Here is a 224,750-nt window from a genome sequence, read left to right as displayed (position 1 = left end):
TGGTGCCATAAGTATTCCTCTGATCAAAGCGCCGCAAACTGCGCCGCTTGTTTATCAGTCCAAAGAACAGTGACTTCGAACCCGTCTTCGGTCTGTTTTTCGGACCTCACCACATCTTGACGGAACAGCCATGCACGTTTGTCACCCTCGGCAAATCCCAACGCCAGCGTCATCTCGTGCCGGGCACCTTGCAGCTTTGTGGCGATCTCGGCGAGCAGAGGTTCGACACCTTCTCCCGTAACCGCCGAGATGGCAAATATTGCCGAATCCCGGTCAGCGCGCGCCAAAGCGGCCTCGCGTTCATCCGGGCCAAGCAGATCCATCTTGTTCCATACCTCAAGCCGAGGACGTTCGTCATCGACACCCAGCGAGGTTAGGATTGCCTCAACATCCCGCGCCTGCGCCTCGGAATCTTCGTGGCTGATGTCGCGCACGTGAACGACAATATCCGCGCCCAAAACCTCTTCGAGCGTGGCGCGGAACGCCGCGACCAGCTCAGTCGGCAGGTTCGAGATAAATCCCACCGTGTCCGACAGGATAACCTCAGGACCATCGGGCAGTTCGACCCGCCGCATGGTCGGGTCCAGGGTGGCGAACAGCATGTCCTTAGCCATCACTTCGGCCCCGGTCAGGCGGTTGAACAGCGTGGACTTGCCCGCGTTCGTATAGCCCACTAACGCGACAATCGGATATGGCACTTTTGCCCTTGCGGCGCGGTGAAGCGTACGGGTCTTTACCACCTTCTGCAATTGACGGCGCAAACGCACGAGTTGTTCGTCAATAGCGCGACGGTCAGCCTCAATCTGGGTTTCACCGGGACCGCCGACAAACCCCAATCCGCCCCGCTGGCGTTCCAGGTGGGTCCATGCCCGCACCAGGCGCGTACGCTGATAGCTGAGTGCTGCCATCTCGACCTGCAACACACCTTCGCGGGTGCGGGCACGGTCACTGAAAATTTCAAGGATCAGGCCGGTGCGGTCGAGGATCTTGACCTTCCACGCCTTTTCCAGATTGCGCTGCTGAACGGGTGTCACCGGTCCGTCGATCAGAACCAGCTCAATCTCGTTTTCGTGGAACCGTTCGCCCAGTTCATCGATCTTTCCGGTACCGAACAGCAATCCCGGCTGGGCGCGTTGCAGGCGCACGATCTCGGACCCGATCACATCCAGATCGGGCAAAGCGGCAGCCAATGCCACCGCCTCTTCCAGCGCCGGTTCGGGGACACGGCGCTGTTCATCTGATTTGATTTCCGGATGCAGCACCCAGGCCCGGGTGCGCATCCTGTCATGTTCCATCAAGAGGCGTCTTCGCCCTCATACAGGCTGATCGGCTGCGACGGCATAATCGTCGAAATCGCGTGTTTGTAGACCAACTGCGACTGTCCGTCGCGGCGCAACAATACACAGAAATTGTCGAACCAGGTGATCACCCCCTGCAATTTCACACCGTTGATCAGGAATATTGTGACCGGGACCTTTGCTTTCCGTACATTATTCAGGAACGCGTCCTGCAGATTCTGTCTGTCCGAAGCCATATTTTTATAATCTCGCCATTGTTCTTGCTACGCGCTGCGGACCAACGCGCTCCCTCTGGCTGAGTATGGAGCGTGATTAACCGAGTTTCCAGATGAAAAATCAGGCATTAACACCGGTGTTGATTCTCAGTCCCGCCAGAGGGTTGGTGTAATCAGCGCAATGATCGCCAGCGTTTCGAGTCGCCCGATCACCATTGCGGCGCACATGGTCAGCTTGGCACCCCAGGACAGATCGACCAATCGGATGGGTATATCTGTTGCCAGTTCGATCAGCGGACCAGTCGTGCTGAGCGCCGCAACGCTGAGTACCATGGCCTGCTCAAACCCCGCGCCCATCGCCGCCAGCAGGACATTGAACACCGCCGCCGTCAGCGCGAACATCATCAGAAAGATCCACGCAATAAAGGCACCGTCGCTTTGAATTCGCCTGTTGCCACCGCCGACGCCACTGACGGATGAAGGATAAATCAGGCGATCAATCTCTCGTGCGCCATTCAGATACAGGGCAAATACGCGCAACAGTTTGACCCCGCCCGCCGTGGTGGCGACGCCGCCGCCAATCAGCGCCATTCCCATCAGGATCAATCCCGGAGTACCAAGTCCAGAAAGCTGTTGTGCGTCGTTCCAGTTGGCGCTTTCAAATCCCGCCGTGGTCAAAAATGACAATGCTGTGAAGATCATGCCCCAGATCACGTTCAGAGCCTGAATCGGCTCCAACTGGCCGCCGATTTCGAGTACGCCCGCCCAGACACGGAAAAACAACAGTAGAGCGACCCCGGCGACGATCATCATACCAATCCTGAATTCAGGGTCCTGGTCCAGTCTCGAATATCCGGTTGTCGCCGTATCCGTGGAAAATGTCAGGCGCGACAGTGCAAAGAACAGAAAAAGGAACAGGATCGCTTCGCCTGTGATTCCTGCCTGCGCGCCCTCCAGCCCTCCCACCGGAGAAATTCCGGACGTAGCCATCGTAGACATCGCGTGACATGCAGCCGTCAGACCCTGCTCACCCGCGATCAACAGCAGGATCCAGATCACAACGGTCAGTCCCGCATACACTGGTGTCAGAGTGCGCGTAACACGGATCAACCGCCCCCTCGGGTCGACCTTTTCACTTTGCGCCACGCCCGAGACCGGGCGACCGGGTTGCCCACGCGCCGTAACCTCAAATCCGCCCAACGACAGCGGCGCCAGAATAGCGGCGGCTGATATCCACATCAGCAGGCCACCCATCCACCCAACCAGCGCGCGCCACAAATGCAGCGGCGCGGTCAATCGGTCAGGATCAGGGAAAATGTCAGCCCCCGTGGTCGTCATTGCACTGACCATGTCAAAATAGGCATTCAGAAAGGTCGTGTTTCCCAGCGCATCATGCAGCGGAATGGCCAGAAACAATGGCAGGACGGTAAAACACCCAAGCAACACTGCCAATTGCCCCAGCGTCCCCCGCCGTGGAATCCGGTTGGACGTTGCAAGCGCAATTGTTGCCACGACAAAAAGCCCCAGCAATCCCGAATAGAAAAATGACCGCGAAGTATCGTGATCGTCCAACGCCAACGCATAGATCGACGGCACCAACATGGACACCGCAACAATGCCCCAGATCAGCAGAAACAGTGGCAGTCGCCGTACAAGTCCGATCTGTTGTGTCCGCGCATGCCCCATCAGAAGAAATCGATTGAAACCTGCATCAACCGTTCGACCTCGGGTACGTCCTTGGCCATGGCAAAGATCGCCACCACGTCTTTTTCTTCAATCCTCAGGCTGCCAGTCGGGCGCAACACCTCATCCCCCTTACGAACGGCACCGACCAGGACACCTTCCGGGAAATCAATGTCCCGCAGTCTTTGCCCTGCCATCGGCGAGGTCGACAGAACCTCGGCCTCGATCACCTCGGCCTCTGCGTCCCCGATGGAATAAACCTGCCGTACCCGCCCGTGACGGATGTGGCGCAGGATCGAACTGACTGTGGTCGCGCGTGGGTTGATATAGGCATCGATCCCCAGAGGGCCCATCAGCGCCACCATGCTGGGGTCGTTGATCAGCGCAATCGCCAGCGCACAGCCCTCTGCCTTGGCGCGCACGGCAGCCAGTAGATTGGCCCGGTCGTCATCGGTGACCGCCAGCATCGCGTCAGCACGGTCGATCCCCGCCTCGTGCAGCAGGGCCGCGTCCAGACCGTCACCGTTCAGAACTATCGTCCGCTCAAGAGTCTCGGCGGCTATTTCCGCACTTTGGCGGTCTCGTTCGATGATCTTGGCACGCACCCGGCTTTCGCGTTCCTCCAGCGTGCGGGCCACTTCAAGCCCCACATTGCCACCGCCAACGATAACCACACGGTCCTGCTTTTTCTGTGTCTTACCGAAGACCTCCATGGTGCGATCCACGTCCTTGACATTGGTAAAGACGTAGCACTCATCCCCCACGAACAGTTGGTCCTCGGATTCAGGCGCGAACAGGTTGCCGTCCCGACGAACCCCGACGACAATCGAGCTGAGCGTGGAAAACAGGTCCGTCAACTGCCGCAGTGGGGTATTGACGACCGGACAGTCCTCTTCGATGCGAATACCAAGCAGCTGGGCATTGCCGTCCATGAACGTCTCGGTGTCGAAAGCGGATGGCGCGGACAGTCGGCGCATAGCAGCGGCAGCAACCTCGCGCTCGGGGCTGATCACCACGTCGATGGGCAGATGGTCACGTCGGTAGAGATCCGAGTGGATCGCTTCGAGATACGATTTGGACCGCAAACGGGCGATCTTACGCTGAATCGAAAATACCGAGTGCGCCATCTGACAGGTGACCATATTCACCTCGTCCGAATGGGTCGCGGCAATAATCATATCTGCATCGCGGGCCCCTGCCCGATCCAGCACATCCGGATAGCTGGCGAATCCGGCAATCCCCTGCACATCCAGAGTCTCGGTCGCGCGGCGCACCAGATCGGGATTGTTGTCCACCACCGTCACGTCATTCAGTTCACCTGACAGGTGCCGTGCAATCTGCCAGCCAACCTGACCGGCACCGCAAATGATGACCTTCATGTTTTTGGCCCTTCTGCCTGAAATCTTTGAATGACAGATGCCCCCATAGCGGTCAATTGAATTGTCATACACGCGCCACTAAGGCAAGATAAGCCCATGAAATCAGTGCTTCGTTTGCTTATTCCCATCATGGCCCTGTCCGCATGCGACGGCCCGCTTTCGCTTTATTACCGCGAAGGTGAGAGCGTATCGCGTGTGCAGAGTGAGACCACGCAATGTCAGGTACAAGCGGTCAATGAAGTGCCCGTAGCTAATCAGGTGCGGCAAAGCCCGCCCACCTATTGGCCCGGGCGCACCTATTGCGACAGCGGGGGGCGGTGCTATCGCTCGCCCGGTTGGTGGCAGCCCGGACGGGTCTATACCGTCGACGTCAATCAGGGACTTCGCAATCAGGTTGAGGCACAATGCATGGCCAGGAAAGGTTTTCGCCCGGTCAGCCTGCCCCCCTGCAGGCAAAGTGTGAAATCCCAAACCCAGGCCGTGCCCACGACAACGTTGCCGCCACTCACAACCCAGTCTTGCTTTGTGAAATTCGACAACGGGACGATACAAATAATCAGCCCTGGACAGGCCGGGTAAAGCCCGGCGGATTATTCCGCCGGTTCCGGTTCATCCAATTGGGCCACTCGCGCCCCGGATTTGTTCGACGTCACGACACCAAGCGATTTCAGCTTGCGATGCAGCGCGCTGCGCTCCATCCCGACAAAGCTGGCTGTTCGGCTGATATTGCCGCCAAAGCGATTGATCTGGGTCAGCAGGTATTCCCGCTCGAACGCTTCGCGCGCCTCTCGCAATGGCAAGGTTGCCAACGCACCCGAAAGGACAACGCGGCCCGTTTCATCTGCTTTTTCTTCTTCGGCCGGTAGTTCCCTGGCTTCGATCGGCCCGGACCCGTCACCCAGAATCAATACACGCTCGATCAGGTTCTTGAGCTGACGCACATTCCCCGGCCATGTCATCGTCTGAAGCAAAGCAACGGCCTCCTCTGAGATTTCGCGCGCCGTCAGACCTTGGGATTCGTTGCACATCTCAATGAAATGCTGTGCCAGAACCGGGATGTCTTCACGCCGCTCTTCCAGCGATGGCACTGCGATCGGGACCACGTTGAGCCGGTGATACAGCTCTTCACGGAAACGGTCGCCTGAAATCTCGGCCTCCAAGTCGCGGTTGGTCGATGAAATCACCCGAAGATCGACCCGAACCTTGTCCGAGCCGCCGACACGCTGAAACTGCTGGTCAACCAAAACGCGCAAGATCTTGGACTGCGTGCCCAGTGGCATATCAGCGACCTCGTCAAAATAGATCACACCGCCATGAGCCTCTTCCAGCAAACCGGCCTCAATTCCGCGTTCCGAAGATTCGCGCCCGAACAGTACCTCTTCGACCCTTTCGGGCTCGATCCCGGCGCAGTTCACCGTCACGAAAGGCGCATTGGAACGGTTGGAGTGAGCGTGGATATACCGCGCGGCGATTTCCTTGCCGGACCCGGCAGGGCCACTCAGCATCACACGACCGTTCGACTTGGTGACCTTGTCCAACTGGCTTTGCATCGTACGGAATGATGCCGACTTGCCGATCATGTCCGCACTCGTGACCTCCTTGCGTTTCAGCGATGCATTTTCGCGGCGCAGGCGCGAGGTCTCCATCGCGCGGCGGATCACGACCATCAGTTGGTCAATGTTAAATGGCTTTTCGATGAAGTCGTAAGCCCCCTGCTTGATTGCAGCTACCGCGATTTCAATGTTGCCGTGACCGGAAATGATAACCACAGGCACGTCCGGGTTATCGCGCTTGACCGTCTTCAGAATGTCGATCCCGTCCATGCGGCTGTCTTTCAGCCAGATATCCAAGATCAACAGCCCGGGCGGTTCCGTATTGATTGCAGCCATGCACTCGTCCGAGTTGCCGGCCAGCCGGGTTGAATAGCCTTCGTCCTCCAGAATGTCGGACACCAGTTCGCGAATATCGCGTTCGTCATCTACGATCAGAATGTCGCTCATCTTTGGCCTGCTTTCAGTTTGTTAGTATGAATTGCCTGCTTTTGTGGCGCTGCATTTTGGGAAATACTGCCTCCCGGCAAACGGATCACGGCCATCGCACCGAAATGGTCCTGTCCGTCGAAAACCGGCGCATCCTCAAGCGTGAGGGCTCCGCCATGTTCTTCGATAATCTTTTTGACGATGGGCAGACCCAATCCGGTGCCCTCGTCGCGCGTCGTTACGTACGGCTCGAACAGCCGTGCCCTGTCTTCAGGCAGGCCGATGCCGTTGTCCGCAATGCTGATAACCGTACCCGCATCGTCGCTGGTCACGTCCACTTTGATCTGTGGTTTTAGGTTTTCAGGTGGGCCTTTTCGTCTCAGCGTTTCAATAGCCTCGCCTGCATTCTTTATCAGGTTGGTCAGTGCCTGATTTAGCATCGTCGCATCAACGTCCGCCATGACTGGCTGGGCCGGCAGGGTGGCGTCGATCTGTACATCCGGTTGCCCGGCTTGTTGCAGTAACACCGCTTCGCGCACCAGCCCAACGATGTCTTCCTCGCGCCGGACTGGTTCCGGCATACGTGCGAATTTCGAGAACTCGTCAACGATCCGTCGCAGGTCGTTGGTCTGCCGAACGATTACATCGGTCATGGATTCCAGGCTGTCGCAGTCCCCTTCATCCAGCTTGCGCGAGAATTTCCGCTTGATCCGCTCGGCGCTCAACTGGATTGGGGTCAGCGGATTCTTGATCTCATGCGCAATCCGGCGTGCGACATCACCCCATGCGGCCATTCGTTGCGCGCTGACCAGATCCGTCACGTCGTCAAAGGCAACAACATAGCCTTCAAGCCCGCCATCCTCGCCGCGGCGGGTCGCCATGCGAACAAGCAGGTTTTCCAATCTGCCTTTTCGCGTCACCTTTATCTCACCCTGGACGGCCTCCTGACCGCTGTCTTTGAGGCTTTCAAAAAGCGGTAGAAACTCCGGCACGGCGATACCTATGGCCAGCTGCTGGTCACCTCGCGACCAGTCCAGCAAACGTTCTGCGGACCGGTTCACCAAGGTAACGCAGCCTTCCGAATCGACGCCGACAACACCGGATGTCACCGAGCTGAGCACCGAATCAAACAGTCGGCGGCGGCGCTCGATTTGACGGGTGTTTTCCAAAAGGGTGTCGCGCTGGCCTTTAAGTTGTCGGGTCATCTGGTTGAAATAACGGCCTAACATGGCGATCTCGTCGTCGCTGGCTTCTTCATAGACTTGCACGCTGAGATCCCCGCCACCAACACGCTGCGCCGCTGTAGTCAGACGTCCTACGGGGCGCGAGAGGCGTTCGGCGAACCACATACCCAAAGACATAGCTGCCAGAATGAGGATCACCGCAAAGCTGAGATACAACAGGCCGAACTCAAACAGGACCCGCCCCCGTTCGCTTTCGAGTTGCTGGTAAAACTGCACCGTCTCTTTGGTATCATCCAAAAGGTTCAGTAACTGCCCGTCGACTTCCCGGCTGACATAGAGAAAGCGATCCAGATAAGCCTGCAAAGGTACTAACGCCCGGAATTCACTGTTCTGCCAGTCGGCGATGATCAACAATCCGGCGTCGGTTGCCTCAATCATCTGCTCGGGCGTAGGTGCTTCGTAGTTAAACAGATAGGACCGATCCCCGCGCGATTTGATTTCGCCACTACCGTCAATGACATAGGCCTCGCGCAGACCGCGCTGAATCTGCGCCTGCCCCTGCGCCAGCACCTCGCGCAGTTCCGCATCCGAAATAAAGAAATCCCGCGACCGGGCATTGTCGAGGAACCGGGCCAGAACAGCGGCGTCCTGGGTCAACCCTTCGCGATGTTCCTGCTCATAGGCCTCGGCCGCGGTCAGGGAAGATCCAACCACCTGTCGTACGCGATCCGAAAACCAACCCTCAAGGCCGATATTCACCGTCAGTCCGGCAAAGATCGCAACTGTTACGGTCGGCACCAGCGCCAGTAGCGTAAATGCTCCGATCAGCCTCAGGTGCAATCGCGACCCAGCCGACTTTGCGCGGCGGGCGGCGATCAGACTGAACACCTGTCCCAACACAAGAGCGGCGACGACCAGCACATAAACGAGGTCAGCCAGAAGGATCAGGCGCAGCGTCGGCGCGGTTGCTCCCAGATCGAATGGACCGATAACGAGATAAGTGGCCAACGCCAGCGCAGGGCCCAGAAGAACCAGCCCCAGAGTGCCGAAATTGCGCAGTTTTCGGGATTTCCGCCACCGACTAATCGATAGGACCAGCCCGCTCTGTGCCCGGGTTGCCACCGTCTGCCCTCATCCTGATGTGTCGCTTGCGCGACGTACCGCCATATATCGTGGTCCTTGCCGGGTGCGAACCCGGATGCCACGGTTTGTGTGGCGATATTACATCAGTTTGCGGCGCCGTGTCACCTGAATATCGAGATCAGTGATTTTTTTCCGCAGCGTATTTCGATTGATCCCGAGCAAGTCCGCACATTTCGCCTGATTTCCGCCAGTTGCGTCCAGCGCCAGTTCGATCAGAGGTGCCTCAACCTCGCGCAGGATGCGCTGATACAGGCCTGGTGGCGGCAGCATATTGCCGTGCAGGTCGAAATAACGGCGTAAATGGCGGGCCACCGAGGCCGACAATTTCTCGCGTTCGCCATCTCCAAGAATCGGTTCTGCCTCGGGTTGGCTGCCAAGGACCATTTCAACCTCGGCCCTGGAAATCTCGTCGGCGCGGCTGGTCAGGCTCAGGCGGCGAATGGCGTTTTCCAGCTGCCGCACATTGCCGGGCCAGGAATAGCGCCGGACCAGTTCCACCGCGTCCGGGCTGAGCCAGCGTTTGGCGCCGTGCTCACGCTCTTCCCGCGCCAGAAAATGGTCGGCCAACAAGGTGATATCGTCCACTCGCTCACGCAGGGCTGGTACGTGTACAGTTGCGCCGCAAAGACGGTAATAGAGGTCCTGACGCACACGGTCGCTTTCCATCGCTTCGGTCAGGTCCGACTGGCTTGTGGCCATGAAACGCGGAACGTGGTCACCGGGGTTATCCATCATGCGCACGATCCGAGCCTGAACTTCGTCCTCGATATCGGCGATCTCGTCGATCAACAACGTCCCGCCGCGCACCCGCGCCATGATACGTGCGGGGCCTTCAAGGTCGCGCAGATCAGCGGCTGTCGCGGTGACAAACGGTAATGTGCGACGATCCGAAAAATCATGAATAGCTCGTGCTATCAAAGACTTGCCCGTCCCACTTTCACCTGAAATCATAACGGACAGATCGGTGTTCATCACCCGCGCCACAAGGCGATACAAAGCTTGCATCACCGGCGTGCGACCGACCAGGGGCAGCTCTTCGGGGCGATCTTCTGACGACGCGACCAATTCTACCTGCGCCCGCTGTTTCTGCTCCAGCGCCCGCGCGGTTCGCTTCATCAGATCAGGTAGGTCAAAGGGTTTGGGCAGATAGTCATAGGCATCCGCTTCGGCCGCTTGAATCGCCGTCATGATCGTGTTCTGGGCCGAAATCACGATGACCGGCAACCCCGGCCGGTCCTGCGCAATCTTGGGCAGCATCTCCAATCCGTTCCCGTCCGGCATGACCACGTCCGAGATCACCACGTCACCCTTACCTTCGCCAACCCATCGCATCAGTGTCGTTAGCGAAGATGTGGCGTGCACCTTGCACCCCGCCCGCGTCAGGGCCTGCGTCAGAACGGTGCGGATCGTGCGGTCGTCATCTGCGACCAGTACTGTGCCATCCATCGGGTGCTCTCCTTAGTTTGTTCGTCTCGGCCTTGCGCCTTATGCTTCGTCACGTGGTGCCCGCCGCAGCGAGATTCGGAACACCGTGCGCCCCGGCACCGAATCCGCCGAAATCCAGCCGTCGTGGTCCGAGATAATCTTGCTCACCAGCGCCAGCCCAAGCCCGGTGCCATTTTCCCTGCCCGACACAAACGCGTCGAAAATATCGCTGCGAATCTTATCCGGCAGGCCCGGTCCATCGTCGATGATTTCGATCTGCAGCGGCAGGGAATGGCCCGAACCGTCACTGCGCCGCAGGCGGAAGGAATGCTCGAAATAGGTCCGCAGACGGATCGTTCCGCCTTTGGGGTCAGCAGCTTCCGAGGCGTTCCTGAGCAAATTCAACACCACTTGAAGGAACTGGTCCGGGTCGCCAAAGGCCATCGGCAATGATGGGTCGTAATCCTCGATGATCGTCATATGTGCGCCAAAACCCAACAATGCCGACCGCCGCGCACGGTCCAACACATCGTGTATGTTGATCGGCTTGAAGTCAGGTTGGGATAGGTTCCCGAACTGCTCGACCTGTTCCAGAAGCTTAACGATACGGCGGCTTTCGGTCACGATAAGGTCTGTCAATTCAAGGTCTTGCTGCGAAATATTCATGCTAAGCAATTGGGCCGCGCCAGTGATCCCGGCCAGCGGGTTCTTGATTTCATGCGCCAGCATCTCGGCCATACCGATGGCCGATTGCGCTGCCGATTTCACCGTGTTGCCCCGCGTCATCCGCCCCGCAAGTTCACGGGGTGAGATGATCATGATCATCGACCCGGGATGTCCAACCAATGGCGCGATTTGCAATGCACATTGCAGCGGTGCACGATTGCCCGAACCGGCATCCACGTCGTTGACGAACAGCGGGGTACCTTGCTGACGTGCCCTCAGGAACGCCTCTTCCAGCGGAGCGTCAACGGCAATCTGGTCCCAGACCGGGTGCCCAACCACTGCTTTGCGGGAAGCGTTCAGGAAACCTTCTCCGGCGGAATTCAAATCCGCGATCTGGTCATCCTCGTCGATGATGAAGGCCGGAACCGGAAGCGAAGTCCAGATGCTCTGATCCGTTGTCATGCAGCCTCCTCAGCGTCGATGCTCAGAGCATCGCCCATAAGGTGCAGTACTTCATCAGTATCGCGTGACGTCAGAACGGCCCGGCGCAAGGCGGCGGGAGTTCCGGCCTCGTCCATGTACCAGCCCAGATGTTTGCGCGCGACACGCAGGCCCAGATCAGAGCCATAGAACTCCAGCATCGCCTGATAGTGGGCGCGAACCATCTCGATCAGATCCCTCGCGGTGGGAATCTCGGGCGCTTCAGCGCCGAAAAGATCGTGGCAAATCTGCGCCAGCAGCCACGGTTTACCCTGCGCCCCGCGCCCAACCATGACACCATCCGCGCCAGATTGGTTCATGGCCTCGCGTGCGGCCATCGAGTCCACGATATCTCCGTTGGCGATGACGGGAATCGAGACCGCCTCCTTCACAGCCCGGATCGCGCTCCAATCCGCGCGACCTTTGTAGAACTGACATCGGGTGCGCCCATGGATCGTGACCATACAGATACCCGCGTCCTGTGCACGACGCGCCACGTCGGGCGCGTTCAGCAGGTTGTCGTCCCACCCAAGCCGGGTTTTCAGCGTTACCGGAACGTCCACCGCATCCACCACGGCCTCGATCAGGGTAAGCGCGTGGTCAGGGGTTTTCAGCAAGGCAGACCCGGAATACCCGTTTGTTACTTTCTTCGCCGGGCAGCCCATGTTGATGTCAATCACCCGTGCCCCGTGGTCAGCAACCTGGCGTGCAGCCTCGGCCATCCAGTACGCCTCGCGGCCCGCCAGTTGTACGGCGGTGTTTTCGATATCCGCCGACAGCTCGGCCCGTTCGCGTACACCGGGCTTGGCCTGCACCATCTCCTGACTTGCAACCATTTCGCTGACCACCATGCCCGCGCCAAAACGCATTACCAAGTCGCGGAAGGGACGGTCCGTGATTCCGGCCATCGGAGCCAACATAACGGGCGGGTTCAGCTCTTTGTCAGCGAGTTGCAGGGTCAACGTGCTTAATCCTAGGGCAATTGCGGCATAGATACTGAATCCAGCGCATATGAACAACAAATCGACGGCTTTCAAGCCCGCAAAATCATCACATGCCTATTTTTTAGGCAACATTACACAGGTGATTGCCTCTGCTTTCACCGACCCCTAAACAATGAACTCAAACCACCGGAGAAATCGCCCCCTATGACTACCGCCGCCATCATCGTCGCCGCAGGACGCGGGCAGCGCGCCGGAGGGGGCACACCCAAACAATGGCGCCCGCTGGCCGGTCGTCGTGTCGCGGATTGGACAATCGACCGCTTTCGGGGACTGGTCGACCATATCGTGCTGGTATTGTCCGGCGAAGACACAGTCGCTTGGGAGGAATTTGGCAGCGACGGTCTGATACTTGCCAAGGGCGGCAGCGACCGGGCCGGGTCCGTGCGCAACGGTCTGGAGGCGCTCAAAGGTCATTCGGTTCAACACGTTCTCATTCATGACGTCGCCCGACCCTGCGTCGACCCGCACACCATTCAGCAGGTTCTGTCCGCGCTAAACTCCAGCCCCGCAGCCGCACCCGGCCTAGCCGTCACCGATGCGCTCTGGACCGGAGACGGCGCCGTTGTGACCGGAACGCAGGATCGCAACGGGCTGTTCGCGGCCCAGACACCGCAGGGTTTTCACTACGACGCGATCGTTGCGGCACATGCTACGCATCCCGGCGAGGCAGTGGACGACGTCGAAGTTGCACGCGCAGCTGGGCTGGACGTGTCCATCGTGCCGGGCGACGCAGATAACATCAAAATCACACGACCCGAGGATTTTGCCCGGGCGGAACGCATATTGGGAACGGATATGAATGTAAGGCTGGGCAACGGATATGACGTGCATCGCTTTGGCGACGGGGATAATGTGGTCCTGTGTGGCGTGAAGGTACCGCATGACCGCAGCCTGCAGGGCCACTCGGACGCGGATGTGGGCATGCATGCGGTCACCGATGCGATCTATGGCGCGTTGGCGCAGGGCGATATTGGTCAGCATTTCCCACCCTCAGATCCGCAATGGAAAGGCGCAGCCAGCGAGATATTCCTGCGCCACGCGGTCGAACTGGCCGGGCGGATGGGATTTCGCATCTCGAATATCGACTGCACTTTGGTCTGCGAATATCCCAAAATCGGCCCACACGCGCCCGCAATGCGGGATGAGATGGCACGGATCATGGGGCTAAGCGCCGATCAGGTCTCGGTCAAGGCAACGACTTCCGAACGTCTGGGCTTTACCGGGCGCAGCGAGGGCATCGCCTCGCTCGCAACAGCCTGTCTGGTGAAATCATGAACGCCGCCCGATTGATCGGAACTGTTGGCGGGGTCGGTTATATTCGCCCTGCCCCCGGCACATGGGGATCGCTGGCCGCCCTGCCGCTGGTCTGGGTCCTGCATTCGCTGGGTGGCTTTCCATTGCTAGTGATTGCAACTGTCGCGGTGTTCGTGGGGGGTCTCTGGGCAACACGAGTGATGACCGCAGGCAAAGACAATCACGACCCGTCCGAAATCGTCATCGACGAAGTCGCCGGACAGTTCATCGCATTGTGGGCCATCTCATACCCGTCATGGGCGCATGGGATCGAAATCACCGCACTCTGGCCCGGCTGGGTAGCAGGCTTCATCCTGTTCCGTCTGTTCGACATCACCAAACCCGGCCCTGTCGGCTGGGCGGACCGGCGCAATGATGCAATGGGCGTGATGCTGGACGATGTGATCGCTGGCGTGTTTGCCGGGATCGGCGTATTGATCCTTGCAGGCATTTCGCACGGAGTTCTGGGCCTGTGACCGTTGCCGACCTTCTCGACCGCGCCAAAACTCAAGGCGCCATGATCGCCACCGCCGAAAGCTGTACCGGCGGCATGGTCGCCGCAGCGCTGACAGACATTCCCGGTAGCTCCGCCGTGGTTGAGCGCGGGTTCGTCACCTACACCAACCTGGCCAAGCAGCAAATGCTTGGCGTTCGCGCAGAAACGCTAGCTGCACATGGCGCGGTTTCGGAACAGGTCGCCCGCGAAATGGCTGAAGGTGCGCTAAGGAATTCCCAAGCACAGCTTGCGGTGTCCGTCACCGGAATCGCGGGCCCTGGCGGGTCCGAGTTCAAACCAGAGGGCCGTGTCTGTTTTGGACTGGCCATCGACGGGCAGCCCACATCCTCCGAATCCGTCGATTTCGGCGCGTTCGGTCGGGACAACGTTCGTCGTGCGGCCCGGGATCACGCACTGGAACTGCTCTCACAGGGCCTTTCTTCTCTTGCCCAAAAATAAGGCGATCCGCGTTCTTGGACGCCCATTTAATCACCTGTTGGCAAAAGGCCCTTAAAACAGGCGCCAAAATTCGGGGTTGCCTCTTTTTTCCCCGCCCGTCCTCCGCTTCAACCCGCCAAGCAAGTTGAAGACGCTGAGAGGAGACCGGCTAATGAATGGAGCCGATACCGCCTGGATCATAGTTGCAACCGCACTGGTCCTGTTCATGACATTGCCGGGCCTGGCCCTGTTCTACGGCGGCCTCGTGCGCGCCCGCAACGTGCTGAGCGTATTCATGCACTGTTTCAGCATTGCCTGTTTGATGAGCATCCTGTGGCTGGTCGCAGGCTATTCAATCGCCTTCGGCGACGGCGGCTCGGGCCTGTGGGGCGGTCTGGGCAAGGCCTTCCTGAATGGCGTCGATGCTGACAGCCTGTCTGGCAACCTGCCGGAGGTTTTGTTCTTTGCCTTTCAGATGACGTTCGCCATCATCACCCCCGCCCTGATCATCGGCGCGTATGTCGAACGTGTTGGGTATGGCTTTGTCCTGATCTTCTCGGCCCTGTGGATGCTGCTGTGCTATGCACCCGTGGTCCATTGGATCTGGGGTGGAGGCATCCTGACCGATGGCGGCATTCTGGGTGAGATCGGTGTTCGTGACTTTGCTGGCGGTATCGTGGTGCATGAAACCGCGGGTTTGGCCGCGCTGATCATCGCCGTTGTGCTCGGCCCGCGCCGCAACCGTACAACCCCGCCGCACAATCCCGGCTATGTGATGGTCGGCGCTGCGATGCTGTGGGTGGGCTGGTTCGGCTTTAACGGAGGCTCGCAACTGGCCGCTGACGGTGGTGCCGCGATGGCGATGACCGTCACGCATATCTCGGCCGCAACCGCGTCGCTGACCTGGGCACTGTATGAGCGCATCAAATATGGCAAGGCCTCGATGGTGGGTCTGGTTACCGGTACGATTGCCGGTCTGGCCTCGATCACACCGGCATCGGGCTATGTCGATCCGGTTCAGGCACTGATCATCGGGGCTGTGGCAGGTGTGCTGTGCCAGGAAGCGGTAAACGTCGTGCGCAACATGCTGAACATCGACGACACGCTGGACGTTTTCGCCGTGCATGGTGTCGGCGGTATCTTCGGTACCATCATGATCGCCGTCTTTGGTCTTGGCGCCTGGACGGCGCAGCTGGGAGGTCTGGTCATTGTGGGTGCCTTTACGGCAGTTGTCACAATTGTGTTGATCAAGGTGGTTGCGCTGATCACTCCGCTTCGCGTAGACGCTGAAACTGAAACAAACGGGCTTGATTTGTCGGTACACGGCGAACGTGCCTATGACATGAGCAGCTGAGCCCACCTTAGCTGCCACTTTGCCCGCAAGGGCATCGGCGGGCCTCTTCGTGAGGTCCGCTTTTCTTTTGCGCGCAACCCTCTCGACTCTGGGCCAACGGACAGGCTATCTGCCCGCAACGTCATTTTGCCCGAGGTTCCGCCATGATCCCCAGTTCATTTCCCGATAGCACCGAAATCGCCCGCCTGACCGCGCGGATGCTGCTGGAGATCAAGGCCGTCCACTTCAACGCGCGCGAGCCGTTCACGCTGGCCTCTGGCCTGCCCAGCCCGACCTATATCGATTGCCGCAAGCTGATCTCATACCCGCGTATCCGCTCGACCCTGATGGATTTCCTGACCGTCACCGTGATGCGAAATGCGGGATTTGAGGCCTTCGATAACATTGCCGGCGGTGAAACTGCGGGTATTCCCTTTGCGGCGATGGTGGCCGAACGCATGGCCCTGCCAATGACCTACGTACGCAAGAAGCCAAAGGGCTATGGCCGCAACGCCCGTATTGAAGGCGCGATGAGCGAAGGCGAGCGCGTATTGCTGGTCGAGGACCTGACCACCGATGGTGGTTCGAAACTGTCATTTGTCGATGCAATCCGCGAAACCGGCGCGACCTGTGGGCATACAGCCGTGATTTTTTACTACGGTATCTTCCCCGAAACCGAGAAAACCCTGGGTGACCATGGAGTGCAACTGCATAGCCTCTGCACCTGGTGGGATGTTCTTGCCGAGGCCAAGGCACAGAAAGCCTTTGACCAAGAGACACTTGACGGCGTCGAGGCCTTCCTGAACGACCCGCGCGGTTGGCAGGAAACCCATAAAAGCTGACGTTACGACAACTGTCGCGCGCTGGGTAACGGCGCTCAACGGGCAGACGAAAACTACACAATATGTTGACGGACCGCCCCCTCATGCTTCAACATGATGGGGCCCGGAGATATGCACAGTCTATCCCCAGAAACATACAATTTGCCTCGACTCATGGGGCTCGGCTATGGACTGTGCCCCAAGGGATGGTGAGAGCGGTAATGAACGAGATAAGCAGTATCGAGCAGGCAGCGGCACAGATTCAGAATGCCGAAACAATGCCGCACTCAATCGAAGCCGAGCAGCAGCTTCTGGGCGCGATCCTGACCAATAACGATCTGTACGACCGGGTCGCTTCGATCATCGGATCCGAACATTTCTATGATCCGGTCCACGCCCGGATTTACGAGGTGGCGGCCAATCGCATCGCCAAGAATGCGCTGGCCTCCCCCGTGACACTGAAATCCTTCATGGCCGAAGACGAAGGCCTGAAGGAGCTGGGCGGCCCCGCCTATCTGGTGAAGCTGGCCGGGGCCTCGATCAGTGCCTTCGCCGTGCATGACTATGCCCAGATGATCTATGACCTTGCCATCCGGCGCGAGTTGATCCGGCTGGGCCGGGACATCTCGGACAAGGCGGCGCGGGTCGATGTATCGAGCGAGCCCAAAGAACAAATCGTCGAGGCCGAGCAACAACTTTACCAGCTTTCCGAGCAGGGCCAGACCGAGCAGGGTTTCCAATCCTTCCTCAAGGCGGTCACAGAAGCCGTCAACGTCACCAACGAAGCGTACCAGCGCGGTGGTGGCATGGCAGGGATTTCCACCGGTCTGGCCGACCTGGACAAACAATTGGGTGGTCTGCACCCGTCCGACCTGATCATTCTTGCGGGGCGCCCGTCGATGGGGAAAACCTCATTGGCGACCAACGTGGCCTTCAACGTGGCCAAAGCCTACAAGCGCGGCACAAAGCCCGATGGCAGCGAAGGCGCAATTGACGGCGGCGTGGTTGGCTTCTTCTCGTTGGAGATGAGCGCCGAGCAGTTGGCGGGCCGGGTTCTGGCCGAAGCATCCGAGATTTCCTCGCACAAGATCCGTCAGGGTGACATGACCGAGGCCGAGTTCCGCCGCTTTGTGGACGCCGCCAAAGAGCTGGAAGCCTGTCCCCTGTTCATCGACGACACCCCAGCCCTTCCGATTTCACAGCTTGCCGCCCGCGCGCGGCGGTTGAAACGGACGCACGGTCTGGATCTGCTGGTGATCGACTACCTGCAGCTTTGTCGCGGCATGGCGGACAACCGCGTCAACGAGATTGCCGAGATCTCGATGGGCATGAAGGCCATCGCCAAGGAACTCAACATCCCGGTGATTGCCCTGTCCCAGCTCAGCCGTCAAGTCGAAAGCCGCGACGACAAACGCCCGCAGCTATCTGACCTGCGGGAATCGGGCTCGATTGAACAGGACGCCGATGTGGTGATGTTCGTGTTCCGCGAGGAATACTACAAGGAACGCGAAAAGCCCGGTGACCACGAGCTGGAAAAGATGGAAGAGTGGAAACAAGCCATGGAGCGCCTCCATGCCAAGGCCGAGGTGATCGTCGGCAAGCAGCGCCACGGCCCCATCGGCACGGTCGAACTGTCCTTTGAGGCGCAATTCACCCGTTTCGGCAATCTGGTCAAACCCTGGCAACAGGACGGACAGATCGAAGGTTATTGATGCCTACCAGAGTTCGGGCCTGTTGAACGCGCTGACGCAGCGGGACGGGCCTGCGATGGGCGTTACTTCAGATCCGCTCAGTGATTGTCCCAACCATCCGTGTGGCTGGCTCAAAGGCAGCGGAGGCTGTGCAATCTCTTCGGAAATTGGTTGGAACCCGACCTTGCAGTAATAGGCCGGATCGCCGTAGGTCACCGCGAAATCAATGCGGCGTTGACGCAGATCCTTTAATCCAAAGGTAATCAGCTTTTGCCCAATCCCTGCCTTTTGCCGATCTGACCGGACCGCGACAGGTGACAGCAAAAATACCCGGCGCGGGTCCTCATCGTAATTGAGGCGGGAAAAGAAAATGCAGCCCTGGACCGTGTCACTTTCGAATGCGACGTAGGCAAACAGATCATCCTCTGGGGTCGTCGCCATCAGGTCCTTAACCAAAGCGCGAATGACCAGCCCTTCGTCCGCCCCTTCAGACGCGGTAAAGGCATCTCTGAACACATCCAGGATTGCGGTTTCCCACCCTTTGTGTCCGAAGGATAATTGCAGCATGAATTCAATTCCCACGTTTTTCCAAACCGAACAGAGTAAACGATCTGACTTGGTTAACATCTGTTGATTACATGACAGACACAATGCGATGACACCCGCAACATTCTCCGGCATCAGGAAATCCGCCGATACCCCTGTTACAGCAGCCGGAAGCCGCACAACATTCGCGCGATCTGCGCAAGAATTGCTGCATTCCCCCTTGACCTGCTGCAATCCAATGTCATGAACATCTTCATGAGTACCGCACGCTTAACTATCAATCTTCAGGCCCTTGCCAGTAATTGGCAGGCATTGGACGCAAAAACGAATGTGGAAACCGGGGCAGTCGTCAAAGCAGACGCCTACGGGTTGGGCGCCGGGCCGGTGGCTGCAACACTGGCCGAAGAAGGTGTCCGCAAGTTTTTTGTCGCCGCAGCCGAAGAAGGCGCCGCCGTTCGCCAGGCCGTGGGTCCCGGGCCAAAGATCTTTGTGTTCTCGGGGTTTATGGAAGCGGATAACGGGCTACTCTTTGCTGACGATCTGATTCCTCTGATCAATTCGCCTGAGCAGTTCAGGCGGCACCAGCAGGCAATGCCGGACCATCCGTTCGGGATTCAATTGGACAGCGGCATGAATCGGCTGGGGCTTGAGCCTGCCGACTGGGCCGAATTGCGCCCAAAGGTCGAAGCACTGAACCCCCAATTGATCATGTCGCACATGGCCTGTGCAGACGAGCCCGACCACCCGATGAATGCGCGACAGCTGAAAACCTTTCGCGAGATAACCGATGGCGTCTCGGCACCCCGCTCTCTGGCGGCCACAGGCGGGTTGTTACTGAGCCCCGAGTACCACTTTGACCTCTGCCGTCCCGGCGTCGGGCTCTATGGCGGTATGCCGTTTGCCGAGGCAAAAACCGTGGTGACTGTGGATCTGCCTGTCATACAGGTGCGCGAAGTCGCAGTCGGAGAGACCGTCGGCTACGGCAACATCTGGACCGCGCGCCGGCCGTCGCGAATTGCGACCGTTGCCGCCGGTTACGCAGACGGCCTGCACCGCGCCATTGGCGGCGGTATCGACGTTTTTGCGGGTGACCAGCCATGCCCGGTGGTTGGACGCATTTCGATGGACCTGATCACCGTTGACGTCACCGATCTGCCCAACGACCCTGAACGCCTGCGCATTCTAAATGGCCATCAGACGGTCGATGACCTGGCCGAGGCTGCGGGCACAATCGGTTATGAAATCCTGACATCGCTTGGCGCGCGTTATTCCCGGGGCTACGTGGAATGAATCCTCTATCTCCGCTAGGCGGGCTGGGCCGGGCTGTAATGACCCTGCTGGCCACCTTTGGCAAAGTCGCTATCTTCTCACTGGACGCGAGTTCGCACATCTTCCGACCGCCCTATTACCCGCGTGAATTTGCCGTGGCACTGATGAATATCGGCTGGTTGTCCCTGCCGGTCGTTGGCCTGACGGCAATATTCACCGGCGGCGCGCTGGCCCTGCAAATCTATGCAGGCGGCGCGCGATTCAATGCCGAGGCCGTGGTGCCGCAGATCGTTGCCATTGGCATGGTGCGAGAGCTTGGCCCGGTTCTGGTCGGCCTGATGATCGCCGCCCGCGTGACCTCGTCCATCGCGGCAGAGATTGCCACCATGAAAGTGACCGAGCAGATTGACGCGTTGGTCACGTTGTCGACCCATCCGATGAAATATCTGACCGCTCCGCGCGTGCTGGCAGCATTGATCACCGTGCCCGCTCTGGTCGGCATCGGAGACGTCATCGGCATCGCAGGCGGCTACGTTGTGGCAACCGAGAACCTTGGCTTCAACGCCTCGACATATCTGCAAAACACCGTGAACTTTCTTGAAACACGCGACATCGTCTCGTCGCTTGTCAAAGGCGCTGCATTCGGCCTGATCGCGGCCCTGATGGGCTGCTACTACGGCATGAGTTCAGGCCGCGGCGCGCAGGGCGTGGGCCGGGCCACCAAGTCCTCGGTCGAATCCGCCGCCATCATGATTCTGGCCGCCAACTTCATTCTGACAGGGGTTTTCTTCTCGATATGATCAGGTTGGAGAACGTACATAAAGCCTTTGACGATAATCAGGTTTTGCAGGGCATGAATCTTGAGATCCCCAAGGGCACCTCGATGGTGATCATTGGCGGCTCGGGCACCGGTAAGTCGGTGGCGCTCAAGTGCATCCTTGGCCTGATCAAACCCGACAGCGGCATGATCTATGTCGACGGTAAAGACGCGACCAAAGGTGACCGAGATGCGTTTCTGGCCCGGTTCGGAATGCTGTTTCAGGGGGCGGCGCTGTTTGACTCGCTGCCCGTCTGGCAGAACGTTTCTTTCCGCCTGTTACGCGGCCCGCTGAAACGCCCGCCGGAATACGCGCGAGAGATCGCTATCGAGAAACTGCGCCGCGTGGGTCTGAAATCCGACGTGGCGGACCGGTTCCCCTCCGAACTGTCCGGCGGGATGCAAAAACGCGTGGGCCTTGCCCGCGCCATCGCTGCCGAGCCCGAGATCATATTCTTCGACGAACCCACCACCGGCCTCGACCCCATCATGTCCGGCGTCATCAACGACCTGATCCGCGAAATCGTGACAGAGATGGGCGCCACGGCGATGACCATCACCCACGACATGAGTTCCGTCCGCGCAATCGCCGACAACGTGGCCATGCTGCACGGAGGCGTCATCCAGTGGACCGGCCCGGTGAGCCAGATGGACGCTTCGGGCGATCCTTATGTCGAGCAGTTTATCAGCGGGAGTGCGGAGGGGCCGATTGAGGCGGTGCGGTGATGAACGGCTCGAGCCTTCTTGAGGTTTCGAACTTCGTCAGGCTTATGGGCCTCGCCTATTTATCTGGCTTGGTGCTCTCCACATCAGGCATCTTTCCCGCCTTTGGAATATCTCTCGCCTCAAAAGGGAAATTCGCCCAAGCCCAAACTCGTATTCGCCGACAACAATTCGGTTGGGGTGCCGGTGTTGTTTCGGATTCCGAGATCAAAACCAAACATGTCATTCTGGCGTTTCCACTTTCACTGTTGCTTATCGCGATGGCTTACTTTGGTTTGAGTTGGGCAAAGAATGCGCAGCTCCCAGCGCTCAATTTTGCACTAGGTTTTTCCTTTTTCGTTTTGGGGCTGTATTTGCGCAAACAATTTTTGCGCAACTGGACGGGCCGACCATGGAAACTCGATTTTGCGTGTTTTCTGATTGGATTGTTCTTCGTGATTGCCCAAGTATGAAGCCATGCTACGCCTCGCCACCCTCTCGCTCCTGATCCTCTACCCCATCGCGTGGTTCGCCCCGTTGATGCGCGCGGGTCTGCTGCCGATCTTCGGCCTCAGTGAGATCAGCGTCATCACCGGCCTGCAATCGCTGTGGAAATCGGACGTGTTTCTGGCACTGATCGTCACCATCTTCGCCCTGTTCGCGCCCTACATCAAAACCATCGGCACGGCGCTGATTCAATGGGACCTGCTGGACGCACGCGTTCAACCCGCACTGAACATCCTCGGCAAACTGGCCATGGCCGACATTTTCCTCATCGCGCTATACATCACTCTGGCCAAAGGAATTTCCTACGCGACCATCGAAACCGCATGGGGTCTTTACCTGTTCACAGCCTGCATTCTGGCCTCGATCGCACTGGGTCACATTACCGAAATGACACGCAGTTCACGAAATCCTCAGATGTAATTGATTGAAAACACTCATCTGAGTATCATCTTTATATTTCGAGCAGCAAAAATTTGTAGTTTTCGGGTCCGTAGCGGATCGATCTGTGTGTTTTGGATGTTCCCGCTTGGGCCCGGTGTGTACCGGTTCCAGAAGGAGTTCGTCGATCATGACCGCCCTCCACAACATTACATTGCAATTTCAGAATGTTTTTTTAAGACTGACTTTTTTCCTGATATGCGCGGCGGCACTATTCTCCGTCACAGCGACAATCTTATCCGCACTGGGTGTCTTGCCCTGGCTGTCCATTCAGGCCGGAATTGGCGAGGGCGCGATCATAGATGCCGGGATGTACGTCCAGATCGGCCTGACCGCCCTGATTCTGATGCTGGCCTTCTACCTGCCGGCCAATGCCCGGATGATGGCGCTTGAAAATGCGCATCGAAAGTTCGCTCTGAACATGCACGATATTTCGGCGGCCTATCAGATGGCGCACGCCGCTGACCGCGGTGGCCTATTCATGATGTCGTCCGAGTTTGACGCCGTCAAAGAACGGATGGCTTTTTTGCGTCAGCACCCCGACCTTCAGTCTCTGGAACCCGAAATTCTGGAACTGGCCGCACAGATGAGCCAGATCAGCCACGAATTGGCCGAGACTTATGGTGACACCAAGGTCTCTCGTGCCCGTATGTTCCTGCAACAGCGTCAGGAAGAGATTGAACAGTTCCAGAAACGGATAGAAGAGGCACAGACCATCCAGCACGAACTGCGCCAATGGACCCACGATATCGAGATGGAAGAGTCCATTGCCAGATCGCAACTGGCTCGCCTGCGTGATGAACTGTTTGAGCTGTTGCCCGAGCTGTCAGCGCAATTGCAGTCGCCCTCCGAAGACCGCAAACCCGGCAGGTCAAGCGTCATTGCAATGTCGCCACCTCGCGCCGCGGAATAGGCGCATCCGCGCCCGCCGAAGACGATGGCCCATTGGGCCTGAGGATACGGCGCCCCACCGGCGGAGATGAAAGCCCCGCAGGGGCTTGAAGAACCGCCCGTCCTCGGGCACCAAGGGCCGCATGGCAAAGACTACTTTCTCCTGCTCGGCCTGTGGCGCCTCGCATTCGCGCTGGTCCGGGCGTTGCGACAGTTGCGGTGAATGGAACACGATCTCGCAGGACGTTCCTCTTTCCGCAGGGCCGGCCAAGAAATCCCTGGGCGGCATGCGCGGCCAGTCCATCGCGCTCACCGACCTGTCGACCGAGGAAACGCCCCCACCCCGCACCCTGTGCGGCGTCGAAGAACTTGACCGGGTCCTGGGCGGCGGCCTCGTCCCCGCATCGGCGCTGCTGGTGGGCGGAGACCCTGGTATCGGCAAATCCACCCTCCTGCTGCAAGCGGCTGCAAGGTTTTCCCGCGCGGGTGTCAAAACCATCTATGTCTCGGGCGAGGAAGCCAGCGCGCAAGTTCGCATGCGCGCGCGCCGCCTTGGACTGGAAGACGCCCCCGTCCAATTGGCGGCCGAGACCAATCTGCGCAATATCCTGACCACGCTCGAGGCGGAAAAACCGGGCCTCGCCATCATTGATTCGATCCAAACCATGTGGGCCGACAATGTGGACAGCGCGCCGGGTTCGGTCAGTCAGGTGCGCGCTGCTGCGCATGAGCTGACCACATTTGCAAAACGCCACGGTGTATCAATCATCATGGTCGGTCATGTCACCAAGGAAGGCCAAATCGCTGGCCCCCGCGTGGTCGAACACATGGTCGATACCGTGCTCTACTTCGAAGGAGAGCGTGGCCACCAGTTCCGCATCCTGCGCGCGGTCAAGAACCGTTTCGGCCCCGCGGATGAGATCGGCGTGTTCGAGATGACGGGCAAAGGGCTGGCGCAAGTTACCAACCCCTCGGCCCTGTTCCTGTCCGAGCGCGGTGCGCCCAGCCCCGGATCAGCGGTGTTTGCCGGGATTGAAGGCACCCGGCCCGTGCTTGTGGAACTACAGGCGCTGGTGGCCCCGTCGCCTCATTCACAGCCTCGCCGCACCGTCGTGGGATGGGACAGCGGACGGCTGGCAATGATCCTCGCCGTTCTTGAAGCGCGGTGTGGCATCCCTTTTGCGGGCCTTGATGTCTACCTGAATGTCGCCGGAGGGCTGAAAATCGGCGAACCCGCGGCCGACCTCGCGGTTGCCGCTGCGTTGCTCAGCGCCCGCGAAGACGCCGCGCTGCCCGCCGACACCGTCGTTTTCGGAGAAATCTCGTTATCCGGGGCACTTAGACCCGCTCCTCAGACAGAAAACAGGTTGAAAGAAGCGCAAAAACTTGGTTTCACATCGGCAATCGCTCCGGCGGGCGGCAAAACCGGTACTGTGGCAGGTCTGACACTCACCCGTCCCTCTGATTTGGTGGGGTTTGTTGGCGAAACCTTCGGAGCAGGTTAAGGTAACGCCTTGAGGGGCAGAAAAATATACGGGCGAGGGCCATGGAAGGTTTTACAATTGTTGACGGGGTTGTCGCCCTGATCATCGTCGTGTCGGGCATGCTGGCTTATTCACGCGGCTTCTTGCGCGAAGTTCTGGCGATCGCGGGCTGGGTCGCAGCCGCCGTTCTGGCCTTTATCTTTGCGCCCCAAGCCGTACCGCTGGTAAAGGAAATTCCGGTCGTCGGCGATTTCCTGCGCGACAGCTGCGAATTGTCGGTCATTACCGGATTTGCCGCCGTCTTCGCCATCGCACTGATCGTTGTCAGCATCTTTACCCCGCTGTTTTCGTCAATCGTGCAGCGATCTGCTCTGGGTGGTCTGGATCAGGCTTTGGGGTTCTTCTTTGGCATCGCACGCGGCATTCTGTTGGTCGCCATCGCCTTCTTTGTCTATGACACGGTGATGACCGGACAGTCCTACACAATCGTTGACGAAAGCCGCTCAGCCAAGGTGTTTGAACAATTCAGTGACCGCATCGAAGAGCAGAACCCTGAACAGGCTCTGGGATGGGTCACCCAGCAATACGAAGATCTGGTAGCCAGTTGCACCGAAGGCTCCGCTCCGTCGGAAGAGCTGACGGAGCCAGCCACCACCACCGAATGATAAAAATGCCCGGCTCTGACCGGGCTTTTTTTTCGCCTTTCAGAGTTGCTCAGACAAAAAGCCCTCACCTGCACAGACAGTGCATCTCATATTCTTCAGGCCAAAACACCCCTCGCAGCGACTAAAGACGGGCTTGCCATGAATATCCCGGCTTTTGATCACCTCACCTGTACCATTGCATATCTGGCAGGGTGAACGCCCCATGCCGCGACACCGATGGCACCGGCGCTTCACGGTTTCTGCCTTCTTTTGTCCTTGCTTGTGTTCCCACATGACTTTCTTCCAATCGAAACTCGACCACTAGTTAAAACCGTTGCCTTCACCATGACAGCACAAGCTTGCGTTTATGTCACCTTTTCACACAGCCTTTCCCAAAATCCACCTGCGACGAAAGGCAAATGTGATCCTTTGATGACACAGGCTGTGTTAGGCATTATGTGAGAGCCGAACGACATGGAATCGGAGCTGCCGATCTTGCTGTATCTGTTTTCTTTCGCGCTTGCACTGGCGACGGTCGCGCGTATGAGCCATCCGTCGGATGAGCAACAATTCATAAAGATACATTCGTGCAGATGGTCCGACCCTCAACGCAAATCAACGTCTTAACGTCATAGAAATTGGAGCCCGTACATGTGTGGGATTTTGGGGATCGCAAGCAGGACACATGATGTCTTTGCGGAAATCTATGACGGGCTGCTGATGCTGCAGCACCGGGGCCAAGACGCCTCGGGTATCGTCACCTATAACGGCGAATTTTTCCGTGAAAAGAAGGCGAACGGGCTGGTCAAGGATGTCTTTAACGCCAAAGACGCCGAGACACTTCTGGGCAAGATCGGCATGGGTCATGTCCGGTACCCGACCGCAGGCTCGCTTAGCGCGGCCGAAGCGCAGCCGTTTTTCGTGAACGCTCCCTACGGCATCTATCTGGTTCATAACGGCAATATCACCAACACCGCCGAACAGCGCGAGAAAGTCACTGCCAAGTACAGCCGCCACCTGCGCACGACTTCAGATTCCGAAATCCTGTTGAACGTTTTGGCGGATAAAGTGGCCGATGCGATCAAGGTCAACGGCAATGCCGAACCCATTCGCAACATCTTTGCCGGTGTAAAGATGACCATGGAGCGTGTTCAGGGCGCCTACTCGGTTATCTGTCTGGTCGCGGGCGTCGGGATGCTTGCCTTCCGTGACCCCTATGGCATACGCCCGCTTTCGGTGGCCAAGCGAGATGTGGATGGCGAAGGTGATGACTACGCCTTTGCCTCGGAAGACGTAGCCTTTGGCATCAACGGCTTCGACAAGCTGCGTGATGTCAAACCCGGTGAAGCGATCCTGATCGATCTGGACGGAAACATGCACACGTTCCAGGCGGTCGAAGGTCAGCTGACACCCTGTATCTTCGAATATGTCTACCTCGCCCGTCCGGATTCTCTGCTGGACGGCGTTTCGGTCTATAAGACCCAAATGCGCATGGGGCAGACGCTGGCACGCCAGATCGAGGCCGCGGGTCTTGAAATCGACCGCATCATCCCCGTGCCCGACAGTGCCCGTCCGGTGGCACTTGAGGTCGCCAAGGCGACCGGCATTCCTTACCGGGAAGGCCTTGTCAAGAACCGCTATGTGGGCCGGACCTTTATCATGCCCGGTCAGGAAGAGCGGCAGAAATCCGTGCGTCGCAAGCTGAACGCGGTACCGCTGGAGTTCAAAGGCCACAACGTTTTGCTGATCGACGACTCCATCGTGCGCGGCAACACGATCAAAAAGATCGTCCAGATGTGCCGCGAGGCCGGTGCCAAGAAGGTCTTCATCGCCAGCGCCTCGCCGCCAGTGAAATTTCCCAATGTCTATGGCATCGACATGCCTACCAAGCATGAACTGATTGCCAATGGAAAAGAGATCGAGGAGATCCGGCAGGAGCTGGGCGCGGATGCCCTGTTCTATCAGAATCTCGACGATCTGATCTGGTCCGCCAAGGAAGGTAACCCCGATATCGAGGCGTTCGACTGTTCGTGCTTTAACGGCAATTACATTACCGGCAGCGTCAGCGATGACTATCTGGACAGTCTGGAAAACAGCAGCCGGGTCAGCAAAAAGAAACAGGACATGCAGGTGCCCGGCGGGTCCTGGAACGCCGCAAAATTGGCATCCGGATAATCGCGTCTGGAAACACCCGGCACCGAATCAATTCTGTATCAGGCCCGCTTCGCCAGCGCGATGCGGGCCTTTTTTTGCCGGTGCGAGACCTGGTCGGTGGGTTTTCGCGCACAACCCACCGATGAAGGAAATGTAATCACAAGGGTTTCGCAGAGCCCCGAATCTCTGTCAAATTCGAAACCCTTGGTCTGCCTTTTACTCCTTCAATTGGTTTGGTAGCCCGCAGACAACCAACCACTCAGTACAAGGGGTCGGGCCACTTCGGTCGGACCGAAGATTCATGTCAAATGCCACTGTCAAAAGCGCGGCCACGCAAAAGGGTGCGCTAAAGAAGAACTCAGTCTCCCTTCTTGGGGTTTTTGGGTCAAAGGCTGACATGCGCGCGTTGATGCGCCTGTCTTCGGGCCGTGTGAAAGAGGTCAAACTGGGCAGCCGCGTTTCCTCGGGCACCGTGGTCGCCATTGATGCCGAGGGCGTAATTCTGCGACAAAGCGGCCAGACTAAGCGGATCGTCATCCCCGGCAGCTAATCTGCCTTGACGCCCTGCGCGCAGGGGTTCAAACCGCTTTCATGACCGATCAGACTAAAATCGCCCTTATCACCGGGGCCTCGCGCGGGCTGGGCGCTGCCCTGGCTGAGGCGCTGGCGCCCGAATACCACATTGTTGCCGTTGCCCGCACCACTGGCGGGCTGGAAGAGCTGGACGACCGCATCAAGGACAAAGGCGGCGCGGCCACCCTCGCGCCGATGGACATCGCGGACCCGAACGCCATGGCGACCCTGTGCCGGGGCATTCATGACCGCTGGGGCAAAGTGGATTTGTGGATGCACACTGCGGTCCATACCTCTGCCCTGACGCCTGCACATTTCATTGACCCCAAGGAATGGACAAAAGCCGTCAACATCAATGCAACGGCAACGTCGATCCTGATCCCCTACATCTCGCCCCTATTGGGTGAGACCGGCCACGCGGTATTTTTTGACGACCCCAAGGCGGGCGAGAAGTTCTATGGCATCTACGGAGCGACCAAGGCGGCGCAGGTGGCACTGGCCCGCAGTTGGGCCGCCGAGACAGCGCGGACCGGTCCTCGCGTGTCGATTGTTGAACCCGCACCTATGCCGACGGCCGTACGCGCAAGGTTCCATCCCGGTGAGGATCGGGACGTTTTGACGAGCACTACGAACGAGGCCGCCCGGATACTGGCTGAACTGTGACTAGTTCAAGAACTCAGGAATACTCAACGGCGCCCTAGCGGGCGCCGTTTTTTTATCCTATATGGACGCCGCTGCGCCCCGCCAGATCAACAACGAACTGCCACGCCACACGGCCCGAGCGCGCACCGCGTGTGGCCTGCCATTCGATGGCTTCAGCTCGCAAGGTATCTGCATCCACCTTCACCCCGTAAGCTTTGCAATAGCGGTCGATCATCGCCAGATATTCGTCCTGATCGCAGGGGTGGAATCCCAGCCACAATCCGAACCGGTCCGACAGCGAGACCTTTTCTTCCACCGCCTCGGACGGGTTGATGGCGCTTGAGCGTTCGTTCTCGATCATATCACGCGGCATCAGGTGGCGACGGTTCGAGGTGGCATAGAACACCACATTCTCGGGCCGCCCTTCGATGCCACCGTCCAGAACCGCCTTGAGCGATTTGTAATGTTGGTCATCGTGACTGAACGACAGGTCGTCGCAGAACAGGATGAACCGGTGTGGTGCCACGCGCAGGTGGTTCAACAATCGCGCGACCGACCCCATATCTTCGCGTTGCAGCTCGACCAGTTTCAAATCCTGATGGTCCACCTGCAGCGTACCGTGAACCGCCTTGACGAGGCTGGACTTGCCCATCCCGCGCGCGCCCCAGAGCAGCGCATTATTGGCCTTAAAGCCGGTCGCAAACCGGCGTGTGTTGTCCAACAGCGTGTCGCGTGAGCGGTTGATACCGACCAGAAGGTCCAGATCGACACGGTTGACCTGGGTAACCGGCTCCAACCGATCTGGCTCCACATGCCAGACATAGGCTGGGGCGGCTCCGAAATCGGGCGCTGCCAGAGGGGCTGGTGCCATCCGCTCCAGCGCATCGGCGATACGGTTCAGGGCTTGGTTGTCCATGGGCTCCTCCGGTCGTGTCTTGGGGGTTTCAAACCATGTTCCGCCCCGTGCAACAAGGGTTGGGCACGAAAAAGGCGCGCCGCATACGGGCGCGCCTGGCTTTTACTGTGCAGTAGAATTACTTGCCGTCTTCTTCCTGCACGATCTCTTCGTCTGCTTCTTCTTCGTCGTCATAATAGCCGTCAGCACGCAGTTGCTCTTCGCGCTTTCTCTCGACGCGGGCGACAAGGAAAATCGAAATCTCATACAGCCCGTACACTACGACAAACAGAATCACCTGAGTGATCACGTCCGGCGGTGTCACCAGCGCGGCCAACACCAGAATGCCGACCACCGCGTATTTACGCACTGCACCCAGCCCCTCGGCACTGACCAGTCCTGCCTTACCCATCAAGGTCAGCAGAACCGGCAGTTGGAAGCACAGGCCAAAGGCCACAATGAACTTGATCGTCAGATTCAGGTATTCCTGCGCCGATCCCTGGAACACCACGCTCAGCGGCGCGGCGGTCGCACCGTCAACAACTGCCTCTCCTTCGGCACCGAATTGCTGGAAGCCCAAGAAAAAGTCATAAGCCAGAGGCGTCACAACATAGAAGGCAAAACTTGCGCCCAACAGAAACATGAAAGGCGACGCCAACATGAACGGCAAGAACGCGTTCTTTTCTGACCGGTACAACCCCGGTGCCACGAACCGCCACATCTGCATTCCGATATATGGGAAGGCCAGAATGAAGCCGCCCAACAGCGAGACCTTGATGGCTACGAAGAACCCTTCCTGTGGCGAAATGAAAATCAGTCCACAATCCTGCCGGCGTTCAGCCAGAACCTGGCACAGGGGATTTGTCAGGAAGTTAAAGAGCGGCGTGGCGACGGTGAAACAGATGATCATCCCGACCAGAAACGCCACGACGCAGTGAATCAGCCGCGTGCGCAGTTCGGCCAGATGTTCGATCAATGGGGCCGAGGTATCCTCGATCTCGTCGGTCTTGGTCATGTCTTGCTTTCAGTGTTCAGCGCAGCTTCGGCCTCTTCGGCCTTGGCCAGCGCTTCCGCAGCTTCCTTGGCCTTGCGATCAGCGGCGGCACGGGCGGTAGAGGCCTGAATCTTCTTGGCCTGCTCTGCCCGTTCTGCGGCCAGCTTGCCGGTTTCGCTGTCGGGGTCGAACTTGGTCGGGTCCATGCTTTTGGCCATTTCCTGCGCGGCTTCTTTCACGCCATCCATGGCGGTGCCGACAGGGTTGGTGGCCGCGTTCAGACCCTTTTTGATCTCGTTCACACCGGCCTGATCTGCCGCCTCGTTCATGGCGCTGGTGAATTCACGCGCCATGCCACGGGCCTTACCGACAAAACGGCCGATATTGCGGAACAGCACCGGCAAGTCCTTTGGCCCCACAACGATCAGAGCAACGATGCCGATGACCAGAAGCTCAGTCCAGCCCAGATCAAACATGACCGCTTAGACCTTGTCTTTGTCGGTCTCGGGCGTGACGTCTTTGGCCAGCTCGGACGCGTCCTGTTCGATCTCTTCTGTACCGTCCTTCACGCCTTTCTTGAAAGCGGTGATGCCTTTGCCCACTTCGCCCATCAACGAGCTGATTTTACCGCGGCCAAACAGCACCAGCACCACTACGGCGATCAGCAGAAGACCGGGAAGGCCGATATTGTTGAGCATGTCTTTTCTCCTTGTACGTCGGCGCAGTGCGCCGGGAATGCGATCTGGGGCCGTGTCTACGCCTACTGGGTCGCCGACAAAAGTGAGACAGATCAATTCTGCGCTGAAATGTGAACGGATCCTGCGTTTTTTGCGGGCTGGCAATTTCCAACTGACAGGTTTATGTCAGTTGAGAGTGGCTAGGGAGAGGGTATCGAAACCTGGTCAACGGAGATTCATATGACCCATGTTGCAGAAATCGTCACCTTCACCCTCGCGAATAGCACCACAGCTGAAGAGTTCGTGAAGCTCAGCCAGGCGTCCGAGGCCTTTGTTCGCGCGGCCCCCGGATTCGCCCATCGTCAGCTTAGCCAGGGTGAGGACGGCCGTTGGACGGATTACGTTGTCTGGACGGATATGAAGTCCGCGCAGGATGCCGCTGCGCAGTTCCCTCAGCAGGATTTCGCACCCGCTCTGATGGCGGCCATCCATCCCGACAGCGTCCAGATGCGCCACGAGAACGTGTTATGGAACATGACTGCATAAATCCGGTCAGGGCGGCGTGTGATGCGTCGCACTGATCGTCTGTTCGACATCATCCGGATCCTGCGCGACGGCAAACTGCACCGCGCGCAGGACATCGCGGACCGGCTTGAGGTATCGGTCCGCACGATTTATCGCGACATGGACACTCTGGTGGCTTCGGGTGTTCCGGTCGAGGGCGAACGCGGCGTGGGCTACATGGTGCGCGAGCAGATCACCCTGCCCCCTTTGAACCTGACCCCGGCCGAACTGGAGGCGCTGAACCTTGGCATGGCCATCGTGGCCGAAGCCGCCGATCCGGATCTCAAATCGGCGGCGGAGTCCCTGGCCGACAAGATCGACGCCGTCTTGCCGACGCAGGTTGTCGCCGAGGCTGATACCTGGAAATTCGCAGTCTACCCCTTTGCCGATGCTGCGCGCGGGCTGGCGCACATGGCTCCGATCCGGGCGGCCATAAAGTCACGGCAAAAACTGCGCCTTTCTTACCGCCGAATTGACGGCGTACTGACCGACCGGGTCATCCGCCCGTTGCACATGGAATATTGGGGCCGTGTTTGGACGCTGACGTCCTGGTGCGAATTGCGGGAAGGGTTCCGTGTGTTCCGCATCGACCTGATCGAGACAGTCTCGCCCCTGCCCGAGATTTTCGCTGACGAACCCGGAAAACGTCTGAGCGACTATGATCCCTACGCCTGACGGGGTCGTGCCCGTCAGGCCCAGGTGTGTGACGGGGTCAATTCAGGTATGGTTCCGGGTCAACGGATTCAAAGCCTTTGCGCACCTCGAAATGGACATAGGAATTGTCCCCGCCCCGCAAAGACGCGATCTTTTGCCCCCGTTTAACGCGGTCGCCTTTCTTGACCGTGATGTCATTGACATTGGCGTAGACGGTCAGCAGATCGCTGTTGTGCTTGACCACAATGATCGGCACCTGATCTGCATCCGCAGTGATGGCCGCAACCGTCCCCGCCTCGGCCGCTTTGACAGCTGTTCCCGCAGCGCCTGCGATATCGATTCCCTCATTCTTGCCTTTGTCATAGGTCCGAATGATTGTTCCGGTGACCGGCAGGCCAAGCGCCGCGTTACTCTGAGTGGTCGGTGCTTCGGCGGTTACATCAGGTGCAGGTGTGGCCGGGGCGATCACTTCGTCCGGCAGGGGCTGTGTCGCACTGGGTGGTGTCGGCGTCGGCGACCCCTCACCCGGTTGCGTCACGTTGGTTGCGGGCGCGGCAATCTGTTGGGGTGCGGGCTGGTTCTTGATCGGGATCAGCAGAAACTGACCTTCACGCACCGTGAAGTCCGGCCCCAGCCCGTTCCAGTCCGCCAGCGAATCGACAGACACGCCGTAGAGCCGCGAGATCGTATAGGCCGTCTCGCCGCGTTTGACCTTATGCCGTATCGGCTCGGGGCCAGGGGGCGCCGGGGTCGGTGCCGGCGCCGCCGCGGGTTGCGCAGGCGCCAGCGTTGATGTCCGAACCGACCCGTCCGCAGGGGCTTCGTCAATCGCGGTTCCGGCAATCGAGGCGATATCGACAGAGCTTGCCGCGCTTACGGTTCGGGGCAAGGCGATCACCTCGCCATCGCGCAGAACATCCGTCGGCTTCAGCCCGTTGAAACTGGCAAGCTCACCCTCAGGCAATCCAACGCGGGCGGCGACGTCGCTGACTTTATCACCCTGACGGGCGACAACCACCTGATAAGTCGGATAGGTGATGACACCCCGCGCATCCGGTGCGGGCCGGTTGGTGGTCGTGGATTGCACGGCATCGGCAGTTGTAAATCCGCCGACATTTCCACGCAGATCGTAGTCCAGCGGGCCTTCACACCCAGCCAGAATCGCCAAAGCTGCAACCCCTGTCGCGCAGCGGCGCATCGCTGATTTAGAAACTGCTCTCATTGTGCTGTCCTCAACGCCTGCCCCTGTTCTCCGGGGTTCCGGCGCATTTGCAGAATATTCCTTTACGCCCCGTCTTTTCCCAGCCCTTCTAACAGAGGTACGAAACGAACGGGTAACAATTCGTCATAGTCCAGACCGGTTTCGGTGCGCCTGACACGGATCAGGGTCTGAACCGCGTCCGACTGCCCCACCGGCAAAACCATAATACCGCCGATTTTAAGCTGCGCCAAGAGCGGCCCGGGCGGGTCTTCCGCCGCAGCGGTCACAATAATCCGATCAAACGGAGCTTGTTCCGGCAAGCCGAAGGACCCATCCGACAGCATCGCCGTAATATTGGTCAGCCCCAATTCGCGAAACAGTTGCCCTGTTTCCCGCACCAAGCGCGTGTGGCGCTCGACCGTATAGACCCGGCGCGCCAGTTTCGACAGGATCGCCGCCTGATAACCCGAGCCGGTTCCGACCTCCAGCACTGTATCGCGCGGACGCACGTCAAGCGCCTGCGTCATCAGGCCCACGACTGAGGGCTGGCTGATTGTCTGCCCACAGGCAATCGGCAGCGGTGTGTCCTCATAGGCGCGGTCCGCGAACAGGCCCTTGACGAACTGCCCACGGTCGACCTGTTCCATTGCTGCCAGCACACGCGCATCCGTCACCCCGCGCGATCGCAGAGCAAACAGAAACTGCATGGTTGTTTGGGGATCCGGTCCACTCATTCGATTATCTTCAGTGCTTCGAGCGTGTCATGCGCGGTCAGGTCCGCGCGCATCGGCGTGACCGAGATATATCCCGCCAGATTAACCGCCGCATCGGTGCCCGGTGCCGTTGGATTGTGCTGATACCCGCCCTTGATCCACAGGAACCGCCGACCCGAAGGCGAACTGTGCGGCTCGACCGAGAAATGCGTATCCCGACGATAGCCTTGCGGTGCGACGCGCGTACCCAGCACCTCATCTGCAGGCACGGGGGGAAAATTAACGTTGTAAAACAAGCGGTAATCGCCCTGCTCCGCAGGTGTTGCGTCCAGAATGCGTCGCACCAGATCGGCACCAAAGCGAGTTGCTGTCTCAAAAGGATCGTCCAGTCCCAGATTTCGGGGACCAAAATACTGAGACAGCGCAATCGCAGATACGCCTTGCAATGCAGCTTCCATCGCGCCGCCGATCGTGCCGGAATAAAGGGTGTTTTCGGCCGAATTGTTGCCGCGGTTTACCCCCGACAAAACCAAATCAGGCGGTGCGTCCTTCATCACGTCATGCAGCCCGGCCAGCACGCAATCGGCGGGCGAACCCTCGGCGGCATAGCGACGCTCGTCCAGTTTGGCGACCATCATGGGATGTGTATAGCTGATACAATGACCGACACCCGATTGCTCGAATGCGGGCGCGACGATCCAGACCTCTCCGTCTGGCCCTGCCAGATCAGCGGCAATCGCCTCCAGGGCGATTAACCCCGGTGCGTTGATGCCGTCGTCATTGGTCAAAAGAATACGCATTCACCCATCCATCACAGCGTTTTGACCTTGATAGACCCGCCCCTGCGCGGCGGCAAGCGAAGTGCGCGCGCAATCTGCGGCTTTCAGGCACCACTTTGAGCTAAACCGTGTCGTCAGAGCCTAAACCGGGAAAACGAAACACCGATCCCGACGAATGGTCAGCCACATGACCCGCCCCGGACCGGGGACAAACACATTCGGCACCGTGGCCTTCAGGATCGAGCCGTCATGGTCCATGCGAAACTCGACAAGGCTTTCGTTACCCAGAAACCGCGCCCTTTGGACCACGCCGCGCGCGGCGACACCGTCAGTCGCAGTCGGCAGGGGGCCCTTGCCATTGCGGTCGAAATCCAGCCGTACATGCTGAGGCCGGAAAACGATCTCGACATCGGTGCCATCGGGAACGCCCGGAGCCAGGAACTGGCCGAAAGGCGTTTCGGCCAAAGCTCCATTCACTTGCGCCTGCAACACGTTGACATCGCTGAAAAATGCCACCGCAGCCTTGTCCGCCGGACGCGTATAAACGTTGTATGGCGCGCCCTGTTGAACGATCTTTCCCCGGCGCATCAGAGCGATCTCATCCGCCATTCGCATGGCCTCTTCCGGCTCATGCGTCACCAGCACCACGGCGGCGTCTTCTTCCTTGAGGATCGCCAGTGTCTCATCCCGAATGCCGTCGCGCAGACGGTTGTCGAGGCCCGAGAACGGCTCGTCCATCAGCATGATGCGGGGACGTGGGGCCAAGGCGCGAGCAAGTGCAACGCGCTGTTGTTCCCCGCCTGACAGATGATGCGGAAAGCTGTCTACGAACCGCATCAGATCCACCTTGACCAGCAGTTCCTCGACCCGGGCGCGCTTTTCCTCTTTGTGGCCCTTTAGGCCAAAGGCCACATTATCCGCGACGCTCAGATGCGGGAACAGGGCAAAGTCCTGAAACATCAGGCCAATCTCGCGCCGTTCCGGGGGCACGCGAAACACCGTGTCGCAGATCAGTTTGCCGTCGACGTAGATCTCACCGGACTCCTGCATCTCGACCCCGGCGATCATGCGCAGCGTGGTGGACTTGCCGCAGCCTGATGGCCCCAACAGGCACGTCACCTGCCCTGCGTGCACCGTCAGCGAGACGTCATCTACGACAACCCGCCCCTCATACCGGGCGATCAGATTGCGTATTTCCAGACGAGGAGGAGTTGCGTCTAATGTCACCGATGGACCCCGTTGTCTTTCCCGATCAAGACCATCGGGCGTGGGCGGGGATAACAACCCCGCCCGTCAGGCGCAAGAGATCAGCAGCACCCGGCAGAAGGCGCCTCTCCGGTCGCTTCGAACGGGCTCTCGCCGCCACAGCCTTCAAAGATGCCATAATGGGTTGAGAAATCGCCGATGAATTCGAAATGCGGTGCGAAGCGAGTGTCTTTCAGCATCATCCAGGTATTGCCGCAAACCGGAAAGACCTTGCCGGTTTCAATCGCGTGGTGATCGTCCAGTTCGAACAGATGCGGCGCATTGGGGATGGTTCCCTTGTAGATCACCGCCTGACCGTAATCTTCGCAGGCGGGCTCCAGATCAGGCAGTTTGAACAGCCGATACGTGGCCGACAGGAACTTGAGCGGCGCGACGCGCTCCTCCAGCACCGGATTTTCGATGGTCAGCGGGCGATGCGTGACACGGCGCGGGTCGCCGAATCCGGCCTTGCGCGACATAGACAGGAAGTCGTTCCAATACAGCGCACCTGACAGGCATTCGCCGTACAACACCTCATCCTCGGCCATCGCCTTGGGCACGCGGCGATCTGCATAGACGTCCGAGAAATACATCTCTCCCCCGTCTTTCAACAAACGGTGCGCACCGCGCAGAACGGCCTCTTTGTCGGTTGCCAGGTTGATAACGCAGTTTGACACGATGATATCGAAGGAGCCGGGCTCAAGGTCCAGTTCGTCCAGCTTTTCGATATAACCGTGATGAAATTCCACATTGCTGGCCTCATGCCCAAAGGCCTGCGCGTGGAAATCCTGATGTGCGCGGGCGACATCCAGTTGTTCGGCCGTCATGTCCACGCCAACCACGCGACCTTTTTCGCCCACCATAGCGGATAACGCATAGACGTCACGACCCGCGCCGCAACCCAGATCAAGGATCGACATCCCCTCAAGTTCCAGCGGCGCAATCAACCCGCAACCATAGTAACGGGTCAACACTTCGTCATGAATTTGCGACAGAATCTTTTTGACATGGTCCGGCACGTCATCCGGCGTGCAGCACGCGTTGGTTTGCAAATCCGCGCTGCCCTGCAGGACTTCGCCATAGTAATTCTGCACTGCCTCATGCTTCATCGCAGCTATCCCTTTTCCCAGTGGCTGCACAGCAACTAATCCAGCGGCGCGTCCTCTTCAATCCGAGGGTCTGTATTCTGACGATAGCGTGAGAGCACAGCGCTAGCCCAGCAACTCGAATTCAATGCCTGCACGAATGCAACCGTTTACTTGAATTTCCAACCGGTGCGTGCCGGGAACCAGTTTGAACGTAGTGGCATCGCCTTTGAGTTTGTGTTTTTTTCTCAGACTTAGTTTTCCATCGCGCAAAGAAGCTTGTTTGAGTTTGTGAACCTTGGCTGAGGTTTTTCCTCCAGGCCTTTGAAAATGAATGATATAGTCAACCAGAACAGGTTGCGCTCCGACACCGTTTAGTTCGACATTAAATTCCAGCGCCTCGCCAATCCGCGCATCACCTTTCAGTCGAACCGATACCGCAACCGGCACGTCCGGGTCATAGCCAAGTATCTTCATCGCCCGCGGATGGCCTGATTTCACGAGCCCGCGCAGTGTATGCGCGGTCATCCATCGCAGTTCTTCCTGGTCCTGCCGCGCGGAACGCTCCCAGTCCTGCAAAAGATCCAGCACCAGTTCAGGGTTTTTCTGGGTAATGTCGTTCAGATGGTTCGCTACGGACCGCGTGACATAACGGGTTCGGTCAGAGTGAAGCCGATCCAACAATGGCAGCGGGTCGGTCAAATCCAATCCAACCGCCTGCCCCCAGGGCAACCGTGGCCGCGTACTTTCGCTGACCAGACGGCGCACATGATAGCTTGCGTGCCCGCACCAGCCCTCCATACGGGCCAGAACATGATCGGGATAACGGTTGAGAAACGGTCGAATGGCCCATTCCATCGAAAATCTCTGGGTCAATTCCTCGATAACGTCCAAAGCCAGATCGGGATGTTCCAGCCCGACGGCCACCACCCAATCTCCTAAAGAGGCAAAGATGAAATCGCCGAAATCGTCATCTGTCCTGTTAGGGTCCAGCGGTGGCGGCAAAGCCCGCAACAGGACGGGCGCGACAGTTGGTAAGTCACCGGGCACCGCCTTTTGCAGGCACTCAGCGATCCAGGCCATCCGTTCTTTCAACTCAAGATCTAACAGGCGTGACATGACCTGTTCCTGAAACGCCTGTGCGTCAAAGGATGGCTCAGCCTCAGCAAAAAGCCCCGCCAGATAATGGGTCTTTTCTGCGTTAAACAATTGATCTTTCAACGAGAAATTTTGCGCCATCGTCACACCGTCAGATTGGTTCCGCCACCGTCAAGCAGGATATTCTGCCCGACGATGTAGCCCGCATGCTGCGAGCATAAGAACGCACAGACGGCTCCGAATTCTTGCCGCGTACCGTAACGGCGTGCCGGGATCGTTGCAGCACGTTCGGCCCGGGCTTCGTCCAGGGAAATTCCTTTTTTTGCTGCTACGCCGCCATCCAGAGAATTCGCCCGATCCGTCGCATGAATGCCAGGGAGCAGATTGTTGATTGTCACACCTTGAGGCGCGACCTGCCGCGCCGTACCCGCAACATAACCGGTCAGCCCGGTCCGCGCGGCATTCGACAATCCCAGACCTGGTATTGGTGCGCGCACCGACTGCGAGGTGATGTTGACCACCCGGCCCCAGCCCTTGTCCATCATGCCCGGCAGCAGTGCCTTCATGAAGGCGATCGGTGTCAGCATATTGCTGTCCAGAGCCTTGATGAAGTCGTCCCGATCCCAATCCGACCATAGACCTGGCGGCGGGCCACCGGCATTTGTCACAAGGATATCAACGCCCTGCGTTACGTCGATCACCTGCGCCTGACCTTCGGGTGAAGTCACATCACAGGCCACAGTCTGCACGTCCACACCGTGTTCGGACCGCAGCCGCGCAGCCTCGGCTTCCAGTGCCTCTGCCCCGCGCGCATTCATCACCAGATCAACACCGGCAGCCGCCAGAGCCTCGGCACAACCCAGTCCCAGCCCTTTGCTGCTGGCACAGACCAGCGCGCGTTTTCCCTGAATTCCCAGATTCATCTGATCCTCCCCATCTGTTGTTGCCTGAATGTCTAGCACCGGCCAGACAGAGAAGACCAGATTGGCAATGACGGGTTAATAGAAGAACTCTTCCCGCACGATCTTGCCATCAGCGACGTGATAGATACCCACTTCGCGCATGTCGAACGTCTCACCGCTTTCCTTCACCTTACCCTGCACTTCGAAGATCACGGCAAAGCGGTCGTCACCATGAATGAACGGGTCGCTGACCGATGCGCCAGAGACTTCATGCGCACCTTCCCACCATTCGTGTTTACCGCGGATGGCATCGACGCCATGAGTCTCGCGCCCCATGCCCTCCATCTCCATCGCTTCGACGGAAACGGCATCCGGCGCGTAGAGTTTGCTCAGGTTTTCCTTGGCCCGATCCTCGCGGCATCCGGCAACCAGTTCGTCAGCAATTTCCTTCAAATTCATTGATCCACTCCATTATTTGTTCACTATATGTTCTTATTGCCACAACGCCGTGATTCTGAACACCCCCTTTGTCTTGCTTCGGCAGGATTCCCCGCCTATACGCGCGTGCATGCTTGATACCGCCTCGAACCAACCCGTACTACCGCCTGAGATTGCCCGTCGCCGGACATTCGCCATCATCTCGCACCCGGATGCGGGCAAGACGACGCTGACTGAAAAGTTCCTTCTGTACGGAGGTGCTATTCAGATGGCCGGTCAGGTGCGCGCCAAAGGTGAGGCGCGGCGGACTCGGTCGGACTTCATGCAGATGGAGAAGGATCGGGGCATTTCGGTATCAGCCTCTGCCATGTCTTTCGACTATAGGGATTTCCGGTTCAATCTGGTCGACACGCCCGGTCACTCGGATTTCTCCGAGGATACCTATCGCACCCTGACGGCGGTGGATGCGGCGGTGATGGTGATCGATGGCGCGAAGGGCGTTGAAAGCCAGACCCAGAAATTGTTCGAGGTCTGCCGTCTGCGCGATCTGCCGATCCTGACCTTCTGTAACAAGATGGACCGCGAAAGCCGCGACACGTTCGAGATAATCGACGAAATTCAGGAAATGTTGGCCATCGACGTCACCCCGGCCTCGTGGCCAATTGGCGTGGGCCGGGATTTCATCGGTTGCTATGACATGCTGCGTGACCGGCTGGAACTGATGGACCGCGCCGACCGCAACAAGGTGGCCGAAAGCATCGAGATCAACGGGCTGGACGACCCCAGGCTGGCCGAACACGTGCCTGAGCACCTGCTGGACAAGCTTCTCGAAGAGGTCGAGATGGCGCGCGAGCTTCTGCCCGCGCTGGATCCGCAGGCTGTTCTTGAAGGGCATATGACCCCAATCTGGTTCGGCTCGGCGATCAACTCGTTCGGAGTGAAAGAACTGATGGAGGGAATCGGCGCTTATGGCCCGCAGCCGCAGGTGCAATCGGCACAGCCACGCCAGATCGCGCCCGAGGAAAAGAAAGTCGCCGGTTTTGTTTTCAAGGTGCAGGCCAATATGGACCCTAAGCACCGCGACCGCGTGGCGTTTGTTCGTATGGCAAGCGGTCACTTTAAGCGTGGCATGAAACTGACCCACGTGCGGTCGAAAAAGCCGATGGCAATCTCGAACCCGGTGCTGTTTCTGGCCTCTGACCGTGAACTGGCCGAAGAGGCCTGGGCCGGCGATATCATCGGCATCCCCAATCACGGCCAACTTCGCATCGGCGACACTCTGACCGAAGGCGAGGCCCTGCGCGTGACCGGCATTCCGTCATTCGCGCCGGAACTGCTGCAAGGCGTACGTGCGGGCGATCCGATGAAAGCCAAGCACCTGGAAAAAGCCCTGATGCAATTCGCTGAGGAAGGCGCTGCCAAGGTCTTCAAGCCGTCAATCGGTTCGGGCTTTATCGTGGGCGTCGTCGGCGCGCTGCAATTCGAAGTGCTCGCCAGCCGGATTGAGATGGAATACGGCCTGCCTGTACGGTTCGAAGCCTCACAATTCACCTCGGCCCGATGGGTCAGCGGTGACAAGGCTGAGGTCGACAAATTCGTCAACGCCAACAAGCAGCACATCGCCCATGACCACGACGGCGACATCGTCTATCTGACCCGTCTGCAATGGGACATCGACCGGGTCGTGCGGGATTACCCGGCGCTGAACCTGACGGCGACCAAGGAAATGATGACGTGATCGGCCCGAGGGCCGCATATGGGGGATAGCATACCGAGCTGGGGCATTGTCTCGACCGTACGGGGCTCGGCCCTCGATATTCTGCGGTTTGCAGCCTATCACCTGGACCTTGGGGTCGACCGGATGCACCTGTATCTGGACGAACCCAACCCCAAGGCCTTCAACACGCTCAACCGGCATCCCAAAATCGAAGTCCGCAACTGCGACGACGGTTTCTGGGCCAACAGAAAGCGCGAAAGGCCTGAAAAACACCAAACCCGTCAGACAGCCAACGCAACTTTTACCTATCGCAAAACGGATTTGGACTGGCTGGTTCATATCGACGTGGATGAGTTCCTGTGGTCAGAGCGGCCCATAGTTCAACATCTTGCGGAGGTTCCGGACCACATCCCCGTCGTACGCGTCCGCCCAATCGAAGCGATGGCTGGCGGAGCCGACTTGTACAAGGCATACATCCCGGCCAGCCAGAATCGCGAGGCAATCGTACAGGCGGTGTATCAAAATTACGGTGCCTTTGTTAAATGTGGTTTCCTCAGCCATGTGCAGGGCAAAGTCTTTGCGCGCACCGGCCTGCCCCGGATCAGTTACCGCATCCATAGCCTTTTTCAGAACGGCGAGAGGCTGCCCCGCAAAGCTGAGTTGTCTGGAGTCGATCTGTGCCACCGGCATGCCCCTGACTGGGAGCACTGGCGGGCGCATTTTCAATTTCGGCTCGAACGGGGCTCATACCAAGCCGGCATGAGCCCCAATGTCCCGCGCGAGTTGGGCGGGATGAACATGAACGAACTGCTCAGTTGGATCGAAGCCGAAGAAGGCACAGCCGGGCTGCGCGCATTTTTCAATGAGATGAGCGGCTCAACCCCGGACGTGCGCGCGCGCCTTGAACAGCATGGCATGATCCGCCACCGGCCCCTTGATCTGGACCAAAAACTCAGGAAACACTTTCCCGGAAGTATCTGAATTGTTGCGTAAAATCTGCATCGCTGAAGCACCGAACACCATTAAGAGGTCTTCATTTGACCCTGACCAGCGTTTTTGTTATGTCCCCGTCCAAGCCGAAATAACGCAATACAGCGTATGGCCATCCGGGCCCGGCAAACCTTAGACGCGCGGGCCAGGTCTAGTGTCCGCATGAACCGGACATACATGACAAAGTTTAACGAACTGAACCTGAACCCGAAGGTCCTCAAAGCCATTGAGGAAGCCGGATACGAAACGCCTACCCCGATCCAGGAAGGCGCCATTCCACCCGCGCTTGAGGGTCGCGACGTGCTGGGTATCGCCCAGACGGGAACCGGCAAGACTGCCAGCTTCACCCTGCCGATGATCACATTGCTGGCCCGGGGCCGCGCACGTGCGCGCATGCCGCGCTCACTAGTGCTGTGCCCGACGCGGGAACTGGCGGCGCAGGTAGCCGAGAACTTCGACACCTACTCCAAGCACCTGAAACTGACCAAAGCACTGCTGATCGGCGGCGTCAGCTTCAAGGAACAAGAGGCGTTGATCGACCGGGGTGTTGACGTTCTGATCGCCACGCCGGGCCGACTGCTGGACCATTTCGAACGCGGCAAGCTGCTGCTGACCGGCGTTCAGATCATGGTGGTGGATGAAGCCGACCGGATGCTGGACATGGGCTTTATTCCCGATATCGAACGCATCTTCTCGCTGACGCCATTCACTCGTCAGACGCTGTTTTTCTCTGCCACCATGGCCTCCGAGATCGAGCGGATCACTGACACGTTCCTGTCAGCCCCTGCGCGGATCGAGGTCGCTCGTCAGGCCACCGCATCCGAGACCATCGAACAGGGCGTGGTCATGTTCAAAGGCGGCCGCCGCGACCGTGAGGCCAGCGCCAAGCGCAAGGTTCTGCGCGCGTTGATCGACGCAGAAGGCGAGAAATGCACCAACGCAATCATCTTCTGCAACCGCAAGACCGATGTGGATATCTGCGCAAAATCGCTGAAGAAATATGGCTATGATGCCGCCGCTATCCATGGCGATCTGGATCAGTCGCAGCGGACGAAAACGCTGGAAGGATTCCGTGACGGGTCATTGCGATTGCTGATCGCGTCGGATGTGGCCGCACGCGGGCTGGACGTGCCGTCGGTCAGCCACGTGATCAATTTCGACGTCCCCGGGCACCCCGAGGATTATGTGCACCGCATCGGCCGTACGGGCCGCGCAGGCCGTGAAGGTAAGGCCATCACGATCTGTTCAGGCCGCGATGAAAAGGCTCTGGATGCGATTGAAAAACTGATCCAGAAGGAAATCCCGCGGATCGAAAACCCGGTCAAGGAAGAGCCCAAGGCTGATACCCAAAAGCCGGAGAAGAAGACCAGGTCTTCTGAGGGCAAAAAGAGCGAAAGCAAGAAAAGCGACCGCAAAAAGGACAAAGAGCCCAAGGGCCGAGGCCGCCGAGACGACGGCGGACGCACCGTAGTGGGTATGGGCGATCACCTGCCCAGTTTCATTGCCCTCAGTTTTGATGAACGCCGCGCCGGCTAAATAGCCAGCACCAGCGCCAGTATCGAAGCGCCAAGCAGTGTCATCCCGGCGATTTCGCGCCGGGTGATGGTTTCCCGGAAAAACAGGATCGAGGCGAAAAGGCTGAGGATCAGTTCCACCTGACCCAGCGCCTTGACGTAGGCCGCGTTCTGCAGCGTAAACGCAAAGAACCAACAGAACGATCCACACAAGCTGGTCAGACCAACGAACACGCCGGTCTGGCGCGTGTCCCAAACCGCCCGCAACTCGGCCCGGTCGCGCCACAGCAGCCATATTCCCATGCTGAGGAATTGGAACGACACCACCACAGCCAAAGTGATCAATGCGCGAAACCACGCGTCGATATCCCCCAACTCCAACGACGCACCGCGATAGCTGACCGAGGAAAAGGCAAACAACACGCCGGACCCCAGCCCAAGACGCGAAGCGCGATTGGACAGGTGCTGCCACCAAACGCCGTCCCCTCCGGGATTTTTCGATAACAACAGCACCGCCGCAAGCCCAAGAATGATTGCTGCCAGCGCACCTGATGAGACCTGATCACCCAGTACGAGAAAACCGACGATTGCGGTCTGGATGACCTCAGTTTTCTTGAAGGTGATCCCGACCGCAAAGTTACGCTGTTTGAATAGGGCAACGACACAGATTGTCGCCAGAATTTGCGCGGTCCCGCCTATGGCCGCGAACAGCCAAAACAACCCGGTAAACGGCGGCAGGCTGAACCCGGTCAACAGCAACGCAATGACTAACCCGAGAACCGCCAAAGGCATCGAATAGGCAAAGCGGGCAAAGGTCGCCCCAGCGGCGGTCAGTTTTACGCTGCTGAGTGACTTTTGCAGCATAAACCGCACCGTTTGAAACGATGCGGCGGCGATGGTGACGGGAATCCACAAACTCATGGAGTCCCTTGTGTAGCTAAATCAACCCTTTGGCCAGAGAGGATGCGCAACCGGATCCTTGGCTCGCCAGAAATAGGCCCGGAAAATCTCGGCGTATGAGCGATAGACATAAGCCTCGTTACAGGCCTGATAGCGATCCTTCTCCGCGCGGTAAAGCGCGGGCAACCGATACCACGGCGCGCCGGGGTTCATGTGATGAACGACATGCAGATTGTTGTTCAGAAACAGAAATGCCAGCAATCCGCGATCTTCGACAATGACGGTACGGGCACGCGATTCCTCATGCGCGCGATGTTCGAGGAAGGTGCGGATCTTGACCAGCCCCAACCCGATGTAAGCCGACAGCACAAAAGCCCAGACCGGCATCGGAGACTGGGAAACGACCCACAGAACCACAGCGACACCCGGCAGGTGCAGCGCCCAAGCCAGAAGGATTTTTCGATCCCCACGCAACGCTCCACGCATCTCATCCCGTGTAAACGCGAACTGGCCAATTAATGGACCCAGAGCCATCCGACCCAGAAGTGTATTGTTTACGGTCAGCAACCGCCTTTGCCAGTTGGACAAGGCATTCCAAACCTTGGGATCAAGGTAATTCGACTCGGGGTCATCATAAGGATCGGTAAGGGTTGCATCCCGGTGGTGCGCCAGATGCAAGTCGCGAAACCGGTTGTATGGGATAAAAAGCGTCAACGGCAGCGCCATCAATGCTTCGTTCAGCCATTTGGTTCGAAACGGGTGCCCGTGCAGCGCCTCATGGGTTAGCGATGAGTGCAAGGCCGCGACCAGCCCCATCGCTGGTATCGCCAACCAAACCGGCAGAGTGAATATCACCACCAGCCATCCGGTGTAGCAAGCAAGGATCAGGGCAAAGGTGCCCCACTCGGGTCCTGGACGCTCAGACATTTCGGCCCCACGAGATTCCTGCCCAAACGCGCTCGTAAATCACGTACAGAGTCAGGCCGATGGCGGTGTTCACAATTGCCAATGTCCCGCCAACAGCCGCTGATCCTGTGGCGACCAGCCCAACCATCGTCATCACGATTAGGCCCATCGCATTCCACACCACAGCTTTCACGACCGATCTTCGTCGTGTTTCCATTCCGTCACCCATATTGTTGTTATGCATTAAAAATTACGGGTTCTGGCACTCGTTGAAAATTCTGAATATGATTAACAAAATTCATCAACTGAGATATAGTCCAACACATGCAGGATAAAATCGACAAACGAGACCGTGCAGCGCAGTTTCGCCTTCGCTTGGCCCGCGCCATGGAGGATCGCAACGTCAGCCAAAGCGCGCTGGCGCGCCAAATCGGGGTTGATCGCTCGACCGTTTCTCAGCTTTTGACCGATGAAGGCGCACGGTTGCCGAACGCCCATGTGGTGGGCAGCTGCGCCTCGGCGCTCGGCGTGTCAGCCGATTGGCTTCTTTGCCTCTCCGACCGACCCGAAAGCGCAGCAGAGCTGCTGGCCAGCTCTCTGACAATGGCGGAAGCCCCCCGCGCGTTGGTCGATGAGCGTATTTTCGAGTGGCATAAGGAGGCAGCAGGCTACAAAATCCGTTATGTTCCAGCCACATTGCCCGATATGTTAAAGACCCGCATGGTGTTGGAATGGGAATACGCTCCGCATCTTGGCCGAACTGCGGACCAGGCTATTGGGGCGTCAGCGGACCGTCTGACATGGATGCGTAGTGCACAGTCTGACTATGAAATTGCCATGCCTCTGTATGAAATCGACAGTTTCGCCAACGCCACCGGGTATTACGAGGGGCTCTGCCCCAAAATCCGGCTGGAGCAGATTGACCACCTTCTGGCGCTTTGTCAGCAGCTCTACCCCCGGATGCGCATTTATCTTTTTGATGCCAAACGGCTCTATTCGGCACCGGTAACGATCTTCGGCCCGCTGCTCTGCGTGTTTTACGCAGGCAGCCACTATATGGCATTTCGCGACCGCGATCGGATCGAGACTTTTACCCGCCATTTCGACACTTTGGTGCGCGAGGCTGATCTGACCGCGCGGGATTTCCCGGACCACCTCAGACAATTGCGCGCGGCGATTTCCGGCTCATTACCGACCGAATGATGCGCACACGCGCAACTTGTGCTATCGTCTACCGGCGCGAACCTTCGGGCATTCCGACAACAGACGGAGGACGACAGGAATGGACGCAATGAAAGCCGCTCAATACGCACGAGCCCTCTATGCAGCGCATGGTGACCGGGCCGAGGCTGAAGCCGCGCAAAAGATGCGCGAATGCGAAGCTGCCGGGAACACGCAGGAAGCTCAGGACTGGCAGGCGGTTCGCCAGTCCATCCGCCAGATTCGCGGGCCAAATCAGGGCTGACGACATCTAGATTTTCGGGTCGGGGTTCACTGTATGACCGTCCACGGCAATCACCTGGCCAGACACCAGCCGCGCCGCATCCGAGGCGAGGAACACGGCCATATTGGCAATATCCCGACCTTCGACAAAGCGACCCATTGAGGTGCCCGAGGCGTAGCCCTCATAGACTTGGTCCCGGGTCATACCCTTGGCATCCGCCTCGCGGGCCAGAACTCCCTCCATCCGGGGACCTTCGACGGCACCGGGACAGATGACGTTGCACCGAACGCCATGCGGACCAAGTTCCATCGCCAGGGTCTTGGCAAGCCCGATCACGCCCCATTTCGCCGCGGCATAGGGTGCCCGATTGGGATAGCCATACTGGCCGGCGGTCGAGGATGTGATCACCACCGCTCCGCTACCCTGCTGTTTCAGGATCGGAGCGGCGAATTTCGAGCACAAAAACGCGCCTTCCAGATTCACAGCAAGACAGGCCTGCCAGTCCTCAAGGGCCACGTCTTCGACCAAAGCCGTTGGGCCTGCGATACCTGCATTTGCGCACAGCGTATCCAGCCCACCCCATTCTGCCTGCACATCTTCGAACAGAGAGGCAACGGCGGACTCGTCCGCCACATTTACCTCGGACCGTTGCCAATGCGCAGGGCAGTTGGACATAGCGGTCGAGTCAACATCGGCCACCCAAACCTGCGCCCCTGCAGCGTCAAACGCCTCGGCCATTGCCCTGCCGACGCCTGACGCGCCGGCCGTGATTAGAACACGTCCGCTCATGCTGGTTTGCGGATGGCAGCACCCGCACCTTCCGGATAAGGCAAATCGGCCTGTGCTTTGGCAATGCGGGCCATTGCCGCTTCGATCTGGGCCGACGGGGCACTTGGGCGACGGGTTTCCAGGCTGACATGCAACAGGAAACTCTCGCCCGTCGCCAGCAGCTTGTCGCCCTCATACATGCTGTGGAACACGTGTAGCTTCTTGCCCTGCCCCAACAGCATTTGCGTGCGCACCTCAATCTTGGCGCCTGCATGGGCCTCGTCAACATACCGTATGTGATTCTCCGCCGTGAAATAGCTGCCGCCCGATGCGATGTAATCCGCATCACAGCCGATGATCTCCATGAACCGGTCAGTCGCGGCGGCAAAGGCCTCAAGATAGCGCGCCTCGTTCATGTGGCCGTTATAGTCGGTCCAGTCCAGCGGCACGGCGCGGGACAGGGTTAGGATCGGCTGGCTAAGATCCGCCTGATTCAACGTCGGCAACGCGCCGGGCTTCAGCCGCATATCGTGCTGGTTCAACACCGCGCCTGCGCCGTAGTTCTGTGCCTTGAGCGCCCGCATCATACCAACAAGGTTATTGTCGCGAATGCGCTCCAACTCGCGGATCGAATACATCCCAGACTGCGCATCGGATTGCTCCGCGATCATATCGACCAGTTCGTCGGTGAAGTCGGGCACATCCATCAGTTTGGTCCATGGCCATTTCAACGCCGGACCGAATTGCGCCATGAAATGCCGCATCCCGGCCTCACCCCCGGCCACGCGGTAGGTCTCGAACAGGCCCATCTGCGCCCAGCGGATACCAAAGCCCATGCGGATCGCTTCGTCGATCTCTTCTGTCGTGGCTATGCCGTCCTTGACCAGCCACAGGGCCTCGCGCCACACGGCCTCAAGGAACCGGTCGGCGATATGCGCGTCGATCTCTTTCTTGACGTGAAGCGGGAAGAACCCGACCGAGGTCAGCAGATCCTTGGCCCGTTCAATCATCTCCGGCGCGTTTTTGTCGGTCGGCACCAGTTCGATCAAAGGCAACAGGTAAACCGGGTTGAACGGGTGCGTTACCACGATCTGCTCGGGGCGCAACGCGCCCTCCTGCAATTCTGACGGTTTGAACCCGCTGGTCGAGGAGCCGATGATCGCGTCCGCATCACATGCCTCTTGCAAGCCTTTGTAAACCTTCAGCTTCAGGTCCAACCGTTCCGGCACGCTCTCTTGAATCCAGGTCGCTCCCTGTACGGCCTCGGCCAAATTGTCGTGAAAGCTCAGCACGCCTTCGGGCGGCAAATGTACGTCGCTCAGTCCCGGCAGTGATCGGCGCGCATTGTCCAGAACCTCACCAATCTTGCGCTCGGCTTCCGGGTCCGGGTCGAACACCCGCACATCCCAACCATTGAGTAGAAATCTGGCGGCCCATCCGCCGCCGATTACACCACCACCGATGATAGCTGCTGTTTTCATTGCTCTCCTCCCCAAATCAATTCCGGCTCTTCATCTTTTCAAAATTCTCCGGGGGTTTGGGGGCTGGCCCCCAATCCAACCCAAATTCACTTCGCAACCGGCGCGCGTTTCACCAGCCCCAGCTTCTCACGCACTTCCTGCGGGCCGATCACCCGGGCCCCCATGTTCTCGATAATGGTTACGGCCCGCTCTACCAGTTGCCAGTTCTCGGCCAGAACACCTTTATCCAACCACAGGTTATCCTCGAGCCCCACGCGTACGTTGCCGCCGGCCAGCACCGACGCCGCGACATAGGGCATTTCATTGCGCCCCAGCGAAAACGCACTGAAGGTCCAGTCATCCGGCACGTTGTTCACCATCGCCATGAAGGTGTTCAGATCGTCCGGAGCCCCCCATGGCACGCCCATGCACAGCTGGACCAGAGCGTTAGGCTCCAGAATGCCTTCCTTCACCAACTGCTTGGCGAACCAAAGATGTCCGGTGTCAAAGGCCTCAATCTCGGGCTTCACGCCCAAATCGGTCATCATCTGCCCCATCGCCCGCAGGGCTCCGGGCGTGTTGGTCATGACATAGTCGGCCTCGGCAAAGTTCATGGTGCCGCAGTCCAGCGTGCAGATTTCTGGCAGGCATTCCGCGATATGCGCCACACGCTCAGTCGCACCGACCATGTCCGTGCCTTCGACGACCGGGAACGGGCTTTCGACACCGCCGAACACGATGTCACCGCCCATACCAGCGGTCAGGTTCAAAACAACGTCCACATCGGCGTCGCGGATGCGGTCCGTCACCTCGCGATACAGGTCCAGACGGCGGCTGGGCACGCCGGTCTCGGTGTCGCGCACATGGCAATGCACCACCGCTGCGCCCGCCTTGGCTGCAGCGATCGCACTGTCGGCAATTTGCTGCGGCGATCGCGGCACGTGCGGGCTGCGATCCTGCGTGCCGCCCGAGCCGGTGACAGCGCAGGTGATAAAGACTTCGCGGTTCATTTCCAGTGGCATGGCGTTTTCCCCAAGTTATACCCGGTTTTGCCTTGGGTTTTCCCCAGGCTTCTCCCCGGATTCCGATTTGCGTTCATGCCCGACTCTGACGCAGCCTTGTGGAAACACTTGCCAGAATGCGAATCAGACTTGATGAAATCCGCAAAAAACATACTTCAACCCGAACATCGCGCCCTGAAAACGGCCGTGCTGGTTCTTGATGAATGCAACACGCTAAGTTTCGCCTCGGCGGTCGATCCGATGCGGGCGGCAAACCGATTGGCAGATCGGCCTGCCTTTGATTGGGATTACGTGACCGCGACGGCTGAACCTGCGATGCTGACCAGTGCCCTGAACGTGCCCGGCATCCCTTTGGCAAGGCTGCAAAGCTGCGACCTGATGATCGTCGTGGCCGGGTTCCAGCTGGCCCGTCACGCGACCCCCAGCCTACTGGCCGGTCTGCGCCGCATCGCTGGTACCGGCGCAACCATGGCCGGGATCGACGGCGGCCCCTGGCTGCTGGCCGAAGCCGGGCTGCTGGACGGTCACGCCGCTACCACCCATTGGGAAGATCTGGACAATTTCGCTGCACGTTTCCCCGAGATCGACGTACGCCCTGACCGGTTCACCGTATCGGGCAATCGACTGACCTCCGGCGGCGCGATCCCGGCCGTTGAAATGATGCTGCACATTATCGCTGCGCGGCACGGCGCAGGCTTTGCTGCGCGTGTCTCTGGACTGTTCCTCTATGATGGCGCGCCTGAGCCCTCAAAACCGCAAAGCCGGACTGGCGCCCCGCATCGCCACACCGCTTTGACCGCCAAGGCCAACACGCTGATGGAATCGTCCCTCGACGATCCCCTTCCTCTGGCTGATATCGCCGAGACATTGGGCACCAGCAGCCGCACACTACAGCAACAATTCCGGCTGCGCCTGAACACCACGCCGCAGGACCACTATCTGCAACTGCGCCTGGCCGAGGCGCGCCGTCTGGTCACCGACACCGATATGTCCCTGATGGACGTTGCGCTGGCCACCGGCTTTGCCTCACAGTCCAGTTTCGCCCGCGCCTTCCGAACGGCCCACGGTTTGTCCGCGCGCGACTTGCGTCAGGATCGGGCACAGCCGACCCATCACTAAGCGTGTCTGTCCAATGCCCCTCCGGGGGCCAGTGCCCCTAGAACGGCATTGGGTTCGCGCGGTGCGCCTGACTGATTTCAGCCAGAATCTCATCCGGCAGCTGCAGATCCTTCCCTGCCAGAATATGCTGTAACTGTTCCACCGAGGTCGCCCCGAAAATGGCTGACATCACGAAGCGCCGCGTCCGGCACCAGGCCAATGCCATATGTATCGGATCCAACCCATGCCTCTCGGCAATCTCCAGATAGGCCGCAACCGCAAGGAACACCCGGTTCGAAACGCGCCCGCCCATTTGCGGCACGAGCGACATGCGTGATCCTTCCGGCACCGCACCTCCCTGGTACTTCCCCGTCAGGAATCCAGCCCCCAACGGAGAGAAGGCCATCAGTCCAACATCCTCATGCACGCTGAGTTCGGCCATATCAGTATCGAAATGACGGCACAGCAGTGAGTACTCGTTTTGCACAGAGGCTACGCGGGGGGCGCCCATCTGCTCGGCCAGCCGCAGCCATTGCCCTGTGCCCCAGGCGCTTTCATTCGACAGGCCAAATGCGCGGATATTGCCCTTGTCGACCTGAAACTGCAGGGCCTCCAGGCACTCCTGCATATTGTCCAGAACCTCTTCGGTGTTGTGCCCGGACGGTGAATAGTTCCAGTTCTGCCGGAACATATAGCTGCCCCGGTTCGGCCAGTGAAACTGATAAAGGTCGATGCAATCGGTCCGCAATCTTCGCAGTGAGCCTTCGATGGCTTCATGGATCGTCTGCGCCGAAATCGGCGCGCCATCACGGACATGGGCGAAACCGGCACCGGAATGTTTGGTTGCCAGTACATAGTCGCCACGTCGCGCTGGATTGGCCGCGTTCCAGTTGCCCAGTATCTCTTCGGTACGCCCGATGGTTTCCTTTGAGACCGGGTTTACCGGATACATCTCGGCGGCATCGATGAAGTTGATTCCAGCGTCCAGCGCGATACTCATTTGTGTATGAGCGTCCGCCTCAGATGTTTGCGTGCCGAACGTCATTGTACCCAGACACAAATCCGACACCTGAATCCCGGTGCGCCCCAATGGCTTCATTTCCATCTGTCACTCTCCTGAGATTTACTTAGAAGCCAATACCTTAGGCTTCGGCCTTCTTCTCCCACCGCCCTGATTCCTCGGACCAGTATTGTGCGGCACACCCCGCACCGGTCAGCGCTTTCCACTGCCCCCGCGCGTGCTGGACGGCCTGCGGGTCCAGCCCGTCGAACAGGACGCATACCCGTTCCAGTCTAGCCACCTCGTCCGGACTGACCGTTGCACCGTCCACCGCCATCACACAGGCCGGGTCGTTCGCTGCCTCGGTTCCGGTCGTCAGCAGGATGGGCTGCGCCGCGTCATGCGGGCCACCCGCGCGACCATGCGGCTGGAACCCGTCATCGGGGCCCAGCCACAGCTTTTCATCCAGCCAGTCCATCCGCGCAGGATCGGTGCCCCGCACGGCAATTTTCCACCCGGCCTGCCGCGCCTTGTCCAGCAGCACCGGCAAGGTGTGCTCAAGCGGCTGGCGGGTCAGGTGGTAGAAATAGACTGCGCCCATGTGCTTACTCAAAGTTGTCCTGCACAAAGCGGCTCAGCGCACGTACGCCCCAGCCGGTGGCACCTTTTGGCGCATAGGACGTCTCGGACGTCACCGATGCGACCCCCGCGATATCCAGGTGAATCCACGGCGTCTCGTCTTTTACAAATCGCTGCAGGAACTGAGCAGCGGTGACCGAGCCCGCAGGTCGCCCGCCAACGTTTTTCATGTCAGCGATGCGCGACTTCAACTGCTTGTCATAGGCCTCGCCCAGCGGCATCCGCCACGCGCCTTCATCCTCGGCCCTGGCCGATTTCAGAAAGGCGTCGCAGAACGTGTCGTTGTTCGAGAACACGCCCGCATTCTCATGCCCCAGACCGATGATGATCGCGCCGGTCAGTGTAGCCAGATCAATCATGCCCACTGGCTTGAACCGATCTTGCGCGTACCACATCACGTCACACAGAACCAAACGGCCCTCGGCATCGGTGTTGATGATCTCGACCGTGTCGCCTTTCATCGATTTGACCACGTCGCCCGGGCGGATCGCGTTGCCCGAGGGCATGTTCTCGACCAGGCCGACCAGACCCACGACGTTGGCCTCGGCCTTGCGCTTGGCCAGCGCCCGCATGGTGCCTGCAACGACACCTGCACCGCCCATGTCCATGGTCATATCTTCCATACCGCCTGCCGGTTTCAACGAGATACCACCGGTGTCGAATACGACGCCCTTACCAACCAGAGCGAGCGGCGCGTCATCCTTGTCGCCCCCCTTCCACTGCATCACCACGACCTTCGAAGGGCTGACCGAGCCCTGCCCGACGCTCAGTAGCGTACGCATACCCAACTCGGTCAGTTTTTCCTCATCCAGAACCTCGACCTCCAGCCCCAGTTCTTTCATCTCAGCCAGACGGTCGGCGAACTCGGTAGTGGTCAGAACGTTGGCAGGTTCGTTGGTCAGGTCGCGTGTCATCCGCACGCCGTCGGCCACCGCGTATTGCGGGGCGAAGGCGGCCTCGACCTCGTCGGCTTTCTGATGGCTGATGGTTACAGCACCGGCTTCGTCCGACTCTTTGGTTTTGTGCGCGTCGAACTCATAGCTGCGCAGCGCGATACCCATGGCCAGATCCTCGGTCCGGACCTGATTGCCCGCCATCACCAGCAGAGCTTTTCTGCCAGCCAGTTTGGCCAGCGCGGCACCTGCCTTGCGGGCCTCAGCCGGGTCGGGTCGGCGCGGCAGGATTACGATATCCAGCGCCTCGGCCGCCATGCCACCGGGCCAGGCCAGCGAGATCACTTCGCCCGTCTTCACCTTTTCGAACCGCTTGCTTTCCACCAGCCGCGCCACCGCACCGCGGGTCAGGCGATTGGCGCGGCGTACGGCGGGGCTCATTTTTCCATCAGCAGGAATTATGATGGCCACACGCCCCTCGGCCTGCGCCATCACATCCGCGTCAAAGGCCTGAAAACGGATCGGTACCAGACTGCTCATTGCAAACTCCTCAAAATCAGTTCCCCAAGACCTAGCCCGCGCCGCGCGGCTTGACCAGATAGCAGTTTTCCCCGCCCATCAATTGCATTACAGTCCCCGAAAAATTCCGACCGGATCGGGGGAGAACGAATTGGCAAGACAGGGCAGGCATAAGCCGTCGCGCGTTCGCGCTGACAGCGGCGATTCTGGTCTGGCATCCACCGGTTCAGCACGTTGCGACGCCAGCGCGGAGGCTCATTCGTGATCCTGGACCGCTATTTCGCCCGCCGGTTCCTGCAGAGCTTTCTGGTCATCGGCGGCATCTTCCTGACATTGCTGATTCTGATCGATCTGGTTGAGCAGGCGCGCCGGTTCGACTCGGAAAACCTGTCCTTTGGCACCTTGCTGCACCTGACCTTGCTCAACACACCGGCGGCCATCAGCGAAATGCTGCCCCTGCTGGTGATCCTGTCCACCATTGCGCTGTTTGTGGGTCTGGCGCGCAGTTCCGAACTTGTTGTGACGCGCGCCATCGGGCGTTCAGGCATCCGGGCGCTGCTGGCCCCTGTGATTCTGGCTCTCATGATCGGCGCGCTGGCGGTGGCGTTGCTAAACCCAATTGCAGCGGCCACATCCGAGGAGTTTCGCCGCCTGGCCGACACCTACAAGAACAACGGAAGTTCCACCCTGTCGATCAGCGGCGAAGGCCTGTGGTTGAGGCAAGGGTCGGAAAACGGACAATCGGTCATCCATGCCGGCACCACCCAAAACGGCGACTCGCTGCAGCTGAGGCGCGTAACGATCATCACCTTCTCACCGGACGGCAAACCCACGCGTCAAATTTTCGCCAGCCGGGCCGACCTGAAAGACGGAAACTGGGTTTTACACCATGCAAAAACCTGGCCATTGGAAGACAACGTGAATCCTGAAACCAACGCCGTTACGCATGTGCGGCTTGAAATCCCAACGACGCTGACCCGCCAACGCATTCTGGATACGTTGGGCCAACAAAACTCGGTCTCTGTATACGATCTGCCACAATTGATCCGCGACCTGCGCGAGGCCGGTTTTTCCACAAAACAATATGAAGTGTGGCTACAGGTTCAGCTCGCGCGGCCGTTTTTCCTGATCGCGATGGTGATGATCGGCGCGGCTTTTACTATGCGTCACGTGCGCTTTGGAGGCACCGGCATCGCAGTTCTGACAGCCGTCTTGCTGGGCTTCGCCATCTACTTCGTACGTAACTTTGCCCAAATTTTGGGGGAAAACGGCCAATTGCCCATCTTAGTCGCGGCCTGGGCCCCGCCTTTCGGAGCCATTCTGTTGTCTCTCGGCCTGTTGCTGCATGCGGAGGACGGCTGATGCGGGTCATAGCCAGCTTGATGTTGTCAGGCGCGATTGCACTGGCATTGCCATCCGACGCCATGGCCCAGAACCGGCCGGTCCCCGAACAGGCTGGGAACACCGCGCAAGAGGACCAACCCGCTCTTTTGGTGGCCGACAAAGTTTTTATCACACCTGAGCGCGTGCTGGTGGCAGAGGGCAATGTCGAGGCATTCCAGGGCGACATCAAAATCACCGCTGAACGCGTGACCTATGACCGGGACTCGGGTGAACTGACGCTGGAAGGCCCCGTGCGCATAGATCAGGGCGGCGAGACGACTATTCTGGCGGATTCGGCGGAACTGGACGACGCTATTCAAAATGGTCTGCTGATTGGTGCCCGGATGGTTTTTGACCAGCAGGTTCAGATCGCATCGGTTCAGGCGACCCGAGCGGCAGGCAGGTACACGCAGTTCAGCAAGGTCTCGGCAACATCGTGTCACGTGTGCGCGAACGGCAATCCTCCGATCTGGCAAATCCGCGCCCGTAAAGTCACGCATGATCAGCTCGAGCGGCAACTATATTTCGAAGGTGCGCAATTCCGTGTGCTGGATGTGCCCTTATTCTATCTTCCTTATCTGAGACTACCGGACCCGACGCTGGACAGGGCTACCGGATTTCTGGTGCCCTCTTTGCGAACCACCTCGCAACTTGGGACCGGGCTTCAGGTACCGTATTTCTTCAAGCTTGGGGATCACAAGGACCTGACGCTGACACCCTACGTCTCATCCAAGACAAAAACTCTGGGGCTGCGGTATCGACAGGCGTTTAAAAGGGGCCGCATTCGATTGCTGGGCGCATTTACCCGTGACGATCTGGTACCGGACGACGATCGCGGATATTTGTTTGCCGATGGCCGGTTCAACCTCAGAAATGGCTATCTGCTCAAGTTTGACATCAAGACCACCTCGGACGACTCCTATCTGGCGGACTATGGTCTACCGGACTTTGACCGCCTGCGCAGTGAGATCGCGCTGGAACGGATCAAGCGCGACACCGCCTTCCGCACCAGTTTTATTCACTACAAAACCCTGCGCGATAGTGAAGATCAGGATGAAATACCGTCCCGGGTCTTTGACCTGTATTATCAAAAACGGCTTTTTCCAAACGCACTGGGTGGCGAGGTGCGGCTGGGATTCATCGGCCATGCTCATGAGCGCACCAGCGACGCAAACGTCGTCGGGCGCGACATCGCACGGGCCACCTTCGATGCAGAATGGATGCGCAACTGGACCTTCACTTCGGGCCTGCGCGCCGATGCCCGGGTGGGGGCGTCGGTGGACACATTCAACATTCGGCACGACAGCGCGTTTCCCAGCCAGGTCACCCGAGCCACACCGCGCGCTGCGTTGACTCTGCGCTATCCAACGAGGCGGCGGGAACAGTCTGGGGCAACCCAGATTCTGGAACCGATCGCCCAGGTCGGCTGGACTCATGTGACCGACACGGATGTTCCGGATGACGAAAGCACCTTTCAGGAGTTCGATCAGGGCAACCTTTTGTCCCTGTCCCGCTTTCCGGCCCCGGACGTGCGTGAAGACAGCGCAACCGCTGTCATCGGAGTCAACTGGTCCCGCTACGCGTCTAAAGGTTGGCGGGCACTTGCCACGATCGGCCAGGTGTTCCGCGCGGATGCCGACCCCAATTTCAACCTGACGTCCGGCCTGCAGGGGACATCTTCGGACCTGTTGCTGGCTGGTCAGCTTGAAACGGCCAACGGATGGTCGCTGGCAGGTCGCGGCCTGCTGAATGGGGATTTTAGCTTTGCCAAGGCCGAGCTACGCGCAGGCTGGCGACAACGGACAGTGGGCGTCAACGGCAGCTACGTCTGGCAGGAACCCGATCCGGCGGAAAACGTGGATGACGAGATTTCCGAAATCCGGTTGACCGGACGTTATACAGTTGATCAGAACTGGCGTACCGTGGCCACGGCACGCTATGACCTGAGTGAGTCCGAGCCGATCAGGTATGGATTGGGTATCACGTACCAGAATGAGTGTGTACAGGTTAACATGACCGTCAACAGGCGCTTTACTTCATCATCAAGTATTGAGCCTTCGACAGAATTCGGCTTTACCGTAGCCCTGACAGGTTACTCCGTTGAAAGTGGCGGCACACAGTTCAAGAGAAGATGCAGTTGATTTCAGGTTTCTCCAGTTTCATTCGTTCCGGTTGGCTTAAACCGGTCACGCCAGTGCTCGTGTCAGCAATGCTGACATTGGCAACTTCTCATGCCAGTGCCCAAAGCCTGTTTTCGCCAGCTATAAAAATCAATCAGGATATCGTCACCTGGTATGAACTGAATCAACGGCAACAGTTCCTGAGCATTCTGGGCGCCCCCGGAGCAACCGAGGCTGAAGTGCGCCAGGCTCTGATCGACGAACGTCTGCGCAATCAAGCCATGCGTGAAGCGGGCATCGAAGCCGCACCCGAAGATGTTCAGGTTGGCATCGATGAATTCGCCGCACGGGGTCAACTGTCAACCGACCAATTCCTGCAATTGCTGGCAGACGCCGGGGTTGATCGGGAAACCGTTCGTGACTTCGTGGCCAATCAGTTGTCTTGGCGCGATTACATCAGCGCACGTTATCTGTCGCAGGCCCGCCCTTCTGCGGACGAGATCAACCGGGCCCTCGGTCAAACCGGAGGCGGCGGCCTTCAGGTTCTTTTGTCCGAAATCATCATTCCGGTTAACCAACAAACGGTAGCTCAGGCAGAACTTCTGGCGCAAGAAATCTCGCAGCTTCAGGGATATGACGCGTTCTCCGCCGCCGCGACCCAGTATTCGGCAGCGGGTACACGCAACAATGGCGGCCGGTTGGACTGGCTGAACATCACGAACCTGCCCCCGGCATTGCAGCCGGTGATTCTGGGCCTCAAGAATGGTGACATCACGCAGCCGCTGTCGTTGCCAAACGCGATTGCGCTTTTTCAGATGCGCGGTCTGCGCGAGGTGGCGAGTGGCGCCCCAAGCTACTCCAAGTTCGATTATGCGATCTACTATTTGCCCGGTGGTCGTAGCGCCGAAACGCTGGCCAAGGCCGCAAAGCTGAAGGAAGAAGTCGACACCTGTGACGATCTGTATGGCATCGCCAAGGATCAGCCCCCTGAAGTTCTGGAGCGAATCGAGGCCAGCCCCTCAGAGATTCCGCGCGACGTGGCGCTGGAGCTTGCAAAACTTGACCTGAACGAAGTGTCTACCGCACTGACTCGCAACAATGGCCAGTCGCTGATGTTCCTGATGATGTGCACACGCACTGTCGATCGTGGCGCAGACACATCACGAGAAGATGTGGCCAATGCGCTCACCCAACAACGTCTGGAGGCCTTTTCCGCAAGTCTTCTGGAACAACTGCGCGCCGACGCAACCATTGTTGAGCAATGATAGCCCCTATCGCGCTGAGCTGTGGCGACCCTGCCGGCATAGGTCCGGAAATCGCAGCCAAAGCGTGGTCAGAGCTGCGTGAAACCTGCCCGTTCTTCTATATCGGAGACGTCACTCACCTGCCTCAGGACACCCCCGTCAAACGCATCACCCGGCTATCTGAGGCCAAGGGTGTCTGCGCCGGGGCATTGCCCGTTTTGCACTTGGAATTCCCCTCTCCCAATGTCCCGGGGCAACCTGACCCGACCAATGCACCGTCGGTCATCGCGGCAATAGAACAGGGTGTTTCGCTAGTTCAGTCAGGTGCAGCCTCGGCGCTCTGCACCGCTCCTATCCACAAAAAAGCTCTGATCGACGGAGCAGGTTTCGCCTATCCCGGGCATACTGAGTTTCTGGCCGCGCTGGCTGGGCGCGACCGCGTGGTGATGATGCTGGCCAGCGATCAGCTGCGCGTGGTGCCAGCGACCATCCATATCGCACTGTCCGAAGTTACTACGGCCCTGACCCCGGACCTGCTGCGCGAAACCATTGCTATCACAGCCGAGGGGTTGCGCTCTCAGTTCGGCATTGCCCATCCTCGCATCGCCATAGCGGGTCTGAACCCACATGCAGGCGAAGGCGGCAAGATGGGGCATGAAGAACTGGATTGGATCGCCCCGCTGATCGCGGGAATCTCTGAAGAGTCATACACCGTCACCGGTCCGCACCCGGCTGATACCATGTTCCATGCCGCCGCCCGCACCCGTTATGATGCCGCCATCGCGATGTATCACGATCAGGCGCTGATCCCGATCAAAACGCTGGATTTCGACCACGGCGTGAACGTGACGCTGGGCCTGCCCTTCATCCGCACCTCGCCCGATCATGGCACCGCCCTGGACATCGCCGGAAAGGACGTCGCCACCCCTACCAGCCTGATCGAGGCCCTGAAGCTGGCGCAACGCATGGCACAAACCACTTGATGCTTCACCTGGCTGAGAATATCCCCGCCGGAGGCAAAAAATCTCTGGCACCCGGCCCCGGTCTCGCGCCACGGTAAACGGATCATGAGCGCAATCGACAATCTTCCCCCTCTGCGCGAGGTCATCGCGGCACACCAGCTCTCGGCCCGCAAGTCGCTGGGTCAGAACTTCCTGCTGGATCTGAACCTGACAGCCAAGATTGCCCGCCAGGCCGGAGACCTGACGGAATGTGATGTGCTAGAAATCGGCCCCGGCCCTGGTGGCCTGACACGAGGCTTGCTGTCGGAAGGTGCGCGTAAGGTTGTGGCAGTCGAAAAGGACACCCGCTGCATCGCCGCGTTGAATGACATCGCCGCCACCTATCCCGGTCGCCTCGAGGTGATCAACGGCGATGCGCTGGAAATCGACCCGCTGGCGCATCTGAAGCCGCCGATACGCATCGCAGCGAACTTACCTTACAACGTCGGCACCGAACTGCTGGTTCGCTGGCTGACACCGCCCGAATGGCCGCCCTTCTGGCAAAGTCTGACCCTGATGTTCCAGCGTGAAGTGGCCGAGCGGATCGTCGCCCAGCCCGGCAGCAAGACTTATGGTCGTCTGGCTATCCTCGCTCAATGGCGAGCCGAGGCATGTATTGCCATGTCCCTTCCCCCCGGCGCCTTCACCCCGCCACCCAAAGTCTCCAGCGCTGTGGTCCATCTGACTGCCCTGCCCGAGCCCCGCTTTCCTGCCGACGCAGCGACCCTGTCGCGCGTAGTGGCCGCCGCCTTCAACCAGCGTCGTAAGATGCTACGCGCTTCGCTGAAAGGCGTCGCCCCGGATATCGAGGATCGCTTGCTCGCCGCCGGTATCCAGCCCACCGAACGCGCTGAGCAGGTCCCCTTGGAGGCGTTCTGTGCATTGGCGCGCGAGATTCGAAAAAGCTGAGCCCAAATAAGAAAAGCCCCGAGGCGAACCTCGGGGCTTCCGTAATGTTGGTGCAAATGCTTACTCAGCCGCTTCCGGTGCATCACCATCAGTTTTAGGTGCGTCCTCGGCAGCCGCAGGCGCAGGTTTGGGCTTGCGCGTACGCGGACGGCGCGCTGGCTTTTCCTTTTTCTCAGGTGCTTCAGCAGCCGGAGCTTCGTCCTTACTTTCCGGGGTCTCGACCAGACCGGTTTCAGGCGTAGCAGCCTCGGCCCCGAAATCCATGACATCAGGCTGCGGTGCCTCTGCCGGATCGGCCTGGCGGGCAGCTTCGCGTTCCTGCCGTTCGGCGCGTTCGCGATCCCGCTCGGCCTGGCGTTCGCGGTTCTGGCGCTCCTGCTCTTCGCGGCGCGCTTCGATCTCGCGCTGCGCTTCGCTCAACATGCGCAGGTAATGTTCCGCGTGCTGTTGAAAGTTCTCAGCTGCCACGCGGTCATTCGACAACTGGGCGTCACGCGCCAGCTGGTTGTACTTGTCAATGATCTGCTGGGGCGTGCCACGCACTTTGCCTTCTGGTCCCGAGCTGTCAAAAACCCGGTTTACAACGTTGCCCCCAGAAGGACGATTGCGGTTGTTCTTGGCCCGCGAGCGGGATTTGGAAGATCTCATCTTACTTTACGTCAGCCTTGTCATTCGATGTCGATCACCCCGCGTCTCGCACTGCTCAAAAGCTTTTGCTGTGACGCGATGTCGACTTTTTGGGCTTGGCGTCAGGGGCCCGCTGAAACAGCGTCAACCTCTCCGACTAACTCTGAGTAAACATGTCCTGCGCGTACAGACAAGAGGTTTGTCCAAAAAATCGCAGCTTTTTTACATCAATCGGCATAATTCAGCCTCAGTACACCCCGTTACTGCGGCAATCTGGCGACAACGACACGGTCCCGACCGTCCAGATCGGGGATGATCCGGGTTTCGGCCAAACCCGCGGCCTGGAACAGCGCAGCGACGCTTTTCCCTTGTGTCGGGCCTATCTCTACCAGAATGCGCCCACCCGGCATCAGGAAATCAGGTACCGAGGCCGCAATGTGGCGATAGGCCCCAAGACCATCGCCTTCATCCGTCAGGGCCATGCGCGGTTCATGCTCGCGCACTTCGGGGGACAGTTCGTCCATTTCCGCCAGCGAAATATAGGGTGGATTCGAAACAATGAGATCAAAGTGCCCCTCAATGTTTTCAAACCAATTCGACTGTTGAATCTCAACACGCTCCTGCACCTGATGCTGCACCGCATTTGCACTGGCTTGCAGACAGGCAGCTTCGCTCAGGTCAACACCCACGCCCGAGGCGCTGGACCGCTCGGCGAGCAACGTGATCAGGATGCAGCCTGACCCCACTCCCAGATCCAGCACATGGTCAAACGGCTCGCTCAGGGCAGCCTCGATCAACGCTTCGGTCTCGGGGCGCGGGTCCAGAACGTCGCGGCTGACGCGGAATCGGCGTCCGTAAAACTCGCGCTCGCCCAACAGGTGCGATACCGGCACACGGATGGCCCGCAGAGAAACCAGCTGGTCGTACCGTTCGGCGATCTCGGGCGACAGTTCCTCAGGTGCGATCAGAGTGACTCGGCTGGCCTCGATCCGTGCGGCATGGGCCAGAAGAACCCGCGCATCCCGCGCCGGGTCGGGCACGCCGGCCGCCCTCAGACGTGCTGTTGCGGCGACCATTGCCTGTGCTGCTGTCAGGGCCGCGATCATTGTGCCATCTCGGCCAACAGGCGCGCCTGATCATCAGCGGTCAGCGCGTCGATCACCTCGTCCAGATCGCCCTGCATCACCTGGTCCAGCTTGTAGAGTGTCAGATTGATGCGATGATCCGTCATTCGCCCCTGCGGGAAGTTGTAAGTCCTGATCCGCTCGGACCGGTCCCCCGACCCCACCTGGCTGGCCCGGTCGGCCGAGCGTTCGCTGTCGATTCGCTGGCGTTCCAGATCGTAGAGTCGCGTTTTCAGCACCTGCATCGCGATTTCACGGTTGCGGTGCTGCGATTTTTCCGAGCTGGTCACGACGATGCCGCTTGGCAGGTGCGTGATCCGCACCGCCGAATCGGTGGTATTCACATGCTGCCCGCCCGCACCTGAACTGCGCATGGTGTCGATGCGGATGTCATTTGGCTCGATATGAATGTCCACGTCCTCAGCCTCGGGCAGAACCGCCACTGTGGCCGCCGAGGTGTGAATTCGCCCACCGCTCTCAGTTTCAGGCACACGCTGCACTCGGTGGACGCCGGATTCGTACTTCATTCGCGCAAAAACATTGTCGCCCTTGATATGGGCCACAACCTCTTTGATCCCTCCCAGATCCGAGGCCTGCTCTTCAATAATCTCGAACTGCCAGCCACGCGCCTCGGCATAGCGTTGATACATCCGCAGCAGGTCGCCCGCGAACAGCGCTGCCTCATCTCCTCCGGTACCGGGTCGGATTTCCAGCATTGCCGGGCGCGCATCAGCTTTGTCGCGGGGCAGCAGCGCAAGTTGCAGCGCATGTTCGGCTTCAGGAATGCGAGCTTGTAAGCCGGGGATTTCTTCCTCGGCCAATTCCTTCATGTCCGGATCGGCCAGCATCGCTTCGGCCTCGGCCAGATCGGCCACCAACTGCCGCCACGCCATGATCTGATCGACTACGGGCTTGAGATCGGAATACTCCTTGGCCAAGGCCGCAATATCCCCACCCGAGGCGCCATCGGCCATGGCGGCTTCGAGGTACTGGAATCGCTGAGTAATCTGTTCAAGGCGTTCTTCGGGGATCATCTGGGCGGTGTCTATCAATCCGGGGCTTTGGTCAAGGGCTGTCCCTGTGCTAAGCTGCCGCGCATGAAACGGATGGTTCTTGTTTTATTGCTGTGTGCAACGCCCGCAATGGCCGATGTGGTCGGCCCCGGAGGCAAGGTACAGGACTGCTATTGCACCGACAAATCCGGCACCCGCGTGGAACTGGGCGAGATGATCTGCCTGCAGGTCGATGGCCGAATGTTCATGGCCCAATGCCAGATGTCCCTGAATGTGCCAATGTGGCGTGAGGTACAGGAAGGCTGCCTGTCGTCAAGGTTGCAACAAAGCCAACCACCCATCAACTCGGTTTCGATTCACCCCAAAATCTGAACGGCCGAACCGCAGACGGCCATATATGCGCAGCGTGTCCCCATCCTGCTGCACCGTCGTGTAGTCGGGGAAACCGAAAACTTTGGTGCGCGTGATGTAAGTCACCATCCCGTCATCCACCGATCCGGCCAGCACTTTGGTCCTTGGCGTTTCACGCGCGACGGCTGCCAGACGCGCCAGACCGTCCGGGCCGGTTTCAACCACGCGGATGACCCCGCCTTTCAATTCCTGTTCCACCTCACCTATCGGAACCACATGCCACCGCGCAGGATCAGAGGGTGCCAGTCGAATATAGGTCCCCAGTAGCACGACCACACCAACTATCAGCCAGAGCACAGTTTTCTTCATCCCGATCCCGTCCTTTCGGGAAACCATATTCCGATCATCTGGTCCGACAAGGTTGCAACCCGCCCGTTACCGTGAAGTCACGCCGGGAAGGATACACAGCATCTCGAACAACAGGTTTGCCGCAGTCAGCGCCGTGTTACCCGAGGTGTCATAGGGCGGAGAGACTTCGACCAGATCGCAGCCCACCACGTTCATCCCCCCAAGCGAGTGGATCAATTGCAGCGCCTGCGGAGTCGTCAAACCGCCAATTTCAGGCGTACCGGTGCCCGGGGCAAAGGACGGGTCGAGACTGTCGATATCGTATGAGATGTACACAGGATGATCCCCGACCGTTTTTCGAATCTGCGATCCGATCTCGGTCAGGTTCTGCTGCCACAACTCCCACGCCGGGAACTGGCGGAAACCCCAGTCTTTGGCCTCGGTGAAATCGCTGGCGGCGTAGCCGGACCCGCGAATGCCGATCTGGAAGGTCTTATCCGGGACGATCAGCCCTTCTTCGTAGGCACGACGGAAGACAGTGCCGTGGGTTTCACGCTCGCCAAACATCTCGTCATTCACGTCCGCATGGGCATCCACATGCACCAAAGCAACCGGCCCGTGCTTGGCGGCAATTGCCCGCAGGATTGGGAGGGTAATCGAGTGATCGCCCCCCATCGCCATCGGCGTCACACCCTGCGCCAGAATGGCATCGTAGCTTTCTTTGATGATCTTCAGACTGTCTGCCAGAGAGAACGTATTGATCGCCAGGTCACCGATATCCGCAATCTGCAGGCTGTCAAACGGGGCCGCCGAGTTCGCCATGTTATAAGGCCGGATCATCGCGCTTTCGCTGCGGATCTGCTTGGGTCCGAACCGCGTGCCTGACCGCCACGAGGTGCCGATATCCATCGGAATGCCCAGCACGGCCACGTCCAGCCCGGCCAACGTATCCGCCTGCGGCAGCCGCATGAACGTGTTCGGTCCCGAAAACCGCGCCAGATCGTTGCCGCTGATCGGTTGGTTGAAGTCTGTCATGCCTGTGTTTCTCCCGTCCGGCCACTTAGACAAGCAAATACCGGAAGTATGACTAACCAAAGGTTAAGCCGGGGTCAGCTTGTTCCAGCCCAGCAGACAAATGATCTGCGTCGCCACATGCGCACCCGCAATCGCCGTTGCCCCGGACGTATCAAAGGGCGGAGACACCTCGACCACATCGCCACCCTTGATGTTGATCCCGGCAATATCTCGCAGGATGATCTGGGTCTGGATTGAGGTCAGACCACCCCACACGGGAGTCCCGGTGCCGGGCGCGAAGGCCGGGTCCAGACCGTCGATGTCAAAACTCAGATAGACCGGGCTATCACCCAGAATGCCCTTGATCTTCTGCGCCACGGCGGCGGGGCCGGATTCGTATACTTCACGTGCGTCGATGATATTGACGCCCAATGTGTCTTCGTTCGTCGTGCGAATGCCCACCTGAACGGATCGTTTCGGATCCACGATCCCCGACTTCACCGCCTTGTAGAACATCGTCCCGTGATCGACCCGAGACATGTCGTCATCGGCCCATGTGTCGGTGTGCGCATCGAATTGCAGTAGCGACATCGGCCCGTACTTCTCGGCATAGGCCTTGAGGATCGGGAAACTGATGTAGTGGTCCCCGCCCAAGGCCACAGACGCCGCATCCCCCGCCAGAATTGTGCGGATATGGTCGGTCAGCGTGTCAGGAAAAGCCGGGATATTGGCATAGTCATAGGCCATATCTCCGTAGTCCACGATCGCCAGTTCGCTGAGCGCGTCAAATGGCCAGCCATAGGGCGCATCGGGTGATTGCAATGCGCTGGCCTCACGGATCGCGCGAGGACCAAGGCGGGTGCCGGGGCGGTTAGTCACCGCCTGATCGAAGGGTACACCGGTCACAGCGATGTCCACTCCGGTCAGGTCCTTGGTGTAGAGCCGCCGCAGGAACGAGGTCGCCCCGCCGAATGTGTTCTCATAGGACAGACCTTTGAGGTCCGGATTGGTGAACGCCTCGTCCACCTGATTTTTTGCGTCTTCCAGTGCCATGTCTTCCCCCCATCAGCTCAGCGGCTGCGCCTTTTCGACAATCCGTGCGAAAAACGACGCCCCGATGGGCGCGATCTCGTCGTTGAAATTGTATTTCGGATGGTGCAGCCCGGCGCCCTCACCCTGCCCCAGAAACAGGTAGGCGCCGGGGCGTGATTGCAGCATGTAGGAAAAATCCTCGGCCCCCATTTCGCGCCCGGTATTGTCGACCACCCGTTCAACACCCGAAATGTCGCGCGCGACGTCTGCGGCGAAACCGGCCTTTTCAGCGTCATTGATCGTAGCGGGATAGTTCTTTTCATAATCCAACCGCGCCTCAACCCCATACGAGGTCGCCTGCCCCTGCACGATCTGCTCCATCCGCTCGATCACCATCTTCTGCACATTCGGGTCAAATGCCCGAACGGTGCCGTTGATGTAGGCTGTGTCCGGGATCACGTTGTTTACCGTCCCGGTGTGGATTTGCGTGACCGAGACCACAAGATCATCCAGCGCGTAGTGATTTCGGCTGACTATGGTCTGGATCGCCTGCGCGATACCGCACGCAGCCATCACAGGATCGCGGGTTTCATGGGGCATGGCACCATGCCCGCCAACGCCTTGAATATGCACCTCGAACGTGTCCACGGCGGCCATGATTGGCCCCGGCGTCGTGTAGAACGATCCCTCGGCAAAACCCGGCGCGTTGTGCAGCGCATAGACCTGAGAGATATCGAACCGGTCCATAATCCCTTCTTCGACCATCACGCCCGCGCCGCCACCTTCTTCTTCGGCGGGCTGAAAGATCAGCGCTACGCGTCCCCGGAAGTTCCGTGTCTCGGCCAGATATCGCGCTGCGCCCAGCAGCATGGTCGTATGCCCGTCATGACCACAGGCATGCATTTTTCCGGGGTTCTTTGAGGTATACTCCACCTCCGTCTCCTCGGGGATAGGTAGCGCGTCCATGTCGGCGCGCAGACCAATGGTTGGCCCTTCCCCCTGCCCGTTGATGATTGCCACTATGCCGGTCTTGGCAATGCCTTCATGCAGTTCGTCCACTCCGAACTCTCGCAGCCGGTCCGCCACAAAGGCCGCGGTTTCATGGCATTCGAACTGCAACTCGGGGATCGTGTGCAAGTGCTGACGCCATGCGGTCATGTCGGCGGCGAAATCGGCAATTCGGTTGACGACGGGCATCTGGGGTGGACTCCTGATCCTGACTGCGGGATGGATGCATCTGACACCGGAACGAAAGGGTTCGCAATGGCCGAAAATCCTCTGATCCATGACAGCGATGCGGGTATCGAGCGCCTGCTGGAAATCATGCGCCGCCTGCGTGACCCGGAATCGGGCTGCCCGTGGGACATCGAACAGGATTTCGCCACCATCGCCCCTTACACGATCGAAGAGGCCTATGAGGTCGCCGACGCCATCGAGCGCGAGGCTTATGATGAGCTGCAAGGAGAGTTGGGTGACCTGCTGTTCCAATCCGTCTTCCATGCGCAAATGGCGCAGGAGGCCGGGCATTTCACCTTTCAGGACGTGGTACGCACCATGTCGGACAAGATGGTCGACCGTCACCCGCATGTGTTCGGCGACGAATCCCGCGATAAATCCGCCGAACAACAGACGGTGGATTGGGAAACCATCAAGGCGGCTGAACGTGTTGGCAAGGAACAAAAAGGCGCGTTGGACGGTGTCGCCGCCAACCTGCCCGCCCTGTTGCGCGCCCACAAGCTGCAGAAACGCGCCGCCCGCGTGGGATTCGATTGGCCCGATGCCAGCCACGTGCTGGCCAAGATCACCGAAGAGGCCGCCGAGCTGGAAGAGGCCCGCGACAGCAAGGACGCGAACGCGCTCGAGGACGAATTTGGCGATCTGCTGTTTGTGATGGTCAACCTTGGTCGCCATCTGGGTATCGAGCCCGAGGCGGCGCTACGTCGCACCAACGCCAAGTTCACCCGCCGCTTTGAACAGGTCGAGGAACGTCTGGCCGCGCGCGGCAAAACCCCGTCTGAAAGCGATTTGCAGGAAATGGACGCGCTTTGGGACGAGGTCAAAACCGATGAGCATCGCGCCAACGGCAAACTCCCGCCTGTGGATGCTACGACCTCAGCCTGAAACCGCTGGACAAGCGGGGGTACACTTGCGAGTGTCCGCGCTTCAAGACCCCGGAGGCAAAGCATGGCACCGCGCAAGATCATCATTGACACCGACCCAGGACAGGACGACGCCGTCGCCATCCTGCTGGCCCTGGCCAGCCCCGAAGAGATCGATGTTCTGGGCATTACCGCCGTTGCCGGAAACGTACCGCTGGAACTGACATCCAAGAACGCGCGCATTGTTTGCGAACTGGCCGGGCACACACATATCCCTGTCTATGCCGGGTGCGACCGCCCTTTGAACCGCCCTCTGGTCACTGCGGAACACGTGCATGGAAAGACGGGGTTGGACGGCCCCGTGCTGCCCGATCCCGAAATGCCTCTGGCTGAAGGGCATGCGGTGGATTTCATCATCGACACACTGCGCGGGTATGAGCCGGGCACCATAACGTTTTGCGCACTGGGGCCGCTGACCAACATCGCCACCGCATTCCAGAAAGCCCCTGACATCGTCGACCGCGTACAGGAGATCATTCTGATGGGGGGCGCGTATTTTGAGGTCGGAAACATCACCCCGACCGCCGAATTCAACATTTACGTCGATCCCGAAGCAGCTGATATCGTTTTTAAATCCGGCGTTCATATTGTAGTCATGCCGCTGGACGTGACCCATGATGCACTGGTCACGAAACAACGCAATGACGCCTTCCGCGCACTCGATTCCAAAGTTGGTCACGCCGTCGCCGAGATGACGGATTTCTTCGAACGGTTCGACAAAGAGAAATACGGCTCCGAGGGCGCGCCTCTGCACGATCCCTGCGTAACCGCCTATCTGATCCGTCCCGAACTGTTCTCGGGTCGGCACATCAACGTTCAGGTTGAAACCCAATCTGAACTGACCATGGGGATGACCGTCGCCGACTGGTGGTGCGTCACAGACCACCCTCCCAATGCGATGTTCATCGGCGAGGTGGACGCCGACGGGTTCTTTGCCCTGCTCACCGAACGGCTGGCCCGGCTATGAGTGCCGCGCTGAGACTCGCCCGCCCCGAAGATCTGGACCGTCTGATGGGTCTGGTTACGGCCTTTCATGCCGAAGGAGGCATAGTGCAGGACGCCGACCAACGCCGCGATGCATTACTGCCGTTACTGGAAGGTATCCCCCATGGATGCGTCTACCTGATAGGCCCTGGTCGCGCTCCGTTGGGCTATGTCATCCTGACATTCGGATGGTCTGTTGAATTCGGCGGCATGGACGGTTTTATCGACGAAATCTACATCCGTCCCGCCGTGCGCGGCCGCGGCATCGCCACCGAGGTCTTGCTGGACCTGCCGAAAGCTCTTGCCGAAGCAGGATTGACCGCCCTGCATCTTGAGGTCGACCGCAGTCACGAAGCCACGCAAAGGTTATACCTGCGCACCGGCTTCAAGCAGCGCGACCGGTACATGTTGATGAGCAAAAAGCTCTGATTGCGAACTTGTTCACGGGCGCTATCGCCCGCACCCCCCTAAAGGAAAACCTTACCGCGCTTCACCGCGGTACATGTAAGTGGGCGAGTCCATATTCCGAACCGGGTCATTGGCGGTTACCGGCTCTCCGGTAATCGGGTAAGTGCCTGGCCCCGCGCAGGCCGCCAGAAATACAGTGCTGATTACTGACGCAACGAGAAGGAATTTTGAACCATTCATGGTATTCTCCTTTTCTGTCCTGTTGTCAGAATACGAGACACCCGCGCGCTACAAATAGGTAAAAGTTCACACATAAGTGAATTTATGTAGGTGAAAATTGTCTCACTGGCATTTTCCCCAACGATTTCAGATGAAAACGCCCGGACCTTACTTCAATTTTTTTTCGGCCAATTGGCGCCTTCAAGGCGCAATGGCATCTCGAAAAACAGCAGATGGCCGTGGGCGATCTCTGGTATTTCAGCATACGCGTCCCGCAAGTTGAACCCCATCGAAAGGTACAACCGGGCCGCCGCCTCCAAAGGTTTGCCTGTGTCCATGCGGATAAACTCAAACCCTTGCGTGCGACATGCCTCAATCAGCGATTGCATGATCGCATAACCCGCACCCGTTCCGCGCGCGGTCTCGTTCACAAACACCCGCTTGATTTCGGCTATGCCCGGTTCAAGCGTATGAAACATGCCGCACCCGACAGGCAGATCGTTCTTCAATGCCAGCCGAACACCACCATTCGGTGGACGATGCTCAACTTCGATCGCATCCATCAAACGCTTGTATTTGTCGCGTGAATACAGCAATCGGACAATACTCTGCGACTTTGGATCAAGCGCCAGTAAAAAATCGCGATACTCCCAACACAAACGCCGAACCGCATCAAAGTGGTCCTGCGTTTTGGGTTCAATAATACTCAACAAGGCGAAATCCTCGGATGAAAACCAAGGATCATCTTAGCACCGCGCGAGTCAGTTTCGAAAGATCGGGCATCCACGGCCTTCCGTGGCCGCGCAACACGGTCTGGTCAGCCGGGCCGTGACATTACAGATGTTTGCTACCGCGAACCGTGCCTCAATTCTCGCAAAACGCGGAATCCTGAAACTGTTGAGCCAACATCTTCTTTGCCGCTCCCCCGCACGGCCACGCGCGCGTAGTCCATCGCAGTGAAATATCCGCCGCCGCGTGTGACTCTGAATTCGCACCCAGGCAGAAGTGCTTTTTCGAGATACAGGCTGGAACTTTGCCAGCTTTCGTAAGTCTCGGTCCAGCAGGACAGCGTCCGCTCAATGACATTACCTGACATGTGTCGCAACCCCCAGCCATTGGCTGCATCCAACTCGTCCACCGGAACCGGCTTGCCGCGCGTAACGAGGTTTGGGCGTTTTTCGTCCAGCATGATCTCTGTCGCGCTGCCCAGAAAGTTAACCTGATCGGTCGTGACTTCCTCGCCTTGCGCAAAGGGAGTCTGGGTTCCGGCGCGGGCGGCATATTCCCACTCGGCTTCGGTCGGCAAACGATAGACATCGGAACCGATTTTGCTGTTGAGCCAGCCCGTGTAGGAAACGGCATCCAGAAATGACACGTCCGTTACAGGATGGTTACCCACAATTTTTTCACGCGGCCCACGTGGCATCAGAATGTAATCCTGAGGCACGTGACCGCCGCAACCACCATCATTGACGCAGGCCATCCACTGATCATAGGTCACTTCATTCCGGCCCATCGCGACTGGTATGTCGATTTTGACTGGGTGCAAAGGACCTTCATGAATGGCGATGTAAGGATCATCAGGGGTAACCGGGCGGATATTGCCCAGTTCATAATGGACATTAAGCCGCGATTCTCCCGGTGGCCCGCCCATGATGAACTCACCAAGCGGCAGGACAATCATCTCGGGGCAGACATTACATTCCTGAAAAACGTCCAACGGAGCTACGACAGTGCCGTCCCCCAACCTGTACTCCGCCCTCGCGGACGTCATCAGGACTTGGAGCAAGCCGAAGAGGATAAAGTGTTTAGTGAACAACTGGAAATGTCCTTGGCGCCTAAATCTATTCGCAACTTAAGCGGGTATTCCACCTAAGGGAATCAGGGAACGGTCACGGACCCAAAAAAAGACCGGCCCTTTTGACAGGGGCCGGTCCAAAACAATCGACGCGACAATGATTAACGCTTCAGGATCGACGCGCCTGCATATTCTGCAACTTCGCCCAGCGATTCCTCGATGCGGATCAGTTGGTTATACTTGGCCAACCGGTCCGACCGTGCCAGCGAGCCGGTTTTAATTTGACCGCAATTGGTCGCCACGGCCAGATCGGCAATGGTGGCGTCCTCGGTCTCGCCCGAGCGGTGCGACATGACGTTGGTATAGCGCGCGCGATGCGCCATATCGACGGCGCGCAGGGTCTCGGTCAGCGAGCCAATCTGGTTCACCTTGACCAGCATCGAGTTGGCGCAGCCGCGTTCGATGCCTTCGGCCAGACGCTCGGGGTTGGTCACGAACAGGTCATCGCCCACCAGTTGCACTTCTTTGCCGATGGCGTCGGTCAGGGCTTTCCAACCGTCCCAGTCATCTTCGGACATCCCGTCTTCGATCGAGATGATCGGGTAATCGTTGACCAGCGCCGCCAGATAGGCAGCATTCTCCTCGGACGTCAGGGTCTTGCCCTCGCCCGCCAGAACGTATTTGCCATCTTTGAAGTATTCGGTCGCCGCACAATCGAGCGCCAGATGGATTTCCTCACCCGGCTTGTAGCCTGCCTTTTCAATGGATTTCAGGATGAAATCCAGCGCTTGGCGGGTCGAGGCAATGTTCGGGGCAAAACCGCCCTCATCGCCGACACCGGTGGCCAGACCTGCCGCCGACAGTTCTTTTTTCAGCGTGTGGAACACTTCCGAACCCATGCGCACGGCTTCGCGGATATTCGCGGCCGAGGTCGGCATGATCATGAATTCCTGAATGTCGATCGGGTTGTCAGCGTGCTCGCCGCCGTTGATGATGTTCATCATCGGCACCGGAAGAACACGAGCCGAAGTGCCGCCCACGTAGCGGAACAGCGGCTGCGTGGTGAAATCCGCCGCCGCTTTCGCAGTTGCCAGCGACACACCCAGAATGGCGTTCGCGCCCAGACGGCCCTTGTTCTCGGTTCCGTCAAGTTCGATCATGGCCTCGTCGATGGCCACCTGCTCGGTCGCGTCAAAGCCAACCAGTTCTTCGGCGATTTCACCGTTCACGGCTGCTACCGCTTCAAGCACGCCCTTGCCCATATAGCGCGACTTGTCACCGTCGCGCTTTTCCACCGCCTCATATGCACCGGTCGACGCACCCGAAGGAACAGCGGCACGGCCCATTGTGCCGTCTTCCAGAATCACGTCGACTTCGACCGTCGGGTTGCCCCGGCTGTCCAGAATTTCACGTGCGTGGATGTCTATGATGGTGCTCATGAGGCCCGTCCCTGTGGCTGCAATCAGTTGCATGCGTCATAACACCACCGGGCAAAAAGTAAACCGGTACCGTTATCGCTAACACGTCTATTATCTGGCCTTTAGGGCTAACAGGTTCCTGTTTGCGCCAACGTGCGACGATCCGTCAGGCCGGGGCTGCCATGGCCCGGGCCAGCCTGTGCTCACGGACGAACGTGTACATGCCCGACCCGATAATCAACGTGGCCCCGGCCAACGTCATCGCATCCGGCCGTTCGCCGAACATCAGCATTCCCGCCATGATCGAGAAAACCAGTCGGGTGTAACGGAATGGGGTCAGCGCCGACGCCTCTCCGATCCGCATGGCCGTAACGATGCCGTAATATCCCAGAACGCCAAAACCGATGGCCCCCAGATAAGGGCCAACCTGCACCGATTGCAACGAAACGACGGGTTGCGCCGTGAATACCATCAGCACTGCACCAGCAATTGCCACAGCAATATAAGCCTGCATTGCAATAACGGATGAGGCCACCCGGACGTCCAGCCGGCGGGTGATCAGATCGCGCGCGGCAATGGCGATCACGGTCGCAACGACAAACAGAGACTCGGGTTGGAACCCTTCCAGTCCGGGGCGAATGATCATCAGAACTCCGATAAAGCCGATGCCAATCGCGCTCCAGCGCCGCCAGCCAACATGTTCCCCCAGAAACAGCGCCGCCCCCATGGTCACAGCCAATGGCATCGCCTGAAAGACAGCGGCCACTGTGGACAGCTCAACCAGTGACAAAGCGGTAACAAAGGTCAGCGCCCCGACCGCCTCGGCCGCAGCGCGGGCTAGTGGCAACGGCTGCCACGCCACAGGATCAAGGATACGTTTTCGCGTGGCCACGGACATCAGCGCAAAGACCAGCCCGCAGACCAGACCCAACACGATCATGATCTGTCCGGTCGATACGCTGATCGACAAATGCTTGATGAACATATCCTCAAGCGAGAAGGCCGCCATCGACCCGATGATCAGCAAAATGCCGTTTACGTTGTTCATGCGCGTTTCCGTTGGGATGGGCTGACAAATCTGCGCCCTTGAGTCACCAAAACCGTAACTTTCGCGACGTAGCAAGCGTATTTGCGACAGGTTTGATGAATTGCCGTTAGGCGACCAATCGCATTTCGTGATGGATCAGTCCTGTTTCAGCGGAACGCCGTAGAGTTCCAAGCGGTGGCCTTTCAGCCGATATCCCAGCTTGGCCGCGATCTTTTCCTGCAACGCCTCGATTTCAGGGTCGACAAATTCGATCACTTCACCCGACTGCATATCGATCAGGTGGTCGTGATGATCCCGCTCGGCATCTTCGTAGCGCGCACGCCCGTCCCCGAATTCCAGACGTTCGAGAATCCCTGCTTCTTCGAACAGCTTTACGGTGCGATAGACGGTGGCGATGGAAATACCCGAATCCACCTCTGATGCGCGGGCGTACAGCTCCTCGACATCCGGATGATCTTCGCTTTGCTGCAACACCTGCGCAATTGTGCGGCGCTGACCCGTCATGCGCAGGCCTTTGGCTTCGCAACGGGCGATGATCGTATCGGACATGAGTGACCCTCAGAGTAGTTCGGGTTTCTGTCTTAATACGTCTGCGCGGCTGGCGCCACTGCGGAATTGCGTCTCAGGCCACGCGCCGCAGGTCCGCCCAGATCGGCAGATGGTCCGACGCAATATGCGCAGGGCGCGTGTCATGCACTCCGTGAAGGATCGCCTCCAGCCCGTCGCCCAGCGCGATCCGGTCCAGCGCGCCCAGCGGCTGCGCGGCGGGAAAACTGGGAACAGGAGGCAGAAACCGCATGTCAGGGGCCAAATGGTCCAGCACTGGTTGGCGCGACCATTCGTTGAAATCTCCGGCCCAGACGGTTGGCATCTGGTCCAGACCCTCGTCACAGCGGCGTAGTTGGGTGATTTGCTGACGTCGGGAGGCGGACAGCAAGCCCAGATGCATCCCCATGACCCGCAGCGGCCCGATTTGGGTATCAAACTCCACCCGAACTGCTCCCCGAGGCTCCAGCCCCGGCAAGTCGTGATGCCCGGTCTTTCGCACGTTTATCGCGTCACCCCGCCAGATCACCGCATTGCCATGCCAGCCAAGACTGCCCGCACCTCCAAGATCGACAATTTGCCACCCGGCCTCATCCAGCATGAAATGCGGCAGGGCGGCAGGTCGCGGAGGCAGGCGCTTGTCGGCCTCTTGCAGCACCACGATATCGGCCTGCATGCTCTCGATGACCTGCAGGATACGCTGCGGTTGACGCCGGAAATCCAGGCCAACGCATTTCTGGATGTTGTAGCTGGCGATGCGCAGCGAAGAATTAGGTTGCATTGTCCCCCAACGAAATGGTTGCGGACCAGAGTGCCATTCTCTCAGCCGGGTGCAACCCCCCTGCTCTTCGAGACGGGCACAGATTCTGCGCTTTTTGCTTTACAGGACGATCGCGCCCTAAAAATGCTCGAAAAACGGGCGGACCGTGCCTGTGGTTTGGTTCCCCTTGATCTGGGACACTGGAACGCTCTATCCCGGCAGAGTGGCACGTTCCGGCTGTGCCACGACGGCGATTGCCAAGCGCGCCGGTTTATTTTCGGAGTGGAAATGGTTTCAAGCGAAGCGCAGTCAAGCAACGGGACATGGGCAAGCATTACTCTTGTTGCCGGGGGCATGATGTGGGGCCTGTACTGGATCCCCGTGCGGTTCTTCTTTGATCTGGGACTGACAGGTCCCTGGCCCGGCATCGCGATGTATACCTCAGCCTTGCTTGTGCTTGTTCCGCTGATCTGGCGAGACCGACAGACGCTGGCGCTGCAATGGCGGGATCTGGTGTTCAGCGGAATGTTCACCGGCGCAGCATTCAGCCTGTACTCGATCAGCCTGGTGTACACGGACGTCGTTCGCTCGATCCTTTTGTTCTACCTGACGCCGATCTGGGGAACGCTTCTAGGAGTTCTGTTTCTGGGTGAACGTCTCAGCCTTGGGCGTATGGCGGCGCTAGTCTGCGGCCTCGGGGGCTTGTTCGTTGTTCTAGGGGACGCAAATTTCGTGCCTCTGCCGCAGAACATCGGCGACTGGTTGGCCCTGGCTTCAGGCATATGCTGGGCACTTGGGACGCTTGGTCTATACCGGGCAGCGGATATCTCGGTGTCAGGGCAGGTATTCGCCTTTGTCATGGGCGCGATGTTCCTTTCGCTGGTGGGCCTGGCATTTCTTCCGGGCCCCGTACTGCCGTCTGTCGCCCAAAGCGATTATCTTTGGGTTCTGCAATTCGTGCTGCTGTCCGCCCTGTATGTCCTGCCAATGATTTACATGACCATCTGGCCCGCAACCAAACTGTCCCCCGCCCGCGTCGGGCTGTTGTTGATGAGCGAGGTTGTTGTCGGGATAGCTTCGGCCGCCGCCCTGGCAGGCGAGCCGTTCGGCCTGCGAGAGTTGCTGGGCGCCCTTCTGATCGTCAGTGCCGCCGTCCTGGAAATTGTTCGATCATAGCGATTTCAAACCAAGCCTCCGCCCTTGATCCGCCTGACGGCGGCCTCCCTTGTGCTTGACGCAGGTGTTGGCCATTCCCCTGCGAATGGCTAATTGTGGAGGTGTTTGTTGCCATATCAGGACATTACGAAATGACGACGCCGAAGCCGGATCGTAAAAAGCAACTGGAGAGCCGGTCCCTTATCGTGGCCATGGTGGGCAACCTCTTCATGGGGGCGGCGGGTATCCTTGCCGGGATTTTGTCGAACTCAAACGCGATCATGATGGACGGTCTGTACTCCATGATCGGATTTGGCTCGGCCTATCTTGGTCGCCGGATCAGTTTTCGCATCGATGCCGGTCCTGATAAGCGGCGCCCCTTTGGATATGCGGCGGATGAGGCAATCTTTTCCACCTTCCGGTCGCTTTCACTGCTGGGGCTGGTTCTGTTCGCGATTACAAATGCGACCAAGAATATCTACAGCTATTTCAATGGCATGGTGCCCGAACCATTGGTTTTTGCGCCCATGTTCGTATACTTCGCCGCGATCGGCCTGACCTGTATATTCCTCTGGGCGTTCCACTACTTCACCTGGCGGCAAACGGGCAAAAGCAGTTCGATTCTGCGTCTTGAATCCAAAGCGGCATTGTTCGACGGTTTGTTCACCGCCGCGGCGGGTGTGGGGCTTGGCGCGATCTATCTGTTCCGGGACGGCCCGCTTGCAGCCATCGCACCGGTGGGCGACTCGATCATCGTTCTATTCCTGTGCCTGCTGGCCATCGGAACCTATGTACGTGAATTCCAGGGAGGACTGGGAGAACTGGCAAATGTCAGCGCCCGCCCCGAGCTGCTTGCAACGGCCCGTCGTGCCCTTCGTGCCGCGATTGCCGATGACGGAGGCGCATTGCGGGACATGTCGGTGACCAAACAAGGCCGGACCGTGCTGGTGACCATCTACTACGACCCCCAGCGGCCAATCCTTGCCAAAGAGGTGGACTCGCTGAACCTGCGCATGATCCGCGACGCCCGTAAAGCTATCGACGGTGCGGATGTCTACCTGATGATCACCGAATATCCGCGGCGCTGGCCGGATGCGATCAATCCCTATAAGGAAAGCGCCTGACGACCGAGTTTGGGCTGATGTTTTACTTCAAGTCCCACAGAACGTCGCGTGGACCACTTCGCTCTCGGACGGCGGGCGCATCAAATCAGCCGCCTCTGACTGATCCTCGTACGGCTGTGACAGAACCGAATTCAACCGGTGAAACGGCCCGTAATCTCCCTGAACCGCCGCCTGAATCATCTGCTCGACCCGGTGATTGCGCGGGATGAAGGCCGGGTTCGCCGCTGCCATCACAGCTTCCGGGTTTTTTTCACGCTCCAGACGCACGCGCCAACCATCGGACCAATGATCAAAGGTCTTCGGGTCGGTGAACTGATCCCGCGCCGCATCACCGCCCAGCGCGCGGAAGGTATTGGTGAAATCGGCCTGGTTATGCGCCATCCGGGTCAGCAGGTCCGAGATCATCTCAAGATCACCCTCATCACCGGTCGCAAGTCCAATCTTGGCCCGGAAGCGTGTCAGCCAGTTCTGCTGCAACATCTCCGGCATGGCGTGAACGATTTCAGTGGCCTCTTCAACTGCGGCTTCCTTGTCCTCCACATGCTGGATCAGTGCTGTCGCCAGTTGGGCCACATTCCACACCGCTATGTCCGGCTGGTTGGAATAGGCATAGCGCCCCATCCGGTCGATGGAACTGTAGACCGTGTTTGGATGATAAGTGTCCATAAACGCGCAAGGACCGTAATCAATGGTCTCGCCCGCTATCGAGCAGTTGTCTGTGTTCATCACCCCATGGATGAAACCAACGCTCATCCATGCGGCGATGAGCTGCGATTGCGTTTCGACCACAGCACGCAGCAGCCCCATTGGGCCATCCACCCCGGGGTAATGACGGTTGATGGCGTAATCTGTCAGGCGGCGCAAACTGTCGAGCTGCCCACGAGCGGCAAAAACCTGAAAGGTACCGACACGCAGATGGCTTTCGGCCACACGGGTCAGGATCGCGCCGGGCATTGGCCTTTCGCGCAGCACAATCTCTCCGGTCTCGACCGCTGCCAGTGCGCGCGTGGTACGTATGCCCAGCGCGTGCATCGCCTCGGACACAACATATTCGCGCAACACAGGCCCCAACCAGGCGCGCCCGTCCCCTTGTCGCGAAAACGGTGTCGGCCCGGACCCCTTCAACTGGATGTCCCGCCGAACTCCATCGGTTCCGACCGTCTCCCCCAGCAATACGGCACGTCCATCCCCAAGCTGAGGGTTGTAACTGCCGAACTGATGCCCGGAATAGAGCTGCGCGATGGGCTCGGCCCCGTCAGGCAGAGCGTTCCCGGCGAAAGCCTCGGCCATCTCTTGCACATCGCCCGAAGTGACCCGCAGGATCTGCGCCAGATCGGCATTGAACGCGATCAGCTGCGGTGCACGGACGGGCACAGGTGCCTGCCGCGCGAAAAAGCTGTTCGGAAGGCGGGCGTAACTGTTGTCAAACGGGATCGTCAGGGTCATGCGGCAAACATATTTCTAAAACGCACGAATACCATAGCGGATCGCGCATTCCCGTGCATATATCGACGCAACGACACGAGGACCCAATGACCGCGCAAGAGATCATCGACCACCTAAAGCTGCAACAACACCCTGAGGGCGGCTGGTTCAAGGAAACTTGGCGCGCCGACAACCCCGGTCGGGCCACCGGCACCTGCATCTATTTTCTGCTTCAAGCAGGTGAAACCAGCCATTGGCATCGCGTCGACGCAACCGAAATCTGGCTGTATCACGCCGGAGCGCCGCTTGTTCTGTCACTCAGCGAAACAGATCATGGCCCTGCCTCGGATCACCTGCTGACCCCGGATCTTTCACAGGGTGCCCCGCAAGTGATCGTACCCAAAGATTATTGGCAAGCGGCCCGGTCGACCGGCGATTTCACTCTGGTCAGTTGCACAGTCTCTCCCGGATTCGAATTCGAGGGGTTCGAACTGGCCGCGCCGGGTTTCGAGATTCCGCGTGGGTGAAGCAGCTACAACTGAACTGAGATCGACAGCCCCTGCTTGGCAAGTTATGGTATCGAGCGAGGAAATCGAATGGATCACCGCAACCTCATAGCGTCGATCCCGCCTGAGGAAAAAGACAGCCTCCAGCAGCGGTCTGACACTGCCGGGCTGCGACATCTCGCGCTGTACCTTTCGGCGCTTGGAGTGATCAGCACCTGTATTTCAATGCAAGTGACGCTGTGGCCCTTACTTATACTGCCACAGGGCGTTCTTTTGGCTTTCCTCTTCACGCTCAGCCATGAATGTACCCACAAAACGCCGTTTCGCACCGCATGGCTGAATGACGCTGTAGGGCATCTGGTCGCGATCCCGATCGCTCTGCCCTTTGTCTGGTTTCGGTATTTTCACCTGGCTCACCACAAATGGACCAACCACCCGGAAAAAGACCCGGAGCTGGGCGGCAAACCCAGACCAGACAATTGGCGCAGCTTGCTGATTTACCTGAGCGGTTTCCCATACTGGAAAAGCATGGCAATCGTTTTGATCCAGAACACCTTTGGCAGGATCGATGCGCCCTACCTGCCTGCCCGCCAACACCGCGCTATGCGGATCGAGGCGCGCGCCTTGCTGTTCCTCTACGCACTAGCCGCGCTCAGCCTGCTCTACTCGCCGAACCTGTTTTGGCTGTGGCTGCTACCGGTGCTGGTCGGCCAACCGTTCCTGCGCCTGTATCTTCTGGCAGAGCACGGCCTCTGTCCGCCCGTTGCTAACATGCTTGAGAATTCCCGAACCACTTTCACCAACCAAATCGTCCGGTTTCTGGCATGGAACATGCCCTATCACGCCGAGCACCACGCCTTTCCAAACGTGCCTTTCCACCAACTGCCAGGTCTGCACCGCTGGACTCGGGCGCACCTGAAATCAACCTCGGATAGTTATTCAGAGTTTACAGGGGACTATGTACACTCTTTAAAGCAATGAGCGCGCCTTGAGCGAGCTTACGACCCCGCATTTTATACGAGGTGTTTCCAAATGGCAGGTGGCGCGGTCAGCCGGCACATACACGCTGGTCGGTTTCGCCACTGCACCAAAGCTTGGATTTGCAGCAAATGCAGCAAATAGAGGGTTTGCTGCGACCAGACCTATTGGGGGATGTCCGGTTGGAGCCCAAACTTCCGCATACTGCGGCATGGGTAAATGGCAGCTTTGTTTCGTTGGAAGAGCTGCGCCACGATAGGTCCAATGCAAATGCATTCGATGCCAACGTATACCTGCTTTGAACGGGAAGGGTTGTATCCCGTCGCTGTCAGTCAGACTATACGAAAGCGTTCGCTTACTCCGATGCAATTGTCCAATTAAACGATTTGACGTGTTTAACCAGCGCCTGAACAGGGGGCTGGTCTTCGCGACCAGCGGGGATCGTCAAATAAACCGATCTGAGTAGTTTCTTGTCCTGCAAAATTACTGATTTCAGGCCAGCTGAATTGGCAGAACTTTGTGGCATGATCGAGACACCGTGATCCTGCGCAAGCAATGACTTTATCCAATCTTCCCGCTCACTGCTGGCCACGACATTCAGGCTCACATCGTTCTTGTCTATCATCGAAAGGATCATATCGCGAAATTCGCATCGCAACCTGTCAATATAGGGATATTCGGCGATCATCTTCAGAGGAATCGACTCGCGTTGAGCCAACCGGTTTTGTGACCCGCAGGACATCACCATAAGCTCCTGAAACAATTCATGGGTGCGCACTCGTGGAACGGCTTCGACGGGGCTGCCAAGGATCGCGACATCGACCTTGCCATTCAATAGCGCCTCTTGAATCGTTGCCGCGGTAAAATCCAGCAACTCAATCGACAGGGTCGGGTTGTCTTGCTGAAACTGCGCCAGACAACGACCGACTTTACCAGGATCTATGGTGCACATGATCGCGATACGGATACACGCGGATTCGGTCTTCGCAATCCGTGATGCAAGCTGTGCAGCGCGATTTGCCGCGTCCTCCACCTCCTGAAGAGAAGTGCGCATGCGTTCACCCAGGCGAGTCAAGTGCGTCAAACGCCCTTCTCTCCGGATCAAAGATCCGCCAAATTCCGTTTCAAGCTGCTGGATTGCTTTGCTCAGTGCAGGCTGCGAGATCTTCAATTCTCTCGCAGCCTGAGAAAAATTGAGTGTACGTGCGACGGTGAGAAAATATCGAATGCGACGAAGTTCCATAGGGTCTTGTACCTCAAGGGGGTGGCGGGTCGGTTATACAAATCATAACCAAAATATATAACTTGGGGCGCTAGATTTGAGGTCAGCCATAAGGAGACCTCTCGATGAAGCTAACACATTACGCCGCTGCCACAGGAATTGTCGCATTTGTTTTGGCGGGTGCAGTTCTAGCTCAATCCTCAGCAGAAACTATTGCCGAAGCAGTCTTTAATGACGACGGGTCAGTCAATGTTCCCACCGATTATCGTCGCTGGGTTTTCATCGGCTCGCCACTGACCCCCAATGCCCTGAATGACGGCGAGGCGCCTTTTCCAGAGTTTCACAATGTCTATGTCGAACCTTCGGCCTTTGACCACTTTGCCAAAACCGGTGAATGGGCGAATGGTACGCAGATTGCCAAGGAATTGGTGATGATCCGCGAAGGCGACAATTGCACCGAAGAAGATGGCGCTTGTTTCGAAGTGTCTGGCAACGGGTATTTTCAGGGTGAATTCGTCGGTCTTGAACTGACGGTCAAAGACACGGAACGGTTCAGCAGCGAACCGGGCGGTTGGGTTTACTACAGTTTTGGGCACGAAGGCGAACCCTATGCTGAAACAGCTCAGGCCTTCCCGGCAGAATCCTGCAACGCCTGCCATGAAACCAATGCAGATACCGATTTCGTATTTACCCAGTTCTACCCGGTGCTTCGTGCCGTTCAGGGAAATTGAGACGTGAAACGTCTATTGGGTTGCCTCGCTCTGATTGGCCCAATTGGAGCGCTTCCCGGGTCGGCACAGGAGTTTTCTGTGCCGACCCAAGGGGTTGTTGGATCAAATGGCAACATACACATGCCCAGGGGCGAGTTTCGTACCAGTTGGCCAATGCTGGGTAGCTGGACCATTCTGGATGAAGGCGAAGCCACCGGACAGCACGTTGTTTATACGCAGCCGGGTGTGATTGAACATTATCTGGAACACGGGTCGTTCCCCGACGGTGCGGTTCTGATCAAGGAACTGTTAGAGAGCAAAACTGACGAGTACACCACTGGTACCGCAGCCTATGCGACCGAAGTTACTGGCTGGTTTGTCATGGTGAAAGACGAGCACGACCGGTTTGATGGAAATGACCTCTGGGGCGATGGCTGGGGTTGGGGTTACTTCGATGTGGAAGATCGTGAAACAACCACGACCGAAGACTACAAAATCGAATGCAAGACTTGCCATGTGCCCGCCCGGGAAACGGACTGGATTTATACCGAAGCTTACCCAGTGCTGAGCGCGGAGAAGTCGCGCCAATCTGATTGAGCAACCTGCGCCCCACTCACCTTGAGGTAACAAAGCGGGGATTGGTTTGACCCGATCCAATTCCCGCTGCCGACGGGATGAGCAAGCTGTGCCCGTATCAACTTCGCGGATTTCAAATGTATCTGAGCGGCCAATCGGAGTATCCGAATGAAGTGTTTTTCAAACCCGCAACGCCCGCCGAAATTGGCGGCACAGGCATCGTTGGACTATACTGCTCAGCTCGATTCAGCGATTGCCAGTCTGCATGACGAAGGACGTTACCGGACCTTCATTGATATCGAACGCCGCAACGGGCACTTTCCGCATGCGGTTCGGACCCGTCCAGATGGATCGCAACAGAATATCACCGTCTGGTGCGGCAACGATTATCTGGGCATGGGGCAGCACCCCGTCGTGCTGGAAGCCATGCACGACGCCGTCGACGCGGCTGGCGCAGGGTCGGGCGGCACCCGCAATATCTCGGGCACCACGGTCTATCACAAGCGCCTCGAGGCGGAACTGGCCGATCTGCATGGCAAGGAGGCGGCGCTGCTGTTCACTAGCGCCTATATCGCCAATGATGCGACGCTGAGCACTTTGCCTAGACTGTTCCCCGGCCTGATCAATTATTCCGACGCGCTGAACCACGCCTCGATGATCGAAGGTGTGCGCCGCAATGGTGGTGCCAAGCGTATCTTCCGCCACAACGATGTGGCCCATCTGCGTGAGCTGCTTGAGGCGGACGATCCCGCCGCGCCCAAGCTGATCGCCTTTGAATCGGTCTATTCGATGGACGGTGATTTCGGCCCCATTGAAGAGATTTGCGATCTGGCCGATGAATTCGGCGCGCTGACCTATATCGACGAGGTTCACGCGGTCGGTATGTACGGCCCACGCGGCGGTGGTGTCACCGAACGCGACCGGCTGGCCCAACGCATCGACATCATCAACGGCACACTGGCCAAGGCGTACGGTGTCATGGGCGGTTATATCGCCGCCAGCGCGAAAATGTGTGATGCCGTGCGTTCCTATGCGCCGGGCTTCATCTTCACCACGTCGTTGCCGCCTGCGGTTGCAGCTGGTGCGGCGGCTTCGGTCGCCTATCTCAAGCGCACGCCGGAACTGCGCGAGCAACATCAGACACAGGCTAAAGTCCTCAAGCTGCGGCTGAAGGGGATGGGCTTGCCGCTGATCGACCATGGCAGCCATATCGTTCCGGTCATCGTCGGCAACCCAGTGCACACCCAAAAGCTCAGCGATATGCTGCTGGACGATCATGGTATCTATGTCCAGCCGATCAATTTCCCGACCGTCCCGCGCGGCACCGAGCGGCTGCGGTTCACACCGTCGCCCGTACATGGTTCATCAGAATTTGATCGCCTTGTGACTGGATTAGACGCTCTTTGGGCCCAATGTGAATTGAACCGTGAACAGCGGGCCGGATGACACGTCGCTGTCCAGTCCGCATGCCACGCCACTTGCAGGAGCAATAGACAATGTCTGACGTAACCAGTGTGGTCCTGAACATCCTGGAATTCTTATCCTATGCCTTTATCTTTGCCATTGGCATCGCGGTATTGTGGGTCGTGGTGATCTATTTTCGCGACAAGACCCAAACCGAAAGCACGTTGCGGCGCAATTATCCTGTCGTCGCTAGATTTCGATATTTTTTTGAGCATATGGGAGAGTTCTTTCGGCAGTACTTCTTTGCCCAAGACCGTGAAGAAATGCCGTTCAACCGTGCCGAACGATCTTGGGTCTACCGGGCTGCCAAAAACGTGGATTCCACCGTGGCCTTTGGGTCGTCGCGTGATCTGCGGCCAACCGGCACTGTTTATTTCGTCAATTGCCCGTTCCCCACATTGGAGCAGGACGCCGAAGACCCTTCGACTGTAACGGTCGGGCCTTCTGCGCGAAGCCCCTATACGACCGCCTCTGTCTTCAATATTTCAGGCATGAGCTATGGTGCAATCTCGGTTCCGGCTGTGCGTGCCCTGTCCGCAGGAGCAAAAAAGGCCGGTATCTGGATCAACACAGGCGAAGGGGGCTTGTCGCCTTATCACCTGGAAAGCGGAGCAGATATAGTATTTCAGATAGGGACCGGCAAATTCGGTGTTCGCAAACCAGACGGCGGGTTTGACGAGGACAAGCTACGCACAGTAGCGAGGCATGATGCCGTGAAGATGTTTGAAATCAAGTTAAGCCAGGGAGCAAAGCCCGGCAAGGGTGGCATACTTCCCGGTGCGAAGGTCACCGAAGACATTGCTGCCATTCGCGGGCTAGAGGTCGGTCAGGACGCAATTAGCCCCAACCGACACCCTGAGATCAACAATGTGGGCGATCTGTTGGACATGATCGACTACGTGCGCAACGTCACAGGCAAGCCGACCGGCTTCAAGGCCGTGATCGGGGCATACGGATTTTTCGAAAGCCTGTGTGAGGAAATTCTGAAGCGTGGACCAGAAAGCGCTCCGGATTTCATAACCATCGACAGTGCCGATGGCGGGACTGGCGCTGCCCCCATGAGTTTGATTGACAACATGGGCATGCCGTTGCGCGAAAGCCTTCCGCTGACAGTTGATATATTGAAGAAATACGGCTTGCGCGACCGGGTTAAAATCTGCGCCAGCGGTAAGATGATCAATCCGTCCGAAGTGGCCTGGGCATTTTGCGCAGGGGCGGATTTTGTGAACTCGGCGCGGGGTTTCATGTTTGCACTGGGCTGTATTCAGGCGTTGCAGTGCAACAAAAACACCTGTCCGACAGGGATCACAACCCATGATCCCAAGCTGCAATTCGGCCTTGATCCGGCCAGCAAGTCCGAGCGCGTCGCAAGCTATGCCATGAACATGAAAAAAGAGGTTGGCATCATTGCCCATAGTTGCGGCGTCGCCGAACCCCGGTTGCTGAAACGATATCATGCACGCATCGTTCTGGATAACGGGCGTTCGGTTTCTATGGACGATCTGTATCAGGAACCGACACCGGTATCGGCGGCAGAATAATCCTTTCAAAATCAATGGAACAAGGTAGCCGGTGCTGCCTGCGGGCTGGTCGTGTAAGATTGACCCGCACAAATGCAGGAGAACGCATGTCAGATTCACAAATCGGCACATCATCCCACACCAAAGCCTCAGACTTGTTGGTCGCTGCGCTGGAAGCTGAAGGCGTCGAGTATATCTTTGCCGTTCCCGGTGAAGAAAATCTGGATGTTCTCGAGTCTCTCAGAACATCCTCGATCGAACTGGTTTTGACCCGACACGAACAGGGGGCTGCCTTCATGGCAGCCACGTATGGTCGTCTGACCGGAAAAGCAGGTGTCTGTATGGCAACACTTGGACCGGGTGCAACGAATTTTGCCACACCTGCTGCCTATGCGCATCTCGGTGGAATGCCCCTGATCATGATTACGGGGCAAAAGCCAATCAAGAAATCAAAACAGGGTCAGTTCCAGATAATTGATGTGGTGGGACTGTTTGCTCCGATCTGCAAGATGTCCAAGCAGATCGTCCATGGCAATACCATCCCATCGCTGATCCGCGAGGCATTTCGCGTGGCACAGGAAGAACGCCCCGGCGCAGTGCTACTGGAACTGCCCGAGGATATCGCGGCCGAGGACACGGACGAACGCGTTCTGCAACCCCATCTACGCCACTATGCCGTGGCTGGCGACACGGTCCTGAACGAAGCAGCCGAATTGATCCGGTCTGCAAAAATGCCGCTGTTGTTGCTGGGTGCAGGCGCCAACCGTAAACACGCGCGGAGCGCCCTGAGCCAGTTTGTGAAAGAAACGCAGATCCCCTTTTTCAATACACAGATGGGCAAGGGCGTGGTGGATGAGCGTTCCGATCTTTTCCTCGGAACCGCGGCCTTGTCGGACGGGGATTACCTGCATTGCGCCATCGACCGGGCCGATCTGATCATCAACGTTGGACATGACGTGGTCGAAAAGCCACCCTTTTTCATGGAGGAAGGCGGTACCAGAGTTATTCACGTGAACTACAAAGCCGCGCAGGTCGATCAGGTCTATTTCCCGCAAGTCGAAGTTGTGGGAGATCTGACGCAATCCATCGCCAGGCTCGGGCACATACTGGGTGGGCCGTTGGAATTTGACCGCAGCTATTTCCACCGCATCAAAGAGGAAACGGACCTGCACACATCGACAGGTTCTGAGGATGCCAGCTTTCCCGTCATCCCGCAGCGCTTTGTGGCAGATACCCGCAAAGTCATGGGGGATTGCGATATCATCGCGCTGGACAATGGAATCTATAAAATATGGTACGCGCGAAACTACAAAGCCTATCAGCCAAACACGGTGCTTTTAGACAACGCACTTGCAACCATGGGAGCCGGATTACCGTCAGCCATGATGGCGGCAAAGCTTAATCCAGACCGTCGCGTTATGGCGATCTGCGGTGATGGCGGTTTCATGATGAACAGCCAGGAAATTGAGACGGCGGTGCGGCTCGGGCTCAATCTGGTGGTGACTGTGTTGAACGACAGCTCGTATGGCATGATCCGATGGAAACAGTCGCACGCGGGATTTGATGATTGGGGACTGGAGTTCAATAACCCCGATTTTGTTCAGTATGCCAACAGTTACGGTGCAACCGGTCATCGCATCGAGCGTACTGAAGATCTGGTGCCGGTCTTTGAGCGGGCATTCGCAGCGGGTGGAGTTCATCTTGTCGATCTGCCCGTTGACTACCGCGAAAATCAGCGTGTGCTGATTGATGAACTAGCGGCGAAGGCGTGCCTGATATGAGCGAAATCACCCTGGACGTTGTTAACCCCTTCACCCTGAAACGCATTGGCGCGGTCGAACTCTGTTCAGACAGTGAGATCGACGCCATGCTTGGGGCGGCACATGACCTTTACCGCAATCGTGAGAGCTGGTTGCCGGCGTTCAAGAGGATTGAAATCCTCAAGACTACCGCTCAGCTTATGGCCGCGCGGCATGAAGAGCTTGCCCTGCTTATTGCAAGCGAAGGGGGTAAACCACTGGTTGATGCGCGCGTGGAAGTGACACGCGCCATCGACGGAGTTGAATTGTGTGTCCATGAGATCGGTCAGATGGCAGGCAAAGAGATTCCTATGGAACTGACCGTAGCCGGGTCAGGTCGGATAGCATTCACACAACGCGAACCGATTGGGGTTGTGGTAGCAGCAAGCGCTTTCAACCACCCCCTAAACCTGATCGTCCATCAGGTTGCCCCTGCCGTGGCCGCCGGGTGCCCCGTACTTGTAAAACCTGCCCCGGACACCCCCTTGTCCTGCCGGGCGTTCGTCGACATTCTTCGCCAGGCCGGGCTACCCAAAGACTGGTGCCGTTTCGCGGCATCTCACAACGATGTGGCCGAGAAAATGATCACTGACCCGAGGGTCGGGTTTTTCTCATTTATCGGGTCGGCGAAGGTGGGCTGGATGCTGCGGTCCAAGCTTGCCCCTGGAACACGATGCGCCTTGGAGCATGGCGGCGCAGCACCTGTTATTGTTGATGACAGTGCTGATATCGACGCAATGATCCCGTTGCTGACCAAAGGTGGTTTTTATCACTCCGGTCAGGTTTGTGTTTCCGTTCAACGGGTCTTTGCCCCCGCAATTATTGCCGCTGAAGTTGCACAGAAGCTGGCTGATGCTGCCGGTACGCTGATAGTAGGCGATGCTACGGACGCTAATGTGGATTGCGGTCCTCTGATCCGGCCCGCCGAAGTCGATCGGGTCGAACAATGGGTGGATGAAGCTGTTCAGTCGGGTGCGTCAGTGCTTACCGGTGGGAAACGTTTGGGGCAGACAACCTATGCTCCGACTGTTTTGCTTAACCCGCCTCAAGATGCCCGCGTGTCAAAAGCGGAGATTTTTGGCCCGGTCGTCTGCGTCTACGGTTATGACGAAATTGGAGCCGCATATCAGGTTGCAAACAGCCTACCTTATGCGTTTCAAGCATCCGTCTTTACCAAGACGCTCGACGTTGCGATGCAAGCAATTCAACATTTGGACGCAACGGCGGTTATGGTCAATGATCACACCGCATTCAGGGTAGACTGGATGCCCTTCGCCGGGCGTCGCCAGTCGGGCTACAATACCGGTGGTATCGGTTACACCATACATGACATGACTCAGGACAAAATGGCCGTATTCAAGATCTGAGGTAATGGGGTCGGTGTTGTGCCCGGCAAATGTAGCATCTTCCCCTGACAGTTCTTGAGGTTATTCTATGACCAGTCATTGGAGCAACTGCAGCGAAATGTCACTTTGTCCGCAAAGCTGCGATTGACCACAAAACCTTTCAGCCCACGGCGCCCTCCGATACCGTGCTTACAACCCCGCCACCAACCAATGCCTTCACACCCGTCGTTCCCGGGCACGAGGTCGGCAGTCCGCGTGCCACACGCACGGCGAGATAGGCAAAGGCCTGCGCTTCAAGCATGTCCCCGTCCAGCCCCACGGCCTCGACCGGTTCGACCGGGCAGTCCAGTGCGACGCGCAGCATTTCCATCAGCACCGGGTTGTGCCTCCCGCCGCCCGTGACCAGCACGCGAGAAGGCGGTCTGGGGCAATGCTCCATTCCCTGCACCACGCCTGCCGCGCACATGCCCGTCAGAGTGGCCACAGCGTCGGCATCGCTGAGTTCCTGCACCAGCCCGATCATCTCGGCAAAGTCGTTCCGGTCCAATGATTTCGGCGGCATGCGGGTAAAGAACGGTTCGGCCAGAAACAGCTCCAATGCACCGGTTTCAACCGTACCGCCACGCGCGACCGCGCCGTCCCGGTCCATTGGCAGGCCCAGGCGCGCCTGCATCAGGTCATCCACCGGCGCGTTGGCGGGGCCAGTATCGAAAGCGAGTAGAGCACCCGGCGCTTCGGGGCCGTCAAAGCCCGGATCCACATATGTCAGGTTCCCGACCCCGCCGAGGTTCAGGAAACATAACGGTTCTTCGGCGCCGATCCACTTTGCGCAGGCGAAGTGAAAGAACGGCGCCAAAGGCGCGCCCTCGCCCCCCATAGCCACGTCATCGCTGCGAAAGTCCCAGACGACGGGCACGCCCAGCGCCTGTGCAAGACCTTTGCCGTCGCCCACCTGCAATGTACCGCGACCACTTGGTTCGTGCGCAAGAGTCTGACCGTGGAAGCCGATCAGATCGATCTCTTCAAACTCGGATAAAACCTCGGCATGCGCGAATGTGACCAACTCGGCGGCTTTATCCACCGCAGGCCCATGCCATTGCCCCAACGCATTTCGCAACTCGCTGCGCTCGACCGACGTATAGGCACGATACCCGCTTGGGCCGAACCCGAGTATCTTGCGACCGTCGGTTTCAATAACTGCGGCGTCCACACCATCCAGCGACGTGCCGGACATCGCCCCCAAAGCCCTGATCGCCGCATCTTTTCTGTTGGCCCGGCTCACGCTCACCTCATGCGTTTTTGTTATCCCGCACCGGTTGATCGGTGCAGCGTTCTCAAACTGCCCGCTTCCCTGCCGACAAGGCAAGCTGCATCGCGCGACAGGCGTGTTTTTTGGCGCTGCGTGAGCGCATGACACAACAGGCACTCTGTGTGAAACCCCCGAACGGTTGCACCAAATCCCTTTGTGAGTAACCTTTACGGTATTTCTCATCCTGCGCGCAGGACTTAAGCGAACAGCTATGACGGACACACAGACATCCAAGCAGCCATCCGAAGGCCGCAATTACCAACTGATCTTCTGGTCTGGTTCGCTGGCGACCATCGGATCGCAGCTTGTGAACCCGAATCTGGTGCTGCCATTCCTGTATCTGGCACTGGGTGCCCCGACATTCTTCGCGGGCATGTTGCTGCCTTTCGTGACCGGTTCGCGCCTGATTGCCGAGATATTTGTATCCCCGTTCATCAACCGGGTGACCCGCGCGAAACTGGCGGTTTACGCACCCAATATCATGACCGCAGCAATTCTGGCGGTCCTCGCCCTGTTCGCAACCGGCCTGCCCAATGTGTTGATTGTCCTTTTGTTCCTGACGACCGCCACAGTCATGGGACTGTGTCAGGGGATCACCAGCCTTGGCACCAGCCAGATTTACGGCATTTCCGTCCCTGAGGCGAAACGCAACCGCATGGTGTTTGCGCAGGCCACCATCTCGGGCATTCTGGCCATCATCGTTGTCTGGGTGACACGCGACCTGCTGGCCTCGGAACAGCCGATGCAACGCCATATTGTTGTTCTGTGGTGCGGCGTTGTTGCGATGTTTGCGGCCGGAGTCGCCTTTATCGGTGTGCGCCTGATAGAAGAGGAGCAGGCCAACGCACCCGCCCCGAAACATAAGCCCAAACCGCTGGCTGAACTGGTGACCGGCTTTAAGACCGGCATGGCCTATTCGTGGTACCGCAAATTCCTGACCGCCCGGCTGATCTTTGTCTCAGTGGAACTGGCGATGCCGTTCTATACGATCCACGCAGCAACCTTCCACGTGGGCACCAAACATTCCCTCAGCTATTTCGTCATGGCAGCCAGTCTTGGGATGGTGATCGGATCCATCCTTTGGGGCTGGCTTTGCGGGCGCATCTCGGTCAAGCCGGTGATGTGGCTGGGATGTTTGATTTCGACGTTTTCCGCTGTCCTGGCGCTTATCTTCACCTTCCTGGGATATGCGCAGGACGTGTGGCTCTATGCGCTGGTCATCCTGTTGCTGTCACTGGGCGGCAACGGCGTGATCTACGGGCGCTACCTGTACATCATCGAGATGTCCTCGAAGAAAGAGCGCCCCTATCTGGTCGCGCTTGGCGACGTCTGTGCCGGTCTGATCGGTATGGTTTTTGCCGCGATCCTCGGTGCGGTGGCTCATCTGCACGACCCAATCACACCGATCATTGGGCTGGCCGCATTGAATCTGATTGCTATGCTATACGCCTTTCGCCTGCCGCCAACTAAAAGCTGAAACACTTGCGGTTTTATTGGAAAAGGTGCCTTTTCCTTACCCAACGCGCCGCCTATACAGTGCCTCGCACTATTAACCCCGAGGCACGTTATGAACTACCACCCCAAATCGGAATTCATCGCCACGATGATCGAGCGCGGCTTTCTGGCCGACTGCACCGATTATCAGGGCCTTGACGAAGCGCTGATCAGCGGGGTGCAAACAGCCTATATCGGTTATGACGCCACCGCGCAGTCTCTGCACGTGGGTCACCTGATGAACATCATGGTCCTGCGCTGGCTGCAAAAGACCGGCCACAAACCGATCACCCTGATGGGCGGTGGCACGACCAAGGTGGGCGACCCGTCCTTCCGGTCGGATGAACGCCCCCTGCTGGGCCCCGAACAGATTGACGCCAACATTGCGGGCATGAAGCAGGTCTTCGCCAAATACCTGTCCTATGACGACAGCGAAACCGGCGCGCTGATGCTGAACAATGCCGAGTGGCTGGACAACCTGAACTACCTCGAATTCCTGCGCGATATCGGGCGGCATTTCTCGGTCAACCGGATGCTGAGCTTTGAATCGGTAAAATCGCGTCTGGATCGCGAGCAGTCGCTCTCGTTCCTCGAGTTTAACTACATGATCCTGCAGGCCTATGACTTCCTGGAACTGAACCGCCGATATGACTGCGTTCTGCAAATGGGCGGCTCGGACCAGTGGGGCAACATCGTCAACGGCGTCGACCTGACCCGCCGGGTGCTTGACCATGAAATCTATGGTCTGACCACACCCCTGCTGACCACCAGCGATGGCCGCAAGATGGGTAAGTCGCAGGGCGGCGCGGTCTGGCTGAATGGTGACATGCTGTCGTCCTATGAGTTCTGGCAGTTCTGGCGCAACACTACCGACGCCGACGTGGGCCGGTTCCTGAAGATCTTCACCGAGCTGCCCGTGGACGAATGCGACCGGCTGGCCGCGTTGCAGGGGTCCGAGATCAACGAAGCCAAGATTCGCCTCGCCAACGAAGTCACCACCCTGCTGCACGGGGCCGAGGCCGCCGAAAAGGCCGAGGCGACAGCGCGCGAGGTGTTCGAAAAAGGCGGAGTTGGCGGAGACCTCCCGACTTTAACTCTGTCTGCGGATGAACTGGGCGACGGCATGTCCATTGTTCAGATCATCGTGAAATCGGGACTTGCGAAATCGGGTAAAGAGGCCAAGCGTCTGATCGCCGAAAACGGCGCAAAACTGGACGACGCACCGCTGACAGACGCAGGTCTAATGATCGACGCGGGCGCGCTGTCCTCACCGATCAAGCTGAGCGCAGGCAAAAAACGGCACGCGTTGGTTCAGTTGGGCTAATCGGCTGCTCTGCGAAGACAAGGATTGGTTGGCCACCTTTTTGAGGTGGCCATTTTCATATTAGCTCGGACATTTGAATTTGACGGTTGCCCGCTTTGCGGACTTTGCCGTTATTTGATTTCGGCCTCAAAAACACGCATGCGCAGCCTCAACGGGGCACACGGTCCCCTGCCTTGTACCATGCGGGCAGTGAAATTTCGGGCGGAACACAGAACTCGACAAGCGACATGCCGTTTGCTCCAACCCAAATATTGGCACCGTCATCGACGCGTACATACCCGGTATCAGTACAATACTTTTTGGCAGCGTCGATGATACTGGAAACATCGCTCTCAGCGTCGGACTCAAGGCCGTAGAAATCATCAATGTCTATTTGTGGGGTTATCGAAATTACATATGTATTTCTATCTACTATCGTCTGGATCGGTAAGAAATGATGAGTACTTCTCGTTCCATCCTCTTCAAAGTGTAGAACGTTACCCCTCACCAGTAAGATGTCGTGGCGAAAGGTGAATTGTTCACGTGGTCGCTCCGGGAAGGGAGAGACTAGGTTTGGTTGACCATCAACATTTTGAGCGCCAGTGCATCCACCCAAAACTAGAAGAACCGCTATTCGAAAGAGTGTCAAATAAGTCTACTCGATTGCTGCTGTTTAATTTTGAATAATGAATCTTAGGTGGAATAGAAATACCAGTCACTATGGGCTCAAAGCAGAAGTCCACTTGTTTGCTGCCTCGCGGCTGGACAGAAGTTTCGTTTTTTATTAAATGAACAATTGTTCAAATCGCAACGGAGCGCACGCCATGCAATTGTCCACAACAGCAGCAATCGTCACTGGCGGGGCTTCAGGACTGGGAGAAGCCACCGCCCGGTATTTCGCTGAACACGGAGCACAGGTCACGATTCTCGACCGTGACGCCGACCGGGGCGCGCGGGTCGCGGAAGAAATCGGCGGGCATTTCGCGCAAACCGATGTAACCGATGAGGGTTCGGTCTCGGCCGCTGTGGCGCAGGCAAAAGACAGCATGGGCAAGATCACCGCCGCCGTGAACTGCGCCGGGATCGCCTATGGTATCAAGACGGTGGGCAAAGATGGCCCCCACCCCTTGGACGCGTTTCAGCGAACCATCGACATCAATCTGGTCGGCACATTCAACGTCTCGCGATTGGCTGCTGCTGAAATGGCGCTGAACGACCCTGAATCGGACGGCGCCCGCGGGGTGATCATCAACACCGCTTCAATCGCTGCATTTGACGGGCAAAAGGGACAGACCGCCTACGCGGCCTCTAAGGGCGGTGTTGTGGGCATGACCCTGCCCATGGCCCGCGATCTGGCCTCGACCGGTATCCGCGTGATGACCATCGCGCCCGGCATTTTCATGACGCCGATGCTGGCCGGCCTGCCAGAAGAGGTACAGCAGCAACTGGCCGCCGATGTTCCCAACCCCGCCCGCCTTGGCGATCCGCGTGAATACGGGCGGTTGGCCGGATTCATTGTCGAAATGGGCTATCTGAACGGCGAGGTCATCCGCATCGACGGCGCGCTTCGTATGCGCTAGGTCTTCCTCATGACCGAGAGGGAAAAAATGCAAGCCGGGCAGTGGTATTGCTGTCTGGACCCGGAGTTGGACGTCTTACGCGCTCAGGCGCGTCGCGCGGTTCATGCGCATAACACCTGCCACCCGGATACCCGTGGCGCGATGGTGCCTGAATTGCAAGCGCTTCTCGCCAATTGCGGAGAGGAGTGTTTTCTCGAAGCCCCCTTTCATTGCGCCTACGGTCTGAATATACACCTCGGTCAACGCGTCTATTTCAATACCGGCTGCGTGGTTCTGGACACCGCACCAGTTCGGGTCGGGGACGACACGATGTTCGGCCCTCATGTGCAGATCTATTGCGCCCAGCACGCCAAAGACCCGGCTGAGCGTACGCAAGGATTGGAAATCGGGTTGCCGGTGACAATTGGCCGAAACGTCTGGGTCGGTGGAGGGGCCATCCTGATGCCCGGCGTCACCATCGGCGACAACGCCACCATCGGCGCGGGCAGCGTGGTCACCAAGGACGTGGCCGATGGCGAGACGGTGGCCGGGAACCCTGCCCGGCCTTTAAAAGTGAACCAGACCTAAGCGCCCTCGGCCTTTTCCTCGAGCACCAGCCACTCTTCCTCTGCCACCGCCAGTTTTTCCTGCCGTTCGACTAGTGCCTCGGTCGCCTTCTGGAATTTCACCGGCTCACGCGTGAACAACTCGGGGTCGGCCATGAGTTCCTCCAGCTTGCCAATCTCGGCTTCAAGGCGGGCAATTTCAGCGGGTAGTTTTTCCAAACGGTGTTTCTCGGAAAAAGACAGACCTGATTTCGGTTGGCTCTCTTGCTTCACCTTCGGCTTTGAAGTTTTTGTTTTTTCTTCCTTCTTTTGGAAGGTATCGCCTCGTTGCGCAATATAGTCCGACCACCCGCCGGCATAGACGGTCGCGCGGCCATTGCCCTCCATCGCGATGGTCGTTGTCGCCACGCGATCCAGAAAATCCCGGTCGTGACTGACCAGCAAAACGGTGCCGTCATAGTCGTCCAACAGTTCCTGCAACAGATCCAGCGTCTCGACATCCAGATCGTTGGTCGGTTCGTCGAGCACCAGCAGGTTCGAGGGTTTGGCCATCAGTTTGGCCAGCAACAGCCGCGCTTTTTCACCCCCTGACAGGGACTTAACAGCCGCTCTTGCCTGCCGTTCGTCGAACAGGAATTCCTTGAGGTAGCCGACCACATGTTTGGGCTGACCGCCCACCATCACCTGATCAGCTTTGCCCGATACCCGCATCTCAGGGTCGCCGGTCAGGCTGTCCCACAGGGTCATCTCCGGGTCCAACTGCGCACGGGCCTGATCGAATACAGCGATCACAAGGTTGGTGCCCAAGGTCACTGTGCCTTCATCCGGCTCTTCTTGCCCCAGTAGCATTTTCAACAGTGTCGTCTTGCCCACACCATTGGGACCGACAAAAGCCACGCGGTCGCCGCGCTGCGCCAACAGATCAAAGTTCCGCACGATCTGTTGCGCGTCAAAAGACTTGGACAAGCCTTTGGCCTCAATCACCTTTCGCCCGGATTTCGGACCGGTATCCAGCGACATGGCCGCCGAGCCCTGACGCTTGATCTGCGCTGCCTTCTCGGCTCGCAAAGCCTGCAAAGCGCGCACCCGCCCCTGATTGCGTTTACGGCGCGCGCTGATGCCTTCGACAGCCCATTTGGCCTCGGATTTGATCAGCCTGTTCAGCTTGTGTCGCTGTTGGTCTTCTTCCTCCCAGACCTTGTCGCGCCAGGATTCGAACGCTTCGAACCCCTGCTCCTGCCGCCGCACCATGCCGCGGTCGATCCACAGTGTCGCGCGGGTCAAGGCGCGTAGGAAGGCGCGGTCGTGCGAGATCAGCACGTAGGCCGCCCGTGTTGAGCCCAACTCGCGTTCAAGCCACGCGATGGCTTCGATGTCCAGATGGTTGGTCGGTTCGTCCAGCAACATCAGATCCGGCGCCTCGGCCATCAGCTTGGCCAATGCGGCACGCCGCCGTTCTCCGCCCGAGGCCGTTTCCACCGGGCGGGACGGGTCAAATTTCAGCCCCTCTCCGGCGCGTTCGACCTTGTACAGCTCACCCGGCTCCAACCCGCTGGAAGCATAATCGCCCAGCGTGGCAAAACCCTCCATTCCGGGGTCCTGCTCCATGTAACCAACGGATTTGCCCGGCGGGATCACGATATCGCCCTGATCGGTCTCGACCAGACCGGCCATCACTTTCATCAGGGTTGACTTGCCCGAGCCATTGCGCCCTACCAAAGCCACGCGGTCACCCGGCTGGACTACAAGGTCCAGCCCCGAAAACACCGGATTACCCCCGAAAGTCAGGGAAATGCCGGACATCTGCAACAAAGGAATTCTCGCCATGCCCGCCAGCTAAACTGGCAGGTCCAAGGCGTCAACGGCGATTACCTGACCACAGTCCGTAACAAACGTTTCCGCGCGGGGGGGATCGCTCCGATTTCAAGTCCGGTGAATACATGAAGTGTGTTCATGTGGCGATCGACCACTGCATGATCGCTGACCCATCCGCCCATCGTCAGATAAGTGCGCAGCAAAGGCGGCATCCGGAGCATCGCTTTCTTTGAATCTGGCCGACGACGCAGACGGGCAGCAAAGCGGAACACATCCGGCGCCTTGACCCGCGGCAACCACCGCTTGGGCGCCAGATGCCGGTGCTTCAGCATTGCAAATGCGTCCAGATACTCAGAGGTTTCCGTCCCCGCAAAGGAAGAACAGCCGAACAGCATCTCAACGTTGTTTTGGTCCACATAAGCGGTCATCGCGCCCCACGCGACACGCAATATGTCCGGATCGGTCCAGTCGGGATGAATGCAAAACCGCCCCATCTCGACCATCCGCCCGTCAAAACCTTCGAGGGCGGACAGGTCATAGAATTGTGCGGAATAACTGTCACCGATCTCAGCCCCACACTCCATGGTCAGCATACGGAAGCAACAGACCAATTGCCTCCCTTCGCGCATATCTTCGACCAGTATATGGGCACAGACAGGGTCGAAATCGTCCCGATCGGTCAGGTTCGTGTCAAAGGCCAGGGTACGAAGCCGCTGTGCAGCGGTCACATCCTGTGGTGTCTGCGCAAGACGCGCACGATACCGACCTTTACCAAGCAATAGTGCCATGGTCGCATCCTCCGCGGTTGCTGACCTGTTTCATCTTGCCGCGTCATTATCACAAGACGTGTGACTGTCCTGTGACCATAACAAGACTTGGCTGTAAATTAGTTGGCGCCTGGAATATTGGCAGGGTTGAAGTTGCCGATGTTACCCAACAGCTGGCGGAGGAAGCCCTTACCCTCAATTGAGGATTCGGTCACGCGGCGATCCAGTTGAACGACCACGCCGTCTTCCAGCCCGAAACGTTCGATGTTGCGGACGACTCCACGATCATCAAAGCTGATCGCGACCAGCTCGCGCGAAACCACCTCGGGCCGCTTCGGGCCATAGTGACGAACGCGGGACCGAACGTAGTAAAATCCGGAATCCCGTACTACTCCGGACGAACTGGGCGCGCCGACCGCTTCCATAACGCTGTCGCGGGTGTCCACACCGACCTTGATCTCGGCAAGGTCCTCGGCTGGCGGGATATATCCGTGATTCTTGAAGACTGGACTACACGCCCCGACGGCTGCCAGACAGGCCGCAAAAACAAGCGTTTTCGACGCTGGGTTCAACCTGTTCACAACCTTCAACATTTACACCCTCTTGCGTTGCCCCCTCGCGGACCCTATCCGATTACAGAAACCGCAGCCCCGGTTCAACACAGGAAAGGGTCACGAATGAGCAACCAGACATCTCTGCGGGTGGCAGATCTGCCCCAAAACGCACCAACTCCGTTTGAACTGCGCCCTGATGCAAAGGCTTTGGACGCCATCAAGGGTGATCTGGGCCTGCTTGGCCTGCGAAAGCTCAGCTTTGTAGGTGACGTTGGGGCAACGGGCAAACGTGACTGGGTATTGAAGGGCAAACTGGGCGCTACGGTCATTCAGCCCTGCGTCGTGACGCTGGAGCCGGTAACGACCCGCATCGACATTCCCGTAACCCGGGTCTTTGTCGCTAACTGGGCCGATCCCGAAGAGCCCGAGTTCGAAATCCCCGAAGATGACGAGACCGAACAGCTGGGCGCCGAGATCGACCCGGCGCTTGTCATGGTCGAGGCCCTGTCGCTGGCCCTGCCCCAATACCCGCGTAAAGATGGCGCAGAACTGGGTCAGGCCGGTTTTACCGAGCCGGGTAAGCAGGCTTTGACCGATGAAGACGTCAAGCCATTTTCGGGGCTGGCCGATTTGCGCGATGCCTTGAAAAAAGACGAGTGACATAGGTCTGTTTTCCTGTCATAGCAGGCGCTCAGAAAAATCGCTTGAACATGCCGAGAATCGCAGTATTTTCGCGCGCTCATCGGAATTTGGGTTGGACATTGCGGGGCTCGTCCCCTAAACGCGCGTCAAACCACGAGAAAAACGAAGAATGAAACCCGGTCGGCGGCGAATCTGCTGACCCTCAGTAGACAAAGGTTGAGACCATGGCTGTCCAACAGAACAAAGTTTCCAAGTCGCGTCGCAACAACCGCCGCGCACACGACGCTCTGGTTGCTGCAAACCCGAACGAATGCGCAAACTGCGGCGAACTGAAACGCCCGCACCATGTCTGCGCGTCCTGCGGCCACTATGATGACCGTGAAGTCGTCGCGCAGGCCGACGAAATCGACCTGGACGAAGACGCGGCCTAAGCCTTTTAGAGCGCAGGCCAAGGCATGACAGAACAGCCCACGCAAGCCGGACGGATTACCATCTCGGTTGACGCTATGGGCGGAGATTCGGGGCCCGCTACCGTGGTGGCGGGCGTTGCCAATTCGGCAAACAAGAACCCCGACATCGCGTTCATCCTGCATGGGCCTGAAGCCACGTTGCGCAAACTTGTCGCCAAACGGCGTGTCCTTGAAGGGCGCGTCGTTTTTCGTGACTGCACCGATGTGGTCACGATGGAGGATAAGCCCAGCCAGGTTGTCCGCAGCGGTAAACAGACCTCGATGTGGTCGGCACTGGAATCGGTGCGTCAGGGCGAAGCGCATGGCGCCGTGTCCTGCGGCAATACCGGTGCGCTGATGGCGTTATCGATGATGCGGCTGCGTAAACTGCCGGGCGTGAACCGCCCGGCCATCGCGATTCTGTGGCCCTCGCGCAACCCGCAGGGATTCAACGTGATGCTGGATGTGGGCGCGGATGTGCGAGCCGACGCCAAGGATCTGTTGCAATACGCGCTGATGGGCGCATCCTACGCCCGCAATGGAATGGCGCTGGAACGTCCGCGCATCGGCCTGCTGAATGTCGGCACCGAAGAGCACAAAGGCCGTGCGGAACTTAAAGAAGCCCACGCAATGATCTCAGATTTTGCGGATCAGGCAAAATTCAATTTTGTCGGCTTCGTTGAAGGCAGCGATATCCCCGGCGACAAGGCGGATGTCATTGTAACCGATGGGTTTACCGGCAACGTCGCCATCAAGACCGGTGAAGGCACGGCAAGCCTGATAGGCGATCTGCTACGCGAGGCGTTCAAATACTCTCCGCTGTCGCGCCTTGCCTCGATTCTGGCGATCACTTCGCTGCAGCGATTGAAAAAACGCATCGATCCGCGACGTGTTAACGGCGGGGTGTTCCTCGGCCTCAACGGGACAGTGGTAAAATCGCATGGTGGCGCGGATGCCACCGGAGTATCAGCAGCAGTCAAACTGGCCTTTACACTGGCCCAGTCTGGTTTCGCTGAAAAATTGGCGGCACGGGTTGCATCGACAGCCGAGCTTGCACAAGATGTCGCGCACGTACCGCCAAAGGCGGGCGAATAACAATAAAGGCAGTAACCCAAAATGGCAGGCCGTTCAGTTGTTGTAGGTGTCGGACATTATTTGCCAGAGCGCATCGTTCCGAACTCCGAATTTGAAAAGACGCTTGATACGTCGGATGAGTGGATCAGAACCCGCTCAGGTATCGAACGCCGCCACTTTGCCGCCGATGGTGAGACCACTTCTGATCTTGCCACCAAGGCGGCCGAGGCTGCGCTGGCCGATGCTGGCCTGACCGCGGACGACATCGACGCGATCATTCTGGCCACTTCGACCGCTGATCTGACCTTCCCGTCGGCAGCGACGATGGTTCAGGCCCGGTTGGGCATGACCAAGGGCTTTGCCTTTGACGTTCAGGCCGTTTGCGCTGGTTTCGTTTTCGCGCTCAGCAACGCGAACGCCCTGATCCTGTCAGGTCAGGCCAAGCGCGTGCTGGTCATCGGAGCCGAAACATTTTCGCGAATCATGGATTGGTCGGACCGGTCCACATGCGTGCTGTTCGGCGATGGCGCCGGCGCTTTGATCCTTGAACTGCAGGAAGGCGAAGGGACCGCTCAGGATCGCGGCATTCTGGCGACCGACCTCAACTCGGACGGCCGCTACAAGGATCTGCTCTATGTCGATGGCGGGGTATCGACCCAATCGACCGGCCATCTTCGCATGCAGGGCAATCAAGTGTTTCGTCATGCGGTCGAAAAACTGGCCAAAACAGCAGAAACCGCGCTGTCGGCCGTGGGCCTCAGCAATTCCGACGTCGACTGGATCGTGCCACATCAGGCAAATATCCGCATTATTCAGGGCACGGCCAAGAAAATGGGTCTGCCGATGGAGAATGTGGTTGTCACCGTTCAGGATCACGGCAACACGTCTGCCGCATCGATTCCCCTTGCCCTGTCCGTGGGCAAAGAGCGCGGGCAGATCAAACAGCGCGACCTGATCGTGACCGAGGCCATCGGTGGTGGCCTGGCCTGGGGGTCGGTTGTCCTGCGCTGGTAACCGGCGCAATTCGGCTTACACACCGCCTTGCAATTCATTGATATTGACAGCGAATTTCCCTCCACCATATTCTTTGGTAGCAACAGGGGAAAAAGTATGGGCGATAAAACACTGACCCGAATGGATCTGAGCGAGGCCGTCTTTCGTGAAGTCGGCCTGTCACGCAATGAAAGTGCGCAACTGGTGGAAAGCGTTCTGAACCATATGTCCGACGCGCTGGTGCGTGGCGAACAGGTAAAGATTTCATCTTTTGGCACCTTCAGCGTTCGGGACAAAACCGCCCGTATCGGCCGCAACCCCAAAACCGGTGAAGAGGTTCCGATTCAGCCCCGCCGGGTTCTGACATTCCGCCCGTCGCATCTTATGAAAGATCGCGTCGCCGCAGGGAACCGCAAGTAAGATCAGGACGGCACGGTTATGAGCAAGTCCCCAGACGCCTTTCGCACTATCAGTGAAGTTGCGGATTGGCTGGGCGTTCAGGCACATGTGCTGCGATTCTGGGAAAGCCGTTTTAGCCAGGTCAAACCGGTCAAACGTGCGGGCGGTCGCCGGTACTACCGGCCTAATGATATGCGCTTGCTGGGCGGCATCAAGAAGCTGCTTCACGAGGATGGTATTACGATCAAGGGCGTCCAACGCATCCTGCGCGAACAAGGTGTGAACCATGTCGCATCACTGTCGCAGAGTTTGGATGAAATGGCCGAGCCGGAAGCTACAGCAAATGACAATGTAGTCGTCCCTTTCGAAGCCAAAACTGCGTCAGAAAGCGATCAGGCAAAACTGGACTTGGGCGACACCACTCCGGCCGCAGAACCGGTGACCGCAACCGCAGTGGAACCGAAACCGGCCCCACAACAGTCGAAACCTGTGCAGCAGGAGGCAGAGCCCGAATATCTGGACGAAGCCCCCCTGCTCGGCGGAATCGCGACGCAAGCATGGGAGCGAACCGATTTTGACGACAAGCTGTTGCGGGAAATTGCACCGGTGGCAAAAGACCTTCGCGCTGTTCTCGACCGAATTGAAAACCGATCGGCGGGATAAGAAAAAAGGCGATGATTTCCTCTTGCCCCTGCTGGGAAAGTCTTTATGAACACCTCAACGTCGGGCTATGGCGCAGCCTGGTAGCGCGTCCGTCTGGGGGACGGAAGGTCGCAGGTTCGAGTCCTGCTAGCCCGACCAAATCACACCGACGTTTATGGCACACAGGCCGGATCCCGCTCTGGCATCAGGGGGGATCGGAATGACAGGCGTATGCCCAAACCAGCAGATCGAGGCGATGATTACACGCGGTGAGATCACCGCCAGCCCCGAGGTCATCCCCGAGCAGGTCCAACCGGCCAGTCTTGATTTACGCCTTGGAACAGTAGCTTACAGGGTTCGCGCATCTTTTCTTGCCGGCGAAGACCGCACGGTCGCCGACCGTCTGGCTGAGTTTGAAATGCATCGTATCGATATCTCGGACGGCGCAGTTCTGGAAAAAGGCTGTGTCTATCTGGTGCCTCTGATGGAATCGCTGGCCCTGCCCGCTGATGTCAGCGCGGTGGCCAACGCGAAAAGCTCAACCGGGCGTCTCGACCTGTTGACCCGTGCGATCACCGATGGCGGCACTGAATTCGACCGGGTTCCTGCGGGCTATACAGGGCCGCTTTATGCCGAGATTTGCCCACGGTCTTTCTCGGTGCTGGTGCGCCCCGGCATGCGGCTAAACCAGATCCGGTTCCGTCAGGGTCAGGCCGTTCTCAGCGACACAGAACTGACTGCGCTGCACGCCGAGGCCCCGCTGGTCGATGGCCCCGCAGTGATTCAGGACGGGCTGGGTTTCTCGGTCGATCTTCAATTGCCCGACACCGATCTGGTTGGCTATCGCGCCAAGCCGCATACCGGCGTGATCGATCTGGACCGGATTGGGGAATACGACCCGCAAGAATACTGGGAAGAGGTGCGCACCACTGATGGCCGCATCATCCTGGACCCCGGCGCGTTCTATATTCTTGTCAGCCGTGAGGCGGTGCATATCCCACCGTTGTATGCCGCCGAAATGGCCCCTTATCTGGCGATGGTGGGCGAATTTCGGGTGCATTATGCAGGCTTCTTCGATCCCGGATTCGGCCATGCCGCCGCCGGGGGCGCGGGATCACGCGGTGTGCTGGAGGTCCGCTGCCACGAGGCGCCTTTCGCGCTGGAACACGGTCAGGTCGTCGGGCGGCTGGTCTACGAGAAGATGGCCGAGATGCCCACGCAGCTATATGGCGCTGGCATCGCGTCAAACTATCAGGGACAGGGCCTGAAACTGTCCAAGCATTTCAAGGCGGTTAGCTGATCAGAACTTCATAAACCGGCGCATCTGACGGGTCATGCGCTGCGCCTGCTTCATCCCCTGCGCTGAGCGGCCTGCGTTGCCCTGAACCGGACGACCTGTTCCCGGTTTCCCGGTTTGCTGCTCGGATTTGCCGCCCATCCGGCTTGCCACGTCAAAACCCTTGTCCACACCCTTATTGACAAGGCGCCGCATGACCTGGCGCACGATTATATCGATGATCCGATTGGCATTCATTGCTCAACTCCGTTTTCCCGCCCCAACATAGGTGATCTGCGCGGCAACAAAAGGGCCGCGCGATCACTCTTCTTCGAACAGTTCGGTCTGATCCTCGTCCTGGTCTTCTTCGCGCCCTTCCCCCAGAGGGATCGTGCCCGGAGGTGGCCTGTTTTCCAGCAACCCGGCGGCCCGCAGCTCCTTGAGGCCCGGCAGGTCGCGGGCGTTTTCCAGCCCGAAGTGATCCAGAAACTGTGGCGTCACCACAAATGTCACCGGCCGGCCCGGTGTCATCCGACGACGGCCCAGTCTGATCCATTCCATTTCCAGCAACTGGTCAATCGTCCCACGCGACACCGAGACACCGCGGATTTCTTCGATCTCCGCCCGCGTGCAGGGCTGATGATAGGCCACGATGGCCAGTGTTTCGATCGCGGCACGGCTGAGTTTGCGGGTCTCAACCGTTTCCTTCTGCATCAGGAACCCCAGATCGGGGGCTGTTCGAATAGCCCAGGCTTCACCGACCTTGACAACGCGGACACCACGCCCCTCATACCGTTTTTGAAGCATTTCAACCGCTTGTACTGCATCGCTGCCATGCGGCATCCGCGCCTCCAGGTCGGCAATGGTCACCGGTTCGGCACTGGCAAACAGAACGGCCTCGACCATACGTTCCTGTTCGGCCAGAGGGGGGGCTTCGAACAGGGTGCCGGTGCCTTCTTCTTCGGTGGCGTCAGTCACGTGTTTCAGTCCTCTTACGCAGATGGATCGGGGCAAAGGTTTCGCTTTGCTTGATTTCCATATGTCCTTCTTTCACCAGCTCTAGCGAGGCCGCAAAGGTCGCCGCCGTGGCCGAGCGCCGACGCACCGGATCAGCGTCCCAACCATCGGGCAGATAGGTCTCCATATCCGTCCATGCGCCCGCAAACCCGATCAGCGGGCGCATCCGCTCCAGCGCCTGCTCCATGGTGAAAACAGCATCTCGGTCCATCACAAAGGGGCGGAATTCGTCGCGGGTGCGGATGCGAGCATAACCCTGCATCAGGTCCAACAGGGTCGCAGAATAAGTCACGGTGCGGATTCGGGTGATGTCCTCGCCCTGACCGCGTTTGAAGAAATCGCGTCCCAGCTGGTCCCGCGCCATCAGGCGCGCGGCGGCGTCGCGCATGGCCTGCAGGCGCTCCAGCTGAAACGCCAGATGCGCGGCCAGTTCCTCCCCCGAAGGGCCTTCGTCATCCGGGTCGGGCGGCAGCAGCAGGCGGGACTTCAGAAAGGCCAGCCAGGCGGCCATCACCAGGTAGTCGGCTGCCAATTCGATGCGCAGCGCACGCGCCTTTTCAACAAAGGCCAGATACTGCTGCGCCAGAGCCAGAACCGAGATTTTCCGCAGGTCGACCTTTTGCGTGCGCGACAGCATCAGCAACACGTCCAACGGGCCCTCGAACCCGTCAACGTCAACGATCAAGGCTTCGGCCGCAAGACGATCCGCGACCGAGACCGGGTCTTCGCTGAATAGACTATCGTTCATACACCTGCCCGCCCATTAGGCGAGATAGTTCCGCCTCAGCCGCGGGGATGTCAAGTTCCGCGGGCTTCCGCCGCATCGCCAGCGCCCGTTCTGCGCGTTTCTGTGCCTGCTCTGTCATCTCTCCGGCGGCATCCAGCACTTTTGCGCGGGCCTCGAAAGAACCGTTGCAATGCAGAACCACATCACACCCGGCATTCAGTGCCTGGAGCGCTATCTCTTCGGGCGCGCCGCTGAGGGCTTTCATCGAGATATCGTCAGTCATAATCAGGCCATCAAAGCCGAATTCTTCGCGGATCAGGTTGATCATCGTATGCGATATCGTGGCTGGGCGCGGGTCGATCCGATCATAGACCAGATGCGCGGTCATCCCCATTGGCAAGTCATTCAGAGCCTTGAACGGGGCGAAATCAACCTGTTCCAGTTCGTCCTGCACCAAGTCCACATGCGGCAGCTCAAGATGGCTATCCTGGGTCGCCCGCCCATGGCCCGGTATGTGTTTGATCACTGGAAGGACGCCCCCATCCAAATGCCCTTTGGCTACAGCCCTACCTGTCGCGGAAACCGCTTTGGGATCAGACCCATAGCAGCGGTTCCTCAGGAACGGGTGCGTTTCATCCCGAGCCAGATCCACCATCGGGGCACAATTGCTGTCGATGCCCAGCCCGAACAGTTCGTTCGCTATCAGGCGGTAACGCAGATACATGGCGCGTTCGGCCTGATCGCCCGCGCGTTCCGCGTGGTTCAAGGGCGGCATCCATTCCCGTGCCAATGGCGCGCGCAGGCGCTGCACACGGCCGCCTTCCTGATCGATGGTGATCGGGCAATTGCGCCCCACCGCCTCGCGGAAATCGTCGCACAGGGCACGGACCTGATCGGCCGTATCGATGTTGCGGGCAAACAGAATGAACCCGAAAGGGTTCTTCTGGCGGAACAGCTTCTTTTCCTCGGGCGTCAGGCGCAGGCCTTCGGCATCGGTGATCGCCGCGCCGAATGTCACCGCGCGGCAACCGGAATACAGTCTGCACCCTGAGCCTGCAGCGCTGCGCAGAACTGGCGCGAGTCACTCAGATCTTCAAAACCCAGGACACGCAGGCGGTAAAAGGTGCGCCCACCACTTGAGGTTTTCTGGATAACGCGCTGTTTTCCATCCATATATTCACCAAACCGACCATTCAGACGATTCCATTCCGAACGGGCCACATCCGAGCTTTCATACGCCCCCAACTGCGCCATACGCGTCCCCTTGGACAGCGAATTCGGGTCCACATCCAACCCAACGGCCGCTTTGACTGCGGCATTTATCGCAGCCTCTGTATTGCTGTTCGGGGTTATGCGGCTGGCTGTTGCCCGGGCCGGGCGGGTGATTGGGCGCAAAGACCGGCGGACGCCCGGCAGAGCCACCAGTTCCGGGTCAGGCAGTTGCGCAGCCAGATCAGCCGGGTCAATCGCGGGTTCTTCCTCGGGTATGGACAGAGCGGCCAATTGCACGCCCTGGTCTTCCGACTCCTCGGCTTTTTCGGCCTCACCCGCCAACTCCGCGACCAATGCGTCTACCGAGCTCTGACGCAGTTGAGCCGCTTCCTGATTGGAAATCTCTTCTTCGACCACATGCACTGCTTTGGTCGGTTTCAGCGGTTCGACCGGTGTATCCTCGTCCGTCAACGAAACCGGGCGCGGCGCGAGAATCAGACGATCTGCCGGTGGCGCGGCCGTTCCGACAGCTGCGACTGCGTTAACGGCCAGGCCCTGATGGTCCGCTGGGGTTCCGCCGGGGTTTTCGGGCTGAATACGCATCGGTCCTTCGATGGCACGCACAACCGGCACACCGCTGACATCCCGCATTACCAGCTTGTAACCCCAGACGCCAATCCCGGCGACCAATGCCAGAGAGGCAACCGCACCCAGCGCATTGACAATTCGACCCAGCCCCACTGCACGCGGAGCCACTTCATAGTCCTGCATGTCGTCGGAGTACTCATACCCATCCTGAAGATGGGGCTGATTCGTGTAATGCATCTGCTCGGGGCGCGCTTGCCCCGAGTAATCGTAACTTGCCATATGCGCCTCACCGCCCGTTTCGCGCCTAATACAAGGGCGCGCGGGTCATTTCTTGCCTACCTCGTACCGGCGGTTCGGGCGGTGTTTGTTACCGCATCTCCTGCGCCGGAGTGACGCCAAGAATACCTAAGCCTGCTGAAATCACAACAGAAACGGCCCGGGCCAACGCGATTTTTGACTGGCTTGTGGCAACATCGCCATCCTGGATAAAGCGCAGTTGGGTTTCATCGTTGCCCTTATTCCAAAGCGCATGGAAGTCGCCTGCAAGCTCGTACAGGTAAAACGCAACGCGGTGCGGTTCATTCGTACGCGCAGCGATTTCGACCAGACGCGGCCATTCCGCCAGCTTCTTGGCGACCGTCAGTTCCGAAGCGTGGTCAATCTTGCCCAGATCGGCGCCCTTGAGGGTCGCATCGTCTGCTGCGATATCCGCATCGGCGGCACGGCGCAGCACGCTCATGACCCGAGCATGGGCGTATTGCACGTAGAAAACCGGGTTTTCGCGGCTTTGCTCCAGCACCTTGTCGAAATCGAAGTCCAGCGGCGCGTCGTTCTTGCGGGTCAGCATGACGAAGCGGGTCACGTCCGGACCAACCTGATCGACCACATCGCGCAGGGTGACAAAGTTCCCGGCCCGCTTGGACATCTTGAACGGCTCGCCATTCTTCCACAGCTTCACCAGCTGGGTCAGCTTGATATCCAGCGGCACCTTGCCATCGGACAGGGCCGACACAGCCGCCTTCATACGTTTGACATAGCCACCGTGGTCGGCACCGAACACGTCGATCAGCGCGTCAAACCCACGGGTCACCTTGTCATAGTGATAGGCGATATCCGGGGCGAAATAGGTCCAGCTGCCATCTGATTTCTTGACCGGGCGGTCGACGTCATCGCCATGCTCGGTCGACTTGAACAAGGTCTGTTCACGCGGCTCCCAATCCTCGGGCTTTTTGCCCTTTGGCGGCTCCAGCACACCTTCGTAGATCAGGCCTTTGTCGGTGAGAGACTTCAGCGCGGCCTCGATCTTTCCAGTGCCATAAAGAGACTTTTCCGAGAAGAACACGTCCATCTCGACGCCCAGCGCCTTCATGTCGGCACGGATCAGATCCATCATCGCATCGGTTGCAAAGTTGCGCAGATCCTCAAGCCAGTCGCTTTCGGGCTTGTCGATCAGGCTATCGCCATATTTCTCTTTCAGCGCCTCACCGATCGGGATCAGGTAATCGCCGGGATACAGACCCTCGGCAATCTCGGGGCTCAGTCCATTGGCCTCGCGATATCGCTCATAGGCCGAGCGTGCCAGCACATCGACCTGCGCGCCACCGTCGTTGATGTAGTATTCGCGGGTCACATCATGGCCCGAATAGGCCAGCAAACTGGCCAGAGCGTCTCCGAACACAGCACCGCGCGTATGGCCTACATGCAAAGGCCCGGTCGGGTTGGCAGAAACGTATTCCACGTTGACTTTCTGACCATGCCCCATGGTCGAGCGCCCATAATCGGTACCCTTCTCCAGCACGGTTGCCAGAACACCCTGCCAAACTGCCGGCGCCAGCCGCAAGTTCAGAAAGCCCGGGCCAGCCACTTCGGCGCTGGTGATCCGCTCATCCTCTGCCAGCTTTCCGGCAAGCACATCGGCAATGTCGCGTGGTTTCATCTTGGCCGGTTTCGCCAGCACCATCGCCGCGTTGGTCGCCATGTCGCCATGCGCGGCATCGCGCGGAGGCTCGACCGCCACGTTGTCAAAGCTCAACCCCTCAGGCAGTGCATCTTCGGACTGCATCTGTGCCAGCGCGTCCAGTACGAGGCCGCGGATCTCGGAAAACAGGTTCATTTCGGATGTCCTTTTGCTTGCCCGGCGGTTTACCACGCAAAGCGGCAAGGTCAATGGAAGCGAACAGTTTAGGCTTGGATTAGCCGTAAGCCGGGCTAATGTCGGTGGAAATTCCTAACCGGAGACCCATCCATGCGCCTTGCCCTGCCCCTTGCTTTTGTCCTGACCACCTCGCTGCCGGTCTGGGCAGAGATATCCGCGCCACAGGGACATGTGCTGTTGACATTGGGTGGAGCCGTTACCGAAACCAATCTGCCTGCACGAGGGGAGAATGACGGTGGTTTGCTTGGGTTTCTCGAAGTTCAGCACAATGGTGCCACGGGTTTCGACGCCCCCATGCTGGACGGGCTGAAACAAGTGGAAATCACCATTACTTACGGTCCGGAAGGCAATCAACGCGACATCACTTTTTCCGGCCCGCACTTGTCTGAAGTCATGATCATGGCAGGTGCCGAAGGTAAAACCGCGAAGCCCATGGCCATGGATGGCTATCAATCCGAAATCCCCTGGGACAGCATCACTGCGCATCAACCCATCGTTGCGACCCATGCAGACGGAATCCCGATGGGCATTGGTGGCTATGGCCCAACGATGATCGTATTCCCACCGACAGACGATACTGATCTGGCACAGGAGCAGGCTGGGCAACAGGTTTGGGCACTGGCCTATATCGGAGTGGAGTGACTACCTGCCCGTCAACCTTTTGTGGTCTTGCAGCGCGAACCGGTCGGTCATCCCGGCAATATAGTCCGACACGATCCGGGCCAGCGCCGTTTCATCTCGGGCAGCCTCGATATCACCATGCCACCGTGTGGGCATCTGCTTGGGGTCATTGAGGTAGATTGGAAACAGATCCTGAACAACCGCGCTGACTTCGGCCCGAACCTTCATGACGCTGGGCGCGCGATACATCCGGGTGAACAGGAAAGCCCGGATTTCCTTGAGCTGCGCCCAGAGGCCAGTCGAAAACTGGATCACCGGATGCCCCAAATGCCGGATCTCTTCGACGGATTGCGCGCCTGAATCGGCGATCAGTCCGCGCGAGGTGTCGATCACGTCCGACACCATGACGCCAAAGACGCGCCGCAACGCTTCGTGCCGGCGGCGGTACGGGTCCAGTCCGGGGTATCTGCGGTCCACCTCGGCATAGCACTCACCCACGATCGGCAATTGCTGGATTTCGTCATCCGTGAACAGGTTAGCGCGCAGACCATCCAACAGATCGTGGTTGTTATAGGCGATGTCATCCGAGAGCGCCGCCACCTGCGCCTCGGCACTGGCGTGGGTGTGCAGTTCCAGATCAAAGCCCTCGTTGCACTCGGCCAGCGCCCAGGGCAACTCCCCTGTGACTGGCCCATTATGCTTGGCAATCCCCTCAAGGCATTCCCATGTCAGATTGCAGCCGTCGAATTCGGCGTAATGACGCTCCAGCCTGGTCACAATCCGGATGGCCTGCGCGTTGTGATCAAACCCGCCATAGGGGTTCATAAGCGCATGCAGCGCGTCCTCGCCTGTATGGCCAAACGGGGTGTGGCCAAGGTCATGTGCCAGAGCGACCGCTTCGGTCAGTTCGGGGTTCAGCCCCAAAGCGCCCGATATCGTGCGCGCCACCTGCGCCACTTCGATGGAATGGGTCAGACGCGTGCGATAACTGTCGCCCTCATGCTCAACAAACACCTGTGTCTTATGCTTGAGCCGCCGAAACGCGCTGGCGTGAATGATCCGATCCCTGTCACGCTGAAAGCATGACCGGAAACTGCTTTCCTCCTCTGGCACAAGCCGCCCCCTTGCGCGGCCTGGATCCGAGGCAAAACCCGCTCTGTCCAAAGGTCATGTCCTTGTCGCCTGTCCTTGCACTTTCTATATTGTAAGGCGTAAAGGAAATAAACCTTTGGAGACCGGCATGAATCTGCCCCCCACAGTCACAGAACGCGCCTTTGACCGTCTCGCCGAGATCGGCGCAGCGGATCAGGGTCAGGCCCTGCGCGTCGCAGTGGAAGGCGGCGGATGTTCCGGTTTTCAATACGAAATCGCTCTGGACGAACCCAAAGAAGACGACCTTGTGCTGGAAGGCAAAGGCCAAAAGGTGATTGTCGACTCGATTTCCCTGCCGTTTCTGGAAAACGCGGTGATTGATTTCACGCAGGAGTTGATCGGGGCGCGGTTTGTGATCGAGAACCCCAACGCCACCTCGTCCTGCGGCTGCGGCACTTCATTTTCAATGTGACCTTGCCCTGACCGCGCGGTTGAGGGATAGATCAACCGGCAGCCAGCCGGAGGATCGCGCATGAAAATCGCCACGTTCAACATCAACGGCATCAAGGCGCGGGCCGAGGCCCTGCCCCGTTGGTTGGATGACGCCCAGCCCGACGTCGTGCTGCTGCAAGAGATCAAGTCGATCGACGAGAACTTTCCCCGCGAACTGTTCGAAGAACGCGGCTATAACGTCGAAACCCACGGGCAAAAGAGCTTCAACGGCGTGGCGATCCTGTCCAAGCTGCCGGTTGAGGACGTGTCTCGTGGTCTGCCCGGCGATGACGAGGACGAACAAGCACGCTGGATCGAGGCCACTGTGATCGGCAAGCAGGCGCTGCGCATTTGTGGGTTGTACCTGCCCAACGGCAACCCGGTGCCTGGCCCGAAATATGAGTATAAATTGGCCTGGATGGAGCGGTTGTATCACCGTGCGCGCGATCTGATGGTCAGTGAAGAACCTGCGCTAATGGCAGGTGATTATAACATTATTCCGCAAGCAGAGGACGCAGCACGCCCCGATGCCTGGCGCGAGGACGCCTTATTCCGGCCGGAAAGCCGGGCAGCTTTTCGCAAGATCCTGAACCTTGGGTTTACCGAAGCCTTCCGTGCCCGCACTCAAGGGGCCGGACATTATTCGTTCTGGGATTATCAGGCTGGTGCATGGAACAAGAATGACGGGATTCGGATCGACCATTTCCTGCTAACACCGCAGGCCGCTGATCTGATGCGCGACTGCCGGATCGATGCCGAAGTGCGCGGGCACGAAAAACCCTCCGACCACGTGCCGGTCTGGGTCGACCTTGATCTGTGACGGCTCAGGTCGTTGCGTCGTAGCTGTAAATCCACTCGTAGCGTTGTGCCAGCCGCGAGCCCACGGCCATCAATGCCGCTTGCGCGGCCAATCGCATGGGGCCGCTCAGATGGAAGTTGCGCGCGTTTGCGCCTGCCGCGGCGACCACTTGTTGCGCCCTCGGGCGACGGCGCGCTTCGTAGGCGGCAAGGGCCAGTTTTACGCCTGACTGCTCTTCGAACGACCGGATCAGAATCCATACATCCTCCAGCGCCAGACACGCCCCCTGTGCCATGAACGGCAAAGTCGGATGTGCTGCATCGCCCAACAGAGCCAGGCGTCCGTTTTGCCAGCATTGTGCCACAGGACGCAGGAACAGAGCCCATAGATGGCTCTCATTCACCTCAGCCAAAATATCATGTACCGGCCCGCCAAAATCTGCAAATCGCGCGCGCAGGTCGTCCGGATCGCCTTGCAGGCGCCAGCCCTCTTCCTGCCAGTCCGAACGTTCTTCGATCGCTACAACATTCATCAAGGACTGGTCACGTAGCGGATAAGTGACCACGTGCCGCTTTGGTCCCATCGTCAGCGAGGCGCGTGGTGTGTCCTGACACTGCGACCAGGGGATGGTTGCCCGCCAGGCGATCTGATGCGTGAATTGCGGATTTTCGACACCGTTCAGGATCGGGCGGATCGCGCTGCGCCCCCCGTCCGCGGCAATGGCACATTCAGAGCGCAGCCGCTCTCCGCTGTCCAATATCACTTCGGCCTCGGTCGGGTGCTTGAGAACCCGCGTCACCCTTGCGTCCAACCGAATCTCAACACCCGCTTTCAGGGCGGCCCGGTGCAACAGTTCCAAAAGATCGGCGCGGTGGTAATAGTAAGTCGGACCAGCGGCAGGGCCGGGAAGATGGCTGATGATGCGCCCCTTGCGGTAATCCCGCAAGATCGTGCCGTGCGAAATCTGCCCGGCTTCAGGCACCTTGCCAACCACATTCAGCGCGCGCAGAACAGCCATCCCGTTGGCGCTGATCTGCAATCCGGCGCCGACTTCTGTTAACGCAGAAGCCTGCTCCAAAACGGTGACCTGAGCACCACGTTGCTGCAACGCCAGAGCAGCGGCCAGACCACCGATCCCGCCTCCGATGACACTGAATTTCAGACCGTCCAATTTCATGGCACCGGCTTAACGCAAAAACGCCGGAGCAAAAGGCCCCGGCGTCAAAGTTTTCCAGTTTTTCCAGCGATCAATCGTCGCGGTGGACTTTCTCGCGACGCTCGTGACGTTCCTGCGCTTCAAGCGTCATGGTCGCGATCGGGCGCGCATCCAAACGTTTCAGCGAAATCGGATCGCCCGTCATCTCGCAATAGCCGTATTCGCCTTCCTCGATGCGGCGCAGAGCCGAGTCGATCTTGGCAACCAGCTTGCGCTGACGGTCGCGGGTGCGCAACTCCAACGCGCGGTCGGTTTCCTCGCTTGCGCGGTCTGCGACGTCCGGAATGTTTCGGGTGTTGTCCTGCAACCCTTCAATCGTGTCGCGGCTGCCCGCCAAAAGCTCGTTTTTCCAGTCCAGCAGCTTACGGCGAAAATACTCTAACTGCCTGTCATTCATAAATGGTTCGTCTTCGGCTGGACGATAATCCTCAGGCAGAAAAACTTCCTGCTTCATATTTGCTCCCTCGGTATGGCCAGAAACGTCGGTCGCGATGGTATCACCTGACATTTGGCACTCCCTTCTGCGGAGCGTGTATCCGAGACGCGTGAGAATGTCACTACACAAACGTAGCGCTGGCGCCCCGTTACTCCGACTTGTCTAAATATGAGACATATAACAACAAAACCTTGTTTTTCTATGGAAAATGTCAGGCCATTTCAGGGCAACCCACAACCAAGGCGGCATCCGATTACGGGCGAATCAAGCAGAATGGACTGGACTCGTTGCGAAATTCGCACCGCGCGACGTGACGGCCCCGCTTGTCAAAATGATCGCGCCTCTGTAACCCGGACACCACAGTTTGCGCGAAACCAGACGAGGGGCCGATGACCGCACGTTTCAAAGGGACAGCAGAATATGTTGCCACGGACGATCTGACCATTGCAGTGAATGCCGCCGTGACGCTGGAACGTCCCCTGCTGGTCAAGGGCGAACCCGGAACCGGCAAGACCGAGCTGGCCAAGCAGGTAGCGGGTGCACTGGGTCTGAAGATGATCGAGTGGAACGTCAAATCGACCACTCGTGCGCAACAGGGCTTGTACGAATACGATGCCGTCAGCCGCCTGCGCGACAGTCAGTTGGGCGAAGAGCGTGTGCACGACGTGTCGAACTATATCCGCAAAGGCAAGCTGTGGCAGGCCTTTGAGGCAAACGAAAAGGTCGTTCTGCTTATTGATGAAATCGACAAGGCCGATATCGAGTTCCCCAACGATCTGCTGCAGGAACTCGATAAGATGGAGTTCTACGTCTACGAAACAGGCGAGACGATCCAGGCCAAGAACCGACCCATCGTGATCATCACCTCGAACAACGAAAAGGAACTGCCGGACGCGTTTCTGCGACGGTGTTTCTTTCACTACATCCGCTTCCCTGACGAGGCCACCATGCGTCGCATCGTCGAAGTACACCACCCTGGCATCAAGGATGCGTTGCTGACCACGGCTCTGACCCAGTTCTACGAAATCCGCGAGACACAGGGGTTGAAGAAAAAGCCATCCACATCCGAAGTGCTGGATTGGTTAAAGCTGTTGCTGGCCGAAGATCTGACTGCTGAGGACCTCAGGCGGGACGGCGCCAATGCTCTGCCCAGGCTGCACGGCGCTCTGTTGAAGAACGAGCAGGACGTCCATCTGTTTGAGCGTTTGGCCTTTATGGCGCGCGGCAAACGCTGAGATAATTGAACATCCGCTGATCGCTGCTTGCCATGTGGGGGACCGGATGTCAGCATTGCCTGGTGACTGCCCGGTTTCGCCGGGCGTTTTTTGGCGTGGTAAGACGGGGCACTCTGTTGGCTGATACTCTGAAGATCCGGGCGTTGCGGCCCGAAGACCGGGCTGAATGGTCGGACATGTGGCGGGATTATCTGGCCTTTTACGAAACAACCGTTCCGGATGATGTCTACGACAGCACCTTTGCACGCTTGCTGGGGGACGATCCGAACGACTTTTTCTGCTTTGTGGCGGAAACTGGCGGTCAATTGGTTGGCCTGACCCACTATCTGTTTCACCGCCATGCGTGGAAGGTGGAGTCCGTGTGCTATCTGCAAGACCTCTACGCCCGGCCCGAGGCTCGTGGAACCGGTGTCGGGCGCGCGCTTATTCAAGCCGTATACGACGAGGCTGACAGGAAAGGCGCACCGTCGGTCTACTGGCTGACGCAGGATTTCAACCATACCGCCCGCAAGCTCTATGACCGCATCGGCAAGCAAACGCCATTCATCCGATATCAGCGCCCATGATGCGATGGGTGGTGATCCTTTCAGGCCTGGCATTGGCCGGATGCGCGTCGGTGGAGCCGACGGAAATTTCGACCAGAGTTCAGGCGATCGAGGAAACACTACCCCCACCCAAGGCTTTCACCCGCTCGTCCCCGCGCGCCCCGGCCAGATCGAATGCGAATATCGGGGCTGACTTTGTTTCGCTCCATTTTGCGCTGGAAGGTGGCGCGAAACTGCCGATTTTCACGCGATTTGAAACTCCGATCACGGTACGGCTGACAGGTTTGCCAACGGCTTCGATGCAACGAGATCTGACCCGGTTGCTGACCCGTCTGCAACGCGAGGCCGGGATCGACATCAGCCAAATCCAGGAAGGTCAGGCAAACATTACCATCGAAGCCGTCAGCCAGGAGCAGATCCATGAAATCCTGCCGCAAGCGGCCTGTTTCGTCGTGCCCAATTCCTCAAGCTTCGAAGAGTATCGTCGCGACCGGCGCAAACAAAAGAGCAGCTGGACCCGGCTGCGAAACCGCGAGCACTTGGGCATCTTCATTCCTTACGACGTCAGCCCGCAGGAGAAACGCGACTGTCTGCACGAAGAGATCGCGCAGGCACTGGGGCCGCTGAACGATCTGTATCACCTGCCGGATTCGGTGTTCAACGACGATAACATCCACACGGTTCTGACCGGATTTGATATGCTGATCCTGCGCGCAGCCTATGCGCCCGAATTACGCAGCGGTATGACCCGCGAACAGGTCGAGGCCGTTATACCAGGCGTACTTAGCCGCCTGAACCCGCGCGGAGACACCCTGCCAGTTCAACCGAACTCAGAAACACCGCGCAAATGGATAAATGCGGTTCAAAATTCATTGCGGGCCAATCGAAGCACGCAAAGCCGCCTGAGTTCCGCTGAAAGGGCTGCCCGGATCGGGAAAGAACAGGGCTGGACTGACCACCGCCGCGCCTATCCGCATTATGTGCTGGGTCGTATGAACCAGTTCGAAGACCCTCAGAAAGCGCTGCAAAACTATGAGATAGCCATGCAATTTCTGCGCGCGACGCCCGGAACCGAAGTGCATCAGGCCTATGTGACAACCCAAACGGCTTCCTATGCCCTGGCACAGGGCAGAGGCCCTGCGATTCTGCCCGATCTGGACAACGCCATCGAAGTAATGACAAAGGCTGAAAACGCCTCGCAGCTTGCCACGCTGTTGTTGCTGAAATCCGAGGCGCTGTCGCAGGCCGGTCGCCTCAACCAGGCACGTTCCGTCAGGCTGGACAGTCTGGGGTGGGCGCGGTACGGCTTTGGCTCGGATACAGTGGTCCGGTCGCTGATGCATGAAACTGCGGAAAACACTCCGGAAAACGAGAGGCAAATAGCGAAAAGATGATAGTGGTTCTGGGAATGGCGTTACTGGGGGCGATCCTTGGTGCGCTGACAGCGCGCAAACGCAATGGCAGCGGGGCGGATATGGCCCAATACGCCGCCGGTTACGGTATCGCCTTTGCGCTGGTCGGGTTGATCCTGTCCCTGATCCTTGTGCGTCTGGTGGTATGATTGATGTTCCTCCCCTTTTTCGAAAACCTCCGCAAAGCAGGCATTCCCGTATCGTTGCGTGAATATCTGACCTTTCTGGAAGGCATGAAGAAGGGGCTGGCAACTTATGATGTCGAGGCGTTCTACTACCTCGCCCGCGTTTCGATGGTGAAGGATGAACGCAACATCGACAAGTTCGACCGCGCCTTTGCCGCCAGTTTCGAAGGGCTGGACGAGATCGGTTTCGAACAGGTGCTTGAGGCTGTCGATATCCCGGCCGACTGGCTTGCCAAGATGGCCGAAAAGCACCTGTCCGAGGAAGAAAAGGCCGAAATCGAGGCCCTTGGCGGCTTTGACAAGCTGATGGAGGCTTTGCGCGAACGGCTTAAGGAACAGCAAGGCCGCCACCAGGGCGGCAACAAGTGGATCGGCACCGCCGGGACATCTCCGTTCGGGGCCTATGGGTACAACCCCGAAGGCGTGCGCATCGGCCAGAAAGAAAGCCGCCATCAACGCGCGGTCAAAGTCTGGGATAAGCGTGAATTCAAAAACTTAGACGACACAGTTGAACTGGGTACGCGCAACATCAAGGTGGCCTTGAAACGCCTGCGCCGCTGGGCGCGCGAGGGCGCAGCAGAGGAATTGGATCTGGACGGCACCATCCGTGCCACCGCCGAACACGGCTATCTTGACGTCAAAACCCGGCCCGAGCGTCACAACGCGGTCAAGGTGTTGTTGTTTCTCGACGTGGGTGGCTCGATGGACCCGCATATCAAGGTGGTCGAGGAACTGTTCTCGGCGGCCCGGTCCGAATTCAAGCATCTGGAATATTACTACTTCCACAACTGCCTTTATGAAGGCGTCTGGCGCGACAACCGCCGCCGCTGGGACCAGCAGACGCCAACCCACGAAGTTCTGCGAACCTACGGCCCAGACTACAAATGCATTTTCGTCGGGGATGCCTCGATGAGCCCCTACGAGATCGCCTATCCCGGCGGCGCGAACGAGCACTGGAATCAGGAGGCCGGACAAGTCTGGCTGCAACGCGCACGGGATCAATGGTCGTCAAACCTGTGGATCAACCCGGTGCCCGAGAAGTATTGGGAATACACCCACTCCATCGGCATGATCCAGGAGATATTCGAGGATCGCATGGTACCGATGACACTGGCCGGACTGGAACAGGGGATGCGCGAACTGACGCGGTGATCCCGGTTCACCCGCTCATACGTGATTGGCGATTGCCTATACCCTTGAGATGCAGCGGATATCCTTCTGGCGCACTCATCGGGTAATGACGCGGTAGAGTCTGGGAATTCCGGGCGCAGCGCGGACCGTGGTAGGATGTACCATTCAAATTTGTCGGAAAGGTACTGATTATGATCATTCGAATTTTTCAGGTTGTGACGCGCCCCGGTAAAGAAGAAGAGTTTGGCAGGTTTTTCCGTGAAACGGCTATTCCGCTTATGAAAGGCACCAAGGGCATCGTGAACGTTCTGCCTGGTGCGCCGCGAAAAGAAACCCCCAGAGAATTCAGCTTTGTGATGGTGTGGGAGAGTCTTGACGCACTGAAAGCCTTCGTCGGTGAGGATTATGCAAGCCCGCATATCGACCCTGCCGAAGCTGAACTGGTCGAAAGCAGATCGATAAAACACTACGATTTGGTCGAAGCCTGATTTCTATCACCTTCAGTTCAACCTGCCGTCAATCAGAGGTTTTGTGTTGCCCTGACCGGGTCGTACGCCCATATCTAAAGCATGCTTCGCTTAACCCCTATTTTGCTGGCCATTGCTTACGCCGTTGTCATGTACCGGATATCCGTCTGGCGCACACATCGCGAGTTGGATGCCAAGTCCACCGAACTGGCCGACCCAGCGCTGAAACGCATGACCGACCGGCTGGCGGCAGCGCTCGAGATCGACCGGGTGCCTGTCTACATTTACGAGATCGACCCGGTGAACGGGCTGGCCGCGCCGGACGGGCGGATTTTTATTACCCGCGGGTTCTATCGCAAGTTCAATAACGGAGAGGTTTCGGCCGAGGAAATGGCCAGCGTTATCGCACATGAACTGGGACATGTGGCGCTGGGGCATGCGCGAAAGCGGATGATCGACTTTTCCGGTCAGAATGCGCTGCGGGCAGCGTTGATGATGCTGCTGAACCGCTTCATTCCTTTCATCGGTGCTTGGATAGCCAATATGCTGACTCACCTTCTCGCCTCGCGCCTGTCGCGGGGGGATGAGTATGAGGCGGATGAATATGCAGCCGCATTGCTGACTAAAGCCGGGATTGGAATCGGGCCTCAGAAATCACTGTTTCACAAGCTCGAAGATCTGACGCAGCAGCGCGCGGGCGTTGTTCCCGCTTGGTTGATGAGCCATCCGAAAACCGACGAACGCATTGCTGCGCTGGAGGCACTGGAACAGCGTTGGGGTGCGGCGGACAGGTAGCGCAGCGAGGGGCTGGACTCTCGCACTCCCCAAGGAGTTCTTGGCCAAGTGAAATCGAGACAGTTTAGATGGTGAGGGCCTTACCCAGTCGCGGTAAGCGGGCTTTTTTCATCAGCGCGCGCAGGGTCCATTGATCGCCGGATAGCCGGTTGGCCTCGGCCAGAACACGGGTGGCGATATCAGTCATACCTTCGGACTCTGCTAGCCAGAAACCGTGCAGCAGGCCGTCAGGATCGCGACGATCCAGCCCCTCTTCGGACAGGATATTTCTGGGAAAATCCTTGGCGTTGACGGTAACGATCACGTCCGCCGAGGTGGCCACAGCCGTTGCCAGCACATGGGTATCGGCACTGTCAGGCAACCAAAGTCGTTGTTCGATACCCGGTGCCGGCGGGTGTTCAGCGCCGGGCCAATGCGCTTGTGTCAGCGCAATTTCAGCGCGGGCCTGCGCTTCTCCCTCCGGGCCAAGCTTACGCGCGGCCCGGGCCCATTCTTCGAGAATACGGGCGGACCAAACAGGCGTGAAATGACCCAGTCTGGCGGCGCCCAGCAGCATCTCTCGCATCACCGTGGGGTAAATGACGCAGGTATCCAGAACTGCCTTCACAACCGGTAGAACACGGCTTTTAGGTAGCCGCTCTCGGCCAGTTGCGGCAATTGCGGGTGATCGGGACCAGCAAAGCCCGTGTGAATCAGCTGCGCCTGCCGCCCTGCCCGGCCAATCCCGCGCGAGGACGCATCGCGGAACCGTCCCAGATCGGCGGCATGTGAACAGGAGCAAAGGCCAAGATAGCCGCCCGGCTTTACCAGCGGCGCAGCCAATCGGGCAATGCGTTCATAGGCGCGAAGGCCCGCGTCCAGCGCCTGTTTCGAGGGTGCAAAGGCGGGCGGATCACAGATCACCACATCGAAACGCGCACCTTCCTCGCCTAATTGGGTCAGCACGTCAAAGGCGTCTCCCTGACGGGTCTGGAACTTGTCCGAAAAGCCCGACGCCTGCGCCCCTTGTGCAGCCAGTTCCAGAGCTGCGGCCGATCCGTCAACCGACAATGCCTGCCCAGCGCCGCCCGCGAGCATCGCCAGTCCGAATCCACCCACATGGCTGAACACGTCCAGCACTTGAGCGCCGGGCTGAACCAGCCGCGCGGCGAAGGCATGGTTGGGGCGCTGATCATAGAACAGGCCGGTTTTCTGGCCACCAGTCAGATCAGCCATATAGGTCGCTCCGTTCATTGGCACTGGCAGCGGCGCATCGGGTACAATACCGCGCAAGATTTGATTGACGTCGTCCAGGCCTTCAAGACCTCGCGTACGGCCCGACGCGTTTTTCAGCACAGTCGTCACGCCCGTGACGGTAACCAGCGCTTCGGTCAGGGTCTGCAGATGCGTCTCGGCCCAGGCGGCGTTGGGCTGGATCACGCAGGCATCACCAAATCGGTCGATGATAACACCGGGAAAGCCATCAGCCTCGGCGTGGATCAGGCGGTAATACGGCGCATCAAACAGGCGTTCGCGCATCTCCAGCGCACGGCGCAGGCGGGTTTCGAACCACTCGGCGGTCAGCTGCGCATCCAGGTCACAGTCGAGCACCCGGCACATGATCTTGGACTCGGGATTGACCGCAACCAGCGCGATGGGCGCGCGTTTCTCATCCTCTAGTATCGCGAGTTCTCCCGCCGCGATCTTGCGGGTGCGGCGGTCGGTGACGATGTCGTTGGCATAGACCCAAGGAAATCCATGGCGCAGTCCGCGCGCATTGGCTTTGGGCTTCAGACGGATACGGGGGCGATTGGTGACTTGGGTCATGACGCCCTCATAGTGATGAACACGTCGGGGGGAAAGCCCTAGCGCGGCCGGGATCGCCAGCCGCCGCGCCGTTTCGGAGCCTGAGCGGATTGCAGGCTCTCGGCCAGCACCTGAGTCATCGGGTGGTCCGCGTCTAGCGCCGAGTAAGACGCATGCAGTTCTGTCAGCGCCTGCGCCTGATTCCTGTCCGCAGGCAGGCTGAGCGCCCAGTCCAGAAAGATACTGCGGCATTCCGGCAGCGTGATGCCCTCGATGCGATACGCCTCGCGGATCAGGCCCTTGTGATCGTTTGGATCGTCACTGCGCGCCATCTTCACCCTCCTTGATCACGCGGCCGATAATCCCAGCGGCGGTGCTGTAACTCTCTTGCAGCGCGGCTTGCAAATGTTCGACCTGCTCGAACCCCGTGGCCCGGCACAGAAAGGCCGAACCGCCCTCGCCGATCTTGTCGGCTTCGATGACCTTCCCGGACAGCAACCGTGCTGCGCATTGCACGGACCAACATAGGTCGTAACAGTCCTTCAGCGTCTGCGCCTGAGCGACGTCCAGCAATTCGGCTGCGACAGCACCATCCAGCCCGGCATGAACATTGCGCTGAGTTACACCGGACAACAACGCGCCAGTTTCGGCGGCCAGTTCGATATCCATCATCCGACCGGGACCGTTCTTGGCATCCCAAATGCCTGCGGGCGACTTTGCCGCAGCAAGGCGGGCACGCATTTCGGCCACTTCGCGCAGTACCTTCCGGCGGTCCTGAGATTGCAAAAGGAACTCGTCGCGGAAGGATTCGATATCCTGCGCCAATTCGGTGTCTCCGGTGACCACGCGGGCGCGGGTCAGGGCGAGGTGCTCCCACACCCAGGCTTCGTTGCGCTGATAGTTGGTAAAGCTGGCCCAGCTTGTCGCCACCGGCCCCTGGTTGCCCGAGGGGCGCAAGCGCATATCGACCTCATAAAGCCGACCTTGTGACATCGGTGCCGACAGTGCGGTGATCAGCGCCTGTGTAAACCGCGCGTAATAAGTACGAGTGGCCAGCGGGCGTGGACCGTCTGACATGTCCTGATCAAGCGGGTCGTAGATGACAATCATATCCAGATCGGATTGCGAATTGATTCGCCCTGCCCCAAGCGAGCCCATGCCCAACACGGCTGCGCCCCGTCCCGGCGCGGGCCCGTGTTTCCGCGCAAATTGATCGGTCACACAAGGCAAAATCGCGGCGATGACCGCACCCGCAAGTTCCGCGTATTGCCGCCCGGCCTGCACCCCGTCAATCAGCCCGCGCAGGTGGTGAACGCCGATGCGGAAATGCCATTCCTTGCACCAGCGGCGAGCGAAATCGAGTTGGGTCTCGTAGTCAGTCTCCTGTTCCAACGCCTGTGACAGCTCGGCCTGCAACGCCGCCTGACCCGGCCACTCGTCAAAGAAACTACCGCCGATCACTGCGTCGAACACCTCGGCGTTGTGCGACAGATGTGCCGCCAATGCGTGCGACGTACCCACGATATCGACCAGCAGGTCGATCAGGTGCGGGTTTGCTTCGAATAGGGAAAACAATTGCACGCCTGCGGGCAAGCCCGACAGAAATCCATCCAACGCCCGCAGCGCCTCATCCGGTTGCGCGGTTTTGGAAAGGCGCGACAGAAGTTCGGGTTTGAGCCTCTCGAAAATCCGCGCACCACGCTGCGAACGCAGAGCCGGATAAGTGGGCCAGCGGGCCAGCACGTTCTGATCGAAATCCGCCTCACGCGACGGTGCGGGCGTCGAGGAGCCGGGTGCAAAGAAGCCTTCCGTCAGTTCATGCACTTCGGTCAGACGGCGGGTCAGGTCGGCGGTCAGCTTGGCACTGTCGATCCCCATCAGACAGGCGACGCGCTCGATCCCGTCCTGTGATTTCGGTACCTTATGGGTCTGAGCGTCATGCACCATCTGAATGCGATGTTCGACCTCGCGGTGAGCACGGTAGTGATCGGTCAACTTGTCGGCGACATCCTGTGGAACCCAACCTTTCCTGGCAAGCGCAGCCAGACCGGGCACCGTACCCCGCACGCGCAGATCCGGATCACGCCCTCCGGCTATCAGCTGGCGGGTCTGGGTAAAGAATTCAATCTCGCGAATACCACCCTGCCCCAGCTTCATGTCGTGGCCCGGAATGGTCAGAGCACCCCCGGTGCCTTTGTTCTCGCGAATGCGCAATCGCATGTCATGAGCGTCCTGAATGGCCGCGAAATCCAGATGACGACGCCAGACAAAGGGGCGCAGCGTGTCCAGAAAGCGCTGTCCGGCGGCGAAGTCCCCGGCACAGGGGCGCGCCTTGATATAGGCGGCACGCTCCCATGTGCGACCAAGGCTTTCATAATAGCGCTCGGCGGCTTCAGCTGCCATGCAGACCGGTGTCACCGCGGGATCGGGTCGTAGCCGCAGATCAGTACGGAATACATAACCATCGGCGGTCTTGTCGCTGAGCGTGGCACAGAAATTGCGTGTGGCCCGCACCATGCCATGGCGCGCGTCATAGAAATCATCAGGATCAAACCGGGTCTCGTCGAACAACACGATCATGTCGATATCCGAACTGTAGTTCAGCTCGTGCGCGCCCATCTTGCCCATGGCCAGAATGATCATCCCACCGGCGGTTTCGACGTCATCCGGCCCCATGCCCGGCAGCTTGCCGCGCCGGATCAGCGCCACGATCTCGGCCTTGGCGGCCACATCCGCCGCCAATGCCCCGAAGTCCGTCAGAGCCGCCGTCACCTTTTCCAAAGGCCACGCCCCCGACAGATCAGCCAGAGCGGTCAGCAGCGCCACGCGTCGCTTGGCCTGCCGCAGTCCGGGCTTCAACTGATCCGGCTGCAACACGCGCGCGTCCGTCATCACATCTGCCAGCGCCTGATCCGGTTGCGCCAGTGCCTGCGGCAACCAGACTTTCTCTTGATCAATCAGACTTTTGAGGTAGGGGCTGGAACCTGCAGCACCGGCAATCAGTTCCCCCTGTTCCGGCGCGATATCCGGCACGGCAGCACGCGCGTCCTCGCCCAGTGACGGATCAAAAGCGCGCGGCGCGCGGAGAACAGCGAGAGGTCCGGTCATTTGCCCTCCAGCGGCGTGTCCTGACTAAAACTGTTGACCCAAACGTCGTGCCGGCGTTCCCAAAGGGACGAAATCAACATCGCCTCCCACTTCTCCGCGCCCGGACGCTGATAGTCCGCGCGGTAAGACAGCAGCACAACCTCAGAGGTCAGCACCCGCAGCCGCGTTTCGCTCAACTCATAGCGGGCCATCGTCGGGGCGTCGGCAAACTGCCCGACATGCTCGTCCCGATTAGCGAAACCCGTCGGGTACACCCCAAGGAAATCCGTGCTCAACAGCGCCCGATCCGCGGCGCTATTGCCATCGACCAGAGCCTGCCAGACCTGCTTTTCAAGACTCAGGATATCATCAAGTGCCGGCGGAGAGGTGTTTTCTACATGTTGCATAGGCGGAAAGTGCGCCCGTTCCGGGGTAAGGTCAACCGCTGCGTTTCCAGAAATGTAAATCATTTTCACATTACCCCCTTGTATCCCGCCCGGGCCACCCCATCTAGACAATGTAAACGCAATTTACATCAACCCGGAGAACCCAAATGACCGCATTGTCCGACCACGCCGTCCCCGAAAATCCGGGATGGTTTTCCCGTGCCGAATCCTGGCTTGACGACAAGGGCAAAGGGGCCTGGATCGCCGTTATGGTCCTTGGTTTCATCTTTTTCTGGCCGGTAGGCCTGGCCCTTTTGGCCTATCTGATCTGGAGCAAACGCATGTTCAGCAAGTCCTGTAGCCGTCGCAAATCCTGGCAAAGCCACATGAGCGCAATGAAGCCGTCGGGCAACAGCGCCTTTGACGCCTACAAAGCCGACACCCTGGCTCGACTGGAGCGCGAACAACAGGATTTCGAGGCTTTTCTGCGCCGCTTGCGCGATGCCAAGGACAAAGCAGAGTTTGACCAGTTCATGGACGAACGCGCCCGCGAAAACCGCGATGAGGCCGATAACGGCGACCGCGCCTGATCCAGCCTTGCCCTGTCCCGTCTTTCGGGACAGGGTTACCTCAGACAATTACTCGGATTTCACTTTATGACCCACCTGCCCGACCCCGACAGCCAGCCTGAATTCTATCAGTCAGTGGCTACCAAACGCTTTGTCGCATGGCTGTTCGACATCGCTTTCATCTCGCTGCTGTGTACCGTGGCGATCCTGCTGACTTTCGGCATGGGATTCTTCGTACTGGCGCTGATCTACGGGGTGATCAGCTTTGTCTACCGGGTAGTCACCATTGCGAACGGCTCGGCCACACTCGGCATGCGCTTTATGGGCATCGAACTGCGCGACTCATTCGGAGCCCGCATGGATCTGGGCAAGGCAGTGGCCCACACAGCCGGTTACTTTGTCAGCATGACCTTCTTTGTGGTCCAAATCATCTCGGTCATCATGATGCTGGCCAGCGCACGTGGACAGGGTTTGACGGACTCGTTCCTTGGAACGGTGATGATCAACCAGCGGGCCTAAAAATCCGCGCCTTGAATCACTTGGCGACTAAAGGAACCGTTGTTATCATCCGGTCTCAGGAAACACGGGACCTTCATGCGACACACGCTGCCAATAGCGCCACAATTCTATGTGACGGCACCTCAGCCCTGCCCTTATCTCGAGGGCAGGATGGAGCGTAAGCTGTTCACAGCCCTTCAGGGCGAAGGTGCGGACCAGCTGAACAACTCTCTGTCGCAACAGGGGTTTCGCCGGTCCCAGAATGTGCTTTACCGCCCGTCCTGCACCGATTGCGCCGCGTGCCTGTCCGCGCGCATCAATGTCTCCGCTTTTCTCCCCAGCAAAAGTCAAAAGCGGACCGTCAAACGTAACGCGCATCTGAAGCGGCGGGCGAATTCGCCCTGGGCGACAGATGAACAGTACGACCTGTTCCGCCGCTATCTGGACACCCGCCACGCGGATGGCGGTATGGCCGATATGGACGTATTCGAATTCGCAGCGATGATCGAAGAGACTCCGATCCGCAGCCGCGTGGTGGAATATGCCGACCCCGAGACGGGCAACCTGATCGCCGTCAGCCTCACCGACGTTCTGGATGACGGGCTGAGCATGGTCTATTCCTTCTATGACCCCGACCAGCGACAGAATTCGCTGGGGACGTACATGATCCTCGATCATATCGACATCGCGCGAGAGGCCGGATTGCCTTATGTCTATCTGGGCTATTGGGTACCAGGCAGCCCCAAGATGGGGTACAAAGCCCGCTTTTCCGGATTGGAAGCCTATATGCAGGGCGGCTGGAAACGCATTCACAACCCGGCCAAGCTGACAGATGCCAGCCATCACCCCCTGTCCACGGCGCCGATCGCCGAGCAGGTCGCCAATATCCAATTGCCAGACCGCCACCCGACCAAAGGTTAAATCCCAATGCAACAGAGCCTTTTCGCCGCCACCCTGGTGGTGCCGGACTATGATGACGCGATTTCGTTCTATACCCAAACCCTGCGTTTCACCCTGTTGCAGGACGTAGATCTGGGCGACGGCAAACGCTGGGTACGCGTGGCGCCTCAGGGTTCGGGCGGAGGGTCCCTGTTGTTAGCCAAAGCAGTCGGAGCAGAGCAAATCGCGGCAATCGGTAACCAGACCGGAGGCCGCGTGGGGTTCTTTCTGGAAACCGATGACTTCGCCCGGGATCATGCCCGGATGCTGGCCAAGGGTGTGTCGTTCGAGGAAGACCCGCGGCATGAGCCTTACGGCACGGTGGCCGTCTGGCGCGATCCGTTCGGTAACCGTTGGGATCTTATCGAGTTCAGTTGATCCGGTTCTTCAACCGGCCCCAAATTCCTCAGGGGTGAATTTCTCAAAGGCAGTGAAGGGGCTGGCCCCTTCACGCAAATTCCAAAGCAAAGGGGGCCAAAAGGCCCCCTTTTCCATTTGCGAATTTACTTCGGTCAGTTCGGGATCAAATCCGGAACGATAGTCACAATCGACGGGAAGAACCAAAGGATCGCGATCCCCACTACCTGGATCAATACGAACGGAATGATCCCGCGATAGATGTGACCCGTCGTGACCTCTTTCGGAGCAACCCCCCTCAGGTAGAACAGCGCAAACCCGAACGGCGGCGTCAGGAACGAAGTCTGCAGGTTCACCGCTACCATGATCGTGACCCATTTCGGATCGAACGACCCACCGTAGATCACCGGACCCACGATGGGGATCACGATGTAAATGATCTCGAGGAAGTCCAGCACGAACCCCAGAAAGAACAGCACCAGCATCACGATCAGGAAAACCGTGAACTCGTTGTCGAAACTTTTCAGGAACTGCTGAATATAGTGCTCGCCCCCGAATGAGATAACCACGAGGTTCAACAGCTGCGACCCGATCAGGATGGTGAAGACCATCGAGGTCACCTTGGCCGTCTCGCGCACCACCGGCGTCAGGACGCCACCGGCGTACAAAACCCAGCACCCGAACAGCAGTCCGAACAGCGCGTACAAATAGGACGCATAGGCGACGATGAAAGCGATCCAGGTTTCGACCGTGACATTGCCCTGATTGATGCGCAGGTCAAAGTTGACTCCCATCAGCAGCGCAATGATCACGGCAAAGGTCGACCAGATGATCACTTTGCCCGAGCGGCCTTCGTCCTGAAGTTTACGATAGGCCGCCAACATGATCGCCCCGCCAGCGCCAAGCGCCGCAGCCGGTGTCGGGTTGGTGATGCCACCGAGGATCGAGCCCAAAACCGCAATGATCAGAACCAGCGGCGGAAAAACCACACGGATCAGGTCATTGGTCGCGCAGCGCGCGGCGGCCTCTTTACAGCCGTAGATAGCCAGAGCGAAAGGCAGCGCCAACAGCAGGAACGTGGCCCCCGACGACGTGGTCGGCGCGATCAGCAGTACATCCGCCAGCAACATCAACAACAAACCAATGGCTCCGAGGATCAGCGGTTGCGCCGGTTTCGACGGCGCAATGCCGCGCCCCAAAACCAGTGTCAGACCCAGCAGCACAACGATAACCGCTACGCCGTTGCCGATCGGTGCAGCGGCGGCAATCTTGGCGTCACGCGCCGCAACCAATTCCTCTTCGCTCAGACGCTGCGAAGCCGTGGAACCGCCGGCTCCATCGATGGCTTCCTGCTCGTCCACCGCCTGATCCCAGGCAGACTGGCCGTGCAACTCGATCATCGAAGCCTTACACTCGGCCGAAACGTTGGTGCGCAAAGATGCTCCTGCCCCGACATCCGAGAACGCCGAGATCGAGATGTTCTGACTGCCGATCACCCCCGCGCTGCCCAGCAGAACTGCACCGACGATCAAAGCAACCGGAGCACCCAGCAACCAGGTCAGACCTTCGGCGCGGGTGATGGGTTCTCCACTGCCGCCTGTTATGGCAACTGCCGGAGCCTTTTCCGGGTTCAGCAGCGCATAACCAAAGGCATAAAGCGCATAGAGCAGCGCCAGCATGATCCCCGGCAGCAGGGCCGCCTGGAACAGCGTGCCAACCGAGACAACCGCAGGTTCACCCAGATAGGTCAGTGCGTCGGTACATCCTGCGTCCACCGCGCGTGTCTCCTGTGCGGTCGAATACAGATCACCGGCCAGCGTGCCCAGCAGAACGATCACGATCGACGGCGGGATGATCTGCCCCAGCGTCCCCGATGCCGCAATCACACCGGTCGCCAGTTCGGGCGAGTAGTTGTTGCGCAGCATGGTCGGCAGGGCCAGCAAACCCATAGTCACAACGGTCGCGCCCACAATCCCGGTCGAGGCCGCAAGGAACGCCCCCACAACCACGATCGACACGGCCAGACCGCCCGGCAGCGGACCAAAGACGCGCGCCATCGTTGTCAGCAGGTCGTTTGCGATTTTCGAACGTTCCAGCGTGATCCCCATCAGGACGAACATCAGCACGGCCAGCAGGGTCTCGATGGATTGTCCGGCCAGCACACGCTCGTTCATGCGATTCACGATGAAAGAGACGTTGCGGTCCAGCGCGGTTTCCCACCCGGCGGAAAATACCGGCTCGGCTATTCTCGGCAAATCCGGGTATCGGAATACGGATACGGTATCGGGCTTTACCCCGGAATTGACCAGATCGCGATACATGGCCGACCCGGTGTCAATCGCCTGATGCACCAGCAACCCGGCACTGTCCAAAGCCGCAATGATCCCGAAGGAAATAATCCCGGCCCCACCGATGGCAAAGGCCACCGGGAACCCGGACAGGATGCCTCCGAAAAGGCAGAAGAATACGATAATGAGGCCTATCTCGACGCCATCAAGTCCGAATAGCATTGTCTTGGTCTCCGTCCTTAATGTGCGCCTTCGTAGGCTTCTTCACCCTCGCCAAGGCTGTCCTTGTCGAGGTATTTTCCAACGCTGTCCGGGCCTTCCACGTATTCCAGATACGAGCGGTACAGGAACGCGATTGCGTGCAGGAACACCATACCGGCAAAGGCGACCAGCAGGATCTTGAACAGGAAATAGGCGTTGAATCCGTTGGGGCTGAACCCGATGGTTTCGACATTCCAGCGCAGCGCGCGTGACTTCATCACCAACCGGTCCAGGGTATCACTGGCCGAGGGTTTCGGCACGATCAGGTGCCGCCACATGAAATACCAGCCATACATCCAAGTCAGTACGGCCATGGGCATCATGAACAGCAAAGCGCCCAGCATATCGACGACCCGCTTGGCGCGGTGGCTGATACCGGCATAGATCAGGTCAACGCGAACATGCCCCCCCTGCACAAACGTGTAGGTACAGCAGAGACAAACGACCATGGCGTTATAAAGTTTCAGTTCTTCGGCAAACCAGCTGATGTCCATCTGGAACGGAATGCCAAACCCAAAAGCCATATCCGGTCGAGTAAATACGCGCTGCATGAAAACGATGATGATTTGCTGAACTACCATCAACAGACCGGCCCATGCAAAGAAACGTCCGGTGGTGTTGGCGAACCCCTCAAGGCCCCGCACCATGCCCCACATGAAGTTCCGATAGTACAGCCCAATGGCAGTCAGAACCAGAAAGATGGTGAAAACCACAAAGAAGAATTCGACCGAGCCGCCGTAATAGACAAAGCGCATGATGGCTTCTTTGTCCGACCAGTTCAGCCACAGCTGCGGATGCGTGATGGCGTATCCGAAATTATAGAAGGCTTCGGCAATGTTCTGAACGAACCAAACCAGTCCGTTCCACAGGGCGCCGAAGAACGAGATACCGTTTTCGTCCTGCATGTTGTCCCCAGGTCGCGTCAGTTGCATTGCTGATTATAGCGGGTTTGATGGGTCCGCGCATTTGCAACAGGAAAGGTTTCCCCGCTCAGGCGGGGAAACCAATTGATCGAGAAACGAATTGTTAGCCGCGTACGCGGTTACGCTGAGTGGTGTAGACACCCGACGACAAGTCCAGCCAGCCTGCCGAAGACGTCGACGATGCCACAGCGCTGTCGTGGATCTTCTTGAACAGCTCGTCGCCCATGTTCTCGTCCAGCACTTCCTGGCTGGCCGCACCAAACGCATCCCAGACGCTGTCCGGGAATTCCATGACCTTGACGCCGCCCGACTGAAGACGCTGCAGCGCCGCACCGTTGTTGGCCAGGAACTGCGACAGGTTCCACTGGTGGCATTCGCCGGCGGCGATTTCGATGATCTTTTGCTGAGCGGGTGTCAGGCTTTCGAACACGTCGCGGTTGGTCGCCAGCGACAGGCCTGCATTCGGCTCATGGAAGCCAGCGGTGTAGTAGACCTTGGTGATTTCCTGGAAACCAGCCTTTTCGTCTGCCCAGGGACCGATCCACTCGGTTCCGTCAATCGCACCCGACGACAGCGCCTGGTACACTTCCGAGCCCGGAATGTTCTGAACCGAGGCACCCAGTTTACCCAGAGCTTTACCACCCAGACCCGGCATACGGAACTTCAGTCCGTTGAAGTCTTCGGGGCTGTTGATCTCTTTCGAGTACCAGCCGCCTGCCTGCGCACCGGTGTTACCGGCCAGGAACGATTTCAGGCCAAAGATCTGTCCCAGCTCGTCGTGCAGTTCCATGCCGCCGTCCTGATAATACCAGTTGACCATTTCTTGCGCGGTCATGCCGAACGGAACAGCGGTGAAGAAGGCATAACCCGGATGCTGACCCACAAAGTAGTAATCAGCCGCGTGATACATGTCGGCCTGACCCGATGATACGGCGTCGAAGACTTCAAATGCGCCAACCAGTTCACCCGCTGCCTTGATGTCAACAGTCAGGCTGCCATCCGACATTGCGTTGATGCTGTCTGCACAACGCTGGGCACTGTCGAACACGCCAGCCAGACCACGGCCCCACGAAGTTACCATGGTCAGTGTGCGGTTGCCCTGCGCATAGGCCGGAGCCGCCAGAGCGGTCGCTGCCGCTGCCGAACCGCCCAGTGCGGATTTTTTCAGAAATGAACGACGATCCATATGAGTATTCCTCCCCTACATGTCCAAAACCCAGGCAAATGCCGGGTGCAGTCGTTATCAGTGCGCGCCAGATTAAGGGGCAGGTTTTGAATGTGAATACCTACTACTGCGTAGACGGCAGGGTTTTTGTCGGACACAGCGGCAGAAACTGTTTCAATTTCCGCCATTTCTTCGTTTCACAGGCCGCGTTGCGGCACTCAGGCCCAAAAATTTTGCATTTTCCCCCGCGCTTGCGTATCGATTCGAGCATGAGGGGATTCCGAAACCTGATTTCGCTAACTTATGGCCAGAAACTGTCATTGGTGGCAGCGATTCCACTGGTCGTGGCAGTTGCGGCAATTGCGCTGCTGGTCGCCTATGAGTCCCGCGCCACAGCCGAACGCGAGATCCAGGCGCTGGAACGTCGGCTGATCGAGGCCAAGAAAGAAGAACTGAAGAATTACGTTACACAAGCCCGGAATGGTTTCGCCTATATCTATGGGCGTGCCTCGCCTGACGACCGCGTTGCCAAGAATCTGGTAACACAGATTCTGTCGGCGATGATTTACGGGAAAGACGGCTTCTTTTTCGTCTATGACTATGACGGCACCAATCTCGTCAGCCCGCGCCAGACCGAATTCATCAATCGCAACTGGGAAGGTCTGACAGACAGCGATGGCACCCCGGTCGTGGACGAGTTCATCAGCCTCGCCCGACAAGGTGCAGGGTGGCACAGCTTCATGTGGCAAAAGCCCTCGACCGGGGAAGAGGCACAGATGATCGCCTACGTCGTCGGCCTGCAGGATTGGCAATGGGCCGTCGGCACCGGGGTTTTCATCGACGACATCGTGGCAACCGTTGCCAATGCCCGCGCCGAGGTTGAAGCCCGCGTGCAGCGGACCTTCATGTACATTGGCGGTATCGTTCTGGCCGCCGTGCTGATCGTCTTTGCCTCGGGCATGTTGCTGAACGTGCGCGAACGCAGGCTGGCGGATGCCAAGCTCAAAGAACTGACCCAGCGCGTGTTTGACGCCCAGGAGGAAGAGCGCGGTCGCGTGGCGCGCGAGTTGCACGACGGGATCAGCCAGATACTCGTAGGCGTGCGCTATGCCTTGGACAACGCCCGTAGGCGACTTTCGCGAGGCGATGACGAAGGTGCCCGTGATCCGCTGGACAAGGGAATTGATCACCTTGGCACCGCGATTACCGAGGTCCGCCGCATCAGCCGTGACCTGCGCCCCGGCGTGCTGGATGATCTGGGCCTCGGCCCTGCCCTCAAGGCGCTGACGGATGATTTCCGCGAACGCACGGGGATCGAGACCGAATTCTCGACTGTTGTGTTCCGCAACCGGCTGGATCAGGACAGCAAGATCGCCCTCTACCGGATAGCGCAGGAGGCCCTGACCAATATCGAACGGCATTCCGGCGCAACCCGGGTTACGATCGACCTGCGCGGCCACAAGAAGGGGGCGACGATGCGTATCACCGACAACGGCCACGGCTTGACCGTCGGGCCGGATCAGGTCAGCACCGGTATCGGGCTGCGCAATATGGAGGAACGCATCGCACAGCTTGACGGATCGCTGCGCATTCTGTCATCACGCGGACCACGCAGCGGCACGGTGATCGAAGCCCGCCTGCCGCTGAGCCACTTGCTGCCGCCGCAGGAAGACTCGCCACTGAACCGAAAGGCCGGCACATGAGCGAAAAGACGATCCGGGTCCTCATCGTAGACGACCACCCGATGGTGGCCGAGGGGATTCAGTCGATCCTTGAAAGCTACTCGGAAATCGACGTGGTGGGGACCCTCAGCAATGGTCAGGATGCGGTCGATCAGGCGGCGGTCCTGTCACCCGACGTTATCCTGATGGACCTGAACATGCCCGGCATGGGTGGGCTCAGCGCGACCGAGATCATTCTGGAGCGGCTGCCGGACACCCGCATCCTGATCCTGTCCATGCATGACAGCCCGGAGTACATCTCGACGGCGCTCAGTCACGGTGCCAGGGGATATGTGCTCAAGGATGTGCAGACTGAAGAAATCAAACAGGCCATCGATGCGGTAATGCGCGGCGAACAATATCTCTGCACCGGGGCCAGCGGGTCCTTGAAGCCCAAGGAAGACGGTGGGCGCGAAGCACTGACCGGGCGCGAGCAGACGATCCTACTGGAACTGGCCCAGGGTAAGTCGAACAAGGAAGTTGCCATCGCCCTGGAAATCTCGGTTCGTACCGTGGAAACGCACCGCAAGAATATCAAACGCAAGCTGGGCATCTCATCAACGGCCGGCCTGACCCGCTATGCGCTGGAACACGGTGTGCTGCAAGGAACAAGCCCCGGGTTTTAAACTCTGCCCGCAGCGCGCAGCGCTGCCGGGCCCAACCGGCGGAGGTGCGCCAAAGGCGCATCGACAACGGGCGGGAGGCCCTTGCCTCAAGCCCTCGGTCGGATGTCCTGACCAAAGAACACCAGCGTTCCGTCCTCGTCGATAACGTGAAACTCGCGTTGCTGGTAAGGTTGATCGAAAGGCGGGCGCACGCGGCTTTCGGGCAGGTCCGCCAATCCGGGACGCAGTTCCTCATAAAGGTCGTCGATGCCATCGACATCTATGTAAAAGGATTGATCGTCCCCCAACGCCCGACCGTCCTCGCGCGGTGGGCATTCGATCAGCCTTATGGCTACTTTTTCCAGCGACAAAAACGCGTAATTGTCTTGCCGGAAACCGCAGGAAAACCCCAGACGGTCACAATAGAAATCAATCTGCTTCTGCAAGGAAGAGCACAATACAAATGGCGTGAGTTGCAAAATACGAGGCACCAGACCCTCCGACTGCTGAAATGTCATCCGGTCTTAGCCTAACATGAATCAGTCCAGCAATTTGTCCTTTCTCACCCGCTCCCGTTCGTGGTGATGTGGCAATACGCGGCCATAAAGCTGCCGTGTCCGTTCGACACCGCCACACATTCCTTTGGCTTCGACAAAGGAATATATCCCGACGTATCGTTTGCGCGCACCTTCTACCGGCGCGACCCGATGCAACGAATACCGCCCCTTGAATATCTGCAGATCGCCGGGCTGCAGGGCCAGTTGCCGAACCCGTGCCATGTTGCCATCCAGAACCGAGGCAACGGCATCAAAATTCTCGTCCTCTGCACTGCGAAGATTGGGGACATATTCGAACGCACCGCCCTGCTCTCCGTTCTGGATGGCCAGCGTCACGGTGTAATTGTTGGTGTCGAAATGCCAGGGAAAGCCCTGCCCCTTCTCGACCACATTTATGATTACGTCCGCCAGCGGATCATCATAGCGAAAGAACCGGTCTTCGGGCTCGTTCAGCGCGTCTCGGATGAAGGGCATGAACCCCTCGAACTCGTAAATCCTTCGCAACGGGCCCGCTTTGGGAAAACTGTCGGCAGGCACAAAAGCGTTCGAGCGGTCATAAAAACGGCGTATCGGATGACCTATCCCAAAGCGCGGATCATCTTTGGTGAAATACGCATTCGTACGATTAAAAGATCGGTGTGCTTTCGGAGCAACCGCGTTAGCTTCCGCCAGTAACTGCTCCAGCCCCTCGGCGTGAACGAAGCCGGGTAAAACGGCACAGCCATCCTGATCCAGCTCGCGCCTCACATCGGCGATCATCCGGTCATAGGCGCGGGAGTCCGGGCGATCGATCGGATACCGCCCCAGATCCACCAGGTCCTGCAGCATATTCCACCTCCGTAACCTGCCCTGTCAGGTTCAGCGTGCCTTAGTCCAAATGGCCTATCATGCCCGTTTCGGACATTGCCCTGACGCTTTCTGACAAGTTGCAAAACGGTCCAAACACCCCGCTCGCAAAGAGAAGTTCACGGAAATTCCCAACATGCGTCAATCTGCGCAATAAAATGTCGCAAAATTCACCCCTCAGGTTACAAAATTGGTACGATTGCCTGTTGACGCCCCTTCCCCCCGCTCATAATGTCCCCTCCAAGCAAAAAGGAGCCTCTGGCGATGAGAACGCTAGTCGTAATCGTAGGAACCACGCGCATGGGCCGGTGACGGTAAACCATAATCGAACCCATGCGCCTCCGAAAATCTCGGGGGCTTTTTTTTGTCAAACGCAAGACACATGTCGCGAACGGAGCAAAGCAGATGACACGTGAGATGACCGGCGCAAAGATGGTGGTACAGGCCCTCAAGGATCAGGGCGTGGACACGGTATTCGGATACCCCGGCGGCGCCGTGCTACCGATCTATGATGAGATCTTTCTGCAAAACGACATCCGTCACATTCTGGTGCGTCACGAACAGGGCGCGGTTCACGCCGCCGAAGGCTATGCCCGCTCGACCGGCAAACCCGGTGTCGCGCTGGTGACCTCCGGCCCCGGCGCGACCAACGCGGTGACCGGCCTGACGGATGCGTTGCTGGACTCAATCCCGATTGTGGTTCTGACCGGTCAGGTTCCGACCTTTATGATCGGCTCGGACGCCTTTCAGGAGGCCGACACCGTTGGCATCACCCGCCCCTGCACCAAGCACAACTGGCTGGTGAAAGACACGGACTCGCTGGCCGCGACGATGCACGAGGCGTTCCACGTTGCCACTTCGGGCCGTCCTGGTCCGGTGCTGGTCGACGTTCCCAAGGATGTGCAGTTCGCCTCGGGCGAGTACAGCCCGCCGAAACCGTCAACCTCGCATTACCAGCCAGTTCTGAAAGGCGATCTGGAAGAGATCACTGAGCTTGTTGCAGCCATGGAGACGGCGAAGAAGCCGGTGTTCTACACCGGCGGCGGCGTGATCAACTCGGGCCCAGCGGCCAGCCAGTTGTTGCGTGAGCTGGTGGATGCGACCGGATTCCCGATCACTTCGACCCTGATGGGCCTGGGCGCGTATCCGGCTTCGGGGAAAAACTGGCTGGGCATGCTGGGCATGCACGGGCTCTACGAGGCCAATCTGGCGATGCACGACTGCGACCTCATGATCAATGTCGGTGCGCGCTTCGATGACCGGATCACGGGACGGATTGATGCGTTCTCGCCGAACTCGAAAAAGGCGCATATCGATATCGACCCGTCGTCGATCAACAAGGTGATCCGCGTGGACATCCCGATTGTCGGCGACGTGGCGCATGTGCTTGAGGACATTCTGAAGGTGTGGAAGGCACGCGGTCGCAAGACCAACGCCGCAGCCGTCAAGCAATGGCAGAGCCAGATCAGCGACTGGCGCAAGGTCAACTGTCTGGCTTTCACCAACAGCGAAAAGACCATCAAACCGCAACACGCTCTGCAACGGCTTGAGGCGCTGACCAAGGATCACGACCGCTATATCACCACCGAGGTCGGCCAGCACCAGATGTGGGCCGCGCAGTATCTTGGTTTTGAAGACCCCAATCGGTGGATGACATCGGGTGGCCTGGGAACGATGGGCTATGGCACTCCGGCATCGATCGGTGTGCAGATGGCGCATCCCGACGCGCTGGTGATCAACGTCGCGGGTGAGGCCTCGTGGCTGATGAACATGCAGGAAATGGGCACCGCCGTTCAGTATCGCCTGCCGGTGAAACAGTTCATCCTGAATAACGAGCGTCTGGGCATGGTCCGCCAGTGGCAGGAGCTGCTGCATGGCGAGCGTTATTCACACAGCTGGTCTGAGGCCCTGCCCGATTTCGTCAAACTCGCCGAAGCCTTCGGCGCCAAGGGCATCATGGTCAGCGATCCGGCAGACCTGGATGATGCGATCATGGAAATGATCAATTACGACGGTCCGGTAATCTTCGACTGCCTGGTTGAAAAGCACGAGAACTGCTTCCCCATGATCCCATCGGGCAAGGCGCATAACGAGATGCTGCTGGGCGAGGCCGAAACGCAGGGTGTCATTCAGGCCGGCGGCGCTGTTTTGGTCTGACAAATATCGAATTTTGTCGCGCGCCACGGGCGCCTGATACTCAAGAATGACGAAAGGGACATAAATGTCTGCCCTACATATCAAAAAAGGCTCCACCCGCCATTCGGCCTATAACCTGCGCCCCACTTTCTCGGACGTGCAGGAACAACACACAATTGCGGTTCTGGTGGAAAACGAACCCGGTGTTCTTGCCCGTGTAATCGGGCTGTTCTCGGGCCGGGGTTACAACATCGAAAGCCTGACCGTGGCCGAGGTCGATCACACCGGCCACCTCAGCCGGATTACCATCGTCACCACCGGGACGCCGCAGGTGATCGAACAGATCAAGGCGCAGTTGGGCCGAATCGTCACAGTGCATGACGTGCATGACCTGACTGTCGAAGGCCCCTCGGTCGAGCGTGAGCTGGCCATCATCAAGGTTGTGGGCGCAGGTGACAAGCGGGTCGAGGCCCTTCGCCTGGCCGATATCTTCCGCGCCAATGTTGTGGACAGCACGCTGAACTCCTTCATCTTCGAGATCACCGGTGCGCCGGACAAGATTGACGCCTTTGCCGATCTGATGCGCCCGTTGGGCCTCGTCGAAATTGCCCGTACCGGCGTCGCGGCCCTGCTACGCGGCGAGTAATCTCTGCCCTCACCCTGTCGGAGAATTCCTTCAGGGTGAGGGAACCAAAGTTTCTATGTTTGTATCAAACTCTGAATTTGGCCATGGATGTCCTGTCCAATGCGGCATAAATCCGCAAAAGCTTATACAAAATAAAATAAAGCCTATTGCGTTTGTTGCTTTGAGCGTTAGCCTCTGGGTGTGACGTGGCGTTGGGATGCGTCCGTCAAAGTCATCTGTACGATTTTGACGCATAATTGGCCTTTCGGCCGACGGTATTGCGTAAACAAAATTGAGTCGCGAGAACCTGGGACGACAATGACAAATGATCACCGCAACCCTGCCGAATTGCGCAGGATGTTCGGCGCCAATCTCCGGCGTCTTGCCCGGCAATACTCGTCAATTTCGGAACTTTGTCGGCAGCTTGGGATCAATCGGACCCAATTCAACAGATATCTGGGCGGAGAGAGTTTTCCGCGGCCTGACGTTCTGGACCGGATTTGCCGGTTCTTTGAAGTCGATGCCCGAATTCTGCTACGACCACTGGACGAGATCGAACGCGCGCCGACACACCCCGCGGCCTCGGCCCTGACCGATTTTCTGGGCTCAGGCCCGACGACATTGACTGAAAACCTGTTTCCGGCAGGGTTTTATTATGCCACCGAAACCGAGCTGGACGAACAGCAGCCATCCAGGCACCGGCTGTTTCACGCGCGCAGATTGCCACAATGTACGCTCGTGCGCGGCTACGAACCGCGCCCGGGAATGCCCGGAGCTCTCCCGACTGAACGTGAAGTACAGGGGATCGCAGCCTGCGCCGGACGGCAGATTTACATCCTGATGTCCAGCCGGGCCTCTCAAAACAGCCGAATATACCTTGTGACACGTGGGACGGAAGAGCACTCGGATCGCTGGCGCGGCGTTGCGATCTGCCTGTCGAAGACCACGGCCAGTGCGACCACAACGCGACGTATCCTTCTGCGCCACCTGGGAGAAGACCCAACAGCGGTTTTGGCGGCGGCGCGCACGGCTCGCCGCTCGGAGCGGCCTGCGCCACAGGCAGTCAGGTAGCGCAGCTGTAGTGGTCGACCGTACTAAGCTGCCTCTTCCTGCCGCGCCTGTGCGATTAGCCGATACAAATGCCAACTTGCATGACCCAGCAATGGCAGCACAATCAATAGGCCCAAAAACCACGGTATCATGGCTGCAAAGGTCAGAACCGCGATAAACACGCCCCACCCTAACATGATCCTTGGATTGTCGCGGACATAGGCAAAGCTGGCAATCATGGCCGTCACGAAATCCAGCTCCCGGTCCAGCAGCATCGGGATCGAGAGAACCGTGATCATGTACAGAACCGTCGCAAACACCGCCCCGACGGCAGTTCCAACGAGCAACATCATCAACCCGTTGGATGTCTGAAGAACTTCAAGCGACGTCGTCACATTGGTCATGGTTGAAAGCCCCATGAACAGGGCAAAAATCATGTGGCCCAGAAAGAACCAGAACAGAAACATGACAACAATGATCGCACAGATCGAAGGCAGCTGACGACGGCTTTGCTGCACGACAACGCCGAAAATGGCGCCGAAGTCCAAGGATTCTCCCTGTTCCAGCCGGTGCGACACTTCATATAGTCCGACAGCAGCAAATGGTCCGAGCAGAGGGAAACCGATGGCGGCAAGCACCAGCCAATATGATGTTTCTGATTGCACCGTGATCCACGCAATAGCCCACCCTGCCAGTACGTAGAAGCCGGCGAAAAGTAACCCGAATACCGGCGCCCGACGAAAGTCGGCCCAGCCCCGGCGCAAGGCGTCGCGCAACATATCCGCGTTCACAGGCCCCATGTTCGGAACACCAAATGGTTTGTCCATATTCCGTTTCTCCTCCCTTAACGGCTTTATTGTCGTGCCGGATAATTTTGTGGCCAACCGGTGGCGGCGTGATATGCGGCACCGATTGACAAGATGCGGGCATCTGACCCGCGTGGTCCAAAAATCTGCATTCCCATCGGCAACCCTTTGGCCCCAAACCCGACCGGGACGGACAAACAGGGCAAACCAATCAGGCTGACCGGCACCATGACCTGCATCCACCGATGATAGGTATCCATGCTATTTCCTGCAATTTCGGTCGGGTACGGCGTTTCGATCTCAAAGGGCCAAACCTGCGTCGAGGGCAGGATCAGGGCGTCATAGTCGTTGAACACCTCCGCAGCACGCCGGAACCATTCCGTGCGCGCGACACTTGCATGATGAACCTCCATTGCCGTCAGGGCTAGCCCCCGATCCAGTTCCCATTGTGCCGTGTCCTTCAGCGCCGCCCGCTGCTCTGCCAGGGGAGCGAGGTTGGCGGCCACGCTCCAGGATCGCAATGTGGCCCAGCTGTCCCAGATCCGCTCTGCCTCGATTGGCGGCGCGACGGCCTCGACCCTGGCCCCAAGTTGCGTGAAGACTGAGAGTGCGTTCTGGCAAAGGTCACGAATGCCGTCTTCAAATGGGTAAGCGCCGCCCCAATCATCCAGCCATCCGATCCGCATACCTTTTAAATCAGCTGTACTGACGGGCGAAACCGCCGGACTTGGCACCGCATGAGGTTGTCGCGGGTCAGGCCCCGAGATCACGTCCAGGAAAACTCCCAGGTCCTCGGGCCTCCGCGCCATCGGGCCGAGTGTGGACAGTTGATGCAGATAACCATCCCCAACAGGCTCGGGCGGAACCCGCCCCCAGCTCGGCCGGAACCCGTAGACATTGTTCCAGGCGGCCGGGTTGCGCAGGCTGCCCATCATGTCGGACCCATCCGCCAGTGCCACCATTCCCGCCGCCAGCGCCACTGCGGCCCCACCCGACGATCCACCACAGGTACGCGTCGGGTCATACGCGTTGCACGTCGCCCCATGAACCGGGTTAAACGTATGCGAGCCAAGTCCGAATTCCGGGGTATTGGTCTTACCGATCAGGATCGCCCCCGCCGCCCGCATCCGCGTCGCGATCAGATCGTCCTTCTTTGCGATATTGTCCTGAAAGATCGGCGACCCTTGCGAGGTCACCATTCCGGCGACATTGACCAGGTCTTTGACCGCGATTGGCAATCCATGCAGCGGGCCTGTAACCGGCCCGTCATCCAACACGCGCGCCTCGGCCATCAATTCATCCGGGTCGCGCAACGCCACGATGGCGTTCAGGGGGCCGTTCACCGACGCGATACGGTCCAGAGTTGCCCGCATCAGTTCGACCGCTGATGCCTGCCCTGTGGACATCGCGTTCAACAAGTCTGTTGCGGTTGTTTGGCTTAGGTCCATCCCTGGCGCATCCCTCTTACAGGATCAGCCTAGCCGGGGCTCATCTCCATTTAAACCCACTGTTTAAATGTATCTTTTTCACCGGCACCTCTCGGGGTTACCTGATTTTCAGGTCAAATCGCAAATTGCTGTTGCCCCCAAGAAAATGCTTCAGGCACAGGAAGATCAAAAGGAAGCTAATGACCAGCCACACACCGCCCCACAGCATGGAAGTGCCACCGAATTCCTCGGCCAACATATACGCGTCCGAGCGTATGCCCGAGCGGCGGATCGTGTCGTCAAAAATATCATAGGGCACGTAGATCATACTGCTCAGTCCGATGATCCGCAGCACCAGATCGCACGGCGCCCGGCTAAAAAACCACGTCGTAGCGAGCATGGCGGCGCCAACCCCGGCACAGAATGCCATTGCAAAGGGTTTGCGGACGTAAAGCAGCGTCACCAACAGCATGACGCCGCCGAAACCGCCAAGCACCGCCCGGTCCCAATGCGTGCGCAGGGCGATAATCAACAGACCCATTCCAAGCGCCAGTGACCCAAGATAACCAGAAGACAGGCTCAGAAACCGGTTGCCGCCTCGGCCAACGACAAGACCGCCCTGTTGCGGCGAGATGGTGAAGCTTTCGACCGATCCGCCAGTCAGAACTATCGCGATCGTATGCGAAAGCTCGTGCAGGAAAACAACCATTATTTTCAGCGGCAGCACAAACGGCGTTGCCCAGAACAGAAACACCAGCGCGACAATCGCAATAAGCTGCCAGTGGCCTCTGATCAGGTTCATCACGGGCATTGTGCAGGGCCGCTATCAGCCTTCGCCCTGTGCCTCTGACCGGCTCTTGCCCGCAACGTTCAATGCCAGTGTCGCGGCCATGAAACCGTCCAGATCGCCATCCAGAACGCCCTTGGTGTCCGAGGTTTCAAAGTTCGTCCGCAAATCCTTGACCATTTGATAGGGCTGCAACACGTAGGAACGGATCTGGTTGCCCCAACCCGCATCGCCTTTGGCCTCGTGGGCCGCGTTGATGTCGGCGTTGCGGCGGTCCAGTTCCTGCTGGTACAGGCGTGATTTCAGCGCTTTCATCGCGATGTCCCGGTTCTGGTGCTGCGACTTCACGGATGAGGTCACAACGATCCCGGTCGGGATGTGCGTGATCCGCACCGCCGAGTCTGTGGTGTTCACGTGCTGACCACCCGCGCCCGAAGACCGGTAAGTGTCGATGCGGATTTCTGACGGATTAACCTCGATCTCGATATTGTCGTCCACAACCGGGTAAACCCAGACCGAACTGAACGAGGTGTGCCGTTTGGCCGCCGAGTCAAAGGGCGAAATTCGCACCAGACGGTGCACGCCGCTTTCCGATTTCAGCCAGCCATAGGCATTGTGGCCGGAAATCTTGTAAGCCGCGGATTTGATCCCCGCCTCTTCGCCCGCAGTCTCGGACTGAAGTTCAACCGTATAACCTTTTTTCTCGGCCCAGCGCACATACATCCGAGCCAGCATAGAGGCCCAGTCGCAGCTTTCCGTCCCGCCCGCGCCCGAGTTGATTTCAAGGAAAGTGTCGTTGCCGTCGGCCTCACCATCCAGCAGCGCCTCAAGCTCTTTCTTGGCGGCTTTGGCCTGCAACTTCCTGATCGCCTCTTCGGCGTCAGTGACGACCTCTTCGTCCTCTTCCATCTCGCCCAGTTCGATCAGTTCGATATTGTCGTTCAAATCGGTCTTGATGGATTCATAGGTCTCGATGGCATCGACAAGCAACTGACGTTCACGCATCAGTTTCTGCGCGTTGTCGGGGCTGTCCCACAGGTTGGGATCCTCAACGCGCGCATTAAATTCCTCAAGGCGATGGGGGGCGGTTTCATAGTCCATACGCTGCGCCAACAGCTCCAGCGACTTTTCGATTTCCGCCACGGTATTCTGGGTTTCGGCGCGCATGGTCTTGTCCCAACTTGCTCAATCAGGCCTGCGTGATAGCAAGAGGTTCGGGACACCACAAGGCAGTCGAGACGTGAATGGCAGAAGTACCGCTCGAGTTTCCTGAGAGATGGGGGCTGACAATCCTCGCACCGGTCGCGGAAACCGGTTTGGCAAGGCTGTGGAAAGTCCAGATTGCAGATGGAACCCTGGCAGCCCTGAAGTTGTATCGCAAACCGGATCGTGGAAACGAAGCACCGGCCGCGCAGCTATTGACGCGCTGGCAAGATCGAGGAGCAGTTGAGATTTTCGCCGAGGAGGGTAAGGCCGTTCTGATGGAATGGCTCGATGGTCCATCCCTGGGCGACATTGCGCGCAATGGCGATGCGGACAAAGCGTGCAGATCGTTGGCCGATACAGCCCGTCTGTTGCATACCGAACCACGGGTCAATCCGACTGGGTTAAGAGATCTGAACACGGTCTTTGCGCCGCTGTTCACATGCTCTTTTTCACCGGGCTGCACAGCGTCTCTCCGGCAAGACATGACGCGGGCAACGGACTTGGCTCGCTCCCTTCTGGATAGCCAGGACGTACTAAGCGCTTTGCATGGTGACCTGCATCATGACAACGTCATTCAAACCCAAAACGGGCTAAAGGTCATCGACGCCAAGGGATATGTCGGCGATCCGGCGTTTGAACTGGCCAATGCCTTACGCCACCCCAAGGGAATGCCGGACTTTGTGCGCCGACCTGAACAGTTGGATCGGTGTATTGCCCTCTATTCCGAAGCTATGGATGTGCAGCCCAAACGTCTGGCGCAATGGGCTGCCGCAAAATGTGCGTTGTCGATCCTGTGGCGTTCTAACGGAATCATCACAGACGACGGCGAAGCAGATTTGCTCAACCTGTTCCTAAAATCGGCCGATCAGTAAAGGCCGCCGCCCTGCAGATCACCCTGGCTGGCATTTGGCCCAACTGTGATCGTATTGCCGGTCGATGTGGTGACCTGACGGCCCGAGCTGGCCTCCTCAAACAGCGGCAGATCCGAACCCATCGCAAAGCCACCGTCATAGACGCGGTCGATAAAGCCATCGACACCATCACGGAAATACTCGGCCACGACAAAGTCACCGGTTGCATCCGCAGGCAGGCGCGCGCCGCTGAACCGGTCGATCTTGATGAAGTGACCTCCCGGAGGCACTTCGAATGGACCGCCACCATATTTCTCGACGGCCTTTTCCATGAAGCTCTGGAAAACCGGACCGCACAAGGTGCCGCCGTAAGCCCCCCGCCCCATCGGGCGCGGGCGGTCGTAACCGATATAGCATCCGGCAACGATGTTCGAGGTGAAGCCGATGAACCAAGCGTCCTTGGATTCATTGGTCGTCCCGGTTTTGCCGGCTGTCGGCACGGGCAGGTTGACGACGCGGGAAGCGGTTCCCCGATCCACAACCCCTTTCATCATCGAGGTCAGCTGGTAAGCGGTAATCGCATCCATGACCTGACTGCGGTTGGTTTCGATGGTCGGCGACTCGTCCGGCTCCAGCCAGGTCGAGTTACAGTCCAGACACTGACGGTCATCATGGCGATAGATCGTCTTGCCAAAGCGGTCCTGAATGCGGTCGACCAGAGTGGGTTCGACCCTTTCGCCACCATTGGCGAACATCGCGTAGGCCGCGACCATCTTGTAAAGCGTCGTCTCTTCGGACCCCAGCGAGTTCGCCAGGAAGGCGCCCATCCGGTCATAAACGCCGAACCGTTCCGCGTAACCGGCAACAACAGGCATAGTGACTTCCTGCGCCAGGCGGATGGTCATCAGGTTCCGCGATTGTTCGATCCCTGTGCGCAGCGGCGTCGGGCCATAGAATTTGTTGGTCGAGTTCTTGGGACGCCACAGGCCCTGAGGGGTATTCACTTCGATCGGAGCGTCCACAACGATGGTGGCCGGGCTATAGCCACTGTCCAGCGCGGCGGCATAGACGAAGGGCTTGAAGCTGGATCCAGGCTGGCGCTGCGCCTGGGTGGCGCGGTTGAACACCGAATCCTGATACGAGAACCCGCCCTGCATCGCCAGAACGCGGCCCGAGTTCACGTCCATTGCGACAAAGCCGCCCTGAACCTCGGGCACCTGACGCGCGGACCACTGACCCTCGGCCCCGGCCATCACCAGAATGACATCGCCGCGATTGAAATTGGCCGCGAAATCACCCTGCATCCATTTGATATCTGACCGAGGGATTGTGCCTTCGGCGGGACCGTCCTCAATACCGACAGTCAGTTGCTGGTCACCCACGTTCATCACCACCGCCGGGTACCATTGCGTCGGCAACACCACATCACGCGGGATTTCCATGATAGCCAGCGCTTCACGCCACTGGGTCTCATCCGCAAGTTTCTCTTCCGGGATCACCTCGCCGGTCCCACGCCATTTCCCGCGCGATCGGTCGTATTTCTGCAACGCTTCGCGCAGGGCGCGAGCGGCTTCGACCTGCATCTCTTCGTCCACCGAGGCGCGAACGGTGAAACCGCCGGTAAAGAACTCACCCTCGCCAAAATCTTCGCTCAGCTGGCGGCGAATTTCGTCGGTGAAAAAATCACGCGGCGGCAGCGCGGTGCGGAAGCTCTCGAAATCGCCGTTCTGGACCGAGCGCAGAGGCATTTCGACCTCGGTCTCATAGGTCGCCTGGTCGATATAGCCATTCTGCCGCATTTCGCGCAGCACATAGTCGCGGCGGGCAAGCAGTCGATCCTTCTGCCGGACTGGGTGGTAATCCGAAGGCGCCTTGGGCATAGCGGCCAGCATTGCAGCCTCATGCGGGGCCAATTCCTGCAAGGTCTTGTTGAAATAGGTCTGCGCCGCGGCGGTTACACCGTACGAGTTCTGACCCAGAAAGATCTCGTTCATGTAGAGTTCGAGAATCTGTTCCTTGTCGAGCGTATCCTCAAGCCGCGTGGCGAGGATGATTTCCTTGATCTTTCTTTCGGCCCGGCGGTCACCCGACAGCAGGAAGTTTTTCATCACCTGCTGCGTGATTGTCGACGCACCACGCACGGTTTCACCTTTGGAGCGGACGGCTTCGACACCAGCCGCGATGATACCGCGCGGGTCATAACCCTGATGGGTGTAGAAGTTCTTGTCTTCCGCCGAGATGAACGCCTGTTTCACCAGATCGGGAATTTCTTCGGACGGTGTGAACAGGCGGCGTTCCTGCGCGAATTCATCGATCAGTTGGCCTTCGCCCGAGTAAATCCGGCTGATCGTTGGCGGCTTGTACTGCGCCAGCGATTCATGGCTGGGCAGGTCGCGCCCATACATCCAGAACACTGCACCGACGACCAGCGCAGCCATAAAAATACCCAAAGTGACGAGGCTGAAGATCGCCCCGAAAAACGAAAGAATGAAACGGATCACGTTACTGCCTTTTACTCGCGCTGCCGCCTATATAGTGATGCCCCGGCGCAGGGTCAAAACACGATGGCCAATATTAGCCGGTTTGCGCCGCAGGGTCACTGCCCAATCAGGGACCGTTTAACCAGATCGTCCTGCCGCCATTGCTCCAGACCACTCAGAATTCCACGTGCCATTCCTTTGCGCCATTCTGGATTTTGTATGTTTTTCAGATCTCTGGGGCTGGAAAGAAATCCAAGTTCGACCAATACCGAAGGAATATCCGCCGCCTTGAGAACCGAGAAGGATGCGGTACGGATGGGGCGGCTGTTCATCGGCCCGCCCTGCTGGGTCATCCCGCCCGCCAGTGCCCGTGCCAGCGCATCGGTACGTGGCTTGGTTTCCTGCCGGGCGATATCCAGCAGAACATCGACCACCTGATCGTCCGCGCCGCTAAGATCCACGCCCGAAATCAGGTCGCCACGGTCGTGGCGCTCGGCCAGTTTATGACTGGCCACGTCCGAGGCGTCCGCAGACAACGTATAGACCGCCGCCCCGTGCGCGCGGCCTTCTGACAATGAATCCGCATGCAGCGAGATAAAAATATCCGCCCCAGCCCGGTGCGCCAGCGCGATGCGACGCTCAAGCGAGACGAACTGATCGTCGACCCGTGTCAATACCACCTGATACCCACCCGCGCGCAAAAGGGTCTCGCGCAGTTCCCGGGCAAAGGTCAGCATCAGCGTTTTTTCATCTGTGCCCGCGACCTCGGCCCCTGGATCAATGCCGCCGTGACCGGGGTCCAGCATCACCCGCAGGGCGCGCGCGCCATCATCACCGGGTATGGCGGTCGTCACCGCCGGCGCGGGCAGGTCCCACCCCGGCTGGCGCGGAGCACCGGCGCTGGCGGCAAAGGTTTCAAAATCCGTTCCACGCAGCCTGAGCGACAGCCGTGCCGCGCCTGTGACCTGATCCAGCCTCAGATCAGATGTATCCACTGCCAGCGGTGCGCCAAGCTCCAGAACCATGCGCGACCACCCCGGTACATAAGCGCCGAATTGGACGCCACTGATACGATCGGTTTGCAGAAAGGCGTCATTGTCCAAACCGGTCCAGTCGACCTCCTGAAAGTCAAGAACCATACGGTAGGGATCTCGCAACGTGAACACCCGGTACGGCACCCCCTGGCTAAGGCCTAAGTCCAGCCGAACACCTGAGCGCCCATCGTCGACGATACGGCTCTGATCCGGCAGAACACGCGCAAGGGCGTTGAAGTCCTGCGCGACGGCAGCACTTGTTAGCGCCCAGAACAGCGCAATAGCGTAGTATATTCTGCTCATAGCCTCAAGTTTTCCCGAGATCGTTTGGGTTGCAGCCTATCCGATAAAAGCGTCTTTGTGAACGCGCTACACCTGCTCCGTGATCGCGCCACGCTCAGTCATGAAACGGCGCAGTCTCAGCAATCCTTCCTCGATATCTTCTGTCGAGCGGGCATAGGAGATCCGCAATGTCTGGTGCCCGCGCTGCGGATCAAAATCCAGACCCGGCGTGACGGCAACCCCGGCCTTTTCGAGAATCTCGGCCGCAAAGGCGCGGCTGTCATCGGTCTGCTCTGATACATCTGCGTAGACATAGAAGGCGCCATCCGGTGGCGCGATGTTGGTGAATCCGGCTTGCGGCAGACCTTCCAGCATAAGCTTTCGATTGCGACGGTATATATCCAGATTGGCCTGCAACTCGTCATCACAATCCATCGCCGCCAGCGCCGCCACTTGGCTGGCATGCGGCGCGCAGATGAACATGTTCTGGGCGATCCGTTCGACCACACGCACCTGATCTTCGGGCACGACCATCCAGCCGACACGCCAACCTGTCATCGAGAAGTACTTTGAGAACGAGTTGATCACATAGCACTCATCCGTCAGTTCCAGCGCGGTGACGGCTTTGGCCTCGTATTCCAGCCCGTGATAGATTTCGTCGCTGATGAACGACGCCCCCTGCCCGTGCGTGGCCTCGATCAGAGAGGCCATGGCCGAATGATCCAGCATGGTGCCGGTGGGGTTGGCCGGAGATGCCACCATAAGCCCTTGCAAGCCCAGCCCCGCGAAATCAGCCGGTACCGGCTGCAGGCGGTTTTCGGGTGCAGTCGGCAGATCTACCGGCACCAGACCCAGTGCTTTCAAAATCTGGCGGTAGGACGGATAGCCCGGTGCACCGATTCCCACGCGGTCGCCGCTGTCGAACAGGGATGTAAAAGCCAGCAGGAATCCGCCTGACGAACCGGGCGTGATCACAACCCTCTCAGGGTTCAGATCGACATCGTACCACTCACCATAAAGCCGCGCGATCCGCTGTCGCAGCGCAGGCAGGCCCAGAGCCACAGTATAACCCAGAGGCCCTTGTTCCATTGCCCTTGCCAATGCCTGAACCGCGCCCTTCGGCGCTCCGGTTCCGGGCTGGCCGACCTCCATATGGATGACGTGCCGCCCTGCTTCTTCGGCCTTGCGCGCGGCTTCCATCACGTCCATCACGATAAAGGGATCGACCCCGGATCGGGTTGAGTTTCTCATGCCCATCTCCCATGTTGCAGCCATGGCTTTTGAACGCTTATACAGGCTGGCGTCAATCCCGGCCCTGTTGCTGGTGGCAGTGACATGGATGACAAGCGCCGTTCAATCCGGTGCACAGGGCCTGATCCGTGACCCAGATATCGAATACGGGCTGCGCGAACTAGCTTTTCCGGTCCTGCGCGCCGCCGGGCTGAACACCAACCGGGTGCGGATATTGGTGGTCAACGACAGCACGTTCAACGCCTTTGTCATCGACTATAACGCGATCTACGTGAATTACGGCCTGATCCTGACTGTCGAAAGCCCAGAGATGCTTCAGGCCGTGATTGCACACGAAGCCGCGCACATCGCCAACGGCCATCTGGCCCGCCGGGTCGAAAACCTGCGGGCGGCCCAGCGTAATGCCGGATTTGGTACCGCCCTGGCCCTGATCGCTGCTGCTGCGGGCGGAGGCGAGGCCGCAGCGGGCATCGCCGCCGGCACGCAGGCCTCGGCCCTGCGCAGCTTTCTCGGCCATACACGTGCTGAGGAATCTTCGGCAGACAGAAGCGCCGCCAGTTATCTGAGATGGGCTGGCATTTCGCCCAGCGGAATGGTCACGCTGCACCGCAAGTTCGCAGGCCAGGAGTTGCTGAGCACTGCCAATCAGGATCCATACATGCGGTCTCATCCGACCAGCCGCGAGCGTCTGCGTGCGGCCGAGGCTTTTCTGGACGAATTTGGCGACAAGGCGAAACCGAACGAAAACGCCGACTACTGGTTCGCGCGGGTCAAGGGCAAGCTTTCAGCCTTCCTTCGGTCCCCGACATGGACCATGCGACGTGCGAAGGAAGAAAGCGCGCAAGACATCAGACTCATGCGCGAGGCGGCAGCCCACCACCAGAACCGCGACCTGGCCAAAGCTCGCGCTGCCATAGAAGGTGCACTGGAAATCCGCCCTGACGATCCCTTCTACTATGATCTCAAGGGGCAAATCCTGTTGGAAAACAGGCGGGTGCAAGAGGCTGTTGCCGCTTATGGTCAGGCAGTTGAGATGGCGCCCAATGATGCGCTGATCCTGGCGGGCTATGGCCGTGCCTTATTGGCACAGGGTCAGACGCAGAACGCACTGCAAGAGCTTGAAAAAGCGCGCGCACGGGATTATCGCAATGCCCGTTTGATGCAGGATCTTGGCGTCGCATACGCCAAGGTTGGAAATAACGGCATGGCCTCGACTGTGACCGCAGAAAGATATGCCTTGCAGGGCCGACTGGCCGATGCGGGGATTCATGCAAGACGTGCCATGGGGCAATTGCCCGTTGGCTCACCTGGTTGGCAAAGGGCGCAGGATGTGCTGATTGCCTCGGAACATGCGAAGAAAAAGAAAAGGAAACGGAAATGATCCTCAGACATGCTGCACCGGCCCTTCTGGGGCTTTCCCTGCTGACCGGCCCTGCGCAGGCGCTGGACCTGAACGCCATGAGCGATTCTGAGAAAGCAGAATTCGGCGCTCAGGTTCGGGAGTATCTTCTGGAAAACCCCGAAGTGATCATCGAAGCGATCAACATCCTCGAACAACGCAACGCCGTCGCCGAGGCCGCCGCGGACAAAGAACTGGTGGTCGCCAATGCGGACGAGCTGTTCAACGACGGATACAGCTGGGTCGGTGGCAACCCCGATGGCGACATTACATTGGTCGAATTCATGGACTATCGCTGTGGCTATTGCCGCCGCGCCGTCCCCGAAGTGGCCAGCCTGCTTGCCGAAGACGGCAATATCCGTCTGGTAATCAAGGAGTTCCCGATCCTGGGCGACGCCTCTGTCCTGTCGTCTCGCTTCGCGGTCGCAACCAAACATGTCGCGGGCGATGACGCCTATAAACAGGTGCACGACGCCCTGCTGGAGTTCAGCGGGGAACCCTCGGAGGTGTCCCTGCGTCGAATTTCAGACGGGCTTGGACTGGACAGTGACGCCATTCTGGCGGCCATGGACAGCGATCAGGTGACCGAAGAAATCAACCAGACACGTGAGCTGGCGCGTCGAATGAAGATTTCGGGTACACCTTCTTTCGTTCTGGGTACCGAAATGCTGCGGGGTTTCCTGCCTGCCGATCAGATGTTGCAGATTGCGGATGGCGTGCGGGCCGAACAAGGCTGAAGGTTCGGGGCGGGTTATCCGCCCCTTCCCATTATAACCCTGACATTTTTTCGGCTCTGAGAACGTATTTGTCGTCAAACCGGGCAAAACCATCATCCAACCACATTCGAAAACTGGCTGTTGGCGACATTTGATCAAAGCTGCGCGTGGTTCGCAGATCAGTTCCGTAAGGTGTTTCTGTGAACTTCCGCTCCATAGTTCCGCTGGAACCGATCGTGCCTTCCTTGGCGGACAGCGCCTTAAATCGCACTCCAAATTGCGCGTCAGGTTCGAACTGTTCTATGGTCTGCAACTCTTCTACGCGAGTCAGGTCATCAATCTGCGATATCTCGACAAAGCTTTCGCCCGGCTTGACCCACTCAATCGACACCGTGTTTTCGTCTCCGTAGGCGTCGACCGTATCGGGTGTCACGACTAGGAATGGCCAAAGCTCGTCGGGCGTCAGACGTGTTCTGACGTTACTGTGAAACGTCTTTTTGCGAACCGGAAGAAACCGATCCAGCCAACCGCCCCCATAGACAGAGAACGTCAACTGACAGAACATCATAGCGACGACGACAAAGAAAAATTCGGAAAAGTTACTGCCAGATTTTCCTACTGCCAAGTAAATGCAGATAATCGGTAACGAAAATGCCACGGATTCTGTTGCTGTGCGGATGGTTGGGAATAATAGTGCGATGGTCATTAAAACAGCGTCAAGAGCAAAAGGAAAGCTGCTCCGTACGCCAACTGAAAGGGTATACCGTACACAACTCGGTCGTCGTTCATACCCGCGATAAGCCCAGCAACAAGCATCATCAACGCGACGACCACAAATCTGCGCCTTTCACGGTACAGGCGCCGTCTAAGCGAAATCATAACACTCTTCAGACAACTTTAGCGTGTTGTGGAGAGGGATTGAGGCACAAGTTTGACAAATACGGGGCTATCGCATTGAAACAGGGTATGTTTTCGGGAGCGTGCTGTCCCTATTCGGCGGCTTCCTGAGCCGCATCCAGCTCAGCCGCCTTTTTCTCGACCTCTTCAACGATGTGGTCGATCATCTGATCGTTGGACATTTTGTGACTGGCCTTACCCGCCAGATAGACCATGCCCGATCCGGCACCGCCACCGGTAAAGCCGACATCGGTCATCAGCGCCTCGCCCGGCCCGTTCACGACGCAGCCAATGATCGACAGGCTCATCGGGGTCTTGATGTGCTCCAGCCGCATTTCCAAAGCCTCGACCGTTTTGATCACGTCGAACCCCTGCCGTGCGCAGGACGGGCATGAGATGATGTTCACGCCGCGATGGCGCAGGCCCAGAGATTTCAGGATCTCATAGCCAACCTTGACCTCTTCGACCGGGTCGGCGGACAGGCTGACGCGGATCGTGTCGCCGATGCCCATCCACAACAGATTGCCCAGCCCGATGGCCGACTTGATGGTGCCGGAGACCAGCCCTCCGGCCTCGGTGATGCCCAGATGGATGGGGGCGTCCGTGGCCTCGGCGATGCCCTGATAGGCGGCGGCGGACAGGAAAACGTCGCTGGCCTTTACGCTGATCTTGAATTCGTGGAAATCGTTGTCCTGCAGGATACGGATATGCTCCAATCCGCTTTCGACCATCGCCTCGGGACATGGCTCGCCATATTTCTCTAGCAGGTGCTTTTCCAGACTGCCCGCGTTCACGCCGATCCGGATCGAGCAGTTGTGGTCGCGGGCAGCCTTGATGACCTCTTTCACCCGATTCTCATCGCCAATATTGCCGGGATTGATCCGCAGACAGGCTGCACCAGCCTCGGCGGCTTCGATACCGCGGCGATAGTGGAAATGGATATCGGCGATGATGGGCACAGGGCTTTCCCGCACGATCTCTTTCAAAGCTTTCGACGACGCCTCGTCCGGGACGGAAACCCGCACGATATCCGCGCCGGCCTCGGCGGCGGCCTGGACCTGTGCGACAGTTGCCGCAACATCCGTTGTCAGAGTGTTGGTCATTGTCTGAACGGCGATCGGCGCGTCACCCCCGACAGCAACATCCCCGACCATGATCTGACGGGATTTGCGGCGGTAGATATTGCGCCACGGGCGTACGTGATTGAGCGACATGAGGGCGGGTCCAAGACAACCTGAGTTGGGTCTTTAAATAGTCCGCCTGTCAGGGCACCGCAATGGCTAGATCACTCAGCCGGTGCTTCGTCGACCTCGGCCTGAAGTTCGACCACCAATTGTTTGAGGGCGCTGTTTTGTTCCGCCTCAAGATCAGCAACCGCATAGGTCTCGGATACGGCGTCCTTGGACAAGACAACCCCTTTGGCCACAGTCCCCGGCGCGCCAGCGGGACCATAATGCTCACCGTTCATCGAGAAATAAACCGAACCCGACGCGCCTGCGCGCAACTGCGGCGGTTCTTCGGTCAGTGGCACTTCGAAAACGCTGCCCTGCTCTACCGTGCCCAGAGTGCCTTCAAAGATCACACTGCCATCGGCAGCGGTGACGCGCATCCACGCGGGATCAACGGCGACGATCTTCAATGTCGTATCAATCTGTTCGACCACCTGCGGCAAGGTCGGGCGCTCGACGGTGTGGACTTCGGCGATCTCGACCTCGGGCAATTCCTGTGGAAGGAAAGTGCCGACAGTGCGCGGATCCAGTGTCGATATTGGCGCGTCGCGTGCCACCAGAACCGGAACGTCCAGCGCCTGCGGGCGATAAAGCCGGTCCAATGCCTCGGCGCTGGGTGCTTCGACGACTGCGACGTCGTTGCTCTCGGGCGCGCGCGCAGCATCCAGTGGATCGAGATCGGACAGAACAACGGGAGCTTGCTCGACCGGGCTGACCTGCACCTGCTGAATCTTGTTCAGAACCGCCCAGCCGCCGTAGCCAATGCCGCAAATGACGGCCACCAGAACCAGTGAAGATCCGATTGCACGAGGCTCAATCTGGCTGACCAGAGATTCCCTGCCCGGAACGTATGGCGTGTTGGGGGACATAAAGGGGTCCCGCCCCATCGGGCCACGCGCAGGCAAGCCTCCTGAGGGTTTACGAACGACCGATGCCTCGGCCGACATGCCGTGCGCAACCTCGAACCCGCTTTCCTTGCAGAAGGCCGCAAAGGTTTCATCCGGGTTCATCCCCAGATACCGGGCATAAGAACGCACATACCCGGCGATGAAGCCGGGCGTGTCGAATGCTTCAGGATCGGCGTCTTCTATGGCAGCGATGTAGTTGGCTTTGATCCGTAGTTCTCGTTGAACATCCAGAAGAGACTTGCCCATCGTTGCGCGTTCGCCGCGCATCATATCGCCAAGCCGCACCTCATAATCGTCATAGCCTTTTGGCCTGACGTCGGTGTCGTCTTCGGAATCGCGCTGAGATCTGCGCCCAATCATCCCTGCTGCCCCATTCTGCCTGTGCGTGTTTCACGCTAACGGCGAATCATCCCTTTGACGATTCGTCCGTAAATTTTATTAGCGTAAGCTTAACATGCGACAAACGCGTTGCACACTTTAGCGTGAGGTTAACCTGCAAGTTCGGCGCGATTTAGCGCACAATGTGACCAAAGTTCGTCCATTGCTTGCACCAGACGGTTCATTTCGTCAGGGCCGTGGACCGGTGACGGCGTGAACCGCAAACGCTCGGTTCCGCGGGGGACAGTCGGGAAATTGATCGGCTGCACATAGATGCCGTGGTCATCCAGCAGCCTGTCGCTGAGGATTTTGGTGTGTACCGGGTTGCCCACGATCACCGGCACGATATGGCTGCCGTGGTCGATCAGCGGCAAGCCCAGACCTTTGAGCCGCAGCTTGAGGATTTTGGCCTGAGTCTGGTGCTGTTCGCGCAGTTCCGGCGCAGTCTTGAGATAGGCAACCGACGCAGCCGCACCTGCCGCAACCGCAGGCGGCAACGAGGTCGTGAAGATGAAGCCTGGCGCATAAGACCTTACGGCGTCACACATTTTGGCGCTGGCCGCGATATAGCCACCCATCACGCCAAAAGCCTTGGCAAGCGTGCCGTTGATGATGTCGATACGGTGCGCCAGTCGATCCCGCTCAGTCACTCCGCCGCCCCGCGGGCCGTACATGCCAACCGCGTGGACCTCATCGATATAGGTCAGGGCACCGAATTCGTCGGCCAGATCGCAAATCTCTTCGATGGGGCCGAAATCCCCGTCCATCGAATACACCGACTCAAAGGCGATCAGCTTGGGCGCTTTCGGATCATCAGCCTCAAGCAGTTCGCGCAGGTGGGCGACATCGTTATGGCGGAAGATGCGCTTGGCACCGCCATTGCGGCGCACGCCCTCGATCATCGAGGCATGGTTCAACGCATCGGAGTAAATGATCAGACCGGGGAAAAGTTTCGGCAGAGTGCTCAGGGTGGCATCGTTGGCGATATAGGCGCTGGTGAACAGCAGCGCCGCCTCTTTGCCGTGCAAATCGGCCAGTTCTGCCTCAAGACGTTTGTGGTAAACAGTGGTGCCCGAGATGTTGCGGGTGCCTCCCGAACCGGCCCCTGCCGCATCAACAGCCTCGTGCATGGCGTTCAGAACAACCGGGTTCTGGCCCATGCCCAGGTAATCGTTACCGCACCACACAGTGATATTCTGCTGCGATCCGTCGGGCAGCGTTCTGACCGCGTGCGGGAAATGGCCGTTACGGCGTTCGATATCGATGAAGGTCCGGTAGCGTCCTTCGTCATGCAGCCTGGCAATCGCTGTATCGAGCTGAGCAGTATAGTCCACCGGTATCTCCTTACCTGCCCGACATATGCCTTCATCTGCCGGACGACCTTCCCAACGCATTGCCGGACGAATCCGAACTGGCGCCAGCGTATTCCCTTGTTACGTTAAGCTATATACGACAAAGGGATCACATAATTGATTTGCATCAAATATCGGCTTGTAACGGCATCGACAAGTAAAGTTACGGCCATAAGACGCGAGGAAACGACGCAGGGGCCGCCCTGCCACCCGGCAGGTTTCCGATATTATACCATATTCCCGGCCAAGCGCACTAGACGGCGCCGGTGGCGCTGATAGGGTTCGCCCAAATCCAAAAGCAGGAGAACACCATGTCACTGGACGCCGTTCTGAACCGCATCGACGCTGATTTGCGAACCTCAATCGACCGCCTGATGGAACTGCTGCGCATTCCATCCATTTCGACGGACCCGGCTTACGACAAACAGGTCAGTCAGGCCGCGGATTGGCTGGTCACCGACTTGCAAAGCATTGGTATTGCCGCCGAAAAACGCGAAACCACAGGACATCCAATGGTTGTCGGGCATATCGGAGAAGACACCGACGCGCCCCATGTTTTGTTCTACGGGCATTATGATGTGCAACCGGTCGATCCGTTGGAGCTGTGGACTCGCGATCCGTTCGACCCGGCCATTGAGGAAACCGACAACGGCCCTGTTATCCGCGGTCGCGGATCGTCGGATGATAAAGGCCAACTCATGACCTTTGTCGAGGCCTGCCGCGCATGGAAGGCCGTTCACGGCACCCTGCCCTGCCGCATCACTTTTTTCTTTGAAGGCGAAGAGGAATCGGGCTCTCCTTCTCTGGTCCCGTTCCTGCGCGAGAACGCAGCCGAGCTGAAAGCCGATCTGGCACTGGTGTGCGATACCTCGATGGTGTCACGCGGTGTGCCCTCGATTGCATCGCAGTTGCGCGGTATGCTCAAGGACGAGTTCACCATCATCGGCCCCCGCATTGACCTGCATTCTGGTCATTATGGTGGCCCCGGCCTGAACCCATTGCGGGAGCTGTCGAAAATCGTCGCTTCATTCTACGACGACGAAACCGGCCGAGTCGCGGTCGACGGATTTTACGAAGGCGTCCACGAAGTTCCCACCGAGCAGCTGCGCCAGTGGGAAAACTGTGGGTTTGATGAGGCCGAATACCTGAACTCGGTCGGCTACACGCAGCCGCATGGTGAAAAGGGATACTCCACGCTTGAACAGCAATGGGCGCGCCCGACACTGGAGGTCAACGGGCTCTGGGGTGGTTACAATGGTGCGGGTTCGAAAACGGTGATCCCGTCACAGGCGCACTGCAAAATCACCTGCCGACTGGTCGGCGACATGGACCCGGACGCTCTGCGCAACAAGATTCGCAAGCACGTCGAAGAGCATCTGTCGCCCGATGCAAAGGTTGAGTGGGATAACGATCTGGAAGGCTCCCCCGCCTCGGTCATGAATCTGGACCGCCCGGAATTCGAGGCTGCCCGCGGCGCGCTGTCTGACGAATGGGGTCGCGAGGCTGTATTCACAGGTATGGGCGGATCAATTCCCGTCGTTGGGTATTTCAACACCGAGCTTGGACTGGACTCTATGCTGGTCGGCTTTGCCAATGACGACGACGCGATCCATTCACCGAACGAGAAATACGACGTGAAGAGCTTTCACAAAGGCATCCGCTCCTGGGCCCGCATTCTGGACGCCCTGAGCCGTTAAAGAATAAAGGCACCGCCGGACTGGCGGTGCCTTTTAAATTGGGGTCAGTCCCCAAATCACATGTGAATGACCTTGCCGTAAGCGTCCAAAACGCTTTCGTGCATCATCTCCGACAGAGTCGGGTGCGGGAAGACGGTGTTCATCAGGTCCTCTTCCGTGGTTTCCAATTGGCGACCAACGATGTAACCCTGAATCAGTTCGGTCACTTCGGCACCGATCATGTGAGCGCCCAACAGTTCACCCGTCTTGGCGTCGAATACGGTTTTGATGAGGCCCTCGGGCTCGCCCAGAGCAATCGCCTTGCCATTGCCGATAAAGGGGAAGCGGCCGACTTTGATGTCATAGCCCAGTTCCTTGGCTTTCGCTTCGGTGTACCCGACAGACGCAACCTGTGGCTGGCAGTATGTGCAGCCCGCAATGCTTTCGGGCTTTACCGGGTGTGCGTGTTGGCCTGCGATCAGCTCGGCAACCATAACGCCCTCATGGCTGGCCTTGTGCGCCAGCCACGGCGCACCAGCGATATCGCCAATGGCGTAGAGACCATCAACACCGGTGCGGCAATATTCATCGGTCACAACATGGGTCCGGTCGATCTTCACACCCAGAGCCTCCAGCCCCAGATTCTCGACGTTGCCGACGATGCCAACGGCCGAGATCACGGTGTCGAATTCATGCTTCTCGACCTTGCCGTTGCTCTCGATATGCGCCGTGACCTTGCCCTTGGCGCGGTCCAGCTGCTTGACCATCGCCTTTTCCTTGATGGTCATGCCCTGCTTGGTGAATGCCTTCTTGGCCAGAGCGCTAATCTCGGCGTCTTCAACCGGCAACACGCGGTCCATCACCTCGACCACGGTCGTATCCGCGCCCAAAGTATTGTAGAAACTGGCGAATTCGATTCCGATCGCACCCGATCCGATGACCAGCAGTTTCTTTGGCATCCGCGGCGGCAGCAATGCGTGCTTGTAGGTCCAGACGAGATCGCCGTCGGCCTCCAGCCCCGGCAACTCCCGTGCCCGCGCGCCGGTGGCCAGAACGATGTTCTTGGCGGTCAGCTCTTCGGTGCCTTTGTCGGTTTTGACCGTGACCTTGCCCTTGGCCGGGATCGTTGCCTCACCCATTATCACGGTCACTTTGTTTTTCTTCAAAAGGTGGCCGATGCCCCCGGAAAGCTGTCCCGCCACACCGCGCGAGCGTTTGACTACGGCGTCCAGATCATAACCGATCTTGTCGGCCTTCAGACCGAAATCCTTGGCATGCTCCATCAGGTGGAACACTTCGGAAGAGCGCAGCAACGCCTTGGTCGGAATACAGCCCCAGTTCAGACAGATACCGCCCAGATGCTCACGCTCGACAACAGCCGTTTTCAGGCCAAGCTGCGCCGCACGAATGGCCGCTACATACCCGCCGGGTCCGGCGCCAATTACGATCAGGTCAAAAGATTGTGCAGCCATGTTTCCCTCTCGGCACAGGTCGATTGAAAAATTAGTTTACCATTAAACTAAATCCCACACAGCATCAACAGGCTCGCTCCGCGACAAAAGCGACGCAGGGTCAACTGTAGCTATACATGTGGTTTTCAGCCTATACCGGGCTTTCATCAATGGCTAGAACATAGAAGACGGACGCACCCGTTCTTTCCTAAACACAAATCATTCGAAAGGCTTACCATGGCCAAAACACTTAAGGATTTGCTGCTTGCTCTGCTCAATGCCACACTTATTCTGGTGGCCGTATGTTTGTTTCTGGGGTGGAAACTGGCATCGAAAGTAGAAGGCATCACCACGGCCTTCTCCGAAAAAGTCCAGATTGTTGCACCGCTAAGAGATGAAATTCAGGGCGTTCGTGGTGAATTGGCTGCCCTGCGAAGTGAACTCGCCTCGGTCCAGCCCGGTGACGTTGGGGTAGACAGTGCGACTCAGCAGCGGATTTCGGAAACTCTGAGCACGCTAAACGCCCTTGAAGAAAAAATGCAGACCTCTCAGGCCCGAATAGCAGAAATAACCGAGGCCCCTGAAACCTTGATAAACACAGCCATAGGAACCTCAGCCGACGCAATCGCCGACCGGGTCATTGCCATTCGTGGGTGTGAGCCGACGTCCTAGCCGGCTGCCTGCAACTCTCGGACAGTTGTGCCGTACCCGCCCATGTCGACATATGCCGCTTCGTGCTCGGTCATCGGGCGCGAAAGGGCCTCGTTCCGGTAAGGGAAACGGCCGAATTTGCGGATCACCTCACGATGTGCCCTTGCGTGCAACAGGTTGCTTGGGTCGCTGTCAGTCATGTTCTGGCACATCAGACGTACACAGCGTTCCTGATCGCACAGGTTTTCCGAGTGCATCAACGGCAAGTAAAAGAACTGCCGTGCCGGCTCATCAATCTTCAGGTCCCAGCCTTTGTCCACTGCACATTTCGCAGCTGACAATGCAGCACGATCCGACGAAAAGGCTTTTGCGCTGCCGCGGAACATGTTGCGTGGAAACTGGTCCATCAGGATGATGTAGGCCAAAGCCCCGCTGGGATATGTCAACCAAAGCGAATATCTGCCTTCATTCGCGGCTTCCCAGGTGGTCAAAAACCGTTCGCGAATTTCAGCATCCAATGCGTCGTCCTGCAGATACCAACCTTTGGGACCAATTTTGTCTAACCAAAAACTCAATACTTCTTCAGGCCCTGCCATTGCCCTAACTCCGTCGTGTTGCCCTCCCCAGGGACGTAAGATCATTTAAGGACGTTTTGCAGATTTGTTACAGTAAAAAATTGCAACAATTGCGACATAAATCCGTGTCTTAGGCTACATCTTGCGTTTCCTGTTCCGCCTCGGCAGCTTCGATAGCCACCTCTTGCGCGACTTCAAGAGCAACCGGCGACGCCGTTGGGTAGACCGGAGACATTGTTCCGGTTTCGTCGACCGGGACCGCGGCACGCTGAGTCATACGATACATTGCGTACAAAGCCATCGTGACAAGCAGAGCGGCGATAAACAGGAAAAAGCCCGGAGGCCCCAGGATTGTGTCCCCCATCATCCAACCGGTGATCAGCGGACCCGCGATGGCCCCCAGACCGTTGATGAACAACAGCCCGCCCGAAGCAGCAGCCATGTCTTCGTGCTCAAGAAAGTCATTCGCGTGCGCAATCAGCAGGGAATACAGGGGGTTCGACATGCCTCCGATCACGAAAGCCGAGACCAGCAGGATCGGGAAGGATACTCCGAAAATCATTCCCGTAATCGCACCACACGCCCCGGTGACCGCGACCAGCATAATCAGGAAACGGCGATCCATGCGATCCGAGAACCAGCCCAACGGGTACTGCAGAACGACCGCGCCGATGTAGAAGGCTGCGACAAAGGTCGAAATTTCCGCCAGCGAAAGACCAGCACGAGCCCCATAAACCGAGGCCATACCGAACTGCGCCGAGAATACGCCCCCCAAAAGGAACATACCGACGCAGCCCAATGGTGATTTTCCCATCAACTCGCGCAGGGTCATGGGTTTGGTTCTGTCAAAGGCCGGTGTCGGCGAAATCGACAGCAGAATAGGAGCAAACGAGACCGAAACCAGAATGGACGCGATCACGAAGGTTTCATAGCCAGCCGGGTCTCCCAACAGCACCAGAGCCTGTGCACTGATGATCCCTGTCATCTGGAAAATCATGTAAAGCGACAGCGCCTGTCCGCGGTTTTCATTGCTGGCCGCGTTGTTCAGCCAGCTTTCTGCCGTGACATACACGCCGGAAAAACAGAACCCGATCACGACACGGCCTAATATCCATGCAACCGGGTTGGTCAGCATCGGATACATGATCATCACGGCAGAGATGAATGACGCCAGCGCCGCAAACACCCGCACATGCCCAACCCGCCGGATCATCTCAGGAGCAAAGCGCGATCCACCCAGAAAACCCAGGAAGTAAGCCGACATCACAAATGACATCTGAAAGGTCGAAAATCCCTCGATCTCGCCCCGGACACCAAGAATCGTGCCCTGAAGACCGTTCCCGACCATAAGCAGGCCCATACCGAGAAGAAGCGCCCACGCGCTGGACAGGACCTGAATCATTGGGGCCTCCGTAAAATGCCGACCTGAACTATCGACTCGTTTTGATATGAAAAACGGCTCTGATCCTGCTTGTCTACGACATTGCGGGGAAATGATCCCGACAACACGTCCTTTACGGGATCAAAAGCGACGCGTCGCCGTAAGAGAAAAATCGGTATTTCCGTTCAATCGCATGCGCATACACATTTCGCATCCGGTCCTGCCCCATCAGCGCCGAGACCAGCATCAGCAGCGTGGATTTCGGCAAGTGGAAATTGGTCATCAGCGCATCGGTCACGTGGAACCGGAAGCCAGGATAAATGAAGATATCGGTATCCCCCTCCCACGGTTCGATTTCGCCGGAACGCGCCGCACTTTCGATCAGGCGCAGCGCCGTGGTGCCGACGGGAATGATGCGTCCGCCCGCCGCTTTGGTTGCCTGAATTTCTTCGGCAGCGGCGGCGCTGACCTTGCCCCATTCAGCGTGCATCTTGTGTGTGGTCACATCCTCGACCTTAACTGGCAGGAAGGTGCCCGCGCCGACGTGCAAAGTGACGTGGCTTATTGCGACACCGCGCGCTTCCAGCGCCTGCATCAAGGCGTCGTCGAAATGCAACGAGGCGGTTGGTGCCGCAACCGCTCCGGAATTGCGCGCCCAGATCGTCTGATAATCCGTCTTGTCCTGCTCATCCGCTGGACGTTTGGCGGCGATATAGGGCGGTAGCGGCATAGCGCCCGCCTGTTCAAGCGCGGCGTCGAAATCTTCACCTGACAGATTGAAGCGCAGATAGGCCTGCCCGTCCGCGACACGCTCAAGGGTGGCGCTGAGGTCATCCGAAAACCGGATCTCTTCGGCCAGCTTCACCTTTTTCATCGGCTTGATCAGGGCGGCCCACGTGCCATCAGCCTGCGGGTCCAGCAGAGTGGCTTCGATCGCGGCGGACACCGGGCCTTGCGCGCTGTCGCGATGACGACGGCCGTTCAGGCGTGCGGGTATGACGCGGGTGTCGTTCAGCACCAGCCGATCTCCGGGTCGCAGCCAATCGGGCAGGTCATAGACATGCGCATCAGAAACCGTGTCACCTTTGGCCACCAGCAGTCGCGCGGACGAGCGCGGGTTGGCCGGTCGCGTGGCAATCAGGTCTTCGGGCAGGTGGAAATCAAAATCACTCAGTTTCATGGGCGCGCCATACAGGGCCTTTTCAGATTCGGCCACATCCCAGATCAACGATCAGATTGCGGCGATCCAAAGGATCGTTTCACTTCATCTGGTTTGGAAGGTCGCGCATTTGGCCCATCCGAAACCGTCGGGGGCGGAGTTCGCAACAAGTTGCGCAGAAACAGCGGTGCCAGCCCGGACAGCGGGTTCACGGACACCTTCGGCTGCTTCAACGGCCCGGTCAAAGTGTAGTTGAAACCGATCACGCCCTCGCCCTTTTTGGTGAAGACGCTCCCTATTGCATTCACCAGGTATATAGGTGAGATCGCGCCGCGCAGGTTCAGCCGTTCGGCGACCGTGTCGATGGTGCCATCAAAGGACAGGCCCATCGAAGGACCGACGGCGCTGCCGCTCAGCACTTTGATCTCGGTCGGTGTGATCCGCATCCGGCTGTCGATGGTCGAGAAAAAGATGCCCTGCCCCGCCATTTCATTCAGCAGACCAACAAGGCTGATCGCGTTCAGCAGCGCAGCCATGGCAGGGGCGTCCGTGATGCTTGTATTCACGATCTTCAGAATGACGTCATAATTTCCCGGGCCGGACACAGGTTCCAGCCGCAAATCCATAGACCCGCCCCGCGCCTGCGTTATTACTCCGGCCGACCGAAGAACCGCTCCGGCATCACCCGAGGTCAATGTCACCGCGCTGCGGCCAGCGCGCGGGGTGACTTGCCCACGGACTGCGGCCTGCCCATTCACAGTGGCCGTGAACGGGCCTTTTACGCCTCCTGTGGTCTGAAAGTTGCCCTTGAAGCCCGTCAGCGCGACCGTTTCCGTGACCTGCAAGCGATCCAAAGCGACGTCCATCCTGGGTCCGGGACCAGACGCACCCCCACTGTTGCCGCTTTCACCAAATGTCGCCCGCCCCAGATTCATGACGCCGCCCAGAACGCGAATGTCAGGAACAGCCGCCCCACGACTGATCAGTTCAGCCGGAACCGCCAGCCAATTCCCCAGATCGAACGAGCTGAATTTCACACGGTCAAACGTGCCGCCTTCCTTGAACGAGATCGATGCCGTGGTGCGCAGTCCCGCTGCATCCAGCTTGAGTTCGTCAACCCGTAACAGTTTGCCGAGCGTCGCCTCGACGGTCATGGTTCCGGTAGATCCCGTCCCCTTGCGCCAACCCAACTCGGGAATGGCCAGAGCGACCCCTGCCAGATTCGATGATGCGGAAAGTTTCGGAGGCTCCCCCGCGCCGATGCCCAGCGCGATATCCGCAGTGCCCTGCCCGGTCAGCATTCCCTGCGGTAAACCGGCCTTGAGTTCAGTCATCAGCTGGGGCGACAACTCGATCTGCCCTGTCAGTTCGCTGCGTTGAGGTGCAGGACCGCCGATCGGTTGCCGCCATGCACCCTGCATGGGAACAGCCCCGAACAGCCCGTCACCCGCGATCCCGACCTCAGTTTGATCCCCTTCCACGTCCAGCCGGTCTGCACTGACCGAGAATCCAGGCACCAGCCGTTCGCTTTGGACGTCGTCAATATGACCGGTGAAATGGAACTTGGTATCCTCAAATTTCAATCCCTTTATCATCGGCAGAAACAGAGTTCCGGACAGGCTGACCTCTCCTTCTGCCAGATTGACTGGCAATTCTGCCTTGGTCAGCAATTCCAGCGGAGGCCGGTCGAGCAGTGACAAAGCAGCGGTCGCGCTACCCCTTGCCTTGATCCGCGTGATCGACGGGGACCGCTGCTTGATGCTCGTGTCAGGAATTATGAATGATGTGCCCGAGGCGTCCACTGCTCCGCCTTCGTCGGCCATGACGATCCCGGACGCAGCGGTGGCCGTAAACCTGCGATTGATCAGACTGGCTTGCCCCTGTGCATTTTGAAGGACCGGCAAGGTCTTGGCGAACCTGATCTTGGCCTCTTCGAAACCGAAATCCAGATAGATTTCCGGTTTGTCCCCGGGCTGCAGGCGCAACGCAAAATCAGCATCCGACAATTGGCCATCATAAAGATTTTTTGCCACCCAGGTTCGTGGTTTCGGAGCCAAAAGTTCAGGCCAGTAATTCAGCAACTGGTCCGACCCCATACTGTCCAGATGCGCATCCAGTTGAGCCGACCAACCGTCAGGTTCACCGACCAGCGCGCCAGTGGCTAGTAACCTATGACTTGCGTCTTCGACCGCCACCTGGCCAAGGCGCAGCACAAACGGAGCCAGTTTCATTTGCATGTCCACATCTGCGCGCGCCAGTTTTAGCGGCTCGGGGAAAAGCCCTGCTGGATTGATGTTGATGCTGCTCAGGCTCAGTTGCGAAGTCAGGCTTTCAAGTGCACCGTTTTCGATTCCGTGCAGATAGGCATTGCCCTCGGCCTGAATTGAGCCCCAGGCCGACACGACCGATACCTCGTTGAAATCCAACACATGTCGGCGGGGGTCATATGTAAAGTAAGTTCGGGCGGACTCGAACGGGATGGGCCTGGTTTCCTGCGTGGGCTGAACCGCGCCCGCCCCCAGATTCAGCGTCGCAAACAATGGGCCCAGCGCAGCGCTGCCGTCAATGCTGCCCCGCAAAGCCCCTGAAATCGGCGATTTCAGGACCTGCAACCACGATAACGCAAGACTTTGCGTTCCAATATCTTCGGACGGAACATCCGTGATCGAGATACCGAAGCTCGCCTGTGGTGTGCCCAGAACGCTGGTGTAATTCGCCTCGATCGAACTGGCATAGTCGCGCCCGGTCAGAATGGAAAACCCGGTGGCCAGACGCATTTCATTGCCGCTGCGGGTGATCGTGATGTGACCACCGTCAAAGATCCAGGCCCGCCCAAGGCGCAGATCCTGATAGTCCAGTGTCAGGGAGTCCAGTTCAACTGACCGGAGTCCCGAAAGGATAGGTGACAGAAACACATCGTCGGATGTCTCGATCAACTGCGCCAGATCGGGCGCTTCCTGCACAGGGGCACTGCCAGACCCGACGGTAAGCGACAACGCCCCGTCCAGACCTCGGGTCAACGCGATCTGTGCATCCCGCAGAATGATACGGCGGGGTCGAATCTGTCCACTGAGCAACCCGCGCATCGACAAGCGGGTCCGCATATCCGCCACTTGAGCAATTTGCTGCCCGGCGGCGTCACTGATCGTAACATCGGTCAGCCTCAGCCGCGGGCGCCATTCCTCATTTATGATAAAACTTGCATCGCCAAAATGAAACTTCAGACCTCCAAGGCTTTGTTCAAGGCGTTGTTCAACCTTCTTGCGCACCCATTCCGGCGCGTGGAGGTTCTGGCCGAACAGAAAAAACCAACCCGCGAAAACCAGAATGCCGAATGACAGGACGGTCCAAATAGAAAAATGCGCGGCGATACGACGGCGCGACCGGCGTCGCGGAGTTTTCTCCGGTTGCTTCGCACTTTCGTCTTTGCGCTGCACCAATTTGCTATCCACGCCTTCCAACCCGCTCATGCCGCCCTATGATGTCCGGCAGCACTTAAAATCCTTTAGCGGAGTTTCCAATGCCCGATGTTTCAGACATTGCCCCTGATTTTACTTTGCCCCGCGACGGAGGCGGCGAGGTAACGTTATCGGACCTGCGCGGCGACACCGTCGTCCTGTTCTTCTATCCTCGTGATGATACGCCGGGCTGCACCAAGGAATCCATCGGTTTCTCGGAACAACTTCAATCATTTGCCGATGCCGGCGCTCAAGTTTTCGGCATTTCGCGGGACAGCGTGGCCAAGCACGACAAATTTGTCGCCAAGCACAACCTGACGACGCCGTTGCTGTCGGATGAAGGGTCGTCGGTCTGCGAGGACTATGGCGTATGGGTCGAAAAGAACATGTATGGCCGAAAGTCGATGGGCATCGAACGCTCGACCTTTCTGATTAACGCCGAAGGCAAGATCGTCCATGTTTGGCGCAAGGTCAAAGTGCCGGGCCACGTGGATGAGGTGCTGGAAGTCACGCGCAACCTTGCGGCCATCATTTCATGACAGAATAAGTTTCCCGGCATCAACCATTTGGAAGGCAGAACATGCCTTCCAAATGGTTTTGGGTTTTCAGAATTGGCGAAGCATTCATCGAGTGGGCCAGGAACTCGCAGCGAATTATCGCGTTCAAAGAAAAAAATCGTTAGCTCTGTCAGTTCGCAAGACGAAGGAAGCAATCCTGTTTGCTCCGGCTGATACAGTAGAAACCCGGATAATAGAGAAGTTAAGCCGGTACATGATGGCATGGCGCATAGGTTGCGATTGCTCTACCTGAGTGTGTGCAAGCTAAGGCGGCAGGGGAACATATATATATAGACGGGTAATTTCTCTGCTGGTCTACTTTGACGTCCCTAAACTTGGCCCAAAGCTCGATCCGGCGATCCTTGTTTGGTGCGGACGAAAGCATGAACTTGCAAATGCCAGCTTTGAGCAGATTCTTTTGTTCAGCAAGGAACGCTAGAATCACCATTGGCTGCCACAGTCTCCTCATGCTCCGAGCAAATTGGACTATTTGGGCAAGCCGGAGACTTTCGCAACCGATTTCGGCAAAGTCCAAGATGTTGCTCTGGAGCACGGCACCCTCGAGGAGCGCCTTGAAACTCCCTACCTTAACGCGACGGGGTCAGCGCCAGCGCACTATTCAAGTTTTTTGGGCGACATGAGCGAGAACTGGTAGAAGAGATGTTTCGAACTGATCTTGATCGGTTCTGTTCCAGTTGTGAAACCGAAAACGCCGTAGTGTTCAGTTCGACAAATAGCGATGTGGGCAAGGTCGACATGGGGACTTTTACGAAAATTTCCAAATTGTTCGGAACGCAAGGCGACTGCAGATCCTACGAGCGGCGAGTCAAGAAGAAGCCGATCAAAACAACGGGTGCCGGGGAGGACCAAAACACAGAGATTTGCAGGCCCATCGCAAGTTGACGTACGGAGATCAGAAGGGACAGGTCGACTTTCTGGTTAACTATGTATTTGATTATGAAAACAAGGGCCTGCCAAAGAACGGGTTTTTCGTAGACCTTGCCTGCGCTGACGGTGTCTACATCAACAACACTTACTTTCTGGAAAAATGGCTGGGGTGGGATGGACTGTTATTCGAACCCAACCCCGGGTTCTGGCCGAACATCAATAACGAACGGCGCGCGCGCCTGATCAAAAAGGCGGTGACGGATCAGGCCGGGCAGATTCTACCGTTCAGGATAGACAACGGAATGCTCGGCGGCATAGTTGCGGAAGACATGGACAACAATTCAACGGTCCGCAGCGAAGAGCTTAAAGAAGCGGAAATTGTGAACGTCGAAACAACTACACTGACCGACGAACTAAATGCGTGCGACGCACCTTTGGTGATCGACTTTTTGTCCCTGGATATTGAAGGCGCAGAATTGCTCGCAGTAAAAGGGTTGGACCTCGAAAAATACAATATCCGCTGCGCGACAATCGAACGCCCAACCCAAGAACTGGACATTTTGCTGGATGCGCATGGTTATCGGCAGGCCCGGCACCTGATGTATGATGTCATCCATGTTCACGAAGATTACTGGAATGAGATCAACTGGAAACCCAACGGCATCTTTTCCTTTACACCTAAAATAGACTGGTAGCCGTTTGGGAAAGTCCTTTCCGTATCCTCGGGAAATACGTGCTTGATTGGTAAGCGCAGAAACCTGTAGCGAATTGAGTTACACCATGCTCATTTCCGACGGGGTAAGCCGCCAACCCTTGCCCCACGAGTTCGCGTTGTAATTGGAGAGTTCAAGACTTGAATGGATCGACTGAAGACAAATTGAAGACCCATAGCGCGAAGACGTTGAGCGCTATGGCAGTTGATGTTCTGTCGACCGCCGATGGAAGATTGAAGACAGCCAAGTCCCGCGCCTATGCCGCAGAATGGCGGGAGTCCCGGTCCCGGGGCAAAGCCATTGAAATCGGAACTTCTACGCCTCCGGATTTTCCAGCCCGCCCCGCCAAGCCAGAACTACTTAATCCGCGGGACGTTCCGAAACGGCGACCGGGGACTGAGGCCGGTCGCATCGCGTTGCTGCACGCAGTGGCGCATATCGAGTTTAACGCAGTCGATTTGCACTGGGATATAATCGCGCGTTTTGGCCATGTCCCGATGCCGATCGGTTTCCACGACGATTGGGTCAAATGCGCCGAAGAGGAATCGCGCCATTTTGAGATGGTCTGTGATTGTCTGGAAAGCATGGGCAGCCATTATGGTGCCCTGCCCGCCCATGCCGGAATGTGGCGCGCCGCCGAGGATACCGCCGACGATTTGATGGGCCGTCTGGCTGTGGTTCCCATGGTGCTTGAGGCGCGCGGGCTGGACGTGACACCCCGCATGATCGATGTGTTCCGCAAGGCGAAGTCTGAACAGGCCGTTGCCGCGCTCGAAGTCATTTATGCCGAAGAGGTTGGCCACGTTGCCTATGGTTCGAAATGGTTCCACTTCCTGTGCGGGCGGGAGAATGCAGATCCCAAGGATGTTTTTCACCAGATGGTCCGCCGCTATTTCCACGGCGCTCTGAAACCCCCGTTCAACGAAGAAAAACGGGCCGAAGCCGGATTGCCGCCGGACTTCTATTGGCCGTTGACCGAAGACCTGCCCCCGCCTGGTCGATCCGAATAAACGCGCTCACATTGACTTTATCGGCAATTTCCCGCCGAGAATTGGCGGGAATGGCCAGCTTTGTTGTGTGAACCAGTTAACAAACTTGCCCCAAGCACAAGCGCCCTCTATGCACTTCGCCCAAGGGACGGCTATCGCTCACGACCGGTCCTGTATTTGGGGATAGAGAGGTAAGACGCGTGCGAACACGTCTGGCAATAAAACTACACTCACTGTTCGAACGGCATTTTCCTGAACGCCGGTTATTCCTGAAATCTGATAATGACACGCGGTTCATCCGGCTCAGTTCGGAAACGCAGGTTGCTGCCGTCGCCGGGGTTGCCGTGATTGTTGGCTGGACAGCGGTCGCCACCGCGATCCTGTTGATGGACAGCATCGGATCCGGCAACTTCCGAGAGCAGGCGAAACGCGATCAGGCAACGTATCAGGAACGTCTGAACATCCTGTCAGCAGAGCGCGACGCAAGAGCGCAGGAAGCCTTGGCCGCGCAAAACAGATTTAACGCCGCGCTGGAGCAGATTTCGGCCATGCAATCCGAACTGCTGGCCTCGGAAAACCGCCGCCGTGAGCTTGAGACCGGGATCGAAGTGATCCAGACCACCCTGCGCGCCACCATGAAACAGCGCGAGGACGCCCGCACCGAACTGGCCACGATTCAACAGGATGCCGGTGAAGGCGACATGTACATGGCTGCTGTCACCCATCCCGAGCAGATGAACTTCATGACCGAAGCTCTGGCGCGAACCGCGGAAGAGCGTGATCAGATCGCGGCGAATGCCAAGGACGCGCTGGACCAGCGCGATGAGCTTGAGCTGGAGATCCAGCTGATGCAGGAACGCAGCGACGAGATTTTCCGCCAGTTGGAAGAGGCGATGGTGATCTCGGTCGAGCCGCTGGACAAGATGTTCCGTCAGGCAGGTATGCCCACCGACCGTATCATTGAAGAAATACGGCGTGGGTACAGCGGCATGGGCGGTCCGCTGACCCCTTTGTCTTTCAGCACGCGCGGTGAGGAACTGACCCCCGACGAAATCCGCGCGAACACATTGCTGCAACAGATGGATCAGCTGAACCTGTACCGCCTTGCCGCCGAGAAGGCCCCCTTTGCCAACCCGGTGAGTTCCGTCGTGCGCTTTACCAGCGGCTACGGCACTCGCCGCGACCCAAAGACCGGCGGGCGACGCATGCATAATGGCGTCGATTTCGCCGGCGCGCAGGGTACGGACATCTTTGCTACCGCCGATGGAGTCGTCACCCATGCGGGCTGGCAGTCCGGTTTTGGAAGGCTGGTAAAGATCAAGCACGCCTTCGGGATTGAGACACTTTATGCCCATAACACCAAGATCCGGGTCAAGGTTGGCCAAAGGGTCTCGCGCGGGGATCATATTGCTGATATGGGTAGCACCGGACGGTCTACCGGCACGCATCTGCACTACGAGGTGCGCGTCAATGGAAAACCTGTAAACCCAATGACTTACATCAAGGCTGCGAGAAATGTTTTCTAAGAGCAAAATCAACGAGCCCGGAACCAACGCCCCCGAGGCTGCCAAACCTGCCGCTCCGGCTACACCGGCCACCCCTGCACCGGCAGAAAGCAAGGCCAGCACGGCGCCCAAGCCCAAGCCTCCGGCATCGGTTCTGTCCTCGGACCTGCACATCACTGGCAACCTGAAGACATCCGGCGATATTCAGGTCGAAGGCACGGTCGAAGGCGACATCCGCGCGCATCTGCTGACCATCGGCGAAACCGCGACCATCAAAGGTGAAGTCACTGCCGATGACGTCGTCATCAATGGCCGTATCGTGGGTCGCGTACGTGGCCTGAAAGTCCGCCTGACCTCGACAGCCCGTGTCGAAGGCGACATCATTCACAAAACCATCGCCATCGAGAGCGGCGCGCATTTTGAAGGCTCCGTGCAGCGTCAGGACGACCCGCTGAATCCCGGCCGCAGCGGCAAATCGGGTGCCAATCCGGCAGCCGAAGTCAAGCAGTAACGCTGACTGCTATTAAGTTGACGGAACGCCGCAGGACATCCTGCGGCGTTTTTCGTTTCAGTGTTTCCAAGCCCCGCGCGCCACGTATAAAGTGCTTGAATGTTGATATTTTTCTCCATTCTGCTGCTGATCGCTGGCTTTTTTGCATATCGCTATTGGTCCAAATCTCAGGCACGGCAAAAGCTCCTGTCTACGCCCCTATCCGACCAGCAACAAACCATCATCGAGCAGCAGGTACCGCTTATCCGTCGGCTTCCACCCGATCTGCGGGCCCATCTGGACGGCAAGGTGAACCTCTTTCTGGATCAGGTGAGTTTCTACGGCTGTGAAGGGCTGGAAGTCACAGACGAGATGCGGCTGGCAATTGCGGCACAGGCCTGTCTTCTCGTGGTCAACAGCGACCTCTGGTACGATCACCTGACGACAATCCTGATCTACCCGTCCGCGTTTAAGTCGCGGCAACGCAGGCAGGATGGGTATGTCGTAAGTGAAAAGGAAATTGTGCGCACCGGCGAAAGCTGGGATCGTGGTCCGGTCATCCTGTCGTGGTCACATAGCAAACAGGGGGCGTTGAATGACCGGGATGGGCAGAATGTCGTGCTGCACGAATTTGCGCATCAGGTTGACGATATGTCCGGCGGCACCAATGGCGTTCCGATTCTGAGCGACGGGCAAAGCTTTGCCGAGTGGGAGCGTGTCTTTCTGACCGCCTATGACGCCCATGTTCGTGCCGTTGAACGTGGCCAGCACACTGTCATAGACGCTTATGGTGCAGTCGGTCATGAAGAGTTCTTTGCAGTCTCGGTCGAAGTCTTTTTCGAGAAACCCCGAGAATTGAAGGGCGCGGTCCCCGACGTGTACAACCAACTGTCCAAGCTGTTCCGGCTGGACCCGGTTAGCTGGAAATGACCCCCCTTAGACTTGGTGTGGACTCCCGCCAGTTTCACAAAAATCAATTTTTGAATTACACTGAAACCCATTGTTTTTCGGAGGGCTTTTCATGTCATCAAAACTTATGGCCGAGTTTTTCGGCACGTTCTGGCTGGTGCTTGGCGGCTGCGGCAGCGCCGTTCTCGCTGCAGGCGTTGCCGATGTGGGCATCGGCTGGCTGGGTGTAGCCTTCGCCTTCGGCCTGACCGTTCTGACCATGGCCTACGCGGTCGGGCATATCTCGGGCGGGCATTTCAACCCGGCTGTCAGCCTTGGCCTGATGATAGGCGGCAGGTTCCCGGCCAAAGACCTGATCCCGTATTGGATCGCTCAGGTGATCGGCGCGATTGCAGCTGCGACGGTCCTGTACCTGATCGTCAGCGGCGCACCGGGTTTCGAAGGTGTCGGCGGGTTTGCCTCGAACGGCTAAGGCGAGGCCTCGCCTGAAGGCTATTCACTGATGTCCGCGCTGGTGATCGAAATCGTGATGACGGCCTTTTTCATCATCATCATTCTTGGGGCCACCTCCAGCGGCGCCCCTGCCGGGTTCGCTCCGATCGCTATTGGGTTGGGTCTGACCCTGATCCACCTGATCTCAATTCCGGTGACGAACACATCGGTCAACCCGGCCCGATCCACCGGGGTCGCGTTGTTCGCGGACAGCCCCGCACTGGCTCAATTATGGCTGTTCTGGGTTGCGCCATTGATCGGCGGGGCAATTGGCGCACTGATCTGGAATGCTATGACGACGGACGACTGATGCACGCATCGCTGATGGAGCCCGCTATTGTCGGGCTCCGATCATCCATTTGCCATCTGGCCAGAACGCGTGAAACGCAAAAGCAAACATCACGTCATGCACCACGTCCTTGCCCTGACCGTCACGAACACGGATGGACCCGATATCTCTGCCATTTGAAATGCGCCCCGTGTCCAATGCAGATGCCTGGCCGGGCACCCATTGGATGATAACACCTGCCTCGCGCACCACTTTCTCGCGGCTTAGCCGCGCCAGCGGCCATGCTCTGTCACCAACCCGAACGACACGTTCGAGCGACTGGATTCCATGAGGCGGCATTTCACCAGAATACAAAAACGGTCGGCGAGACGTGTCATACCCCCGGTATGGATTGCGTCCGTAATCCCGGTTGTAGGCAGGTTCTGCCATAACCAAACCGACAGGGTTTCGGGCCTTGAATTCCGCCCAGCTTTCCATCCAGGCAGGCAGTGCGCGCAGCTTATGGCCAGTCATGCGTCCGACAATCGCTTCTCCAGTCGCTTGTTGCCACCAGCTTTGGGTTTGACGGTCGTACATAACCATGTCTGAGTTTCTCAGCTTACCAGTAACACCAAAACTCAGAACGCCCTGTGGTGTGCGCCGGTCAAATACGATGCCAGAATTGCAAAGTGGGCAATATGTTACGGCAATCGGGAAACGGCCGACCCGGTCGTTCACGATTTCATGCCAGATAAGATAGCGGATAGGATAGGCCCGAGGAGTTTGGCCCTCCAATTCGAGCGTAATGACGGGCTCAGAAGGGGCGATGTCAGACCGCTCAGAAGCATCTGTGAATTGAGGAGCGTTCAGTGCCGGAATTCCATCCTTAGGTGGTCCGCCGGATTGAATCTCGGCCCAGTTTCCAACGCTGTTTACGCCGAAGTCCGTGTCCGGCCATTCACCGCGCCATACGTCCGGCCCGGCGTTCCCAGCCGCCGTGAAAACAATCAGCCAAAATATCGCAATGATGTGCACTGAACCGATCCACGCTTAAGGCATCAGTTTGCCAGTATGTCCCGGCCATAACCAGCCAGGCACACGCGGATGTGACGCGATGTTTGGAACCTGTACGTTTGCGAGGTATGGAAATGCCCGGCACGCAATCAGGTGCCGGGCACGTTGTCACTCGGTCACGGTGACTTTCTTCATTACGTCCGGCTGTCCGATGACGGCACCGTTGGGGCCTTCGCCCCGCTTGATCGTGTCAACCACGTCCATGCCATCGGTGACTTGTCCGACAACAGTGTATTCACCGTTCAGGAACGGACCGGGCGCGAACATGATGAAGAACTGCGAGTTGGCGCTATTCGGGTCCTGCGCCCGAGCCATGCCAACGACGCCGCGGTCATAGTTGTAGTCCGAGAACTCCGCCGGCAGATCGGGGCGGTCGGAACCACCGGTGCCGGCTCGACGCATGTCGCCGCCGATACGGCCGTGTTCGACGTCACCGGTCTGGGCCATGAAGCCGTCGATCACACGGTGAAACACCACACCGTCATACTGACCTTCTGCGGCCAGAGCGCTGATCTGTTCGACATGCTGGGGGGCCAGATCTTCAAACAGATCTACCTTGACGATGCCATTGGCGCCCTCTCCTTCGATCTCGATCTCCAGCCCCGTGGCCAGCGCCGGGCTGGCCAACAGAGCGAAAGCGGCGGCCAGCTTATTCATCTGCCGCAACCTTGACGCTGATCATGCGATCAGGGTTCGCAGGCGGCTCGCCACGCACGATGGCATCGACATGCTCCATCCCGTCGATGACGCGGCCATAGACGGTGTACTGACCGTTCAGGAAATGGTTGTCCTTGAAGTTAATGAAGAACTGCGAATTGGCCGAATCCGGGTTTTGCGACCGCGCCGCGCCCAGCGTGCCACGATCATGGGGCAGCTTCGAAAACTCTGCCGGAACGTTCGGCAGAGATGATCCACCTGTACCTGCCATGCGCAGGTTGAACCCGTCTTCCATGTCGCCGTGTTGCACATCGCCGGTCTGCGCCATGAAACCATCGATCACACGATGGAACGCTACGTTGTCATATTCGCCGCCACGAGCCAGTTCCTTCATCCGGGCACTGTGCTGCGGGGCCACATCCGGCAGCAGCTCGACGACGACATTGCCGCCCTTCAGCTCGATGATGATTGTGTTTTCGGGATCCTTGATCTCGGCCATGAGGCCCTCCTGTCGTTTAGTCTTGCGCAAATACCTATGCGCCGGGCGCGTGAATGCCAAGTGACGCATTGACCTGAGGGCAAAATGCAGGAAAAGAACAGCCTAAATCGGTATCAAAATTCTGAGGATTTGGTGATGGGCTGGAAAACGCTGGACGATATGGACCTGAACGGCAAACGCGTATTGGTGCGCGTCGATATCAATGTGCCGGTCGTTGACGGGGTTGTGACCGACGCAACCCGTATTCAGCGCATTGTTCCCACCGTGCGCGATATCCTGTCGGCAGGTGGTAAGCCGATCCTGCTGGCCCATTTCGGACGTCCGGGTGGTGAGCGGCGCGAGAACCTTTCACTGAAGCAGTTGATCCCAACTCTCGAGGCCGCCTTTGACGCCACGGTTCTGTTCGCCGCCGATTGCGTCGGGACCGAGGCCGAACTGGCGGCCGAGCAGTTGCAACCGGGTCAGGTTTTGCTGTTGGAGAACACACGTTTTCACGCTGCTGAAACCAAGAACGATGCCGATTTGGCCGCGGGCATGGCCAAGCTGGGCGATGTGTACTGCAACGATGCGTTTTCCGCCGCTCACCGCGCCCACAGCTCGACCGAGGCCATCGCGCGGCTGTTGCCTTGCTGCGCCGGCCGCCTGATGCAGGGCGAGCTTGAGGCACTGGAGGGTGCGCTTGGTGCGCCCAAACGCCCGGTCACGGCAGTTGTCGGCGGTGCCAAGGTCTCGACCAAGCTGGAACTGCTGGGCAACCTGATCGACAAGGTGGATTACCTTGTTATCGGTGGTGGCATGGCGAACACATTCCTTGTTGCCAAAGGCCTGCACGTGGGCAAATCTCTGGCCGAACGCATCATGAAGGACACCGCGGCCGAAATTCTTGCCAAGGCCGAAACCTCGGGCTGCGAGATCGTATTGCCGTGCGACATCGTCGTAGCTGAGAAGTTTGAATCCCACGCCCCGTCTCAGGTTCTGCCCGCCGACCAATGCCCCGAGAACGGCATGATCCTGGATGCTGGTCCGGACAGCGTTGCGGCCATCACCGAAATAATCGCCAAGAGCCAGACCCTGATCTGGAATGGCCCGCTTGGCGCGTTCGAGATCGAGCCTTTCGACGCAGCGACTAACGCAGCAGCGCTGAAAGCTGCAGCCCTGACGCGATCAGGTCAGCTGATCTCGGTCGCTGGTGGAGGGGATACGGTTGCCGCGCTGAACGCATCGGGTGCGGCCAAGGACTTCTCTTACATCTCGACCGCAGGTGGGGCGTTCCTGGAATGGATGGAGGGCAAAACACTACCCGGCGTTGCGGCGCTGGAGCAATAATCGCCTGACCCCATTTGTAGCCGCCTATTGGTGTTCGTGGTAAAATCTCCTTTTGACCAGGAGATTTGCCATGAGATTTATTGCGATTGCTGTATTTATCCTTACACCTTGCGCTTCCTTGGCCGAGTTCTGGTGCGGTGGCCCAACTCAAAACGACGAAAATATTTGCGCAATGGAACAATGGCAGGTTGCAGACAACGAATTGAACCGGTTGTGGAAGGAAATCAAACCACGGGCTGATGCGCGTGGAGTTGGTCAGGCCCTGCTGACCGAGCAGCGCGCTTGGTTGAAGCGACGTGATGCGACATGTCAACAGGAACTGGCAGGCGGCGGCAGCGCCGCCCAGATGTTCTATTGGTCCTGCATGGAACAGCAAACGATTAATCGTAACAAAGAACTTGCCACGTGGCGCTGACACTGTTTCACGAAAGCCAGGACGTCCGGGATGTACGAAGGCAGCTTAAACTTTTCGCCGTCACGCGCGGGTTTTCGCGAATCAGGGGATTCACAAGCCGAATCACCTGTGACATAGTGCAGACAGATGCCCGGAAAGGGCACGTTTTTGAGGCAGACTTCATACGGCGGTAAACAGAGTGTCCCGTTCCCATCGACCCGGTTTGGGTGCATTTGTTTTCTTCATGGTGGCTTTTATGCTGGGTGTTTATTTCACCTTCGCCGCCGTGCAGGGCGACTATGGCCTGTTCCGGCGGGTCGAGATTGCAGCGGAACGGGACGCTCTGTCGCGCGACCTGGCCAAGCTTGAGGCCGAGATCGCCGAAATGGAAAACCTTACCCGCCGATTGTCCGACACCTACCTGGATCTGGACCTTCTGGATCAGCAGGCCCGCTCGGTACTGGGAATGATCCGCACGGATGAGATCGTCATTCGCTGACCTTCCCTTCATTCGCCACACCCTCTGAATACCTGCTAAACGCCCTCCCACGCGCCAAAATCTGCGCGAACGAACCCTGCGTCACATTTCCACTCGCCAGATTGCAGGAAATGCTTTATGAGATAGTTTAACGCTAAACTATCTTGCCGAGAGGGGGAGATCGCCACTATGGCTGCGCGAAAAACCACAAAGAAACCAAATGTTTCTGCGGAAGAACTAACAACCTATTATCGTGAGATGCTATTGATCCGCCGATTCGAGGAAAAGGCCGGTCAACTTTACGGCATGGGTCTGATTGGCGGTTTCTGCCACCTTTACATCGGTCAAGAGGCGGTTGTCGTCGGCCTCGAGGCTGCAGCCGAAGAGGGTGACAAGCGCATTACCTCATACCGCGATCACGGCCACATGCTGGCCTGTGGCATGGACCCGGGTGGCGTGATGGCCGAGCTGACCGGGCGCGAGGGCGGGCTGTCCAAAGGTAAGGGCGGTTCGATGCACATGTTCTCGAAAGAGAAACATTTTTATGGCGGCCACGGCATCGTCGGTGCACAGGTGCCGCTGGGCGCCGGTCTCGCCTTTGCTGACAAGTACAAGGAGAATGGCCGCGTGACCTTCACTTATTTCGGTGATGGTGCCGCAAACCAGGGTCAGGTCTATGAGACCTTCAATATGGCCGCCCTGTGGGAGTTGCCGGTCATCTTCGTGATCGAGAACAACCAATACGCCATGGGCACCGCTCAAGCACGCTCAACCTCGACCAAGGATATCTATCACCGCGGTGAGGCTTTCGGCATCCCCGGCGAAATCGTCAACGGCATGGATGTTCTGGCCGTGAAAGAGGCCAGCCAAAAGGCGGTCGCCCACTGCCGCGCCGGCAAGGGGCCCTATATCCTTGAGGTCAAAACCTACCGCTATCGCGGCCACTCGATGTCCGACCCGGCCAAATACCGCACCCGCGAAGAGGTTCAAAAGGTCCGTGAACAAAGCGACCCGATCGAACATGTGCGCGAGCTGCTGTTGTCCGGCAAACACGCATCCGAGGATGACCTGAAGGCGATCGATAAAGAGATCAAAGAGATCGTCAACCAGGCCGCCGAATTCTCGAAAGAAAGCCCCGAGCCTTCCGTCGAAGAGCTCTGGACCGACATTTACGCCTGAGAGGACGAATAAGACATGGCAACCGAAATTCTCATGCCCGCCCTTTCGCCCACTATGGAAGAGGGCACGTTGGCCAAATGGCTGATCAAGGAAGGCGACACCGTATCTTCCGGTGACATTATGGCCGAAATCGAAACCGACAAGGCGACAATGGAGTTCGAGGCCGTCGATGAAGGCATCGTTGGCAAGATCCTGATCGGTGAAGGCACCGAAGGGGTGAAAGTGAACACTCCTATCGCGATCCTGGTTGAAGAAGGCGAAGATTCCTCCGCCCTGCCCGCGGCTGCGCCCGCAGCCGCAGCGGTGTCCGAGGCCGCCCCAGCGGCGGTTGAGGCCCCCGCTCCTGCCACTGCTGCCCCAGCGGCACCGGTTGTGGACCTCTCGCCGGACTGGCCTGCCGATGCCGAGATGGCGCAGCAGACTGTCCGTGAGGCCCTGCGCGACGCGATGGCTGAAGAAATGCGCGGCGACCAGGACGTCTACCTGATGGGTGAAGAAGTCGCCGAATATCAGGGCGCATACAAAATCTCGCAAGGCCTGCTGGACGAGTTCGGCGCCAAACGTGTGATCGACACCCCGATCACCGAGCATGGCTTTGCCGGTATCGCGGTCGGATCGGCTTTCGGCGGCCTGAAACCGATTGTCGAGTTCATGACCTTCAACTTCGCCATGCAGGCGATTGACCAGATCATCAACTCCGCCGCCAAGACGCTGTATATGTCCGGCGGCCAGATGGGGTGCCCCATCGTGTTCCGTGGCCCCAACGGCGCCGCCGCGCGCGTGGCCGCCCAGCACTCTCAGGATTACGCTGCATGGTATATGCAGGTCCCCGGCCTGAAAGTGGTGATGCCCTACTCCGCAGCCGACGCCAAAGGCCTGCTGAAGTCTGCCATCCGCGACCCCAACCCGGTGGTATTCCTGGAAAACGAAATCCTCTACGGTCGTTCTTTCGACGTGCCGCAGGTGGATGACCTGACCGTCCCGCTGGGCAAGGCCCGCATCTGGCGCGAGGGCTCGGACGTGACCATCGTCAGTTTCGGCATCGGCATGCAGTTTGCACTGGAAGCCGCCGACAAGCTGGCTGAGGAAGGCATCAACGCCGAGGTTATCGATCTGCGCACCATCCGCCCAATGGATACCGGAGCGATCATCAACTCAGTGATGAAAACCAACCGTCTGGTGACTGTCGAAGAGGGCTGGCCGCAAGGCTCGGTCGGCGGCTACATCTCGTCCGTGGTGATGCAGGAAGCGTTCGATTACCTCGACGCGCCCGTTATCAATTGCACGGGCAAGGACGTTCCGATGCCTTATGCAGCGAATCTGGAAAAGCTGGCGCTGGTGACCACCGATGAAGTGATCGCAGCCGTCAAACAAGTGACCTACCGGTAAGGAGCGACACAGATGCCCACCGAAATTCTGATGCCCGCCCTGTCGCCGACCATGGAAGAAGGCACGCTTGCCAAATGGCTGGTCAAGGAAGGCGACACTGTCTCCTCCGGCGACCTGCTGGCTGAAATCGAAACCGACAAGGCCACGATGGAGTTCGAAGCCGTTGACGAAGGCACCATCGGCAAGATCCTGATCCCCGAAGGCACCGAAGGGGTCAAGGTCAACACAGCCATCGCGGTTCTGCTGGAAGATGGTGAAAGCGCCGATGACATCGCGTCAACACCTGCCAAGGCACCCGAGGCTGCACCCGCCGCCGCCGCGGGTAACGAGGCTACCGCGCCAGCGGCACCCGAGGCGCCCGCCCCCGCCGCTCCGGCCAAAGCTGATGGAGGTCGTATCTTCGCGTCACCGCTTGCACGTCGGATCGCGGCCCAAAAAGGTCTCGACCTGGCGCAGATCAACGGCTCTGGCCCGCATGGTCGGATTGTCAAAGCCGATGTCGAAGGCGCGACCGCGACGGCTCCGGTCGCTGCCCCGGCACCTGCTGCAGCAGCAGCCCCGGCTGCAGCGGCACCGGCTGGCCCTTCCGCCGATGCAGTCGCACGGATGTACGAAGACCGGGAATACGAGGAAATCAAGCTCGACGGTATGCGCAAAACCATTGCGGCGCGTCTGTCCGAGGCCAAACAGACCATCCCGCATTTCTACCTGCGCCGCGATATCAAGCTTGATGCGCTGCTGAAATTCCGTGGTCAGCTGAACAAACAGCTGGAAGGCCGTGGTGTGAAGTTGAGCGTCAACGACTTTATCATCAAAGCTGTCGCCAACGCGCTGCAACAGGTTCCCGCCTGCAACGCAGTTTGGGCTGGTGACCGGGTTCTGCAACTGAAGCCTTCAGATGTGGCCGTCGCGGTCGCCATCGAGGGTGGCCTGTTCACTCCGGTTCTGCAGGATGCCGACACCAAGTCGCTGTCAGCCCTGTCGACCGAGATGAAAGACCTCGCCGGCCGTGCCCGCGAACGCAAACTTGCCCCGCACGAGTATCAGGGTGGCACCTTTGCGGTCTCGAACCTCGGCATGTTCGGTATCGACAATTTCGACGCCATCGTGAACCCACCTCACGCCGGTATTCTGGCTGTAGGCTCGGGCATCAAGAAACCGGTTGTCGGTGATGACGGTGAATTGACAGTGGCCACCGTCATGTCGGTCACGATGTCGGTCGATCACCGGGTCATCGACGGTGCTCTGGGCGCAGAATTGCTTCAAGCCATAGTCGACAACCTTGAAAACCCGATGGTTATGCTGGCCTAAAGCTTCAAAACATGGGCCGCGCCGGGGCACTTACTGGCGTGGTCCTCCCGATCACCGCTGCGATGTGAGCGAGCGTGATCGCCAAAGCGGTTGCTCGAAGATACGCGGCGGACCACCTTGATAGCACAGAGTTTCCTGTTGCAAAGGTGCGCCATGGCCCCCACGAACTCCGTCAAAACCTTGCTGGTGATATCCATGCTGGTAACAGCTCTGCCCGCTGTTGTTTCGGCGAAGCCCAATAGTTTCCCGGGCGAAAACTCGACCTACAAGCCTGATCCTGCCGAGGTTGCCAAGCGCGAGGCTGAGCGCGCCAAACGTAAGGAAGAACGGAAAAAACGTCGTGAGGAAAAGCGGCTCGAGCGGCTGAACAAGAAGAACAACCGCTCGAACTGATGATGATTTACTGGTCCTTACCCAGCATATGATCCATTGAGATCGAGGGCTGGTCGCATCCGGCCTCGCCCACGATCTTGGCAGGAATACCCGCAACGGTCGTACAGGCCGGAACTTCCTGAAGTACAACCGACCCGGCGGCAATACGGCTGCAATGGCCGACCACAATATTGCCCAGCACCTTGGCACCGGCACCAATCAGAACGCCGTCACCAATCGTGGGATGACGCTGCTCTTCTTCCTTGCCAGTTCCGCCCAAAGTTACCGAATGCAGCATCGATACGTTGTCACCGACCACGGCCGTTTCACCGATCACAATGGAATGAGCGTGGTCAATCATGATCCCCTTGCCGATTTTCGCGGCGGGGTGAATGTCGATCCCGAATATCTCGGACGAGCGCATCTGGAAGAAATACGCCAGATCATGACGCCCTTTGTTCCACAACCAATGCGCTACACGATAGGCCTGCATGGCCTGATATCCTTTGAAATACAGGATCGGCTGCAACAGGCGGTGGCAGGCCGGATCGCGTTCGTAAACGGCCATCAGATCCGCGCGCGCCGCCTCAAGCAATGTGGCATCGTCGGCATAGGCTTCGTCCACAATCTCACGCAAGACCATCATCGACATTTCGTTCGAACACAGCTTGGCCGAAATCCGGTAAGACAGAGCCCGCTCAAGGCTGCGGTGGTGCAGAATACAGGCGTGTACCAAGCCCCCCATCAACGGCTCGTTTTCGACGGCCGCCTGAGCTTCGGTCGTGATACGATCCCAGACCGGGTCAACAGGGGTTACCTGACTGCGCTTTTCCAACATGGCATTTGTTCCTTTGCTGCGCCTAGAATGCCATTTAGTTGTAAAAACACCAAACGCAAACCCGTGATTTGCAGGGTAACGAAAATGAATGGTACTGAATGGTCCGAATTCGAGTCCCGGATACGGGAACGGTTGGCCGAACTTGCAGAGCAATCTGCATCAGGAAAGGATGCTCAGGCAATTGTTGAGCTGGACCAGCAAGCCGTTGGCAGGCTCAGCAGAATGGACGCTCTGCAAAACCAGGCCATGGCGAAGGCGCAGCAAGCCAATCGTGATCTGGAAACACGAAGGCTTGGGGTTGCGTTGGATCGGATTCAGGAAGGTGAATACGGGTACTGTGAGGATTGCGGCGAAGAAATACCCGCTGGCCGACTGAATCTGGACCTCGCCGCAAGCAAGTGTGTCAGTTGCGCGTCCAGTTGATCTGAAATGTGATCAAGTGGCGCAAAACCAGCTCAAAACACTGGCAATATTGTAGATTGTCAAAGCCCGGTTCATCCGCCAGCCGCCTGTTGCGCGCAGCAGCCATCAACGAGCCGTTTCCAAAGAGAGGGTGGAGTTGCCCCGTCTGACCGACATGTCTGTCGGCCAGTTCGGCTTCGTGAATCATTCGTGCGCACAGGCGATCGCGGTCCGCCTGCGGCGCGGTCAGCAAGACCCGTGCCGCAGCGCTGACATCTCCGTGTAAGACAGGACGCATTGACTTGCTTATCCGACTGTCAGCCGGGCGGGCAAACCGGGCCCGAAAATGGCTGAAACTTGCGCCACCTGCACCGTGTAAGGACCGCTTACCCCATCCGCCGTTTTCATCGCCTCTGAATAGGTCCAGCTTGGTTCGGTTACGAGATGTTCGTGCAACAATGTGCCGCTGGAGTGAATTTGAACAAGGTAGGACTCGCTCTCCTCTCCAAGCGGAACGTCCAATCCACCCCAATCGTCACCGTCCACCCGAGTGCGGCGTACCCATGTAAACCGTTCGCCGTTGGCCAGCGTGGTTGCCTTCAAATGCACCGGTGCGTAGGGGCGCAGGCCGATGCCTTCGAAGGCCTGAACCTGATGGACGAAGGACGGATCGTCAAAACCGCGCGTTGCGGGACCGATACGATAATGTTTGGCCACACGCCGCTCAGCCCGCGAGAGACCTGTCTGGTAAACCCTTTGATCCAGCAAGATGAACATGGATCCTACGGGCCAAGCATCGGGCATGTTCGCATCCGTTCCCAATTGGCCGCGCAATCGCCCGGACAAGGTGTAAATACCCGTTTTCTGTAAGGTGGCATCCGCGAACTGGAAGACCTCCCAGTTGCCGGGTGTTCCATCACCGATGGCCGCCAGATTGGCGCCGTTTAACAGTGCGTCTCGCGGGCGCGATTCCAGCAATCCGTCGACCAGATTGACCCACAGTGGTTTCCCCTTGTCCCAAATACCCGCACTCGCCCGCATTAGCGGCGTTTCGGTGAACCCGATGACAGCCTGACCCGAGATCACTTCCTGTAACGCATAGCCTTCGTCCCGTGCAGCGGAATACACAGCAACATTTCCGGGCCAGGGGTTTGCCGTCGTTGCCAGATAAGGCGCGTGCGGCGGTTCCGAACCAGTGATCAACGGCAAGTCCATGAACACCGGCAACACCGGAACGGGCGCAACAAAGGGTCTGGCCGTGACATCATCATCCGGCAAGTCGGAGGGCACATAAACGCCCGGCTCGATCCGAACCGCGTCCGCAATCTGCATTTCGGCTTGTTCCAGCCGGTCGATGCGATACCGCGCGCCCTGGCGGTCCCCGGAAAAACTGACGACATCACCTGCACCCACTTGCAGCATCGACAGCGGCAGACCAAAACGGGCGGTTTCCCTCGAGACCCTTGCCTCGCTCAACCAACGTTCGGTGGTCTGGCGGCCCTCGGCACGCGTCATCGACAACGGTATCTCGTTCACAGACACCGAATGCGTTCGCGTGTCAGGCAGTACGGCTTTCTCCGAGACGACATCGTGGTCAGCGTCCGATTGCACAAAGCGCAAACGCACACGTCCCGTCATCTCGGCCTCGGCTTCTCTACGGTATTCGACGCGCCCTTCAATGTCAGGACTTTGGGCCAGGCTATCTGTATTCAACTCGATCGCACTTCGACCTTCGCGCATCTGAAACTGCAGAACACCCTCACGCTCGATGGCATCGAAACCATAGCGCAGCATAAGGGGTTGCAGGGCCGCGCGTGCGCTCGTGACGTCTTGAATCGCATACCCCCGAACGACGCCGTAAAGTTGCGACACGTCGATATCGGTTACCCCTGCGCCATAGCAAATCTCGGTGACAACTGACGACAGCGTCCGCGACCCGGACCGTCCGTTCAGCCAATGGCCACGGGCGTAGTTCGAACCATCACTCCATTGGCTGCGCAGGTTTGGAAAGGTGGGATACGGGCGCGCGTCCCATGCCCAGACATAGGCATTTTTCATGTCGACCATCCGGCCGCCATAGACATCCGAAACCGGATTTATTTTGGGATTGGACCAATACCCCAACATCGCTTTCAGGTATTGCACCTGAACATAATCGTCACGCTGCCCGTTGGAATAACGCGGCAGGCCGGACTCCGAGGATTTGGGATCAAGAAACTTGTTAGGCTGATTGGTGCCCTTGTCTATGGCTGCACAACCAAGTTCATCCACCCAGGCTGCATCGAACTGTGGCCCCCTTAGACCCTCGGGATCATGCGCCGAAAACGCCTGCGCCTCGGCCCCGTTGGGCCAGATCAATTTCCGTTCCGATGCCTTCCAAACAGGCCGACGATCTGGCGGCGAGCAACGCAAAATCCCGCTATCGCCAAAAACCATTACATCGCGCACCTGATCGAATGTCTCACCGACCAGCGAAACACGACACGCCTCGCCCTTATCCAGTGGCAAAGAACCTTCGACCATCGACCGCACCCATTCGGCTCCGGCTCGCGTCTTGCCAGCCCCGCGACCGCCCATGATCACCCAAGACCGCCAGTCGCCCTCGGGCGGCAACTGATGTGGCAGCGCCCAGAATTCGAACAGGAAAGGGAGGGCGCACAGCCCTCCCTCCCCGATCTCACTCAGAAATCTCTCTCGAACCTCAGCATCTGCGGAGGCGAGCCAGCCTGCACCCGATTTCAAATCGAGCGCGCTCAAGGTCGAGCGCATATCCCCCTTGGGCAATTCCGGCTTGTCTGTGATGTTGTTCGACAAAGCTTGTCTCCACTTTCTGACAACTTCGGATCAGCCCCTCTAGCTGCCCGAGTTGCCTGGCTGAACCAGCAAGATCTGCATCCTCCCCGGTTCCGATTTGCCTGCGCAGTTCTTCCGCTGCCTGGCGCAAACCGCGAATGGACGTCTCAAGCGACTGCAAAAGTTCCGCCGTCTGGGACATCCGCTCTTCCGGGGTAATCAAAGTCATGTTTGCCTGTGACCTCATGCGAGAGTTTTTCCGCACGAGAGAAACGAAAAACGGCCACCGGGTTGCCCCGGGGCCGTTGCCCACTTCTTCTAGCATGACACAACTTATACGGGAAACCGGGCTTAAAGTCAATGTTTTGTGCAACAGCGGCGCAACGGGTAACGCACCCCGATAGTTAAGAGACCTTTTTTGATAGGAACATGCTGCAGGCAGTCGTCAACAATTGAGCCCCTTGATGAGTACTTACGTATCACCAAGAAAACGAAATGGCTCCGAAGGTTCAAAGTCTGCGGAAATCTCGCCTGCAAGGATTGGCTTTTCTCCAAGTTCCAGCTTCAGAGTTGATGCCCCTTCGGAGAGATCCAGATTTTCGATATCCACCCAAAACAGCGTTGGGCTGAACACGCTCTCATAGTAGTAACGACCCAATTCATGGTCGGCGATCGTACGCCAGGTTGTTGACGCAATGTTTGGACGCTCCGGATCAGTTACACCGAATGGTACGGAAATTGATCGCACAAGTGAGAAAACCGCCGCCGTTGCATCATTCTTGTCTTCGAACGAAGGTACGGCGTTCAGGTTCCAACTCAACCGCGCAAACCTGTCCGAAGATCGATGCGTTCCCGGCAGGAATGAGAGGCCGTTGACTTCACCCCAATATGTCGTGATAGCGAGCTGTTCATCAAACGTCGGCGAGTTTGTCATGACCGTAAATTCCCTGCCATGATGGATAACCAACTCACCGTCTAGATATTCGAATATAGCACTGTCGCCAGATGCGTCAGATAGCGCCACATGACCGCCTGCCTCATGTCCGCTTGGCAGCATCGGGGCCACAATCACGAACGGGTCTTGTTCCATGGCCGCGACGGCTTCTTCAACCGTTTCGAAGTTGTCCAAGAAGTACTGCAGCCAGCCGCCAACAGAAAGGAGTGGCTTATCCCCTGCAGACTCGGTGCCGTAATTGGCTTCGGCTAGATAGAGCGCATTACCAACCAACCCTGCATCATTCATTCCATCGACCGTTGCCCCATCATAGATGGTCGCAACGACCGAGCCATATTTGGAAGTCCATTGGATCGAGTTTTCTCCGGCGCCGCCATCTCGTTCCATACCACGCGGAAAGGCCCAAAGGTCTGTCGCGGTGTCCTCGAACCAATCTAACGTCCGCCCTGTTATGTAGGAACCATCTGCCGTCTCATATAGAATCCGAGAGCACGCAAAGGCTGAAGACGCGGCAAGGGTCACTGACAAAGCGGAGGCGACAAGTAACTTTACGGTCATTTCTGGAACTCCTTATAAGAATTTGCCTGTGGAAATTCAGATGCACTGATAGTTGGCTCTCTGACGGATACAAAATGGCCAAAGTAGTTTCCAATTTCAAACTTACGCAATCGAGGAGATCCCGCCATGCGACAAATCTCCTTCCGGAGCGATTCAGCTATAGTGGGCCCTCTCCTTCGAACCAAACCTTGACAATCCTCCATTGAACCGTCATGTGCCCAGCAAGACAGCGCTGACGCGTGAGCATCCATGGCCAATAATTCGGCCCTACAGCGCCCCATTTTTCTCCAGTTCCCCTTCACGCAGGGTTCTTGATGCGACGGCCGGACACCGCAGGACTCGCCTGTGTTTTCCCGAGGCTTCGCAAAACCCCTGCCGGTCGCGCGATTGCGTGGCCCGTCGTACTTGTCCGTGGCTGCTCAGTCATCACGGATTACAAAGGAATGATATTTGTTCGACTTCGACATGCTGGGCCTTGCCCCAGCCCTGAATGACGCGCTGCAAGGCGCTAACTTTACTCAACCCACCCCCATCCAGAACCAGGCGATCCCGCTGGCCCTGCAAGGCCATGACATTCTAGGTCTGGCACAAACCGGTACAGGCAAGACGCTGGCCTTCGGCCTGCCGCTGATCGACCACCTTTTGGCGCAGCCGGGTAAACCCGCCCCCAAAACGGCCAAGGCCCTGATCCTGGCTCCGACCCGAGAGCTGGTAAACCAGATCGCGGAAAGCCTGCGCAACCTGACACAAAAAACGAAACTGCGTGTGGCAACAGTTGTAGGCGGTCAATCCATCGGCAAACAAATCTCGTTCCTGTCGCGCGGTACGGACATTCTGGTCGCCACGCCCGGACGTCTGATCGATCTTATGGAGCGTGGTGCCGTTGATCTGAGTTCTGTTCGGCATCTGGTGCTGGATGAGGCGGATCAGATGCTGGATATGGGATTTATCCACGCCCTGCGCAAAATCGCGCCTCAACTGGGCACTCCACGCCAAACCATGCTGTTTTCGGCCACAATGCCAAAACAGATGGAGGAGCTCAGCAAAGCGTACCTGACCAACCCGCAGCGAGTGCAGGTCTCTCCTCCGGGCAAAGCAGCGGACAAGATCACACAGTCCGTTCATTTCGTCAGCAAACCTGAAAAACCAAGGAAACTGCGCGAAATTCTATCCGCAGATATGGACGCCCTGACATTGGTCTTTGCCCGCACGAAACACGGCGCAGAGAAACTGATGAAAGGCCTTGTCGCTGATGGCTATAACGCAGCCTCCATTCACGGAAACAAAAGCCAGGGTCAGCGCGACCGCGCAATCAAGGCATTTCGGGCCGGGGAAATCAACGTGCTTGTTGCCACAGACGTGGCCGCGCGCGGTATTGATATTCCGGGAGTTGCCTACGTAATCAACTACGACCTGCCCGAGGTCCCCGACAATTATGTCCACCGCATCGGCCGAACGGCCCGCGCTGGACGTGAAGGCGAAGCGATAGCGTTCTGCGCACCGGACGAGTTGGACCAGCTCCGCCAAATCCAAAAGTTAATGAAAGTCGAAATCCCGGTTGCAAGCGGCACGATGCCCGAAGTTGGCGAACCGAAGAAACCACAAAAACGCGGAGGATTCCGAGGACGGGGACTTAAGGCACAAGCTGCGAACACGACCTCAAAACCTACGTCGTCCAAGCGTCGTCGCCCACGCAGGCGACCCGCTGCATAAGTGACAAAAAAAGGGCCGTGTTTCTTACGCGGCCCTTTTTTATTAGTTGCCCGAGCTTTGCCGCTCGGCCTCAATCTCGCGCCACTTGGCGACGTTGCGGTTGTGCTCTTGCAGAGTTTCCGCAAACGCGTGACCGCCCGTTCCGTCTGCAACAAAGAACACAAAACTCGTGTCATCCGGAGCTACAGCGGCCTCAAGGCTTGCCAATCCGGGGTTGGCAATCGGTGTCGGCGGCAGACCATCAATCACGTAAGTGTTCCAACGGGTTGCCCGACGCAGCTCGCTCCGGCGCAAGCCACGCCCCAACACGCCTTTACCCTCGGTGACGCCGTAGATCACAGTTGGGTCTGTTTGCAACTTCATCCCCTGTTCCAGCCGGTTTGTGAACACACTGGCAACTTGGCCGCGCTCATGCGGAACGCCGGTTTCCTTTTCGATGATCGAAGCCAGGATCAGCATTTCTTCCGGGCTGCTGATCGGCAGGTCGTCCTGTCGGTTTTCCCAAACGGCATTGATCCGTAGCCGCTGTTTATCCTGCATATCTTGCAAAATGGCAGATCGGTCATCTCCTGGCGTCAATTCATAGCTGTCCGGGGCAAGCATGCCTTCGGCTGGAATTTCGGTCACATCGCCGGTCAGCGCGTCGATCCCTTTCAACGCCTCAACCACTTGCCAGGACGTCACGCCCTCGGCGACTGAGACACGGTAACGTGTATCGGCATCCTGACGCTTTTGGGAATAAGCGGCGGGAACCTCCTCTTCACCGGCGTCGAAGTTTGCAATCTCAATGAACTCCAGCGTGGCCGGATCCAGTTCGCGCACGCGCGTCTGGATTCGGGTTACGCCAATGCGATATTCGATCTCGGAACCGCATGTGCTAGCGCCGCTGCTGGTAATCTCGTCGATGATCTGTTCCATCGACGCGCCTTCGCGAACCAGAAAGCTGCCCGCTTTCAACTGTTGAGCTTTATCTGTGTAGTCCGCCGCCATCCGAAAGATCATCGCGCTATTGATAGCTCCCTGATCTTCCAACTCGCGGCTGACTTTCGTCATGTTGGAACCGCTTTTCACCTGCAGGCACATGGCGGTTTCCAGCGGGCCCTCGGCCTTGTATTGCGACTGGCCCCAAAGGATCAGACCGCCAATCAGGAACAGGCCGACCACCAGAATGGTCAGCGCGTTCGATGCCAGAGCCCGCCACATTTAACTGACCTTTCCGAAGATCACACTTGCATTGGTGCCGCCAAATCCGAACGAGTTCGACAGCGCCACGTTGATCTCGCGCTCACGCTTTGCGTTCGGCGCCAGGTCAATCGGGGTTTCGACCGCCGGGTTGTCCAGGTTGATCGTCGGCGGAGCAACCTGATCCCGGATTGCCAGGATCGAGAAGATCGCCTCGATCGCGCCAGCCGCACCCAGAAGGTGACCGGTGGCCGATTTGGTCGAGGTCATGGTTGCCTTGCTGGCGTGATCACCCAGCAAGCGTTCCACCGCACCCAGCTCAATCGTATCCGCCATAGTCGAAGTGCCATGAGCGTTGATGTAATCCAGATCCGTCGGCTCAAGCCCGGCGCTGCGCAGCGCAGCTTTCATTGAACGTTCCGCACCATCGCCATCTTCAGACGGCGCGGTGATGTGATAGGCGTCGCCGGACATGCCATAGCCCAGAACTTCGGCATAAATTTTCGCGCCACGCGCCTTGGCGTGTTCGTAGTCTTCCAGAACAACGATGCCTGCGCCCTCACCCATGACAAAGCCGTCGCGGTCAACATCATAAGGACGGCTGGCTGCCTTCGGATTGTCGGCGTATTTGGTGGACAGCGCCTTGCATGCATTGAAACCCGCAATGCCGATTTCACAGATGCAGCCCTCGCCACCGCCCGCGACCATGACGTCTGCGTCACCTGCACGGATGATGCGGCTGGCGTCACCAATGGCGTGCGCGCCGGTCGAACAGGCCGTCACAACAGAATGGTTCGGCCCCTTGAACCCGTGACGGATCGAAACCTGACCTGACGCCAGGTTGATCAGAGCTCCAGGAATAAAGAAGGGCGATACGCGGCGCGGGCCCTTGTCGCGGATCAGGTTCGCGGTTTCCGCGATAGAGCCCAGGCCACCAATGCCCGAACCAATCAGAACACCTGTGCGCAGACGGTCTTCTTCATCTTCGGGCAGCCAGTCCGCATCCTTGCAGGCCATCTCGGCAGCTGCGATGGAATACAGGATAAAATCTTCGATCTTACGCTGCTCTTTTGGCGGCAGCCAATCGTCGGGGTTGAAGGTGCCCTTGGTCCCGTCACCACGCGGCACTTCGCAGGCATAGGTCGTGGTGACCCCACTTGCTTCAGCATCGAACTGCGTGATCGGACCTGCTCCGGATTCTCCGTCCAGCAGCCGTGACCAGGTTTCCTCGACCCCACTGGCCAAAGGAGTGACCAATCCCAGACCGGTTACAACGACTCTGCGCATGAAATGCCTCTTGCCTGCTTCCTGTTTGAGAACCGCTCATACCCCGGCCCGGGGTCCGGGGGCAAGAGCAACGGTATTATCCCTTCCGGCATCATCCCGCCAAAGGGGCATAAATTCTGGTAGCCCACTCACTGGGGCTCGGGAACAAAAACCGCCTGCTACCCGAAAGAGCAACAGGCGGGTTCCATTTACTCTAAGCGACCTACTGAAACTGAGCCACCGGCTCGTGGGCAGTTTTTGCGACTTCAAGGACATCCTCAAGTGTCAGCGTCTTCCGGAACAGCGCACGGCTTACAATCGCGCCCGAAATATTCGAAATGTAAGCCAGACGGGAAATATCATCCGTGGTACGGACGACACCGCTTGCGATCACGGGCGTGCGGGATTTTTCTGCTACGCCCGAAATCAGACCCAACTGTGCCTCGACATCTTCCATTTCGCTATCGATATCTGTCACCACGATTGCTGCAAATGGTGTATCGTGGAAGGCTTCTATGAATGCTTCCGGGGTAAACGCACTTTGAGTACGCCAACCTTCGGTCATTACGTACCCCTGCCATACATCCACGGCGAGAACGATCTGATCAGGGTATAGCTTGGCCAATTCCTTAACCAAATGTGGGTCCAGTGCGGCCAGTGTCCCAATGACAATGCGCCCTGCGCCCTTGTCAATCCAATGCTCGATACGCTCGCGCGAACGCATCCCGCCCGCCAGCTGTACCGGCAGTTCCGCCGACCTGATGATCTCTTCCACCAATTCAACGTTCGTGTCGCGCCCTTCAATCGCGTCAAAGTCGGTCAGGTGCATCCATTCAGCGCCTGCCGCGGACCAGCTACGCGCCGTTTCAACAGGGTCCACATGCCAGATCATGGCATTTTCCAGTCGACCTTTGTCCAACGTGACACACCGGCCGTTCTGCAACTCCATCGTTGGGTAAATCCTCATGAGCCATATCCTCCGCTAAAACGTTCCGGGATTCTAGGACATCATACTGCTCGAGTTCTATTGCGCACACCAAAGATCGGCATCGACTGCGCATTTTGCGGCATCGCAGCGAGTCTTGATTTTAGTTGCGGGCAGGCGGACCGTTCCGGCGCATCAACACAACAGGGGTGTCTTTGTAGTCACATTCGCGCATTGGAACGTAACCCAACTTCTCCGCCAGTTTCTGCGAGACACCGTTTGCAGAATTTACCATAGCAACCAATGGACCGGGCATAATACGGTCAAACCAGTCATGTGCAGCTTGGGCAGCTTCGTGCCCAAGCCCCTGCCCCTGCGCCTCGGGCACTAATACCCACCCGGCCTCAGGAAAACTGTCGAAATCTTCACCAATGGCGCGGTTACCATAGAAAAATCCGGCCTGACCGATCATCTGCCGATTCGACTGTTGGACTACGGCCCACTGACCGAACCCGGCCATTTGCCAGTGACCGGCATTGCGCAGGAATGAGTCCCAGGCCTCTCCCCGTGATCTTGGCTTACCGCCGATATGGCGCACGATGCAGGGATTGCGCCAAATCTCGGCGAATCGGTTGAAATCCTCTGGCCGCATGGCGCAGAGCGTCAACCGTGCCGTGTTTATCATCGGGGTGGATCTTATCATGCCCTGCCCGCTCAGTTTTTTTGTGCCTCTGGTAAAAGCGTGCGAACGAAAACTGCACGTTGCAAGCCTGAATTCCGAGCAGGCAATAAAAAACGGCGCCTCCGTTGCCCGGAAGCGCCGTTTTTAGCGATTTCGAAGCTATCAGGAAGCTTCGGAGATGAATTTGACGGCGTCGCCAAAGGTCTGGATGGTTTCGGCTGCGTCATCAGGGATTTCGATGCCGAACTCTTCTTCGAAGGCCATAACCAGCTCGACGGTGTCCAGGCTGTCTGCACCCAGATCGTCGATGAAGGACGCGTTTTCGGTCACTTTATCTTCTTCAACACCCAGGTGCTCAACAACGATCTTTTTAACGCGATCTGCGACGTCGCTCATGTCTATTCCTCATTCCATTTCAGGGCATAGTGCCCGGTTCTGCCCTTGCCCGCTCAGGCTGGCTTTGTTTTGCCCGATGCGGGCGGTTTGGGTCCCGGGTAACCGGGAACGTAGAAGGCCGACCAATCGGTCGACCCCTGCTTTTATGCGCCGCCTATAGCACAGACAACGCGCGAGGCAAACGCTTTCGCGCCCGCCCCGGTCCGCGTTCACAACATGGCCATCCCGCCGTTCACATGCAAGGTGGTTCCGGTAACATATCCGGCTTCGGGGCTAGCAAGATACAACACTGCCGCTGCAATTTCCGACGGGGCGCCCATACGTCCGGCTGGAACCTGACCCAGAATGCCGGATTTTTGATCGTCGGTCAGTTTGTCGGTCATGGCCGTAGTGATGAAGCCCGGCGCGACGGCATTGGCGGTGATCCCACGGCTTGCCACCTCATAAGCCAGCGATTTGGTCATACCGACCATACCTGCCTTGGACGCGGCATAGTTGGCCTGACCGGGATTGCCGGTGGCCCCGACGACGGACGAAATATTGATGATCCGCCCCCAGCGCGCCTTCATCATGCCACGCAACACGCCTTTGCACAGTCTGGCCGTCGAGGTCATGTTCACGTCAATGACGCTCTGCCATTCATCATCGGACATCCGCATGAAGATGTTGTCACGTGTGATCCCTGCGTTGTTGACCAGGATATCGACCGAACCCATTGCCTCGGCCGCCTGTTTCGGCAACGCTCCTACAGCCTCGGCGTCGCTCAGGTTGCAGGGCAGGACATGGGCGCGATCACCCAGTTCGGCAGCCAGCGCCTGCAGCGGTTCAACACGAGTACCGGACAGCGCAACAGTCGCCCCGGCCCCGTGCAACACGCGCGCGATCTCACCGCCAATGCCGCCGGACGCCCCGGTGATCAGTGCATTCTTACCTGTCAAATCAAACATTCGGTTTCCCTCTTGGTACGTCATTTTCCACGCACGTTATTCTTACGATTCGGCCTGAACCACATTCTGCACGTCATCAGGCGTACCAACAGCTTTACCAGCAATCGCGCGGTCAATTTTCCGGATCATCCCGGACAGAGCTTTACCAGCCCCAATCTCCCACGTCTCGGTAACACCCTGTGCTGCCATGTACTGCACGCTTTCACGCCAGCGCACCGAACCTGTGACCTGCTCGACCAGCAACTGGCGGATCAAATCGGGGTCACTGACCGCTTCGGCGCGCACATTAGCCACAAGCGGAACAACAGGTGCTTTGATTTCGACTGCGGCCAGGGCGTCTGCCATCACGTCGGCGGCAGGCTGCATCAAAGCGCAATGGAACGGAGCACTTACCGGCAGCATCACTGCGCGTTTAGCACCCTTTTCCTTGGCAATTTCTGCAGCGCGCTCAACTGCGGCCTTCGAACCCGAAACCACGACCTGCGTGGGATCGTTGTCATTTGCGGCCTGACATACTTCACCCTGCGCAGCTTGTTCGGCAACAGCTCGGACAGCTTCAAGGTCCAACCCCAGAATGGCGGCCATTGCACCTTCGCCGACTGGCACGGCGCTTTGCATAGCCTGCCCGCGCGTGCGCAGCAGGCGAGCCGTATCGGCAACTGACAGAGCCCCCGCCGCAGCCAGCGCAGAATATTCTCCTAATGAATGCCCGGCAACAAACGCCGCGTCCGTTACGGAAACGCCTTCGGCCTCCAGCGCGCGCATCGCCGCCATTGAGGTCGTCATCAACGCCGGCTGTGCATTCTGCGTCAGCGTGAGATCCGCGATGTCACCCTCCCAGATCAGGCTGCTTAGCTTTTCACCCAGCGCTTCGTCGACCTCGTCGAAAACAGCCTGAGCAGCCGGGTAAGCCTCGGCCAAAGCCTTGCCCATTCCGATGGTTTGGGCACCCTGCCCCGGGAAAACGAATGCGCGTGTCATTGCAACCTCTTGGATGACGTTAGGTTGCGGCGGGGTGTAAACCTTGTAGCAGCGCGGCACAAGCATTGCCTGAGGTCTGCACTCTGGCACCTTTACTGTGCATATCGCGCTATTGAGTCTTGTTCCCATGGCCTTAGGTTGACCACAACCACCCCATCCCGGAGCGTTTGATGTCCCCAACCAATTCCTTTTCCAGCTATGGCAGTGTGACCAAGACTTTCCACTGGCTGACGGCCCTGTTGATTTTTACGGCCTTGCCAGTGGGCTGGATTGCCAATGATCTGGCTCACGCCATTTACGATCCTTCCATCGCAACTACCGAAGATGACATCATCCGCGCAGCGCGGTTGTTTTCACTGCACAAAACCGTCGGCGTCACAATTTTCTTTGTTGCCCTGGCCCGAATCCTTTGGGCGGCAACGCAATCCAAACCCGGGCTGTTGAACGCAGACAATAAACCTGAGGCATTTGCCGCCGAGACGGTTCACTGGATGCTCTACAGCTCGCTTGTTCTCGTTCCGCTCACAGGCTGGGTTCACCATGCAGCATCCGAAGGGTTCGCCCCAATCCTGTGGCCCTTTGGGCAAAACCTGCCCTTTATTCCGAAATCCGCCCATATTTCCGAGGTTGCTTCAGGCCTGCACTGGCTGTTCATATGGACTCTTGCCGGGTCGCTGGTGCTGCACATCGCCGGAGCGCTCAAGCACCACGTGGTGGACAAAGACAGCACCCTGCGCCGGATGCTGCCCGGCCAGTCGGATGCACCAGAACCGCCTGAACAGAACCATTCCCCCGCACCTGCAGCCGCCGCGTTAGCCGTTTGGGGCGCAGTTCTGGTCGGAGGCTGGTACATCGGTGTTTTTGCTGATCATTCCGCAGCCGGCACGGATACCGCGGAGCTGACCGAAGTGCAGTCAGACTGGCAGGTGCAGGAGGGCACGTTGTCCATCAGCATCACCCAAATGGGCAGTCCGGTAACCGGGAGATTTGCCGACTGGACCGCCGCAATTGCCTTTGAAGATCCGACTGAGCCTGGGCTCGCGGGATCGGTGGATGTCACTATTGCCATCACATCGCTGAGCCTGGGAACGGTTACCGAGCAGGCCATGGGCACCGACTTCTTTGACAGTGCGCAATTCCCAATGGCTTTGTTCAAGGCTGACATTTACAAGACGGACACAGGATATGAGGCACGCGGCCCGCTGACGATCCGCGACAAATCCGTGGACGTTGTGCTACCATTTGAACTCGACATTCAGGACAACACCGCCACCATGTCCGGCGAATTGCAGCTGAACCGGCTGGACTTTGATGTCGGAAAATCCATGCCCGTCGAAGACTCGCTGGCCTTTGCGATCACCGTTTCGGTGGATCTGACCGCGAAACGCGGGGAATAAAAAAACCGCCGGGGACTAACCCCGGCGGTTTCTTTGCAAGTGTTCGGGCCTGACTTACTCAGCCGCCTGCGCCTTCAGCCTTCTGCGCCTCAACCGAAATCCGAATTTCGACCTCATCGCTGACAAAGGGTGCGAACTGACCCAGGTCGAATTCGCTGCGGATCAGCGTGGTGGTCGCGTCGAACCCGGCCCATGGCTTGTTCGCCATCGGGTGCTCGCCAACCTGGTTCAATTTTGCGTCCAGGACGACGGATTTGGTCACACCGTTCATGGTCAGGTCGCCAGTGATGTTGGCGGTGTTCTCGCCAGTCACTTCGATAGCCGTCGATGTAAAAGTCACCAGATCACCTTCGGTAACACCGAAGAAGTCCTCGGTCATAAAGTGATCTTCGCGTGGCTTCCAACCGGTGATCATCTCGACGACCGGCATCGATACTGTCACGCTGGATGCGGCAGGATTTTCCTGGTCAAACATGATCTCGCCCTCAAAGCCCGAGAACATGCCAGTTGTAGTCGAATAGCCCAGGTGGTTGTAAGTGAAGACGACCTGGCTGTGGCTGGGGTCCAGAATGTATTTCTCGGCGCTCGCAAATGCCGAAGTCGCCGAAACGGCCAGTGCAGCAGCAAGAAGAGTGGATTTCATGTTAAACTCCGCAAATTTGTGTATGCAAACCGAATGGGTTGCTCGAAAATGTAAATGTGCTGCCCAAGGGCAGCACACAAGTCTTATTCACTCACAATTTCTGTTCTTAAATGAACAGAATAAAAATCAGGCGAAGATTGTTACGTTTCCACTCAGTTGCCCCTTGAGTGCTTGGCTGACATCCGCCGATTGCAGCGGCAACTTCATCAGCAGACTGCCATCCACATCAAAGAGTTCGACCTGGTCGTCAGCAAAGCGGGCACCACCCAATGTGTCATAGCTGCGACGAAGAACCGTCTGCGGACGTCCGCTTTCGTTCTTTTGAAGGACCCGGACTTCCCGACGGATCGGATCGAAGTAAGCATCAGGGCGGGCGTCCAGAATCTGGATCGTCAGCAGGCTGACGCCAACCATAAGGAACATCAGGGATGCGGCAAGTTTAATCGGCCATACCTCGGTGGCCATTGCGGAACCCGAAACCAGCCACATCGAAAAAGCCATGATGATCAGAAAGGCACCAACGACCCGGGCCAGAACCATCCGCACTTTCCAGTTCGGCGCGAAAGTGATCAGAACTGGTACGGATTTCTCGTAATTCGCGCTGGTGGCCGACTGTTCGAGTGTATTCGTGTTAATCGCGGTCATTTCTATCACCCTGTTTTCAGGTTGCCGTCCTGGGCTTTGTCCGTCCGGATATTTCCCGGTATGCAAAACAACTTTGAGCCGAAAAGCGTCAGGAATTGGGCGGTGCAATGGAAATAGCACGACTTCACAATGGCACCTGTGGCAGGCCTTGCCCTTGGCGCACAAACGTGTATATGGGGCCATCCTTCGCAAATCACATGAATCGCGCAGCCTCTCGTGGCAGGGTCGCGAAGGACGATCTGGCCCCGCCTATGAAATGCGCCTTGATAGAAACAGGAGTGCACATGCCACTGTATGAGCATGTAATGATCGCGCGTCAGGACCTGTCCAACGCGCAGGCAGAAAGCCTCGTCGAACATTTCGGCACCGTACTGGCGGACAACGGCGGCAACGTCGTCGACAGCGAGTACTGGGGCGTCAAGACGATGGCCTACAAGATCAACAAGAACCGCAAAGGCCACTATTCCTTCCTGAAGACCGACGCCCCCGCTGGCGCTGTTCAGGAAATGGAACGCCTGATGCGCCTGCATGAGGACGTCATGCGTGTTCTGACCATCAAGGTCGACGAGCATGCCGAGGGCCCCTCGGTCCAGATGCAGAAGCGCGACGAGCGCGAAGGCCGCCGCGAGCGCCGTTGATCAACGCCTGACGAAAGGACATAAACCATGGCCGCAAAACCATTTTTCCGCCGCCGCAAGGTCTGCCCGTTCTCGGGTGAGAACGCGCCGAAAATCGACTATAAAGACACTCGTCTGCTGCAGCGCTACATCTCAGAGCGCGGCAAGATCGTACCTTCGCGCATCACCGCCGTTTCGGCGAAAAAGCAGCGTGAACTGGCTCGTGCTATCAAGCGCGCCCGCTTCCTCGCCCTGCTGCCCTACGCCGTGAAGTAAGGAGAGACTGACATGCAAGTTATCCTTCTGGAACGCGTTGCGAAACTGGGTCAGATGGGCGACGTCGTTGACGTCAAGTCCGGCTACGCCCGCAACTTCCTGCTGCCCCAGGGCAAAGCACTGAGCGCATCGGACGCCAACATCGCGTCGTTCGAAGCCCAGAAAGCGCAGCTTGAGGCGCGCAACCTGGAAACCAAGAAAGAAGCTGAGGCGCTGGCTGAAAAGCTGGACGGTCAGCAGTTCATCGTGATTCGCTCGGCATCGGATGCCGGCGCTCTGTACGGTTCTGTCACTCCGCGTGACGCCGCAGACGCCGCAACCGAGGCTGGTTTCACCGTCGACAAGAAACAGATTGCCCTGATCGCTCCGATCAAGGAACTGGGCCTGCACTCGCTTGCAGTCAAACTGCACCCTGAGGTCGAAGTTGAAATCAAGATGAATGTTGCCCGTTCGCAAGAAGAAGCCGAACTGCAGGCCTCGGGCAAGTCGATCCAGGAACTGGCTGCCGAAGAAGAAGCAGCTGCAGAGTTCGAAATCGCCGAACTGTTCGACGATATCGGTTCTGCCGCGTCGGAAGACGAAGAGCTGGTTGCCGAAGAAGCTCCGGCTGAGGAAGACGAAGCCAAAGCCTGATTTGGCTGAGTTGAGTTTTGGGAAAGGCCGTACGAAAAGTGCGGCCTTTTTTCATGCACACGCCAAACGGGCAAAATTCAGCCAGATTTTTAACCTACGCTTGCGGCCAGGCCACCGTTACTTATCATCGCGGCCTGGAATTCGGAGTACACAGATGACATCTCTTTTGCGTCGCAGCGTTCTGGCCATGTTGTTGGTAGCCCCCTTTGCCGCATGCGGCGGGCCGGACACACCGACAAAGGACACGTTCAGCCCCCCTCTTTATCCTAATGAGACACCAGAGCTGCGCGCGTCGATCAACCATTGGGCAGATCATTATGAAGTCCCACGCGAGCTAGTGCACAAGCTGGCCGTGCGAGAAAGCACCCATCGCCCCTGGGCCGTAAACCGCCCCTATTACGGCCTTTTGCAGATTCTGCCCGCAACCGCCCGGTCCATGGGTTACACCGGCAATGCCAAGGGATTGCTGGACGCGGACACAAACCTCGAGTTCGCAGGTAAGTACTTGCGCGGCGCATGGTTGTTGTCAGATGGAGACCAGCAACGTGCGATCTTTCTCTATGCAAAGGGATACTACCCCGAGGCCAAAGCCCGCGGCATGCTGGTCGAGACGGGCTTGCAACCGAACTAAGGAATGGAAACCACTCAGATCGGCGTACTTTTGCCTACATAGTGTACTTCTGATACGCAATTGGACAGTTCTGTTGCTGCAACCACGCAATATGTCTGTGTGTTCTGCACAAATGGGTTGCACAAAAGGGCAAAATTGACGCAACGTATGCAATAAACGGACAGATAGGGCTGTTTTTGGGGAAAGAGCAGCCGCACAAGGGTTTGGACAGGTGAAACTTATAGACTTGGCCGCGCTGGACCATGAGGAGAAGTCAACCGCCGACATCATAAACTCTGTCTGCGAGGAACTCGGCTTCGACTATGCGTCCTACGCCACTATGAACCCCGTGAAAGGTGACGTTCAGGGCTACGCCAATTACCCGGATGAATGGAAAATTCACTACGGTAGCCATGGCTATCACCATTTCGATCCTACAATCTATCAATCAGTGCTAAGCATCGCCCCTGTCGACTGGGGGCGCTTCAACCACGATGAAAAGTTCAACGCGGTATTCCGCGATGCCCATGATTTTGGCATTACTTCTCGTGGCTTAACCGTCCCTGTCCGCGGCCCCTTTGGCGAGTGCGGGCTGCTGAGTGTGACGCGGAACTGCTCGGATGATGAATGGGAGAAGCTAAAAAGACACGTCATGGGAGACTTGCAGATGGCTGCAGTGCAGGCTCATGACACTGTCATGCAATCCGGCGTGCTTGCCAAGGCGCTGTACCTTCCGGCGCTTTCCACACGAGAGAAAGAGATCTTGCAATGGGTGGCCGAGGGAAAATCCCAGCAGGACATTGGTGACATCCTGTCTATTTCGCACCGGACTGTCGAAGTTCACATGCGATCGGGCCGCGAAAAACTCGGCGCGTTAACCACGCCACAGGCCATAGGACGGGCTATTGGACTAGGCCTAATTGCCCCTGGTTAATAAAAAAATCTTCAATTCTACGGGATACCCCCAATAGTCTCGGACAATAACTTGGTTAACCTCATCCTTACGGTAACCAGACTGTAGGGGGATGGATATGATCATCGTAATTGATGGTATCAACCAGCATAAGTTTAAAGATGTCCTGGACGAAATGTACAAACTGCGGGCGCGCGTCTTCGGTGATCGCCTGGGTTGGGACGTTCACATCAAGGATGGGCGAGAGCGCGATCATTTCGACGACCTGCATCCTGCACATGTTGTCAGCATCAACGACGAGGGGGACGTCGTTGGGTGCATGAGACTGCTGCAGACCACAGGGCCGCACATGCTGTCGGACGTCTTTCACACCATTCTGGATGGTGAAGCACCTATTCGCAGTTCGCAAGTGTGGGAAGCGACCCGGTTTTGCGTGGACACCAGAAAGCTTGGCCGTGGACGTGGTGAAAACTCGGTATCTTATGTCACCAGCGAAGTCATGATCGGCTCTTTCGAATACGCCAAAATGGCTGGCGTTCTGGACTCGATCGCCGTGATCGACCCGGTGATGAACCGTGTTTTGCAGCGCTCAGGGAACGCGCCATACGATTACCTCGGCACCGCTAAACCGATGGGTAAAGTGGTCGCTATGGCAGCCCTTATGGACTGCTCGGACGAACGCATCTCGGGTATCCGGGACTATGCGGGGATCGCACACGATGTCTTTCTGACCGACGAACAGGCGCTGGATCTTTTCGCAGGTGCGAAGGCCGAGGCGAAACCCAGCGTGGCGAACTTCGACCACCAGCCGCTGAGCCAGCTGGAAAAGTACTTTGTCGAACAGATGAATTCGGCAACTTCGAAAGACGAAATCGATGCAGTCTTTAAGTTGATCGAAGAGCTTTCGGACAGGTTTACCCCAGAGCAGAAGACAGCTCTGTTAAGTACCCCCCGTGCTTTTGCTCATGAGGCCTGACCCCCTCACCTCGTAGAGCCAAAAGCCACCCACACGGAGCCGTCTAATTCCAGACGGCTCCGTTTTTTTTGCCCATTTGGGATGGATGGGCGGACGAGGATTACTCCTCGTCCAGTGCCTCGACAGCTTTCTGCAGGTCGTCTTTGCCAACCTCTTTGTTCGAGACCTGAGCCAGTTCAACGATGTAGTCGATGACCTTGTCTTCGAAGATCGGCGCACGCAGCTGCTGCTGCATCTGGGCGTTCTGCTGCACGAACTCAAAGAACTGACGTTCCTGACCCGGGTACTGGCGCGCCTGGTTCATGATCGCCTGTGTCATTTCGGAGTCGGTCACTTCGACTTCGGCCTTCTGACCCAGCTCAGCCAGCAGCAGGCCCAGGCGAACGCGACGTTCGGCCAGCTTGTTATGTTCGTCGGTGGGCTCGATCTCTTCGTGATCGTGGCCTTCAACTTCCGGGTTTTCCTCATGCCACAGCTGATGCGCGATCTGCTTGGCTTCGGCTTCGACCAGCGACGGCGGCAGGTCGAACGAGACTTTCTCGTCCAGCGCGTCCAGCAGAGCACGCTTCATGACTGCGCGCGAAGCACCCGAGTATTCTGCTTCCAGACGCTCGGCGATCTGACCTTTCAGAGCTGCCAGATCCTCGGCACCGAACTTGGTGGCCAGCTCATCGTTGACTTCGGCAGCGACAGGTTCCTTCACTTCTTTCACAGTGCAGGTGAAGACAGCGTCTTTACCGGCCAGATGCTCAGCGCCGTATTCCGCGGGGAAGGTCACATTGACGTCTTTTTCTTCCTCGGCCTTCACGCCAACCAATTGCTCTTCAAAGCCGGGGATGAAGCTGTTGGAACCCAGCACCAGCGGGTAGTCCTCGGCCGAACCACCTTCGAACTCTTCACCGTCAACTTTGCCAACAAAGTCGATCACAACCTGATCGCCGTCCTTGGCTTTTGAGCCTTTGCGGCGCGCTTTGAAATCCTGTGCGGTTTCGGCCAGATTGTTCAGCGCTTCTTCGATCGCGGCATCGTCTGCTTTGACGACCAGCTTTTCCAGTTCGATCGATTTCAAATCAACTTCCGGGATTGCCGGCAGAGCCTCGTAGGACATTGCGACTTCAACGTCGTCGCCTTCTTTCCAGTCCTCATTGGTCATCTTGACCTCGGGCTGCAGTGCAGGGCGTTCGCCGCTGTCTTCAAAGTGCTGGTTCATGGCACCGTCGATGCTTTCCTGCATCGCTTCGCCCAGCAGGCGCTGACCAAACTGCTTTTTCAGCAGCGCCATCGGCACCTTGCCTTTACGGAAACCCTTCATTTCGATTTCAGGCTGCGCTTCGACCAGTTTCTCGTTTACTTTGTCGTCCAGCTCAGCTGCGGATACGACGATATTGTAGCCGCGTTTCAGACCTTCGTTCAGCGTCTCGGTAACCTGCATTATGGTAGTCCCCATAGGATTCGGGGCGCGCAAAACGGCGCGCCGGGCAAATTTGACGCCTTCTATTTGCCCTACTGCGCGCGCGCAAGGGGCAAAGGCCGGATCAGCCTTATTTTACCGTCGATTTGAACAAAAAAACGCCCCGGATCCAACCGGGGCGCTTGTCACTCATCTGGGTGAGCAATCAGAATTTCCAGCGGGCGCCCAAGACCCATGCTTCGTTGTTGTCGAATGAGGTGCCATCATCGAAATCGTGGTTGCGGTACTTCAAATACGCATCTGTGTTGATTGCTTCAATCTTCTGCACCACGGCCACGCCCCATGCTTTTGTGCTGGACCCATCGGTGTTGAAGTCCGACCCGTCAAAATAGTCGATCCCGACGCCGGTTTTACCCCAGGATACCCAATCGCCTTCATAGGCAATTTTCGCGTACCAATAGTTCGGATCGCTTGCACCGCTGGCGGTGTCATCGCGCGTGCCGGCGGCCGCTGTAAAGCTGAACCCACTGGGCAGCAGAACCGAGGCTGAACCGATGGTATCCTTGCGCTCGCCCGATGCGTTATCAAAGTCGCGGACGGCGTAGGCCAGGCTTGCAGCAAATTCGACGCCACCTGCAAATGTGTTTCCGTAAAACACGCCCACATCGTAATAGGTATCGTCGTCGCTGCTGGACAGAATGTTCTCGCCATAAGCGATCCCGGCCGAGAACCCATTGAAATCCGGAGTATCGTAGCGAATGCGCCCGCGGCGCGAGCCATCAAGGTTGCTGCTGCTGTCGCCGATCGTAATCCCGCTCAGGATGCCATTCGTCTCACGATAGAAGAAAGCCGAGTTCTCATCATTGGTAAAAGAATAAAGAGCCGTACCAACATAAGAGAGATCGGTTTCCGCCGCACCATCCGACACCATGCTGCCCTGACCGGCGGAGAATTTGCCATAATCGCCTTTCAGCGCAAAATCGACATGGCGAATATCCGAACGAGTCCACCCGCTGAAGTTGGTGCCGAGCTGGTTCCACTCGGTCGAGTTAGGCAGGCCAAGCGCGGTTTCAAAACGGAACGTAAACTCGTTAGCACCGTAAGGTTGCATCAACCGCAGCCCCACGCGGCTGTTCGAGAGATCGTTGTCGAGGACGCGGGTATCCGTTTCCTGCCCATCATCCACCGAGATCAGGGCTGGGTGCAGTTGCCCGTACAACAGCACATAGCCGCCACTGTTGTTTTCATATTTCAGCTCGGCCGCAGCAGGGATTGCCGTAGTCACGGCCAGAATAGCAGCAACCGACGGGACACTAAATTTCACTGTCATTTTCTTTCACCATATTCGTTTTGGTATTGGATGCTTACTAAGTACTGATCTTAGGTAACAGCACCAACACGCGTTGAACCGATCAATTCAGTTCCTGAGTTTCTGCCTCACGGTTCAAATTGGCAGGAACTAATTTTCAATTTTAATCAACGCTTTGACTAAACGGCCGACCGGAAACCCGGGTGCCGTATCTCAAAGTCTGCCACTCTGTCATACGCCTTTCAAAAGGCTGGTATGCACTCCTGCGAATACTTGCGGCTAAAAATCGCCGACCCCGAAGGAAAGCGGCCATTTTCCGCGCATGTTTCACGTTTCCATGCTTTGAAACACAGTTGGCAATTGCTCTGGCAGATCTTCGGCGATCAGCCCCGGACCAAAGATCCGCGCGCACTCAACATGCAGCCAAGCGGCCGTTTCAGCGGCTCGCATAGGCTCGAACCCCCGGGCCAGCAGCCCGGTGATGAACCCGGCCAGAACGTCGCCGGATCCGGCCGTCGCCAGCCATGGGGCTGCGCGATCATAGAAAGCCGAGTTGATCGAGCACCGCCCGTCAGGCGCCGCAATCACTGTGTCCGGCCCCTTGAACAGAACCACGCACCCTGCCCGCCGGGCCGCCTCACGAGTCGCGTCCACTTTGGAATAGGCCGGGCCTTTGGTGGGAACCTCGTTCAGTTTTTTAGCGATATCCGGGAAAAGTCGCGCGAACTCGCCCCCGTGCGGCGTGAGAACACAATTCTCGTGCAGAAGGCCAAACAAGGCTGACGGGTCGTCCGCGAATGCCGTCAGCGCGTCCGCGTCCAACACAGTTGACCGCTCAGCCGACAGAGCAACCGGCACCAGATTGCGCGCATGCGCCAAACCTAAACCCGGACCGAGACACAGAGCGTTCAGACGCTCATCCTGGAGCACATCGGTTAGCCCGTCAGCCCCCTCGACCCGCAGCAACATGATGGCCGTCACCTGCGCCGCAACCTCCATCTGCGCCGCCGGAGGGACGCCCAAGGTCACCAACCCTGCGCCAATCCGCAGCGCCCCCCGCGCCGCCAGTCGTGCCGCGCCGGTTTTTCCCACGCCGCCTGTCAGGATAAATGCGTGGCCATGCGAATACTTGTGATCACGGTCGCTCTTGCCAAGAAGTGGGGCAGATGGCCGCTCTGAATACTTTGTAATCTCTGCACTGGCAACTTCAGGGCCGAGCCCGATATCCTTAACGACCAACCGCCCACAATAAGCGGGCGCTTCACTCAAAACATGACCAAGCTTGTTCGAGTGGAAAGAGACGGTCAGGGCCGAACGGGCGCAGCGGCGCCCATGCTGAGAAAACACACCTCCAAGGACTTTACCGGAGTCCGAGCAAAGACCTGATGGCAGGTCTATCGCGACAGTGCGTGGTGGGACGATGTCTGTTCCCGAACCCCATTTTCGCATTTCCCATGCATCGTCAGCATCATCATGCGCCCAAAGAAGCTCCCACAACCCAGGGTCCTCAATCGCTCGCGTCAACCCGGTTCCGAACAGCGCATCGATGGAAACGTCTGGATGCTGAATTTCTGCTCTGGCAAGGTCTGCCGTATCACGCGTCCGTCCTTCCCACCGCTCGTAATTCACCTTTGCATCCTGCGGCAGTTTCTGAGGATCACCGTACAGAAAAACCTCAACCTCCCAGCCCCACTCTTTCAGCAACCGCGCCACGACAAAACCGTCGCCACCATTATTTCCCGGCCCGCACAAAACCACCGCCCGGCCAGACGTTTTGGCCAGTTCCGGCCACTCCTCAAAAATCGCTTCGACAACGCCCCGCCCAGCGCGTTCCATCAGTTCCAGACCGGTCACCTGACCGGACTCAATCGCCGCCGTTTCTATTGCCCGCATCTGCGCGGCTGTTAGCAATTCCGTCATCTCAAATCCTCCGGCGATTCAATTCCGATTACTTTTTGTGCAAACCGATCAAAATTTCACCTGCCGCATATTTTCTCCGCACCCGGGCGGCGCCATTTTCGTAATCACATTGCCGCCCGATCTTAGACGTGGTCAGTGCCATTCTGACAAGCGTTAAAGGGAGCCCGGGATGAAGAAGATCGAAGCGATCATCAAGCCGTTCAAACTGGACGAAGTGAAAGAGGCGCTGCAGGACGTGGGTGTCCAGGGCCTGAGCGTGATCGAGGTCAAGGGATTTGGCCGCCAGAAAGGTCACACCGAACTCTATCGTGGTGCGGAATATGTCGTCGACTTTCTGCCGAAGGTAAAGATCGAGGTCGTACTGGACGACGATCAGGTTGATGCCGCAATCGAGTCCATCGTATCTGCCGCCAAAACCGACAAAATCGGCGACGGCAAAATCTTTGTCTCGCCTGTAGAGCAAGCTATTCGCATCCGTACCGGCGAGACCGGTTCAGAAGCCCTGTAACAAGACAAATCTTCAATTCAGAGGAATCAAGAGAATGAGCAAGGACGCAGTTCTTCAGCTGATTAAGGACGAAGGCGCCGAATACGTCGATGTTCGCTTCACCGACCCGCGCGGCAAGCTGCAGCACGTGACCCTGATGGCCGACCAGGTCGACGAAGACTTCCTGGAAGAAGGCTTCATGTTCGACGGTTCGTCCATTGCGGGCTGGAAGTCGATCGAAGCATCGGACATGAAACTGATGGTCGACACCGAAAGCGCCTATGTCGATCCGTTCTACGCGGAAAAAACCATCTGCGTGCACTGCTCGGTTGTTGAGCCCGACACTGGCGAGGCCTATGAGCGTGACCCGCGCGGCACGGCGCAAAAGGCCGAGGCCTACCTGAAATCCTCGGGTATCGGCGACGTCGCCTACATGGGTCCTGAAGCTGAATTCTTCCTGTTTGACGACGTCCGTTTCTCGAACAGTATCAACAAGGTATCCTACGAAGTTGATGCAACCGACGCGTCGTGGAACACCGACACCGAATACGAGATGGGCAATATGGGCCACCGTCCGGGCGTCAAGGGCGGTTACTTCCCTGTAAATCCGATCGACGAAGCGCAGGACCTGCGTTCGGAAATGCTGTCTACCATGAAGCGTCTGGGCATGAAGGTCGACAAGCACCACCACGAGGTTGCATCGTGCCAGCACGAGCTGGGTCTGATCTTCGACAGCCTGACCAAACAGGCGGACGAGCTGCAGAAGTACAAATACATCATCCACAACGTCGCACACGCCTATGGCAAATCGGCCACTTTTATGCCGAAGCCGATCGCCGGCGACAACGGCACCGGCATGCACGTGAACATGTCGATCTGGAAGGATGGCAAGCCGCTGTTCGCGGGCGACAAGTATGCTGACCTGTCGGACGAGGCGCTGTGGTTTATTGGTGGTGTTCTGAAGCACGCCAAAACCCTGAACGCCTTCACCAACCCGGCGACCAACAGCTACAAGCGTCTGATCCCGGGCTTTGAAGCACCCGTTCTGCGCGCCTACTCGGCCCGTAACCGTTCGGGCTGTGTCCGTATCCCGTGGACCGAAAGCCCGAAAGCCAAGCGTGTCGAGGCTCGCTTCCCCGATCCGGCGGCGAACCCCTACCTGTGCTTTGCCGCTCTGTTGATGGCCGGTCTGGACGGTATCAAGAACAAGATCGATCCGGGCGAAGCCATGGACAAGAACCTGTACGACCTGCCTGCCGAAGAACTGGCCGACATCCCGACCGTCTGCGGCTCGCTGCGTGAAGCTCTGGAAGCTCTTGCATCGGATCACGACTTCTTGCTGCAGGGTGATGTGTTCACCAAAGACCAGATCGACGGCTACATCGCGCTGAAGATGGAAGAAGTCGAAACCTACGAGCACACTCCGCACCCGGTTGAGTACGGCATGTACTACAGCTGCTGATCCGGTAAAGGGTTTACATCTGCAAGGGCGTCCGAACGGGCGCCCTTGTTTCCTTGCGGATGATCTCTCACACTTCGGTCACTCGACTTGGAGTGATCGCATGGCACCAGACTCACCTTTCTCGCAATACTCGAACTTCGTGACCTCGGCAGAGGAACTAGAGGCCGTTACCGGCGCGCCCCTGCCCCAGATCATAGCGAAGGAGATTTCGGCACTGGATCAAATGTGCCGGGACTTCATAGCAGCTTCACCCTTTTGCCTGATCGCGTCCGCCAATCCGGGCGGTCATCTCGATATATCGCCACGCGGTGATCCTGAGGGGTTTGTTCAGGTGGTATCGGACACGCTGATTGCGATCCCGGACCGGCCCGGCAATAAGCGCGTGGACACGTTTCACAATGTCCTGCAGGACCCGCGTGTCAGCGTGATCTTTTTCGTGCCCGGTAAAATGGAGACACTGCGTATCCGTGGCACGGCCCGAATTTGCGCTGATCAGACTCTTCTGGACGGAATGGCCGTGAACGACCATCCCCCCAAGCTGGCCTTGTTGGTTCATGTCGATACCGCTTTTGCACATTGCCCGAAATGTGTCATCCGCTCGAACCTGTGGCAGCCGGAAAACTGGCCGGATTCGACGCACCTGCCAAATATGAACGCCATGATGGTCAAGCATGCCAGGATCAACAAAACCCCGGAAGAGTGGTTCGAAAGCCTGAAAGGTACAGATGAACTGGACTTGTACTAAACCCCTTTGCTGATTTCAGAAGGCGGCGTACCCTGATGCCCGATTGTTTTGCTGCTGGATTTCACCCATGTTTCGATTTGTTCTCATAACCGCTCTGGCAATACCAACCTTCGGTGCGACTGCGCCCTGCGGCAATACCAGTGCCGGTTTTGAGGTTTGGAAACAGGATTTCTCAAAGCAGGCTAAACGTGCAGGCGTCAGGAAAAAAGGCCTGCAAGCGCTGGCTCAGACTCAATACGCCATGCGCACAATTTCAGCGGATCGGAATCAAAAGAGCTTCAAATACTCGCTGGACAAATTCATGCGAGTGCGCGGGGCCGATACCATTGTGGCGCAGGGGCGCAAACGCAAGGCACGCAACCCGCAATTCTATGCAGCCCTTGAACGACAATATGGCGTCCCTGCCGGGGTCCTAATCGCCATTCACGGAATGGAAACAGGGTTTGGCAATTTCATGGGTGACAGTCAGGTCGTTTCCGCAATAACGACATTGGCCTATGATTGTCGCCGATCCGAGTTCTTTATCCCCCATGCCATCGGAGCACTGAAACTAGTCGACCAAGGCAGCATTACGACGGCAACAAAAGGGGCAAAACATGGCGAGCTTGGGCACACACAGTTCCTGCCTGGCAACGCACTGGCCTATGGTGTCGATGCTACCGGCGATGGCAGGGTCGATTTCTACAATATGACTGACTCGCTGGCCTCAACCGCCAACTTTCTGCGCCAGAAAGGCTGGAAACCAGGGCGCGGCTATCAACCGGGGCAACCGAACTTTGCGGTGATCGAGCAATGGAACGCCGCCTCGGTCTATCAGCAATCCATTGCAATCATGGCAGCCCGAATCGACGGATAAGCCTGATCCGGAAATTGCGCCTGAGCACCCCAATCCGGCCACATTGTTGCCACAGACATTAAACGGCCCTTAAAATGTCTAGGTTTCCATAGCGTAATCAATCCTGCCGAATTTTCATTTTTTTCCATTTTCGCCAAAATCTGCCCCATATCGGTTGCTAACCTTGTTCTTACGACAGGATGCGACAAAGGACAGCGCAGTGACTCCGAAGCACAGCTATCACGGTGGTCTTCAATTCAACGGTAAGACCGAAGGCGCGATCGAGCGATTTGGGAAGATCGTGGCCACGACGCTTCAAGACTACGGCCATTTGGTCGAGCGTAAGACTGTGCTGAGCGAAACCGAAGCCAGCATCGTATCCAGCCAGTATCTGGTACGTCTCACTATGGAAACACAGGCGGTCGAATCCAACGACCGGTTCGAGCGTATGGACCGTGCAGCGGGACTGAAAACAATCGCACGACCGATTGTAACCATGCCGCAAAACCGGCTTGCGATCACCATTTCCCCGGTCTCTGCACTGTTGGACGACAGTGAGATTTCCGAGCTTATGCTGGTGGTGATCCTGTATCGCATGGTGGATATCTGCGCGACACAACGTGTCGAGTGGTTGTCGCCAAATACCGTCCTGACAATCGAACAGTTCATGAGCGCGTTTGACACTCTGACTCCCGTCAAGCAGCGAAACAGAAAACAGATCTTCGAGGCAGTAACAGGCCCGTTTGCGGGGCTGGACATTCCTGAGGAAGAAGACCTGGACGAGCCACAAAAAAAGGCGCTGAAACCAGCAGCCCGGCCGATCCAGCTGTCGGATGAGCAGTTGCTCAGCATCGCTTTCCGGACAGAACCTATCGAGCAGCCTTCAGACCGGGACGACGACACGCGCCCCCTCGAGCCTGAGCAACCCAGCGATATCCTTCGACTGTCTAGTTGGGGATTGACGGGTGCCGTGGCCAGCGTGTCAGTTCCGATTGCGGCCTCCATGGCCGCTGTGAACCTGATCAGAGGCGAAGATTTTCGCCTGAACACTCAGGTACTTGCCTACACCGTCGCAATCTCCGCTCTCAGCACAAGCGGAGCGTTCGCCGGTGTTGCCAACGCGTTTGGCATGTAGCACTAAGTCGAAAGACCCTCCTTGGAGGCCCCGCCGTCAGGCGGGGTTTTCCATTTTATGCACCTGTTCCGCCTCAAGGACATAGGTGTGAATCGAGAAGATGACGGCCTGCGTTTCCGGAAGACGGAGCAACGTTTGTCGTTCACTGCGCAAATAACGCGTTTCTCCGGGGTCTTTGATGTCGCGCGGCTCCCTGGTGCTTCGAGGCTGATGCAGTTCGGCATCCTCGTACCACAGCGCATTGAATCGCCAAAGGGGTCGTCCCGGCTGAATCCCGTCAAACAACCGCTGCACACGGCGCGCGATATTCACGTCATAGCTGGCGACCGGCACGTGAATGTCGACCAGGGGACGCATGAACTTCTCTGACAGGCTCCAACTGGCGGGAAAGCACAGGATGGCCCCGGTCAGCACGTGTTCGTCCCCGCGTTTTTGCAGGATGCAGATGTCCTCCTGCACCAGCCTGCACAACGTATCCATCGGGTGGGCACGATTGATCAGAACTTCCTGGCCATCCGCGCGGATCACGCGATCAACGCTGCCCGGATAGGCGTGGCTCAGAACAAGGTTCAGCACCTCTTGCGCCGCCGCCTCTGCGCCCGGATCCAGTGCCAGAACATCCGCGCGTCGTTCAGCCAGCAGCGCTTCCCGCCTTTGCATCTGGGCGGCAAAGGCGTCATCGCGGTGCAACCAGTTGTCCATGCTGGTGGGCTGAATTCCCGGCAGAGGACGTGGGGACAGCGGATCATAGGGGATCGAAGTCTGTAGGATAGTCGTCATGTTTTCGACCTATCACCTGTACGTCCGGTTGTCGGTCAAAAAGCGACGAATACGTGGTCGCAAATTTCCAAGACGCCACCCACTTGTTTCTCCACGATCAAATGACGCCAGGGAGGGCCAGCATGAACCAGCATTACCGCGACACTCGCAAGATCGACCCGACAAAAGGTACAACGCTTGGCGACGGAACACCGAATGAAAACGACCGGATCGAGATCGGCCCCACCCAACTTGCTTTTGCCGAATGGGAAGAGGCCGGGCTTGTCCTTCCCGATCTTGCGCGGATGCGTGACCACCGCTGGAAACGACTGACAAAGGCCGTTGTGGATCGGGGCTATGGCGGACTGCTGATGTTCGACCCACTGAACATCCGCTACGCGACCGACAGCACCAACATGCAGTTATGGAACACGCACAACCCGTTCCGCGCGGTGTTGCTGTGTGCCGACGGGTACATGGTTATTTGGGACTATAAGAACTCGCCCTTCCTGTCGAAGTTCAACCCACTGGTGCGTGAACAACGCTCGGGTGCGGACCTGTTTTATTTCGACCGTGGCGACAAGGTTGATGTCGCGGCCGACGTTTTCTCGAACGAGGTTCGCGTGCTGATCGACGCGCATAGCGGCGGGAACAAACGCCTGGCCGTAGACAAGATCATGCTGCACGGCCTGCGCGCGCTCGAGGCGCAGGGGTTCGAGATCATGGAAGGCGAAGAGGTCACCGAAAAGACCCGCGCGATCAAAGGCCGCGATGAGATTCTGGCCATGCGATGCGCAAATTACGCCTGCGAAACCGCCGTGGCAGAGATGGAGAAATTCGCGCGCGCCAACGTGGGCGACGGCAAGACCTCCGAGGATGACATCTGGGCGGTTCTACATGGCGAAAACATCCGGCGCGGCGGTGAATGGATCGAAACCCGCCTTCTGGCCTCCGGTCAACGCACCAACCCGTGGTTTCAGGAATGCGGCCCCCGGATCACGCAAAAGAACGAGATCATCGCTTTCGATACCGATCTGATCGGGTCCTACGGCATCTGCATAGACATCTCGCGCACATGGTGGATCGGGGACGAGAAACCCCGCCCCGACATGGTTTATGCCATGCAGCACGCGCATGAGCACATCATGACCAACATGGAAATGCTGAAGCCAGGCGTGATGATCCCCGAGCTGACGGCCAATGCGCACAAGCTGGACGACAAGTTCCAGGCCCAGAAATACGGGTGCCTGATGCATGGCGTCGGTCTATGTGATGAATGGCCGCTTGTCACCTACCCGGACAAGGCGGTGGCGGGCTCCTATGATTATCCGCTGGAGCCCGGCATGGTTCTTTGCGTCGAAGCAGCAGTGGGCGAGGTTGGCGGTGATTTCTCGATCAAGCTCGAAGATCAGGTTCTGATCACTGAGGATGGGTATGAAAATCTCACCACCTACCCTTTCGATCCGCAACTGATGGGGCTGTCGTAACAACTCAGTTCGGCCAGTTTGAGCGTCGAACGTTGCCGTGCCAGTCTTCGGGCATGACTTGGCTTGCCTCGGCTGAGGTTGGGGCAGTCTGTGGCCACTGCTGACCGAGTGCGAAACCGATAGCTCCGGTCAGGGCGATAACAATCAGAATATCCGGACGAAAAACAACGCCACGCGGGGCGGACGCGATATGTGCCATGTGAGCCTCCTTGGCTGAATGAGTGTGACAGCCGTAAGATGGGGGCACGGGTCATTTTATTAAAACGAATATTTGATCTAGATTGCATCACATATCTTGATGATTTAGAAATCCCGCGCTTAATGTTCCGATCCAGTTCCTACACTCCACTCACCTTCCCGTTACGCGTCTTACAATGGGGTTGAGCCGCCAGACGGTAACACACAGTATTGGTCCCATCCCGATACGTAAGGAACTGTCATGCCAACCGAACGCATTACTTTTGCCGGTCACGACGGCAACCAATTGGCTGCGCGCCTTGATCTGCCGGACGGGCCGGTGCTTGCGACCGCTTTGTTTGCGCATTGTTTTACCTGTTCCAAGGATATTCCCGCCGCCCGTCGTATTGCCGCGCGTTTGGCTGCAATGGGTATCGCCGTTTTGCGCTTTGATTTCACGGGGCTGGGTCATTCAGGTGGCGAATTCGCCAATACAACCTTTACCTCGAACGTTGAGGACCTGATCGCCGCCTCGCATTATCTGGCCGGGCGCAACTTGGCACCTGCCTTGCTGATCGGACATTCGTTGGGCGGGGCAGCCGTATTGCGGGCGCGCGCAGGAATTCCAAGCGTCAAGGCCGTGGTCACACTGGGCGCACCTGCCGATCCGGGCCATGTCTCACACCACTTCGAAGACGCCCTGCCACAGATCCGGCAGGAAGGATCTGCCGAGGTAACTTTGGGTGGCCGCCCGTTCCGCATTGGCAAGGCCTTCGTGGATGACATTTCGGAAACCGCACTGACGCCGGCGATTGCCGACCTGAAAGCGGCCCTGCTGATCCTGCACGCACCACGGGACGAAACCGTCAGTATCAAGAATGCCTCCACGATCTTCCTCGCGGCCAAGCACCCCAAGAGCTTCGTCACGCTCGACGACGCCGATCACCTGATCACGCGCGCATCAGATGCCGAATACGCCGCCGATGTGATTGCGGCCTGGGTCAAACGGTATATCCCCCTCAGCCCACCTGCCCCGCCACCCGGCGCGCCAGAAGGCGTCGTGCGTGTGACCGAGGTCGACCCGGGTGGGTTTCTGCAGGACATCCAATCCGGCCCACGGCATCACGCAGTGGCGGATGAACCTGCCTCATATGGTGGCACCGATCGGGGTATGTCGCCTTATGGGTTTGTGTCCTCCGGTCTTGGGGCCTGTACGTCGATGACGATCCGCATGTACGCCCGGCGCAAACGGTGGCCGCTGACAGGTATCTCCGTCGACGTGTGTCACAACAAGGTGCACGCGCAGGATGCTGGGCTGGCCGGAGACGGCAAGATCGACCTGTTCCGGCGCAAAATCCGGTTGGAGGGGCCGCTGGATCAGGAACAGCGCGCCCGATTGCTTGAGATCGCGGATAAATGCCCGGTGCACAGAACGCTTGAAGGGTCAGCCGAGATCACTACGGAACTGCTGAGCTGACCCACAAAGCGCATCAACGTCGTCGCGGCGCCGGTCGGTGAATCGGTGGCCTAGCCGCTGGCGGGCGCGCGACGGGCGGACGTGGCCGCGCTGGTGGCTTGGCAACCGGTGGCTTCGGTCGTGCAGGAGGTTTGCCATTTGGGGGATTGGGACGATCTGGCCTGTCCACATCAATGTCTACATCGACATCGTGGTAGTAATCGTTCCACAGCATCGAGTCATAGAACGGGTCGTACCCATAACCCACTCCGACCGAAACGCCGTCGCATGCCGACAAGGCAAAACTTGCTGCCCCAAGTCCCAGCGCAAGAGTTACGCGTTTGATAAAATTGCAAGTCATCTGCGCCTCCTCACTGCACGGACCGGAACGACGCGAACACGGCGTTCATATCGTCGACGTAGGCCGGGTCAGCGCCATCCCGCAGGATTGCCACAATCACGGCCACGCGATTCCGCGGCAGGTCGATCACCGTTGCTGTGAAGTTTATGCCGCGCCCGTCCCGGCTGCCGGTGCCCCGGATGACACGCGCAGGCAACCCACCAATGCGGGTGTTCGTGGTTTCGGAAACGACAGGGTCCTTAACCAGATACTTATCAATATCCTCAAGGTATCGCAGACCATCGTCGATCGAGGCCACTCCTGCCGGAGACACGATGCCCATCCAGACGTTGTCGTCTGTCACAGGCCGGACGCCTATGACGCGTGCAACTGCACGGGGGTCTCCCAGGTCTGTGTCCTCAATTTCACGCGGGCCGCCGGTGCGCACTGCCCAGAAGTCGGGCACCGAAAAGCTGAATAGCGCGCGGCCGTTATCGGTGTAAGTGACCGGAGTGTCTGCAAAGGCAGGCGCCGCAGCTCCCAGCCACAGGGCCGCACAGGTGGCAAGTGCCGAGCCAAGTAGAATACGCATATCTCAATAACCTGATAATTTCATTGATGTCAGATGGACCTTCGCCTGAGGGGCTTGTCCAGCATCTCGTTTCCCTGACAATGAAAAACGCCCGGAAATAGCATCGAAACCCCTTCTTCACGGATCAAACCGCCGTCAACAAGTTGCTGAAAGGCCTACCCTCAACCCACGTCTTGAACTGAGCGAATCCGTCTCCAGCCGCCCTGAAGCGCAGACTACCTGACGTAGATTCCGACAGTGATTCCGCCACTGTCATCGACAAAACGGACTACATCGCCGCTCTGCTGAACATCATAGCAAGCCCAAAAATCGGATGGCGGCCAGATCGAACAATACTGGTCGTCGCGCACTGCCCAGCGACCGGTGTTTGGACGGCCCGAGAAATACTGCGTCTGCATGGTCTCGTCGAAGCTCTGCCAGACCCCATCACCATAATCGAGTTTCTGCCCAGCCAACGCTGCCAAAATCTCGTCCCCTGTCAGTTGACGAAACTCATCCGCAGCCAAAACGCCGGGCCAAAGGACTAAAATCAGGGCAAACCGTCTCATACCTGCACTCGCGCCTTGTTCCCTTGTACGGCTGGGTTTAAACCCCGCGCCAACGCCTCATCCCAATCACAAAAAGGTGCTGCCGCCAATGATTCCCCGTTATTCCCGCCCTGACATGGTCGCCATCTGGTCTCCGGAAACCAAGTTTCGCATCTGGTACGAGATCGAGGCGCATGCCTGCGATGCCATGGCCGATCTGGGCGTGATCCCGCGTGAAAATGCCGAGGCCGTTTGGAAAGCCAAGGACGTGGAATTCGACGTGGCTCGGATTGATGAGATCGAAGCCGTCACCAAGCACGACGTCATCGCCTTCCTGACCCACCTGGCCGAGCACGTTGGCAGCGATGAGGCCCGCTTTGTTCATCAGGGCATGACCAGCTCGGATGTGCTGGACACCTGCTTCAACGTGCAGCTGACCCGCGCCACCGACATTCTGATCGCCGATCTAGAAGGACTGCTGGCCGCCCTGAAACGTCGTGCGATCGAGCACAAAGACACCGTCCGCATTGGCCGCAGTCACGGTATTCATGCCGAACCCACAACCATGGGCCTGACATTTGCCCGCTTTTACGCCGAGATGGACCGCAACCTGTCCCGGATGCGGGATGCCCGTGCCGAAATCGCAACCGGCGCGATCAGCGGCGCCGTCGGCACGTTTGCCAATATCGACCCGCGCGTCGAAGAACATGTCTGCGATCAACTGGGTCTGGTGCCCGAGCCTATCAGCACACAGGTCATCCCGCGTGACCGTCATGCCGCGTTCTTTGCAACGCTGGGCGTCATCGCCAGCAGCATTGAAAACATCGCCATCGAAGTCCGCCACATGCAGCGGACCGAGGTGTTGGAGGCCGAAGAGTTTTTCTCCAAAGGTCAAAAGGGCTCATCGGCGATGCCGCACAAACGTAACCCGGTTCTGACCGAAAACCTGACCGGCCTCGCCCGTCTGGTGCGTATGGCTGTAGTTCCGGCGATGGAGAACGTTGCCCTTTGGCACGAGCGCGATATCAGCCACAGCTCGGTCGAACGAAACATCGGCCCCGACACCACCGTGACGCTGGACTTTGCCCTGTCGCGCCTGACCAGCGTCATCGACAAGCTGGTCGTCTACCCGGAAAACATGCTGGCAAACATGAACAAATTCCGCGGTCTGGTCATGAGCCAGCGGGTATTGCTGGCCCTGACGCAAGCCGGGGTCAGCCGCGAAGACGCGTACCGTTTGGTACAGCGCAACGCGATGAAAGTCTGGGAAGAAGGTAAGGACTTCAAAACCGAACTGCTGGGTGACCCCGAAGTGACAGCGGCGCTGAGCGCCGAAGAGATCGAAGAAAAATTCGACCTCGGTTATCACACCAAGCATGTCGATACGATCTTCGCCCGCGTGTTCGGCGAATAATCCGAGATCAATCAAATGGTTCAGGGGGTCCGGTTCGCTCGATGCGTTCCGGACCCTGTTCTTTTGCCAGACGTGTCATAATCGGTTATGATGAACGTGTATTTCCGAACGGGAGAAACACGATGATCCGCACCTTCATTTGCGCCTTGGCCCTTTGCTGTTCAGCATCCGTTGCGCTGGCATGCAACGCTCATTCCAAGCAAACCCAGTCTTGCGCGACCGGGACATATTGGGACTCCGAATCTCAAACCTGCGCGAAAATCGTCAATAGCTGAAAATTTCTTCCTACTTGTGAATAAAAGCGAGGCCGCGATTGTTAGCTTTTTATCAGATCGCACTATGCTTGATGTGAGCAGCCCGCAAAACGGAGTAGGAATATGCGCCTTGTATTAGTTTCAGCTATTGCCATTCAGGCCTTTGTCTTCGCGCCGGCCCTTCACGCCGCTGGGGGCGGCGACAGCAGTCCGCCGAAACCGACGAACACGACAAAGAAATGTCTGTTTGGGCGTGTCTATGACAAAAACGCCGGGCGCTGCGTCAAACCGAACAAGACCAATTTTACCGAAGATCAGCTGTATGAAGCCGTGCGCGAGCTGGCCTATGACGGGCAGTTGGAACACGCTCAGGATATTCTGCGCATCATGGATCAGAACGATGATCGCGTGCTGACCTACTGGGGCTTCACCTACCGCAAGATGGGTGAGCTTGAGCTGGCAAACGCCTTCTACACCAACGCAATCGAAGCCAATCCCGACAATATCCTGGCCCGCAGCTATATGGGTCAAGGCTATGTGACCGAAGGGAAAACCGACCTGGCGGTCGAGCAGTGGCGCGAAATCAAGGCGCGCGGTGGCGAAGGCACCTGGGCCGAAGCATCCCTGCGCGAGGCGATCCGTACCGGGCTCACCTACAGCTATTAAGCTTTAGCATTTCTTTACCCGACTCTCCGTAATCTGCCTGTGGAACAGAATTTTGGCACCACAGGCAGATGCAGGACACAAACACTTCGTTACAGGTGACACCGGGTGCGACGCCCCCTGTTGGAGATCAAAAGGACGGCAGGCCTCGTGTTGTCCCCCGGTCGCTCAGCAACCGGCAAAAGGCCGCCGTGGTCGTACGCCTTCTTCTGAACGAAGGTGCGGAAATTCCGTTGGAAGAACTCCCCGACGAATTGCAGGAAAAGCTCACTCATCAGTTGGGCGAAATGGGTCTGGTTGATCGTGTAACCTTGGACGCCGTTGCACAAGAATTTGCAGAAGCGTTGGACAGCGTTGGATTGTCCTTCCCTCATGGACTGGCAGGTGCGCTGGATGCCGTAGACAGCAAGCTTGCTCCGGCAACGGCTGCTCGTCTGCGCAAAGTGGCCGGAGTACGTCAGATCGGTGACCCCTGGCAACGCCTGCGTGAAATCCCAATTGAATATCTGGCCTCGATGGCTCAGGCTGAAAGCACTGAAATCGCTGCTGTGATGCTGTCGAAACTTGAAACCGCAAAGGCCGCGCAGCTGTTGGGCCATCTGCCTGGCCCAATCGCGCGCCGGATTACCTATGCGGTATCAAAAACCGCAAATGTCACGCCTGAGGCCGTCGATCGCATAGGGTGGTCGCTGGCCGCGCAACTGGATCAGCGGCCCACGCAGGCCTTTGCAGATGGGCCGGGTGCGCGGGTGGGCGCAATTCTGAACCAATCTAAAGCCTCCACGCGGGACGGGCTGTTGACGGCACTAGACGAAGAGGATTCCGATTTCGCCAGCGTCGTGCGCCAATCGATCTTTACCTTCGCCCACATCCCCGTTCGAATTCTCCCCCGCGACGTCCCGGCAATTCTGCGCGGTGTGGATCAGGCCAATCTTGTAACGGCACTGGCAGGTGTATCCGCTGAAGACGACAAGACCTCGGCCGATTTCCTGCTGTCCAATATGTCTTCACGTATGGCCGATAACCTTCGTGAAGAAATGGCTGAGCGTGGCAAGGTCAAGCAATCGGATAACGAAGACGCAATGACGCAGATAGTTGGCGCCATACGCGCGTTGGTCGATGAGGGCACAATTACCTTAATCGAAGAAGACAGCGATGAATGACACCCGGGGCGTACGCGCCCGGATCATCGGGACGCTTGTGGTTGGGCAACACGCCTTGTATGTCTTGCCCGGCAAATCGCAACAGCCGGTGAGACCAAACAATGCCAGTCGAAAAATCGGAGCTAAGCCGCGCAGAGCTTTGGAAATATAATATCACTGGCTTGTTTCTTAAGGGTGTGATTGGCGTAATGCGCCTGCTCCCTTATGAGCGGCGAATTGCAACAATGGGAGCCGTCGTTCGCGGCCTCGCGCCCCTGGTGGGGTTTACCAAACGCGTGCGCAGCAACCTGAAACTCACATGCCCTGATTTGGACGAGACAGAAGTGAAGCGTATCTGCCGCGCCGTTCCGGATAATGCAGGTCGCGCGATCATGGAACATTTCTCGCCCGAAGGATTCACCGAGCGTCAGCGCAACGCCAAAGTCCTTGGTTCCGGCGTAGCAGCCTTTGATGCAGCCGTGGCCGAAGGGCGTCCAGTGATGATGATCACGGCCCATTTCGGCCATTACCTAGCTGCGCGGATTGCCTTACAGGAACGGAGCGGTCAGCCCATTGGTTGCCTGTACCGCCGCATGGCGAACCCTTTTTTCAACGACATGTATGTCGAGGCGTTCCATAAAACCGGCTCGCCTATGTTCGAACAGGGTCGCCGCGGCATGGTGGAAATGGTCCGTTCTCTCAAGAAAGGCGGAATCATTGCGATAGTCTCGGACCTGCACGCACATGGCGGCGAAGAACTGATGTTCTTCGGCAAACCCGCAGTGACATCCGTGCTGAACGCTGAATTGGCGATAAAGTACAACGCGGTCCTGATCCCCTGTTACGCCGTACGCCAGCCCAATGGGATTGACTTCGAAATCGTGTTGCACGACCCGGTGCCGCACACCGATCCCAAAACCATGACCCAATTCACCAACGACGATCTTGAAATGATGGTTCAGAAACATATGGGGCAGTGGTTCTGGATTCACAGGCGTTGGAAAGCCTGGAATGGTCTTGGCGTTCAGCCCGAGGACATGCCTTGATCACTTGACGCGTGCAGCCGCAACGATGGGTCCGTGCCCTGCCCTTTGTACCAAAACAACCGCAGGCAGGTCCGAGGTAAACACCGCATGGAACCGCTGTGATGCAGCACCGTCCCACTGACCCGCCACCTGCCAGGACTCCACAACATTGGCGTAATCCAGTTCATGCCCGGCCAACTCGCCCCGGCGGATCGAGGCGTGGCGCATGGGAAAATATTGCACGACTCGCACGTCATAGGTTTCACCGACTGGTAGTTCGACGGGTGTGACATCGACGGTTAAATCATCACCCGAACGCGTCGCGGTCACCGATGCTTCAGGGGCAGCCTTCAAATGTGCATCGATCAGGCGATCCAACTCACGCGATTGTGCGCCAACCACGTCCTGTTGTCCGTTCACCACCATCTGCGGGGTATAGATCATCGACCGTCCTCCCTGACGGGCATATGCGCGTTGGCGACGGGTGTGGTCAGGATCGGCGTATTCGTCTTTCCAGCCTATGTAGTCCCAGTAATCCACGTGCAGCGCCAAACCTATCACATCGTCGCGTTTGGCCAAGTCATGCATGATCCGGTCTGCGGGCGGGCAGGACGAGCAGCCTTGCGAAGTAAACAGTTCGACCACCACAGGGTCACTTTCGGCCGCGACAGGGGCGACAATAAAGAGGGAAAGCGTGGCTGCAATGGCGGCTGATCTGATCATGTCTGACCTCAGTCTGATAATTCTTTTGTCTGGTTTCCATAAGATGCCTGAATGGTTTAAACCCTTTGTGCCTCACCCTCCAATCAAGGTTTCTTGAGTCCAGATCTGTCCGAATCCAAGAATATGTGTGCAATCGTATGCAGAAATCGCCAAGCCCGGCCTCTTGGACCTTGAACCATGCGCTTGGGTGATGAGATAACCAAAAGCGAACCCCAAAAATCCACGTCATTTGAGAGGGAGGTCACAGATGCCGATCAAAGTTGGACAGGATAGCGCCAGGACACGCCGC

General features: G+C 58.1%; 225 protein-coding genes, 1 tRNA gene and 1 pseudogene (1 of these 227 running past the window's edge). 115 read left to right on the top strand and 112 right to left on the bottom strand.

Annotation, left to right across the window (positions count from 1 at the left end):
• The 5 genes from GOX66_RS03705 to trkA all read right to left on the bottom strand — a co-directional run.
• Window positions 1-9, bottom strand: partial view of a putative quinol monooxygenase gene (locus tag GOX66_RS03705; protein WP_170759713.1) — the beginning only. It extends 285 nt beyond the left edge of the window; 9 of the gene's 294 nt are visible here — the first part of the coding sequence; it begins with the start codon at window positions 7-9; its stop codon lies off the left edge, out of view.
• Window positions 10-23: 14 nt separating this feature from the next.
• Entirely contained in the window at window positions 24-1,295 is a 1,272-nt protein-coding gene (gene hflX, locus GOX66_RS03700; protein WP_170759712.1) for a GTPase HflX, read from the bottom strand.
• On the bottom strand, window positions 1,295-1,534 hold the full coding sequence (hfq, locus tag GOX66_RS03695) for an RNA chaperone Hfq (RefSeq protein ID WP_010440340.1): 240 nt from the start codon (window positions 1,532-1,534) through the stop codon (window positions 1,295-1,297). The genes hflX and hfq overlap by 1 nt, the downstream gene beginning before the upstream one ends.
• Window positions 1,535-1,660: 126 nt before the next feature.
• On the bottom strand, window positions 1,661-3,199 hold the full coding sequence (locus tag GOX66_RS03690; RefSeq protein ID WP_170759710.1) for a TrkH family potassium uptake protein: 1,539 nt from the start codon (window positions 3,197-3,199) through the stop codon (window positions 1,661-1,663).
• On the bottom strand, window positions 3,199-4,575 hold the full coding sequence (gene trkA / locus GOX66_RS03685) for a Trk system potassium transporter TrkA (protein WP_170759708.1): 1,377 nt from the start codon (window positions 4,573-4,575) through the stop codon (window positions 3,199-3,201). Before trkA ends, GOX66_RS03690 begins: the two co-directional genes overlap by 1 nt.
• A gap of 96 nt (window positions 4,576-4,671) precedes the next feature.
• On the opposite strand from trkA, the gene GOX66_RS03680 reads away from it, so the two are divergent.
• On the top strand, window positions 4,672-5,154 hold the full coding sequence (locus GOX66_RS03680) for a hypothetical protein (protein WP_170759706.1): 483 nt from the start codon (window positions 4,672-4,674) through the stop codon (window positions 5,152-5,154).
• 11 nt (window positions 5,155-5,165) lie between these two features.
• Here the strand turns inward: GOX66_RS03680 and ntrX are convergent, their stop codons facing one another.
• The 5 genes from ntrX to dusB form a co-directional block, all read right to left on the bottom strand.
• Window positions 5,166-6,575 (bottom strand): nitrogen assimilation response regulator NtrX, encoded by a 1,410-nt coding sequence (gene ntrX, locus GOX66_RS03675; protein WP_170759705.1) that lies wholly within the window; start codon window positions 6,573-6,575, stop codon window positions 5,166-5,168.
• The gene (locus tag GOX66_RS03670; RefSeq protein ID WP_170759703.1) at window positions 6,572-8,860 is read right to left on the bottom strand and encodes an ATP-binding protein; all 2,289 of its coding nucleotides are present in this window, start codon (window positions 8,858-8,860) and stop codon (window positions 6,572-6,574) included. The genes ntrX and GOX66_RS03670 overlap by 4 nt, the downstream gene beginning before the upstream one ends.
• 99 nt (window positions 8,861-8,959) lie before the next feature.
• Entirely contained in the window at window positions 8,960-10,327 is a 1,368-nt protein-coding gene (locus tag GOX66_RS03665) for a response regulator (RefSeq protein ID WP_170759701.1), read from the bottom strand.
• A 39-nt stretch (window positions 10,328-10,366) separates the two neighbouring features.
• The gene (locus GOX66_RS03660) at window positions 10,367-11,434 is read right to left on the bottom strand and encodes a two-component system sensor histidine kinase NtrB (protein ID WP_170759699.1); all 1,068 of its coding nucleotides are present in this window, start codon (window positions 11,432-11,434) and stop codon (window positions 10,367-10,369) included.
• Window positions 11,431-12,414 (bottom strand): tRNA dihydrouridine synthase DusB, encoded by a 984-nt coding sequence (gene dusB / locus GOX66_RS03655; protein ID WP_272871489.1) that lies wholly within the window; start codon window positions 12,412-12,414, stop codon window positions 11,431-11,433. Before dusB ends, GOX66_RS03660 begins: the two co-directional genes overlap by 4 nt.
• Before the next feature lie 186 nt (window positions 12,415-12,600).
• On the opposite strand from dusB, the gene GOX66_RS03650 reads away from it, so the two are divergent.
• The 6 genes from GOX66_RS03650 to GOX66_RS03625 all read left to right on the top strand — a co-directional run bounded on the left by GOX66_RS03650 (window position 12,601) and on the right by GOX66_RS03625 (window position 18,549).
• Entirely contained in the window at window positions 12,601-13,731 is a 1,131-nt protein-coding gene (locus GOX66_RS03650; protein ID WP_170759695.1) for a bifunctional 2-C-methyl-D-erythritol 4-phosphate cytidylyltransferase/2-C-methyl-D-erythritol 2,4-cyclodiphosphate synthase, read from the top strand.
• Window positions 13,728-14,225 (top strand): phosphatidylglycerophosphatase A family protein, encoded by a 498-nt coding sequence (locus tag GOX66_RS03645; protein ID WP_170759693.1) that lies wholly within the window; start codon window positions 13,728-13,730, stop codon window positions 14,223-14,225. The genes GOX66_RS03650 and GOX66_RS03645 overlap by 4 nt, the downstream gene beginning before the upstream one ends.
• Window positions 14,222-14,704: a nicotinamide-nucleotide amidohydrolase family protein gene (locus GOX66_RS03640; RefSeq protein WP_170759691.1), complete on the top strand. Its 483-nt coding sequence runs from the start codon at window positions 14,222-14,224 to the stop codon at window positions 14,702-14,704. Before GOX66_RS03645 ends, GOX66_RS03640 begins: the two co-directional genes overlap by 4 nt.
• Window positions 14,705-14,855: 151 nt before the next feature.
• A complete protein-coding gene (locus GOX66_RS03635; protein ID WP_170759689.1) occupies window positions 14,856-16,037 on the top strand; it encodes an ammonium transporter in 1,182 nt (393 codons plus the stop codon).
• A 143-nt stretch (window positions 16,038-16,180) separates the two neighbouring features.
• Complete coding sequence (locus GOX66_RS03630) at window positions 16,181-16,858, top strand: orotate phosphoribosyltransferase (protein ID WP_170759687.1); 678 nt, start codon at window positions 16,181-16,183, stop codon at window positions 16,856-16,858.
• A 200-nt stretch (window positions 16,859-17,058) separates the two neighbouring features.
• The gene (locus GOX66_RS03625) at window positions 17,059-18,549 is read left to right on the top strand and encodes a replicative DNA helicase (protein ID WP_170325139.1); all 1,491 of its coding nucleotides are present in this window, start codon (window positions 17,059-17,061) and stop codon (window positions 18,547-18,549) included.
• Window positions 18,550-18,552: 3 nt separating this feature from the next.
• On the opposite strand, the gene GOX66_RS03620 is transcribed toward GOX66_RS03625, so the two are convergent.
• Window positions 18,553-19,095, bottom strand: a complete 543-nt coding sequence (locus tag GOX66_RS03620) for a GNAT family N-acetyltransferase (RefSeq protein ID WP_170759685.1) — start codon at window positions 19,093-19,095, stop codon at window positions 18,553-18,555.
• Between the two features lie 234 nt (window positions 19,096-19,329).
• Between GOX66_RS03620 and alr the strand changes: the two genes are divergently transcribed.
• The 11 genes from alr to GOX66_RS03565 all read left to right on the top strand — a co-directional run bounded on the left by alr (window position 19,330) and on the right by GOX66_RS03565 (window position 29,216).
• Window positions 19,330-20,364, top strand: coding sequence for an alanine racemase (alr, locus tag GOX66_RS03615; RefSeq protein WP_170759683.1), 1,035 nt, complete (start codon window positions 19,330-19,332; stop codon window positions 20,362-20,364).
• Complete coding sequence (locus tag GOX66_RS03610) at window positions 20,361-21,143, top strand: MlaE family ABC transporter permease (protein ID WP_170759681.1); 783 nt, start codon at window positions 20,361-20,363, stop codon at window positions 21,141-21,143. The genes alr and GOX66_RS03610 overlap by 4 nt, the downstream gene beginning before the upstream one ends.
• Window positions 21,140-21,886 (top strand): ABC transporter ATP-binding protein, encoded by a 747-nt coding sequence (locus GOX66_RS03605; protein WP_170759679.1) that lies wholly within the window; start codon window positions 21,140-21,142, stop codon window positions 21,884-21,886. Before GOX66_RS03610 ends, GOX66_RS03605 begins: the two co-directional genes overlap by 4 nt.
• On the top strand, window positions 21,886-22,335 hold the full coding sequence (locus GOX66_RS03600) for a hypothetical protein (RefSeq protein ID WP_170759678.1): 450 nt from the start codon (window positions 21,886-21,888) through the stop codon (window positions 22,333-22,335). The genes GOX66_RS03605 and GOX66_RS03600 overlap by 1 nt, the downstream gene beginning before the upstream one ends.
• Window positions 22,336-22,339: 4 nt before the next feature.
• Window positions 22,340-22,789 carry a paraquat-inducible protein A gene (locus GOX66_RS03595; RefSeq protein WP_170760099.1) on the top strand — a complete coding sequence of 150 codons (450 nt, stop codon included), beginning with the start codon at window positions 22,340-22,342 and terminating at the stop codon, window positions 22,787-22,789.
• 148 nt (window positions 22,790-22,937) lie between these two features.
• Window positions 22,938-23,720 carry a DNA repair protein gene (locus GOX66_RS03590; protein WP_170759676.1) on the top strand — a complete coding sequence of 261 codons (783 nt, stop codon included), beginning with the start codon at window positions 22,938-22,940 and terminating at the stop codon, window positions 23,718-23,720.
• Window positions 23,721-23,841: 121 nt separating this feature from the next.
• The gene (radA, locus tag GOX66_RS03585) at window positions 23,842-25,203 is read left to right on the top strand and encodes a DNA repair protein RadA (RefSeq protein WP_170759674.1); all 1,362 of its coding nucleotides are present in this window, start codon (window positions 23,842-23,844) and stop codon (window positions 25,201-25,203) included.
• Between the two features lie 41 nt (window positions 25,204-25,244).
• Window positions 25,245-25,847, top strand: coding sequence for a CvpA family protein (locus GOX66_RS03580; protein ID WP_170759672.1), 603 nt, complete (start codon window positions 25,245-25,247; stop codon window positions 25,845-25,847).
• Window positions 25,848-26,477: 630 nt separating this feature from the next.
• Window positions 26,478-28,001 (top strand): amidophosphoribosyltransferase, encoded by a 1,524-nt coding sequence (purF, locus tag GOX66_RS03575; protein WP_170759670.1) that lies wholly within the window; start codon window positions 26,478-26,480, stop codon window positions 27,999-28,001.
• 280 nt (window positions 28,002-28,281) lie between these two features.
• Window positions 28,282-28,530, top strand: coding sequence for a hypothetical protein (locus GOX66_RS03570; protein ID WP_170759668.1), 249 nt, complete (start codon window positions 28,282-28,284; stop codon window positions 28,528-28,530).
• A 41-nt stretch (window positions 28,531-28,571) separates the two neighbouring features.
• On the top strand, window positions 28,572-29,216 hold the full coding sequence (locus GOX66_RS03565) for an SDR family NAD(P)-dependent oxidoreductase (protein ID WP_170759666.1): 645 nt from the start codon (window positions 28,572-28,574) through the stop codon (window positions 29,214-29,216).
• Between the two features lie 52 nt (window positions 29,217-29,268).
• Here the strand turns inward: GOX66_RS03565 and GOX66_RS03560 are convergent, their stop codons facing one another.
• The 4 genes from GOX66_RS03560 to GOX66_RS03545 form a co-directional block, all read right to left on the bottom strand.
• The gene (locus GOX66_RS03560; protein ID WP_170759665.1) at window positions 29,269-30,111 is read right to left on the bottom strand and encodes an ATP-binding protein; all 843 of its coding nucleotides are present in this window, start codon (window positions 30,109-30,111) and stop codon (window positions 29,269-29,271) included.
• Between the two features lie 118 nt (window positions 30,112-30,229).
• Window positions 30,230-31,105 carry a twin-arginine translocase subunit TatC gene (tatC, locus tag GOX66_RS03555; protein WP_170759663.1) on the bottom strand — a complete coding sequence of 292 codons (876 nt, stop codon included), beginning with the start codon at window positions 31,103-31,105 and terminating at the stop codon, window positions 30,230-30,232.
• Entirely contained in the window at window positions 31,102-31,560 is a 459-nt protein-coding gene (tatB, locus tag GOX66_RS03550) for a Sec-independent protein translocase protein TatB (RefSeq protein WP_170759661.1), read from the bottom strand. Before tatB ends, tatC begins: the two co-directional genes overlap by 4 nt.
• A gap of 6 nt (window positions 31,561-31,566) precedes the next feature.
• Window positions 31,567-31,782, bottom strand: a complete 216-nt coding sequence (locus GOX66_RS03545; protein ID WP_170759659.1) for a twin-arginine translocase TatA/TatE family subunit — start codon at window positions 31,780-31,782, stop codon at window positions 31,567-31,569.
• A gap of 219 nt (window positions 31,783-32,001) precedes the next feature.
• Between GOX66_RS03545 and GOX66_RS03540 the strand changes: the two genes are divergently transcribed.
• Together GOX66_RS03540 and GOX66_RS03535 are read left to right on the top strand one after the other, a co-directional pair.
• On the top strand, window positions 32,002-32,307 hold the full coding sequence (locus GOX66_RS03540) for a hypothetical protein (protein ID WP_170759657.1): 306 nt from the start codon (window positions 32,002-32,004) through the stop codon (window positions 32,305-32,307).
• 21 nt (window positions 32,308-32,328) lie between these two features.
• Window positions 32,329-33,000 carry a helix-turn-helix transcriptional regulator gene (locus GOX66_RS03535; protein ID WP_170759655.1) on the top strand — a complete coding sequence of 224 codons (672 nt, stop codon included), beginning with the start codon at window positions 32,329-32,331 and terminating at the stop codon, window positions 32,998-33,000.
• A 37-nt stretch (window positions 33,001-33,037) separates the two neighbouring features.
• On the opposite strand, the gene GOX66_RS03530 is transcribed toward GOX66_RS03535, so the two are convergent.
• From GOX66_RS03530 to GOX66_RS03495, 8 genes are all read right to left on the bottom strand, one after another.
• Window positions 33,038-34,201 (bottom strand): M23 family metallopeptidase, encoded by a 1,164-nt coding sequence (locus GOX66_RS03530; RefSeq protein ID WP_170759653.1) that lies wholly within the window; start codon window positions 34,199-34,201, stop codon window positions 33,038-33,040.
• A gap of 62 nt (window positions 34,202-34,263) precedes the next feature.
• A complete protein-coding gene (locus tag GOX66_RS03525; protein WP_170759651.1) occupies window positions 34,264-34,914 on the bottom strand; it encodes a protein-L-isoaspartate(D-aspartate) O-methyltransferase in 651 nt (216 codons plus the stop codon).
• Window positions 34,911-35,693, bottom strand: a complete 783-nt coding sequence (gene surE / locus GOX66_RS03520; protein WP_170759649.1) for a 5'/3'-nucleotidase SurE — start codon at window positions 35,691-35,693, stop codon at window positions 34,911-34,913. The genes GOX66_RS03525 and surE overlap by 4 nt, the downstream gene beginning before the upstream one ends.
• 120 nt (window positions 35,694-35,813) lie before the next feature.
• Window positions 35,814-36,899, bottom strand: a complete 1,086-nt coding sequence (locus GOX66_RS03515) for an ATP-binding cassette domain-containing protein (protein ID WP_170759647.1) — start codon at window positions 36,897-36,899, stop codon at window positions 35,814-35,816.
• 80 nt (window positions 36,900-36,979) lie between these two features.
• Complete coding sequence (locus GOX66_RS03510) at window positions 36,980-38,026, bottom strand: methyltransferase domain-containing protein (protein WP_170759645.1); 1,047 nt, start codon at window positions 38,024-38,026, stop codon at window positions 36,980-36,982.
• A 102-nt stretch (window positions 38,027-38,128) separates the two neighbouring features.
• Window positions 38,129-39,241 carry a hypothetical protein gene (locus GOX66_RS03505; RefSeq protein ID WP_170759643.1) on the bottom strand — a complete coding sequence of 371 codons (1,113 nt, stop codon included), beginning with the start codon at window positions 39,239-39,241 and terminating at the stop codon, window positions 38,129-38,131.
• A gap of 2 nt (window positions 39,242-39,243) precedes the next feature.
• Window positions 39,244-40,023 (bottom strand): SDR family oxidoreductase, encoded by a 780-nt coding sequence (locus tag GOX66_RS03500; RefSeq protein ID WP_170759641.1) that lies wholly within the window; start codon window positions 40,021-40,023, stop codon window positions 39,244-39,246.
• Between the two features lie 75 nt (window positions 40,024-40,098).
• The gene (locus GOX66_RS03495; protein ID WP_170759639.1) at window positions 40,099-40,461 is read right to left on the bottom strand and encodes a nuclear transport factor 2 family protein; all 363 of its coding nucleotides are present in this window, start codon (window positions 40,459-40,461) and stop codon (window positions 40,099-40,101) included.
• Window positions 40,462-40,570: 109 nt separating this feature from the next.
• Between GOX66_RS03495 and GOX66_RS03490 the strand changes: the two genes are divergently transcribed.
• From GOX66_RS03490 to GOX66_RS03480, 3 genes are all read left to right on the top strand, one after another.
• The gene (locus GOX66_RS03490) at window positions 40,571-42,178 is read left to right on the top strand and encodes a peptide chain release factor 3 (RefSeq protein WP_170759637.1); all 1,608 of its coding nucleotides are present in this window, start codon (window positions 40,571-40,573) and stop codon (window positions 42,176-42,178) included.
• Window positions 42,179-42,196: 18 nt separating this feature from the next.
• Window positions 42,197-43,138, top strand: coding sequence for a glycosyltransferase family 2 protein (locus tag GOX66_RS03485; protein ID WP_170759635.1), 942 nt, complete (start codon window positions 42,197-42,199; stop codon window positions 43,136-43,138).
• 186 nt (window positions 43,139-43,324) lie between these two features.
• Window positions 43,325-44,683 (top strand): DEAD/DEAH box helicase, encoded by a 1,359-nt coding sequence (locus GOX66_RS03480; protein WP_170759633.1) that lies wholly within the window; start codon window positions 43,325-43,327, stop codon window positions 44,681-44,683.
• Here GOX66_RS03480 and GOX66_RS03475 read toward each other — a convergent pair.
• From GOX66_RS03475 to GOX66_RS03465, 3 genes are read right to left on the bottom strand one after another with little or no spacing between them, the layout of a single operon-like run.
• On the bottom strand, window positions 44,680-45,582 hold the full coding sequence (locus GOX66_RS03475) for a DMT family transporter (RefSeq protein ID WP_170759631.1): 903 nt from the start codon (window positions 45,580-45,582) through the stop codon (window positions 44,680-44,682). The genes GOX66_RS03480 and GOX66_RS03475 overlap by 4 nt on opposite strands.
• Window positions 45,583-45,603: 21 nt before the next feature.
• Window positions 45,604-46,488: a fatty acid desaturase gene (locus GOX66_RS03470; RefSeq protein WP_170759629.1), complete on the bottom strand. Its 885-nt coding sequence runs from the start codon at window positions 46,486-46,488 to the stop codon at window positions 45,604-45,606.
• The gene (locus tag GOX66_RS03465) at window positions 46,481-46,684 is read right to left on the bottom strand and encodes a DUF2061 domain-containing protein (RefSeq protein WP_170759627.1); all 204 of its coding nucleotides are present in this window, start codon (window positions 46,682-46,684) and stop codon (window positions 46,481-46,483) included. The genes GOX66_RS03470 and GOX66_RS03465 overlap by 8 nt, the downstream gene beginning before the upstream one ends.
• A gap of 107 nt (window positions 46,685-46,791) precedes the next feature.
• On the opposite strand from GOX66_RS03465, the gene GOX66_RS03460 reads away from it, so the two are divergent.
• A complete protein-coding gene (locus GOX66_RS03460; RefSeq protein ID WP_170759625.1) occupies window positions 46,792-47,670 on the top strand; it encodes a helix-turn-helix domain-containing protein in 879 nt (292 codons plus the stop codon).
• Between the two features lie 79 nt (window positions 47,671-47,749).
• Window positions 47,750-47,932: a hypothetical protein gene (locus tag GOX66_RS03455; protein ID WP_170759623.1), complete on the top strand. Its 183-nt coding sequence runs from the start codon at window positions 47,750-47,752 to the stop codon at window positions 47,930-47,932.
• Window positions 47,933-47,938: 6 nt separating this feature from the next.
• Here the strand turns inward: GOX66_RS03455 and GOX66_RS03450 are convergent, their stop codons facing one another.
• The 3 genes from GOX66_RS03450 to bcoG form a co-directional block, all read right to left on the bottom strand.
• Entirely contained in the window at window positions 47,939-48,700 is a 762-nt protein-coding gene (locus GOX66_RS03450) for an SDR family oxidoreductase (RefSeq protein ID WP_170759622.1), read from the bottom strand.
• Entirely contained in the window at window positions 48,697-50,160 is a 1,464-nt protein-coding gene (locus GOX66_RS03445) for a carnitine 3-dehydrogenase (protein ID WP_170759620.1), read from the bottom strand. The genes GOX66_RS03450 and GOX66_RS03445 overlap by 4 nt, the downstream gene beginning before the upstream one ends.
• 86 nt (window positions 50,161-50,246) lie before the next feature.
• Window positions 50,247-51,161 carry a 3-dehydrocarnitine:acetyl-CoA trimethylamine transferase BcoG gene (bcoG, locus tag GOX66_RS03440; protein WP_170759617.1) on the bottom strand — a complete coding sequence of 305 codons (915 nt, stop codon included), beginning with the start codon at window positions 51,159-51,161 and terminating at the stop codon, window positions 50,247-50,249.
• Between the two features lie 132 nt (window positions 51,162-51,293).
• On the opposite strand from bcoG, the gene GOX66_RS03435 reads away from it, so the two are divergent.
• Window positions 51,294-52,280: a GlxA family transcriptional regulator gene (locus GOX66_RS03435; RefSeq protein WP_170759615.1), complete on the top strand. Its 987-nt coding sequence runs from the start codon at window positions 51,294-51,296 to the stop codon at window positions 52,278-52,280.
• Between the two features lie 37 nt (window positions 52,281-52,317).
• Here GOX66_RS03435 and GOX66_RS03430 read toward each other — a convergent pair whose 3' ends face one another.
• The 3 genes from GOX66_RS03430 to GOX66_RS03420 are packed head-to-tail and all read right to left on the bottom strand — an operon-like array spanning window position 52,318 to window position 55,331.
• The gene (locus GOX66_RS03430) at window positions 52,318-53,364 is read right to left on the bottom strand and encodes an aldo/keto reductase (protein ID WP_170759613.1); all 1,047 of its coding nucleotides are present in this window, start codon (window positions 53,362-53,364) and stop codon (window positions 52,318-52,320) included.
• Between the two features lie 37 nt (window positions 53,365-53,401).
• A complete protein-coding gene (locus GOX66_RS03425; RefSeq protein ID WP_170759611.1) occupies window positions 53,402-53,860 on the bottom strand; it encodes a DNA polymerase III subunit chi in 459 nt (152 codons plus the stop codon).
• A gap of 4 nt (window positions 53,861-53,864) precedes the next feature.
• The gene (locus tag GOX66_RS03420; protein ID WP_170759609.1) at window positions 53,865-55,331 is read right to left on the bottom strand and encodes a leucyl aminopeptidase; all 1,467 of its coding nucleotides are present in this window, start codon (window positions 55,329-55,331) and stop codon (window positions 53,865-53,867) included.
• A gap of 240 nt (window positions 55,332-55,571) precedes the next feature.
• Between GOX66_RS03420 and lptG the strand changes: the two genes are divergently transcribed.
• The 5 genes from lptG (at window position 55,572) to rsmA (ending at window position 61,967) form a co-directional block, all read left to right on the top strand.
• A complete protein-coding gene (lptG, locus tag GOX66_RS03415) occupies window positions 55,572-56,672 on the top strand; it encodes an LPS export ABC transporter permease LptG (RefSeq protein ID WP_170759607.1) in 1,101 nt (366 codons plus the stop codon).
• A complete protein-coding gene (locus GOX66_RS03410; protein WP_170759605.1) occupies window positions 56,672-58,834 on the top strand; it encodes an LPS-assembly protein LptD in 2,163 nt (720 codons plus the stop codon). The genes lptG and GOX66_RS03410 overlap by 1 nt, the downstream gene beginning before the upstream one ends.
• Complete coding sequence (locus GOX66_RS03405; protein WP_170759603.1) at window positions 58,825-60,078, top strand: peptidylprolyl isomerase; 1,254 nt, start codon at window positions 58,825-58,827, stop codon at window positions 60,076-60,078. Before GOX66_RS03410 ends, GOX66_RS03405 begins: the two co-directional genes overlap by 10 nt.
• Window positions 60,075-61,040 carry a 4-hydroxythreonine-4-phosphate dehydrogenase PdxA gene (gene pdxA / locus GOX66_RS03400; RefSeq protein WP_170759601.1) on the top strand — a complete coding sequence of 322 codons (966 nt, stop codon included), beginning with the start codon at window positions 60,075-60,077 and terminating at the stop codon, window positions 61,038-61,040. The genes GOX66_RS03405 and pdxA overlap by 4 nt, the downstream gene beginning before the upstream one ends.
• Window positions 61,041-61,124: 84 nt before the next feature.
• The gene (gene rsmA, locus GOX66_RS03395) at window positions 61,125-61,967 is read left to right on the top strand and encodes a 16S rRNA (adenine(1518)-N(6)/adenine(1519)-N(6))-dimethyltransferase RsmA (protein ID WP_170759600.1); all 843 of its coding nucleotides are present in this window, start codon (window positions 61,125-61,127) and stop codon (window positions 61,965-61,967) included.
• Between the two features lie 60 nt (window positions 61,968-62,027).
• On the opposite strand, the gene GOX66_RS03390 is transcribed toward rsmA, so the two are convergent.
• The 3 genes from GOX66_RS03390 to prfA all read right to left on the bottom strand — a co-directional run bounded on the left by GOX66_RS03390 (window position 62,028) and on the right by prfA (window position 64,752).
• The gene (locus tag GOX66_RS03390; protein WP_170759598.1) at window positions 62,028-62,615 is read right to left on the bottom strand and encodes a DUF4167 domain-containing protein; all 588 of its coding nucleotides are present in this window, start codon (window positions 62,613-62,615) and stop codon (window positions 62,028-62,030) included.
• A 239-nt stretch (window positions 62,616-62,854) separates the two neighbouring features.
• Window positions 62,855-63,700, bottom strand: a complete 846-nt coding sequence (gene prmC, locus GOX66_RS03385) for a peptide chain release factor N(5)-glutamine methyltransferase (RefSeq protein ID WP_170759596.1) — start codon at window positions 63,698-63,700, stop codon at window positions 62,855-62,857.
• Complete coding sequence (gene prfA / locus GOX66_RS03380) at window positions 63,697-64,752, bottom strand: peptide chain release factor 1 (protein ID WP_170760097.1); 1,056 nt, start codon at window positions 64,750-64,752, stop codon at window positions 63,697-63,699. Before prfA ends, prmC begins: the two co-directional genes overlap by 4 nt.
• 63 nt (window positions 64,753-64,815) lie before the next feature.
• On the opposite strand from prfA, the gene GOX66_RS03375 reads away from it, so the two are divergent.
• Window positions 64,816-65,103 carry a hypothetical protein gene (locus GOX66_RS03375; protein WP_170759594.1) on the top strand — a complete coding sequence of 96 codons (288 nt, stop codon included), beginning with the start codon at window positions 64,816-64,818 and terminating at the stop codon, window positions 65,101-65,103.
• Here GOX66_RS03375 and GOX66_RS03370 read toward each other — a convergent pair.
• From GOX66_RS03370 to GOX66_RS03355, 4 genes are all read right to left on the bottom strand, one after another.
• Entirely contained in the window at window positions 65,044-65,478 is a 435-nt protein-coding gene (locus GOX66_RS03370; protein ID WP_237212487.1) for a DUF1499 domain-containing protein, read from the bottom strand. The two genes, GOX66_RS03375 and GOX66_RS03370, sit on opposite strands and share 60 nt — an antisense overlap.
• Before the next feature lie 39 nt (window positions 65,479-65,517).
• Window positions 65,518-66,465 (bottom strand): agmatinase, encoded by a 948-nt coding sequence (speB, locus tag GOX66_RS03365; protein ID WP_170759592.1) that lies wholly within the window; start codon window positions 66,463-66,465, stop codon window positions 65,518-65,520.
• A gap of 63 nt (window positions 66,466-66,528) precedes the next feature.
• Window positions 66,529-67,497: an agmatinase gene (speB, locus tag GOX66_RS03360; RefSeq protein WP_170759590.1), complete on the bottom strand. Its 969-nt coding sequence runs from the start codon at window positions 67,495-67,497 to the stop codon at window positions 66,529-66,531.
• A gap of 12 nt (window positions 67,498-67,509) precedes the next feature.
• A complete protein-coding gene (locus GOX66_RS03355; RefSeq protein WP_170759588.1) occupies window positions 67,510-68,673 on the bottom strand; it encodes a M20 aminoacylase family protein in 1,164 nt (387 codons plus the stop codon).
• Window positions 68,674-68,739: 66 nt separating this feature from the next.
• Here GOX66_RS03355 and mazG point away from each other — a divergent pair, with 66 nt between their 5' ends.
• The 3 genes from mazG to GOX66_RS03340 all read left to right on the top strand — a co-directional run bounded on the left by mazG (window position 68,740) and on the right by GOX66_RS03340 (window position 71,048).
• Window positions 68,740-69,597 carry a nucleoside triphosphate pyrophosphohydrolase gene (gene mazG, locus GOX66_RS03350; RefSeq protein ID WP_170759587.1) on the top strand — a complete coding sequence of 286 codons (858 nt, stop codon included), beginning with the start codon at window positions 68,740-68,742 and terminating at the stop codon, window positions 69,595-69,597.
• 63 nt (window positions 69,598-69,660) lie between these two features.
• Window positions 69,661-70,602 (top strand): nucleoside hydrolase, encoded by a 942-nt coding sequence (locus GOX66_RS03345; RefSeq protein ID WP_170759585.1) that lies wholly within the window; start codon window positions 69,661-69,663, stop codon window positions 70,600-70,602.
• Window positions 70,599-71,048, top strand: coding sequence for a GNAT family N-acetyltransferase (locus GOX66_RS03340; protein ID WP_170759583.1), 450 nt, complete (start codon window positions 70,599-70,601; stop codon window positions 71,046-71,048). The genes GOX66_RS03345 and GOX66_RS03340 overlap by 4 nt, the downstream gene beginning before the upstream one ends.
• Window positions 71,049-71,099: 51 nt before the next feature.
• Here GOX66_RS03340 and GOX66_RS03335 read toward each other — a convergent pair whose 3' ends face one another.
• The 7 genes from GOX66_RS03335 to GOX66_RS03305 all read right to left on the bottom strand — a co-directional run bounded on the left by GOX66_RS03335 (window position 71,100) and on the right by GOX66_RS03305 (window position 76,837).
• A complete protein-coding gene (locus tag GOX66_RS03335) occupies window positions 71,100-71,267 on the bottom strand; it encodes a hypothetical protein (RefSeq protein ID WP_170759581.1) in 168 nt (55 codons plus the stop codon).
• Window positions 71,268-71,419: 152 nt separating this feature from the next.
• On the bottom strand, window positions 71,420-71,956 hold the full coding sequence (locus GOX66_RS03330) for a GNAT family N-acetyltransferase (RefSeq protein ID WP_237212486.1): 537 nt from the start codon (window positions 71,954-71,956) through the stop codon (window positions 71,420-71,422).
• A 137-nt stretch (window positions 71,957-72,093) separates the two neighbouring features.
• Window positions 72,094-72,993, bottom strand: a complete 900-nt coding sequence (locus GOX66_RS03325) for a formylglycine-generating enzyme family protein (RefSeq protein ID WP_170759577.1) — start codon at window positions 72,991-72,993, stop codon at window positions 72,094-72,096.
• Window positions 72,994-73,205: 212 nt separating this feature from the next.
• On the bottom strand, window positions 73,206-74,483 hold the full coding sequence (gene eno, locus GOX66_RS03320) for a phosphopyruvate hydratase (RefSeq protein ID WP_170759575.1): 1,278 nt from the start codon (window positions 74,481-74,483) through the stop codon (window positions 73,206-73,208).
• Between the two features lie 145 nt (window positions 74,484-74,628).
• Entirely contained in the window at window positions 74,629-75,510 is an 882-nt protein-coding gene (locus GOX66_RS03315) for a DMT family transporter (RefSeq protein ID WP_170759573.1), read from the bottom strand.
• Between the two features lie 135 nt (window positions 75,511-75,645).
• Entirely contained in the window at window positions 75,646-76,059 is a 414-nt protein-coding gene (locus GOX66_RS03310; protein ID WP_170759571.1) for a Fur family transcriptional regulator, read from the bottom strand.
• 73 nt (window positions 76,060-76,132) lie between these two features.
• Window positions 76,133-76,837, bottom strand: coding sequence for an endonuclease/exonuclease/phosphatase family protein (locus GOX66_RS03305; protein ID WP_170759569.1), 705 nt, complete (start codon window positions 76,835-76,837; stop codon window positions 76,133-76,135).
• Window positions 76,838-77,104: 267 nt separating this feature from the next.
• On the opposite strand from GOX66_RS03305, the gene GOX66_RS03300 reads away from it, so the two are divergent.
• Together GOX66_RS03300 and GOX66_RS03295 are read left to right on the top strand one after the other, a co-directional pair.
• Complete coding sequence (locus GOX66_RS03300; protein ID WP_170759567.1) at window positions 77,105-77,992, top strand: DMT family transporter; 888 nt, start codon at window positions 77,105-77,107, stop codon at window positions 77,990-77,992.
• 131 nt (window positions 77,993-78,123) lie between these two features.
• Window positions 78,124-79,095 (top strand): cation transporter, encoded by a 972-nt coding sequence (locus GOX66_RS03295; RefSeq protein ID WP_170759565.1) that lies wholly within the window; start codon window positions 78,124-78,126, stop codon window positions 79,093-79,095.
• 27 nt (window positions 79,096-79,122) lie between these two features.
• Here the strand turns inward: GOX66_RS03295 and GOX66_RS03290 are convergent, their stop codons facing one another.
• Complete coding sequence (locus GOX66_RS03290) at window positions 79,123-80,541, bottom strand: protein adenylyltransferase SelO (protein WP_170759563.1); 1,419 nt, start codon at window positions 80,539-80,541, stop codon at window positions 79,123-79,125.
• Window positions 80,542-80,627: 86 nt separating this feature from the next.
• Here GOX66_RS03290 and GOX66_RS03285 point away from each other — a divergent pair, with 86 nt between their 5' ends.
• Both GOX66_RS03285 and GOX66_RS03280 read left to right on the top strand, forming a co-directional pair.
• Window positions 80,628-81,047, top strand: a complete 420-nt coding sequence (locus tag GOX66_RS03285; RefSeq protein ID WP_170759562.1) for a cupin domain-containing protein — start codon at window positions 80,628-80,630, stop codon at window positions 81,045-81,047.
• Window positions 81,048-81,116: 69 nt separating this feature from the next.
• The gene (locus tag GOX66_RS03280; protein ID WP_170759560.1) at window positions 81,117-82,007 is read left to right on the top strand and encodes a fatty acid desaturase; all 891 of its coding nucleotides are present in this window, start codon (window positions 81,117-81,119) and stop codon (window positions 82,005-82,007) included.
• Window positions 82,008-82,359: 352 nt separating this feature from the next.
• On the opposite strand, the gene GOX66_RS03275 is transcribed toward GOX66_RS03280, so the two are convergent.
• Entirely contained in the window at window positions 82,360-83,247 is an 888-nt protein-coding gene (locus GOX66_RS03275; protein WP_170759558.1) for a LysR family transcriptional regulator, read from the bottom strand.
• A 104-nt stretch (window positions 83,248-83,351) separates the two neighbouring features.
• Between GOX66_RS03275 and GOX66_RS03270 the strand changes: the two genes are divergently transcribed.
• The 6 genes from GOX66_RS03270 to GOX66_RS03245 all read left to right on the top strand — a co-directional run bounded on the left by GOX66_RS03270 (window position 83,352) and on the right by GOX66_RS03245 (window position 90,662).
• The gene (locus tag GOX66_RS03270; protein ID WP_170759556.1) at window positions 83,352-83,957 is read left to right on the top strand and encodes a cytochrome P460 family protein; all 606 of its coding nucleotides are present in this window, start codon (window positions 83,352-83,354) and stop codon (window positions 83,955-83,957) included.
• Window positions 83,958-83,960: 3 nt separating this feature from the next.
• Window positions 83,961-84,533 carry a cytochrome P460 family protein gene (locus GOX66_RS03265; protein ID WP_336509095.1) on the top strand — a complete coding sequence of 191 codons (573 nt, stop codon included), beginning with the start codon at window positions 83,961-83,963 and terminating at the stop codon, window positions 84,531-84,533.
• Between the two features lie 201 nt (window positions 84,534-84,734).
• Window positions 84,735-85,958 carry a 5-aminolevulinate synthase gene (gene hemA / locus GOX66_RS03260; protein WP_170760091.1) on the top strand — a complete coding sequence of 408 codons (1,224 nt, stop codon included), beginning with the start codon at window positions 84,735-84,737 and terminating at the stop codon, window positions 85,956-85,958.
• 50 nt (window positions 85,959-86,008) lie between these two features.
• Window positions 86,009-87,517: an FMN-binding glutamate synthase family protein gene (locus tag GOX66_RS03255; protein ID WP_170759554.1), complete on the top strand. Its 1,509-nt coding sequence runs from the start codon at window positions 86,009-86,011 to the stop codon at window positions 87,515-87,517.
• 86 nt (window positions 87,518-87,603) lie between these two features.
• Entirely contained in the window at window positions 87,604-89,277 is a 1,674-nt protein-coding gene (locus GOX66_RS03250; protein ID WP_170759552.1) for an acetolactate synthase large subunit, read from the top strand.
• Window positions 89,274-90,662 (top strand): aldehyde dehydrogenase family protein, encoded by a 1,389-nt coding sequence (locus GOX66_RS03245; protein WP_170759550.1) that lies wholly within the window; start codon window positions 89,274-89,276, stop codon window positions 90,660-90,662. Before GOX66_RS03250 ends, GOX66_RS03245 begins: the two co-directional genes overlap by 4 nt.
• A 139-nt stretch (window positions 90,663-90,801) precedes the next feature.
• Here the strand turns inward: GOX66_RS03245 and GOX66_RS03240 are convergent, their stop codons facing one another.
• Window positions 90,802-91,875 (bottom strand): anhydro-N-acetylmuramic acid kinase, encoded by a 1,074-nt coding sequence (locus tag GOX66_RS03240; protein WP_237212497.1) that lies wholly within the window; start codon window positions 91,873-91,875, stop codon window positions 90,802-90,804.
• 286 nt (window positions 91,876-92,161) lie between these two features.
• Here GOX66_RS03240 and GOX66_RS03235 point away from each other — a divergent pair, with 286 nt between their 5' ends.
• From GOX66_RS03235 to GOX66_RS03220, 4 genes are all read left to right on the top strand, one after another.
• Window positions 92,162-93,427, top strand: a complete 1,266-nt coding sequence (locus tag GOX66_RS03235) for an MFS transporter (RefSeq protein WP_170759546.1) — start codon at window positions 92,162-92,164, stop codon at window positions 93,425-93,427.
• 90 nt (window positions 93,428-93,517) lie between these two features.
• Window positions 93,518-94,768, top strand: a complete 1,251-nt coding sequence (gene tyrS / locus GOX66_RS03230) for a tyrosine--tRNA ligase (protein WP_170759544.1) — start codon at window positions 93,518-93,520, stop codon at window positions 94,766-94,768.
• 803 nt (window positions 94,769-95,571) lie between these two features.
• Entirely contained in the window at window positions 95,572-96,327 is a 756-nt protein-coding gene (locus GOX66_RS03225; RefSeq protein ID WP_170759543.1) for a 3-hydroxyacyl-CoA dehydrogenase, read from the top strand.
• 9 nt (window positions 96,328-96,336) lie between these two features.
• The gene (locus tag GOX66_RS03220) at window positions 96,337-96,894 is read left to right on the top strand and encodes a sugar O-acetyltransferase (protein WP_170759541.1); all 558 of its coding nucleotides are present in this window, start codon (window positions 96,337-96,339) and stop codon (window positions 96,892-96,894) included.
• Here GOX66_RS03220 and GOX66_RS03215 read toward each other — a convergent pair.
• The 3 genes from GOX66_RS03215 to GOX66_RS03205 form a co-directional block, all read right to left on the bottom strand.
• On the bottom strand, window positions 96,891-98,699 hold the full coding sequence (locus GOX66_RS03215; RefSeq protein WP_237212483.1) for an ABC-F family ATP-binding cassette domain-containing protein: 1,809 nt from the start codon (window positions 98,697-98,699) through the stop codon (window positions 96,891-96,893). The genes GOX66_RS03220 and GOX66_RS03215 overlap by 4 nt on opposite strands.
• 41 nt (window positions 98,700-98,740) lie before the next feature.
• Window positions 98,741-99,475, bottom strand: coding sequence for a GNAT family N-acetyltransferase (locus GOX66_RS03210; protein WP_170759539.1), 735 nt, complete (start codon window positions 99,473-99,475; stop codon window positions 98,741-98,743).
• A 98-nt stretch (window positions 99,476-99,573) separates the two neighbouring features.
• Window positions 99,574-100,047, bottom strand: a complete 474-nt coding sequence (locus tag GOX66_RS03205; protein ID WP_170759537.1) for an outer membrane protein assembly factor BamE — start codon at window positions 100,045-100,047, stop codon at window positions 99,574-99,576.
• An 84-nt stretch (window positions 100,048-100,131) separates the two neighbouring features.
• Between GOX66_RS03205 and GOX66_RS03200 the strand changes: the two genes are divergently transcribed.
• The 8 genes from GOX66_RS03200 to GOX66_RS03165 all read left to right on the top strand — a co-directional run bounded on the left by GOX66_RS03200 (window position 100,132) and on the right by GOX66_RS03165 (window position 105,507).
• Window positions 100,132-100,668: a YceD family protein gene (locus GOX66_RS03200; RefSeq protein WP_170759534.1), complete on the top strand. Its 537-nt coding sequence runs from the start codon at window positions 100,132-100,134 to the stop codon at window positions 100,666-100,668.
• A gap of 206 nt (window positions 100,669-100,874) precedes the next feature.
• A complete protein-coding gene (gene rpmF / locus GOX66_RS03195) occupies window positions 100,875-101,081 on the top strand; it encodes a 50S ribosomal protein L32 (RefSeq protein WP_037316137.1) in 207 nt (68 codons plus the stop codon).
• A gap of 24 nt (window positions 101,082-101,105) precedes the next feature.
• Window positions 101,106-102,194, top strand: a complete 1,089-nt coding sequence (gene plsX, locus GOX66_RS03190) for a phosphate acyltransferase PlsX (protein WP_170759532.1) — start codon at window positions 101,106-101,108, stop codon at window positions 102,192-102,194.
• A gap of 21 nt (window positions 102,195-102,215) precedes the next feature.
• Complete coding sequence (locus GOX66_RS03185; RefSeq protein ID WP_170759529.1) at window positions 102,216-103,187, top strand: beta-ketoacyl-ACP synthase III; 972 nt, start codon at window positions 102,216-102,218, stop codon at window positions 103,185-103,187.
• A gap of 96 nt (window positions 103,188-103,283) precedes the next feature.
• On the top strand, window positions 103,284-103,586 hold the full coding sequence (gene ihfA / locus GOX66_RS03180) for an integration host factor subunit alpha (protein ID WP_008755922.1): 303 nt from the start codon (window positions 103,284-103,286) through the stop codon (window positions 103,584-103,586).
• A gap of 18 nt (window positions 103,587-103,604) precedes the next feature.
• Window positions 103,605-104,228, top strand: coding sequence for a MerR family transcriptional regulator (locus GOX66_RS03175; RefSeq protein WP_170759527.1), 624 nt, complete (start codon window positions 103,605-103,607; stop codon window positions 104,226-104,228).
• Between the two features lie 61 nt (window positions 104,229-104,289).
• A tRNA-Pro gene (locus tag GOX66_RS03170) sits at window positions 104,290-104,366 on the top strand.
• 61 nt (window positions 104,367-104,427) lie between these two features.
• A complete protein-coding gene (locus GOX66_RS03165) occupies window positions 104,428-105,507 on the top strand; it encodes a 2'-deoxycytidine 5'-triphosphate deaminase (protein ID WP_170759525.1) in 1,080 nt (359 codons plus the stop codon).
• Here GOX66_RS03165 and GOX66_RS03160 read toward each other — a convergent pair whose 3' ends face one another.
• The 6 genes from GOX66_RS03160 to argS form a co-directional block, all read right to left on the bottom strand.
• Window positions 105,508-105,741 carry a hypothetical protein gene (locus GOX66_RS03160; RefSeq protein WP_170759523.1) on the bottom strand — a complete coding sequence of 78 codons (234 nt, stop codon included), beginning with the start codon at window positions 105,739-105,741 and terminating at the stop codon, window positions 105,508-105,510.
• Window positions 105,742-105,804: 63 nt separating this feature from the next.
• Complete coding sequence (gene scpB / locus GOX66_RS03155; RefSeq protein WP_170759522.1) at window positions 105,805-106,461, bottom strand: SMC-Scp complex subunit ScpB; 657 nt, start codon at window positions 106,459-106,461, stop codon at window positions 105,805-105,807.
• Window positions 106,454-107,248, bottom strand: coding sequence for a segregation and condensation protein A (locus GOX66_RS03150; RefSeq protein ID WP_170759519.1), 795 nt, complete (start codon window positions 107,246-107,248; stop codon window positions 106,454-106,456). The genes scpB and GOX66_RS03150 overlap by 8 nt, the downstream gene beginning before the upstream one ends.
• A complete protein-coding gene (gene nagZ, locus GOX66_RS03145) occupies window positions 107,238-108,245 on the bottom strand; it encodes a beta-N-acetylhexosaminidase (RefSeq protein ID WP_170759517.1) in 1,008 nt (335 codons plus the stop codon). Before nagZ ends, GOX66_RS03150 begins: the two co-directional genes overlap by 11 nt.
• On the bottom strand, window positions 108,242-109,306 hold the full coding sequence (locus GOX66_RS03140) for an SPOR domain-containing protein (RefSeq protein WP_170759515.1): 1,065 nt from the start codon (window positions 109,304-109,306) through the stop codon (window positions 108,242-108,244). Before GOX66_RS03140 ends, nagZ begins: the two co-directional genes overlap by 4 nt.
• Before the next feature lie 88 nt (window positions 109,307-109,394).
• The gene (argS, locus tag GOX66_RS03135) at window positions 109,395-111,140 is read right to left on the bottom strand and encodes an arginine--tRNA ligase (RefSeq protein WP_170759513.1); all 1,746 of its coding nucleotides are present in this window, start codon (window positions 111,138-111,140) and stop codon (window positions 109,395-109,397) included.
• Window positions 111,141-111,272: 132 nt separating this feature from the next.
• Between argS and GOX66_RS03130 the strand changes: the two genes are divergently transcribed.
• Complete coding sequence (locus GOX66_RS03130; RefSeq protein WP_170759511.1) at window positions 111,273-111,824, top strand: putative pterin-binding protein; 552 nt, start codon at window positions 111,273-111,275, stop codon at window positions 111,822-111,824.
• On the opposite strand, the gene GOX66_RS03125 is transcribed toward GOX66_RS03130, so the two are convergent.
• On the bottom strand, window positions 111,825-112,967 hold the full coding sequence (locus tag GOX66_RS03125) for a deoxyguanosinetriphosphate triphosphohydrolase (RefSeq protein WP_170759509.1): 1,143 nt from the start codon (window positions 112,965-112,967) through the stop codon (window positions 111,825-111,827). It lies immediately after the preceding gene.
• A 76-nt stretch (window positions 112,968-113,043) separates the two neighbouring features.
• Here GOX66_RS03125 and GOX66_RS03120 point away from each other — a divergent pair, with 76 nt between their 5' ends.
• Together GOX66_RS03120 and xth are read left to right on the top strand one after the other, a co-directional pair.
• Window positions 113,044-113,367, top strand: a complete 324-nt coding sequence (locus tag GOX66_RS03120; protein WP_170325221.1) for a HesB/IscA family protein — start codon at window positions 113,044-113,046, stop codon at window positions 113,365-113,367.
• A 60-nt stretch (window positions 113,368-113,427) separates the two neighbouring features.
• Entirely contained in the window at window positions 113,428-114,207 is a 780-nt protein-coding gene (gene xth, locus GOX66_RS03115) for an exodeoxyribonuclease III (protein WP_170759506.1), read from the top strand.
• 4 nt (window positions 114,208-114,211) lie between these two features.
• Here xth and GOX66_RS03110 read toward each other — a convergent pair whose 3' ends face one another.
• Both GOX66_RS03110 and dksA read right to left on the bottom strand, forming a co-directional pair.
• Window positions 114,212-115,363 carry an FAD-dependent monooxygenase gene (locus GOX66_RS03110; protein WP_170759504.1) on the bottom strand — a complete coding sequence of 384 codons (1,152 nt, stop codon included), beginning with the start codon at window positions 115,361-115,363 and terminating at the stop codon, window positions 114,212-114,214.
• A 70-nt stretch (window positions 115,364-115,433) separates the two neighbouring features.
• Entirely contained in the window at window positions 115,434-115,856 is a 423-nt protein-coding gene (gene dksA / locus GOX66_RS03105) for an RNA polymerase-binding protein DksA (RefSeq protein WP_068332636.1), read from the bottom strand.
• Window positions 115,857-116,227: 371 nt separating this feature from the next.
• Between dksA and GOX66_RS03100 the strand changes: the two genes are divergently transcribed.
• The 7 genes from GOX66_RS03100 (at window position 116,228) to GOX66_RS03070 (ending at window position 121,608) form a co-directional block, all read left to right on the top strand.
• Window positions 116,228-117,073 carry an AAA family ATPase gene (locus tag GOX66_RS03100; protein ID WP_170759502.1) on the top strand — a complete coding sequence of 282 codons (846 nt, stop codon included), beginning with the start codon at window positions 116,228-116,230 and terminating at the stop codon, window positions 117,071-117,073.
• A 116-nt stretch (window positions 117,074-117,189) separates the two neighbouring features.
• A complete protein-coding gene (locus GOX66_RS03095) occupies window positions 117,190-117,639 on the top strand; it encodes a GNAT family N-acetyltransferase (protein ID WP_473773007.1) in 450 nt (149 codons plus the stop codon).
• Complete coding sequence (locus GOX66_RS03090) at window positions 117,636-119,012, top strand: DUF2927 domain-containing protein (protein WP_170759500.1); 1,377 nt, start codon at window positions 117,636-117,638, stop codon at window positions 119,010-119,012. Before GOX66_RS03095 ends, GOX66_RS03090 begins: the two co-directional genes overlap by 4 nt.
• Window positions 119,009-119,179 carry a hypothetical protein gene (locus GOX66_RS03085; protein WP_170759498.1) on the top strand — a complete coding sequence of 57 codons (171 nt, stop codon included), beginning with the start codon at window positions 119,009-119,011 and terminating at the stop codon, window positions 119,177-119,179. Before GOX66_RS03090 ends, GOX66_RS03085 begins: the two co-directional genes overlap by 4 nt.
• A gap of 3 nt (window positions 119,180-119,182) precedes the next feature.
• Window positions 119,183-120,367, top strand: coding sequence for a vWA domain-containing protein (locus tag GOX66_RS03080; protein WP_170759496.1), 1,185 nt, complete (start codon window positions 119,183-119,185; stop codon window positions 120,365-120,367).
• Window positions 120,368-120,537: 170 nt separating this feature from the next.
• Window positions 120,538-120,834, top strand: coding sequence for an antibiotic biosynthesis monooxygenase family protein (locus GOX66_RS03075; RefSeq protein WP_170759494.1), 297 nt, complete (start codon window positions 120,538-120,540; stop codon window positions 120,832-120,834).
• Window positions 120,835-120,915: 81 nt separating this feature from the next.
• Window positions 120,916-121,608, top strand: a complete 693-nt coding sequence (locus GOX66_RS03070) for a M48 family metallopeptidase (protein WP_170759492.1) — start codon at window positions 120,916-120,918, stop codon at window positions 121,606-121,608.
• Between the two features lie 64 nt (window positions 121,609-121,672).
• Here the strand turns inward: GOX66_RS03070 and GOX66_RS03065 are convergent, their stop codons facing one another.
• Genes GOX66_RS03065 through GOX66_RS03045 form a run of 5 tightly spaced genes read right to left on the bottom strand, consistent with a single transcriptional unit; the run spans window position 121,673 to window position 126,950 of the window.
• On the bottom strand, window positions 121,673-122,215 hold the full coding sequence (locus GOX66_RS03065; protein WP_170759490.1) for an RSP_2648 family PIN domain-containing protein: 543 nt from the start codon (window positions 122,213-122,215) through the stop codon (window positions 121,673-121,675).
• On the bottom strand, window positions 122,212-123,414 hold the full coding sequence (locus GOX66_RS03060; protein WP_170759488.1) for an RSP_2647 family RNA methyltransferase: 1,203 nt from the start codon (window positions 123,412-123,414) through the stop codon (window positions 122,212-122,214). The genes GOX66_RS03065 and GOX66_RS03060 overlap by 4 nt, the downstream gene beginning before the upstream one ends.
• Window positions 123,415-123,452: 38 nt before the next feature.
• A complete protein-coding gene (locus GOX66_RS03055; protein ID WP_170759486.1) occupies window positions 123,453-123,725 on the bottom strand; it encodes a hypothetical protein in 273 nt (90 codons plus the stop codon).
• Window positions 123,712-126,501 carry a [protein-PII] uridylyltransferase family protein gene (locus GOX66_RS03050; protein ID WP_170759484.1) on the bottom strand — a complete coding sequence of 930 codons (2,790 nt, stop codon included), beginning with the start codon at window positions 126,499-126,501 and terminating at the stop codon, window positions 123,712-123,714. The genes GOX66_RS03055 and GOX66_RS03050 overlap by 14 nt, the downstream gene beginning before the upstream one ends.
• A complete protein-coding gene (locus GOX66_RS03045; protein WP_170759482.1) occupies window positions 126,498-126,950 on the bottom strand; it encodes a nuclear transport factor 2 family protein in 453 nt (150 codons plus the stop codon). Before GOX66_RS03045 ends, GOX66_RS03050 begins: the two co-directional genes overlap by 4 nt.
• Window positions 126,951-127,033: 83 nt before the next feature.
• Here GOX66_RS03045 and GOX66_RS03040 point away from each other — a divergent pair, with 83 nt between their 5' ends.
• The 4 genes from GOX66_RS03040 to GOX66_RS03025 all read left to right on the top strand — a co-directional run bounded on the left by GOX66_RS03040 (window position 127,034) and on the right by GOX66_RS03025 (window position 129,250).
• Window positions 127,034-127,456 (top strand): DUF2852 domain-containing protein, encoded by a 423-nt coding sequence (locus GOX66_RS03040; protein ID WP_170759480.1) that lies wholly within the window; start codon window positions 127,034-127,036, stop codon window positions 127,454-127,456.
• A gap of 66 nt (window positions 127,457-127,522) precedes the next feature.
• Window positions 127,523-127,954, top strand: coding sequence for an RDD family protein (locus tag GOX66_RS03035; protein ID WP_170759478.1), 432 nt, complete (start codon window positions 127,523-127,525; stop codon window positions 127,952-127,954).
• Between the two features lie 75 nt (window positions 127,955-128,029).
• The gene (locus GOX66_RS03030; RefSeq protein WP_170759476.1) at window positions 128,030-128,854 is read left to right on the top strand and encodes an arginyltransferase; all 825 of its coding nucleotides are present in this window, start codon (window positions 128,030-128,032) and stop codon (window positions 128,852-128,854) included.
• Window positions 128,855-128,860: 6 nt separating this feature from the next.
• A complete protein-coding gene (locus GOX66_RS03025) occupies window positions 128,861-129,250 on the top strand; it encodes a VOC family protein (RefSeq protein WP_170759474.1) in 390 nt (129 codons plus the stop codon).
• Window positions 129,251-129,384: 134 nt separating this feature from the next.
• On the opposite strand, the gene GOX66_RS03020 is transcribed toward GOX66_RS03025, so the two are convergent.
• From GOX66_RS03020 to GOX66_RS03010, 3 genes are all read right to left on the bottom strand, one after another.
• Entirely contained in the window at window positions 129,385-131,739 is a 2,355-nt protein-coding gene (locus GOX66_RS03020; RefSeq protein ID WP_170759472.1) for a TRAP transporter large permease subunit, read from the bottom strand.
• A 17-nt stretch (window positions 131,740-131,756) separates the two neighbouring features.
• Window positions 131,757-132,683 carry a TRAP transporter small permease subunit gene (locus GOX66_RS03015; protein ID WP_170759470.1) on the bottom strand — a complete coding sequence of 309 codons (927 nt, stop codon included), beginning with the start codon at window positions 132,681-132,683 and terminating at the stop codon, window positions 131,757-131,759.
• A 121-nt stretch (window positions 132,684-132,804) separates the two neighbouring features.
• Entirely contained in the window at window positions 132,805-133,887 is a 1,083-nt protein-coding gene (locus GOX66_RS03010; protein ID WP_170759468.1) for a TRAP transporter substrate-binding protein, read from the bottom strand.
• A gap of 248 nt (window positions 133,888-134,135) precedes the next feature.
• Here GOX66_RS03010 and GOX66_RS03005 point away from each other — a divergent pair, with 248 nt between their 5' ends.
• Window positions 134,136-135,569 (top strand): cache domain-containing protein, encoded by a 1,434-nt coding sequence (locus GOX66_RS03005; protein ID WP_170759466.1) that lies wholly within the window; start codon window positions 134,136-134,138, stop codon window positions 135,567-135,569.
• Window positions 135,566-136,213, top strand: coding sequence for a response regulator transcription factor (locus tag GOX66_RS03000; protein WP_170759464.1), 648 nt, complete (start codon window positions 135,566-135,568; stop codon window positions 136,211-136,213). The genes GOX66_RS03005 and GOX66_RS03000 overlap by 4 nt, the downstream gene beginning before the upstream one ends.
• Before the next feature lie 86 nt (window positions 136,214-136,299).
• Here the strand turns inward: GOX66_RS03000 and GOX66_RS02995 are convergent, their stop codons facing one another.
• On the bottom strand, window positions 136,300-136,710 hold the full coding sequence (locus GOX66_RS02995) for a VOC family protein (protein ID WP_174822637.1): 411 nt from the start codon (window positions 136,708-136,710) through the stop codon (window positions 136,300-136,302).
• A 21-nt stretch (window positions 136,711-136,731) separates the two neighbouring features.
• On the bottom strand, window positions 136,732-137,577 hold the full coding sequence (locus tag GOX66_RS02990; RefSeq protein WP_170759461.1) for a HalD/BesD family halogenase: 846 nt from the start codon (window positions 137,575-137,577) through the stop codon (window positions 136,732-136,734).
• Window positions 137,578-138,000: 423 nt separating this feature from the next.
• On the opposite strand from GOX66_RS02990, the gene GOX66_RS02985 reads away from it, so the two are divergent.
• The 3 genes from GOX66_RS02985 (at window position 138,001) to GOX66_RS02975 (ending at window position 141,427) form a co-directional block, all read left to right on the top strand.
• Window positions 138,001-139,752 (top strand): acetolactate synthase 3 large subunit, encoded by a 1,752-nt coding sequence (locus tag GOX66_RS02985; protein ID WP_170759460.1) that lies wholly within the window; start codon window positions 138,001-138,003, stop codon window positions 139,750-139,752.
• 64 nt (window positions 139,753-139,816) lie between these two features.
• Window positions 139,817-140,377, top strand: coding sequence for an acetolactate synthase small subunit (ilvN, locus tag GOX66_RS02980; RefSeq protein ID WP_170759459.1), 561 nt, complete (start codon window positions 139,817-139,819; stop codon window positions 140,375-140,377).
• Window positions 140,378-140,674: 297 nt separating this feature from the next.
• Entirely contained in the window at window positions 140,675-141,427 is a 753-nt protein-coding gene (locus GOX66_RS02975; RefSeq protein WP_237212472.1) for a helix-turn-helix domain-containing protein, read from the top strand.
• Between the two features lie 23 nt (window positions 141,428-141,450).
• Here GOX66_RS02975 and GOX66_RS02970 read toward each other — a convergent pair whose 3' ends face one another.
• The 4 genes from GOX66_RS02970 to prfB form a co-directional block, all read right to left on the bottom strand.
• Window positions 141,451-142,233, bottom strand: coding sequence for a DUF2189 domain-containing protein (locus tag GOX66_RS02970; RefSeq protein ID WP_170759457.1), 783 nt, complete (start codon window positions 142,231-142,233; stop codon window positions 141,451-141,453).
• A gap of 26 nt (window positions 142,234-142,259) precedes the next feature.
• A complete protein-coding gene (locus tag GOX66_RS02965; protein ID WP_170759455.1) occupies window positions 142,260-143,660 on the bottom strand; it encodes an amidase in 1,401 nt (466 codons plus the stop codon).
• 97 nt (window positions 143,661-143,757) lie between these two features.
• On the bottom strand, window positions 143,758-144,441 hold the full coding sequence (locus GOX66_RS02960; RefSeq protein WP_170759453.1) for a M50 family metallopeptidase: 684 nt from the start codon (window positions 144,439-144,441) through the stop codon (window positions 143,758-143,760).
• A gap of 24 nt (window positions 144,442-144,465) precedes the next feature.
• Complete coding sequence (gene prfB / locus GOX66_RS02955) at window positions 144,466-145,593, bottom strand: peptide chain release factor 2 (protein WP_170759451.1); 1,128 nt, start codon at window positions 145,591-145,593, stop codon at window positions 144,466-144,468.
• A gap of 77 nt (window positions 145,594-145,670) precedes the next feature.
• Here prfB and GOX66_RS02950 point away from each other — a divergent pair, with 77 nt between their 5' ends.
• Window positions 145,671-146,504 carry an aminoglycoside phosphotransferase family protein gene (locus tag GOX66_RS02950; protein ID WP_170759449.1) on the top strand — a complete coding sequence of 278 codons (834 nt, stop codon included), beginning with the start codon at window positions 145,671-145,673 and terminating at the stop codon, window positions 146,502-146,504.
• On the opposite strand, the gene GOX66_RS02945 is transcribed toward GOX66_RS02950, so the two are convergent.
• The 3 genes from GOX66_RS02945 to GOX66_RS02935 all read right to left on the bottom strand — a co-directional run bounded on the left by GOX66_RS02945 (window position 146,498) and on the right by GOX66_RS02935 (window position 151,530).
• A complete protein-coding gene (locus GOX66_RS02945; RefSeq protein ID WP_170759447.1) occupies window positions 146,498-148,984 on the bottom strand; it encodes a PBP1A family penicillin-binding protein in 2,487 nt (828 codons plus the stop codon). The genes GOX66_RS02950 and GOX66_RS02945 overlap by 7 nt on opposite strands.
• Window positions 148,985-149,079: 95 nt before the next feature.
• On the bottom strand, window positions 149,080-150,300 hold the full coding sequence (locus GOX66_RS02940; RefSeq protein ID WP_170759445.1) for an N-acetylmuramoyl-L-alanine amidase: 1,221 nt from the start codon (window positions 150,298-150,300) through the stop codon (window positions 149,080-149,082).
• A 66-nt stretch (window positions 150,301-150,366) separates the two neighbouring features.
• Entirely contained in the window at window positions 150,367-151,530 is a 1,164-nt protein-coding gene (locus GOX66_RS02935; RefSeq protein ID WP_170759443.1) for a pyridoxal phosphate-dependent aminotransferase, read from the bottom strand.
• Between GOX66_RS02935 and GOX66_RS02930 the strand changes: the two genes are divergently transcribed.
• Together GOX66_RS02930 and GOX66_RS02925 are read left to right on the top strand one after the other, a co-directional pair.
• A complete protein-coding gene (locus GOX66_RS02930; RefSeq protein WP_170759441.1) occupies window positions 151,529-152,911 on the top strand; it encodes a M48 family metalloprotease in 1,383 nt (460 codons plus the stop codon). The genes GOX66_RS02935 and GOX66_RS02930 overlap by 2 nt on opposite strands.
• Window positions 152,908-153,666: a DsbA family protein gene (locus GOX66_RS02925; RefSeq protein WP_170759440.1), complete on the top strand. Its 759-nt coding sequence runs from the start codon at window positions 152,908-152,910 to the stop codon at window positions 153,664-153,666. Before GOX66_RS02930 ends, GOX66_RS02925 begins: the two co-directional genes overlap by 4 nt.
• A gap of 31 nt (window positions 153,667-153,697) precedes the next feature.
• Here the strand turns inward: GOX66_RS02925 and GOX66_RS02920 are convergent, their stop codons facing one another.
• The 4 genes from GOX66_RS02920 to hemA (GOX66_RS02905) all read right to left on the bottom strand — a co-directional run bounded on the left by GOX66_RS02920 (window position 153,698) and on the right by hemA (GOX66_RS02905) (window position 158,391).
• The gene (locus GOX66_RS02920; RefSeq protein ID WP_170759438.1) at window positions 153,698-154,198 is read right to left on the bottom strand and encodes a hypothetical protein; all 501 of its coding nucleotides are present in this window, start codon (window positions 154,196-154,198) and stop codon (window positions 153,698-153,700) included.
• A gap of 436 nt (window positions 154,199-154,634) precedes the next feature.
• Entirely contained in the window at window positions 154,635-155,756 is a 1,122-nt protein-coding gene (gene ispG, locus GOX66_RS02915) for a flavodoxin-dependent (E)-4-hydroxy-3-methylbut-2-enyl-diphosphate synthase (protein ID WP_170759436.1), read from the bottom strand.
• Window positions 155,757-155,827: 71 nt separating this feature from the next.
• Window positions 155,828-157,039 carry a helix-turn-helix domain-containing protein gene (locus GOX66_RS02910; RefSeq protein WP_170759434.1) on the bottom strand — a complete coding sequence of 404 codons (1,212 nt, stop codon included), beginning with the start codon at window positions 157,037-157,039 and terminating at the stop codon, window positions 155,828-155,830.
• 128 nt (window positions 157,040-157,167) lie between these two features.
• On the bottom strand, window positions 157,168-158,391 hold the full coding sequence (gene hemA / locus GOX66_RS02905; RefSeq protein ID WP_170759432.1) for a 5-aminolevulinate synthase: 1,224 nt from the start codon (window positions 158,389-158,391) through the stop codon (window positions 157,168-157,170).
• 329 nt (window positions 158,392-158,720) lie between these two features.
• On the opposite strand from hemA (GOX66_RS02905), the gene GOX66_RS02900 reads away from it, so the two are divergent.
• Window positions 158,721-160,106 carry a dipeptidase gene (locus tag GOX66_RS02900; protein WP_170759430.1) on the top strand — a complete coding sequence of 462 codons (1,386 nt, stop codon included), beginning with the start codon at window positions 158,721-158,723 and terminating at the stop codon, window positions 160,104-160,106.
• Window positions 160,107-160,162: 56 nt separating this feature from the next.
• On the opposite strand, the gene lpdA is transcribed toward GOX66_RS02900, so the two are convergent.
• The gene (lpdA, locus tag GOX66_RS02895; protein ID WP_170759428.1) at window positions 160,163-161,557 is read right to left on the bottom strand and encodes a dihydrolipoyl dehydrogenase; all 1,395 of its coding nucleotides are present in this window, start codon (window positions 161,555-161,557) and stop codon (window positions 160,163-160,165) included.
• Between the two features lie 216 nt (window positions 161,558-161,773).
• Here lpdA and GOX66_RS02890 point away from each other — a divergent pair, with 216 nt between their 5' ends.
• On the top strand, window positions 161,774-162,208 hold the full coding sequence (locus GOX66_RS02890) for a hypothetical protein (RefSeq protein ID WP_170759425.1): 435 nt from the start codon (window positions 161,774-161,776) through the stop codon (window positions 162,206-162,208).
• Here the strand turns inward: GOX66_RS02890 and GOX66_RS02885 are convergent.
• The 4 genes from GOX66_RS02885 to GOX66_RS02870 all read right to left on the bottom strand — a co-directional run bounded on the left by GOX66_RS02885 (window position 162,205) and on the right by GOX66_RS02870 (window position 168,772).
• The gene (locus GOX66_RS02885) at window positions 162,205-162,783 is read right to left on the bottom strand and encodes a DUF924 family protein (protein ID WP_170759424.1); all 579 of its coding nucleotides are present in this window, start codon (window positions 162,781-162,783) and stop codon (window positions 162,205-162,207) included. The genes GOX66_RS02890 and GOX66_RS02885 overlap by 4 nt on opposite strands.
• A 109-nt stretch (window positions 162,784-162,892) precedes the next feature.
• Window positions 162,893-164,164 carry an MFS transporter gene (locus tag GOX66_RS02880; protein WP_170759422.1) on the bottom strand — a complete coding sequence of 424 codons (1,272 nt, stop codon included), beginning with the start codon at window positions 164,162-164,164 and terminating at the stop codon, window positions 162,893-162,895.
• Between the two features lie 112 nt (window positions 164,165-164,276).
• Entirely contained in the window at window positions 164,277-165,323 is a 1,047-nt protein-coding gene (gene queA / locus GOX66_RS02875; RefSeq protein WP_170759420.1) for a tRNA preQ1(34) S-adenosylmethionine ribosyltransferase-isomerase QueA, read from the bottom strand.
• Between the two features lie 44 nt (window positions 165,324-165,367).
• Entirely contained in the window at window positions 165,368-168,772 is a 3,405-nt protein-coding gene (locus GOX66_RS02870; protein WP_237212470.1) for a YhdP family protein, read from the bottom strand.
• Window positions 168,773-168,822: 50 nt separating this feature from the next.
• On the opposite strand from GOX66_RS02870, the gene GOX66_RS02865 reads away from it, so the two are divergent.
• The 7 genes and pseudogenes from GOX66_RS02865 to aqpZ all read left to right on the top strand — a co-directional run bounded on the left by GOX66_RS02865 (window position 168,823) and on the right by aqpZ (window position 175,613).
• The gene (locus GOX66_RS02865) at window positions 168,823-169,299 is read left to right on the top strand and encodes a peroxiredoxin (RefSeq protein WP_170759417.1); all 477 of its coding nucleotides are present in this window, start codon (window positions 168,823-168,825) and stop codon (window positions 169,297-169,299) included.
• A 917-nt stretch (window positions 169,300-170,216) separates the two neighbouring features.
• Window positions 170,217-170,900, top strand: a complete 684-nt coding sequence (locus GOX66_RS02860; RefSeq protein ID WP_170759415.1) for an FkbM family methyltransferase — start codon at window positions 170,217-170,219, stop codon at window positions 170,898-170,900.
• 215 nt (window positions 170,901-171,115) lie between these two features.
• Window positions 171,116-171,928, top strand: coding sequence for a ferritin-like domain-containing protein (locus GOX66_RS02855; protein WP_170759413.1), 813 nt, complete (start codon window positions 171,116-171,118; stop codon window positions 171,926-171,928).
• Window positions 171,929-172,107: 179 nt separating this feature from the next.
• Window positions 172,108-173,433 carry a DUF5930 domain-containing protein gene (locus GOX66_RS02850; protein WP_170759411.1) on the top strand — a complete coding sequence of 442 codons (1,326 nt, stop codon included), beginning with the start codon at window positions 172,108-172,110 and terminating at the stop codon, window positions 173,431-173,433.
• Window positions 173,423-173,923: a bactofilin family protein gene (locus GOX66_RS02845; RefSeq protein ID WP_170759409.1), complete on the top strand. Its 501-nt coding sequence runs from the start codon at window positions 173,423-173,425 to the stop codon at window positions 173,921-173,923. The genes GOX66_RS02850 and GOX66_RS02845 overlap by 11 nt, the downstream gene beginning before the upstream one ends.
• Window positions 173,924-174,022: 99 nt before the next feature.
• Complete coding sequence (locus GOX66_RS02840; RefSeq protein WP_170759407.1) at window positions 174,023-174,832, top strand: M90 family metallopeptidase; 810 nt, start codon at window positions 174,023-174,025, stop codon at window positions 174,830-174,832.
• Between the two features lie 91 nt (window positions 174,833-174,923).
• Window positions 174,924-175,613, top strand: a pseudogene (gene aqpZ / locus GOX66_RS02835) (aquaporin Z).
• Window positions 175,614-175,637: 24 nt separating this feature from the next.
• Here aqpZ and GOX66_RS02830 read toward each other — a convergent pair.
• From GOX66_RS02830 to GOX66_RS02820, 3 genes are all read right to left on the bottom strand, one after another.
• Window positions 175,638-176,606, bottom strand: coding sequence for a DUF3179 domain-containing protein (locus GOX66_RS02830; RefSeq protein ID WP_170759405.1), 969 nt, complete (start codon window positions 176,604-176,606; stop codon window positions 175,638-175,640).
• A gap of 147 nt (window positions 176,607-176,753) precedes the next feature.
• A complete protein-coding gene (locus GOX66_RS02825; RefSeq protein ID WP_170759403.1) occupies window positions 176,754-177,302 on the bottom strand; it encodes a peptidylprolyl isomerase in 549 nt (182 codons plus the stop codon).
• Window positions 177,295-177,801: a peptidylprolyl isomerase gene (locus GOX66_RS02820; protein WP_170759401.1), complete on the bottom strand. Its 507-nt coding sequence runs from the start codon at window positions 177,799-177,801 to the stop codon at window positions 177,295-177,297. The genes GOX66_RS02825 and GOX66_RS02820 overlap by 8 nt, the downstream gene beginning before the upstream one ends.
• Before the next feature lie 135 nt (window positions 177,802-177,936).
• Between GOX66_RS02820 and GOX66_RS02815 the strand changes: the two genes are divergently transcribed.
• The 7 genes from GOX66_RS02815 to GOX66_RS02785 all read left to right on the top strand — a co-directional run bounded on the left by GOX66_RS02815 (window position 177,937) and on the right by GOX66_RS02785 (window position 184,271).
• The gene (locus tag GOX66_RS02815) at window positions 177,937-179,127 is read left to right on the top strand and encodes a phosphoglycerate kinase (protein ID WP_170760081.1); all 1,191 of its coding nucleotides are present in this window, start codon (window positions 177,937-177,939) and stop codon (window positions 179,125-179,127) included.
• Window positions 179,128-179,197: 70 nt separating this feature from the next.
• Window positions 179,198-179,542, top strand: a complete 345-nt coding sequence (locus GOX66_RS02810; RefSeq protein WP_170759399.1) for a lysozyme inhibitor LprI family protein — start codon at window positions 179,198-179,200, stop codon at window positions 179,540-179,542.
• A gap of 178 nt (window positions 179,543-179,720) precedes the next feature.
• Entirely contained in the window at window positions 179,721-180,020 is a 300-nt protein-coding gene (locus GOX66_RS02805) for a septum formation initiator family protein (protein ID WP_170759397.1), read from the top strand.
• 168 nt (window positions 180,021-180,188) lie between these two features.
• Window positions 180,189-181,178, top strand: a complete 990-nt coding sequence (gene pdhA / locus GOX66_RS02800; RefSeq protein ID WP_170759396.1) for a pyruvate dehydrogenase (acetyl-transferring) E1 component subunit alpha — start codon at window positions 180,189-180,191, stop codon at window positions 181,176-181,178.
• Between the two features lie 15 nt (window positions 181,179-181,193).
• Entirely contained in the window at window positions 181,194-182,567 is a 1,374-nt protein-coding gene (locus tag GOX66_RS02795) for a pyruvate dehydrogenase complex E1 component subunit beta (protein ID WP_170759394.1), read from the top strand.
• A gap of 12 nt (window positions 182,568-182,579) precedes the next feature.
• Entirely contained in the window at window positions 182,580-183,878 is a 1,299-nt protein-coding gene (locus GOX66_RS02790) for a pyruvate dehydrogenase complex dihydrolipoamide acetyltransferase (RefSeq protein WP_170759393.1), read from the top strand.
• Window positions 183,879-184,031: 153 nt separating this feature from the next.
• Window positions 184,032-184,271 (top strand): hypothetical protein, encoded by a 240-nt coding sequence (locus tag GOX66_RS02785; protein ID WP_170759391.1) that lies wholly within the window; start codon window positions 184,032-184,034, stop codon window positions 184,269-184,271.
• Window positions 184,272-184,278: 7 nt separating this feature from the next.
• Here the strand turns inward: GOX66_RS02785 and cysE are convergent, their stop codons facing one another.
• Window positions 184,279-185,088 (bottom strand): serine O-acetyltransferase, encoded by an 810-nt coding sequence (gene cysE / locus GOX66_RS02780; protein WP_170759389.1) that lies wholly within the window; start codon window positions 185,086-185,088, stop codon window positions 184,279-184,281.
• 84 nt (window positions 185,089-185,172) lie between these two features.
• On the opposite strand from cysE, the gene GOX66_RS02775 reads away from it, so the two are divergent.
• Complete coding sequence (locus GOX66_RS02775; protein ID WP_170759387.1) at window positions 185,173-185,511, top strand: TraR/DksA family transcriptional regulator; 339 nt, start codon at window positions 185,173-185,175, stop codon at window positions 185,509-185,511.
• Here GOX66_RS02775 and GOX66_RS02770 read toward each other — a convergent pair.
• The 3 genes from GOX66_RS02770 to GOX66_RS02760 all read right to left on the bottom strand — a co-directional run bounded on the left by GOX66_RS02770 (window position 185,492) and on the right by GOX66_RS02760 (window position 189,796).
• Entirely contained in the window at window positions 185,492-185,788 is a 297-nt protein-coding gene (locus GOX66_RS02770; protein WP_170759385.1) for a DUF7742 family protein, read from the bottom strand. The two genes, GOX66_RS02775 and GOX66_RS02770, sit on opposite strands and share 20 nt — an antisense overlap.
• An 8-nt stretch (window positions 185,789-185,796) precedes the next feature.
• Window positions 185,797-188,304 (bottom strand): baseplate megatron protein TIM-barrel domain-containing protein, encoded by a 2,508-nt coding sequence (locus GOX66_RS25555; protein WP_237212469.1) that lies wholly within the window; start codon window positions 188,302-188,304, stop codon window positions 185,797-185,799.
• Between the two features lie 451 nt (window positions 188,305-188,755).
• Window positions 188,756-189,796, bottom strand: coding sequence for a linear amide C-N hydrolase (locus GOX66_RS02760; protein WP_170759383.1), 1,041 nt, complete (start codon window positions 189,794-189,796; stop codon window positions 188,756-188,758).
• A gap of 450 nt (window positions 189,797-190,246) precedes the next feature.
• Here GOX66_RS02760 and GOX66_RS02755 point away from each other — a divergent pair, with 450 nt between their 5' ends.
• Window positions 190,247-191,509 carry a DEAD/DEAH box helicase gene (locus GOX66_RS02755; protein WP_170759380.1) on the top strand — a complete coding sequence of 421 codons (1,263 nt, stop codon included), beginning with the start codon at window positions 190,247-190,249 and terminating at the stop codon, window positions 191,507-191,509.
• A gap of 42 nt (window positions 191,510-191,551) precedes the next feature.
• On the opposite strand, the gene mltG is transcribed toward GOX66_RS02755, so the two are convergent.
• From mltG to fabD, 7 genes are all read right to left on the bottom strand, one after another.
• Window positions 191,552-192,712 (bottom strand): endolytic transglycosylase MltG, encoded by a 1,161-nt coding sequence (mltG, locus tag GOX66_RS02750; RefSeq protein WP_170759378.1) that lies wholly within the window; start codon window positions 192,710-192,712, stop codon window positions 191,552-191,554.
• Window positions 192,713-193,978 (bottom strand): beta-ketoacyl-ACP synthase II, encoded by a 1,266-nt coding sequence (gene fabF / locus GOX66_RS02745; protein ID WP_170759376.1) that lies wholly within the window; start codon window positions 193,976-193,978, stop codon window positions 192,713-192,715.
• A 202-nt stretch (window positions 193,979-194,180) separates the two neighbouring features.
• Window positions 194,181-194,924, bottom strand: coding sequence for a 1-(5-phosphoribosyl)-5-[(5-phosphoribosylamino)methylideneamino]imidazole-4-carboxamide isomerase (locus GOX66_RS02740; RefSeq protein WP_170759374.1), 744 nt, complete (start codon window positions 194,922-194,924; stop codon window positions 194,181-194,183).
• 121 nt (window positions 194,925-195,045) lie between these two features.
• A complete protein-coding gene (locus GOX66_RS02735) occupies window positions 195,046-195,585 on the bottom strand; it encodes a GNAT family N-acetyltransferase (protein WP_170759372.1) in 540 nt (179 codons plus the stop codon).
• Between the two features lie 141 nt (window positions 195,586-195,726).
• Window positions 195,727-195,960 (bottom strand): acyl carrier protein, encoded by a 234-nt coding sequence (locus GOX66_RS02730; RefSeq protein ID WP_005982462.1) that lies wholly within the window; start codon window positions 195,958-195,960, stop codon window positions 195,727-195,729.
• A 209-nt stretch (window positions 195,961-196,169) separates the two neighbouring features.
• Window positions 196,170-196,907 carry a 3-oxoacyl-[acyl-carrier-protein] reductase gene (gene fabG, locus GOX66_RS02725; protein ID WP_170759370.1) on the bottom strand — a complete coding sequence of 246 codons (738 nt, stop codon included), beginning with the start codon at window positions 196,905-196,907 and terminating at the stop codon, window positions 196,170-196,172.
• A 42-nt stretch (window positions 196,908-196,949) separates the two neighbouring features.
• The gene (gene fabD, locus GOX66_RS02720; protein WP_170759367.1) at window positions 196,950-197,888 is read right to left on the bottom strand and encodes an ACP S-malonyltransferase; all 939 of its coding nucleotides are present in this window, start codon (window positions 197,886-197,888) and stop codon (window positions 196,950-196,952) included.
• A gap of 170 nt (window positions 197,889-198,058) precedes the next feature.
• Between fabD and GOX66_RS02715 the strand changes: the two genes are divergently transcribed.
• Window positions 198,059-199,285 (top strand): cytochrome b/b6 domain-containing protein, encoded by a 1,227-nt coding sequence (locus GOX66_RS02715; RefSeq protein ID WP_170759365.1) that lies wholly within the window; start codon window positions 198,059-198,061, stop codon window positions 199,283-199,285.
• Window positions 199,286-199,343: 58 nt separating this feature from the next.
• Here the strand turns inward: GOX66_RS02715 and GOX66_RS02710 are convergent, their stop codons facing one another.
• Window positions 199,344-199,928 (bottom strand): YceI family protein, encoded by a 585-nt coding sequence (locus GOX66_RS02710; RefSeq protein ID WP_170759364.1) that lies wholly within the window; start codon window positions 199,926-199,928, stop codon window positions 199,344-199,346.
• Between the two features lie 126 nt (window positions 199,929-200,054).
• A complete protein-coding gene (locus GOX66_RS02705) occupies window positions 200,055-200,573 on the bottom strand; it encodes a hypothetical protein (RefSeq protein ID WP_170759362.1) in 519 nt (172 codons plus the stop codon).
• 284 nt (window positions 200,574-200,857) lie between these two features.
• Between GOX66_RS02705 and rpsF the strand changes: the two genes are divergently transcribed.
• The 6 genes from rpsF to GOX66_RS02675 all read left to right on the top strand — a co-directional run bounded on the left by rpsF (window position 200,858) and on the right by GOX66_RS02675 (window position 204,598).
• Window positions 200,858-201,211: a 30S ribosomal protein S6 gene (gene rpsF / locus GOX66_RS02700; RefSeq protein WP_039529890.1), complete on the top strand. Its 354-nt coding sequence runs from the start codon at window positions 200,858-200,860 to the stop codon at window positions 201,209-201,211.
• Between the two features lie 27 nt (window positions 201,212-201,238).
• The gene (rpsR, locus tag GOX66_RS02695; protein ID WP_005608650.1) at window positions 201,239-201,466 is read left to right on the top strand and encodes a 30S ribosomal protein S18; all 228 of its coding nucleotides are present in this window, start codon (window positions 201,239-201,241) and stop codon (window positions 201,464-201,466) included.
• 12 nt (window positions 201,467-201,478) lie between these two features.
• Window positions 201,479-202,099 carry a 50S ribosomal protein L9 gene (gene rplI / locus GOX66_RS02690; RefSeq protein ID WP_170759360.1) on the top strand — a complete coding sequence of 207 codons (621 nt, stop codon included), beginning with the start codon at window positions 201,479-201,481 and terminating at the stop codon, window positions 202,097-202,099.
• 154 nt (window positions 202,100-202,253) lie between these two features.
• Window positions 202,254-202,730, top strand: a complete 477-nt coding sequence (locus GOX66_RS02685; RefSeq protein ID WP_170759358.1) for a transglycosylase SLT domain-containing protein — start codon at window positions 202,254-202,256, stop codon at window positions 202,728-202,730.
• Window positions 202,731-202,941: 211 nt separating this feature from the next.
• Window positions 202,942-203,643 (top strand): autoinducer binding domain-containing protein, encoded by a 702-nt coding sequence (locus GOX66_RS02680; RefSeq protein ID WP_170759356.1) that lies wholly within the window; start codon window positions 202,942-202,944, stop codon window positions 203,641-203,643.
• Between the two features lie 97 nt (window positions 203,644-203,740).
• The gene (locus GOX66_RS02675; RefSeq protein ID WP_170759354.1) at window positions 203,741-204,598 is read left to right on the top strand and encodes an acyl-homoserine-lactone synthase; all 858 of its coding nucleotides are present in this window, start codon (window positions 203,741-203,743) and stop codon (window positions 204,596-204,598) included.
• A 100-nt stretch (window positions 204,599-204,698) separates the two neighbouring features.
• Here the strand turns inward: GOX66_RS02675 and tig are convergent, their stop codons facing one another.
• The 3 genes from tig to GOX66_RS02660 all read right to left on the bottom strand — a co-directional run bounded on the left by tig (window position 204,699) and on the right by GOX66_RS02660 (window position 209,238).
• Window positions 204,699-206,030 (bottom strand): trigger factor, encoded by a 1,332-nt coding sequence (gene tig / locus GOX66_RS02670; protein ID WP_170759352.1) that lies wholly within the window; start codon window positions 206,028-206,030, stop codon window positions 204,699-204,701.
• Between the two features lie 184 nt (window positions 206,031-206,214).
• Window positions 206,215-207,339, bottom strand: coding sequence for a porin (locus tag GOX66_RS02665; protein WP_170759350.1), 1,125 nt, complete (start codon window positions 207,337-207,339; stop codon window positions 206,215-206,217).
• Between the two features lie 306 nt (window positions 207,340-207,645).
• Complete coding sequence (locus tag GOX66_RS02660) at window positions 207,646-209,238, bottom strand: NAD(P)H-hydrate dehydratase (RefSeq protein WP_170759348.1); 1,593 nt, start codon at window positions 209,236-209,238, stop codon at window positions 207,646-207,648.
• Window positions 209,239-209,407: 169 nt separating this feature from the next.
• On the opposite strand from GOX66_RS02660, the gene GOX66_RS02655 reads away from it, so the two are divergent.
• The 5 genes from GOX66_RS02655 (at window position 209,408) to GOX66_RS02635 (ending at window position 213,902) form a co-directional block, all read left to right on the top strand.
• Window positions 209,408-209,746, top strand: a complete 339-nt coding sequence (locus GOX66_RS02655; protein WP_170759346.1) for a P-II family nitrogen regulator — start codon at window positions 209,408-209,410, stop codon at window positions 209,744-209,746.
• Window positions 209,747-209,780: 34 nt separating this feature from the next.
• The gene (glnA, locus tag GOX66_RS02650; protein WP_170759345.1) at window positions 209,781-211,187 is read left to right on the top strand and encodes a type I glutamate--ammonia ligase; all 1,407 of its coding nucleotides are present in this window, start codon (window positions 209,781-209,783) and stop codon (window positions 211,185-211,187) included.
• Window positions 211,188-211,287: 100 nt separating this feature from the next.
• Window positions 211,288-211,932, top strand: a complete 645-nt coding sequence (locus GOX66_RS02645; RefSeq protein WP_170759343.1) for an MSMEG_1061 family FMN-dependent PPOX-type flavoprotein — start codon at window positions 211,288-211,290, stop codon at window positions 211,930-211,932.
• A 67-nt stretch (window positions 211,933-211,999) separates the two neighbouring features.
• Window positions 212,000-212,788: a lytic murein transglycosylase gene (locus tag GOX66_RS02640; RefSeq protein WP_170759341.1), complete on the top strand. Its 789-nt coding sequence runs from the start codon at window positions 212,000-212,002 to the stop codon at window positions 212,786-212,788.
• A gap of 199 nt (window positions 212,789-212,987) precedes the next feature.
• The gene (locus GOX66_RS02635; RefSeq protein WP_336509004.1) at window positions 212,988-213,902 is read left to right on the top strand and encodes a hypothetical protein; all 915 of its coding nucleotides are present in this window, start codon (window positions 212,988-212,990) and stop codon (window positions 213,900-213,902) included.
• A gap of 36 nt (window positions 213,903-213,938) precedes the next feature.
• Here GOX66_RS02635 and GOX66_RS02630 read toward each other — a convergent pair whose 3' ends face one another.
• On the bottom strand, window positions 213,939-214,682 hold the full coding sequence (locus GOX66_RS02630; protein ID WP_170759337.1) for a heme-dependent oxidative N-demethylase family protein: 744 nt from the start codon (window positions 214,680-214,682) through the stop codon (window positions 213,939-213,941).
• Window positions 214,683-214,804: 122 nt separating this feature from the next.
• On the opposite strand from GOX66_RS02630, the gene dddP reads away from it, so the two are divergent.
• A complete protein-coding gene (gene dddP, locus GOX66_RS02625) occupies window positions 214,805-216,148 on the top strand; it encodes a dimethylsulfonioproprionate lyase DddP (protein WP_170759335.1) in 1,344 nt (447 codons plus the stop codon).
• Between the two features lie 4 nt (window positions 216,149-216,152).
• On the opposite strand, the gene GOX66_RS02620 is transcribed toward dddP, so the two are convergent.
• Window positions 216,153-216,347 (bottom strand): hypothetical protein, encoded by a 195-nt coding sequence (locus GOX66_RS02620; RefSeq protein WP_170759333.1) that lies wholly within the window; start codon window positions 216,345-216,347, stop codon window positions 216,153-216,155.
• A 240-nt stretch (window positions 216,348-216,587) separates the two neighbouring features.
• On the opposite strand from GOX66_RS02620, the gene GOX66_RS02615 reads away from it, so the two are divergent.
• A complete protein-coding gene (locus GOX66_RS02615; protein ID WP_170759331.1) occupies window positions 216,588-217,802 on the top strand; it encodes a bifunctional alpha/beta hydrolase/OsmC family protein in 1,215 nt (404 codons plus the stop codon).
• A 13-nt stretch (window positions 217,803-217,815) separates the two neighbouring features.
• Here the strand turns inward: GOX66_RS02615 and GOX66_RS02610 are convergent, their stop codons facing one another.
• The 3 genes from GOX66_RS02610 to GOX66_RS02600 form a co-directional block, all read right to left on the bottom strand.
• Window positions 217,816-218,142 (bottom strand): hypothetical protein, encoded by a 327-nt coding sequence (locus GOX66_RS02610; protein ID WP_170759329.1) that lies wholly within the window; start codon window positions 218,140-218,142, stop codon window positions 217,816-217,818.
• Between the two features lie 10 nt (window positions 218,143-218,152).
• Window positions 218,153-218,713 carry a hypothetical protein gene (locus GOX66_RS02605; protein ID WP_170759327.1) on the bottom strand — a complete coding sequence of 187 codons (561 nt, stop codon included), beginning with the start codon at window positions 218,711-218,713 and terminating at the stop codon, window positions 218,153-218,155.
• A gap of 215 nt (window positions 218,714-218,928) precedes the next feature.
• Window positions 218,929-219,261, bottom strand: coding sequence for a hypothetical protein (locus GOX66_RS02600; RefSeq protein ID WP_170759325.1), 333 nt, complete (start codon window positions 219,259-219,261; stop codon window positions 218,929-218,931).
• 88 nt (window positions 219,262-219,349) lie between these two features.
• On the opposite strand from GOX66_RS02600, the gene purB reads away from it, so the two are divergent.
• The 4 genes from purB to GOX66_RS02580 all read left to right on the top strand — a co-directional run bounded on the left by purB (window position 219,350) and on the right by GOX66_RS02580 (window position 223,759).
• Complete coding sequence (purB, locus tag GOX66_RS02595; protein WP_170759323.1) at window positions 219,350-220,654, top strand: adenylosuccinate lyase; 1,305 nt, start codon at window positions 219,350-219,352, stop codon at window positions 220,652-220,654.
• A 377-nt stretch (window positions 220,655-221,031) separates the two neighbouring features.
• On the top strand, window positions 221,032-221,574 hold the full coding sequence (locus tag GOX66_RS02590; protein ID WP_170759320.1) for a tetratricopeptide repeat protein: 543 nt from the start codon (window positions 221,032-221,034) through the stop codon (window positions 221,572-221,574).
• Between the two features lie 68 nt (window positions 221,575-221,642).
• Window positions 221,643-222,734 carry a flagellar motor switch protein FliG gene (locus tag GOX66_RS02585; RefSeq protein ID WP_170759319.1) on the top strand — a complete coding sequence of 364 codons (1,092 nt, stop codon included), beginning with the start codon at window positions 221,643-221,645 and terminating at the stop codon, window positions 222,732-222,734.
• Window positions 222,735-222,835: 101 nt separating this feature from the next.
• Complete coding sequence (locus tag GOX66_RS02580) at window positions 222,836-223,759, top strand: lysophospholipid acyltransferase family protein (RefSeq protein WP_170759317.1); 924 nt, start codon at window positions 222,836-222,838, stop codon at window positions 223,757-223,759.
• Here the strand turns inward: GOX66_RS02580 and GOX66_RS02575 are convergent, their stop codons facing one another.
• The gene (locus tag GOX66_RS02575) at window positions 223,760-224,461 is read right to left on the bottom strand and encodes a DUF1223 domain-containing protein (RefSeq protein WP_170759315.1); all 702 of its coding nucleotides are present in this window, start codon (window positions 224,459-224,461) and stop codon (window positions 223,760-223,762) included.
• Window positions 224,462-224,750: the final 289 nt, after the last annotated feature.

The organism is Ruegeria lacuscaerulensis, from assembly GCF_013031245.1.
In the GTDB taxonomy this organism is placed as follows: Bacteria; Pseudomonadota; Alphaproteobacteria; order Rhodobacterales; family Rhodobacteraceae; genus Ruegeria; species Ruegeria lacuscaerulensis_C.
Note: the sequence above shows the minus strand (reverse complement) of the source record. Positions and strands in the feature narration are given on the sequence as shown.

What these genes read in the sequence shown, in the direction of transcription:
- GOX66_RS03510 (WP_170759645.1), bottom strand. Translation starts at nt 38,026, where the DNA reads ATGAAGCATGAGGCAGTGCAGAATTACTATGGCGAAGTCCTGCAGGGC.
- GOX66_RS02775 (WP_170759387.1), top strand. Translation starts at nt 185,173, where the DNA reads ATGAATGGTACTGAATGGTCCGAATTCGAGTCCCGGATACGGGAACGG.
- GOX66_RS02660 (WP_170759348.1), bottom strand. Translation starts at nt 209,238, where the DNA reads ATGACGGAATTGCTAACAGCCGCGCAGATGCGGGCAATAGAAACGGCG.
- GOX66_RS03315 (WP_170759573.1), bottom strand. Translation starts at nt 75,510, where the DNA reads ATGAACAACGTAAACGGCATTTTGCTGATCATCGGGTCGATGGCGGCC.
- GOX66_RS03275 (WP_170759558.1), bottom strand. Translation starts at nt 83,247, where the DNA reads ATGGAACTTCGTCGCATTCGATATTTTCTCACCGTCGCACGTACACTC.
- GOX66_RS02640 (WP_170759341.1), top strand. Translation starts at nt 212,000, where the DNA reads ATGTTTCGATTTGTTCTCATAACCGCTCTGGCAATACCAACCTTCGGT.
- GOX66_RS03240 (WP_237212497.1), bottom strand. Translation starts at nt 91,875, where the DNA reads ATGTCCGGCACGTCGCTGGATGGTGTGGACGCCGCAGTTATTGAAACC.
- GOX66_RS02995 (WP_174822637.1), bottom strand. Translation starts at nt 136,710, where the DNA reads ATGACATTTCAGCAGTCGGAGGGTCTGGTGCCTCGTATTTTGCAACTC.
- rsmA (WP_170759600.1), top strand. Translation starts at nt 61,125, where the DNA reads ATGAGCGCAATCGACAATCTTCCCCCTCTGCGCGAGGTCATCGCGGCA.
- GOX66_RS03540 (WP_170759657.1), top strand. Translation starts at nt 32,002, where the DNA reads ATGACCCATGTTGCAGAAATCGTCACCTTCACCCTCGCGAATAGCACC.
- GOX66_RS03075 (WP_170759494.1), top strand. Translation starts at nt 120,538, where the DNA reads ATGATCATTCGAATTTTTCAGGTTGTGACGCGCCCCGGTAAAGAAGAA.
- GOX66_RS03500 (WP_170759641.1), bottom strand. Translation starts at nt 40,023, where the DNA reads ATGAATCTGGGAATTCAGGGAAAACGCGCGCTGGTCTGTGCCAGCAGC.
- GOX66_RS02855 (WP_170759413.1), top strand. Translation starts at nt 171,116, where the DNA reads ATGGCAGTTGATGTTCTGTCGACCGCCGATGGAAGATTGAAGACAGCC.
- speB (WP_170759590.1), bottom strand. Translation starts at nt 67,497, where the DNA reads ATGGCACTGGAAGACGCAAAAAATCAGGTGGACGAGGCGTTCACCAAT.
- GOX66_RS02630 (WP_170759337.1), bottom strand. Translation starts at nt 214,682, where the DNA reads ATGACGACTATCCTACAGACTTCGATCCCCTATGATCCGCTGTCCCCA.
- tig (WP_170759352.1), bottom strand. Translation starts at nt 206,030, where the DNA reads ATGCAGGTTACCGAGACGCTGAACGAAGGTCTGAAACGCGGCTACAAT.
- GOX66_RS02900 (WP_170759430.1), top strand. Translation starts at nt 158,721, where the DNA reads ATGTCACTGGACGCCGTTCTGAACCGCATCGACGCTGATTTGCGAACC.
- GOX66_RS03030 (WP_170759476.1), top strand. Translation starts at nt 128,030, where the DNA reads ATGCGACACACGCTGCCAATAGCGCCACAATTCTATGTGACGGCACCT.
- GOX66_RS03625 (WP_170325139.1), top strand. Translation starts at nt 17,059, where the DNA reads ATGAACGAGATAAGCAGTATCGAGCAGGCAGCGGCACAGATTCAGAAT.
- GOX66_RS03620 (WP_170759685.1), bottom strand. Translation starts at nt 19,095, where the DNA reads ATGCTGCAATTATCCTTCGGACACAAAGGGTGGGAAACCGCAATCCTG.
- GOX66_RS02825 (WP_170759403.1), bottom strand. Translation starts at nt 177,302, where the DNA reads ATGAATAAGCTGGCCGCCGCTTTCGCTCTGTTGGCCAGCCCGGCGCTG.
- GOX66_RS03080 (WP_170759496.1), top strand. Translation starts at nt 119,183, where the DNA reads ATGTTCCTCCCCTTTTTCGAAAACCTCCGCAAAGCAGGCATTCCCGTA.
- fabG (WP_170759370.1), bottom strand. Translation starts at nt 196,907, where the DNA reads ATGTTTGATTTGACAGGTAAGAATGCACTGATCACCGGGGCGTCCGGC.
- GOX66_RS03290 (WP_170759563.1), bottom strand. Translation starts at nt 80,541, where the DNA reads ATGACCCTGACGATCCCGTTTGACAACAGTTACGCCCGCCTTCCGAAC.
- GOX66_RS03010 (WP_170759468.1), bottom strand. Translation starts at nt 133,887, where the DNA reads ATGGATCGTCGTTCATTTCTGAAAAAATCCGCACTGGGCGGTTCGGCA.
- tatC (WP_170759663.1), bottom strand. Translation starts at nt 31,105, where the DNA reads ATGACCAAGACCGACGAGATCGAGGATACCTCGGCCCCATTGATCGAA.
- GOX66_RS02585 (WP_170759319.1), top strand. Translation starts at nt 221,643, where the DNA reads ATGCAGGACACAAACACTTCGTTACAGGTGACACCGGGTGCGACGCCC.
- pdhA (WP_170759396.1), top strand. Translation starts at nt 180,189, where the DNA reads ATGGCTGCGCGAAAAACCACAAAGAAACCAAATGTTTCTGCGGAAGAA.
- eno (WP_170759575.1), bottom strand. Translation starts at nt 74,483, where the DNA reads ATGAGCACCATCATAGACATCCACGCACGTGAAATTCTGGACAGCCGG.
- GOX66_RS02990 (WP_170759461.1), bottom strand. Translation starts at nt 137,577, where the DNA reads ATGCTGCAGGACCTGGTGGATCTGGGGCGGTATCCGATCGATCGCCCG.
- argS (WP_170759513.1), bottom strand. Translation starts at nt 111,140, where the DNA reads ATGAACCTGTTTTCCGAGATCCGCGGCCTCGTACTGGACGCGCTGGCA.
- GOX66_RS03110 (WP_170759504.1), bottom strand. Translation starts at nt 115,363, where the DNA reads ATGAAATTGGACGGTCTGAAATTCAGTGTCATCGGAGGCGGGATCGGT.
- GOX66_RS03635 (WP_170759689.1), top strand. Translation starts at nt 14,856, where the DNA reads ATGAATGGAGCCGATACCGCCTGGATCATAGTTGCAACCGCACTGGTC.
- surE (WP_170759649.1), bottom strand. Translation starts at nt 35,693, where the DNA reads ATGCGTATTCTTTTGACCAATGACGACGGCATCAACGCACCGGGGTTA.
- GOX66_RS03455 (WP_170759623.1), top strand. Translation starts at nt 47,750, where the DNA reads ATGGACGCAATGAAAGCCGCTCAATACGCACGAGCCCTCTATGCAGCG.
- GOX66_RS03595 (WP_170760099.1), top strand. Translation starts at nt 22,340, where the DNA reads ATGCTACGCCTCGCCACCCTCTCGCTCCTGATCCTCTACCCCATCGCG.
- GOX66_RS02865 (WP_170759417.1), top strand. Translation starts at nt 168,823, where the DNA reads ATGCCCGATGTTTCAGACATTGCCCCTGATTTTACTTTGCCCCGCGAC.
- GOX66_RS03420 (WP_170759609.1), bottom strand. Translation starts at nt 55,331, where the DNA reads ATGAGCAGTCTGGTACCGATCCGTTTTCAGGCCTTTGACGCGGATGTG.
- GOX66_RS03525 (WP_170759651.1), bottom strand. Translation starts at nt 34,914, where the DNA reads ATGAGTGGACCGGATCCCCAAACAACCATGCAGTTTCTGTTTGCTCTG.
- trkA (WP_170759708.1), bottom strand. Translation starts at nt 4,575, where the DNA reads ATGAAGGTCATCATTTGCGGTGCCGGTCAGGTTGGCTGGCAGATTGCA.
- GOX66_RS03100 (WP_170759502.1), top strand. Translation starts at nt 116,228, where the DNA reads ATGACCGCACGTTTCAAAGGGACAGCAGAATATGTTGCCACGGACGAT.
- GOX66_RS03470 (WP_170759629.1), bottom strand. Translation starts at nt 46,488, where the DNA reads ATGTCTGAGCGTCCAGGACCCGAGTGGGGCACCTTTGCCCTGATCCTT.
- GOX66_RS03185 (WP_170759529.1), top strand. Translation starts at nt 102,216, where the DNA reads ATGGCAGGCCGTTCAGTTGTTGTAGGTGTCGGACATTATTTGCCAGAG.
- GOX66_RS03090 (WP_170759500.1), top strand. Translation starts at nt 117,636, where the DNA reads ATGATGCGATGGGTGGTGATCCTTTCAGGCCTGGCATTGGCCGGATGC.
- GOX66_RS03035 (WP_170759478.1), top strand. Translation starts at nt 127,523, where the DNA reads ATGACCCACCTGCCCGACCCCGACAGCCAGCCTGAATTCTATCAGTCA.
- GOX66_RS03490 (WP_170759637.1), top strand. Translation starts at nt 40,571, where the DNA reads ATGCTTGATACCGCCTCGAACCAACCCGTACTACCGCCTGAGATTGCC.
- GOX66_RS03255 (WP_170759554.1), top strand. Translation starts at nt 86,009, where the DNA reads ATGTCTGACGTAACCAGTGTGGTCCTGAACATCCTGGAATTCTTATCC.
- GOX66_RS02600 (WP_170759325.1), bottom strand. Translation starts at nt 219,261, where the DNA reads ATGAGACGGTTTGCCCTGATTTTAGTCCTTTGGCCCGGCGTTTTGGCT.
- hfq (WP_010440340.1), bottom strand. Translation starts at nt 1,534, where the DNA reads ATGGCTTCGGACAGACAGAATCTGCAGGACGCGTTCCTGAATAATGTA.
- GOX66_RS03410 (WP_170759605.1), top strand. Translation starts at nt 56,672, where the DNA reads ATGCGGGTCATAGCCAGCTTGATGTTGTCAGGCGCGATTGCACTGGCA.
- GOX66_RS02845 (WP_170759409.1), top strand. Translation starts at nt 173,423, where the DNA reads ATGTTTTCTAAGAGCAAAATCAACGAGCCCGGAACCAACGCCCCCGAG.
- GOX66_RS03050 (WP_170759484.1), bottom strand. Translation starts at nt 126,501, where the DNA reads ATGACCGGACCTCTCGCTGTTCTCCGCGCGCCGCGCGCTTTTGATCCG.
- GOX66_RS02950 (WP_170759449.1), top strand. Translation starts at nt 145,671, where the DNA reads ATGGCAGAAGTACCGCTCGAGTTTCCTGAGAGATGGGGGCTGACAATC.
- GOX66_RS03370 (WP_237212487.1), bottom strand. Translation starts at nt 65,478, where the DNA reads ATGGTTTCCCGAAAGGACGGGATCGGGATGAAGAAAACTGTGCTCTGG.
- GOX66_RS02880 (WP_170759422.1), bottom strand. Translation starts at nt 164,164, where the DNA reads ATGATTCAGGTCCTGTCCAGCGCGTGGGCGCTTCTTCTCGGTATGGGC.
- GOX66_RS03465 (WP_170759627.1), bottom strand. Translation starts at nt 46,684, where the DNA reads ATGGAAACACGACGAAGATCGGTCGTGAAAGCTGTGGTGTGGAATGCG.
- GOX66_RS03460 (WP_170759625.1), top strand. Translation starts at nt 46,792, where the DNA reads ATGCAGGATAAAATCGACAAACGAGACCGTGCAGCGCAGTTTCGCCTT.
- GOX66_RS03175 (WP_170759527.1), top strand. Translation starts at nt 103,605, where the DNA reads ATGAGCAAGTCCCCAGACGCCTTTCGCACTATCAGTGAAGTTGCGGAT.
- GOX66_RS02730 (WP_005982462.1), bottom strand. Translation starts at nt 195,960, where the DNA reads ATGAGCGACGTCGCAGATCGCGTTAAAAAGATCGTTGTTGAGCACCTG.
- GOX66_RS03435 (WP_170759615.1), top strand. Translation starts at nt 51,294, where the DNA reads ATGAAATCCGCAAAAAACATACTTCAACCCGAACATCGCGCCCTGAAA.
- GOX66_RS02965 (WP_170759455.1), bottom strand. Translation starts at nt 143,660, where the DNA reads ATGGACCTAAGCCAAACAACCGCAACAGACTTGTTGAACGCGATGTCC.
- GOX66_RS03665 (WP_170759701.1), bottom strand. Translation starts at nt 10,327, where the DNA reads ATGGATGGCACAGTACTGGTCGCAGATGACGACCGCACGATCCGCACC.
- GOX66_RS03390 (WP_170759598.1), bottom strand. Translation starts at nt 62,615, where the DNA reads ATGAGATCTTCCAAATCCCGCTCGCGGGCCAAGAACAACCGCAATCGT.
- GOX66_RS03070 (WP_170759492.1), top strand. Translation starts at nt 120,916, where the DNA reads ATGCTTCGCTTAACCCCTATTTTGCTGGCCATTGCTTACGCCGTTGTC.
- GOX66_RS03045 (WP_170759482.1), bottom strand. Translation starts at nt 126,950, where the DNA reads ATGATTTACATTTCTGGAAACGCAGCGGTTGACCTTACCCCGGAACGG.
- cysE (WP_170759389.1), bottom strand. Translation starts at nt 185,088, where the DNA reads ATGTTGGAAAAGCGCAGTCAGGTAACCCCTGTTGACCCGGTCTGGGAT.
- GOX66_RS02735 (WP_170759372.1), bottom strand. Translation starts at nt 195,585, where the DNA reads ATGATAAGATCCACCCCGATGATAAACACGGCACGGTTGACGCTCTGC.
- prmC (WP_170759596.1), bottom strand. Translation starts at nt 63,700, where the DNA reads ATGATCGCGGCCCTGACAGCAGCACAGGCAATGGTCGCCGCAACAGCA.
- GOX66_RS02580 (WP_170759317.1), top strand. Translation starts at nt 222,836, where the DNA reads ATGCCAGTCGAAAAATCGGAGCTAAGCCGCGCAGAGCTTTGGAAATAT.
- GOX66_RS02685 (WP_170759358.1), top strand. Translation starts at nt 202,254, where the DNA reads ATGACATCTCTTTTGCGTCGCAGCGTTCTGGCCATGTTGTTGGTAGCC.
- GOX66_RS02705 (WP_170759362.1), bottom strand. Translation starts at nt 200,573, where the DNA reads ATGACCGCGATTAACACGAATACACTCGAACAGTCGGCCACCAGCGCG.
- glnA (WP_170759345.1), top strand. Translation starts at nt 209,781, where the DNA reads ATGAGCAAGGACGCAGTTCTTCAGCTGATTAAGGACGAAGGCGCCGAA.
- GOX66_RS02590 (WP_170759320.1), top strand. Translation starts at nt 221,032, where the DNA reads ATGCGCCTTGTATTAGTTTCAGCTATTGCCATTCAGGCCTTTGTCTTC.
- GOX66_RS02665 (WP_170759350.1), bottom strand. Translation starts at nt 207,339, where the DNA reads ATGACAGTGAAATTTAGTGTCCCGTCGGTTGCTGCTATTCTGGCCGTG.
- GOX66_RS03535 (WP_170759655.1), top strand. Translation starts at nt 32,329, where the DNA reads ATGCGTCGCACTGATCGTCTGTTCGACATCATCCGGATCCTGCGCGAC.
- GOX66_RS03285 (WP_170759562.1), top strand. Translation starts at nt 80,628, where the DNA reads ATGACCGCGCAAGAGATCATCGACCACCTAAAGCTGCAACAACACCCT.
- GOX66_RS02785 (WP_170759391.1), top strand. Translation starts at nt 184,032, where the DNA reads ATGGCCCCCACGAACTCCGTCAAAACCTTGCTGGTGATATCCATGCTG.
- GOX66_RS03160 (WP_170759523.1), bottom strand. Translation starts at nt 105,741, where the DNA reads ATGAATGCCAATCGGATCATCGATATAATCGTGCGCCAGGTCATGCGG.
- GOX66_RS03310 (WP_170759571.1), bottom strand. Translation starts at nt 76,059, where the DNA reads ATGTCCGATACGATCATCGCCCGTTGCGAAGCCAAAGGCCTGCGCATG.
- GOX66_RS02930 (WP_170759441.1), top strand. Translation starts at nt 151,529, where the DNA reads ATGCCCATCTCCCATGTTGCAGCCATGGCTTTTGAACGCTTATACAGG.
- rpsR (WP_005608650.1), top strand. Translation starts at nt 201,239, where the DNA reads ATGGCCGCAAAACCATTTTTCCGCCGCCGCAAGGTCTGCCCGTTCTCG.
- GOX66_RS02985 (WP_170759460.1), top strand. Translation starts at nt 138,001, where the DNA reads ATGACACGTGAGATGACCGGCGCAAAGATGGTGGTACAGGCCCTCAAG.
- GOX66_RS03475 (WP_170759631.1), bottom strand. Translation starts at nt 45,582, where the DNA reads ATGAGTTTGTGGATTCCCGTCACCATCGCCGCCGCATCGTTTCAAACG.
- GOX66_RS03000 (WP_170759464.1), top strand. Translation starts at nt 135,566, where the DNA reads ATGAGCGAAAAGACGATCCGGGTCCTCATCGTAGACGACCACCCGATG.
- GOX66_RS03650 (WP_170759695.1), top strand. Translation starts at nt 12,601, where the DNA reads ATGACTACCGCCGCCATCATCGTCGCCGCAGGACGCGGGCAGCGCGCC.
- ilvN (WP_170759459.1), top strand. Translation starts at nt 139,817, where the DNA reads ATGTCTGCCCTACATATCAAAAAAGGCTCCACCCGCCATTCGGCCTAT.
- GOX66_RS02815 (WP_170760081.1), top strand. Translation starts at nt 177,937, where the DNA reads ATGGGCTGGAAAACGCTGGACGATATGGACCTGAACGGCAAACGCGTA.
- rpsF (WP_039529890.1), top strand. Translation starts at nt 200,858, where the DNA reads ATGCCACTGTATGAGCATGTAATGATCGCGCGTCAGGACCTGTCCAAC.
- radA (WP_170759674.1), top strand. Translation starts at nt 23,842, where the DNA reads ATGGCAAAGACTACTTTCTCCTGCTCGGCCTGTGGCGCCTCGCATTCG.
- prfB (WP_170759451.1), bottom strand. Translation starts at nt 145,593, where the DNA reads ATGCGCGCCGAAACCCAGAATACCGTGGCGGAAATCGAAAAGTCGCTG.
- GOX66_RS03680 (WP_170759706.1), top strand. Translation starts at nt 4,672, where the DNA reads ATGAAATCAGTGCTTCGTTTGCTTATTCCCATCATGGCCCTGTCCGCA.
- GOX66_RS03295 (WP_170759565.1), top strand. Translation starts at nt 78,124, where the DNA reads ATGACGACGCCGAAGCCGGATCGTAAAAAGCAACTGGAGAGCCGGTCC.
- GOX66_RS02970 (WP_170759457.1), bottom strand. Translation starts at nt 142,233, where the DNA reads ATGGACAAACCATTTGGTGTTCCGAACATGGGGCCTGTGAACGCGGAT.
- GOX66_RS03450 (WP_170759622.1), bottom strand. Translation starts at nt 48,700, where the DNA reads ATGAGCGGACGTGTTCTAATCACGGCCGGCGCGTCAGGCGTCGGCAGG.
- GOX66_RS03690 (WP_170759710.1), bottom strand. Translation starts at nt 3,199, where the DNA reads ATGGGGCATGCGCGGACACAACAGATCGGACTTGTACGGCGACTGCCA.
- GOX66_RS02620 (WP_170759333.1), bottom strand. Translation starts at nt 216,347, where the DNA reads ATGGCACATATCGCGTCCGCCCCGCGTGGCGTTGTTTTTCGTCCGGAT.
- queA (WP_170759420.1), bottom strand. Translation starts at nt 165,323, where the DNA reads ATGAAACTGAGTGATTTTGATTTCCACCTGCCCGAAGACCTGATTGCC.
- ntrX (WP_170759705.1), bottom strand. Translation starts at nt 6,575, where the DNA reads ATGAGCGACATTCTGATCGTAGATGACGAACGCGATATTCGCGAACTG.
- GOX66_RS03565 (WP_170759666.1), top strand. Translation starts at nt 28,572, where the DNA reads ATGACCGATCAGACTAAAATCGCCCTTATCACCGGGGCCTCGCGCGGG.
- GOX66_RS03305 (WP_170759569.1), bottom strand. Translation starts at nt 76,837, where the DNA reads ATGCAACCTAATTCTTCGCTGCGCATCGCCAGCTACAACATCCAGAAA.
- plsX (WP_170759532.1), top strand. Translation starts at nt 101,106, where the DNA reads ATGACAGAACAGCCCACGCAAGCCGGACGGATTACCATCTCGGTTGAC.
- GOX66_RS03485 (WP_170759635.1), top strand. Translation starts at nt 42,197, where the DNA reads ATGGGGGATAGCATACCGAGCTGGGGCATTGTCTCGACCGTACGGGGC.
- mazG (WP_170759587.1), top strand. Translation starts at nt 68,740, where the DNA reads ATGGCCGAAAATCCTCTGATCCATGACAGCGATGCGGGTATCGAGCGC.
- xth (WP_170759506.1), top strand. Translation starts at nt 113,428, where the DNA reads ATGAAAATCGCCACGTTCAACATCAACGGCATCAAGGCGCGGGCCGAG.
- GOX66_RS03335 (WP_170759581.1), bottom strand. Translation starts at nt 71,267, where the DNA reads ATGAATGGTTCAAAATTCCTTCTCGTTGCGTCAGTAATCAGCACTGTA.
- GOX66_RS03345 (WP_170759585.1), top strand. Translation starts at nt 69,661, where the DNA reads ATGGCACCGCGCAAGATCATCATTGACACCGACCCAGGACAGGACGAC.
- GOX66_RS03480 (WP_170759633.1), top strand. Translation starts at nt 43,325, where the DNA reads ATGACAAAGTTTAACGAACTGAACCTGAACCCGAAGGTCCTCAAAGCC.
- GOX66_RS03235 (WP_170759546.1), top strand. Translation starts at nt 92,162, where the DNA reads ATGACGGACACACAGACATCCAAGCAGCCATCCGAAGGCCGCAATTAC.
- GOX66_RS03405 (WP_170759603.1), top strand. Translation starts at nt 58,825, where the DNA reads ATGCAGTTGATTTCAGGTTTCTCCAGTTTCATTCGTTCCGGTTGGCTT.
- speB (WP_170759592.1), bottom strand. Translation starts at nt 66,465, where the DNA reads ATGACAGACTTCAACCAACCGATCAGCGGCAACGATCTGGCGCGGTTT.
- GOX66_RS02960 (WP_170759453.1), bottom strand. Translation starts at nt 144,441, where the DNA reads ATGAACCTGATCAGAGGCCACTGGCAGCTTATTGCGATTGTCGCGCTG.
- GOX66_RS03610 (WP_170759681.1), top strand. Translation starts at nt 20,361, where the DNA reads ATGAATCCTCTATCTCCGCTAGGCGGGCTGGGCCGGGCTGTAATGACC.
- GOX66_RS03600 (WP_170759678.1), top strand. Translation starts at nt 21,886, where the DNA reads ATGAACGGCTCGAGCCTTCTTGAGGTTTCGAACTTCGTCAGGCTTATG.
- GOX66_RS02925 (WP_170759440.1), top strand. Translation starts at nt 152,908, where the DNA reads ATGATCCTCAGACATGCTGCACCGGCCCTTCTGGGGCTTTCCCTGCTG.
- GOX66_RS03660 (WP_170759699.1), bottom strand. Translation starts at nt 11,434, where the DNA reads ATGACAACGGATCAGAGCATCTGGACTTCGCTTCCGGTTCCGGCCTTC.
- bcoG (WP_170759617.1), bottom strand. Translation starts at nt 51,161, where the DNA reads ATGCCACTGGAAATGAACCGCGAAGTCTTTATCACCTGCGCTGTCACC.
- GOX66_RS02645 (WP_170759343.1), top strand. Translation starts at nt 211,288, where the DNA reads ATGGCACCAGACTCACCTTTCTCGCAATACTCGAACTTCGTGACCTCG.
- GOX66_RS03020 (WP_170759472.1), bottom strand. Translation starts at nt 131,739, where the DNA reads ATGCTATTCGGACTTGATGGCGTCGAGATAGGCCTCATTATCGTATTC.
- GOX66_RS02910 (WP_170759434.1), bottom strand. Translation starts at nt 157,039, where the DNA reads ATGATTGGGCGCAGATCTCAGCGCGATTCCGAAGACGACACCGACGTC.
- GOX66_RS03340 (WP_170759583.1), top strand. Translation starts at nt 70,599, where the DNA reads ATGAGTGCCGCGCTGAGACTCGCCCGCCCCGAAGATCTGGACCGTCTG.
- GOX66_RS03015 (WP_170759470.1), bottom strand. Translation starts at nt 132,683, where the DNA reads ATGCAGGACGAAAACGGTATCTCGTTCTTCGGCGCCCTGTGGAACGGA.
- GOX66_RS02935 (WP_170759443.1), bottom strand. Translation starts at nt 151,530, where the DNA reads ATGAGAAACTCAACCCGATCCGGGGTCGATCCCTTTATCGTGATGGAC.
- GOX66_RS03140 (WP_170759515.1), bottom strand. Translation starts at nt 109,306, where the DNA reads ATGGCAAGTTACGATTACTCGGGGCAAGCGCGCCCCGAGCAGATGCAT.
- GOX66_RS03120 (WP_170325221.1), top strand. Translation starts at nt 113,044, where the DNA reads ATGAATCTGCCCCCCACAGTCACAGAACGCGCCTTTGACCGTCTCGCC.
- GOX66_RS03545 (WP_170759659.1), bottom strand. Translation starts at nt 31,782, where the DNA reads ATGCTCAACAATATCGGCCTTCCCGGTCTTCTGCTGATCGCCGTAGTG.
- GOX66_RS03060 (WP_170759488.1), bottom strand. Translation starts at nt 123,414, where the DNA reads ATGACCCAAGTCACCAATCGCCCCCGTATCCGTCTGAAGCCCAAAGCC.
- GOX66_RS03250 (WP_170759552.1), top strand. Translation starts at nt 87,604, where the DNA reads ATGTCAGATTCACAAATCGGCACATCATCCCACACCAAAGCCTCAGAC.
- GOX66_RS03590 (WP_170759676.1), top strand. Translation starts at nt 22,938, where the DNA reads ATGACCGCCCTCCACAACATTACATTGCAATTTCAGAATGTTTTTTTA.
- ispG (WP_170759436.1), bottom strand. Translation starts at nt 155,756, where the DNA reads ATGTCGCTCAATCACGTACGCCCGTGGCGCAATATCTACCGCCGCAAA.
- GOX66_RS03215 (WP_237212483.1), bottom strand. Translation starts at nt 98,699, where the DNA reads ATGGCGAGAATTCCTTTGTTGCAGATGTCCGGCATTTCCCTGACTTTC.
- GOX66_RS03560 (WP_170759665.1), bottom strand. Translation starts at nt 30,111, where the DNA reads ATGGACAACCAAGCCCTGAACCGTATCGCCGATGCGCTGGAGCGGATG.
- GOX66_RS03220 (WP_170759541.1), top strand. Translation starts at nt 96,337, where the DNA reads ATGACCGAGAGGGAAAAAATGCAAGCCGGGCAGTGGTATTGCTGTCTG.
- GOX66_RS02655 (WP_170759346.1), top strand. Translation starts at nt 209,408, where the DNA reads ATGAAGAAGATCGAAGCGATCATCAAGCCGTTCAAACTGGACGAAGTG.
- GOX66_RS02975 (WP_237212472.1), top strand. Translation starts at nt 140,675, where the DNA reads ATGACAAATGATCACCGCAACCCTGCCGAATTGCGCAGGATGTTCGGC.
- GOX66_RS03430 (WP_170759613.1), bottom strand. Translation starts at nt 53,364, where the DNA reads ATGGAAATGAAGCCATTGGGGCGCACCGGGATTCAGGTGTCGGATTTG.
- GOX66_RS02885 (WP_170759424.1), bottom strand. Translation starts at nt 162,783, where the DNA reads ATGGCAGGGCCTGAAGAAGTATTGAGTTTTTGGTTAGACAAAATTGGT.
- lpdA (WP_170759428.1), bottom strand. Translation starts at nt 161,557, where the DNA reads ATGGCTGCACAATCTTTTGACCTGATCGTAATTGGCGCCGGACCCGGC.
- GOX66_RS02820 (WP_170759401.1), bottom strand. Translation starts at nt 177,801, where the DNA reads ATGGCCGAGATCAAGGATCCCGAAAACACAATCATCATCGAGCTGAAG.
- GOX66_RS02615 (WP_170759331.1), top strand. Translation starts at nt 216,588, where the DNA reads ATGCCAACCGAACGCATTACTTTTGCCGGTCACGACGGCAACCAATTG.
- GOX66_RS03300 (WP_170759567.1), top strand. Translation starts at nt 77,105, where the DNA reads ATGGTTTCAAGCGAAGCGCAGTCAAGCAACGGGACATGGGCAAGCATT.
- GOX66_RS03025 (WP_170759474.1), top strand. Translation starts at nt 128,861, where the DNA reads ATGCAACAGAGCCTTTTCGCCGCCACCCTGGTGGTGCCGGACTATGAT.
- dddP (WP_170759335.1), top strand. Translation starts at nt 214,805, where the DNA reads ATGAACCAGCATTACCGCGACACTCGCAAGATCGACCCGACAAAAGGT.
- GOX66_RS02840 (WP_170759407.1), top strand. Translation starts at nt 174,023, where the DNA reads ATGTTGATATTTTTCTCCATTCTGCTGCTGATCGCTGGCTTTTTTGCA.
- GOX66_RS03055 (WP_170759486.1), bottom strand. Translation starts at nt 123,725, where the DNA reads ATGGCGCGCAGTGACGATCCAAACGATCACAAGGGCCTGATCCGCGAG.
- prfA (WP_170760097.1), bottom strand. Translation starts at nt 64,752, where the DNA reads ATGATCCCCGAAGAACGCCTTGAACAGATTACTCAGCGATTCCAGTAC.
- GOX66_RS02940 (WP_170759445.1), bottom strand. Translation starts at nt 150,300, where the DNA reads ATGAGCAGAATATACTACGCTATTGCGCTGTTCTGGGCGCTAACAAGT.
- GOX66_RS03200 (WP_170759534.1), top strand. Translation starts at nt 100,132, where the DNA reads ATGAGCAACCAGACATCTCTGCGGGTGGCAGATCTGCCCCAAAACGCA.
- GOX66_RS02770 (WP_170759385.1), bottom strand. Translation starts at nt 185,788, where the DNA reads ATGCGTCCTGTCTTACACGGAGATGTCAGCGCTGCGGCACGGGTCTTG.
- GOX66_RS03085 (WP_170759498.1), top strand. Translation starts at nt 119,009, where the DNA reads ATGATAGTGGTTCTGGGAATGGCGTTACTGGGGGCGATCCTTGGTGCG.
- pdxA (WP_170759601.1), top strand. Translation starts at nt 60,075, where the DNA reads ATGATAGCCCCTATCGCGCTGAGCTGTGGCGACCCTGCCGGCATAGGT.
- GOX66_RS03445 (WP_170759620.1), bottom strand. Translation starts at nt 50,160, where the DNA reads ATGAAAACAGCAGCTATCATCGGTGGTGGTGTAATCGGCGGCGGATGG.
- GOX66_RS03150 (WP_170759519.1), bottom strand. Translation starts at nt 107,248, where the DNA reads ATGAACGATAGTCTATTCAGCGAAGACCCGGTCTCGGTCGCGGATCGT.
- GOX66_RS02870 (WP_237212470.1), bottom strand. Translation starts at nt 168,772, where the DNA reads ATGAGCGGGTTGGAAGGCGTGGATAGCAAATTGGTGCAGCGCAAAGAC.
- purB (WP_170759323.1), top strand. Translation starts at nt 219,350, where the DNA reads ATGATTCCCCGTTATTCCCGCCCTGACATGGTCGCCATCTGGTCTCCG.
- GOX66_RS03570 (WP_170759668.1), top strand. Translation starts at nt 28,282, where the DNA reads ATGTCAAATGCCACTGTCAAAAGCGCGGCCACGCAAAAGGGTGCGCTA.
- mltG (WP_170759378.1), bottom strand. Translation starts at nt 192,712, where the DNA reads ATGTGGCGGGCTCTGGCATCGAACGCGCTGACCATTCTGGTGGTCGGC.
- GOX66_RS02795 (WP_170759394.1), top strand. Translation starts at nt 181,194, where the DNA reads ATGGCAACCGAAATTCTCATGCCCGCCCTTTCGCCCACTATGGAAGAG.
- fabD (WP_170759367.1), bottom strand. Translation starts at nt 197,888, where the DNA reads ATGACACGCGCATTCGTTTTCCCGGGGCAGGGTGCCCAAACCATCGGA.
- GOX66_RS02790 (WP_170759393.1), top strand. Translation starts at nt 182,580, where the DNA reads ATGCCCACCGAAATTCTGATGCCCGCCCTGTCGCCGACCATGGAAGAA.
- GOX66_RS03005 (WP_170759466.1), top strand. Translation starts at nt 134,136, where the DNA reads ATGAGGGGATTCCGAAACCTGATTTCGCTAACTTATGGCCAGAAACTG.
- GOX66_RS03375 (WP_170759594.1), top strand. Translation starts at nt 64,816, where the DNA reads ATGAAACGGATGGTTCTTGTTTTATTGCTGTGTGCAACGCCCGCAATG.
- GOX66_RS02760 (WP_170759383.1), bottom strand. Translation starts at nt 189,796, where the DNA reads ATGACCGTAAAGTTACTTGTCGCCTCCGCTTTGTCAGTGACCCTTGCC.
- GOX66_RS03495 (WP_170759639.1), bottom strand. Translation starts at nt 40,461, where the DNA reads ATGAATTTGAAGGAAATTGCTGACGAACTGGTTGCCGGATGCCGCGAG.
- fabF (WP_170759376.1), bottom strand. Translation starts at nt 193,978, where the DNA reads ATGCGCAGAGTCGTTGTAACCGGTCTGGGATTGGTCACTCCTTTGGCC.
- rpmF (WP_037316137.1), top strand. Translation starts at nt 100,875, where the DNA reads ATGGCTGTCCAACAGAACAAAGTTTCCAAGTCGCGTCGCAACAACCGC.
- GOX66_RS02740 (WP_170759374.1), bottom strand. Translation starts at nt 194,924, where the DNA reads ATGAGGATTTACCCAACGATGGAGTTGCAGAACGGCCGGTGTGTCACG.
- GOX66_RS03040 (WP_170759480.1), top strand. Translation starts at nt 127,034, where the DNA reads ATGACCGCATTGTCCGACCACGCCGTCCCCGAAAATCCGGGATGGTTT.
- dksA (WP_068332636.1), bottom strand. Translation starts at nt 115,856, where the DNA reads ATGAAGCAGGAAGTTTTTCTGCCTGAGGATTATCGTCCAGCCGAAGAC.
- GOX66_RS03225 (WP_170759543.1), top strand. Translation starts at nt 95,572, where the DNA reads ATGCAATTGTCCACAACAGCAGCAATCGTCACTGGCGGGGCTTCAGGA.
- GOX66_RS03270 (WP_170759556.1), top strand. Translation starts at nt 83,352, where the DNA reads ATGAAGCTAACACATTACGCCGCTGCCACAGGAATTGTCGCATTTGTT.
- ihfA (WP_008755922.1), top strand. Translation starts at nt 103,284, where the DNA reads ATGGGCGATAAAACACTGACCCGAATGGATCTGAGCGAGGCCGTCTTT.
- GOX66_RS03425 (WP_170759611.1), bottom strand. Translation starts at nt 53,860, where the DNA reads ATGGGCGCAGTCTATTTCTACCACCTGACCCGCCAGCCGCTTGAGCAC.
- hflX (WP_170759712.1), bottom strand. Translation starts at nt 1,295, where the DNA reads ATGGAACATGACAGGATGCGCACCCGGGCCTGGGTGCTGCATCCGGAA.
- GOX66_RS03580 (WP_170759672.1), top strand. Translation starts at nt 25,245, where the DNA reads ATGGAAGGTTTTACAATTGTTGACGGGGTTGTCGCCCTGATCATCGTC.
- tatB (WP_170759661.1), bottom strand. Translation starts at nt 31,560, where the DNA reads ATGTTTGATCTGGGCTGGACTGAGCTTCTGGTCATCGGCATCGTTGCT.
- GOX66_RS03630 (WP_170759687.1), top strand. Translation starts at nt 16,181, where the DNA reads ATGATCCCCAGTTCATTTCCCGATAGCACCGAAATCGCCCGCCTGACC.
- GOX66_RS02710 (WP_170759364.1), bottom strand. Translation starts at nt 199,928, where the DNA reads ATGAAATCCACTCTTCTTGCTGCTGCACTGGCCGTTTCGGCGACTTCG.
- GOX66_RS03205 (WP_170759537.1), bottom strand. Translation starts at nt 100,047, where the DNA reads ATGTTGAAGGTTGTGAACAGGTTGAACCCAGCGTCGAAAACGCTTGTT.
- tyrS (WP_170759544.1), top strand. Translation starts at nt 93,518, where the DNA reads ATGAACTACCACCCCAAATCGGAATTCATCGCCACGATGATCGAGCGC.
- GOX66_RS03645 (WP_170759693.1), top strand. Translation starts at nt 13,728, where the DNA reads ATGAACGCCGCCCGATTGATCGGAACTGTTGGCGGGGTCGGTTATATT.
- GOX66_RS03165 (WP_170759525.1), top strand. Translation starts at nt 104,428, where the DNA reads ATGACAGGCGTATGCCCAAACCAGCAGATCGAGGCGATGATTACACGC.
- GOX66_RS02610 (WP_170759329.1), bottom strand. Translation starts at nt 218,142, where the DNA reads ATGACTTGCAATTTTATCAAACGCGTAACTCTTGCGCTGGGACTTGGG.
- GOX66_RS03530 (WP_170759653.1), bottom strand. Translation starts at nt 34,201, where the DNA reads ATGAGAGCAGTTTCTAAATCAGCGATGCGCCGCTGCGCGACAGGGGTT.
- GOX66_RS02715 (WP_170759365.1), top strand. Translation starts at nt 198,059, where the DNA reads ATGTCCCCAACCAATTCCTTTTCCAGCTATGGCAGTGTGACCAAGACT.
- GOX66_RS02575 (WP_170759315.1), bottom strand. Translation starts at nt 224,461, where the DNA reads ATGATCAGATCAGCCGCCATTGCAGCCACGCTTTCCCTCTTTATTGTC.
- GOX66_RS02810 (WP_170759399.1), top strand. Translation starts at nt 179,198, where the DNA reads ATGAGATTTATTGCGATTGCTGTATTTATCCTTACACCTTGCGCTTCC.
- GOX66_RS03280 (WP_170759560.1), top strand. Translation starts at nt 81,117, where the DNA reads ATGGATCACCGCAACCTCATAGCGTCGATCCCGCCTGAGGAAAAAGAC.
- GOX66_RS03210 (WP_170759539.1), bottom strand. Translation starts at nt 99,475, where the DNA reads ATGGCACTATTGCTTGGTAAAGGTCGGTATCGTGCGCGTCTTGCGCAG.
- GOX66_RS03355 (WP_170759588.1), bottom strand. Translation starts at nt 68,673, where the DNA reads ATGCCCGTCGTCAACCGAATTGCCGATTTCGCCGCCGACATGACCGCA.
- GOX66_RS03505 (WP_170759643.1), bottom strand. Translation starts at nt 39,241, where the DNA reads ATGGCGCAAAATTTCTCGTTGAAAGATCAATTGTTTAACGCAGAAAAG.
- GOX66_RS02605 (WP_170759327.1), bottom strand. Translation starts at nt 218,713, where the DNA reads ATGCGTATTCTACTTGGCTCGGCACTTGCCACCTGTGCGGCCCTGTGG.
- GOX66_RS02675 (WP_170759354.1), top strand. Translation starts at nt 203,741, where the DNA reads ATGATCATCGTAATTGATGGTATCAACCAGCATAAGTTTAAAGATGTC.
- alr (WP_170759683.1), top strand. Translation starts at nt 19,330, where the DNA reads ATGAGTACCGCACGCTTAACTATCAATCTTCAGGCCCTTGCCAGTAAT.
- GOX66_RS03605 (WP_170759679.1), top strand. Translation starts at nt 21,140, where the DNA reads ATGATCAGGTTGGAGAACGTACATAAAGCCTTTGACGATAATCAGGTT.
- GOX66_RS03130 (WP_170759511.1), top strand. Translation starts at nt 111,273, where the DNA reads ATGCGCCTTGCCCTGCCCCTTGCTTTTGTCCTGACCACCTCGCTGCCG.
- GOX66_RS02890 (WP_170759425.1), top strand. Translation starts at nt 161,774, where the DNA reads ATGGCCAAAACACTTAAGGATTTGCTGCTTGCTCTGCTCAATGCCACA.
- GOX66_RS03245 (WP_170759550.1), top strand. Translation starts at nt 89,274, where the DNA reads ATGAGCGAAATCACCCTGGACGTTGTTAACCCCTTCACCCTGAAACGC.
- rplI (WP_170759360.1), top strand. Translation starts at nt 201,479, where the DNA reads ATGCAAGTTATCCTTCTGGAACGCGTTGCGAAACTGGGTCAGATGGGC.
- purF (WP_170759670.1), top strand. Translation starts at nt 26,478, where the DNA reads ATGTGTGGGATTTTGGGGATCGCAAGCAGGACACATGATGTCTTTGCG.